196 protein-coding genes, 4 tRNA genes, 7 pseudogenes and 3 CRISPR repeat arrays (2 of these 210 cut by a window edge) are annotated in these 230,686 nt (G+C 68.3%); of the genes and pseudogenes, 110 read left to right on the top strand and 97 right to left on the bottom strand.

Translation table 11 applies throughout. From position 1 onward, the window contains the following. Nucleotides 1-813, top strand: partial view of a class I SAM-dependent RNA methyltransferase gene (locus D892_RS0136170; protein WP_036571110.1) — the 3' portion only. The gene continues 492 nt to the left of window position 1, outside the view; 813 of the gene's 1,305 nt are visible here — the last part of the coding sequence; its start codon lies off the left edge, out of view; the stop codon is at nucleotides 811-813. A 277-nt stretch (nucleotides 814-1,090) separates the two neighbouring features. On the opposite strand, the gene D892_RS0136165 is transcribed toward D892_RS0136170, so the two are convergent. After that, nucleotides 1,091-1,765, bottom strand: coding sequence for an SIMPL domain-containing protein (locus tag D892_RS0136165; RefSeq protein WP_024805928.1), 675 nt, complete (start codon nucleotides 1,763-1,765; stop codon nucleotides 1,091-1,093). 412 nt (nucleotides 1,766-2,177) lie between these two features. On the opposite strand from D892_RS0136165, the gene dxs reads away from it, so the two are divergent. Both dxs and D892_RS49890 read left to right on the top strand, forming a co-directional pair. Next, entirely contained in the window at nucleotides 2,178-4,067 is a 1,890-nt protein-coding gene (dxs, locus tag D892_RS0136160; protein WP_024805927.1) for a 1-deoxy-D-xylulose-5-phosphate synthase, read from the top strand. Between the two features lie 69 nt (nucleotides 4,068-4,136). Beyond that, on the top strand, nucleotides 4,137-4,937 hold the full coding sequence (locus tag D892_RS49890; RefSeq protein WP_369801791.1) for an enoyl-CoA hydratase-related protein: 801 nt from the start codon (nucleotides 4,137-4,139) through the stop codon (nucleotides 4,935-4,937). On the opposite strand, the pseudogene D892_RS0136145 reads toward D892_RS49890, so the two are convergent. Then, nucleotides 4,848-6,053: pseudogene (locus tag D892_RS0136145) on the bottom strand (HRDC domain-containing protein); the annotation flags it as partial. The gene D892_RS49890 and the pseudogene D892_RS0136145 sit on opposite strands and share 90 nt — an antisense overlap. Before the next feature lie 22 nt (nucleotides 6,054-6,075). Next, nucleotides 6,076-6,627 (bottom strand): DUF3000 domain-containing protein, encoded by a 552-nt coding sequence (locus D892_RS0136140; protein WP_051500041.1) that lies wholly within the window; start codon nucleotides 6,625-6,627, stop codon nucleotides 6,076-6,078. Nucleotides 6,628-6,800: 173 nt separating this feature from the next. On the opposite strand from D892_RS0136140, the gene hemE reads away from it, so the two are divergent. The 3 genes from hemE (at nucleotide 6,801) to hemQ (ending at nucleotide 10,743) form a co-directional block, all read left to right on the top strand. Continuing rightward, nucleotides 6,801-7,877, top strand: coding sequence for a uroporphyrinogen decarboxylase (gene hemE / locus D892_RS0136135; protein ID WP_024805923.1), 1,077 nt, complete (start codon nucleotides 6,801-6,803; stop codon nucleotides 7,875-7,877). Nucleotides 7,878-8,482: 605 nt separating this feature from the next. Beyond that, nucleotides 8,483-9,829: a protoporphyrinogen oxidase gene (locus D892_RS0136125; protein WP_024805921.1), complete on the top strand. Its 1,347-nt coding sequence runs from the start codon at nucleotides 8,483-8,485 to the stop codon at nucleotides 9,827-9,829. Nucleotides 9,830-10,047: 218 nt separating this feature from the next. Beyond that, entirely contained in the window at nucleotides 10,048-10,743 is a 696-nt protein-coding gene (hemQ, locus tag D892_RS0136120; protein WP_024805920.1) for a hydrogen peroxide-dependent heme synthase, read from the top strand. Nucleotides 10,744-10,848: 105 nt separating this feature from the next. On the opposite strand, the gene msrB is transcribed toward hemQ, so the two are convergent. The 4 genes from msrB to D892_RS0136100 form a co-directional block, all read right to left on the bottom strand. After that, a complete protein-coding gene (gene msrB / locus D892_RS0136115) occupies nucleotides 10,849-11,304 on the bottom strand; it encodes a peptide-methionine (R)-S-oxide reductase MsrB (RefSeq protein WP_024805919.1) in 456 nt (151 codons plus the stop codon). Nucleotides 11,305-11,362: 58 nt separating this feature from the next. After that, a complete protein-coding gene (locus tag D892_RS0136110; protein ID WP_024805918.1) occupies nucleotides 11,363-12,712 on the bottom strand; it encodes a glycosyltransferase family 87 protein in 1,350 nt (449 codons plus the stop codon). 114 nt (nucleotides 12,713-12,826) lie between these two features. Beyond that, nucleotides 12,827-14,407 carry an alpha/beta fold hydrolase gene (locus D892_RS0136105; protein WP_024805917.1) on the bottom strand — a complete coding sequence of 527 codons (1,581 nt, stop codon included), beginning with the start codon at nucleotides 14,405-14,407 and terminating at the stop codon, nucleotides 12,827-12,829. Nucleotides 14,408-14,439: 32 nt separating this feature from the next. Then, a complete protein-coding gene (locus tag D892_RS0136100; RefSeq protein ID WP_024805916.1) occupies nucleotides 14,440-15,213 on the bottom strand; it encodes a pyrimidine reductase family protein in 774 nt (257 codons plus the stop codon). A 35-nt stretch (nucleotides 15,214-15,248) separates the two neighbouring features. Between D892_RS0136100 and zapE the strand changes: the two genes are divergently transcribed. Both zapE and D892_RS0136090 read left to right on the top strand, forming a co-directional pair. Continuing rightward, nucleotides 15,249-16,337 (top strand): cell division protein ZapE, encoded by a 1,089-nt coding sequence (gene zapE / locus D892_RS0136095; RefSeq protein WP_024805915.1) that lies wholly within the window; start codon nucleotides 15,249-15,251, stop codon nucleotides 16,335-16,337. Between the two features lie 18 nt (nucleotides 16,338-16,355). After that, nucleotides 16,356-17,162 carry a tyrosine-protein phosphatase gene (locus D892_RS0136090; protein ID WP_024805914.1) on the top strand — a complete coding sequence of 269 codons (807 nt, stop codon included), beginning with the start codon at nucleotides 16,356-16,358 and terminating at the stop codon, nucleotides 17,160-17,162. 7 nt (nucleotides 17,163-17,169) lie between these two features. Here the strand turns inward: D892_RS0136090 and D892_RS0136085 are convergent, their stop codons facing one another. After that, nucleotides 17,170-17,709, bottom strand: a complete 540-nt coding sequence (locus D892_RS0136085) for a GNAT family N-acetyltransferase (protein ID WP_369801790.1) — start codon at nucleotides 17,707-17,709, stop codon at nucleotides 17,170-17,172. Next, nucleotides 17,706-18,929: an MFS transporter gene (locus D892_RS0136080; RefSeq protein WP_024805912.1), complete on the bottom strand. Its 1,224-nt coding sequence runs from the start codon at nucleotides 18,927-18,929 to the stop codon at nucleotides 17,706-17,708. Before D892_RS0136080 ends, D892_RS0136085 begins: the two co-directional genes overlap by 4 nt. Nucleotides 18,930-19,206: 277 nt before the next feature. Between D892_RS0136080 and D892_RS0136075 the strand changes: the two genes are divergently transcribed. Beyond that, entirely contained in the window at nucleotides 19,207-20,151 is a 945-nt protein-coding gene (locus tag D892_RS0136075; RefSeq protein WP_232236247.1) for a hypothetical protein, read from the top strand. Here D892_RS0136075 and D892_RS49885 read toward each other — a convergent pair. The 3 genes from D892_RS49885 to D892_RS0136060 all read right to left on the bottom strand — a co-directional run bounded on the left by D892_RS49885 (nucleotide 20,138) and on the right by D892_RS0136060 (nucleotide 26,711). After that, nucleotides 20,138-25,108 (bottom strand): cation-translocating P-type ATPase, encoded by a 4,971-nt coding sequence (locus D892_RS49885; RefSeq protein ID WP_024805910.1) that lies wholly within the window; start codon nucleotides 25,106-25,108, stop codon nucleotides 20,138-20,140. The genes D892_RS0136075 and D892_RS49885 overlap by 14 nt on opposite strands. After that, a complete protein-coding gene (locus D892_RS0136065) occupies nucleotides 25,108-25,617 on the bottom strand; it encodes a hypothetical protein (RefSeq protein ID WP_063629990.1) in 510 nt (169 codons plus the stop codon). Before D892_RS0136065 ends, D892_RS49885 begins: the two co-directional genes overlap by 1 nt. 173 nt (nucleotides 25,618-25,790) lie before the next feature. Beyond that, nucleotides 25,791-26,711, bottom strand: coding sequence for a GntR family transcriptional regulator (locus tag D892_RS0136060; RefSeq protein WP_024805908.1), 921 nt, complete (start codon nucleotides 26,709-26,711; stop codon nucleotides 25,791-25,793). Between the two features lie 169 nt (nucleotides 26,712-26,880). Between D892_RS0136060 and D892_RS0136055 the strand changes: the two genes are divergently transcribed. From D892_RS0136055 to D892_RS42985, 3 genes are all read left to right on the top strand, one after another. Continuing rightward, a complete protein-coding gene (locus tag D892_RS0136055) occupies nucleotides 26,881-28,113 on the top strand; it encodes an FAD-dependent monooxygenase (protein ID WP_024805907.1) in 1,233 nt (410 codons plus the stop codon). A gap of 25 nt (nucleotides 28,114-28,138) precedes the next feature. Next, a complete protein-coding gene (locus tag D892_RS0136050; RefSeq protein WP_024805906.1) occupies nucleotides 28,139-28,585 on the top strand; it encodes a VOC family protein in 447 nt (148 codons plus the stop codon). A gap of 137 nt (nucleotides 28,586-28,722) precedes the next feature. After that, nucleotides 28,723-28,968, top strand: a complete 246-nt coding sequence (locus D892_RS42985) for a hypothetical protein (protein ID WP_156959850.1) — start codon at nucleotides 28,723-28,725, stop codon at nucleotides 28,966-28,968. A gap of 42 nt (nucleotides 28,969-29,010) precedes the next feature. On the opposite strand, the gene D892_RS42980 is transcribed toward D892_RS42985, so the two are convergent. The 3 genes from D892_RS42980 to D892_RS44270 form a co-directional block, all read right to left on the bottom strand. After that, the gene (locus D892_RS42980; protein WP_051500039.1) at nucleotides 29,011-30,198 is read right to left on the bottom strand and encodes a hypothetical protein; all 1,188 of its coding nucleotides are present in this window, start codon (nucleotides 30,196-30,198) and stop codon (nucleotides 29,011-29,013) included. A gap of 188 nt (nucleotides 30,199-30,386) precedes the next feature. Beyond that, nucleotides 30,387-31,769 (bottom strand): MFS transporter, encoded by a 1,383-nt coding sequence (locus D892_RS0136040; RefSeq protein ID WP_036567726.1) that lies wholly within the window; start codon nucleotides 31,767-31,769, stop codon nucleotides 30,387-30,389. 137 nt (nucleotides 31,770-31,906) lie between these two features. Further along, nucleotides 31,907-32,272, bottom strand: coding sequence for a hypothetical protein (locus tag D892_RS44270; RefSeq protein WP_156959849.1), 366 nt, complete (start codon nucleotides 32,270-32,272; stop codon nucleotides 31,907-31,909). A gap of 143 nt (nucleotides 32,273-32,415) precedes the next feature. On the opposite strand from D892_RS44270, the gene D892_RS0136030 reads away from it, so the two are divergent. Then, on the top strand, nucleotides 32,416-33,183 hold the full coding sequence (locus D892_RS0136030; protein WP_156959848.1) for a helix-turn-helix transcriptional regulator: 768 nt from the start codon (nucleotides 32,416-32,418) through the stop codon (nucleotides 33,181-33,183). A gap of 233 nt (nucleotides 33,184-33,416) precedes the next feature. Here the strand turns inward: D892_RS0136030 and D892_RS0136025 are convergent. From D892_RS0136025 to D892_RS0136015, 3 genes are all read right to left on the bottom strand, one after another. Then, nucleotides 33,417-33,491: transfer RNA gene (locus D892_RS0136025), tRNA-Val, on the bottom strand. A gap of 31 nt (nucleotides 33,492-33,522) precedes the next feature. Beyond that, nucleotides 33,523-33,593 (bottom strand) — tRNA-Cys (locus tag D892_RS0136020). Nucleotides 33,594-33,617: 24 nt separating this feature from the next. Further along, nucleotides 33,618-33,690, bottom strand: a tRNA-Gly gene (locus D892_RS0136015). A gap of 346 nt (nucleotides 33,691-34,036) precedes the next feature. Between D892_RS0136015 and D892_RS0136010 the strand changes: the two genes are divergently transcribed. Next, nucleotides 34,037-34,108 (top strand) — tRNA-Val (locus D892_RS0136010). Nucleotides 34,109-34,305: 197 nt separating this feature from the next. Here the strand turns inward: D892_RS0136010 and D892_RS0136005 are convergent. Continuing rightward, a complete protein-coding gene (locus tag D892_RS0136005; RefSeq protein ID WP_156959847.1) occupies nucleotides 34,306-35,775 on the bottom strand; it encodes a hypothetical protein in 1,470 nt (489 codons plus the stop codon). 238 nt (nucleotides 35,776-36,013) lie between these two features. Then, nucleotides 36,014-36,262, bottom strand: a complete 249-nt coding sequence (locus D892_RS48100; protein ID WP_198037220.1) for a hypothetical protein — start codon at nucleotides 36,260-36,262, stop codon at nucleotides 36,014-36,016. Here D892_RS48100 and D892_RS45910 point away from each other — a divergent pair. Both D892_RS45910 and D892_RS45905 read left to right on the top strand, forming a co-directional pair. Further along, a protein-coding gene (locus D892_RS45910; protein WP_198037200.1) for an IS5 family transposase occupies nucleotides 36,144-36,954 on the top strand; the annotation gives its coding sequence in 2 pieces (ribosomal slippage) (nucleotides 36,144-36,469 and nucleotides 36,468-36,954; 813 coding nt in all). The two genes, D892_RS48100 and D892_RS45910, sit on opposite strands and share 119 nt — an antisense overlap. A gap of 3 nt (nucleotides 36,955-36,957) precedes the next feature. After that, nucleotides 36,958-37,209 carry a hypothetical protein gene (locus D892_RS45905; protein ID WP_232236246.1) on the top strand — a complete coding sequence of 84 codons (252 nt, stop codon included), beginning with the start codon at nucleotides 36,958-36,960 and terminating at the stop codon, nucleotides 37,207-37,209. A 21-nt stretch (nucleotides 37,210-37,230) separates the two neighbouring features. Here the strand turns inward: D892_RS45905 and D892_RS45900 are convergent, their stop codons facing one another. From D892_RS45900 to D892_RS0135950, 7 genes are all read right to left on the bottom strand, one after another. Further along, nucleotides 37,231-38,637: a pentapeptide repeat-containing protein gene (locus D892_RS45900; RefSeq protein ID WP_084161358.1), complete on the bottom strand. Its 1,407-nt coding sequence runs from the start codon at nucleotides 38,635-38,637 to the stop codon at nucleotides 37,231-37,233. Next, a complete protein-coding gene (locus D892_RS44265; RefSeq protein ID WP_024805899.1) occupies nucleotides 38,634-39,287 on the bottom strand; it encodes an RNA polymerase sigma factor in 654 nt (217 codons plus the stop codon). The genes D892_RS45900 and D892_RS44265 overlap by 4 nt, the downstream gene beginning before the upstream one ends. Nucleotides 39,288-39,668: 381 nt before the next feature. Beyond that, nucleotides 39,669-41,006: an NtaA/DmoA family FMN-dependent monooxygenase gene (locus D892_RS0135975; RefSeq protein WP_024805898.1), complete on the bottom strand. Its 1,338-nt coding sequence runs from the start codon at nucleotides 41,004-41,006 to the stop codon at nucleotides 39,669-39,671. Nucleotides 41,007-41,215: 209 nt separating this feature from the next. Then, nucleotides 41,216-41,914 (bottom strand): nitroreductase, encoded by a 699-nt coding sequence (locus tag D892_RS0135970; protein ID WP_024805897.1) that lies wholly within the window; start codon nucleotides 41,912-41,914, stop codon nucleotides 41,216-41,218. A 241-nt stretch (nucleotides 41,915-42,155) separates the two neighbouring features. Then, nucleotides 42,156-42,749, bottom strand: a complete 594-nt coding sequence (locus D892_RS0135965; protein WP_024805896.1) for a TetR/AcrR family transcriptional regulator — start codon at nucleotides 42,747-42,749, stop codon at nucleotides 42,156-42,158. Between the two features lie 1,033 nt (nucleotides 42,750-43,782). Further along, nucleotides 43,783-44,382 carry an SMI1/KNR4 family protein gene (locus D892_RS0135955; protein ID WP_024805894.1) on the bottom strand — a complete coding sequence of 200 codons (600 nt, stop codon included), beginning with the start codon at nucleotides 44,380-44,382 and terminating at the stop codon, nucleotides 43,783-43,785. Nucleotides 44,383-44,407: 25 nt separating this feature from the next. Continuing rightward, nucleotides 44,408-45,769 carry a hypothetical protein gene (locus D892_RS0135950; protein WP_024805893.1) on the bottom strand — a complete coding sequence of 454 codons (1,362 nt, stop codon included), beginning with the start codon at nucleotides 45,767-45,769 and terminating at the stop codon, nucleotides 44,408-44,410. 393 nt (nucleotides 45,770-46,162) lie between these two features. On the opposite strand from D892_RS0135950, the gene D892_RS44255 reads away from it, so the two are divergent. After that, nucleotides 46,163-48,472: a serine/threonine-protein kinase gene (locus D892_RS44255; protein WP_156959845.1), complete on the top strand. Its 2,310-nt coding sequence runs from the start codon at nucleotides 46,163-46,165 to the stop codon at nucleotides 48,470-48,472. Nucleotides 48,473-48,559: 87 nt separating this feature from the next. Here the strand turns inward: D892_RS44255 and D892_RS0135940 are convergent, their stop codons facing one another. The 3 genes from D892_RS0135940 to D892_RS0135930 are packed head-to-tail and all read right to left on the bottom strand — an operon-like array spanning nucleotide 48,560 to nucleotide 57,763. Then, nucleotides 48,560-49,189: a carboxymuconolactone decarboxylase family protein gene (locus tag D892_RS0135940; protein WP_024805891.1), complete on the bottom strand. Its 630-nt coding sequence runs from the start codon at nucleotides 49,187-49,189 to the stop codon at nucleotides 48,560-48,562. After that, nucleotides 49,161-50,420, bottom strand: coding sequence for a hypothetical protein (locus tag D892_RS48095; protein WP_198037077.1), 1,260 nt, complete (start codon nucleotides 50,418-50,420; stop codon nucleotides 49,161-49,163). The genes D892_RS0135940 and D892_RS48095 overlap by 29 nt, the downstream gene beginning before the upstream one ends. Then, complete coding sequence (locus tag D892_RS0135930; RefSeq protein WP_024805889.1) at nucleotides 50,417-57,763, bottom strand: type I polyketide synthase; 7,347 nt, start codon at nucleotides 57,761-57,763, stop codon at nucleotides 50,417-50,419. The genes D892_RS48095 and D892_RS0135930 overlap by 4 nt, the downstream gene beginning before the upstream one ends. Before the next feature lie 133 nt (nucleotides 57,764-57,896). Here D892_RS0135930 and D892_RS48985 point away from each other — a divergent pair. Next, nucleotides 57,897-58,073, top strand: a pseudogene (locus D892_RS48985) (IS5/IS1182 family transposase); the annotation flags it as partial. A 145-nt stretch (nucleotides 58,074-58,218) separates the two neighbouring features. Here the strand turns inward: D892_RS48985 and D892_RS0135925 are convergent. From D892_RS0135925 to D892_RS0135905, 5 genes are all read right to left on the bottom strand, one after another. Continuing rightward, complete coding sequence (locus D892_RS0135925; protein WP_024805888.1) at nucleotides 58,219-59,715, bottom strand: tryptophanase; 1,497 nt, start codon at nucleotides 59,713-59,715, stop codon at nucleotides 58,219-58,221. 26 nt (nucleotides 59,716-59,741) lie between these two features. After that, nucleotides 59,742-60,776 (bottom strand): methyltransferase, encoded by a 1,035-nt coding sequence (locus tag D892_RS0135920; RefSeq protein ID WP_198037076.1) that lies wholly within the window; start codon nucleotides 60,774-60,776, stop codon nucleotides 59,742-59,744. Further along, on the bottom strand, nucleotides 60,773-61,135 hold the full coding sequence (locus tag D892_RS48980; protein WP_232236245.1) for an O-methyltransferase: 363 nt from the start codon (nucleotides 61,133-61,135) through the stop codon (nucleotides 60,773-60,775). The genes D892_RS0135920 and D892_RS48980 overlap by 4 nt, the downstream gene beginning before the upstream one ends. 9 nt (nucleotides 61,136-61,144) lie before the next feature. Further along, a complete protein-coding gene (locus D892_RS0135910; protein WP_156959844.1) occupies nucleotides 61,145-61,741 on the bottom strand; it encodes a hypothetical protein in 597 nt (198 codons plus the stop codon). A 700-nt stretch (nucleotides 61,742-62,441) separates the two neighbouring features. After that, nucleotides 62,442-62,744 carry a hypothetical protein gene (locus D892_RS0135905; protein ID WP_156959843.1) on the bottom strand — a complete coding sequence of 101 codons (303 nt, stop codon included), beginning with the start codon at nucleotides 62,742-62,744 and terminating at the stop codon, nucleotides 62,442-62,444. Nucleotides 62,745-63,071: 327 nt separating this feature from the next. On the opposite strand from D892_RS0135905, the gene D892_RS42960 reads away from it, so the two are divergent. After that, nucleotides 63,072-64,577, top strand: a complete 1,506-nt coding sequence (locus D892_RS42960) for an MFS transporter (RefSeq protein WP_084161356.1) — start codon at nucleotides 63,072-63,074, stop codon at nucleotides 64,575-64,577. A 15-nt stretch (nucleotides 64,578-64,592) separates the two neighbouring features. Here the strand turns inward: D892_RS42960 and D892_RS0135895 are convergent, their stop codons facing one another. Continuing rightward, entirely contained in the window at nucleotides 64,593-65,939 is a 1,347-nt protein-coding gene (locus D892_RS0135895) for an NDP-hexose 2,3-dehydratase family protein (protein ID WP_024805883.1), read from the bottom strand. Between the two features lie 303 nt (nucleotides 65,940-66,242). Between D892_RS0135895 and D892_RS0135890 the strand changes: the two genes are divergently transcribed. The 6 genes from D892_RS0135890 to D892_RS0135865 are packed head-to-tail and all read left to right on the top strand — an operon-like array spanning nucleotide 66,243 to nucleotide 73,218. Further along, nucleotides 66,243-67,379: a glucose-1-phosphate thymidylyltransferase gene (locus D892_RS0135890; protein WP_024805882.1), complete on the top strand. Its 1,137-nt coding sequence runs from the start codon at nucleotides 66,243-66,245 to the stop codon at nucleotides 67,377-67,379. Further along, nucleotides 67,376-68,641, top strand: coding sequence for a 3-deoxy-7-phosphoheptulonate synthase (locus tag D892_RS0135885; RefSeq protein ID WP_024805881.1), 1,266 nt, complete (start codon nucleotides 67,376-67,378; stop codon nucleotides 68,639-68,641). The genes D892_RS0135890 and D892_RS0135885 overlap by 4 nt, the downstream gene beginning before the upstream one ends. Continuing rightward, a complete protein-coding gene (locus D892_RS0135880) occupies nucleotides 68,628-69,413 on the top strand; it encodes a 2,3-dihydro-2,3-dihydroxybenzoate dehydrogenase (protein WP_024805880.1) in 786 nt (261 codons plus the stop codon). The genes D892_RS0135885 and D892_RS0135880 overlap by 14 nt, the downstream gene beginning before the upstream one ends. A gap of 47 nt (nucleotides 69,414-69,460) precedes the next feature. Continuing rightward, nucleotides 69,461-70,096 (top strand): isochorismatase family protein, encoded by a 636-nt coding sequence (locus D892_RS0135875; RefSeq protein ID WP_036567722.1) that lies wholly within the window; start codon nucleotides 69,461-69,463, stop codon nucleotides 70,094-70,096. Then, the gene (locus tag D892_RS0135870; RefSeq protein WP_024805878.1) at nucleotides 70,093-71,958 is read left to right on the top strand and encodes a chorismate-binding protein; all 1,866 of its coding nucleotides are present in this window, start codon (nucleotides 70,093-70,095) and stop codon (nucleotides 71,956-71,958) included. Before D892_RS0135875 ends, D892_RS0135870 begins: the two co-directional genes overlap by 4 nt. 24 nt (nucleotides 71,959-71,982) lie before the next feature. Next, the gene (locus D892_RS0135865) at nucleotides 71,983-73,218 is read left to right on the top strand and encodes an FAD-dependent monooxygenase (protein WP_024805877.1); all 1,236 of its coding nucleotides are present in this window, start codon (nucleotides 71,983-71,985) and stop codon (nucleotides 73,216-73,218) included. 52 nt (nucleotides 73,219-73,270) lie between these two features. Here the strand turns inward: D892_RS0135865 and D892_RS0135860 are convergent, their stop codons facing one another. From D892_RS0135860 to D892_RS0135850, 3 genes are all read right to left on the bottom strand, one after another. Further along, a complete protein-coding gene (locus D892_RS0135860) occupies nucleotides 73,271-73,867 on the bottom strand; it encodes an NADPH-dependent FMN reductase (RefSeq protein WP_024805876.1) in 597 nt (198 codons plus the stop codon). Nucleotides 73,868-74,046: 179 nt separating this feature from the next. Then, on the bottom strand, nucleotides 74,047-75,063 hold the full coding sequence (gene rfbB, locus D892_RS0135855) for a dTDP-glucose 4,6-dehydratase (RefSeq protein ID WP_024805875.1): 1,017 nt from the start codon (nucleotides 75,061-75,063) through the stop codon (nucleotides 74,047-74,049). Continuing rightward, nucleotides 74,955-76,448 (bottom strand): FAD-binding oxidoreductase, encoded by a 1,494-nt coding sequence (locus D892_RS0135850; RefSeq protein WP_024805874.1) that lies wholly within the window; start codon nucleotides 76,446-76,448, stop codon nucleotides 74,955-74,957. Before D892_RS0135850 ends, rfbB begins: the two co-directional genes overlap by 109 nt. A 146-nt stretch (nucleotides 76,449-76,594) precedes the next feature. Between D892_RS0135850 and D892_RS44250 the strand changes: the two genes are divergently transcribed. From D892_RS44250 to D892_RS0135810, 8 genes are all read left to right on the top strand, one after another. Further along, nucleotides 76,595-76,909, top strand: a complete 315-nt coding sequence (locus tag D892_RS44250) for an antibiotic biosynthesis monooxygenase (protein WP_024805873.1) — start codon at nucleotides 76,595-76,597, stop codon at nucleotides 76,907-76,909. A gap of 5 nt (nucleotides 76,910-76,914) precedes the next feature. Next, nucleotides 76,915-77,811 (top strand): LLM class flavin-dependent oxidoreductase, encoded by an 897-nt coding sequence (locus tag D892_RS0135840; RefSeq protein WP_024805872.1) that lies wholly within the window; start codon nucleotides 76,915-76,917, stop codon nucleotides 77,809-77,811. Nucleotides 77,812-77,824: 13 nt separating this feature from the next. Beyond that, nucleotides 77,825-78,385 carry a winged helix-turn-helix domain-containing protein gene (locus D892_RS0135835; protein WP_084161354.1) on the top strand — a complete coding sequence of 187 codons (561 nt, stop codon included), beginning with the start codon at nucleotides 77,825-77,827 and terminating at the stop codon, nucleotides 78,383-78,385. Nucleotides 78,386-78,447: 62 nt separating this feature from the next. Next, nucleotides 78,448-79,590 (top strand): glycosyltransferase, encoded by a 1,143-nt coding sequence (locus D892_RS0135830; RefSeq protein WP_198037075.1) that lies wholly within the window; start codon nucleotides 78,448-78,450, stop codon nucleotides 79,588-79,590. 13 nt (nucleotides 79,591-79,603) lie between these two features. Next, complete coding sequence (gene asnB, locus D892_RS0135825) at nucleotides 79,604-81,451, top strand: asparagine synthase (glutamine-hydrolyzing) (RefSeq protein ID WP_024805869.1); 1,848 nt, start codon at nucleotides 79,604-79,606, stop codon at nucleotides 81,449-81,451. Between the two features lie 703 nt (nucleotides 81,452-82,154). Then, nucleotides 82,155-82,940, top strand: coding sequence for an AfsR/SARP family transcriptional regulator (locus D892_RS0135820; protein ID WP_024805868.1), 786 nt, complete (start codon nucleotides 82,155-82,157; stop codon nucleotides 82,938-82,940). A 156-nt stretch (nucleotides 82,941-83,096) separates the two neighbouring features. Next, on the top strand, nucleotides 83,097-83,948 hold the full coding sequence (locus D892_RS44245; RefSeq protein WP_024805867.1) for a Gfo/Idh/MocA family protein: 852 nt from the start codon (nucleotides 83,097-83,099) through the stop codon (nucleotides 83,946-83,948). Continuing rightward, nucleotides 83,938-84,387 carry a heme-binding protein gene (locus D892_RS0135810; RefSeq protein ID WP_024805866.1) on the top strand — a complete coding sequence of 150 codons (450 nt, stop codon included), beginning with the start codon at nucleotides 83,938-83,940 and terminating at the stop codon, nucleotides 84,385-84,387. The genes D892_RS44245 and D892_RS0135810 overlap by 11 nt, the downstream gene beginning before the upstream one ends. 80 nt (nucleotides 84,388-84,467) lie before the next feature. Here D892_RS0135810 and D892_RS0135805 read toward each other — a convergent pair whose 3' ends face one another. Continuing rightward, on the bottom strand, nucleotides 84,468-85,472 hold the full coding sequence (locus D892_RS0135805) for a hypothetical protein (RefSeq protein ID WP_024805865.1): 1,005 nt from the start codon (nucleotides 85,470-85,472) through the stop codon (nucleotides 84,468-84,470). 67 nt (nucleotides 85,473-85,539) lie between these two features. Beyond that, entirely contained in the window at nucleotides 85,540-86,427 is an 888-nt protein-coding gene (locus tag D892_RS49880) for a DUF302 domain-containing protein (RefSeq protein WP_024805864.1), read from the bottom strand. A 74-nt stretch (nucleotides 86,428-86,501) separates the two neighbouring features. Here D892_RS49880 and D892_RS49315 point away from each other — a divergent pair, with 74 nt between their 5' ends. The 4 genes from D892_RS49315 to D892_RS42940 all read left to right on the top strand — a co-directional run bounded on the left by D892_RS49315 (nucleotide 86,502) and on the right by D892_RS42940 (nucleotide 88,906). Continuing rightward, on the top strand, nucleotides 86,502-86,636 hold the full coding sequence (locus tag D892_RS49315) for a hypothetical protein (protein ID WP_255360273.1): 135 nt from the start codon (nucleotides 86,502-86,504) through the stop codon (nucleotides 86,634-86,636). Then, complete coding sequence (locus D892_RS49875; protein ID WP_369801789.1) at nucleotides 86,633-86,782, top strand: SHOCT domain-containing protein; 150 nt, start codon at nucleotides 86,633-86,635, stop codon at nucleotides 86,780-86,782. Before D892_RS49315 ends, D892_RS49875 begins: the two co-directional genes overlap by 4 nt. A gap of 350 nt (nucleotides 86,783-87,132) precedes the next feature. Next, nucleotides 87,133-88,074: a universal stress protein gene (locus D892_RS0135785; RefSeq protein WP_024805863.1), complete on the top strand. Its 942-nt coding sequence runs from the start codon at nucleotides 87,133-87,135 to the stop codon at nucleotides 88,072-88,074. 187 nt (nucleotides 88,075-88,261) lie between these two features. Continuing rightward, nucleotides 88,262-88,906: a hypothetical protein gene (locus D892_RS42940; RefSeq protein WP_051499321.1), complete on the top strand. Its 645-nt coding sequence runs from the start codon at nucleotides 88,262-88,264 to the stop codon at nucleotides 88,904-88,906. 67 nt (nucleotides 88,907-88,973) lie between these two features. Here the strand turns inward: D892_RS42940 and D892_RS0135775 are convergent, their stop codons facing one another. Both D892_RS0135775 and D892_RS0135770 read right to left on the bottom strand, forming a co-directional pair. Then, on the bottom strand, nucleotides 88,974-91,355 hold the full coding sequence (locus tag D892_RS0135775) for a phosphoketolase (protein ID WP_024805862.1): 2,382 nt from the start codon (nucleotides 91,353-91,355) through the stop codon (nucleotides 88,974-88,976). 15 nt (nucleotides 91,356-91,370) lie between these two features. Further along, nucleotides 91,371-92,297, bottom strand: coding sequence for a universal stress protein (locus D892_RS0135770; RefSeq protein ID WP_024805861.1), 927 nt, complete (start codon nucleotides 92,295-92,297; stop codon nucleotides 91,371-91,373). Nucleotides 92,298-92,649: 352 nt separating this feature from the next. Between D892_RS0135770 and D892_RS0135765 the strand changes: the two genes are divergently transcribed. Together D892_RS0135765 and D892_RS0135760 are read left to right on the top strand one after the other, a co-directional pair. Then, nucleotides 92,650-93,312: a TetR/AcrR family transcriptional regulator gene (locus tag D892_RS0135765; RefSeq protein WP_024805860.1), complete on the top strand. Its 663-nt coding sequence runs from the start codon at nucleotides 92,650-92,652 to the stop codon at nucleotides 93,310-93,312. Next, entirely contained in the window at nucleotides 93,269-94,483 is a 1,215-nt protein-coding gene (locus tag D892_RS0135760) for an oxygenase MpaB family protein (protein WP_036567719.1), read from the top strand. The genes D892_RS0135765 and D892_RS0135760 overlap by 44 nt, the downstream gene beginning before the upstream one ends. A 253-nt stretch (nucleotides 94,484-94,736) precedes the next feature. Here D892_RS0135760 and D892_RS0135755 read toward each other — a convergent pair whose 3' ends face one another. Continuing rightward, on the bottom strand, nucleotides 94,737-95,321 hold the full coding sequence (locus D892_RS0135755; protein WP_024805858.1) for a TetR/AcrR family transcriptional regulator: 585 nt from the start codon (nucleotides 95,319-95,321) through the stop codon (nucleotides 94,737-94,739). 99 nt (nucleotides 95,322-95,420) lie between these two features. Here D892_RS0135755 and D892_RS0135750 point away from each other — a divergent pair, with 99 nt between their 5' ends. Beyond that, complete coding sequence (locus tag D892_RS0135750) at nucleotides 95,421-96,560, top strand: acyl-CoA dehydrogenase family protein (protein WP_024805857.1); 1,140 nt, start codon at nucleotides 95,421-95,423, stop codon at nucleotides 96,558-96,560. A 4-nt stretch (nucleotides 96,561-96,564) separates the two neighbouring features. Here D892_RS0135750 and D892_RS0135745 read toward each other — a convergent pair whose 3' ends face one another. Then, nucleotides 96,565-97,785 (bottom strand): MFS transporter, encoded by a 1,221-nt coding sequence (locus tag D892_RS0135745; RefSeq protein WP_024805856.1) that lies wholly within the window; start codon nucleotides 97,783-97,785, stop codon nucleotides 96,565-96,567. A 77-nt stretch (nucleotides 97,786-97,862) separates the two neighbouring features. Between D892_RS0135745 and D892_RS0135740 the strand changes: the two genes are divergently transcribed. Both D892_RS0135740 and D892_RS49310 read left to right on the top strand, forming a co-directional pair. Continuing rightward, a complete protein-coding gene (locus tag D892_RS0135740; protein ID WP_024805855.1) occupies nucleotides 97,863-98,771 on the top strand; it encodes a LysR family transcriptional regulator in 909 nt (302 codons plus the stop codon). 18 nt (nucleotides 98,772-98,789) lie between these two features. Then, nucleotides 98,790-98,918, top strand: coding sequence for a hypothetical protein (locus D892_RS49310; RefSeq protein ID WP_255360272.1), 129 nt, complete (start codon nucleotides 98,790-98,792; stop codon nucleotides 98,916-98,918). A gap of 11 nt (nucleotides 98,919-98,929) precedes the next feature. On the opposite strand, the gene D892_RS0135730 is transcribed toward D892_RS49310, so the two are convergent. Together D892_RS0135730 and D892_RS0135725 are read right to left on the bottom strand one after the other, a co-directional pair. Next, the gene (locus tag D892_RS0135730) at nucleotides 98,930-100,120 is read right to left on the bottom strand and encodes an MFS transporter (protein WP_024805854.1); all 1,191 of its coding nucleotides are present in this window, start codon (nucleotides 100,118-100,120) and stop codon (nucleotides 98,930-98,932) included. 7 nt (nucleotides 100,121-100,127) lie between these two features. Then, a complete protein-coding gene (locus tag D892_RS0135725; RefSeq protein ID WP_024805853.1) occupies nucleotides 100,128-100,823 on the bottom strand; it encodes a GntR family transcriptional regulator in 696 nt (231 codons plus the stop codon). A 215-nt stretch (nucleotides 100,824-101,038) separates the two neighbouring features. Here D892_RS0135725 and D892_RS0135715 point away from each other — a divergent pair, with 215 nt between their 5' ends. From D892_RS0135715 to D892_RS0135685, 7 genes are all read left to right on the top strand, one after another. Then, nucleotides 101,039-102,370, top strand: a complete 1,332-nt coding sequence (locus D892_RS0135715) for an MmgE/PrpD family protein (protein ID WP_024805852.1) — start codon at nucleotides 101,039-101,041, stop codon at nucleotides 102,368-102,370. Between the two features lie 22 nt (nucleotides 102,371-102,392). Beyond that, nucleotides 102,393-103,544, top strand: a complete 1,152-nt coding sequence (locus tag D892_RS0135710) for an acyl-CoA dehydrogenase family protein (RefSeq protein ID WP_024805851.1) — start codon at nucleotides 102,393-102,395, stop codon at nucleotides 103,542-103,544. Further along, a complete protein-coding gene (locus tag D892_RS0135705; protein ID WP_024805850.1) occupies nucleotides 103,541-104,932 on the top strand; it encodes an MmgE/PrpD family protein in 1,392 nt (463 codons plus the stop codon). The genes D892_RS0135710 and D892_RS0135705 overlap by 4 nt, the downstream gene beginning before the upstream one ends. Next, a complete protein-coding gene (locus tag D892_RS0135700; protein ID WP_024805849.1) occupies nucleotides 104,929-107,046 on the top strand; it encodes an acetate--CoA ligase family protein in 2,118 nt (705 codons plus the stop codon). Before D892_RS0135705 ends, D892_RS0135700 begins: the two co-directional genes overlap by 4 nt. Before the next feature lie 94 nt (nucleotides 107,047-107,140). Continuing rightward, the gene (locus D892_RS0135695; RefSeq protein ID WP_024805848.1) at nucleotides 107,141-108,262 is read left to right on the top strand and encodes an ABC transporter ATP-binding protein; all 1,122 of its coding nucleotides are present in this window, start codon (nucleotides 107,141-107,143) and stop codon (nucleotides 108,260-108,262) included. Between the two features lies 1 nt (nucleotide 108,263). After that, a complete protein-coding gene (locus D892_RS0135690; RefSeq protein ID WP_024805847.1) occupies nucleotides 108,264-110,006 on the top strand; it encodes an iron ABC transporter permease in 1,743 nt (580 codons plus the stop codon). A gap of 37 nt (nucleotides 110,007-110,043) precedes the next feature. Continuing rightward, the gene (locus tag D892_RS0135685; RefSeq protein ID WP_024805846.1) at nucleotides 110,044-111,180 is read left to right on the top strand and encodes an ABC transporter substrate-binding protein; all 1,137 of its coding nucleotides are present in this window, start codon (nucleotides 110,044-110,046) and stop codon (nucleotides 111,178-111,180) included. Between the two features lie 98 nt (nucleotides 111,181-111,278). Here the strand turns inward: D892_RS0135685 and D892_RS0135680 are convergent, their stop codons facing one another. From D892_RS0135680 to D892_RS0135645, 8 genes are all read right to left on the bottom strand, one after another. After that, entirely contained in the window at nucleotides 111,279-111,749 is a 471-nt protein-coding gene (locus D892_RS0135680; protein WP_024805845.1) for a MaoC family dehydratase, read from the bottom strand. Next, nucleotides 111,746-112,957: an acetyl-CoA C-acetyltransferase gene (locus D892_RS0135675; protein ID WP_024805844.1), complete on the bottom strand. Its 1,212-nt coding sequence runs from the start codon at nucleotides 112,955-112,957 to the stop codon at nucleotides 111,746-111,748. The genes D892_RS0135680 and D892_RS0135675 overlap by 4 nt, the downstream gene beginning before the upstream one ends. 35 nt (nucleotides 112,958-112,992) lie before the next feature. Beyond that, a complete protein-coding gene (locus tag D892_RS42935; RefSeq protein ID WP_024805843.1) occupies nucleotides 112,993-113,895 on the bottom strand; it encodes a MaoC family dehydratase N-terminal domain-containing protein in 903 nt (300 codons plus the stop codon). Next, nucleotides 113,892-114,632 carry a 3-oxoacyl-ACP reductase FabG gene (gene fabG, locus D892_RS0135665; RefSeq protein WP_024805842.1) on the bottom strand — a complete coding sequence of 247 codons (741 nt, stop codon included), beginning with the start codon at nucleotides 114,630-114,632 and terminating at the stop codon, nucleotides 113,892-113,894. Before fabG ends, D892_RS42935 begins: the two co-directional genes overlap by 4 nt. A 90-nt stretch (nucleotides 114,633-114,722) precedes the next feature. Then, the gene (locus tag D892_RS0135660) at nucleotides 114,723-115,946 is read right to left on the bottom strand and encodes a CoA transferase (protein WP_024805841.1); all 1,224 of its coding nucleotides are present in this window, start codon (nucleotides 115,944-115,946) and stop codon (nucleotides 114,723-114,725) included. Next, complete coding sequence (locus tag D892_RS42930) at nucleotides 115,943-116,731, bottom strand: enoyl-CoA hydratase/isomerase family protein (protein ID WP_024805840.1); 789 nt, start codon at nucleotides 116,729-116,731, stop codon at nucleotides 115,943-115,945. The genes D892_RS0135660 and D892_RS42930 overlap by 4 nt, the downstream gene beginning before the upstream one ends. A 187-nt stretch (nucleotides 116,732-116,918) precedes the next feature. Continuing rightward, nucleotides 116,919-118,112: an acyl-CoA dehydrogenase family protein gene (locus D892_RS0135650; RefSeq protein WP_024805839.1), complete on the bottom strand. Its 1,194-nt coding sequence runs from the start codon at nucleotides 118,110-118,112 to the stop codon at nucleotides 116,919-116,921. A 181-nt stretch (nucleotides 118,113-118,293) separates the two neighbouring features. Then, nucleotides 118,294-119,043 carry a GntR family transcriptional regulator gene (locus D892_RS0135645; RefSeq protein WP_024805838.1) on the bottom strand — a complete coding sequence of 250 codons (750 nt, stop codon included), beginning with the start codon at nucleotides 119,041-119,043 and terminating at the stop codon, nucleotides 118,294-118,296. Nucleotides 119,044-119,692: 649 nt separating this feature from the next. On the opposite strand from D892_RS0135645, the gene D892_RS0135635 reads away from it, so the two are divergent. From D892_RS0135635 to D892_RS0135600, 8 genes are all read left to right on the top strand, one after another. After that, the gene (locus D892_RS0135635; RefSeq protein ID WP_024805836.1) at nucleotides 119,693-120,046 is read left to right on the top strand and encodes a hypothetical protein; all 354 of its coding nucleotides are present in this window, start codon (nucleotides 119,693-119,695) and stop codon (nucleotides 120,044-120,046) included. Nucleotides 120,047-120,252: 206 nt separating this feature from the next. Continuing rightward, nucleotides 120,253-120,675, top strand: a complete 423-nt coding sequence (locus D892_RS0135630) for a MarR family transcriptional regulator (RefSeq protein ID WP_198037195.1) — start codon at nucleotides 120,253-120,255, stop codon at nucleotides 120,673-120,675. Nucleotides 120,676-120,691: 16 nt separating this feature from the next. After that, nucleotides 120,692-121,114, top strand: coding sequence for an organic hydroperoxide resistance protein (locus tag D892_RS0135625; protein ID WP_024805834.1), 423 nt, complete (start codon nucleotides 120,692-120,694; stop codon nucleotides 121,112-121,114). Between the two features lie 260 nt (nucleotides 121,115-121,374). Further along, nucleotides 121,375-121,797: a Zn-ribbon domain-containing OB-fold protein gene (locus D892_RS0135620; protein ID WP_024805833.1), complete on the top strand. Its 423-nt coding sequence runs from the start codon at nucleotides 121,375-121,377 to the stop codon at nucleotides 121,795-121,797. Then, on the top strand, nucleotides 121,790-122,992 hold the full coding sequence (locus D892_RS0135615; RefSeq protein WP_024805832.1) for a lipid-transfer protein: 1,203 nt from the start codon (nucleotides 121,790-121,792) through the stop codon (nucleotides 122,990-122,992). Before D892_RS0135620 ends, D892_RS0135615 begins: the two co-directional genes overlap by 8 nt. A gap of 482 nt (nucleotides 122,993-123,474) precedes the next feature. After that, complete coding sequence (locus D892_RS0135610) at nucleotides 123,475-124,209, top strand: bifunctional 2-polyprenyl-6-hydroxyphenol methylase/3-demethylubiquinol 3-O-methyltransferase UbiG (protein ID WP_024805831.1); 735 nt, start codon at nucleotides 123,475-123,477, stop codon at nucleotides 124,207-124,209. A 244-nt stretch (nucleotides 124,210-124,453) separates the two neighbouring features. Continuing rightward, entirely contained in the window at nucleotides 124,454-126,574 is a 2,121-nt protein-coding gene (locus tag D892_RS0135605) for an acyltransferase family protein (protein WP_024805830.1), read from the top strand. A gap of 222 nt (nucleotides 126,575-126,796) precedes the next feature. Further along, nucleotides 126,797-127,996: a cytochrome P450 gene (locus D892_RS0135600; protein ID WP_198037194.1), complete on the top strand. Its 1,200-nt coding sequence runs from the start codon at nucleotides 126,797-126,799 to the stop codon at nucleotides 127,994-127,996. Nucleotides 127,997-128,182: 186 nt separating this feature from the next. Here D892_RS0135600 and D892_RS0135595 read toward each other — a convergent pair whose 3' ends face one another. Both D892_RS0135595 and D892_RS0135585 read right to left on the bottom strand, forming a co-directional pair. Further along, entirely contained in the window at nucleotides 128,183-129,475 is a 1,293-nt protein-coding gene (locus D892_RS0135595) for a cytochrome P450 (RefSeq protein WP_024805828.1), read from the bottom strand. 252 nt (nucleotides 129,476-129,727) lie between these two features. Then, the gene (locus D892_RS0135585) at nucleotides 129,728-130,138 is read right to left on the bottom strand and encodes a RidA family protein (RefSeq protein WP_024805827.1); all 411 of its coding nucleotides are present in this window, start codon (nucleotides 130,136-130,138) and stop codon (nucleotides 129,728-129,730) included. A 78-nt stretch (nucleotides 130,139-130,216) separates the two neighbouring features. On the opposite strand from D892_RS0135585, the gene D892_RS0135580 reads away from it, so the two are divergent. After that, nucleotides 130,217-130,582, top strand: a complete 366-nt coding sequence (locus D892_RS0135580) for a helix-turn-helix domain-containing protein (protein ID WP_024805826.1) — start codon at nucleotides 130,217-130,219, stop codon at nucleotides 130,580-130,582. A 137-nt stretch (nucleotides 130,583-130,719) separates the two neighbouring features. Here the strand turns inward: D892_RS0135580 and D892_RS0135575 are convergent, their stop codons facing one another. Then, nucleotides 130,720-131,844 carry an epoxide hydrolase family protein gene (locus D892_RS0135575; protein WP_024805825.1) on the bottom strand — a complete coding sequence of 375 codons (1,125 nt, stop codon included), beginning with the start codon at nucleotides 131,842-131,844 and terminating at the stop codon, nucleotides 130,720-130,722. 121 nt (nucleotides 131,845-131,965) lie between these two features. On the opposite strand from D892_RS0135575, the gene D892_RS0135570 reads away from it, so the two are divergent. Beyond that, nucleotides 131,966-132,808: a hypothetical protein gene (locus D892_RS0135570; RefSeq protein ID WP_024805824.1), complete on the top strand. Its 843-nt coding sequence runs from the start codon at nucleotides 131,966-131,968 to the stop codon at nucleotides 132,806-132,808. A gap of 994 nt (nucleotides 132,809-133,802) precedes the next feature. Here the strand turns inward: D892_RS0135570 and D892_RS44240 are convergent. Beyond that, nucleotides 133,803-134,660 carry an alpha/beta fold hydrolase gene (locus D892_RS44240; protein WP_063630071.1) on the bottom strand — a complete coding sequence of 286 codons (858 nt, stop codon included), beginning with the start codon at nucleotides 134,658-134,660 and terminating at the stop codon, nucleotides 133,803-133,805. Here D892_RS44240 and D892_RS49870 point away from each other — a divergent pair. After that, a pseudogene (locus D892_RS49870) lies at nucleotides 134,586-134,933 on the top strand (TetR family transcriptional regulator); the annotation flags it as partial. The gene D892_RS44240 and the pseudogene D892_RS49870 overlap by 75 nt on opposite strands. A gap of 189 nt (nucleotides 134,934-135,122) precedes the next feature. On the opposite strand, the gene D892_RS0135555 reads toward D892_RS49870, so the two are convergent. Next, nucleotides 135,123-136,049 carry a nuclease-related domain-containing protein gene (locus D892_RS0135555; protein ID WP_198037074.1) on the bottom strand — a complete coding sequence of 309 codons (927 nt, stop codon included), beginning with the start codon at nucleotides 136,047-136,049 and terminating at the stop codon, nucleotides 135,123-135,125. Between the two features lie 351 nt (nucleotides 136,050-136,400). On the opposite strand from D892_RS0135555, the gene D892_RS0135550 reads away from it, so the two are divergent. From D892_RS0135550 to D892_RS0135540, 3 genes are read left to right on the top strand one after another with little or no spacing between them, the layout of a single operon-like run. Continuing rightward, nucleotides 136,401-136,697, top strand: a complete 297-nt coding sequence (locus D892_RS0135550) for a DUF6285 domain-containing protein (protein ID WP_024805821.1) — start codon at nucleotides 136,401-136,403, stop codon at nucleotides 136,695-136,697. Next, complete coding sequence (locus D892_RS0135545; RefSeq protein ID WP_024805820.1) at nucleotides 136,694-137,698, top strand: phosphotransferase family protein; 1,005 nt, start codon at nucleotides 136,694-136,696, stop codon at nucleotides 137,696-137,698. Before D892_RS0135550 ends, D892_RS0135545 begins: the two co-directional genes overlap by 4 nt. 8 nt (nucleotides 137,699-137,706) lie before the next feature. Next, complete coding sequence (locus D892_RS0135540) at nucleotides 137,707-138,969, top strand: acyl-CoA dehydrogenase family protein (protein WP_024805819.1); 1,263 nt, start codon at nucleotides 137,707-137,709, stop codon at nucleotides 138,967-138,969. 311 nt (nucleotides 138,970-139,280) lie between these two features. Here D892_RS0135540 and D892_RS0135535 read toward each other — a convergent pair whose 3' ends face one another. From D892_RS0135535 to D892_RS0135525, 3 genes are all read right to left on the bottom strand, one after another. Continuing rightward, the gene (locus D892_RS0135535) at nucleotides 139,281-141,038 is read right to left on the bottom strand and encodes an FAD-dependent oxidoreductase (protein ID WP_369801788.1); all 1,758 of its coding nucleotides are present in this window, start codon (nucleotides 141,036-141,038) and stop codon (nucleotides 139,281-139,283) included. Nucleotides 141,039-141,063: 25 nt separating this feature from the next. Next, entirely contained in the window at nucleotides 141,064-142,521 is a 1,458-nt protein-coding gene (locus D892_RS0135530; RefSeq protein ID WP_024805817.1) for an NAD(P)/FAD-dependent oxidoreductase, read from the bottom strand. 122 nt (nucleotides 142,522-142,643) lie between these two features. Next, entirely contained in the window at nucleotides 142,644-143,264 is a 621-nt protein-coding gene (locus tag D892_RS0135525) for a TetR/AcrR family transcriptional regulator (protein ID WP_024805816.1), read from the bottom strand. Nucleotides 143,265-143,658: 394 nt separating this feature from the next. Between D892_RS0135525 and D892_RS0135520 the strand changes: the two genes are divergently transcribed. From D892_RS0135520 to D892_RS0135470, 11 genes are all read left to right on the top strand, one after another. Further along, nucleotides 143,659-144,444, top strand: coding sequence for an SDR family NAD(P)-dependent oxidoreductase (locus tag D892_RS0135520; RefSeq protein ID WP_024805815.1), 786 nt, complete (start codon nucleotides 143,659-143,661; stop codon nucleotides 144,442-144,444). After that, on the top strand, nucleotides 144,441-145,055 hold the full coding sequence (locus D892_RS0135515; RefSeq protein ID WP_024805814.1) for a carboxymuconolactone decarboxylase family protein: 615 nt from the start codon (nucleotides 144,441-144,443) through the stop codon (nucleotides 145,053-145,055). The genes D892_RS0135520 and D892_RS0135515 overlap by 4 nt, the downstream gene beginning before the upstream one ends. 11 nt (nucleotides 145,056-145,066) lie before the next feature. Further along, a complete protein-coding gene (locus D892_RS0135510; RefSeq protein WP_024805813.1) occupies nucleotides 145,067-146,332 on the top strand; it encodes an aromatic ring-hydroxylating dioxygenase subunit alpha in 1,266 nt (421 codons plus the stop codon). A 5-nt stretch (nucleotides 146,333-146,337) separates the two neighbouring features. Continuing rightward, on the top strand, nucleotides 146,338-146,667 hold the full coding sequence (locus D892_RS0135505; RefSeq protein WP_024805812.1) for a hypothetical protein: 330 nt from the start codon (nucleotides 146,338-146,340) through the stop codon (nucleotides 146,665-146,667). A gap of 49 nt (nucleotides 146,668-146,716) precedes the next feature. Next, nucleotides 146,717-147,556 carry a TauD/TfdA family dioxygenase gene (locus tag D892_RS0135500; RefSeq protein WP_024805811.1) on the top strand — a complete coding sequence of 280 codons (840 nt, stop codon included), beginning with the start codon at nucleotides 146,717-146,719 and terminating at the stop codon, nucleotides 147,554-147,556. A gap of 28 nt (nucleotides 147,557-147,584) precedes the next feature. After that, nucleotides 147,585-148,859, top strand: a complete 1,275-nt coding sequence (locus tag D892_RS0135495) for an aromatic ring-hydroxylating dioxygenase subunit alpha (RefSeq protein WP_024805810.1) — start codon at nucleotides 147,585-147,587, stop codon at nucleotides 148,857-148,859. Next, the gene (locus D892_RS0135490; protein ID WP_024805809.1) at nucleotides 148,856-149,185 is read left to right on the top strand and encodes a hypothetical protein; all 330 of its coding nucleotides are present in this window, start codon (nucleotides 148,856-148,858) and stop codon (nucleotides 149,183-149,185) included. Before D892_RS0135495 ends, D892_RS0135490 begins: the two co-directional genes overlap by 4 nt. A gap of 171 nt (nucleotides 149,186-149,356) precedes the next feature. Continuing rightward, nucleotides 149,357-150,607 (top strand): amidohydrolase family protein, encoded by a 1,251-nt coding sequence (locus D892_RS0135485; protein WP_024805808.1) that lies wholly within the window; start codon nucleotides 149,357-149,359, stop codon nucleotides 150,605-150,607. 36 nt (nucleotides 150,608-150,643) lie between these two features. Beyond that, nucleotides 150,644-150,964 carry a hypothetical protein gene (locus D892_RS0135480; protein WP_024805807.1) on the top strand — a complete coding sequence of 107 codons (321 nt, stop codon included), beginning with the start codon at nucleotides 150,644-150,646 and terminating at the stop codon, nucleotides 150,962-150,964. Nucleotides 150,965-151,192: 228 nt separating this feature from the next. Then, nucleotides 151,193-152,713, top strand: a complete 1,521-nt coding sequence (locus D892_RS0135475; RefSeq protein WP_024805806.1) for an aldehyde dehydrogenase — start codon at nucleotides 151,193-151,195, stop codon at nucleotides 152,711-152,713. Between the two features lie 82 nt (nucleotides 152,714-152,795). Next, nucleotides 152,796-153,968: an acyl-CoA dehydrogenase family protein gene (locus tag D892_RS0135470; RefSeq protein ID WP_024805805.1), complete on the top strand. Its 1,173-nt coding sequence runs from the start codon at nucleotides 152,796-152,798 to the stop codon at nucleotides 153,966-153,968. Nucleotides 153,969-154,007: 39 nt separating this feature from the next. On the opposite strand, the gene D892_RS0135465 is transcribed toward D892_RS0135470, so the two are convergent. Together D892_RS0135465 and D892_RS0135460 are read right to left on the bottom strand one after the other, a co-directional pair. Beyond that, entirely contained in the window at nucleotides 154,008-154,931 is a 924-nt protein-coding gene (locus D892_RS0135465; RefSeq protein WP_024805804.1) for a TIGR03564 family F420-dependent LLM class oxidoreductase, read from the bottom strand. 9 nt (nucleotides 154,932-154,940) lie between these two features. Then, nucleotides 154,941-155,657 (bottom strand): TetR/AcrR family transcriptional regulator, encoded by a 717-nt coding sequence (locus D892_RS0135460; protein WP_024805803.1) that lies wholly within the window; start codon nucleotides 155,655-155,657, stop codon nucleotides 154,941-154,943. 231 nt (nucleotides 155,658-155,888) lie between these two features. On the opposite strand from D892_RS0135460, the gene D892_RS0135455 reads away from it, so the two are divergent. Next, the gene (locus D892_RS0135455; RefSeq protein ID WP_024805802.1) at nucleotides 155,889-156,701 is read left to right on the top strand and encodes a PIG-L family deacetylase; all 813 of its coding nucleotides are present in this window, start codon (nucleotides 155,889-155,891) and stop codon (nucleotides 156,699-156,701) included. A 915-nt stretch (nucleotides 156,702-157,616) separates the two neighbouring features. Here D892_RS0135455 and D892_RS0135450 read toward each other — a convergent pair. From D892_RS0135450 to D892_RS0135440, 3 genes are all read right to left on the bottom strand, one after another. Further along, on the bottom strand, nucleotides 157,617-158,192 hold the full coding sequence (locus D892_RS0135450) for a hypothetical protein (RefSeq protein WP_156959840.1): 576 nt from the start codon (nucleotides 158,190-158,192) through the stop codon (nucleotides 157,617-157,619). A 146-nt stretch (nucleotides 158,193-158,338) separates the two neighbouring features. Continuing rightward, on the bottom strand, nucleotides 158,339-158,806 hold the full coding sequence (locus D892_RS0135445; RefSeq protein WP_024805800.1) for a hypothetical protein: 468 nt from the start codon (nucleotides 158,804-158,806) through the stop codon (nucleotides 158,339-158,341). A gap of 14 nt (nucleotides 158,807-158,820) precedes the next feature. Then, nucleotides 158,821-159,408: a hypothetical protein gene (locus D892_RS0135440; RefSeq protein WP_024805799.1), complete on the bottom strand. Its 588-nt coding sequence runs from the start codon at nucleotides 159,406-159,408 to the stop codon at nucleotides 158,821-158,823. A 329-nt stretch (nucleotides 159,409-159,737) separates the two neighbouring features. Here D892_RS0135440 and D892_RS0135435 point away from each other — a divergent pair, with 329 nt between their 5' ends. From D892_RS0135435 to D892_RS0135410, 8 genes are all read left to right on the top strand, one after another. Further along, entirely contained in the window at nucleotides 159,738-160,616 is an 879-nt protein-coding gene (locus D892_RS0135435; RefSeq protein ID WP_024805798.1) for a helix-turn-helix transcriptional regulator, read from the top strand. After that, the gene (locus D892_RS0135430; protein ID WP_024805797.1) at nucleotides 160,613-160,822 is read left to right on the top strand and encodes a DUF397 domain-containing protein; all 210 of its coding nucleotides are present in this window, start codon (nucleotides 160,613-160,615) and stop codon (nucleotides 160,820-160,822) included. Before D892_RS0135435 ends, D892_RS0135430 begins: the two co-directional genes overlap by 4 nt. A 95-nt stretch (nucleotides 160,823-160,917) precedes the next feature. Continuing rightward, nucleotides 160,918-161,401: a CRISPR direct-repeat array (repeat unit 34 nt; unit sequence CGCAATGGAGTCCGGCCGGAACGGCCGGAAGCAC). Between the two features lie 327 nt (nucleotides 161,402-161,728). Beyond that, complete coding sequence (locus D892_RS0135425; protein WP_024805796.1) at nucleotides 161,729-162,121, top strand: hypothetical protein; 393 nt, start codon at nucleotides 161,729-161,731, stop codon at nucleotides 162,119-162,121. Further along, a complete protein-coding gene (locus D892_RS0135420; RefSeq protein WP_024805795.1) occupies nucleotides 162,121-162,717 on the top strand; it encodes a type VII secretion target in 597 nt (198 codons plus the stop codon). The genes D892_RS0135425 and D892_RS0135420 overlap by 1 nt, the downstream gene beginning before the upstream one ends. 2 nt (nucleotides 162,718-162,719) lie before the next feature. Continuing rightward, nucleotides 162,720-168,479 (top strand): putative T7SS-secreted protein, encoded by a 5,760-nt coding sequence (locus D892_RS44235; protein WP_024805794.1) that lies wholly within the window; start codon nucleotides 162,720-162,722, stop codon nucleotides 168,477-168,479. Beyond that, nucleotides 168,476-168,847, top strand: a complete 372-nt coding sequence (locus D892_RS47320) for a hypothetical protein (protein ID WP_156959839.1) — start codon at nucleotides 168,476-168,478, stop codon at nucleotides 168,845-168,847. Before D892_RS44235 ends, D892_RS47320 begins: the two co-directional genes overlap by 4 nt. Before the next feature lie 67 nt (nucleotides 168,848-168,914). Beyond that, nucleotides 168,915-169,361 (top strand): hypothetical protein, encoded by a 447-nt coding sequence (locus D892_RS47315; protein WP_156959838.1) that lies wholly within the window; start codon nucleotides 168,915-168,917, stop codon nucleotides 169,359-169,361. Nucleotides 169,362-169,497: 136 nt separating this feature from the next. Next, nucleotides 169,498-169,782 carry a hypothetical protein gene (locus D892_RS0135410; protein WP_024805793.1) on the top strand — a complete coding sequence of 95 codons (285 nt, stop codon included), beginning with the start codon at nucleotides 169,498-169,500 and terminating at the stop codon, nucleotides 169,780-169,782. A 93-nt stretch (nucleotides 169,783-169,875) separates the two neighbouring features. Continuing rightward, nucleotides 169,876-170,273: direct repeats of the CRISPR family, unit length 35 nt; unit sequence CGCAATGGAGTCCGGCCGGGACGGCCGGAAGCACG. Nucleotides 170,274-170,507: 234 nt separating this feature from the next. On the opposite strand, the gene cas2 is transcribed toward D892_RS0135410, so the two are convergent. The 10 genes and pseudogenes from cas2 to D892_RS0135365 form a co-directional block, all read right to left on the bottom strand. Then, the gene (gene cas2, locus D892_RS0135405) at nucleotides 170,508-170,795 is read right to left on the bottom strand and encodes a CRISPR-associated endonuclease Cas2 (protein ID WP_024805792.1); all 288 of its coding nucleotides are present in this window, start codon (nucleotides 170,793-170,795) and stop codon (nucleotides 170,508-170,510) included. A 3-nt stretch (nucleotides 170,796-170,798) separates the two neighbouring features. Next, the gene (cas1, locus tag D892_RS49305; protein ID WP_255360310.1) at nucleotides 170,799-171,362 is read right to left on the bottom strand and encodes a CRISPR-associated endonuclease Cas1; all 564 of its coding nucleotides are present in this window, start codon (nucleotides 171,360-171,362) and stop codon (nucleotides 170,799-170,801) included. Nucleotides 171,363-171,369: 7 nt separating this feature from the next. After that, a pseudogene (cas4, locus tag D892_RS49300) lies at nucleotides 171,370-172,425 on the bottom strand (CRISPR-associated protein Cas4). Nucleotides 172,426-172,572: 147 nt separating this feature from the next. Further along, a CRISPR array of direct repeats spans nucleotides 172,573-173,492; the repeat unit is 36 nt; unit sequence CCCGCAATGGAGTCCGGCCGGAACGGCCGGAAGCAC. Between the two features lie 229 nt (nucleotides 173,493-173,721). Continuing rightward, nucleotides 173,722-175,119, bottom strand: coding sequence for a type I-U CRISPR-associated protein Csb2 (gene csb2 / locus D892_RS0135395; RefSeq protein WP_232236242.1), 1,398 nt, complete (start codon nucleotides 175,117-175,119; stop codon nucleotides 173,722-173,724). Further along, on the bottom strand, nucleotides 175,098-176,060 hold the full coding sequence (cas7u, locus tag D892_RS0135390; RefSeq protein ID WP_024805790.1) for a type I-U CRISPR-associated RAMP protein Csb1/Cas7u: 963 nt from the start codon (nucleotides 176,058-176,060) through the stop codon (nucleotides 175,098-175,100). Before cas7u ends, csb2 begins: the two co-directional genes overlap by 22 nt. Beyond that, entirely contained in the window at nucleotides 176,057-178,138 is a 2,082-nt protein-coding gene (gene csx17, locus D892_RS0135385; protein WP_024805789.1) for a type I-U CRISPR-associated protein Csx17, read from the bottom strand. The genes cas7u and csx17 overlap by 4 nt, the downstream gene beginning before the upstream one ends. A 3-nt stretch (nucleotides 178,139-178,141) precedes the next feature. Beyond that, nucleotides 178,142-180,472 carry a CRISPR-associated helicase/endonuclease Cas3 gene (locus tag D892_RS0135380; RefSeq protein WP_024805788.1) on the bottom strand — a complete coding sequence of 777 codons (2,331 nt, stop codon included), beginning with the start codon at nucleotides 180,470-180,472 and terminating at the stop codon, nucleotides 178,142-178,144. An 838-nt stretch (nucleotides 180,473-181,310) separates the two neighbouring features. Beyond that, a complete protein-coding gene (locus D892_RS0135375; RefSeq protein WP_024805787.1) occupies nucleotides 181,311-181,805 on the bottom strand; it encodes an SRPBCC domain-containing protein in 495 nt (164 codons plus the stop codon). A gap of 101 nt (nucleotides 181,806-181,906) precedes the next feature. Next, nucleotides 181,907-183,124 (bottom strand): RNA polymerase sigma factor, encoded by a 1,218-nt coding sequence (locus D892_RS0135370; RefSeq protein WP_024805786.1) that lies wholly within the window; start codon nucleotides 183,122-183,124, stop codon nucleotides 181,907-181,909. After that, on the bottom strand, nucleotides 183,121-183,456 hold the full coding sequence (locus tag D892_RS0135365; RefSeq protein WP_024805785.1) for a YciI family protein: 336 nt from the start codon (nucleotides 183,454-183,456) through the stop codon (nucleotides 183,121-183,123). Before D892_RS0135365 ends, D892_RS0135370 begins: the two co-directional genes overlap by 4 nt. 609 nt (nucleotides 183,457-184,065) lie before the next feature. On the opposite strand from D892_RS0135365, the gene D892_RS0135360 reads away from it, so the two are divergent. The 3 genes from D892_RS0135360 to D892_RS0135350 all read left to right on the top strand — a co-directional run bounded on the left by D892_RS0135360 (nucleotide 184,066) and on the right by D892_RS0135350 (nucleotide 187,412). Continuing rightward, a complete protein-coding gene (locus D892_RS0135360; RefSeq protein WP_156959837.1) occupies nucleotides 184,066-185,421 on the top strand; it encodes a hypothetical protein in 1,356 nt (451 codons plus the stop codon). A 283-nt stretch (nucleotides 185,422-185,704) separates the two neighbouring features. Then, complete coding sequence (locus tag D892_RS0135355) at nucleotides 185,705-186,070, top strand: DUF6188 family protein (RefSeq protein WP_156959836.1); 366 nt, start codon at nucleotides 185,705-185,707, stop codon at nucleotides 186,068-186,070. A 265-nt stretch (nucleotides 186,071-186,335) separates the two neighbouring features. Then, complete coding sequence (locus D892_RS0135350) at nucleotides 186,336-187,412, top strand: serine hydrolase (protein ID WP_198037073.1); 1,077 nt, start codon at nucleotides 186,336-186,338, stop codon at nucleotides 187,410-187,412. Between the two features lie 41 nt (nucleotides 187,413-187,453). Here the strand turns inward: D892_RS0135350 and D892_RS48090 are convergent, their stop codons facing one another. After that, a complete protein-coding gene (locus D892_RS48090) occupies nucleotides 187,454-187,900 on the bottom strand; it encodes a hypothetical protein (protein WP_063629988.1) in 447 nt (148 codons plus the stop codon). A gap of 188 nt (nucleotides 187,901-188,088) precedes the next feature. On the opposite strand from D892_RS48090, the gene D892_RS0135340 reads away from it, so the two are divergent. The 6 genes from D892_RS0135340 to D892_RS0135310 all read left to right on the top strand — a co-directional run bounded on the left by D892_RS0135340 (nucleotide 188,089) and on the right by D892_RS0135310 (nucleotide 193,497). Beyond that, nucleotides 188,089-188,937 (top strand): SDR family oxidoreductase, encoded by an 849-nt coding sequence (locus tag D892_RS0135340; RefSeq protein ID WP_024805780.1) that lies wholly within the window; start codon nucleotides 188,089-188,091, stop codon nucleotides 188,935-188,937. Nucleotides 188,938-189,168: 231 nt separating this feature from the next. Then, nucleotides 189,169-190,236, top strand: coding sequence for a hypothetical protein (locus tag D892_RS0135330; RefSeq protein WP_051499315.1), 1,068 nt, complete (start codon nucleotides 189,169-189,171; stop codon nucleotides 190,234-190,236). 333 nt (nucleotides 190,237-190,569) lie between these two features. Further along, on the top strand, nucleotides 190,570-191,331 hold the full coding sequence (locus tag D892_RS0135325) for an SAM-dependent methyltransferase (RefSeq protein WP_232236241.1): 762 nt from the start codon (nucleotides 190,570-190,572) through the stop codon (nucleotides 191,329-191,331). 103 nt (nucleotides 191,332-191,434) lie between these two features. After that, nucleotides 191,435-191,908 (top strand): hypothetical protein, encoded by a 474-nt coding sequence (locus D892_RS0135320; RefSeq protein ID WP_024805777.1) that lies wholly within the window; start codon nucleotides 191,435-191,437, stop codon nucleotides 191,906-191,908. Between the two features lie 54 nt (nucleotides 191,909-191,962). After that, on the top strand, nucleotides 191,963-192,661 hold the full coding sequence (locus tag D892_RS0135315; protein WP_232236240.1) for an ABC transporter ATP-binding protein: 699 nt from the start codon (nucleotides 191,963-191,965) through the stop codon (nucleotides 192,659-192,661). Beyond that, a complete protein-coding gene (locus tag D892_RS0135310) occupies nucleotides 192,658-193,497 on the top strand; it encodes an ABC transporter permease (RefSeq protein WP_024805775.1) in 840 nt (279 codons plus the stop codon). Before D892_RS0135315 ends, D892_RS0135310 begins: the two co-directional genes overlap by 4 nt. A gap of 136 nt (nucleotides 193,498-193,633) precedes the next feature. Here the strand turns inward: D892_RS0135310 and D892_RS0135305 are convergent, their stop codons facing one another. The 4 genes from D892_RS0135305 to D892_RS44230 form a co-directional block, all read right to left on the bottom strand. Then, nucleotides 193,634-194,947, bottom strand: coding sequence for a cytochrome P450 (locus tag D892_RS0135305; RefSeq protein ID WP_255360309.1), 1,314 nt, complete (start codon nucleotides 194,945-194,947; stop codon nucleotides 193,634-193,636). 339 nt (nucleotides 194,948-195,286) lie between these two features. Continuing rightward, nucleotides 195,287-196,189 carry an aromatic prenyltransferase gene (locus D892_RS0135295; RefSeq protein ID WP_024805773.1) on the bottom strand — a complete coding sequence of 301 codons (903 nt, stop codon included), beginning with the start codon at nucleotides 196,187-196,189 and terminating at the stop codon, nucleotides 195,287-195,289. A gap of 153 nt (nucleotides 196,190-196,342) precedes the next feature. Continuing rightward, nucleotides 196,343-196,486 carry a hypothetical protein gene (locus D892_RS47310; protein ID WP_156959834.1) on the bottom strand — a complete coding sequence of 48 codons (144 nt, stop codon included), beginning with the start codon at nucleotides 196,484-196,486 and terminating at the stop codon, nucleotides 196,343-196,345. Then, complete coding sequence (locus tag D892_RS44230; RefSeq protein ID WP_156959833.1) at nucleotides 196,483-196,755, bottom strand: hypothetical protein; 273 nt, start codon at nucleotides 196,753-196,755, stop codon at nucleotides 196,483-196,485. The genes D892_RS47310 and D892_RS44230 overlap by 4 nt, the downstream gene beginning before the upstream one ends. Nucleotides 196,756-196,871: 116 nt before the next feature. Here D892_RS44230 and D892_RS0135280 point away from each other — a divergent pair, with 116 nt between their 5' ends. Then, on the top strand, nucleotides 196,872-198,035 hold the full coding sequence (locus D892_RS0135280; protein WP_198037071.1) for an FAD-dependent oxidoreductase: 1,164 nt from the start codon (nucleotides 196,872-196,874) through the stop codon (nucleotides 198,033-198,035). Between the two features lie 4 nt (nucleotides 198,036-198,039). On the opposite strand, the gene D892_RS0135275 is transcribed toward D892_RS0135280, so the two are convergent. After that, nucleotides 198,040-201,057: a tetratricopeptide repeat protein gene (locus D892_RS0135275; RefSeq protein WP_198037070.1), complete on the bottom strand. Its 3,018-nt coding sequence runs from the start codon at nucleotides 201,055-201,057 to the stop codon at nucleotides 198,040-198,042. Between the two features lie 202 nt (nucleotides 201,058-201,259). On the opposite strand from D892_RS0135275, the gene D892_RS44225 reads away from it, so the two are divergent. Together D892_RS44225 and D892_RS0135265 are read left to right on the top strand one after the other, a co-directional pair. Then, nucleotides 201,260-202,396, top strand: a complete 1,137-nt coding sequence (locus D892_RS44225) for a TauD/TfdA family dioxygenase (RefSeq protein WP_024805769.1) — start codon at nucleotides 201,260-201,262, stop codon at nucleotides 202,394-202,396. A gap of 54 nt (nucleotides 202,397-202,450) precedes the next feature. After that, on the top strand, nucleotides 202,451-203,551 hold the full coding sequence (locus tag D892_RS0135265; protein ID WP_024805768.1) for a scyllo-inosamine-4-phosphate amidinotransferase: 1,101 nt from the start codon (nucleotides 202,451-202,453) through the stop codon (nucleotides 203,549-203,551). Here D892_RS0135265 and D892_RS0135260 read toward each other — a convergent pair. Beyond that, nucleotides 203,511-204,995 carry a hypothetical protein gene (locus tag D892_RS0135260; protein ID WP_024805767.1) on the bottom strand — a complete coding sequence of 495 codons (1,485 nt, stop codon included), beginning with the start codon at nucleotides 204,993-204,995 and terminating at the stop codon, nucleotides 203,511-203,513. The two genes, D892_RS0135265 and D892_RS0135260, sit on opposite strands and share 41 nt — an antisense overlap. 311 nt (nucleotides 204,996-205,306) lie before the next feature. Between D892_RS0135260 and D892_RS0135255 the strand changes: the two genes are divergently transcribed. Then, on the top strand, nucleotides 205,307-205,567 hold the full coding sequence (locus D892_RS0135255) for a hypothetical protein (protein ID WP_024805766.1): 261 nt from the start codon (nucleotides 205,307-205,309) through the stop codon (nucleotides 205,565-205,567). A 20-nt stretch (nucleotides 205,568-205,587) separates the two neighbouring features. Continuing rightward, nucleotides 205,588-205,746, top strand: coding sequence for a hypothetical protein (locus D892_RS45885; protein WP_198037069.1), 159 nt, complete (start codon nucleotides 205,588-205,590; stop codon nucleotides 205,744-205,746). Here the strand turns inward: D892_RS45885 and ileS are convergent. Beyond that, complete coding sequence (ileS, locus tag D892_RS0135245) at nucleotides 205,724-208,903, bottom strand: isoleucine--tRNA ligase (protein ID WP_024805765.1); 3,180 nt, start codon at nucleotides 208,901-208,903, stop codon at nucleotides 205,724-205,726. The genes D892_RS45885 and ileS overlap by 23 nt on opposite strands. Before the next feature lie 508 nt (nucleotides 208,904-209,411). Between ileS and D892_RS0135240 the strand changes: the two genes are divergently transcribed. After that, nucleotides 209,412-209,747 carry an Lsr2 family protein gene (locus tag D892_RS0135240; RefSeq protein WP_024805764.1) on the top strand — a complete coding sequence of 112 codons (336 nt, stop codon included), beginning with the start codon at nucleotides 209,412-209,414 and terminating at the stop codon, nucleotides 209,745-209,747. A 209-nt stretch (nucleotides 209,748-209,956) separates the two neighbouring features. Here D892_RS0135240 and D892_RS49430 read toward each other — a convergent pair. Then, nucleotides 209,957-210,346, bottom strand: a pseudogene (locus D892_RS49430) (SDR family NAD(P)-dependent oxidoreductase); the annotation flags it as partial. Between the two features lie 26 nt (nucleotides 210,347-210,372). Next, nucleotides 210,373-210,555: pseudogene (locus tag D892_RS49425) on the bottom strand (SDR family NAD(P)-dependent oxidoreductase); the annotation flags it as partial. A gap of 68 nt (nucleotides 210,556-210,623) precedes the next feature. Between D892_RS49425 and D892_RS0135235 the strand changes: the two are divergent. Further along, a complete protein-coding gene (locus D892_RS0135235; RefSeq protein WP_024805763.1) occupies nucleotides 210,624-211,250 on the top strand; it encodes a TetR/AcrR family transcriptional regulator in 627 nt (208 codons plus the stop codon). Nucleotides 211,251-211,307: 57 nt separating this feature from the next. After that, nucleotides 211,308-213,356: a CocE/NonD family hydrolase gene (locus D892_RS0135230; RefSeq protein WP_024805762.1), complete on the top strand. Its 2,049-nt coding sequence runs from the start codon at nucleotides 211,308-211,310 to the stop codon at nucleotides 213,354-213,356. Nucleotides 213,357-213,422: 66 nt separating this feature from the next. On the opposite strand, the gene D892_RS0135225 is transcribed toward D892_RS0135230, so the two are convergent. Together D892_RS0135225 and D892_RS0135220 are read right to left on the bottom strand one after the other, a co-directional pair. Then, entirely contained in the window at nucleotides 213,423-214,016 is a 594-nt protein-coding gene (locus D892_RS0135225; RefSeq protein ID WP_024805761.1) for a DinB family protein, read from the bottom strand. 113 nt (nucleotides 214,017-214,129) lie between these two features. Continuing rightward, entirely contained in the window at nucleotides 214,130-214,720 is a 591-nt protein-coding gene (locus D892_RS0135220) for a TetR/AcrR family transcriptional regulator (protein ID WP_024805760.1), read from the bottom strand. Between the two features lie 52 nt (nucleotides 214,721-214,772). Between D892_RS0135220 and D892_RS42895 the strand changes: the two genes are divergently transcribed. The 3 genes from D892_RS42895 to D892_RS0135205 all read left to right on the top strand — a co-directional run bounded on the left by D892_RS42895 (nucleotide 214,773) and on the right by D892_RS0135205 (nucleotide 218,101). Then, the gene (locus tag D892_RS42895) at nucleotides 214,773-216,149 is read left to right on the top strand and encodes an AarF/ABC1/UbiB kinase family protein (RefSeq protein ID WP_024805759.1); all 1,377 of its coding nucleotides are present in this window, start codon (nucleotides 214,773-214,775) and stop codon (nucleotides 216,147-216,149) included. A 4-nt stretch (nucleotides 216,150-216,153) separates the two neighbouring features. After that, nucleotides 216,154-217,245 carry a cytochrome P450 gene (locus D892_RS0135210; protein WP_024805758.1) on the top strand — a complete coding sequence of 364 codons (1,092 nt, stop codon included), beginning with the start codon at nucleotides 216,154-216,156 and terminating at the stop codon, nucleotides 217,243-217,245. A 169-nt stretch (nucleotides 217,246-217,414) separates the two neighbouring features. Beyond that, a complete protein-coding gene (locus tag D892_RS0135205) occupies nucleotides 217,415-218,101 on the top strand; it encodes a pyridoxal-phosphate dependent enzyme (protein ID WP_024805757.1) in 687 nt (228 codons plus the stop codon). On the opposite strand, the pseudogene D892_RS47305 reads toward D892_RS0135205, so the two are convergent. Then, a pseudogene (locus tag D892_RS47305) lies at nucleotides 218,094-218,219 on the bottom strand (3-oxoacyl-ACP reductase); the annotation flags it as partial. The gene D892_RS0135205 and the pseudogene D892_RS47305 overlap by 8 nt on opposite strands. A 107-nt stretch (nucleotides 218,220-218,326) precedes the next feature. Here D892_RS47305 and D892_RS0135195 point away from each other — a divergent pair. Continuing rightward, nucleotides 218,327-219,490 carry an acyl-CoA dehydrogenase family protein gene (locus D892_RS0135195; protein WP_024805756.1) on the top strand — a complete coding sequence of 388 codons (1,164 nt, stop codon included), beginning with the start codon at nucleotides 218,327-218,329 and terminating at the stop codon, nucleotides 219,488-219,490. A gap of 135 nt (nucleotides 219,491-219,625) precedes the next feature. After that, nucleotides 219,626-220,045 carry a hypothetical protein gene (locus D892_RS0135190; RefSeq protein WP_024805755.1) on the top strand — a complete coding sequence of 140 codons (420 nt, stop codon included), beginning with the start codon at nucleotides 219,626-219,628 and terminating at the stop codon, nucleotides 220,043-220,045. A gap of 207 nt (nucleotides 220,046-220,252) precedes the next feature. On the opposite strand, the gene D892_RS0135185 is transcribed toward D892_RS0135190, so the two are convergent. Continuing rightward, nucleotides 220,253-221,161 carry an SDR family oxidoreductase gene (locus tag D892_RS0135185; protein WP_024805754.1) on the bottom strand — a complete coding sequence of 303 codons (909 nt, stop codon included), beginning with the start codon at nucleotides 221,159-221,161 and terminating at the stop codon, nucleotides 220,253-220,255. 122 nt (nucleotides 221,162-221,283) lie between these two features. On the opposite strand from D892_RS0135185, the gene D892_RS0135180 reads away from it, so the two are divergent. After that, entirely contained in the window at nucleotides 221,284-221,859 is a 576-nt protein-coding gene (locus D892_RS0135180) for a TetR family transcriptional regulator (RefSeq protein ID WP_024805753.1), read from the top strand. A 113-nt stretch (nucleotides 221,860-221,972) separates the two neighbouring features. On the opposite strand, the gene D892_RS0135175 is transcribed toward D892_RS0135180, so the two are convergent. Together D892_RS0135175 and D892_RS0135170 are read right to left on the bottom strand one after the other, a co-directional pair. Continuing rightward, complete coding sequence (locus tag D892_RS0135175; protein ID WP_024805752.1) at nucleotides 221,973-223,016, bottom strand: NAD(P)-dependent alcohol dehydrogenase; 1,044 nt, start codon at nucleotides 223,014-223,016, stop codon at nucleotides 221,973-221,975. A 196-nt stretch (nucleotides 223,017-223,212) separates the two neighbouring features. Next, nucleotides 223,213-223,884, bottom strand: a complete 672-nt coding sequence (locus D892_RS0135170) for a TetR/AcrR family transcriptional regulator (RefSeq protein ID WP_024805751.1) — start codon at nucleotides 223,882-223,884, stop codon at nucleotides 223,213-223,215. 330 nt (nucleotides 223,885-224,214) lie between these two features. Here D892_RS0135170 and D892_RS0135165 point away from each other — a divergent pair, with 330 nt between their 5' ends. Beyond that, nucleotides 224,215-224,556 (top strand): hypothetical protein, encoded by a 342-nt coding sequence (locus D892_RS0135165; protein WP_024805750.1) that lies wholly within the window; start codon nucleotides 224,215-224,217, stop codon nucleotides 224,554-224,556. Between the two features lie 319 nt (nucleotides 224,557-224,875). Here the strand turns inward: D892_RS0135165 and D892_RS44220 are convergent, their stop codons facing one another. Beyond that, nucleotides 224,876-225,472 (bottom strand): helix-turn-helix transcriptional regulator, encoded by a 597-nt coding sequence (locus D892_RS44220; protein ID WP_024805749.1) that lies wholly within the window; start codon nucleotides 225,470-225,472, stop codon nucleotides 224,876-224,878. Nucleotides 225,473-225,725: 253 nt separating this feature from the next. Here D892_RS44220 and D892_RS42885 point away from each other — a divergent pair, with 253 nt between their 5' ends. The 3 genes from D892_RS42885 (at nucleotide 225,726) to D892_RS0135145 (ending at nucleotide 228,227) form a co-directional block, all read left to right on the top strand. Next, a complete protein-coding gene (locus D892_RS42885; RefSeq protein WP_156959831.1) occupies nucleotides 225,726-226,298 on the top strand; it encodes a helix-turn-helix domain-containing protein in 573 nt (190 codons plus the stop codon). Beyond that, on the top strand, nucleotides 226,298-226,951 hold the full coding sequence (locus tag D892_RS0135150) for a helix-turn-helix domain-containing protein (RefSeq protein WP_156959830.1): 654 nt from the start codon (nucleotides 226,298-226,300) through the stop codon (nucleotides 226,949-226,951). Before D892_RS42885 ends, D892_RS0135150 begins: the two co-directional genes overlap by 1 nt. 94 nt (nucleotides 226,952-227,045) lie before the next feature. Next, complete coding sequence (locus D892_RS0135145) at nucleotides 227,046-228,227, top strand: cytochrome P450 (protein WP_024805746.1); 1,182 nt, start codon at nucleotides 227,046-227,048, stop codon at nucleotides 228,225-228,227. A gap of 50 nt (nucleotides 228,228-228,277) precedes the next feature. Here D892_RS0135145 and D892_RS0135140 read toward each other — a convergent pair whose 3' ends face one another. Beyond that, a complete protein-coding gene (locus D892_RS0135140) occupies nucleotides 228,278-230,197 on the bottom strand; it encodes a S9 family peptidase (RefSeq protein ID WP_036567708.1) in 1,920 nt (639 codons plus the stop codon). A gap of 348 nt (nucleotides 230,198-230,545) precedes the next feature. After that, on the bottom strand, nucleotides 230,546-230,686 hold the 3' portion of the coding sequence (locus D892_RS0135135; RefSeq protein ID WP_024805744.1) for a hypothetical protein. 39 nt of this gene lie beyond the right edge of the window; the window shows 141 of its 180 coding nt (coding positions 40-180); the start codon falls outside the window, past its right edge — the gene reads right to left on this strand; its stop codon occupies nucleotides 230,546-230,548.

The raw sequence follows: 230,686 nt of genomic DNA, 5'->3' as shown, positions 1-230,686 counted from the left end.
GCGATCGCGGACCTGCGGTGCCCGCAACCGGTTCCGGGGGCGATGGACGGCATCGCCGAGCGCACCTGGACGCCCGGCGCCGAACTCGTGGTGGCGGTGGACGGCGACGGGCTGCGGCACATCGTGGAACTCGCCCCGTCGTCGCAGCGGGACCGCCGCGGCGGCGACCGGCGCAGCACCGCGGCCCGGCGGTCGGCGGCGCACGCGGCCCGGCCCGAACGCGTGGTCTCGGGCAGCGGGCGCACCGTGCAGTACGTGGACGGCCGTCGCTGGGAGGTCTCGGCGACCGGCTTCTGGCAGCCGCACGCCGGTGCGGCGCAACGCTATTCGGATGTGGTGGCGGAGTGGGCCGCTGCCGGGCCGGGCGCGTCGGCCTGGGATCTCTACAGCGGCGCGGGCGTTTTCGCCGCGCGACTGGCCGGTCAGGTCGGCGCCGGGGGTGCGGTGCAGGGCGTCGAATCCGCGCGCTCGGCGGTCGCCGACGGTGCCGCCGCCCTGCGCGACCTGCCCTGGGTGGACCTGACCGCGCAGCGCGTGGAACGCTGGCTGGCCGGCCGGATCGGCTCGGCCGCACCGCAGGTCGTGGTGCTCGACCCGCCGCGAGCGGGCGCCGGCAAGGAGGTGGTCACCGCCCTGACCGCCTGCGCGCCCGCCCGCATCGTCCATGTCGGCTGCGATCCGGCCTCGTTCGCCCGCGACATCGGCTGCTACCACGAGTCCGGATACCGCGTCACCCGGCTACGCGCCTTCGACGCCTTCCCCGCTACCCATCACGTCGAGTGCCTGGCATTGCTGGAGCCCCTCGGATCCTGAACGTCCGCAAAGCATGTGGCGCCGTCCGCGGACGACATGTCGCCGTTTCCGCGCCAGGATGCCGAACGGTTTCGGAGGAGGCCATTGCGGGTGCGTGGTGTCGGTCCGGTGCAAAGGGTGCGAGAGGGGAGTGAACGTGCCCGGCACCTCTCGCCGGACCAGGCGAATCCCCTGCGCACGTCCGGGGAAGTCGGCGCGCCGTCGTGGGGGTGGGTAGCGGACGATCGTAAGGGATCTACGCTCGGTGCTGCGGGGGCCGGTCGACGCCGGTGCGGCGTCAGTCGAGCAGCCAGGTGACGCGGAGGGCGGCGGTGAGCTGGGATTCTCCGTATTCGAGGGGGACCGGGTCGACGGGGGCCGCCAGGGCTACGGCCTTGATCTCGGGACCGGAGACCGGGGTGGGCGGTGCGGCGGTGTGCTCGGTGATCTCGAGCACGGGGCCCAGCGTTCGGGCTGCCCGGGTGGCGTAGCGGGTGGCCTTGGCGTGGGCATCGTCCCAGGCCGCGTCGCGGGCGCGGGTGAGCAGCGCCGCGGTGTCGGCGAAGGTGAGTTGCAGGCCGCCGAGGCGGACCTCGTCGCCGCCCGCGTCGACGGCGTGCGCGACGACCGTCGCCGGGTCGGGGTCGCCGGAGTCGGTGCGGTCGGCGCGCAGCGATACCGACAGCGCGGTCGTGGCCAGGTAGCCCGTGATCCGGGTGTCGCCGCCGTCGAGCCAGGTGGTCTCGGTGCGGACCGACAGACCCGTGGTACCGATATCGGCCGGGCGCACACCGTCGGCGCGCAGCGCGCCGGTGACCGCCGTGGTGCGTTCGCCGGCCTGGCGGTAGGCGAGAGCCACGGTGCTGGAACGGGTTTCGATGGAGATCGACACTCGCACGAGGTCGGGGGTGCCGGTGGCGGTGCCGTGCCCGAAGGTGGTCACCGTGGCGGGGTGGGGCCGATCGTCGGTCATCCGGGTCCTCCTGGGTCTATGGGGCGGTGTCGATGGGGCGGTGTGGATGGATCGTGTGCGCCGGTGGGCCGCGGACGTTCCCGCGCGTGGGCCGTGCCGTCGATCCTGCCCGCTCCGGCCGATGCCGCCCAGCAGCGACGTGGGCCCGTCCGAACGCGACCGGTCGCTGCGGCGGGCCCGGCCGGTTCGGCGATCGACCCGGCACCGTCTACCGTGGTGTCACGCAGCGGCGGAGGCCGTCGCCAGAGTGCTTGGGACACAGCACACAGCTCGTCCGGGCGGCGTCAGGACATGACACGCACCACAGCGGACCCGCGTGTCGCATAGCAGCCTTCGCATTCTGGTCATCAGGGGCCTGGACGGCTCCGTAGACTGTCTGAAACAGACGAGCGATCCAGAGGGAGTAACAGCGGTGGGAATTCTTTCCCGGATCGATACGCCCGAGGACCTGCGCCGGCTGAAGGTCCCGGAGATCGAGGAGCTCGCCGAGGAGATCCGCGAGTTCCTGGTGCGCAAGGTCGCGGTGACGGGTGGTCACCTCGGGCCGAACCTCGGCGTGGTCGAGCTGACGATCGCGCTGCACCGGATCTTCGACTCGCCGGCCGACCCGATCCTCTTCGACACCGGCCACCAGGCCTACGTGCACAAGATGCTGACCGGTCGCCAGGACGGCTTCGACACGCTGCGCAAGCAGGGCGGCCTGTCCGGATATCCGAGCCGAGCGGAGAGCGCGCACGACTGGGTGGAGTCCTCGCACGCCTCCGCGGCGCTGTCGTACGCCGACGGGCTGGCGAAGGCCTTCGCGCTGAGCAAGCAGCGCCGGCACGTGGTCGCCGTGGTCGGCGACGGCGCACTCACCGGCGGCATGTGCTGGGAGGCGCTGAACAACATCGCCGGCGGGCCGGACCGCTCGCTGACCATCGTCGTGAACGACAACGGCCGCTCGTATTCGCCCACCATCGGCGGCGTGGCCGACCGCCTGAGCGCGCTGCGCATGCAGCCCGTCTACGAGCAGGCCCTCGACGCCACCAAGCGGTTCGTGCAGGGGATCCCGCGCGTCGGCGGTTCGGCGTACTCGATGCTGCACGCGTTCAAGGCCGGCATCAAGGACGCGGTGGCCCCGCAGGAGCTGTTCAGCGATCTCGGCCTGAAGTACCTCGGCCCGGTGGACGGGCACGACACGGTGGCCCTGGAGGCGGCCCTGCGCCGCGCCAAGGACTTCGGCGGCCCGGCCATCGTGCATGTGGTGACGCAGAAGGGCCGCGGCTATCAGCCGGCCGAGGACCACGAGGCCGACCAGATGCATTCGATCGGCGCCATCGACCCCGAGACCGGGCAGCCGCGCGGCGGCAAGTCCGTCGGCTGGACGTCGGTGTTCTCCGACGAGCTGATCCGCCAGGCCGAGCAGCGCGACGACGTCGTCGCGATCACCGCGGCCATGCCGGGCCCGACGGGGCTGGCGCCGTTCGGCCAGCGTTTCCCGGACCGCATGTTCGACGTCGGCATCGCCGAGCAGCACGCGATGACCTCGGCGGCCGGACTGGCCCTGGGCGGGATGCATCCGGTGGTGGCGATCTACTCGACATTCCTCAACCGCGCCTTCGATCAGCTGCTGATGGACGTGTCGCTGCTGCACCTGCCGGTCACCCTGGTACTCGATCGGGCGGGCATCACCGGCGACGACGGCGCCAGCCACAACGGCATGTGGGACCTGTCGGTGCTGGGCATCGTGCCGGGCATCCGCGTGGCCGCCCCGCGCGACGCGGCGACGCTGCGCGAGGAGCTGGCCGAGGCGCTCGCGATCAGCGACGGGCCGACCGCCGTCCGTTTCCCGAAGGGCGCTGTCCCCGAGGAGATCTCGGCGGCCGAGCGGCTGGACGGGGTGGACGTGCTGCGGCTGCCCGAGGGCGGCGCCGCCCAGACCGTGCGCGGCGACGTGCTGCTGGTCGCGGTGGGCCCGTTCGCGCAGATCGCGGTGCAGGCCGCGGATCTGCTGGCGGCGGAGGATATTTCGGTCACGGTGGTGGATCCGCGCTGGGTGCTGCCGGTCTCGGATACGGTCGTGAAACTGGCCGAGAACTACCGCCTGGTCGTGACGGTGGAGGACGGCGGGACGCACGGCGGCGTCGGCTGCACGGTCTCGTCCCGGCTGCGCGCGGCCGGAATGGACGTGCCGACCCGGGACCTCGGTGTGCCGCAACAGTTCCTGGACCACAGCTCGCGCGCGCAGATCCATCAGGAACTGGGCCTGACTCCCGACGACATCGCCCGGCGCGTCACCGGGTGGCTCGGGGGAGTCTGAGCAGCCGCCCTGTGCGGATTTTCTGAAACCGGTTACAGGTTTTTCGAACCGTTACCGGAGGGAGTTCGCATGTCGTTCGTGCTCGTCGAGAAGCCTCGCCCGCAGGTCGCGCTGGTGACCCTGAACCGGTCCGAGCGGATGAACGCCATGGCCTTCGACGTGATGGTGCCGCTGCGCGAGGCCCTGGAGTCGGTGGCCGCCGACAACGACGTGCGCGCGGTGGTGCTGACCGGTGCCGGGGACGGCTTCTGCTCCGGCGCCGACCTGCAGGGCGCGGGCAAGGTGCCCAATATCGGCGGGCTGACCAAGACCAGCATCGCGCGCCGCTCGATGGATCTGCTCAACGACGTGATGATCGCCCTGCGGCGCATGCATCAGCCGGTGATCGCGGCGATCAACGGCGCTGCCATCGGCGGGGGCTTCTGCCTCGGCGTCGGCGCCGACATCCGGATCGCCGCCGAGGGCGCGTACTTCCGCGCCGCGGGCATCAACAACGGGCTCACCTCCACCGAACTCGGCATGAGCGGTCAGGCCCGGAGGCGGCAGCGGAGCGTCACCACGGAGGGCCCCGCCCATGCCCAAAAGGGATGCGCGCGCGGCGGGACCGGCGCCCGCCGATCTTCGAGGACTGAACGCCGTCGGCTCGACACCCCCGGGACGGCGCGGAGAGAACGCGGAGAGAAGTTGTCGCCGAACCGGTTACGACGGTCCGGGGCCGAACAGGGCGGCGGTCAACCGGGGCACCGCGAGTGCGCGCTGCCAGGGCCGGGCGCCGCCCGCCGCGAGGTAGTCGTCGACGGCGCGTTCGGGATCCTCCGGGACTGTGGCGGAACCGAACTCGGCCAGCCCGTCCCAGCACAGCCGGCGTAACAGGTCCGGGGTCAGCAGATTCTCCACCGGAATCGCGTAGTCGTCGGACAGTTCCGTCATGGCGGCGCGGGCGCGGGTCAGGCGGGCGGCCGCGGCCGGATCGCGGCGTTCCCAGCGATTCACCGGCGGCGGCCCGTCGTAGGGCTGGGTGAGGGGCGGTAGCTCCGAATCCGGCAGGGCCCGAGCCTGTTCCACCGCGGCCAGCCAGTCGCGCGAATATCGGCGCTGGCGGGGCCCGCCGAAGATCGGCAGGGCGCGCAGCTGTGCGATCGAGGCCGGATCCGCCTGCGCCGCCGCGACGATCGCCGAATCCGGCAGGACCCGCGCCGGTGCGACGTCGCGCTGACGGGCCAGATGATCACGGGCCAGCCATAATTCGCGTACCGTCGCGAGCTGGCGGGCCCGGCGTAACGTGTGGATGCCCGAGGTGCGCCGCCAGCGATCCGCTTTCGGCGGTGCCGGCCGGCTGGTGCGCACGTGCTCGAATTCCTGTGCCGCCCAGCCGGTTTTCCCTTGGTCGTCGAGCGAGGTGGCAACCGCCTCGCGCAGCTCCAGCAGCAACTCCACATCGAGGGCGGCGTAGTTGAGCCAGTCCGCGGGCAGCGGCCGGGTCGACCAGTCGGCGGCGCCGTGGCCCTTGCGCAACTCGCGGCCCAGCAGCTTCTCCACCATCGCGGCCAGCCCGACCCGCTCGAAACCGGCCAGCCGACCGCCCAATTCGGTATCGAACAGCCGTGCCGGAAGCAGGCCGAGTTCCGCGAGCCCCGGCAGGTCCTGATCGGCCGAATGCAGCACCCACTCCAACCCGTTGATCGCCTCGGCCAGCGGGCCCAGCGCGCCGTCCACCGGGACCGGATCGATGAGGAAGGTGCCGGAGCCGTTGCGCCGCAACTGGATCAGATATGCGCGATTGGTATAACGGAATCCCGATGCGCGCTCGGCGTCGACCGCCAGCGGGCCCGTCCCGGCCGCGAGCCGGGCGGCGGCATCGGCGACCGCCGCGGCGGTGTCCAGTACCGGCGGCACACCGTCGGCCGGTGCCAGCAGCGGCACGGTGACATCGTCGGTTCCGCCGATCCCAGGAGGGGGATTCTCGGATTCGTCGGCTATGGGCATAGCCCTGAACTTTACGTGGCGGTCAGAACTGGTCGTCGGCAATCTGTGGAGGCGGCCGCAAATGGGTGATGCCCGCCGGTGGCAAACCGGCCGCATAGGCCAGTACTTCGCAGAAAGCCTCGACGTGCGGTCGGAGTTCGGGGGAGCCCACCGTCCACGACGCGCGCAACTCCAGCTGATAGGCGCGGGGCGGTCCGGCGATATCGCCGTAGCGGACCGAACTGGTGGAGGTGACGGTACCGCCCAGCGCGGTGCACGGTTCGCCCCGCGATTCCAGCGCGTCCACCAGCCAGCTCCAGGCGACCTCGGGCAGCAGCGGATCGCCGGCCAGCGCGGCGTCGATATCGGCCTGGATGTAGGCCACGAGACGGAACACGCCGTGCCAGGCCTCGTGGCCCTCGGGGTCGTGTAGCAGGATCAACCGCCCGAACGCGTCGCCCTCCGAATCCACCGGGACGACGTTCGCGTCCGGATGTTTGACTTCGGCTCCGATGGCATAGGAATACGGTGCCAGGCGTTGCGGCGGCCGGATCGGTGCGAGCTCGATCCTGGGGTGCACGGATGCGCTGCCCATCGCATCGACCGCGGCGCGAAATTGGGCTGGTTCGCTGTCGGGGCCCGGGGTCGGTGCGGCGCCGTCGCGGAAGTCGAGCGGTGTCACGAATGCGACGGTAGACCCGAACGGCCCGGCGCGGTCGGAGGCGCGCCGGGTAGCGGCGGTGCGGACGGCCGTCGCGGCCGCATACGATGGCCGTGATGAGCACTCCAACTCGCCGCCGGTTGTCCGATGCGCCGTTTCTCGCTGCCGCCACGGGCGGCACGCCGAACCGGCGACCCGTCTGGTTCATGCGTCAGGCCGGGCGGTCGCTGCCCGAGTACCGCGAGGTGCGGGCCGGCGTCGGGATGCTGGAGTCGTGCTTCGACCCCGAGCTGATCTGTGAGATCACCCTGCAGCCGATTCGCCGGCACGGCGTGGATGCGGCGATCCTGTTCTCCGACATCGTCGTTCCGCTCAAGGCGGCCGGGATCGACCTCGACATCGCGCCCGGGGTGGGGCCGGTGGTCGCGAATCCGGTGCGCACCGCCGACGACGTGCGCGCCGTGCCGAGGCTGCGCCGCGAAGAGGTGGGCGCGGTGGTCGAGGGGATACGGCTGCTGCTGAACGGGCTCGGCGACGTCCCGCTCATCGGATTCGCCGGTGCCCCTTTCACTCTCGCCTCGTATCTGGTGGAGGGCGGCCCGAGCAGGCATCACGAGCGCACCAAGGCGATGATGTACGCCGATCCGGACACCTGGCACGCGCTGCTGGGCGTGCTCACCGACATCACCATCGAATTCCTGCGCGCACAGCTGGGCGCGGGCGTGGACGCGCTGCAGCTGTTCGACTCCTGGGCCGGCGCGCTGTCGCTGGCGCAGTACCGGGAATTCGTGCTGCCGCACTCGGAACGGGTGTTCGCCGAGCTCGCGGCGGCGGGCGTGCCGCGCATCCACTTCGGAGTGGGCACCGGCGAGCTGCTGGGCGCGATGGGGGAGGCGGGCGCCGATATCGTCGGTGTCGACTGGCGCGTACCGCTCACCGATGCCGTCCGGCGGGTAGGTGCCGGAAAGGCGTTGCAGGGCAACCTCGATCCGGCCGTGCTGTTCGCGGGGCCCGCGGCGATCGAGCGCGAGATCCGCCGCATCGCCCACGAGGCCGACGAGGCGATCGCGATGGGCGCCGCCGGCCACATCTTCAACCTCGGTCACGGGGTCCTCCCCGACACCGACCCCAGCGCCATCACCGCGACCGTCGAGCTGATCCACAGCCTGCCCACCCCGCTGTAGGCGCCGTGCGCGGCAGTCCGATATCGGTCCGGTGCGAGCGTTATGTACGCCTGGGCCGTTGAGCTGTACCGGCCTTTTCGTCCCCGGTCCGGCCGTCGGTTGCGGCAGACATTCGGTTGCGCGGTCGGTCGGCGGCGTGCACGGTCGCCATCCGTCCGGGGCGAAGGCGGTGCGGATCGTGTTGTCGCGCGACACGGCGGCGACCGCGTGGTCGGCGTCGATGATGTCGCCGTGCACCACAGCGATCCCGGCACCGCGGCCCGATTCGCTGTGTGACGAGCGGGCGCGAGTCGCTCATTGCCCCGTTGGCAATGACGACTGCGCGTCTGCGGCGCCCGCTGCGCTCGCAGCCGGGCAGGCGGAGGCTCGGAACCGACCGCGGTGGAACCCGCGTGGTGCTCCGGTTCGGTTGGCGCGGCGGTCACCACGGCGTCGTTTGCCGGCGATTCCGCGCGGGCGATCGGGATGCCGTAGGCCGCCCCTCTGGGGTCGGTTCGGCAGCGAGAGTACTTTGCAGGGGACAGGGCTCATGCCGGTACTCGGTGCCCGGTCGGACCGGAACGTTCGGTGGGCGTGGCGCGGGTGAGTGGGACGAGGAGTGGTCGATGCGGGTGGCAGTGGTCGGCGGGGGGATCAGCGGGCTGGTCGCCGCATACCGGCTGCGTAGGGCGCTGGGGCCCGAACTCGAGCTCGTCCTGGTGGAGCGGTCCGAACGGATCGGCGGTGTGCTCCGCACCGACGAGATCGCGGGCGACCCGGTCGATCTGGGAGCCGAGGCGTTCGTGGGCCGGCGGCCCGAAATACCTGCCCTGCTCACCGAATTGGGACTCGACGACCAGCTGGTGTATCCCGCCGGGCGGCGCCCCCTGATCTGGTCCGGTTCGGCGGCGCATCCGCTTCCGGAGCGGACGCTGATGGGGATTCCGGCCGGTCCGGACGCGGTGGCCGGGCTGGTGGACGAGGAGACGCTGGCGTGGATCGCGGGCGAGCCCGACCGGCCGTTGCGATGGGCGCGCGGCGGCGACGCCACGGTCGGTGACCTGGTGGGCGACCGATTCGGCGAGCAGGTGGTGGCCCGCAGCGTGGATCCGCTGCTCGGGGGAGTGTATGCGGGACTGGCGAATTCGATCGGGGTGCGGGCCGCGCTGCCCGGCCTGGCCGCGGCGCTCGACGCCGGTGCGCCGAGCCTGTCGCGGGCGGTGTCCGAGGCGCTGCCGCCGCCGTCGGCCGGGCCCGTATTCGGCGGAATCCGGGACGGGTACCGGGCGCTGCTGGACGCCCTGCTGTCGGCCGCCGCGCCGAAGCTCGAAACCGGTGTCACCCCAACGAGTCCGGCTCGGACGGCGCACGGCTGGCGGCTCGATCCGTTCGGCGAGGTGGACGCGGTGATCGTCGCGACGCCGGCCCCCGCGGCGGCGGCCCTCGTGCGCGCCGCGGCGCCGGAGGCGGCGCAGGCCATGGCGCGCATCGAGCTGTCCTCGTCGGCGGTGGTCGCCCTGGCCCTGCCGGTGGACACCCCGCTGCCCGACAACTCCGGCATCCTCGTCGCCACCGGAGAGCCGTTGCGCGCCAAGGCGTTCACGCTGTCCAGTCGCAAGTGGCCGCATCTGGCCGAACGGGATGTCGCGCTGGTCCGGGCCTCCTTCGGCCGTTCCGGCGACGACACCCCGCTGTCCTGGTCCGACGAGCAGCTGATCGCCGCCGCGGCGGAGGACCTGTGCACCGTGACCGGAATCGAGAGCACGCCGTCGGCCGCGCGGGTACAACGCTGGCCCGGCGGCCTTCCCCAGTACGCCCCCGGACATACCGAACTCGTCGCCGCCATCGAATCCGCTGTGGCTGGTGTGCCGGGGCTGGCCGTAGCGGGCGCCTACCTGCACGGTGTCGGGGTGCCCGCCTGCACCGCCTCGGGAACGGCCGCCGCCGACCGGATTCTCGCGCACCTCGGTTGAGCCTGCGCCCGCCCGCCCCGATCGGTCGGTCGTCGAAGACGTCGCCGAGGAGGTGGCGGTGGCGGCCCGGAGCACCGGAGCGGATGAGCCGCGAGCAACCGCGGTTACCCGCACCTCTTATCTTGCGGCGCACCGCGTTTCATCGGTGTGTCGGGGTGCGAGAACGGGGGCCGGGTGCGGTTGTGTCCGGGGGAGACCGGCAGTGGCAGGATGGGTGTATGGCGCGACTCGATTACCAGGCTCTCAACTCGACCATCCGCTACCTGATGTTCTCGGTCTTCCAGGTGCGGCCCGGGGCGCTGGGGGACGATCGGGAGGCGGCGATCAAGGAGGCGCGCGGATTCTTCGACGCGGTGGCCGAGCGGGGCGTCGTGGTGCGCGGGCTCTACGACGTCGCCGGGATGCGCGCCGATGCCGACTTCATGATCTGGACCCACGCCGAGCGGATCGAGGATCTCCAGGCCGTCTACGCCGACTTCCGCCGCACCACCGAGCTGGGCCGGGCGAGCACGCCCGTCTGGAGCAACGCCGCGCTGCACCGGCCGGCCGAGTTCAACAAGAGCCACGTCCCGGCCTTCCTCGCCGGGGAGGAGCCGGGCAACTACATCTGCGTGTACCCGTTCGTGCGGTCCTACGACTGGTACCTGCTCCCCGACGACGAGCGCCGCAAGATGCTGGCCGACCACGGCAAGGAGGCCCGCGGCTATCCCGACGTGCGGGCCAATACGGTGGCGTCGTTCGCGCTGGGCGACTACGAGTGGATCCTCGCCTTCGAAGCCCCGGAGCTGCACCGCATCGTCGACCTGATGCGCGATCTGCGTGCCACCGAGGCCCGCCGCCACGTGCGCGAGGAGGTGCCGTTCTTCACCGGCCCGCGGGTGGACGTCGAACAGTTGATCACTGCCCTGCCTTGAGAAGCGCTGCCCTGAGAAGCGCCGAGACGCACTGCCACGTCACCGCTGTCCGGGACAGCCCCGGATTCTCGGGTCATGCGGGGCGAACCGTACGGGACGTAGAGTTCACGCGTCTGCTTCGCGTGTCCGGGTGTCCGAGGGGTGCAGCCGCAGCGCAATGGAGTTGATGCAGTACCGCTTGTCGGTCGGGGTCGGGTAGCCCTCACCCTCGAAGACGTGTCCGAGGTGGCTGTGGCAATGGGCGCACAGCACCTCGACGCGCCGCATACCCAGCGAGTCGTCGGACCGCAGGATCACCGCGTCGGAGTCGGCCGGATCGAAGAACGACGGCCAGCCGCAGTGCGAAGGGAACTTCTCCGCGCTGCGGAACAGCTCGGCGCCGCATGCCCGGCAGGCGTACACGCCGGTCGTCTCGGTGTCGGTGTACTCGCCGGTGAAGGCGCGCTCGGTACCGGCCTCGCGCAGGACCGCGTACTCCTGCGGCGACAGCCGCCCCCGCCACTCCTGCGGCGTCAGCCGGATCTTCGGCGCGGGCAGCGAGGTGTCGGCATCGGAACTCATAACCAGAGTCTAATGGCTCCGTGCCGTGGCCCCGCGGCGCTCGGCGGTCTCCGCTGCGCTACTTCAGCGCCCCCACGTGCGAATCGGCCCGCGGCTCGGGTTTCTCGTCGGCGGCGGTCTCGGTGAGATTCTTGCCGTTGTGCTGCCCGGCCGGACCGTCCGGCGATTCGGCGATCGGGTTCGGTCGCGGCCCGGGCCCGGACAGGAACGTCGGGTCGATGCCGGAACTCAGCCTGCCCTCCCGCCGCGCGGCCAGGTACCGGTCGCCGAGCACGCAGAACACCACGACCAGCAGCAGACTCCAGCCGAGCGTCACCCGCAGATACTCCAGCGTCCGCCCGGTGCTCTGCCAGTGGTCCAGCAACCACTTGTCGTAGGTCATGAAACCGAATATCGCCAACCAGGCCGGCCAGTTCCGCAGCACCGAATTGCGCAGCGCCACCGACATCAGGAACGGGAACAGCAGCATCGAGTAGTACTGCTGCCCCAGCGCGGTCAGCACGAATTCCGCGGTGAGCAGGAGGCCCGCGGCGGTGCAGATGAAGAACACCTCGTCGTGCAGGTAGTAGCGGTACAGCAGCCACAGCGAGACCAGCACCATGACACCCAGCACGATGCGGATGACGTAGGTCAGCCACGAATCCAGGCCCCAGTACGCGGCGCTGCCCGGAATCGAGCTGTTGAAGTAGTCGCGCGCCTGCAGCGAGTAGGGCAGCGTGCGGCGCACGTAGTCCATCGGATCCTTGATCAGCGGCCAGGCGAGGGCGATCAGCGCGATGGGCACGCCGAGTCCGGTGATGAACACCTTCCACTGGCGCCGCGCCAGCGCGATCAGCAGCAGGGGCGCCAGGGTCGGTTTCACCGCGATCGTCAGCCCCATGACCAGCCCGGCCCACAGGTCACGGCGCCGCAGGAGCAGCAGGATGAAGATCACCTCGGCCGCCAGGATGCAGCCGTTGACGTTGCCGAAACCCAGTGTGTTGACGACGGTTTCGGAGGCGAACATGAGCAGCAGGGTCAGCGGCGCCCAGAAGGAGCGGACGCTCACCTTGAACAGGCGCAGCATCAGGTACCACGCCAGGATGATCGCCGCGGCGTTCAGCGCGACGAACAGCCACTTCGACTTCTCCGGATCGATCAGCGCCAGCGGCGCGACCAGCAGGGTGCCGCTGGGCGGGTACAGGTAGTGCGGATCGACGAGATCGAAGTTCTCGCCGTAGATGGCACGCCCGTTCAGGAAGGCCAGCGACGCCTTGTACACCGGCGCGAAGTCGTCGGTGATGTTGCTGTTGGTGCCCTCGATGAACACCTGATGCAGCACAGTCATGACCGCGAACGGCCACAGCGCGAAGTTCAGGACCTCGGAGGTGGTCCGAGCGGAGCGAGGCTCGAGCTGACGAAGGAACACTGGGGCACGGTACACCGGAAACCTTCGAAACGGTTGCTCGGACCCGGTGTTCGGCACGCGTTTCGCGTCTCGGATGTCGCCACATCGATGATGGCCGAGGTGTTGCCGCAGGTGTCAGGCGGGACAGGCGCTTCCGTCTCGCGGCAGTTTCGCGTCCTTCGCGTAGTCCACGATGTATTGCTGGGCGCAGCCGGTGTGGGTGAACGTCGGATGCCCCCACCCCTGCCATTCGACGGAGGCGGTGCGCGCCCCGGCGGCGCCGAGGGCGCCGGTTACCGCGGGCCGTCCGTCGCCGCCCACCGCCGGATCGGCGGCGGTGCCCAGCACCAGCACGGGCGTGCCGAATGTTTTCGGCACCTGTGGCGCATCGGCCGCCGGCCACGCGGTGCAGGCCTGCAGGCGAGTGGCGGCCGCCTTGCCGAATACCGGATACTGTGCGCCCCAGGTGTTTTCCAGCTCCTTGGCCCGGTCGGGCGTGGCCGGCTGCTGGTTGTCGCTGCAGCGGGCCACGAACTGGCCGTCCGCCGCGACGGCGGCCGATTCCTTCAGCACCAGCTTGCCGAGCGGTCCGCGATCGCCGCGGCCTGCGGCGGCCAGGGCGTCGGCGAGTTCGGCGACGTGGCCGCTCTGATCGGCGCGCGGGTCGCCGAGGAATCCGGAAATGGTGGTGAGCAGCGTGTTCGCGGAGATCTCGCCCAGCCCGCCGGTGGCGGCGCGGTTCACCAGATCGGTGATCGCGGCCCGCGGGTTCGCCCCGAGCGCGCAGCCGACCGCGGCGCAGCGCTGCGAGAATCCGGTCAGCGCCGCCTCGGCGCCCTTGACCCGCTGCTCGGCGCGGCCGATCGCGTCGGCGTTCACGGCCTCCGGCGAATCGAGGACCAGGCGGGAGAGATGGTCGCCGTACTTGGCGGCGTAGCTCAGCGCCACCCGGCCGCCGTTGCCGGTGCCGATCAGGCCGATCGTGTCCACCTGCCACTGCTTGCGCAGCTGCTCGATGTCGTCGGCGGCGTGCGCGGTGTCGAAGGTGCCCTGATAGGGCTGTAGGAAGTCCTGGCAGGCGATGGTGGCGTCCTCGCTCAGCTTGGCCATCGTGTCCACGGGATTGCCGCCGCCCGGGGCGAATTGGCCGTTGTCGGCCAGCGCGCGGCGGGTGTCGGGGGTCATGCAGTCGATCGGCTGGGAACTGCCCGTGCCGCGGCGGTCCACCCCGACGATCGGATGCGCGGCGAGTACCGCGGAGGCCGGCCCGACGGTCAGGCCCGCGAGGGTGGCGGTGGAGGAGCGGTCGCTGCCGGAGGTCAGCACGAGCGGGGCGGCATCGGCCGGGGTCTGCGGCAGCCGGGCGCGCACGGCGCCGTTGCGGAAGGTGCCGAGGATGCCGCCGCCGGCGTCGATGGGGGTGGAGTATTCGGCGCACTCGAAGATCAGCCCGGCCGGCGGGGCGCCGAGGCCCAGCAGGTTGAACGTCGGTGCCGCGCACTCGTGCCAGTTGAGGTCGGTCTTGGGCTGTTGCAGCGCGGGCGGAGCGGGAGGCGCGGCCGACGGAGCCGGCGCCTGGCCGTCGGCCTGGTGCGGCCTTTCCACCGCCACGCCGGGCCGCTCCGAGGGCCCCGCGCCACAGGCGGTGGCGACGAGAACCGTCAGTGATGACGTCGCCAGCAGGGCGACCCGTGTCCAATGGCGGCACCAGCGCATGCGCTACAGCCTGCCAGGTCCGGTGCGCCGTTTCAGCCTCGGGTTCCGGCGCGCTCCCACCGCGTGAGCAGTGTGCCGTCGTCGTCGACCAACAGGGTGCGCAGTGCCATCGGGGTGGGCAACGCGTTGGGCGACACTGCGATTCGACCCGCCGTACCGCCGACGAGCAGCGGTGACAGGGTCAGGCACAGCTCGTCGGCGCCGCCGGCGGAGACGAGTTCGCCGAACAGCGACGGCCCGCCCTCGCACAGCACCCGCAGCAGCCCGCGGTCGGCCAGCGCCGCGCGCAGATCGGCCGCGGTGACGGTGGTGTCGCCCGCCTCGACCACCTCGGCGCCGGCGTCGGCGAGCAGCCGCTTGCGGTCGGCGGCCGCGGCGGCGGTGGTGATGACGAGCGGCGGGCGGGTGGTGTCGGTGAACAGCCGGCCCGCGGGATCGAGTGCGGCGCCGGCGCTGACGACCGCCACCGGCGGCGGGGATCCGTCCCGGGCGCCGCCGAGGCCGTGCTGATGCAACCGGATCCGGCGCCGGACGTCGGTGCGGGCGCCGCCGTAGTTCTCGGCCCGGGCGGTGCCGGCCCCGACGACGATGACGTCGGCGAGATCGCGCAGGATGGTGAAGACGGTATGGTCCGCGGCGCCGCCGAGGGCGCCCGACCGGCCCTCGACGGTGACGGCGCCGTCGATGCTGGCCACGAAGTTGACTCGGATCCAGGGGGATTCGAGGCGGGCCGGATAGGCGTACAGCCGTACCAGCTCGTCGGTGCCCAGCGTTGTGAACTGGATCGCATTGGGAGCACGCTGCATAAGTACCGATCACACCACGTCAGTAGGCTACGGGAGTGCAACAACGCCTCGTCGATCGTGATCCGGAGGTCCCGGCCGATCAGCTCATCGCCCAGATGGTGCCGCCGCCCACATTCGACGAGGTGAGCTTCGCCTCCTACATCCCGGACCCCCGGGAGCCCAGCCAGGCGGAGGCCGTCCGGAAGGCGGAGCAGTTCGCGGGGCAGGTCACCAAGATCCGGGCCGCGGCGGACAAGAAGGGCCTGTTCGGTAAGAAGAAGCAAGTCATGGGTGCGGGCCTGTACCTGGACGGTGGTTTCGGCGTCGGTAAGACGCACCTGCTGGCCTCGATCTACTGGGCGGCCGCCAGGTCCGCTCCTGCGTCTTCCGGTCGCTCCGCCAGCTCTGCTCCTGCGTCTTCCGGTCGCTCCGCAAGCTCCGCTCCTGCGTCCTTCGGCACCTTCGGCGAGGTGACGAACCTGGTCGGCGCGCTCGGTTTCACGAATGCCGTGGAGCGGCTGTCGGGCAACAGCGTGCTGTGTATCGACGAATTCGAACTCGACGATCCCGGCGACACCATGCTGGTGTCGCGGCTGCTGACCGAGCTGACCGCGCGCGGGGTGTCGGTGGCCGCCACCTCCAATACGCTGCCCGACCAGCTCGGCGAGGGCCGGTTCGCCGCGCAGGACTTCCTGCGTGAGATCCGCAAGCTGGGTTCGCTGTTCGAGACGGTGCGCGTCGACGGACCGGACTACCGCCACCGCGACCTGCCGCCCGCCCCGGATCCGACGACGCCGGAGCGGCTGGCCGAGAAGGCCGCCGCCGCACCGGATTCCACCCTCGACGACTTCGATGCGCTGCTGGCGCATCTGAGCACCCTGCATCCGTCGCGGTACCGGGCGCTGCTGTCCGGTGTGTCGTCGGTGTTCCTGTCGGGCGTGCACACCATCACCGACCAGGCGGTGGCGCTGCGCATGGTGGTGCTGACCGACCGGCTCTACGACGCGGGCATCCCGGTCACCGTGTCGGGCGTGCCGCTGGACCGGATCTTCTCCGAGGAGATGCTCGGCGGCGGCTACCGTAAGAAGTACCTGCGCGCCATCTCGCGCCTGCTCGCGTTGTCGCGATTCGAAGTACCCGCCTGATCGAGAAGAGGAATTATCATGGCCCGACGTGTGATTCGCGGGGCCGCCGCGCTGGCCGCCGCCGGTGTCGTCGCCCTCGGCCCGGCCGTCGGCACGGCCCTGGCCACCGATCCGCCGGCCGCCACCGCGTCGGTCGTCGTGAACACCCAGGACCGCTCGCTGTCGCTGCAGGGCGTGCAGAACGCGCGGGACATCGGCGGTTACCGGGCGGCCGACGGCCGGACGGTGCGCACGGGCACGGTGTTCCGCAGCGGCGAACTGAGCAAGGCCACCGATGCCGACCTGGCCGCCCTGACCGGCCGCGGCGTGGCCGTCGTCGCCGATCTGCGCACCGGCTACGAGCGGGCGTTCGCCCCCGACCGGGTGCCCGCCGGCGCGACGCCGCGGATCGACGACGTGATCGGCCAGGCGCCGCCGCAGGTGATGGCCTCGACCCTGATCGCGGGCACCGATCTGTACCGCGCCCTGGTCACCGAGCCCGGCGCGAACGCCGGGTTCGCCTCGATCCTGCACGACATCATCGATACCGACGGTGCGGTGCTCTATCACTGCACCGCGGGCAAGGACCGGACGGGCTGGCTGTCGGCGGTGCTGCTGACGGCGCTCGGCGTGGATCGCGAGACGGTGAACTACGACTTCCTGCTGTCCAACCACTACCGCGGCGCCGGGCCGAACGATCCGCTCAACGGCGTCGTGCAGCCGGCCCTGGATGCCGCCTTCGACCAGGTGGACCGCAGCTACGGCGGCTTCGACGGCTATCTGCGCGACGGCCTGCGGCTGACCGACGCGGATATCGCGGCGCTGCGGGCGAAGTTGCTGTCCTGACGGGCGGTCAGAGTTCCCGGCCCATGACGTAGTCGTGGCAGACCTGCGTGCCGACGGCGGTGGTCTTGGTGCCGACGGTGCGGAAGCCGTGCTTGACGTAGAAGCGCCGGGCGCGGCCGTTGTCCTGGTTGACGCCCAGCCAGACGCCGCCGTAGCCGCCGCTGCGGGCACTGTCGACCGCGGCGCTCATCAGCGCCGCCGACACTCCGGCGCCGTGGTGGCCGGGCAGCACGTACAGCTTGCTGATCTCCAGCAGCGGGCCGCGGCCCATCGCGGTGGCGAGTTCCGGATCGGTGGGCTCGCCCGCCACCAGCATCGCGTAGCCGACGATATCCCCGCCGGCCACCGCCTTGAGGACGGTGCGGGCGGGGTCGGCGAGGTAGTCGCCGAAGCGTTCGCCGGACAGTATCCGGGCGATGAAGGTATCGATGTCCGCGGCCGTCAGCCCGGGTGGGCAGGCCAGCGGAAAGGTCGCTGCCGCAACGTCGCCGAGGGCCTCGGCGTCCCACCGTCCGGCCCGATCGACGGTGACTGGGATTTCGCTCATTCTCCCAGTACAGCACGGCCGGATCGCGATGCGGGCGGTGTGCCGGACGTTGGCCGGGCGTGGAAGAAGCGGGCCGAGGCGAACAGTGCGACCGCGAACAGCAGCGGCAGCAGATAGCCGATCCGGCGGCTGGTGGTGTCGGCCAGCACGCCCACCACGCCGCCGCCGACCAGCGTGCCGACGTAGTTGAACAGGTTCAGCCGGGCGATCAGCGCATCCAGCCCGCGTCCGCCGGTGAGCTGCCCGGCCTCGCTGAAGCACAGGGGCGCGATCACGGGCAGTCCGATACCGGCGACGAGGAATCCGGCGATCGCCGCCGCGGGCCCGGGCGCCGTCGCGACCAGCGCGAATCCGATCGCGCCGATTGCCGCCGCGGCCCGCACCACCGCCCGGGGCCCGAACCGGCGCACCCACAGGTCGCCGGTCAGCCGTCCGGTCAGGGACGCGCCCTGGTACGCGGCCAGCGCCAGCGCCGCCGTCGCGGTGGAGGATTCGAGATCGTCGCGCAGATACAGGGCCGACCAGTTGCCCACCGCCAGATCGACGGCGAAGACCAGCGCCATGGCCACCCCGATCGCCAGATACGCCCGCAGCGCGACGGTTCCGGCCGCGGCCGCCTCCTCGGGTTCGGCCTCGGCCTGCCGGGTGCCGAGCAGCCATGGCCCGAAGCCCAGCCCGCCGGCCAGCACGATCGCCGCGGCGGTCAGCAGGGTGACCGGTAGCGGCACATCGGCGCCCGCGCACGCCGACACGAACAGCGCACCGAGGATCGAGCCCGCGCTCCAGGCCGCGTAGAACGACGACAGCACGATCTTGCCGTAGCCGTGCTGGATGAATACCGCCTGCATATTCGTCGCGGCGTCGACCACGCCGACCGCCACTCCGTACCCGCCCAGGGCGACGAACAGCACCGCGATATCGGGTGCCAGCGCGATGCCCGCACCGGCGACCGCGATCAGGCCCAGCCCCGCGCGTAGTGCCGTCCGGCTGGACCAGCGCACCGCCAGTTGCTCGGCCGTCACGCTGCCCACCGCCGCGAGCAGCGAGATCAGGACCGTCGCCAGCAGGATCGCGATGTCGCCGAGCCCGAACCGATCGCGCTGCTGCGGCAGCCCGGTGAGGATGACGGCGAGGAAGAACCCCTGCAGTCCGAAGGCGACCGAATTGGCCACTCGCGCGGCGCGCGGAGCCGATACAGGGGTGTATCCGTCGGCGGTCATCGGCCGAAAGCTTAACGGCCGGGGAGCGGTCGCGCTCCCGCCGCGCGACGGGCGATCCGGATGGCTGGAAAGTGCCATCGACGTGTTCGCGAATTTTGCTCGATCCGTATCGAATTCGCACGTAACGGCGCTCGCGGCGGCGCGATGATCACGCTGGGCTCCCGGTTGGGTAACGAAAACGGGCATCAACGTGTGTAGGGCCCTGACAGTTGCGGCAATCTGGAAGTAGCGGGTCGGCTGTGGCCCGCTGGGTGTAGTGGCAGGGGAAGTGGTCGCGGTGGACACGAAGGCACTGGGTCAGATCGAGCGCGGGCATGCGGCGGTGCTGTCTTCTCCGGAATCGGTGAATTTCCCCGAGGTGGAGCCCAATCCACGCGGGCACGAGGCCGGCGAGCAGTGCCGCGAGAGCGAGTGCGGGAACTGTCACTGGGATGTGCAGCGGCTGAAATATTGGCTGCGCGGGCGGCTGCTGGCCTCGGGCGTCGCCGACGCCGAGGTGGACAAGCCGCTGGGCGCGCAGACACCGTCGGTGTTGTGGCGGCGCGGCAACCGGCTGTGCGCGATCGAGGTGCGCAGCGCGCCGGTCTCGCTGGCGCAGGCACAGGAGCGCACGGCGCGGCTGCGCGCGGTCGGCTGCGACGAGGTGCTGTGGCTGTGCCCGCCCGGCCACTGGGTCGGCCGGCTGCCGGCGCTGGGCGTCGACGACTTCGCGCCGCAGGTGTGTGACTACCGGGTGGTCGGGGGCCTGGTCGAGGCCGGACCGTCCGGGCTGGTGGTACCGCGGGAGAGACCCTGGGCGGTCCGGGAATTCATCGAATGCTGGGCGGCCGGGGAAATGGCCTGGGGACACCGCGACGAAGCCACAGGAGGATGGGCGAGAGTGACCGACTGGGAGCAGCACACGCGGGCACAGGCGCACCTGATCGCGCAGCAGCGCCAGGAACTGGTGAACCAGCGCACCGCGCTGGCGCTGGCCCGCAAGGCGACCCGCGACAAGGCCAAGCAGGTCCACAAGCTGCTGCACCGGCTCGAACGCGCCGAGGTGACGGCCGACGAACTCGACGCCGCCCGCCGCCGGCTGGTCGATCACAACCGGGTGGACGCCACGCTGCGGGTCACCATCGCCAAACAGCGGGAGGCGCTGCTGCACTGGCAGCTGATCACCTGCTTCGCGATGCTGGTGATCGTCACGTTCATCGTGGCCGGCTTCATGATCCGCTGATCGGCCCGGCGCGGCCCGCCAGGACGGCCCCGCCCGTCCCGAGGGCCGCGCTGCCGAACACGATCGCCCAGGCCACCGGGCCGAGCGGCACACAGCCGAAGAAGCTGTTCACGCCCGGCGTCATGATGATCGCAGCCAGCAGGGCCCCGCTGCCGCCGACCGTCGCCCACACCAGCGGGCTGCGGGCCCCGACCATCAGGGTCTGGCCGAGCTGGGTGCCGATCAGCGCGGCCAGCGCCATCGTCTCGGCGCGCCGGGGACGCCCGGTGGCCCGGCCGAGCAGCCATGCCCCGGCCGCACCGGCGGCGGTGCTCGCGCCGCGCACCGCGACCGCGCGCAGGAACGCACCGCCCAGATCGGCCGGGGCGCTCAGGGCGGGCGCGCCGGAATCGGTGGTGGTCGCGCCGGTCCGCGACAGCGCGACCGCCATCGCCGGCCCGAGATCGGTGAGCAGGTTGACCACCAGGAACTGCCGGGTGCCGATCGGCGCCTGCCCGGACAGCAGCGTGCCCAGCACGGTGAAGGTGACCTCGCCGGCGTTGCCGCCGACCAGCACGCCGATCGCGTCGCGCACCCGCTGCCACATGTCGCGGCCCTCCGCCAGCGCGTGCAGCAGCACGGCCGGATCGGCGCCGTTCGCCGACCGGGTGAGGATCAGGTCGGCGGCCTCGCGCGCGGCCACCGACCCGCGCGCGGCCAGCCCGATCCCGACGTCGGCGGTGCGGATGGCTGCGGCGTCGTTACTGCCGTCGCCGACCATCGCCACCGCGTGCCGGCGCCGCTGCAGCGCCGAGACGATGCGCACCTTGTGTTCCGGTGAGACGCGGGCGAAGACGGTGGCCCGCTCGATCAGGTCGGCGCTGCCGTCCTCGTCGAGGGCATCCAGGTCGGCGCCGGTGGCGACGGTGCCGGCCGGAATGCCGAGCTGTTCGGCGACCGCGCGGGCGGTCACGGGGTGATCCCCGGTGATCATCCGGATCCCGATCTCGTTACCGGCCAGCTCCCGCACCAGCATGGGGGTCTGGGGGCGCGGGTGGTCGGCGATGCCGGCGAAGCCGAGCAGGGTGAGATGTTCCACCTCGCCGTCGACGTGGTCGGGGGCGTCCGCGAAATCCCGGCGCGCCACCACGAGCACCCGCAGGCCGCGTTCGGCGAGCCGCTGGATCGCGGCGTCCGCATCGGCGCGGGCGTCCGCGGTGAAGGCCGAAACCCGGTGGCCGCCTTCGCCGTCGGCGCGCAGCACCTGGTCGCAGCGGGGCAGCAGCACCTCCGGAGCGCCCTTGGCCGCGAGCCGGATGTGGTGGGCGGTGTGGCCGACGGTGGCGGCGTATCCGCGAAAACTCTCGAACGGCACCTCCTCGATCGGATCCCAGACCTTCGCGGCCCGGGCGCCGAGGCTGGTATCGGCGGCCTCGACCACGGCGCGGTCGGTGGCGTGCACAGGCGGGTGGCCGTTCGGGGACGGGCAGGCGCGGGCGGCCGCGCGCAGCAGTCGCCGCGACTGGGCCGACTCGGCGAATTCCCCGGCGTCCCAGCGCTCGTCGAGGTCGGCGAGGGTCACCACGCTCAGCCGTCCCTCGGTGAGGGTTCCGGTCTTGTCGAAGCACACCGTGTCCACTCGGCCCAGCGCCTCGATGGTCCGGCCGGTGCGGACGAGGACGCCGCGCCGCGACAGGCGGCGCGTGGCGGCGAGCTGTGCGACGGTCGCCACCAGCGGTAACCCCTCCGGGACCGCGGCGACCGCCACCGCCAGGCCGTCGGCCAGCGCCGGGCGCAGCGGCAGCCCGCGCAGGAAACTCGTTGCGGTGACGGCGGTTCCGCCGCCGAGGGTGAACGGCAGTACGCGCTCGGTCAGGGTGCGCAGGTGGGCCTGGACGCCGCCGGACGGCGGCGGCCCGGCCGCGGCGAGCGCGCGGCCGGTCTCGGTGCCGTCGGCCACCGCGACCACGACCGCGCGGGCCGTGCCGCTGACGACCACGCCGCCCTCGTAGGCCATGCAGGACCGATCGTCCAGTGGCGCACCGGGAGTCGCGGCGGTGCGCTTCTCGACGGGGACCGATTCGCCGGTGAGGCCCGACTCATCGAGTTCCAGGCCGTCGACCTCCAGCAGCCGGGCGTCGGCCGGTACCACCTCGCCGCCGCCGAGCGCGATGATGTCGCCCGGGAGCAGATCGTCGGCGGGGGTGCGGATTTCGCCGTCTTCGGTGATCCGGCGGGCCTGCAGGCGTTCGCCCAGCAGCATCCGGTGCAGGGAGATGCGCGCGCGGCGGCTCTGCAGCGCCGATACGGCGGCGTTCAGCCCGAGTACGGATCCGACCAGTACGGCGTCGGTGGGGGAACCCAGCAGCGCGGACGCGACCGCGCCCACCGCCAGCAGCGGGGTCATCGGGTCCGACAGTTCGCGGCGCATCTGCCGGGCGACATCGGCGAATGTTGCGGCGGGCGCGGCGAATTGCCGCCCGATCCGGGCGGCCGTCGCCGGGAGCCGGGACCGCGGCGGCGATGGCGGTGGCCGCTCCGGCTGCGGGAGCCGGGCCAGCACCTCGTCGGGTTCCAGGGCGTGCCACGGCACCAGCGCGATCCGTGCCGGTGCCGGTGCGCCGGCCGCCCGGCGCCCGCTGTGCACGCCCGTCAGCACCCCGAATATCGTGGCGGCCGCGAGCGGGCTGGTGGCGCGGGCCGGCCGGGTCGCGGCGGGCCCGGAAGCCAGCAGCAGGCCGCTGAGGGTGGCCGCCGACAGCGTCAGCACCCGGCCGCGCTCGCTCACCCGGCGGGCCGGGCCCACGGCGGCGATGATGCGCAGAACATTGTCCAGGTCCGGGCTCACCACATCGCTCTGCCAGGGGATCGACGGTGTCCCGTCGGCCCGCTCGGTGACGACCCCGATACCCAGATCGGCGGCGCCGAGCGCCCGGTGGGCACGCCCGCTCACCACCGCGACCACGTGCCCCTGCCGCTGCAGCCGACGCACGAGCCGGGTGTCGGATCCGCCCGCCGGCACGAATTCGTCGGCGCTGCGCCGCAATTCGTCGGTGTCCGCACCCCCGACCAGCACCACCCGCAGGCCGGCCCGGCGGGCGGCGGTGAGCAGTCCGATCGCGTCCGGATGCGATTCGCGCCCGATCAGCACCCGGCCCACCGGGCGGCCGTTCTCCCGAAGCACATACCGGCGTGGTTCGGCGGGGTCGGCGGCGTCGGCCGTGTTGTCCTCGGGTGTCGAATCGCGTTCGTGGTCGGAGGGTTTCGGTGCTGTTGCCGGATCGTCCGCGTGCGGGTTCGTGGAGCCTGCGGTTGTCGGACTCGGGCCGGCCGCCTGGCGGTGTGTGGCCGGGTTCCCGGCGTCCAGGGCGGCCGATGTGTTGTGGGCGTTCGTGTTCGGGGAGTCCGGGGTTGTCGCCGCTGTGTCGTCCGCGCGGTTCGTGGTCGGGTCCCAGGCGTCCGAGGTCGCCGCTATGGTGTTGTCCGTGCGGCGGTTGGTGTTCGGATCGGAGGACTCGGATTCGGTCGTGTTGTCGTTCGCCGGTGCACCCGTGTTGTCGTTCGCCGGCGCACCGCAGTCGTCGGGCACAGGTGCCGAACCAGGTTGTCCGGCAGGCGTTTCGGTAGGGGGTGTATTCCGGGGGATGGCCGGTGTGTTCCCGCGCGTGGCGGGTTCGGGGTCGGCCGTCAGCTCGAGATCGTGGCGCCGACGGCCGCTCGGCGGCGGGATGGGCAGTTCGGACTCGTCGCGCCACAGCAGGCGCTGCGCGGCGCTCCATACGTGCTCGGTCGGCCAGCCGTCGGTGGTGGACTCGGCGGCCAGCACCACCCGCCGGTCGCCGCGCAGCACTCGATGGTCGACCACGAGGGCCGAGGCGCGGTCCAGGCGGCGCCACATGCGCGGGTCGAGGGTCAGGACGCCGCGGGCGGACAGGCTGGTGGCCAGGGTGGCGGCGAAGGTCTCGCGCCCGGCGCGGGCGGCCTTCGGCACGCCCGACACCACGGCGTCGGTGGCGTCGGCGAGGCCGCGACCACCCGCCAGGGTCGCGGCGGCCGCCAGGGCCGATCCGGTGCCGGTCTCGTCGGCGCAGCGTTCGACCGGTCCGCGCGGGCGGGCGGCCGGGCGTGCCTGCGGCGCATCGTATTCGGGCACGTCCGGGTGGTTCGGGTCGGCGATGAGCTGCTCCCAGCTCCGCCACCGGGCGTAGCGGGCCGCGGCCTCCACCAGACGTGTCGCGCGCTGCGCGGCATCGGCGAACAGGCTCGCCGCCTCCGCGTCCAGGGCTTGGCCGACGGCATTGGCGGTGGTGAGCACGGCCTCGGTGCGATGGCGGCCCAGCTGTGCTTCGAGCGCCCCGCGCAGCCGCGGCTGCCCGTCCACCAGCGCGACCGCCGACCGGAACGCGTGCACGGGCGTGGGCAACGGCAGGACCCGCCCGCTGAGCGCCGCGCCCAGGCCCACCACATCGCCGGCCAACTGCAGCGCCGAGGTCAGCACGGGTTCCCGGTCGGAGGGATGTTCCAGGGTCCGGCTCCAGGCATGGTCGGCGGTGCCCGCCTGCGCTTCGACGCGCTCGAGAACGGCCTCCAATCCGGCGGGTGTCAGCCGGGAATCGGCGGCGACGGTGACTCGGCCGGTAGGGGCGTTGATCCGAACCCACTCCACGCCCGGTGTACGGACCAGCTGCCGGCGCAGGCGGTCGCCGACCTCGCGGCCGGAGCGCAGCCCCCGCACCTCGGCGTGAATGCGATTGGCGTGCACGGTAACCCGCCGCTGCTGCCGCAGCCGGCGGGGATCGAACAGGGCACCCAGGTCGCGGCCGATGCCGTCGGTCAGCTCCGTCGCGACCGCCTCGAGATCGGGGCTCACCAGCCGCGCGGCAGCCCCCGCAGGCCGCCGCACCAGACCTATCGCGGTCCCCGTGAGGGTCAGCGGCACCCGGGCCGGCACCGACGCTATCCGACGCAGCGACACCATCACTTCGAGCCGGGGGCCGACTCGGCCCGTCGACTCCGGCTCGCGGACTCGGTCCGTGTGCCCTTCCGCGCGCCGGTTCGGGAGGCGCCCGTCTTCGTGCCGGGCTCGGATGCGCTCTTCGGCGCGTCGGCCCCGGACGTGGCTCGCTCGGCGCGCGCGGGACGCGGACCCCGGTTCGCCTGCGCGGGCGGTTCGGATGCTCCTTCCGCCGTCGTCCGCACATCCGAGGACAGCGACCGGCGCAGCAGGTACGCGCTCCCCGCGATTCCGCCGACCGCCAGTGCGACGGGCCATTCGACCAGCCCGGTCAGTCCCGCCGCCGCGACGCCGAGCACGGTTGCCGTCGGCACGTCGACCCGCCCGCGGGCCCCGGACACCGCCCCCGCGATCGTGCCGCGGGCGGCTCCGGTGACCGCGCCGACGGCGGCCCCGCCCACCGCCTCCGCCGCGTGCACGGCCGTCGAGCCCGTGGTTCTCGCTATGTTCCATGCGCCCGTTGCAATACTCATGTCGAATCCCGATTCATGACACAGTCCGGTTGTCGGTCCAAGTGACGATGTGCTCGTCTTGCCCGCAGGCGCGCGGGGGAAACATCACGCCCGGATGCGGCTCGGTCCGGTCTCGGCGGGGATGTCCTGTCCGGTTGTTCGGCGCCGCCGGAGGGAGGTGCCGGGCGGTCGGATCAGGAGGGGCGATCGGTGAACAGAGCCGCGAAGCCGTCGAGGTGGCGTGCGAGGCCGTAGTCGAACAGGCCGTCCAGGTCCGGCGCGGTGTCTTGGGTAACGGCGGCGAGTAGCGGGAATCGGCCGCTGCGGAGGATTTCGCGTGCGCGCGGTTGCTGACCCGCATTCCACCGGTCGAGCGTCATCCCCGTGTTCTGTTCCGCTTCGGCCTCGTCGGCCACGGCCAGAGCGCTGGTGAGGACCAGGGCATGCAGGGTGAGTGCTTCGTGGTAGCAGGTTTTCACGGGGAGGCCGAGCCCGTCGAGTGCACGCAGTACCCATTCGGTGTGCGCCATCATGGTGGGCACGAGCAGTGGGCGGGTGAACGAGACGGCCCGGGGGAGCCAGAGGTGCCGTCGGCACAGTTTCCAGTGCAGGCGGGCGATGAGTTCGAGGTTGGCGCGCCACTCGCCCGGTTCCGGCTCGGGGAGCCCGAGTTCGCCGAAAGCCGTGTCGGCCATCTGCACCAGCAGCTCGCTCTTGTCGGTGATGTGTCGGTACAGCGACATCGGACCGACGCCGAGATCGGCCGCGAGCCGTCGCATCGACACCGCGTCGAGTCCCTCGGTGTCGGCGATCCTGATCGCGCGGCGAATCAGATGCTCCTGGTGGGACATTCGGTCGGGGCTCGCTTGTCGCGACGTGACGGTGCGCCGGGTTGCGACCACCGTGCCGGCTCCGACCTTCGGTTCGACCAGTCCCTCCTGACGGAGTACGGCGGTCACCTTGGTCGCGGTCGCGATCGCGACCCCCCATCGGTGCGCGATCTGCCGGATGGACGGGAGCCGGTCGCCGGGGCGGAGATCGCCTGTCTCGATCCGGGTGCGGATCTCTGCGGCGATCGTCCGGTACGGCGGATCCGGGTGCTGCGGCGATGGCACGGGGGTTCTCCGATCGGTTGGCCGACTCTTGAGTGTACTAGTTCAATTTCGACCGAACTAGGTCACTTTGTTCCTCGAAATATGGCTTCAGACAGCGAATTTAGTTACGTTGACTGACAACGGTATATACGACGTACGCACGAAGTTGACGGTATGGCAGGGAGAACTCATGAAGAACCGGCGCATCCTCATTTCCGGTGCCGGGATTGCCGGACCGACGCTGGCGCATTGGCTGCACCGGTTCGGTTTCGAGCCGACGGTGGTGGAGCGCGCGCCCGGGCCGCGCAGCGGTGGTCACGCAGTCGACATCCGCGGTACCGCCCGGCTGGTGGCCGAGCGGACCGGCATCCTGCCCCGGGTTCGCCAGGCGCATACGGGAGCCCGCGGTATGGCGTTCGTCGACCGGCGCGGTAAGCGGGTGGCGACGATGGGGACCGACGTCTACGGAGATTCGGGCGGCCCCGTCGCCGAGTTGGCGATCCTTCGCACGGATCTGGCTCGGATCCTCCACGACACGACCAGTGACGACGTCGAGTACGTGTTCGGCGATTCGATCACCGCCGTCGAACAGGACGACGACGGCGTCCGTGTCGAGTTCGAGGCGGGCGGGGCTCGGCGGTTCGATCTGCTGATCGGCGCGGATGGTGTGCACTCCACCGTCCGCCGGCTGGTATTCGGCCCGCGGGAGCGTTACCTCCGCGATCTGGGCTGTTACGTCTCGCTGTTCACCACCACCACGGCACTGGATCTCGAGGGGTGGCAGCTGATGTACACGATGCCCGGCGGCGCGGGGCGCCCGGGCCGCACCGCCGGCCTGGCCCCGCAACCCACGCCGGGAGCGGTGCTGGCGGGCTTCTTCGTGCGCTCGGCGCCGCTGCGATACGACCGGCGGGACATCGAGGCGCAGAAACGGATCGTGATCCGCGCGTTCGAAGGCGATACGTGGGAGATCCCGCGGATGCTGTCCGCGATCGGGGACGCGCCCGACTTCTACTTCGACAGGGTCGGTCAGGTCCGGATGGAGTCGTGGTCGCGCGGCCGGTGCGTACTGCTCGGCGACGCGGGCTACTGTGCCTCGCCGATGTCGGGTATCGGGACCAGTCTGGCGCTGGTCGGGGGATACATCCTCGCCGGAGAACTCATGCGGGCCGGCGGCGACCATCACCGCGCCTACATCGCCTATGAGCAGAAGATGCGCGAATTCGCCGACCGGGCCCAGGAATTCGCGCGCCATGCCGGGAACGGCGGTCTGACGCCGAATTCCCGGGCGCAGCTCTGGCTGCGCAACCGATCCGTCCGGATGCTGCCCTATCTGCCGAAAAGCCTGGTCGTGCGCGGTATGGAGAAGGTGGCCAACACTGTCGAACTCGAGGATTACGCCGCCTCGGCGACCCTCCGCTGAGACCGGAAAAGCCAGGAGAACAAGTATGCAGGTGAACACATTTCTGTGGTTCGACGGCCGAGCCGAGGAAGCTGCCGAACTCTATACGAGGGTCATAGCGGGTTCCGAGATCCTCGAAATCCGCCGCGGTGCCGACGGTCGTGCCACCGTCACCTTCGAATTGGCCGGACAGCGCTGCATCGCGTACGACGGAGGCCCGCAGTTCGGATTCGGCGCAGGAATCTCGCTGTATGTCGAATGTGACACCCAGGACGAGGTGGATGCCGTGTGGACGGGCCTCACCGCCGATGGGCAGGAGGGCCCCGGCGGGTCGCTGACCGATCGTTTCGGGGTGACCTGGCAGGTCGTGCCGAAGGCCGTCGGCGAACTGCTCGACGGCGCCGGACCGGACGCGGCCGAACGAGTCCTGACCGCGCTGCACGCCATGACGAAGATCGATATCCAAGGGCTGGTCGACGCGCGTGCCCGATGACGAGACCGGATGGAACGAGGGCTCCGCCGGACGGGGTGCGGACAGCGCTCTCACCCGTCGGGTGAACGGGGCGGCTGGGTACCGGTTCACTGTTCGGGTCCGGTGCCGCGCTGTCGATCCCGTTCGCGGTGGCGGCCGTGCCGGCATCCGGATCCGGGTGGACGCTGATGCGCCGGCGTGCCGCCGCGGACTGGAACGACCGGCACCGGATCTGGCCGGCGGGCGGCCTCCTGATCGGTCATACCGCGTTCATGATGCCTGCCTCGCCGGTCGGCGTCGTGACCGGAACGCTGACTCTTGCGCTGGAGGCGATCCTGCTGAGAATGCCGGCCCGGCGCGTCGACGGCCACCGGGGCGGCCCCGTTCCCGGCAGCAGCCGGTGACGGGTGGCCCGTACGGGTCGGGCGTGGTTGCGGCTGCGGTGGTTATGTACCGGCGGCCAGCTGGAACGGGCCGCGTTCCCATCGCCAGCCGTGGCGCAGCACCAGAGCGGTGAAATCCACCATGTCCAAGCCGGTTTCGTCGACGATCCGGCGGAATTCGGGCCAGGCCAGCGGGCCGGTGGCGAGGCGATTGCGCAGGATGTTCTCGCCGCGGGGCTCGACGGAGTGGCGGCGCAGGTCGGGTTCGCCGAGGCGGCTGCCGGTGTAGACCAGCCAGCCCCAGCCGCGGTCGTGCGCCCAGGTGCGGGCGGCGTCGAGCTTGACCCGGTTGCCGTGGACGGCGAGCCTGGCGAGCGGGACGACATCGATCGCGAGGGTGCGGCCGTCGGTGAGCCGGGCGGCGACGGTCGGGTGGTGCGCGCGCTCGGCATCGTCGAGCCGGTAGTCGATGCCACCGGGACGCTCGGTGAAGGTGACCACCTGTTCGCTCTCGTCGAGCATGCGCAGCAGCCGGGCCTCCAGCGCCGTATCGAATGTCGTTTCGCGGTCCAGCTTCTCGGCGAATACGAATCCGCGGGCATCGTCGTGCGCGTCGGGCGTGGCGGCGGGGGAGCCGGGCAGCGGATCGGGCGCACCGCTCGGCCAGTCGGCGCGGCGCAGCAGGGGAACGAGTTGTCCGGCAACGGGTTCGGTGTGCCTGGGGGTGGGCAGATGCCAGCGCCCCCGCTGCTGCCATCCGGCGATGCGCTGAAATACGAAGCCCGCCATGCGTTTCGCATCCAGTAGTGCGTGGCCGGCCAGTCGCAGGCGCAGATAGGCGAGGTCCTGCGCGGCGATATCGCTGTCGGTGGCGTAGATCTCGGCCAGCAGCGTGCGCACGAGGCGCTCGTCCTGCCGGCCGACGGGATAGCGCTCCGCGAAGATCGCGGTGTCGGGGTAGCCGGTGGACTGCACTCGGCGGACCATCTGGCCCACGGCGCGGGTGTACAACTGCCGCACCCGATCCCGCGACAGCCCGTACCGCAGGCCGATCAGCGTCAGGGTCTCGGGGCGCTCGCCGTCCAGCCCCAGCCGCTGCGTGATCAGCGCACCGCCGCGCGGGCGTTCCTCGATCTGCACGGCGACCATCGCGGCGAGCGCCTCGTCGGCCTCCTCGAACCCGAACGAGACGGCGTCGCGCACGTCGTCGAGCAGGCCGGCCTGCACGTCCTCGATCCGGCTCGTCGTCACCACTTCCGCCCGTCTTTCGCTACTTCGTTCGAAAAGCGTATCCCCGCAACCGGTCTGCGCGCGGTAATGCGGGTCCGTGTCGCCGATCCCGACGCCCGGCCCGGCAGCCGGCCGGGACACGACCGGCCCCGTACCGATGTGGTCGGATCGAGCGCCGTCTCGTTGGCCGGACGGTGGACAATGCGAGGTCAACGAGGGGAATCGTGCGCTATGCCGAAGCGGGTCAGCGCCAGCGCGCCGGCCCATGCCACCGCCGCGGCGGCCGCCAGCAGATGGATCCCGTCGATGAACCCTCCGTCCGCGGGCGACCCGGCGACGGCGCCGAATATCGCGACACCGCAGGCGGTCCCGATCTGCCGAGCGGTATTGGACGTCCCGGTCGCCAGTCCGGACCGCTCCGGGGGAGTGGCGCGCACGACCGCCGCCACCACGGAGGCGGTGATCAGCCCACCGCCGCAGCCGATCAGGAGAAATCCGGCGAGCAGCCGCTGCGTGCCGCCTCCGGTCTCCAGCGTCGTCAACACCAGGCACCCCGCGGCGGAGACGACGCAGCCGAGACCGATCGCCGTTCTCGGGCCGCGAGCCGCGGTGATCCGCCCCGACACCGGTGCGAGCACAACCAGCGGAATCGCCATCGGCAGCACGGCCACTCCGGCGGCGATCGGCGAATAGTGCCGCACCTCCTGGAGATAGAGGGTGCCCACGAACAGCAGCCCGTTGAAGATCAGATTCATGGTCAGTCCCACGGCGTTCGGGCTCAGAAACTCCCTGCGGCGCAGCAGATCCAGGGGCAAGATCGGGTTGGGGCTGCGCGCGGCACCGAGCAGTGCGCCGACCGCCGCGAGTACCGTCACCGCCGCCGCGACCACGGTGATCGGGCCCGAGTGATGCCCGGCGGAGATGACCGTGAAGACCAGACCGCCCAATGCGAGGACGAATCCGAGTAGACCGGGCACGTCGAGCCGTTCGCCGCGGGTACTGGGCCGCCCGGGCACCACCCGCAGCGTCGCGGCGATCACCAGGACCGTCAGCGGCACGTTGATCCAGAACACCGGCCGCCAGCCCATCGCATCGACGAGCACACCGCCCAGCAACGGTCCGGCGGGCAGCGCCAGCGAGGAGGCAGCCGCCCAGATACCGAGCGCCTTCGCCTGTTCGCCGCGCTCCGGATGGACATCGACGATGACCGCCATCGTGCCGGGCAGCAACAGCGCCCCGCCGACCCCCTGCACCACCCGCGCCCCGATCAGCACGCCGGGCGTCGGCGCCAGCGCACACATCAGTGACGCCGACCCGAACAGCGCGAAACCGGCGATCAGGACGCGCCGATGACCGATCCGATCACCGAGGGAGCCGCCGGCCAGCAGCAGCCCCGCCAGCGCGACGACGTACCCGTCCACCACCCACTGCAGCGTCGCCACGGGCGCATGCAGTCCGCGCGCGATGCCGGGCAGGGCGACATTCACGATGGTCACGTCCAGCAGGACCAGGAACATTCCCGTGCACAGCACGGCCAGCACGCGTCCGCGCCGAACGACCGGACCGTCCGTGGCGAGAGTCGAATCGCTCATGCCCGCAGTGTCATCCGATAGTCGTTCGGGGTGCGCCGAAGTATGACCGCACGCCGCCCGTCCCCACGGACTCCATCGAGGCCGGTGCCGGGTGTCTCCCGACCGCCCGCTCGGCGGCCCTCGCCGCACGGCCCGCGTCAATTACCTGGTCCGCGCCCTGTCACATTTCCGGCCTGCACGCCGTTGTGCGCGCCGCCAGCGCGTCCGGTGCCACGGGGTGAGCACGAGATGTTTCCCGCCGAGGAGATTCCGAAGGTGAAGAACGAGCAACAGCCCGATTCCCGCGTCGCGAGGTCTCGCGCCCGGGCTTCGGCGCCGTCGTCGAGATCCGGGCGCAGCCGGGTGGGGGAGACGCGGTCCACGTGGCGCAACGCGGCACCGAACAGTGCGTCGAACTCCGCCACCCGCAGCGGTTGCTGGTCGGTGGGCAACGTGCACGCATCCACCGTCACCCACGCCTCGTCTACCGGACCGATCTCCCGCCCCCGGGATTCACCGGCCATGACCTGCACTTTCTGCACATTGATGGCCTCGCTGCGGCCCCTGCACCTCCGGTAAGCCCGTGCCCGGGGACAGGATGCGACCTATTCACCGAGCCGAGCACTGTTCGGTGTGCGCCGAAATGTCGGGGCGGCAGACTGGGGTCATGACGGACGAACGGCCCCTGTACGGCTATGGCGACATCGCCGCGGTCGGTGCCCTGCTGGCCGACGCGACCAGGGCGCGAATCGTCACCACCCTCGCCGACGGCCGGGCCCTGCCGGCCTCGGTGCTGGCGTCGGAATCCGGGGTTGCGGCGTCCACCGCGAGCGAGCATCTGTCTCGACTGGTCGACGGCGGCCTGCTGACCGTCGAGCGGTCCGGTCGCCATCGCTACTACCGGCTGGCGAACGGCAAGGTGGCCACCGCCATCGAGGCCCTGGCCGTACTGGCCCCGACCCGCCCGGTCCGTTCGCTGCGCGAATCCACCCGCGCCGCCGCCCTCCGCCGCGCCCGCAGCTGCTACGACCATCTCGCGGGCCGTCTCGGCGTCGCCGTCACCGAAGCGCTGCTCGACCGGGAGGCCCTCGTCCGCGTCGACGGCGTCGCGGGAACCGAACGCGCGGAACACGATCCGCTCTCCGCACCCCTACCCGGACACCCCTACGAACTCGGCCCGAACGCCGACCCCCTCTTCACGGAACTCGGCGTAGACCTGTCCCGCGTCCGCACCACCCGCCGCCCCCTCCTGCGCTTCTGCGTCGACTGGAGCGAACAACGCCACCACCTCAGCGGCGCCCTCGGCGCAGCCGTACTCACCCGCATGGAATCCGCCGGCTGGCTGGAACGTGCGGGTTCCCGCCGAACCCTACGAGTCACGGCCTCCGGCGCCCAGGTGCTCGACCGCGTGCTGGGCGTGGAAGCAGTCGCCTGATCGCTGTGCCGAGATGTGACAGAACCCTTCTATCGCAAGGGTATTCCGCAGTGCGTCGTGAGATACGCAGCGCGCTGTGGAATGTGACGACGGTCGGCCAGCTCGTCGGAGAAGTCCGTGGTCCACGTGCCGATTGAGGCGAGTCGCGCGATGAGATCGGCCATCGATCCGGCACGCGTCTGGCACGACACAAGAAAGGCCCGGTTCTCACCGGGCCTGACCTGCAGCAATGTTGGTGCGCGATACTGGGATTGAACCAGTGACCTCTTCCGTGTCAGGGAAGCGCTCTCCCGCTGAGCTAATCGCGCGAGTCCTTGCCTCTCAGAGACATCCTCTCAGAGGCGGCGACGGGAATCGAACCCGTGTGCACGGCTTTGCAGGCCGTTGCCTCACCACTCGGCCACACCGCCAACCAAGGCCGGGTTGGCCTTTCGAGCGGATGACGGGATTCGAACCCGCGACCCTCACCTTGGCAAGGTGATGCGCTACCAGCTGCGCTACATCCGCATTTCGCTTCCGGAGGCTCTCTGGTGCTTCCGGCTGCAAGAGAGAACATTAGCCCACCATCTGCGCTGCCAACAAATCCGCTGGTAGACGCAGGTGATTTGGAATTACAGCCGTGTGGTTCAGCTGCTGGAGGCGCCGATCTGCTCGGCACCGCGGTGCGGCCGCGCCCTCGGAGCCGGGACTGTGTCGACGCACCGACGACTGACCTGGGACCGCCTGCCCCGCTGTACCCGCCGGCTCATGCGAAAACCCAGGTGGGGGCGCGATTTGGTGTGACGCGGGTGATGCGTGTTAAGGTTTCGTCTCGTCCGGAACGGCCACACGAGCCGAGCCGGACAAGCTCCCTGGTCCCATAGCTCAGTGGGAGAGCGCTCGCCTCACACGCGAGAGGTCGCTGGTTCGAAACCAGCTGGGACCACTGGAACGGCCGGTTCTTCATCACAGAATTGTGGTGGACTGACTGTTTTGCTATGTGAGTCCAATGCCCCTAGGGTCGCCGTCGGTGTTTGCTGATGTCGGGTTTGAGGACGCGATCCTGTGCTTCCGGAAGGTTCATATCTACCACGAGTGCAAGGGCCTCAATTGAGCGGATCGGGCGAGGCCCTTTGGGTATGTTTACTCGTCGTTCTCGTCGTCCACATCCGGATCATACTGCGGCAACTCGTTGTTGGTGCTGAGCGCGATCACCATCAGTTCGTTCTCGGTGTCGATCTCTTCCCCGTCTTTTTCGGTCGATGGAACTTCCTTGATTCCCAGCCACATCCGGGTTTCACGTCCATCGATCGCTTCGTTAGCCGCCCATTCTGTGGCTCGGGTCAACTCCTCGAACGAGAACTCCTGCAGCCGTGTCCCTTCCGTGTCGGTAGAAGCATCGTCGGTGATGGTAATCTCCTTGTAGACGGACGGCTCGGTTTCAAGATTGAGTACCCACTCGAGTTCGCCATCCGAACCGCGATTGGCGAACGCGTCGATACCGAGTCGAAGCTCGTCTGCGGCACGGAAATGGCGCGCGAGCCCTTCTGCCCAGGTTTCACCACCGCCCCGCGGAAACTTGCTCAGGAAAATGGTGGTCTCTTCGGGTAGCGGTGTGCCTTCGCCGAAGTGCTTTCGTATGGTGAGAAGTGAGGGGCCGCTGCTGTCCTTCCAGGTGGGCACGCCGCTCGGGTTGGCCTTCTTGTCCGGTTGCCTGTGTGGGTAGACTTCCGGGTCTCGCGGGCCATGATGCAGGAACGGTACGAAGATGTGGTCGAGCGCGCCGTCTGCATATGGTTCGTCAGCATCGAGGATTGCCCGGAAGTCGTGATCCTGGAACAGGATCTCGGACAATGTGTCGTAGTCGTAGTCGTTTTCGCCGGCAGGTAGATCGTCGAACCCGTTATCGCCGAGTGGGTAGCCGGTGTCGAAGCCTTGTCGATGCTCGTCTGCGTCCAGTTCGGCTTCCTCGATCATCAGCCACAGGGCGATTTCCTCGCCGATGCAGGTGGGGTCGGGCTGCTCACCTTGTTCAATCTCCAGTCGCAAGTGATCGAAGCAGCGGCCGAGTTCGGTGATGAAGTTACGCCCTTGTCCGCCAAGGGATTCGGGAAGATAGTGCTCCTTGTACGATTCGAGACCGAATCCGTGTTCGCCCGCCGCCGCCATGTATGCCTCGTCGGACATGATGCAAGCCTTGGTGTGGAGCAATGCCATGGTTCGGGGTGTGAGCGATGACGGATAATCGTCGTCTGTCGGATCGGTCAGTGCGAATGAACCCATGGCGGCCGTTTGGTAGCGTCCGAGCGCCTTCGTCCACGGTTCGACCTCGTATAAACCATAGCTCGCATTCGTGATTGAATCGACAACTCGGGAAATCTCGGCTTTCACTGGGCTCGGTACGCCCGTGAGCGCGACCTCGAGGAAGCCTGAGGCCTTCTCGTTGCCACGCAACATCTCGTTGAGTGCGTCGGCTACACACGCCGCTGTGGGCTGATTATCAAATGTCGCAACAGCTTTCAGCTGCGTATGACCGGAGTTGTGCACCGCGAAAACTCGGTGCTTGGTCTGGGTGTTGTGTACCAAAAACAGGTGGTAAGGGTTCTTACTCATAGAGTCGTTACTCATTTCTGGGCAGCGTTCGACCGCCGCTGACCACGGACGGATAGCTGCGCATGCATGCGGCTATCCCCTTGGCGGGCAATCGTTGTCGTTGGCCTCGCTGATGGCTGCGGTTCGTCCGACAACCTCGTGGCGAGTGCTGCCCAGTGTAGCGGAGAGGCTCCCAAGTGTCGACAGTGCGTGAACGCTGGATCTGGCGCACATCCTGTTGAGCGGATTGGTAACTTGCTCAACAGGATTCGTTTGCGGAATAGGTCGGCTTCGCGCGGCCGAACATTTGGCGTTTGAGTATCTCGGCGGTGAACGAGTCCTTCCCCAGCTCGGCATCGGCCAGCAACCGCTTCAACCGGGCGTATGCGTTGTCGCAGCGGCTGGTGCCGGACGAGTTGTGGGAGCTGGCAGAGCCGCTGCTGCCGGAGTTCCGCCCGCGTCCGCAGGGTGGTGGTATCGCTGCGGTGGACCAGCGGGTGGTGTTCACGGCGGTGGTGTACGTGCTGACCAGCGGTTGTGCGTGGCGGATGCTGCCGTCATCGTTCGGTGTGAGCGTGCCGACGGCGCATCGCCGGTTCACCGTATGGACCGAAGCCGGGGTCTGGCGGCGGCTGCACCGTGCAGTGCTCGACGAGCTGGGCGGTGACGGATTGATCGATTGGTCGAGGGCGGTGATCGACGCGGCGAGCGTGCGGGCGAAAAAGGGGCGATCCGACCGGTCCGAATCCGACCGACCGCGGCAAGCCCGGCCCGAAACGGCACATCCTGTCCGATCGGGCCGGAGTTCCTCTGGCGGTGGCGGTTTCGGCCGCCGACGTCCACGACTCACACGCGCTCGAACCACTCGTCGAGGCGATACCGGCGGTGCGGTCGCGGCGCGGCCCGCGACGGCGCCGGCCCGGCAAGCTGCACGCGGACAAAGCCTGCGACCGGCCCGAGCTACGCCTGTGGGTGCACCGCCGCGGAATGGCAGTCCGTATCGCCCGCAAGGGAATCGAGTCCACCGAGCGGCTCGGCCGTCATCGATGGGTGATCGAACGAAGCGTCTCGTGGCTCACCGGCTACCACCGGCTCAACATCCGCTACGACCGCAAGGGAATTCACTATCTGGGCTTCCTGACACTCGCAGCAGCACTCACCTGCTTCAAGAAACTCGCGAAGGCAAGACAGACCATGTGAGACATGGTCTTATCCGGTGTCCGCTGGCAACGTATCCGGGAGCTCGCGGACCGTGTTGTGGCGTTGCGTGATGCCTCCTATCGAGGCTCGCCGCTGGTCGTGGACGCCGAGTACGACGCGATCGAAGACAAGTTGCGTGGTCAGGTCGAGGCGCATCCCGACCTCACGCCGGACCCGAATCCGCTGGAGCAGGTCGGCGCGACTGCGGTGCTGCCCGTCCCTCGGGCCGGTGCGGCTACGGCCGAGAAAGAGTGAGGCCCGAGGGGCGTGTAGACCTCATCGGAGGATGAGAGGTTTTACGGGCTTGGGGTGAAGGGGGTCGTCGGAGCATGCGGCACCGTCTCGCGGGTTCAATTTGTAACGTCCTCGGCCGATTGGCACCGACATTCTGAGCACCTCTTCTCTGTGTGAACCCCATTTTGTTCCTTCGGACCATGTGACTTCTTCCATATTCGAAATATCCGAAATCTTCGTATCTATAAGGTTGGCTTCGATCAAAATCGAATACTTCAGGACTGCTCCGAGCAGATTCGCTCCGTTCAAATTTGCGTGAGACAGATTCGCCCGATATATGTATGCTTTTCGGAGGCTTGCCCATGACAGGTTTGCATTCTCAAGGTTTACTCCATGCAAATGCGCACCGGACATATAGGCTCCGGTGAGAATCGCATCGGACAGGTCGGCTTCGGAGAGATCGGTTCCGGCTAGTATCGCGCCTGAAAGGTCCGCGCTCGAAAAGTCTGTTCTAGATGCTATTACGCTGGACAGGTTGGCTCCGGTGACGTGCGCTCCAGACAAGTTCGCGCACGCCAGACGCGCGCCCGCGAGTAGCGCAAAGGATAGGTTTGCCTGGTGCAGGTTGACGTTTGCCAATTCCGCACGCGATAGATCGGCGCTGAATATGTTGGCCGCAGAAAGATCAGCACCATAGAGATTGGCGCCACGAAGTCTACTGCCCTCCATGTTGGCCCCGGCCATTCTCGCGCCGATGAGATTCACGCCGAGTAGTTCGACACCTCGCAAGTCCATGCTGGCCAGATCGGCTGCACCGGAGCTGTCTCTACGCACACGCAAGCGATGCGGCTGGGATCGCGGCACGGGGGGCGATGTCACCAACTGTGAAGGTTCCGGAGAGGGTTTGTCCGATCGGGCCGCAGTCTTGCAAGCCGCTTCGTCGCACTCGGCTTCCTGGAGCTGGGATTCCACTTTTTTTCGATGTCCTTCATACGCCGAATCCAAAGCTCGCTGTAGCTCATCATCCTTGGCCAAGCCGATAAGCCATCGCGTCCCGAGGGTCACGGCGCCCGCCACAGTGCTGAGTACCGGCCAATATCTAGTCAGAACAATCATCGTGGTCGAGTCGATTATTGTGACAACAATCGTTGCGACCGGGCCGATGATGATGAAGACTATGAAAGTCTTCATGGCATACTTCCACAGAAGTCGGTCGGCATGATCAAGAGCCTTGTTGATCCAATTCCGAATCCGGCTCTCTTTTTTCGGCGGAGTGGATTCTTCTCGGGATGTCTCCGCCTTGGCCTTTATCGTCGCCTGTAGCCGGGCCCACCCGGCGTCGGCGTCCTCACCCTGGTGGCGCCGCGTGTAGTATGCGCCGAGTATGTCGAGTGCATCGTGGATGCTGATCTCTCGGATCGAGTCTGTTCCGCCCTGTCGATCAGTCATACTGTCACCTCTCCAATCCCGGTGGTAGGCGAACTCTGACCGGTGTCGGTGTCCAGGAAAGTGATCCCGTATCCGTCCTTTTTCAATACGCTTCTGAGCTTTTTACAGGCCGAACTTCGATGCGTTTGCACGGTTCTGACCGTTGTGCCCAACTCCTGGGCTATATCAGGGTCCGACTTGCCCATAAACCAACTCATGTATCCCACCCGCCACTCGCCGGGTGTGAGGTGTTTCTCAGCTATTTCGCTGAGGCGAAGCGCGAGCTCCTCGTTGACCAGCCGGTCGATATGCTCGGTATCGGATGCCGGGATTCCGCCCAAAGGAATCGCTGTATCGGCGTAGGTCTGCCAGAACGCGAGCTTAGCGTCCTTGCGCCATGCGTCGACCAGGCAGTTATGCGCGATCGTCTTCAGCAGTTGTGCTGTTCGAGCATCATTCAGTTGCGCAATCTTCTCGGTTCCATAGTGATCGAACAGGCGCTCGAACGTGTCATGAACGACGTCGTCGGTGAGGGAGCTGTCTCCCAGCGTTGCCGCCAGTATCCGCGTCTTCAGGACTTCGCGATGCCTTCTGTACAGGTCTTCCAGGAGAGTCAGAGAGGATACCGATCGCTTGAAACGTGGTTGCCGTGGGCGGCGCGTGACCTTCATATGGCGGGCATCTCCCGCGCTGGTCGTTGGAAGGGCACGCACGGGCGGCCACTCGGAAACGGAGGAATTTCGACGAGTTCGGCGAAGACGGTGTTGCCGCGCCGATCCATGCGGAGCACCCTGGTGCCGCCGCGCGCCTCACGCAAGATCATCCGAACCTCGAGAAAACGCTGATACCGCCGAATACACCCGTTGACGGCCAACCCGAGGCCGCTGAGACCAGCGGCAGGCACGACCCATAGAGAGGTAACAGTCCATAGCCCCTGGACCCAAGTCAGCAGCGTCATAACCATCAAACGCGCCGGCACGTTGAAATCTCAAGACGCGCAGTTCAGGGGGTGAGGGGCGCGGGTCGTCCGCGGCCGCCTCGGCGGTGGGTGGTCATGCGCGGGCCGGCTCGGTGAGGCGTGGATCGAGGCCGTACTGCTCGTGGGCGCCGAGGTTCTCGCGCAGGGTGGGGCCTTCGTAGTCCTCGTGGAACAGGCCGCGTTCCTGCAGGATCGGGACGACTTGGTCGGCGAAGGCGTCGAAGCCGTCGTGGAAGCCGTCGAGGGCGATCGAGAAGCCGTCGCAGGCCCCGGCCTCGAACCACTGCTGCATATGGTCGGCCACGTCGGCGGCGGTGCCGGCGACCACCGGGTGGTAGTCGATCACGCCGTGCGCGAGCACGTCGCGCAGAGTCCAGCCTTCCCGGGCCACTTCCAGGGCGCGGGCGGAGCGCGGGTCGTGCGGGCTGGGCACGGCGCCGGCCAGTTGCTGCGCGGTCAGCGGCTCGTCGAGTTGGTCGGGGCCGAGCGGGAGTCCGATCATGGCGCCGAGGTAGCGGACGCGCCGGCGCAGGTCGACGACCTCGTCCAGGAAGCGGCGCCGCTCCAGGGCGGCCTCGCGGGAGGAAGCGATGGTCGGCATGAAGCCGGCGAGCATCTTCACCTCGTCCGGGTCGCGACCGGCGCGCTCGGCGGCGTCCCGCCGAGCCTGGCGCTGGGCCCGGGCGTCGTCGATGCTGTACGGGTTGGCGTAGACGCCGCTGGCGTACCGGCCCGCCAGTTCGAGGCCGTAACCGCCGCCGCCCGCCTGGAAGATGACCGGCTGCCCCTGTTCGGACGGGGGGATGGCCAGCGGGCCGCGGGAGGCGACGTGGCGGCCCTGCAGGTTGACCGGCCGGATCTTGTCCATGTCGGCGTACCGTTTGTTGTCGGCGTCGAGCAGCAAGGCGTCCTGCTGCCAGCTGCCCCACAGCGCTTGCACGATCTGGATGACCTCGTGGGCACGCTCGTATTTCTCCGCGCGGGGCGGGATCTCGGTGCCGAAGTTCGCCGCGGCTGCGGGGTCGGAGGTGGCCACCGCGTTCCAGCCGGCCCGGCCGTGGCTGATCACGTCCAGGGCCTTGAACTGGCGGGCGAGGTTGTAGGGCTCGTTGAACGTGGTGGAGGCAGTGGTGACCAGGCCGATCCGCTCGGTCTCGCGCGCGAGAACGGTCAGCAGCAGCGGCTCGATCGCCTGGCGCGGGGCGTGGTGGGTGAGGTCCATGTCCAGGGCCGGGGTGTCTGCGATGAACAGCAGCTGGACCTTGCCGCGCTCGGCGGCCTGCGCGTACCGCACGAACTGGTCCATGTCCGTGTAGCTGTTCAGGTTCGCACCCGGTAGCCGCCAGGCTCCGGGCTCGGCCCCGTAACCCCCGCTGAACTGCATGCCCAAGACCATCTGCCGGCTTGTCATGGTTGTTCCTCCCGACGGGTGACAAAAAACGGAGGTTGCCTCCGCACGTCTTCAACAATACGGAGGCGGCCTCCGAATTGTCAAAGACGTGACCCCGCGAGCGCGAGGAGATCGCGGCGGATTGCCCGGGGACCGGAGTCGTGGGCGCGGGGTTCGGGCCGGTCGAGCGGCGCCCGGACTTCGCGCGCCGGGGTGCATCTGCGGACGGGCTACCGACCGTCGAGGACGCCGGGGGTGCCGTGCAGGACCACGCTCTGCGGGAGCGGGATGCGGGTCCTGCCGAACGCGTTCACCGGTGCCGTCGGGTCGGCCGTGCCGAAGGAGATGCCGAACAGCAGCTTGAGATCTTCGGGCACGTTCAGGAACGCGCGGACGGTGTCGGCATAGGTCCCGAGCATGGTCTGCGGAATACCGGCGAACCCCCGGGACGTCAGCGAGAGCAGGAAGTTCTGCGCGTACATACCGATGTCACCGGCCGTCCGCACCCCGTCGCCCAGGGCCGGCATGAACAGGAAGGCGACATGGGGAGCCCCGAAGAACTCCAGGTTTTCGCGGAGCGTCGCCCTCCTGCCTTCCCGGTCCGAGCGCTCGATGCCGCGGGGTCCGTAGTAGTCCGCGGCCAGGGCCTGCGCTCGCTCGAGGTAGATGCCCTCGCCGTAGTCGGTGGTGAAATCCGGGGAGGTGCGGCCCTCCTCGTCGGCCTGGAGCAGTTCCTTGGCCAGCGCGTCCCGTTCCGCACCCGAGACGACGTGCACCGCCCACGGCTGGGTGTTGCTGTTCGAGGGGGCCGTCTGCGCGTCTTCCAGCACGCCGCGGATGTCCGCTGGGGACAGGGGGGCGGGCAGAAATTTGCGGGGGGAGCGCCGGGAGCGTGCGAGGTCGGTGAAGGGGGATGCTGTGCTGTTCAAGGCGTTTCCTTTCTGGCGCGCAGTCACCGCCATGCCGGGCGCAGTGCGGTCGGCCCTCCGGGGAGGCAGCCGTCGAAGGGCCGGGTGCAGGACGCACTGTGCGGGTGCGGGCAGGCTTGCGGGATGCTCGCAGGCGGCGGCACGGCAACTGCCGGCCGCAGCGCGGGGATGCGCGCTCTTCGTGTTCGTGTTCGGTGTTCGTGGGCGGATCGCAACCGGGTGAGCCGGGGCGTCCAGCGGGTTACGCCTTCTCGTCCCGCTCGCGGTAGCCGCTCGCGAGGAGCGTGCGGAGCCGGTCGAGCGACTCCTCCTCGGCGCCGTTGCCCTTGATCCAGGCAAAGGAACAGGCCGCGAGGAACAGGTCGTTCCCCCGTACCGACGCGCGTACGCGCCCCGCGCGCTGCGCGGCTTCCACGTACTTGTCGGTGGCGGTGATGAAGATGTCGCACGGAATCGTGAGCGGATTGTCCGGGTCCTGCGCCCGGGCCGCGGCCATGAGCGGGTCCGGCAGCCCGCTGAAGGCGCTGAAGTACTCCTCCATCGCCCGCAGCCACTGCTCCAGCGCCTCGCCGGCATCGCCCAGCTGCTCGATGTCCGCCTGGCGGGCCACCAGCTCCTCGGAGCGCGTCTGCAGCACGGCGGCCAGCAGCGCCTCCCGGGTGGGGAAGTGCCGGTACAGGGTGCCGGGCCCGACGCCCGCCTCCTTGGCCACCGCCTCGAGCGAGGTGCCGACCCCGTACTGCCGGAAGTGGCGCTGCGCGGTCTCCAGCAGGGCCGCGCGGTTGCGCTGGACATCCACGCGGGGCTTGCGCCCCCGCGGTTCACTCGCGTTCATGCACCCTCCTGATCTCCGGCCATCCTGCGGCCACGTCAAACGGATGCCGCCTCCGTATTAAATCCGAGCATAAAACGGAGGTGGCATCCGGTCAACGGCGGCTCGGTCACCGAAGTTTCCCTCGATCGTGGACACCTGGAGATCTGGAAGCGATACTCGGATCAGGAATGCCCTGCTGAACTGCGGATACGCTGTCGCAGATTGGTGCCCCGGCGGGGCGCTGTGAACAGGGGAACGGGACGACGTGCGGTTTCCGTGGGCCGTTAGTGGTCGAAGTCGATATCAGCTGTGAATCGGTAGTCGATCAGCTGGTCGGCGTGAACACGAAAACCATGCTGATCAAGCACCAGACGTACGGACACGCCGGATCCCAGCTACTCCGTCACCGCATCTTTGCTGGATTAACTTGCGTACCATCGCAATTGGGGCAGTGCTGAGATCCGTACCGCCCCGACGGTACGTCCGCCGTCATGCTCAGCGCGGCGTGGTCGACCCTATCCAGTCTTCATGCGGTGTGCTGTCCACGTCGGGGCCCGGGGAACGTGAAGTGTGCTCGCGACACTGCGGCGGCGTGACGGACCGCGTCTGCGTGCTGTTCGAGTTTCCGTTCCCGGCGCGTTCGGCGGCGACGTCGACGAGGACGTGGTCGGCACCGGCCGACAGATGTGCGCGCAGGCGCCGGGCGATGGTGGCCTCGTCGCCGTGGGCACCGTGTCGACCCACCGTTGGTCCAGGAATCGCTGGCACGGCGGATGTCTATCGGCCCGACAGGCACCGTCGATCTGGCGGGGCGCTGGCAATGGTGTTGCTGATCGGTTGTGCTGCGGGCTGGTGGCGATATCTTGGGTAGATGCGGAGCCGAGGGTGACGCGGCGGCGGGCGGGGTGGTTGCCGATGCTGAAGGTCTGGTTGGCCAGCCTGACCTGGCCGATGGCGCTGACGGTGCCGTCGACCTCGACCGCTCGGGTCGCGAGGTGGTGGGTGACCGGGCGCCCTGAACCCCGCGCTATCGGCACTCGTGCGCGGGTCGGGTTCAGCCGGCGGTTGCGGCGTCGATGCGGGCGGTGACCGGGGCTACCGGGTCGGTGGGGTCGTAGATCTCGCAGTACGACCGGCCCCCGGTGGGCAGGACGGCGTCGAGGTTCCACAACGGGATCGGTGCGGTGCGGCGGGTGAGCCAGGCGAGCAGGTATTCGGTGACGGTGCCGGGGTAGAAGCCCCAGTCGAGCTTGTCGGCGTCGGTGAACACCAGTGTCCACTGCTGCGGGTCGGGGTCGTGGGCGTCCCACAGGCAGTAGTCGCCGCCGAAGGAGCCACCCCATTGGATCAGTGTTGCCGCGTCGACCGATACCGCGGCCGGGATGTCGGTCGGTGGTTCGCCGAATTCGTTGTCGCCGAGTGGTTCTCGTGCGGCGAGGGTGGTTTCGGCGAGGTCGAGCCAGGGTTCGGTGGCGGGCCGGAACAGGCGCAGCGCGTTGCAGAACCGCACGTCCCCGTACACCGCCAGGAGCTGCTTGAAATCGTTCGGGAGTGCGGTGACGCCGAGGCGCTGCTCGACCGCGGTCCAGTCGAAGGTTCCGCCGGCGCCGGGTGGGGGTGGCAGCAGGGTGGTGAGGTCATCCAGTGCGGTCATCGGTTCGGGTCTTCCTGTGCCGGTGTCAGAAGTTCTGGACGTAGGTCGGTGGCAGGTTCCATCCCCGATCGCCCCATGCTTGCAGCAGATAGTAGTCGGGGATGACCTTGTCGTCGGTGTAGATCGGCACCTTCAGGTAGGTGACGTTCTGGGCGGGCACCCCCGCGACGTCGCCTTGCACGACCTTGCCGAGGTACTGCTCGTAGACCCGCATCGCACCGGTATTCGTCGCACCCAACTCCGGGGCGAGGAACTGCGGGACGTTGCCCGGTCCGCCGTACTGGTTCGGCCACAAATGCCCGCGCTGGTAGGCGCCGGTCGCGCCGGGGACATCGATGGTGGGGACGCCGGTGCGGGGGCTCTTGGCGCCGGCTGCGTCGAGGTAGCCGTAGGAGCCCGTCGGGCGGCCGAGTGAATCCAGGGGTCCGGCGACCGCGCGGGTGTTACCCGGGCCGGCGTAGAGGGCGGGGCCGCTGTTGCTGGTCGCACCCGTGCCGGTGAGGTCGGGTAGCCGGTAGATCTGGCCGTTGCCCGAGTTCGACGGTGCCGGGACGGCTTTGGCGACGTCCAGGAGCCGGGGCGCGGAGGCGAAGAATTCCTGCTGGGTTCCGGTCGTACCGGGCCGGCCGGGTGGTGTGGTGAGTCCGGGTGCTTGCATCGGTTCCGTCGGTGCCGGGGTGAAACGCGGGTTCGAGGCCACGCTACCGGGCAGCGGCGAGGGTGCCTTCAGTGTGGCGCCGGCGGCGGTGGCCGGGTTGTAGGCGGTGCCGGGCCGGATGCTCGGCGGCGCCAAAATCTGCGAGGGTCGTACCGGAACCGGCAACGGCTGCGTCACCACCGGCGCCGCGGGCGCGGTCGGCGACGCCTTCAACCCCGGCGCACCCGACCCCGGCGCAGGGACCGGCGGGCCGGGAACCTTCGGCGCCACCGGAGGCGGAGCAGGTGCAGGACCCGGCGGCGGCGCGGGGGCGGGGCCGGGGGTGTTCGGTGGTGGTGCACCGCCGACGTCGGGGACGTCGTGGCCTTGCGAACGGCATTGCTGGGCTTGCGCATTCAGTACGGCGGCCTCGGCGTTGCCGCGTTCGGCCTCGGCGTTGTAGGCCGCGACCGCGGCCGGGTCGTTCTGGTTGGGCGGGTTGGCGTTGTGGATTGCCGCCGCCTGGTTGTGGGCCTGGATCTGCCCGACCAGCGCTGCACAATCCACCGGATCCGCCGCTGCGGCCGGTGCGAGCAGACCGGCCAGCGCTGCCAGCCAGACCAGCAGGACGACGAAGACGCGCGCGAAACGGCCGGCCTGGCGGGGCTCGGGCTGGGATGGCGCCGTAGGTAAGGCGGTGGTGCTTCTCGGGTGAGGCCGCACGTCGGCAAGCACGCTGGTCTCCCGCATTGTTTGTCCCCCAGACAATTTCGATCTCGAACGCTTCGAGAATGTCGTCAGGGTGGCCGCCGATCCTTAACGATCCCTTGGCGACCGCTTGGTTCCACTGCTCGGCCGCGTTACCTGAGCCGTCGCGTTGAGATCCGGTGTGGCCGTGCTTCGGTCGCGCTGCTCTCACCACCACGACAGCCACGCCGACGTTCATTGGCCGGACGGTTGCTCGGCGGCCGGCCCGGGGAGGTGACGGTAGCGGCGGATCAGGTTGCCGGGAAACCAAATTGCGGTCCGGATCCGTATCATCGTCTCGGCATCGAGGTCGATGCCGCCGAGTCCTTCCGTACCGGCGGCTTCTGCGCTGTCCGCGTTCTGGTGTGGGTAGTCTCCTCGGCGGAGGAGGGACTCATGCTGCATCCAGGTGAGGTATTCGCCGGTTATGTGATCGAACGGCTGCTCGGGGCCGGAGGGATGGGCGAGGTCCATGTGGCCAGGCATCCGCGGTTACCTCGGTCCGATGCGGTGAAGGTGCTGGCGGCGCAGTTCTCCGCGGATGCGCAGTATCGGGCGCGGTTCGAGCGGGAGGCGGATCTGGCGGCGCAGCTGTCGCATCCCGCGATCGTCAAGGTGTACGACCGGGGTGAGGATCAGGGCCGGTTGTGGATCGCGATGGAACTGGTCGAGGGGGTGGATCTGGCTCAACGGTTGCGTGCGGACGGGCCGGTGAGCGCATTCGAGGCCGCACGCATCGCGGAGACGGTTGGGGGTGCGCTCGATCGCGCGAATGCGCAGGGGTTGGTGCATCGCGATGTGAAGCCTGCCAACATCCTGCTGAGCCGTGCCGGCGATATTCTGCTGACCGATTTCGGGATTGCGCGGCAGATCACCGGCGCCTCGGATCTTACCGATACCGGTGCGATGATCGGTACCATCTCCTACGCCTCGCCGGAACAGCTGAGCGGACAACCGCTGGACGGCCGGAGCGATCAATACTCCTTGGCCTGCAGCACTTTCCACCTGTTGACGGGAGGGGCCCCATTCGCGGACGAGAATCCCGGACAGGTGATTCTGCGCCACTGCACGGCCGCGCCGCCGAGTGTGCGGGCCTCGCGGCCGGAGCTGAGTCCCGAGGTGGATCGGGTACTTGCGCGAGCGATGGCGAAGCGACCGCTGGATCGATTCCGGTCGTCGACGGAATTCGCTGCGGCACTGGCTGCGGCGCTGCGATTGCCCGCGGGTGGGCCGGAGGCCGCGGATCCGCCGGGTGGGCCGCAGGCTGCCATCCCGACGGTGGTCCGGAGCACCGGCGAGTCGGCCCGTTCGCGGCAGGGTCTGTGGCTGAGTGCCGGTGTGGTGGTTCTGGTCGTCGCGATCGTGACGGCGTTCGCGCTGTGGTCCGCCGGATCCGACGAGGTCGGGCCGACCGATGCCGCTCGGGCTGTGCCCCGGGTCTCGGTGACCGCGCAGAGTCCTGATCTGAGTCGGCGGCCCGCGGGGGAACGGTGGCGGCAGCAGTCCGTCCAGGGTTACCCGATCGGTGGCACGGACCGGGTTGTGCTGTACAACTCGGGTGGTCTCGGTGGCATGCTGTCCATCCTCGACGTGGAGAGCGGTGCGGTGCTGCACACCGTCGATGTGGGCCCAGATGCGTTCGGCGAGTGTGTGTTCACGGCCTCCGGCCGCTATGCGGGATGCCGGGCGCGGTACGCCGAATCCGTCGCGGGAACTCGGGACGTGAACCTGGACTCGTACGCGACGATGATCGTCGACACCCAGACCGGTGTCGTCTCCGCCCGGTTGCCTGCCGCCACCGAAATCGTGGCGGCGGGTGAAACATTCGCGACGTTCGAACCGGAAGGCAAAGGCCGCGAAACGGGTTCGGTCACCGCCATGGACATCACCGGGAAGGTGATCTGGCATGCGGATGGTATCCGAGCCGGCCTGGTACACGGCGCCGGGGTGCTGTCGCTGGAGCAGGACGCCGTGTCCGGTGACCCGTTCTCGAAGGCGCATTTCGAACTGCGCAATATCGAAACCGGTAAGGTCGTCTACCAGTCGAATCCGGCGCACGCCGACCCCGGCATAGTCTGGGCCCCCGACTGGGCGGCGTTCCCCGGCGGATTCGCCGTCGACAAGGACTTCTACACGCTCGACGGCACGAAACGCGCGACTGCCGAGCCCGGATGGAGTGTGGTCCCGAGCCAGCCGTATGCCACTCAGGGTGACGATCCGGCACCTAATGGCAACGACAAACGCTATGCCGAACCCGATACCGCGCCCGCGTTGCCGGTGATGATACGAAACGACATGCTGGGCGCCTTCGATCCGGCAACCGGATCTCTCCTGTGGTCCAGACGACTTCCGAAGGAGGCGAGCTACGGCCGAAACGTGTCCGTAGCGGGTGTCGGCAGCGAAATCCTCGTTCGCCGGGACACCACCGCCGAATCGAAATACTCCGAATACCTCGAAACGAAACAGGCTGTCGAGTACGTGTGGTTCGACGCATACACCGCCGTGGGCGGAGTGCTGCCTGACGAGCAAATCCCCTGGACAACAGACGGATCGAGGGTAGTCGCCGTTCCACGCAGCGGTCAGGGCACGATCGCCGTCGTACCGGCCGGAACGAACCCGCCACCGGGATGGTCGCTCGACTTCGACAGCAGCCCGATCCGCACCTTCGCCGGGCGAGTGTACGTGGGTAACCGGCGGATTGTGTGAGGTGTCGTCGGGGACGTATTTGCCCGGCCGGCCGTGGGCCGAACAGCTGCCCGAATGCCGGTCGGGCCCAGGCGCATGCGCGCGGTACTAGCTGAGCGGAGAACCGGTTGCGGGATCTTCGGCAGGCCGGTGGCTATTGACAGTTCCTGCGGGGCGGGTGCTCTGGTACACGCCGGCGGTGGCGTCGAGGATGCGGGTTCCCTGCGACTGTTCCGGTTCGAGGTCGAGTGTGGTGGCGATGCGGGTCGAGTTCCAGTAGTAGCCGATGAGCTGGATGAGTTCGACGATCTGGCGGTGGTCGAAGTGCTCCTGGATCGCGGCGAACGCGGCGTCGCCGGCACGGGGAGCGGTCACCACCGCGGTGGTGAAGGTGAGTACCGCGCTGTCTCGGGCGTCGAGGCCCGGGTCGGTGAAGTCGCCGCGCTGCACGGCGCGCTGTTGGGCCTCGGACACTCCGCAGGCGAGTGAGACCACTTCGTGCTGGCGCCAGACGTATTCGCAGGAGTTGGCACGGGCGACCGCGAGGATGACCAGTTGCCGTAGCCGGGGCTCGATCGCGGAGGCTTCGAAGAGCGCGGCGCCGTAGTGGAACAGTCGATGCGTGGTCGCCCCGGCGTGGGCGAGCATGTCGAATATGCGTAGCGGGGGCAGCATCGGTTTCATGCCGTCCAGGTCCGGCGGCCATGTGTCACGGGTGCGGTACGGGATGCGCGCCATTGCCCTGTCCTTTGTCGATGGTTGTTCCGTGCGTTGTCGGCACCCCGGCCGCGGCCAGCTCGGCCGCGAGCTGTTCCACCGCGGGCGTGCCGCCCGAACCGAGGCACACCGCCAGGTGGGGACGGTTGCCGAGGATGCGATGGATCCAGGTCGTGCACACCTCGGCGGGGCCGAGTTCGAGGAACGTCCTGATTCCGTCCGCATAGGCCCGCTCGATCACCCGTGGATAGTCGATGGTGTCGAGGGCCTGATCGGTCAGTAGCCGGGCGGCCGCACGGCGAGTGGGGTGGTACCAGTCGCCGGCTGCGCAGGAATAGACGCGGATGCCCGTGTCGCTGGTCGGACGGTCGAAGAACCGGTGCAGCTGCGGGCGGCCGTCGGCGAGTTCGGGGACGTGGCTGGGAATGGCCAGGGGGAGTGCGATGGCGGTGTGGGTCTCGGCGAGCGTCTCGATCACCTCGGCGCACGCGGTGGCCTCGCCGCCGATGATGCACAGGCCGGGTGCGTTGACCGCCATGAGACGTGTTCCGGGAAGGAGGTTTTCGCGGACCGCGTCGAGTTCGCCGACGACCGTGTATGTGCTCCATCGGGTTCCGTCGATCCCGGCCGCGCGCCAAGCTTCTCGGACCACTCGCATCTCGCCGCCGATCTCCCGGGTGAACAGCGGGTCCGTGCGGATCCGGTCGAGAAGTGCGCGGGGGTCCGGCCAGCAACCGGCGGCCAGCAGGCCGTTGGTTTCGCCCAGCGAGTAGCCGATGACGGCGTCGGGTCGCAGGCCGAGTATTCGGGTGCCGATCTCGGCCTGCAGCAAACCCAGCTGCATGAGGGCGAGCACGCCGTGTGTCGGAGACTCCTCGAGGGGTAGGTCCGCTGCTGCCCAGGCGGACAGCTCGGCCAACCCGCCGCAGCGTGCTGCCACGTCCGTCGTGGGGCCGGGGTAATCGGCGAGCAGTTCCCGCCCCATGCCCGGGATTTCGACGCCGGAACCGGGGAAGGTGAAGGCCAGCCCGCCGGACAGGGGAGTGTCGCGATAGGCCGTGCCCGCCGGCCGCGGGCTCTCGCCCCACAGCCACTTGCGCGCAGCGCCCAAGCGCTCGGCGAGCTCTGTCTCGTCGTGTGCGACGACGGCCAGTCGCACTGTCCCGCTGGTGGACTCGCGGGTGAGCGCGAGCTCCCGGTCGAGTTCGGCGCGATCGGCGGCGGAGTAGCAATGCAATTCCGATGGGGTCATGCCGGACCGGCTCCCTCCGGCCGGGCGCCGAGGCGCGCGCCGAGCTGGTCGGCCAGATCGCTGATGCCGCTGTCCAGTACCTCCAACAGCGGGATGTCCTGGCGCAGTTCCCGTTTGATGGCGCGTTGCAGCTCGACGCTCATCAGCGAGTCGAGCCCGAGCCGGCTGAGCCGGAGGCTGCGGTCCAGCCGTTGCGCCGGGATCTGTGCCACCTGGCTGACCAGTGCGGCGACCGCGTCCTCGACCAAGGGTGCGACCTCGGACGGTGCGCAGGCCGCCAGCTTCTCGTCGAATGCGATTGCTTGGCGTTGCGCCCGTTTTCCGGAGGCTCCGTCGCCCGCATCGTAGGCGCCGGCAAGCCTGGGCGCGGATACCGTGGGAAGCAGCGTGCGGAGGCTGTCCCACTGGCAGTGGGCCACGGTGACCACTTCGTCCTCACCGCCGAGGCCGGTCTCGAGGGCCGCGTGGACTTCTTCCCGGGAGATCGGCGGCAGCATGCGAATCACCTTCTTCTGCAACCCGGAATCGCGGGCTGCCCTGCCGACATCGATGATCAACCCCCAAGCCAGCGCCAGCCCTGGCAACCCGGCGGCCCGGCGCCGGCGGATCAGTGCCTCCAGAAAGACGTTGCCGGCCACGTAGTTGGCCTGACCGAGATTGCCCAGCAGACCCATGAGCGAGCTGAAGACCACGAAGAACTCCAGCGGATGTCCGCGGGTGAGCCGGTCGAGCACCAGGGCGCCCTGGACCTTGGGGTCCAGCGCCACGCGGAACCGCTCCGGATCCTGGTCGTGCAGGGCGGCATCGGCCAGCAGCGCGGCGGCGTGGACGACGCCGCGAAGGGGATGGCCTCGGCGATCGATATCCGCGAAGACCTCGCCCATCGCCTCTTCGTCGCTGACGTCGGCGGCATGGGTGGTGACGGTCGCACCCAGGCCGGCCAGAGCGGCGATCACGGTGTCCGCCTCGGGGCTTCGGTCCCCCCGAGTGCTGACCAGGACCAGATGCCGGGCTCCCTGACGGGCCAGCCACTGGGCGGTCAACGCACCGACGCCGCTGGTACCTCCGACGATCAGATAGCAGCCGTCCGGGTCCAGCGTCGGCCGTGGCGGCTCCACTCGGGTCGGCAGCGGCTCGTCGAAGGTTACGACCACCCTGCCGAGGTGTAACGACTCCTCCAGGAGCCGGAAAGCCTCCGCGATCCTGCCGGACGGAAAGCGACGGTACGGCAGGGGCGGCAGATCACCGTCGGCCAGCCGGGCCGCGAACTCGGCGAAGACGGCGACGAGCTCGGAGGCGTTGTCGCGCAACATCCGATCGATGTCCATGGTTGCGACGGCGCCGTTGCTGCCCAGCAGGCGCAGCGGAAGGCTGATGTTCTCGCCGGTGCCGCGCGCGGCCAGGTCGATGAACCGGCCACCGGGTCCCAGGACATCCAGGCCGCGCTCGACGGCCTCGCCGGACAGAGAATTGAGGACCACGTCCACCCCGCGTCCGCCGGTAATCTCCCGCACTTGGTGGGCGAAACCGAGATCGCGGGAGTCGAGGACGTGCTCCACCCCGAGCAGCGCCAGAAACTCGCGCTTCTCCGCGTTTCCCGCCGTGGCGATGACGGTGGCGCCCGCGCGCCGGGCGTACTGGACGGCCATCAGGCCGACACCGCCCGCCGCCCCGTGCACCAGCAGGGTTTCCCCTTCCCGCAGCCGCGCCCGATGACCGAGGCCGTACAGCACGGTGGTACCGGCCAGTGGCAGAGCGGCGGCATCGGCGAAGGTCAGGTCCGGCGGGATCAGCGACAGTAAGCCGGCCTCGACCCGCAACTGCGAGCCTATGGTGTCGGTGCACAGGCCGAAGACTCGGTCACCGACGCGCAGGCTGCCGACCCTGGTGCCGACCGCGGTGACGACTCCGGCGCAGTCGACGGCTCGCGTCGCCGCGCCGGCCCCGCCGCCCGCGTCCTCGGACAGGCTTCCGGCGGCGTCCGCGACGGTGCGGGAGTTCAGTCCGACAGCGCGGGTCGCAACGATCACCTCGTCCGGGCCGGGCTCGATCGGTGACGTCGCGGTCCAGTCCAAGCGATAGGACGGCCCGCGGTCCCGCAACTCCAGACGGCCCGTGCCGGGCCGGGTCTTCGGACGCCCGGCATGCTGCCTGGGCACGAACCGTCCCGCGGGGGTGAAGACGATCTCGTCCTCGGCCGCCGGTTCGACGAGTTCGCGCGCCAGCCGCCGTGCATCGGAATACTCGTTGCGTGCCAAGGAGATTCGCCGCACGGTCAGGCCGGGTTGTTCGTTGCCGAGCACCCGGGCCACGCCCCAGGCCGCGGCGTCGTCCGGATGGTGCGGCGGTTCGGGAGCCGGTAGTGCTCCGCTGGGCCGGGTGACGAGCCAGATATTCACCTCGCCCGGGAGCGGTTCACATGCCGCGGCCAATGCGCGTAAGACCATGGCCTGCCGGACGACCGATTCCATGGGCTCCGCCGATTCGTTCCCGAGAATCAGGACGACATGCAGAACCGGCGCGTCCGTCGGCAGCACGGCGGCCCAGGTATCGGTGTGCTCGGTGGCCCGGCTGTCGCGATGGTCGGCCGATACACCTTGCGCATCGAGAACCGCGGCCAGTTCGGCGCCGAGCGGGTCCTCGCATGCGCTGACGACAACGGCGTGCGTGCCGTCCGCGGCGCGCGGCAGGGCAGCCGAGATGGGGCACTCGCGTGCGTTCCGGACACCGAGGAGGATGGAAAACTCACAGCCGTCCGGGTTTTCGTGCGGATCGGAACCCAGCCGGATGGCGTCGGCGTCGCCGAATCCACAGTCGTTCAGCAGTGTCAGCCATTCGGGCACCGGCAGCAGGGCGGATTCGGATCGGAGGTCGGTATCGGTGAACAACCACAGGCCGTCCAACGGCCCGAAGGGCAGCGCGGTCAGTCGAACGTCGTGGATCTCGAAGGTGGCCAGCAGGCCGCCGTCGGCCAGCAGTCCTGTCAGCTTGCCGACGGTGGAGCGCAGGTCGCTGGTGGCGTGCAGGGCCTGCGAGGCCACCACGATGTCGAAAGTGCCGTCGGCGAAGCCTTGTTCGCCCGGATCGTGTTCCAGGTCGAATCGGCGGAAGGTGAGGAAGTCGTAGTCGGCGAACCGTGTCCCGGCCACCGCGAAGAATGCCTCGGAGATGTCGGTGTAGACATAGCTGGTGTTGTCTCGGGGCAGCAGGGGCAGCAGATGCGCGCTCAGCCCGCCGGTCCCGGCCCCGACCTCGAGGATTCGCAACGGCCGGTCGGCAGGCCAGTCGGCGATCGCGTGCCGCACCGTCTCGGCCAGTGCGCGAAGGCCGTGGTCGAAGCTGTGCGCCAGGTCGTACATGTGCGTGACGGCGGTCGCGGTGCTGTCTCCGAACAGGAAGTCGACGATGTCGCGCTCGTCCCGCAGCAATTCCGGTAACCGGTCTCCCGCCCGCGCCGCAAGGCTGAACTCGACCTGGCAGCGTGGCGCGTCGGCCAGCGCCGTGTGCAGTGTGCCGAGCGGATCGGGCTCCGCCGTGCGCACCCAGCGCGGGCCGGTTCGGCCGAGGAGGCCGTGTTCTACCGCCATGGTCAGGAGCACGCGCAGCAGCCTGGTGTGTTTGGCCGGCACACCTGCGGCGAGCAGGTCGTCGATGCCGAACCGTTCGGTCTCCGGCAGCAGGCGCGGGATCGCGGCAGCCATGCCGTGTGCGCCCAGGGCCACCAGATTGCGGACGTAACGCCGATGCCCCTCGAGGACATCGGGATCCGCGAGTAACCGTGCACCCGTCGTCACAAGATCCGGCAATGGAGGGAAAGATGTTGCCGCGCAAGGCTCGTCCGGTCTCGGTGCTGCCCGCAGCACGGTGGTCTGCCACGGTGCCACGACGGGAGCGGTGTCCAGCGGGCGCATCCGGCACCCGGACAATTGCAGGGCGACGGCGCCACTCACATCGGTGATCGCGATGTCCGCGACGAGATCTCGTCCGGTTTCCGGGCGGATTCCGACGTGGATGTGTCCGCGCTGTGGGAGCGTGCGCCACAGCCGGACGCGCTCGACTCCCACCGGCAGGTATGTGTTCGCGGTCGTGACGAAACAGGCCTGCAGGGCCGCATCGAGGATCGCCGGGTGTGCCAGGTACCGGCCGGACCGGTCGGTGCATTCGTAGTCACCCAGCACCTCGTCGCCGGCGACCTGTAACTGCCGCAGCAGCCGGAGGCTCGGCCCGTATGCGTACCCGAGGGTGGCCAACCGCGCGTAATGATCGGTGGCCGTGATCGTTTCGGGCGATCGATCCTGCAGGGACTCCGGATCGAGGTCCTTCGGTGGCGGGTCCAGCCGACGGCGAATCGTGGCGCGTAGGTGTCTCCGCCAGGCTCCGGTATCGGTGCGGCTGCTGATCCGCACCGTTCGGTCCTCGGGGGCGACGCTCGTGTGCAGGTCGATCGCGGCGGTCGCGTCCGGGATCGGCAGGCCCGTCTCGATGTGCGCCGTCACCAGTTCGGCCGAGTCGGCCAGCGCCGTCGATCCGGCGGTCAGGGCCATGTCCAGGAAGGCCGCGCCCGGCATGAGCGTGGAGCCCGCGATGACGTGGTCGCCGATCCAGGGCAGCCGCTGCGGATCCAGCCGCGTCTGCCAGGTCGGATTCGGTGCGTCGCCGTTCCGGCCCAGCAGCGGATGCTCGTTGACCCCGGCCCCGGCACCGTCACGGGTCCACCGGTCCGGGTCGCCGTTCCAATGCCGTTCCCGCTGCCAAGGATACGGCGGCAGGTCGACAGCCGCGCCGGGCCGTGGGAACGCGGCCGTCCAGTCGACGGCACCCCCACCGGCGACGACCGCCGCCACGCAACCGTGCAGACGAGACGGTCCCTCCGCGTTGCGGGACAGCGTTTCCACCAAGGAAACCGGATCCGCGTGCGCATTCGTCAGCCGGCGCAGGTATCCGCGCAGCACCGGATGTGGCCCGACCTCGACCAGCAGATCGCAGTCTTCGGCCAGTGCGCCGCGGACGGCCGAGTCGAACAGCACCGGTCGGCGCAGGTTGTGCCACCAGTACTGGGCGTCGGCCTCCTCGCCCTCGAGCCGGCCGCCGGTCACCGTGGAGTACAGGGGAATTCGCGCCGGCCGAGGCGCCATCCGGCTCAGTTCGGCGAGCATCGGCTGCCGCAGATTGTCCATGGCGGCGGTGTGGAAGGGGTAGTTCAGATCCAGCTCACGGAAGCCGACGTCGGTGGCCGTCAGGTGCGCACCGAGTTCGCGCAGCGAAGCGGCCGGTCCGGCGATGGTGACGTCGGTTTCCGTGTTGACCGCGGCGATCTCCAGTTTTCCCCCGTAATCGGCGATGGCGGCCATCGCGTGCTCCCGGGACAGGCCGACGGCCGCCATCCGCCCGAGCCCGGCGGTGCCTGCCTGCAGGCGGCTTCTGGCCGCCACCACCGTCGCGGCGTCGGCCAGGGTGAGCACGCCGGCGACGTGGGCGGCGGCGACCTCACCGACGCTGTGCCCCACCACCGCATGCGGTCGTATTCCGTACGCGGCCAAGACCTGGGCGAGGCCGATCTGGACCGCGAACAGCGTCGGCTGCGCCACCTCCGTCAGCGCCATTCTCGCCGTATCGGCCGTGGCGAGTTCCGCGCGCACGGACCAGCCCAGCATCGGGCCGAGCACCTGGTCGATGTCGTCGACCGCCGCCGCGAACGCCGGGTCCGCGCGCAGCAGGTCCGCGCCCATACCCGCCCACTGGGAGCCGTTGCCGTCGAACACGAATGCCATCCGGCCGCGCTCGGTGGCTTCCGCGGCGGCTGCTTCCGGCACCGGCTCCTCGCGGGCCGCGGACCACAGTCGCCGGGCGGCTCGCTCGGGACCGTCGGCGAGCACCGCGATCCGGTGCCGATGGTGGGGGCGCCGCAGACATGCGGTGTGGCAGTAGTCGTAGAACTCGTCGTCGGCCACGTCGACGAGCTTGCGGGCATGCCGCCGCGCGGCCGCGCGTGCCGCTTCCGGCGTGCGTCCGGTGACCACATACGGCCGGGGTCGATCGGCGGGTTCCGGGTGGCCGGCGGCGGCCGGTCGCTCGGTGGGTAGTCCCAGGATCACGTGGCCGTTGGCCCCGCCCATCCCGAATCCGTTGACTCCCACCGCTGCCCGGCTCTCGGCCGACCACCGGCGGGCGGTCACGGCCGGGCGGAGATTCCAGCTCTCGAAGTCGATGGCGGTATTCAACGGGTTCGCATGCAGGGTGACCGGAATGCTCCCGCGCTCGAGTACCAGCACGGCCTTGACCAGACTGGCCATCCCCGAAGCGGCTTCGCAATGCCCGAAGTTGGTCTTCACCGAACCGATCGGCAGCGGATCGTCCGGCGAGCGGTGCGCACCGAGCGCATTGCCGATCGCCTCGCATTCGATCACATCACCGACCGGGGTACCGGTACCGTGGGCCTCGAAGTAGACGAGTTCGTCCGCACTCACCTCGGCCTGCGAATACGCCTCCCGCAACAACGCTTCCTGCGCCGCGCCGCTGGGCTGAGAAAGTCCGGGCGTTCGGCCGTCGCAGTTGATCGCGCTCCCGAGCACCACGGCGTGCACTTGCGCCCCATCCTTTTTCGCGTCCGCATGCCGCCGCACCAGCACCATGCCCCCGCCCTCGGCCCGCACAAAGCCGTCCGCTGCCGCGGAAAACGTGTGGCACCGCCCGGTCGGCGACAATACCGACGCCCGCTCGAGGCTCAGTGCGTTGAAGGGGTTCAGGATCAGGTTCACCCCTCCGGCGAGCGCCATATCGCACTCACCGGAGGACACCGCCCGCGCCGCCAAATGCAATGCGGTCAGCGAGGACGAACACGCGGTATCGAGCGCGATGCTGGGCCCGCGCAGATTCAGGACATACGAAACCCGATTCGCGACCCCCGCACCGAAGAAGCCACCGGCGGTGTGCGCGGTGATGCTGTCCGGATCGCGCAGCTGCATAGTATGGTAGTCGAGCAGCGAAAATCCCACGAACACACCGGTATTCGATCCGGCCAGCGCGGCCGGGTCGTAGCCGGCGTTCTCCACGGCCTCGACCGCCAATTCCAGCATCAAACGCTGCTGCGGATCGATCCGGCCGGCCTCCCGCGCCGTGATTCCGAAATACTCTGCGTCGAAACCGGTGACATCGCCGAGAAATCCGCCGGTGCGGATCGGCCCGGCTTCCGACACCGCGAACCGGCTGGCATCGAATCGTTGTGCGGGCACCTCGCCCACCACGTCGCGACCGGCCGCCAGCACCGACCAGAAGCTGTCCAGATCATCGATGTCACCCGGAAACCGGCAGCCGATACCAACAATAGCCGCAGCATTGCTCATCCGAACTCCTTAGTGCCTCGCTTTTCGAGGTTCGCATTCAGGTGACAACGGCTGCAGGGCGTTACACGCATGGCGGCTATGTACGCCACGCATACTCCAGGAGATCCCGCAGGAATTGCGAACCCGAGCCCTGCGTCCCCCACTCCCTCTGTCGGTGGGTATTTCGGCGGCCAGCACCAACGATGCCGCAGCGCTCGAACCACTCGTGAAGGCCGTACCTGCCGTGCGGTCACGGCGCGGACCGCGCCGGCGCAAGCCCGCGAAGCTGCACGCCGACCAGGCGTACGACTCCGCCGAACTGCGCCGATGGCAAAGCCACGCACTTCCTCGGCTTCCTCACCCTCGGCGCCACACTGACCTGCTACAAGAAACTGGCGAAATCTACGACGTGAGACACGGTCTCAGCCATGTCAGCTCGGCCATGTCAGTTCGCCACGCCGTCACCATTGTCCGGGTCAGGACAGCTGATCCTCAGTGGTCGGGTTTGATCGAGGCTGTTCATCTTCGGTCATGACGCTCTCGTCCGGATCGGTGGTCGGGCAGTTGTTCCCGGTTTCTGGTTCGGTTGTTGCCGAGACCGGCGTGAATCTTCCCTGAAAGAATCTCAGGACCGGTGGTTCGTGGGTGAAGGCGAGTCCGGTGGTGATCGTGTCGCGGGTCTTGTAGACGTTGATGATGCTGTCGGCGACGAAGTCGAGGTGGCTTTGGGTGTAGACGCGGCGAGGGATGGTCAGTCGTACCAACTCCAGTTCGGGGCAGCGGTCTTTGCCCGTTTCGGGGTCGCGGCCGGCGGACACTGCGCCGCGTTCGGCGGTCCGGGTCGCGGAGTCGAGGTAGATTGCGGCGGCGAGGGTCTGGGCCGGATATTGGTCTCGTGGAATGTGTTCGAGGGTGGCGGCCGCGTCGATGCAGACTGCGTGCCCGCCGATCGGCCGCATCAGGGGGACGCCTGCCGCGATGAGCCGGTTGCCGAGGTGGGCGACTTGCTGGATGCGGGCGCGAATGTTGTCCTGCTGGACCGACTCCTCGATGCCGCGGGCCACCGCTTCCATGTCCCGGCCGGCCATGCCGCCGTAGGTGTGCAGGCCTTCGTAGATGACCACGAGGTTGCGTGCGGTCTCGGCCAGGTCCGGGTCGCGGACCGCCAGCCATCCGCCGATATTGGCGAAGCTGTCCTTCTTGGCCGACATGCAGGCGCCGTCGGTTCGGGCACACATGTCGGCGAGGATCTGCGCGATGCTGTGGTTGGCATATCCGGGTTCTCGTTGCTGGATGAACCACGCATTTTCTACGGCTCGGGCGGCGTCGAGAATGATCGGGATGCGATGTTTCGCCGTGAGTTCGCGAACCTCAGTGAGGTTGGCGAGGCTGATCGGCTGGCCGCCGGCCATGTTGACGGTGGCGGCAAGGGAAACGTAAGGGATATTTTCGGCGCCGACCGTGCGGATCAGCGTGCTGAGTTTGGTGAGGTCCACATTGCCTTTGAACGGGTGCTCGTCGGCCGTGTCGTGGGCTTGGTCGATGATGATGTCATGAAAGGTTCCACCGTTGAGTTCCTGGTGGGTGCGTGTCGTGGTGAAGTACATGTTCCCCGGGATGTGGCTGCCGGGCCGGATGAGAATGCGGGAGATGATGTTTTCGGCGCCGCGCCCTTGGTGGGTAGGTATGACGTGGGGATAACTGTAGTAACGCTGGACGGCGGCTTCGAGACGGTAGAAGCTGCGCGAGCCGGCGTAGGCTTCGTCGCCGATCATCATGTCCGACCATTGCCGGTCCGACATGGCGTTGGTGCCTGAGTCGGTGTAGAGGTCGATGAAGACATCGGCGGACCGGAGCAGTGAGGTGTTGTAGCCGGCGGCGCGTAGCGCGGTGAGACGCTCGTCGCGGGTGGGGAGCCGGACCGGCTCAACCACCTTGATCCGCCACGGTTCGGGTGCGTAGTGCGAGCCCATGGATCTCCTCGGCAGGTGCGGTGGGTTCAACGTTTATGGGCGACAAGCACGCCGTTGGCGCCGAGGCCGTCGAACCGAAGGAAGTTGGTGGTGTCGAACCCGGCGGCGTCGAGCCAGCCGGTGTATTCGGCGACCGTGTAGTTGCGTCCCCAGGTTTCGACCAGCATGTTCAGGCTCATCAAGGCGGCCAGCGGTGGTCCGGTCTTGTCGTCGGCGACGAAGGATTCGCAGATCAGCAGGTAACCACCGGCAGGAAGTGCCTTTCCGCAGGCATCGAGGATGCGACCGACAGCGGCCTCGTCCCAGTCGTGCAGAATGTTCGACAACAGGACCGCGTCGTGGTCCGCGGGCAGCCGGTCTGCGAAGAAATCCCCGCCGACGAGGTCGATACGGTCATCGAGTCCCGCATCGCTGACCGGTTTCCGGGTGAGTTCACACACGAAAGGCAGATCGAAGACGGTGGCACGCAGTTGCGGGTAGCGTTGGCAGAGTTCGATGTCGAATGCCGCGCCACCGCCGCCGACGTCGAGAATCCGGGTGACGACACCGAAGTCGAAGGCGTCGGCGAGCAAACCGGCGGTGTAGCGGGATAGCGAATACATGCCGTCCCAGAATGTTTGCACCATGATCGGATCGTCGGGGGCGAACAGCGATTCCTGTTTCTCGACGTCCCAGCTGATCGGGTGGTTTCCGCGCAGAGAGGTTTCGAGATGCTCGTAGGCCGGATATTCGTGGCGGTTCACGACCTTGATCCAGCCCCCGAAATAGTGCGGCCGACCTTCGACCAGGTACTGTTCGGCCAGCAGCGAGTTGGTGTAGGCGCCGGTGGAATCCTGGTCCAACAGCCCGATACTCGCGCACGCCGTGAGCAGCAGTTCGGCCGGTCGATGCTCGATTCCGTGTCGCGCGGCGAATTCCTCCACGCTGGTGCTGCGGCCCGACAGCCAAGTGAACAGTCCCAATTCGTCGGCGAGCGCCAGTGTCTTGAAGGCATATACGCCGGACGCGATGTCCATCAGGGGGACGGGAGAGACAGCGGGCTGCGGTGCGTGAGTTGTCATGTGTCCTCCCGGTTTTCGTCACGCTTACGTGCGAGGGTCACGCCGTCGGCGAGTGGCAGCATCACCAGCTCCACACGCGGATCCGCCGCGGCGTGATCGTTGAAGGCTCGGATGGCAGCGGCGTTGCCTTCGGCCTCTTCGTCGACGACTTCGCCGTAGTAGAAGACGTTGTCGACGACCAGCAGTCCGCCGACCCGTATCCTCGGCTCCGGTGGGATCTGCATTTCCGCTACGGCCCCCAGGCGTCGGGTTTCGGCAACGAGGTCCCGGGCAACCGCGTCGAGACGGCACCCGTGCGCCAGCACATAATCGTGCAGAGCGTCTGTCGAGACGACGGACTTTGCGGCGACTGCGGCCACGACGACCTCCTACGAAACCTTCATGTCGGAACCAAGAGTGAGTTCGACGGCTTGCTCGGTCAGTAAATTCGCGGCTGCGGCTTCCAAATCCTCGATGGCCTGATCCGGTCGGCCGGAAGTCCCTGCCGACACCGGCCCGGTGTGGAGGTAGAGGCCGTGCCGCTCCAGATCGTCGAGGACCCACCGCAACCGGTCGGAAAGTTGTGCGTACAACACTCGGCGGCATACCCGCATGCGGTGGGTGCCGAAGAACTCGTCGTACAGCACCGACTCTCGCGCCGTCGAGCCGTGCCCCGACGAGCGGCCGGACTGCCGTAACAACGACGGACCGTCCGGCACGAGCTTGCCCGCAACTGCCATGTGCACCCGGTGGTACAGCCGCCACCGGACCGCCACCGACTCGGCACACGACGTGCGGTCCGCGATGACGCTGCGCATAAGTCCCGGAATCGGCCGATAGTCGGCGGCCCACTCCCCGCTGAACGCCGGGTGGTGCTTGTACATTGCCGGGCGGAGGACCTGCTGATATATCCGCTGCGAACAACTACCGGTATACAAGAACATCACCGAGCCGAGATCGATCAGTCCCGCGAGATTTCCGGCCACAGCATCACCGTGTTGCAGCGTTGCCGCAGGGCGAAACGGTCGGGTCGCGGCGGACGGCCCGCAGCGGCAGGCGACTCCCTCGAGGTGGCGTCGCAACGACTCGCCGAGCAGCCGCCACTGAATGAACGCGATCTGATGACCGACGATCCACCTGAACCAGGCCAGATTCCGAAGGTCCCATCCCGGTATCGTCGCGCCCCAGCCACGCTGAGGTCCGGGCCGGCGGAACGAACCGTCCAGATCGGCTACGGCCGTCGGGAAATCACACGAGCACACCCCAGGCGATGCGCATCCGGTCAATTCCTCGACGGGTGCGGGAATTCCGAGCGGCTCCACGTCGAGCGGCTCGGCCGGCGCCGTCCGAGATACTGACGGCCCGGTAACGCCACGGCCCCGGAGATAACCTGAAAGAGACCTATTTTGCTTCATCATAAAACCACCAGGAACGCAACGGCATTCGCGGTCCCAGACCCAGTCTCGAGCAGTACCTGGCGCTCAGGGCGGACATCGTGGACCAGCTCCAGTAGAGAAGAAGGTGTGGTGGGCGAACCCGAATTGTGCAGATCGCCAACCGGTATCGGACTTCATACTCGCCGAACCCGCGCTGCAAGAAAAGCCATCTCGACGCATAGTCAGGATGCTCCACGCGCATACCGATCAGCGCACGCGACCTTCTCCGGGAGTCTGTGTGCTGCACCGACTAGGGAGGTTCCTCTCTCTCGTGGGTCGACACGAGGTCGATGATCTGTTTGATCGCCGCGATCTGGCCGGCGTCGAGCCCTGCTATCCGGGTCGCCAGGGCGTTGATGAAGTCGGCGTCCGGCGGGCTCGGGGCCGGTGGTGGACAGAAGTGCGACGGTCGCTTCTCGAAGAAGCGGGACAGAAGCCTCTTGGTCTTCTCCGAAATATTCTCGGTCTTGCCGGTGAGGATGTTGTGCAGCTGGGCGTGGGACACGGTCTCGCCGTCGTTCACCGCGCTGATGTCTTTGGATATCCGTAGCACACCGGGAACTCGGCCGGGTCCGTATCGCTCTGTCAGCAAGTCCCGTAGTACGGCGGAAAGCCAGGTTGGTGACGATCCGGCGGTACCGTTACTGTCCATGGATTCAGTACTCAACCTCGATGCCTCTCCGAGTGATCGTTAGCGTGTCAAGCCTCGTAAATGGTTGGCGGCTTTGTCATTTCGCGAGTGGGGCTGCGGGAGGGGTGCTCGAGGTCAGGCTAGAACCTGAATGCCTGTTGAGGTCAAGGGGTGTCCGGCAGTTTCTTGCCGGACCCGCGGCCCCGCTGGTCTTGACCTCAACTGGGGTTGATGTTCTTGACTCGAAGTATGACGGAATCGAATGAGCTACAACGAAATTCGATCCCCACGAGCACAGAGGGGGACGACAGGCGAGTCGCGCACGCCGCCGCCACACTGCCGATAGTTCTGGTCGGAGTGGTGCTGGTGGCCATGTCCATCTCCGGGACGGCGGTCGCGCTGCCGGATATCGCGGATGATCTGCGTGCGTCCGGTTCGGCCCTGAATTGGGTAGTGGCAGGCTATAACCTGGCGTTCGCGGTGTTCACCCTGGTGGCCGGTTCGCTGGCGGATATCGTCGGCCGCCGCCGGGTGTTCACGATCTCGGTGGCGACGTTCGCCGTCGCGTCGCTGATCTGTGCGGTCGGCTCCCATATCGCGATGGTCGACGCGGCGCGGTTCATCGCGGGTGTAGGCGCCGCGGGGGTGATGGCCGCCGGCGGCGCGATTCTGGCGAGCACCTTCCAAGGGGGCGCTCTGACCAGGGCGTTCGCCCTGATGGGAACGATGGCGGGGGTCGGTATCGCGGTCGGTCCCTCACTGTCGGGCGCCCTGATCAGCCTGATCGGATGGCGCGGTAGCTTCGGCGTGTACGCCACCATCGGCATCGTCCTGCTCGTCTGCTCGCGGATGCTCCGTGAATCGCGGGCGAGCGGACCACATCGAGTCGACTGGGCCGGCATCGCCTTGTTCGTGATCGGCTTGTCGGCGTTGATGTTCGCCGTGCTGGCGGGGCCCGACAGCGGTTGGAGCGATCCGGTGGTCGTCTGGTCCGTGATCGGCGGCCTCCTCGCCCTCGTCGCGTTCGCGGTCGTTCAGTTACGGGTCGCGGCACCGGTTCTGGACCCGGGGCTCGTCCGCAACCCCGGCTTCATGGGCTGGGTACTGAGCACTCTGACCACGGTCATCGGCTTTCTCGGCGCCCTGGTGTATCTGCCCACATTCCTGCAGAGCGTCGGTGGAATGTCCAGTGGTACAGCGGGTCTGACCATGCTGCTGCTGACCGCGCCGGTGCTGGTGCTGCCGAGCGCGGCGGGTGCGATCGTCTCCGCGGGCGGGTCGGCGCGGCTGCTGATGGCGACCGCTCTGATCCTGGTCGTCGTCGGCAACCTGTGGCTGAGCGTGCTCGATGCCCAACCGACCGTCGTCATGCTCGCCGGGCCGCTGCTGTGCATCGGGATCGGCATGGGCGTTTCCTTCGGCCTCACCGACGGTCAGGCGATGCTGCTGGTTCCCTCGGATCGCTCCGGCATGGCGGCGGGGTTCCTCAACACACTGCGCGGCTCGGCGGAGGCCCTGGTCATCGCCGGCTTTTCCGCAAACCTGCTGTCGCTGTTGACCTCTCGACTGGGCGATGCCGCGACGGCCGCGAAAGTCGGTGCGGGCACAGTGGATCCGGACAAGTTCGCCGAACAGTCGCAGGCGTTCGCCTGGTCGTGGCAGCACACCCAGTATGTGGTCGCGGCGATCTGCGCCGTTCTCGGCGTCGTATCGATCGCGCTGATCGGTGTGCGCCGCCGACCGGTCGGGGGCTGAGGTGCCTCCGCATCGTCACCGCAGGAAGCGGAGGCAGGCGAGCAGGCTGCGTGCCTCGACGTTGACATGATTTCCGTAGCGGGCGATCTCGGCGATCTGCGGCACGGTGATCCAGCTGAAATCGGGATGCACGTCGGCCGGGAAATCGTCCGGCGCCTCGACCAGCAGATACCGGTTCTGTGCGTGATAGAACCTGCCGCCCTCCTCGGAATGCACGACATCGAGAAGCACGTGCTCCCGCGATGCCCGCAGCACATGGTCCAGGAAGGCCGGTTGTTTGTCCGAGGGCAGATGATCGTAGTTGCTCGGCGTGCACTGCACGGTGGGTGCGATCTCCAGCACGTCCAGGGTGCCGGCCTGGGTGTGGGCCTGCGCCAGCACGCGTAGCTCGTCGTCGCGGCGGCTGACCAGGAACGCGGCCACCCCGCGATCGGCGGGCGCCAGGACGGGCTGAGACCAGCTGCTCACTTCGCGGCTGCCGGCTTCGACGTCGACCCCGATCACCGAGAAGTAGCGATTCGATTCGTGCGTCACCGATTCACTCGTGCAAATCCAGCCCTTGGCATCGCAGAGCGGGATCCGGCTACGGGTCAGCCGGTATCGCGACTTCATGTCGGCGAACCAGCTCAGTACCTCGGTGATATCGCGGGGTGCGGCGCGGTTCACCGTCCCCGTCCGGGGCGGGTGAGCGGCCCGCGGCGGAACGTACCAGCAGGGTTTTCCGGGTTCGGTGAACGGATAGCCGGCCAGGACGGTCCGTGAATCCATGTTGACGACGTTGTCCCGGGTCAGCAACTCGCCGATCTGGTCGTAGGTCAGCCAGCAGAAGTCGTCGAGAACCGGCACGTCCGCCGTGGTCTCGACGATCATGTTTCGGTTTCTCTTGTGCAGGAACCACGAACCCTGTTCGGACTGCAGCGTATCGGACAGAATGTGACCGTGGCTGGGGTCGCGGAAGTACTCCAGGTAGGCTACCGACTTTCCCTTGTGCACCTGTGTGTAGTTGCTGCGAGTCGCCTGTACGGTCGGTGACAGCTCGAGCAGATCGATATTTCCGGGTTCCATCTTGGCCTGCATCAAGAAGTGTGGAACGCCGTCGAACCTCTTGGTCAGAATGCCGAGGATGCCGATTTCGGGCTGATCGATGATCGGTTGCGACCAGGTGCGATCATAACCGTGATCGGTATGAACCTCGAGACCGTCGACGGCGAAGAAGCGGCCGGAGTCGTGCCGGACCGCAAAGGTTTCCGGATCCATCGACCAGCCGCTGAGGCTGTCGAGTGGAACGCGGTTCACCCGAAATTCGTGTGCCCGCCTGCGCTCGGCGAACCAGTCATCGAATTCAGTAAGTTCGTGAAACACGGTTGCTCCCCGGGATGGTCGGATCTGTTTCCTGGTCTGGACGCCGGCGCTCGAACGGCGGCCGTGCCGTTTGTCGCATGTGGACACGACCGAGTTTCTGGATAAGCGACGGCGGTCGTGGCCGGCAATTGATCGGACAGATTCCGGCAAGAAACGTGCGGCCGCGCTCCCCGTGCTCGGCCGCCGAACAGCGGATCTTACGATTTCCTATGCGTACTTCAGCTTCGCTCTCGAATTTCTCTGTGCCGGGTTGTGCATACTTTGCGGCACAGGCAGGATCCGGCGATACGAAGCAGGGATGCGATGAAAGCACTGATACTGTCCGGGGGAAAAGGGACGAGATTGCGGCCTTTCACATACTCCATGTCGAAACAACTGGCTCCCGTGGCGGGCAAGCCGGTTCTCCGGCATTGCCTGGAGAACGTTCGCCGCATCGGCGTCCAGGAGGCCGGAATAATTGTCGGTGACAACGGTGCAGAGGTGCAGCGTGTGATCGGCGACGGTAGTGACCTCGGAATGCGAATCACCTATCTTCGTCAGGACGAGCCGCGCGGGCTGGCGCACACCGTTCGGGTGGCGCGGGACTTCCTCGGTGACGAGGACTTCGTCATGTATCTCGGGGACAACATCCTGGCGCACGGAATCGGTCGGTCCGCGCGGACTTTCCGCGACCGCCGCCCGGATGCCCAGTTGCTGGTCACCGAGGTGGCCGACCCACGTTCATACGGCGTCGCGGAAGTCGATACCGAGGGTGTTGTCACCGGCCTGGTGGAAAAGCCCGCACAGCCGAAGAGCAATTTGGCGGTGACCGGGGTCTACTTCCTCACCGCGGCCATTCATGCCGCGGTGGACGCGATCGAACCGAGTTGGCGCGGCGAGCTGGAGATCACCGACGCGCTGCAACATCTGGTCGCTTCCGGGTGCACGGTGACCGCCGAGCAGTACAAGGGCTACTGGCAGGACACCGGAGATGTGGAGGGGCTGCTGGATGCCAACCGGGTGCTGCTGGCGCAGCGGTCGCCGGAGATCGCCGGCAGCATCGATGCCCAGACGTCGGTGCGCGGCCTCGTGGTGGTGGAAGCGGGCGCGGTCGTGACCCGCTCCCGGCTGGCGGGCCCGCTGTTCATCGGCCGCGGCACCGTCGTCGACAACTCCAGCCTCGGCCCCGCCACCTCGATCGGGGCGAAGTGCACCGTGCGGGACTCGGCGATCGAGAACACGATCGTGCTCGAGGACGCGTGCGTCGAGGGCGTGCCGGATCTGCGGCGGTCGATGATCGGCCGGTGCGCCGAGGTGCGCGGCGGCGCGGCCATCGATCACTGTCGGCTGGTCATCGGCGACCATTCCAAGGCGCGGGTGAGCGCGCTGCCGGTGGCGGAGCTCGATGACTTGCTGCAGGCGGGCGAGCACCTCGGGGCGTCCTCGCGGGTGATCCCATGACGCACAGGGTCTCCCTCTCCGAAAATACTTCCGGCGGTGGGGTTGACGATGTCACCGAGGTCGTCGCGCCGGACGATGTGATCGCCCAGCAACCGGACTGGCCCGACGCCGAGGCGCTGGGGCGGGTCCGGGAAGAGTTGGCCGGACTGCCGGGGCTGGTGCGCGCCGCGGAGACCCAGCAGCTGCGGTCGCTGCTGGCCGAGGTCGCGATGGGGCGAATCCAGGTGATCCAGGCCGGTGACTGTGCCGAGGATCCGGACCATTGCACCCCGGCACACGTCGAGCGCAAGGCGGCACTGCTGGATGTGCTTGCGGCGGTGATGAAGCTCGGTGGCAACAGGCCCGTCCTGCGGGTGGGACGGATCGCGGGCCAGTTCGCCAAGCCCCGATCCCGGCCGACCGAATGGCACGACGGTGTGGAGCTGCCGGTCTTTCGTGGGCACATGGTCAACAGTCCCGAGCCGGATCCCCAACTGCGGCAACCGGATCCGAGCCGGATACTGCTCGGCTACCGGGCGGCGGGCGTGGCGATGGATACCCTCGGGCGCCGCAATGCCGTGCACCGCCTCGCCATGGAGGCACCGGTGTGGACGAGCCACGAGGCGTTGTTGCTCGACTACGAACTGCCGATGCTGCGCCGCACCGAGGAGGGCGATCTGCTGTTGTCGTCCACTCACTGGCCGTGGATCGGCGAGCGAACCCGCCAGGACGGCTCGGCCCACGTGTCGCTGCTGAGCAGGGTGGTCAACCCGGTCGCGTGCAAGATCGGGCCGAAAACCACGGTGCCCGAACTGCTTCGGCTGTGCGAGCGGTTGGATACGCAGCGCGAGCCGGGCAGGCTGACGCTCATCGCCCGGATGAGCGCCGGGCTCGTCTCCGACCGGCTGCCCCCGCTGGTTGCCGCGGTGGCCGAGCACGGGTACCCGGTGATCTGGCTGTGCGATCCGCTGCACGGCAACACCGAGGTCGGCGCGACCGGCACGAAGATCCGGTTCGTGCGGACCGCGGTCGACGAGGCACAGCGGTTTCAGGCCGCGGTCCGGCTGGGCGGTGGCACGGCCGGGGGACTGCATCTGGAAGCCACACCGGAGCAGGTGCGGGAGTGCGTATTCGACGAATCCGAGATCGGCGGCGTATGCGGCGAACCGATGTGCGATCCGCGGCTCAACACCGAACAGGCCGTCGCGGTCGCCGAGGCGTGGCGATCCGGCGAGACGTGGCACCCGACGATTTCGTTCAGGAGCAGATATGGAAACGCGTGAGCCGGCCGGCACGGTCGCTCTGGTGACCGGCGCCGCCGGAGGAATCGGTCACGAGATCGTTCGCCATCTCGCCGCCGGTGGGGCTTCGGTCGCCGCCGTCGACAACGACGAGCGCCGGCTGAAGGAGATCTCCGTGCAGCTGGTCGGGGAGGGTCTTCCGGTGGCCGCCTATCCCCTGGACGTCACCACCAGCGCCGCGGTCGATGACGGCGTCGCCCGGATCGAGGCCGAACTCGGCCCGATCGATGTGCTGGTCAACGCGGCCGGCGTGCTCCGGCACGGCAGCGCGACCGAACTGTCCGACGCGGATTGGGCGAATACGTTCGCGGTCAACACGACCGGTGTGTTCTTCGTCAGCCGCGCGGTCGGCGCGCGGATGATTCCGCGCCGGCGCGGGGTGGTCGTCACCATCACCTCGAATGCGGCGACCGTTCCTCGCACCGGTATGGCGGCCTACAGCGCCTCGAAGGCGGCGGCGACCATGCTCAGCAGATGTCTCGGGCTCGAACTCGCCCGGTACGGCATCCGGTGCAATTCGGTCGGGCCCGGCTCCACCGATACCGCGATGCTGCGAGGTCTGTGGAACGACGGTGGCGCGGAGCGGATCTCGATCGACGGTAAGCCGGAGGAGTTCCGGCTGGGCATTCCGCTCGGCCGAATCGCGCAGCCGGCCGATATCGCGAACGCGGTCGGCTTCCTCGTGTCCGCCGCCGGGAAGCACATCACGATGCAGCACTTGACCGTGGACGGCGGCGCCGGGCTCGGCGCATAGGGAGAGGAATACAGCACGTGGGAATTCCCGAGATCACTTCGTACCCCATGCCGACAGCGGACAGCCTGCCGCCCAATATCGCGGACTGGACTGTCGAGCCGAGCCGGACCGTGCTTCTCGTGCACGATATGCAACGCTATTTTCTGCAGTTCTTCCCTCAGGATGCCGAGCCGGTCCGGCAGCTGATCGCCAACACCGCGGCGTTGCGCGAGCGCTGTAAGGCCCTGGGCATCCCGGTGGCGTATACCGCCCAGCCCGGTGACATGACCGTCGAACAACGCGGCCTGTTGCGCGACTTCTGGGGACCGGGGATGTCCGTATCGCCGGTGCATCGCCGGATAGTGGACGAGCTGGCACCCGACGACGAGGACTGGGTGCATACGAAGTGGCGCTACAGTGCGTTCCATCGGTCCGATCTGCTCGATCGTCTTCGGGCACACGGCCGCGACCAGCTCATCTGCTGTGGGATCTACGCCTATACCGGGGTCCTGATGACCGCCGTCGACTCCTACACCCACGACATCGAGACGTTCTTCGTCGCCGATGCGGTCGCCGATTTCACCGAGCAGGACCATCGGCTCGCGGTGCGCTATGCGGTGAGCCGGTGCGCGGTCGTGACCACCACGGCCGACATTCTCGCGGCCCTGGACAGTTCCGTGCCGACAGCCGGGGGAACTCGATGACGAGCGGCGGCGTGCTCGACCGGATTCTGCTCCCGGACCCACCGCCGTTCGCGTTGCTGTACCGGCCGGGGCAGACCGCCGGGGTGGTCGATGTGATCGTCGGCCAGGTCGAGACGGTCGAATCGCTGGCGGGCCTACCGCTGCCGGATTTCTCCGGCAGCGCCCGGCCCGAGATGCTCGCCATGGTGCCCTACCGGCAGATCGGCGAGCGCGGCTTCGCCGGCAACGACGACGGCACGCCGTTGCTGGCGTTGCGGGTGCAGGACTGGGAACAGCGCACGCTCGCGGAGATATTCGGCGCGGTTCCGGTGGTCCCGCTCCGGGTGCAGGGCGGCGGCTTCGATGTCTCCGACGAGGATTTCGCGGACACCGTGCGGCGCGTCGTCTCCCAGGAGATCGGGCAGGGTGCGGGCGCCAATTTCGTTGTCAGCCGGTGCTATTCGGCCGAGCTGCACGAATTCTCGCCGGCGCAGGCGCTCACGGTGTTCCGGAACCTGCTCGAACGCGAGCAGGGCACGTACTGGACGTTCGTCGTCCACACCGGCGACGTGACATTGGTCGGCGCGACGCCGGAACGACACATCAGCGTGCTCGACGGTGTGGCCACCATGAACCCGATCAGCGGCACCTACCGATATCCGCAGGACGGGCCGGAACTGGACGAACTCATCGACTTTCTCGGCGACGAGAAGGAGATCGATGAGCTGTACATGGTGGTCGACGAAGAGCTGAAGATGATGGCTCGGATCTGCCCGTCGGGTGTGCGCGTGGACGGCCCGTATCTGAAGGAGATGGCCAGGCTCGCGCATACCGAGTACTTCATCAGCGGGCACACGGCGATGGATCCGCGAGATATCTTGCGTACCACGATGTTCGCCCCCACGGTCACCGGCAGTCCACTCGAGAACGCCTGTCGCGTGATCACCCGGTACGAGCCGCGGGGCCGCGGCTACTACAGCGGAGTCCTGGCGCTCATGGGCCACCACGAGGACGGTAGTTACGCGCTGGACTCGTCGATCCTGATCCGCATGGCCGAGATCGACCGCGGCGGACGGATGCGGGTTCGTGTCGGGGCCACCCTCGTGCGTCATTCCGACCCGCTCGCCGAGGCGGCCGAAACCCGGGCCAAGGCGGCCGGGCTGCTCGCGGCGGTGGGTTCGCGACGCCTGGGCGACCACCCCGACGTCCGGGCGGCGCTGCGTCGCCGCAATGATCACGTCGCGCGGTTCTGGCTCGGCGAGGAGCGGACGGCCGCCGCGGCGCCCGCGCTGGTCGGCCGCAATGTCCTGGTGGTAGATGCGGAGGACGACTTCACCGCCATGCTGGCCCTCCAGTTGCGGTCGTTCGGGCTGACGGTGGATGTGTGCGGTTCGGGCAGGCCGTATCGCATCGAAGACTACGACCTGGTGTTGCTCGGGCCGGGACCCGGCAATCCGGCCGACCGTGACGACGAGCGCGTGCGTCACCTCGAGCAGACGGTGCGCCGGCTGCTCGACGAGCAGCGTCCCTTCCTCGCGGTATGCCTGAGCCATCAGGTGCTGTCCCGGGTGCTCGGATTCCCGCTGCGCCGGAGGGAAACACCCAACCAGGGCGTCCAGCGGGTGCTGCCGCTGTTCGGCGAGCAGGTCCGCGTCGGCTTCTACAACACCTTCAACGCCCTGTCGGCGACCCCCGTGCGGATCTGCGACCCGGTCGGGCCGGTCGAGGTCAGCCGGGACGAGCTCACCGGCGAAGTCTATGCGTTGCGCGGCAATGGTTTTCGTTCTGTGCAATTCCACGCGGAGTCGCTGCTGAGCGAGGACGGGTCGGCAATCCTGCGGAGAATGCTGCTCGAGCTGCTTCCCGTGCCCTCGATCGCGTGATCCTGGAACTGAGAGGAGAGTTGTATGGCAACGGTTCTCGTCGTCGGTGGGGGCATCGGCGGACTGGCCACCGCGCTCAGCGTCGCGTCCGCGGGTTTCGATGTCACCGTGTGGGAACGTAGCGATGTCTTCGCCGAGCTCGGTGCCGGAATCCAACTTGCTCCCAATGCTTTTCATGCGCTCGACCGGCTCGGCGTCGGCACGGCCGTGCGCGACCGAGCGGTGCTCGTCGACGAGCTGCGACTGATGGACGCCGTTACCGGCGAACCGATCGTGCGGTTCCCGCTGACCGGCGCGTACCGCGAGCGGTTCGGCAACCCCTATTCGGTGGTGCACCGCGGCGACCTCTACCAGCCGCTGCTCGACGCCTCCCGGGACCACGATGCCATCGAGCTGTGCGGTGGCAGGCGGGCGACCGGATACGAGGAGGACGACGACGGCGTCACCGTCTTCGACGAGCACGGGCACAGCCGCCGCGGCGACCTCCTGATCGGTGCGGACGGGATCCGCTCGACCATCCGGCGCGCGCTGCTCGACGACGGCGATCCGCGGGTCACCGGCCACACCATCTACCGCAGCCTGGTACCGATGGATGCCGTGCCGCGGACGCTACGGTCCGAGGCGGTGACATTGTGGGCGGGGCCCGGTTGGCATCTGGTCCATTACGCCATCGCGGGCGGCAGCATGCTGAACGTGGCCGCGATCCGCGACGATCGCGCAGCGAATGTCATTGTCGGGCAACCGGTCCCGGATGCCGAGGTGGTGAAGGAATTCGCCGGGCTCACCGGCGTTCCGCGCCGGATTCTCGACCTGGGACGGGAATGGCGGCGCTGGGTGTTGTGCGACCGCAATCCGGTCGCGGACTGGGCTCATGGGCGGGTCGCGCTGCTCGGTGATGCCGCCCACCCGATGCTGAACTACGCGGCGCAGGGTGCGGCGATGGCACTGGAAGATGCGGTGGTGCTCGGTCGTTTGCTGACACCCGGCGGCAATCACGTCGAACGACTGCGCGCCTACAACGGTGCGCGGCGAGAGCGGGCCGCCCGAGCCCAGCTGATCGCGCGGGCGATGGGTGGATTGCTCTACCATCCGGCGGGCGCGGCCGCGCGGTCACGTAACGAACGGCTGCGCGCGATGTCCGCGGATGAGCTGCACGACCGGGTGGCGTGGCTGCACGGGGTGCGGGAGTTCGACGCTCTCGGGGCGCCGATCGTCCCGGAGGCAGCGCTGTCGGCCTCCGGTCCGGGACGGTCGGACTGAGCCCGGCCGAGCCGAAAACGACGGCGGCCGGCCGTCGTTTTCGGCCTCGGGATCAGACGCCGGGGTAGTCCATCGTGTTCCGGGCCTGGCGCAGGGCCCGTGCCCACCAGGACAGTTCGTCGAGCAAGGTGTCGGCGGCCGCCTCGAGTGCCTGGGCGTTCCTCGGAATTCCGTTGTCGTCGAAGCAGGTCCAGAACTGCGCGAAGCTGATCGTTTCCCGGATCGTCACGGCGCGCAGTTCGGCGAAGACCGGGCGCAGCTGTTCCACCGCGCGCAGCCCACCGGAGATCCCGCCGTAGCTGACGAAGCCTACCGGCTTCCCCCGCCACTCCGGATTGATCGAGTCGATGGCGAGCTTGAGCGCGGCGGGATAACCGTGGTTGTACTCCGGGGTGACGACCACGAAGGCGTCCGCCGCGCCGACGCGCGCCGCCCAGGCGCGGACATCCGGCGAGTCGTACTCCCCGGACGGCACCGGCTTCGCCTGCTGGGTCAGCGGCAGTGACAGGTCTGCCACATCGATCGTGTCGAGCTTCATCTCCGGGCGCTGTTCGATGCGGTTCTGCATCCAGGACGCGGCGGTCGGGCCGAACCGTCCCTCCCGTACGCTGCCGCAGATGAGTGCGACCCGGAACTGATCGGACGCCATGAATATCTCCTCGGGTAAGCAATCGAATCGTCTGCAAGTGGTGTCGGTAGCGGCGATCGGCCTCCGGTGAAGGCGATCCGTCATTGACCGTAAAACCTCAATAGGAATTGAGGTCAACTGTTGGATAAACGCCCCTCCAGCAGCATTTTTCCGTACATTGGCACGAGCGGTTTTCGCGCTCAGCGGGTCATTTCGGCATGCCAGGCGGTGCCCTCGGCGATGGGCGCCCGGTTCAGCAGCGGTCGCCACCAGCCCTCGTTGGCCGTATACCAGCGGATCGTTTCGGCGATCCCGTCCGGCCAGTCGACGGTCGGTGCCCAGCCCAGCTCGGTACGCAGTTTGGTGGAGTCCAGCAGATAGCGCCGGTCGTGCGAGGGCCGGTCGGGCACGATCGTCTTGAGGGAGGCGGGCAGGCCGAGCCCGGACAGCACCGCGTCGGCGATCCCTTCGATGTCGACCTCGTGTCCGCTACCCACGTTGTAGGTCTCGCCGAGGCGTCCGTGGTGCAGCACCGTGTCGATGGCCCGGCAGTGATCTTCGACGTGCAGCCATTCCCGCCGGTTGCGAGTGGAGGCGTACAGCGGCAGCTGCTCACCGGACAGGGCGCGCGTGATGAACAGCGGGACAACCTTTTCCGGGAACTGGTACGGCCCGTAGTTGTTGGAGCAGTTGGTGATGGTAACCGGTAGGTCGTAGGTCGACCGGTACGCGCGCACCGCATGGTCGCCGCCGGCCTTCGCGGCGTTGTACGGCGTGCGCGGCAGGTACGGAGAACTCTCGGTGAAGGCGCTGTCGTCCTCCAGATCGAGGTCGCCGTACACCTCGCAGGTCGAGATGTGGTGGAACCGCGAGACCCCGGTCCTGCGGACGGCGTCCAGCAGCGCCTGAGTACCCATCACATTCGTGGCGAAGAAGTCCCCGGGCCGCAGAATGGCCAGGCTGTTGTGCGACTCCGCGGCGAAATTGACCACCACATCGACCCGGTGTGCACGCAGAACCTCTTCGACCAGCTCCTGATCGCGAATGTCGCCGTGCACGAACGGGATCGAGGACAGGCCGGCGAGGTTGTCCCGATTACCGGCATAGGTCAGCGCGTCGAGGGCCACGACGGTGTCGCCCGGATGGGTGCGGCGCCAGTATCGGACGAAGTTGGCGCCGATGAAACCGGCCGCTCCGGTGATGAGCAAGGTGGACAAGGCAGCTCCTTCGATGACGGCGGAATATTGTGGTTCACCCGGAACATGTTGTCCGGGTCGTAGCGCGCCTTCAGCCGGGCCAGACGCGTGTAGTCCGATTCCTCGTAGGCAGCGCGAACGGCTTCGGGCGATCGGTTCGTGGTACCGGAGAGAAAATTGAGCGTCTTGCGCCCCGTATCCCACGGGGCCATCGTCTCGAACAGATGCTCCTGGGCGGCCCGGATCCGGTCGTCGCGTTCGCCGTCCAGTTTCGACACCACATAGAGCTGAAAGGCCCCCAGCGTGCGGGCGACCGCGCTCGGCCGCACGGGCGGCCGAGCGAGGGCTCCGCCGAGGTGCCGGATCTCCACCGCGAACAACGCATCGAGGGTCGGCGTGATCAGCGACAGGAGGGTCTCCGCCGCGGCCTCGTCCAACTCCCGCAGCTGGGTGGACTGATTGCGGGTGGGCGCCGGCTCCTCGGGGTCGGCGTGGATGCGGCCGACCTCGGCATAGGGAATCGTGGTGACGGTGTCCAGCAACGGTATCGCGATATTCCGCAGCGGCCGAACCACACTCTCGCCCTTGCCCGAGTCCCCGGCGTAGGCGATTCGGATGTGTGCGATGTACCGCCCGCGCAGCGGGGCGGGAATCGGCGGCAGGTCCGGAAACGGGAGAAGCGCCAGCGAGGAGGACATCTCCTCGGGTGTCTCGACCGCCCAGCGCCGGTAGGCGTGTAACACCTCCGCGAGCTGCTCGCCCGCGAAATACAGTCCGCCGCCGTATAATTCGGCCACGGGAAACAGGTCCATCGTCATCCCCGTCACGATGCCGAAATTGCCGCGTCCGCCGCGCAGCGCCCAGAACAGCTCGGGGTCGGCTGTGGGCGATACTCGCCGCGGCGATCCGTCGGCGGTGACCACCTCGAGGGCGCGCACGTGATCGGCGGCGAACCCGTAGCGCCGCGACAGCGCACCCATGCCGCCGCCGAGCGTATAACCCACCGCGCCGACCTGTGGCGCCGAACCGGCAAGGGGCGCAAGGTCGTACGGCGCGGCGAGATCGAGCACCGTACGCCAGCTGGTCCCGGCGGACACCCAGGCGGTTCCCGCCTCCGGGTCGACCCGCGCGTCGTTCATCCGCCGGGTGCTCACCAGCACCGCATCCGTCGCGGCCGGTCCGACCCCGTGGCCGGTGGACTGCACGGCGACCGTCAGTCCGTGCGCGGCCGCGAAACGCACCGCGGCCATCACGTCGGCGGGTCCGTCGGCGGCGACGATCAGTGCCGGATGATGTTCCACGGACTGCTCGAAGCACGCCGCTTCGGCCGAGTATCCCGGCGCACCCGGCAGCAGGACCGCTCCGGACACCTCCGCACGCAGGCCGGCAACGTCGCTGTCTCTCATACCGCTCAGGTTATGGGCGTCGGTTAGAGGGATTCTGGAGTATATCGGCGCTCCAGCGATTCTCCAGACGCGCATCATGTTTCCCACTATCGCGATGCTGAATCCTGTAGTACGCAACAGTCAGGTAATCCGGCAGGAGGTCTTCGGTGCTCATTTGCCTGAACACCATCAGGGTGAAGGGTTCGACCGGCGAGTACGAAGCGGTGTACCGCGAGGGCAGCGACTACATGGCCGCCCAGCCCGGGCATATTCGGCACAAATTGCTTCGCTCGACCCAGGATTCGACCCTGTACTTCAGTATCGCCGAATGGCGGGATCCGGAGTCGTTCGAAGCGTTGGACAACGACCGGGTTCGCGCCATCTTCGATCGAGCGAAGGATTTTATCGAGGTCGAGAGCCACCTGTGCGTGACCGTCTATCAAGGCATTTCCGAGGGCGTCACCGCCGACGAGCCGAGGTGATCGACGTGAAAATTGGTATCGCGCACACCACGCTGCTCGAGGACGACGGCTCGATCCCGGACCCCGCCGAGGTGGCGCGCCACCTCGAGGGGCTCGGGCTGGATTCGATGTGGGCCAGCGACCACCTCGCCTGGGGCACGCCGATCCTGGAGTCCACGCTGGCGCTGGCCGCCGCGGCCGGTGTCACGGAGCGAATCGAACTCGGGTTTTCCGTCATGCAGCTGGCCCTGCGCCCGATCGCCTGGGCGGCAAAACAGATCGGCACGCTACAGACACTCTCCGCGGCGCGGGTGCAGCTGGGCGTCGGCATCGGTGGATACCCGGCCGACGAATGGCCGGCCGCCGGGCAGTCGCTGATCGGCCGGGCCCGCCGCACCGACGCCGCGCTGCGCGTGCTGCCCGATCTGCTGGTCGGCAAGCCGACCGAGCTGCCCGGTGTATCGGGGTCCGCGGTGACGCTCCGGCCCGGTGCGCCGATGCCGCCGATCTGGATCGGTGGCGACTCGGAGGCGGCACTGCGGCGGGCGGCCCGGTTCGGTGACGGCTGGTTGCCCGCGTCGATCACGTTGCCGCGGTTGCGCGCCGGCCGCGATCGCCTCGAGCAGCTCAGCGGGCCGGAAGGCCGCCCGGCGCCGGTCACCGGTATCTCCGTCTTCGGGACTCTGAACGCTCACCTGGGCGGAATGAGCCGGGCGGCGCTGGTGGACATGATGGCCGGCGGATGGGGTTTCGACCGGGATGTGGCCGAAGCCGCGGTGCTCAGCGGCACCCCGGACGCGGTCGCGGAACGCCTTGCCGCATATCGCGATTGCGGCGTCGAGCACGTCGTTGTCTGCCCGCTCGGCAACTCCTGGCGACGCCAGTGCGAGTTGCTGACCGAGGCCGTGTCCCTGCTGGGCTGACCGGGAGGTCCGGATGCCTGGCGACCGTGCGCCGGACCCCGCCGGGCCGGATGCTGGCGGGAACGGCGGTTCTCCGCGCAACGTGCCGGTCCGGCTGGTTCGATGGCCTGCCGAGGCCGACCTGCTGGACCACTACCGCACAACGGGTCAGACCCGCCTGGTCGTGGTCGAGGGTGGCGCCGCCCCGCCGCTGTCGTGCGATATTCACGAAGACTGGGTCCGGACCTCGATTTCACGCGCCGATCTCGAGAATCGGCTGGCCACCCTGCGCGAGCGGGTGCGCGCTGCCGCCGTGCCGCGACTGGACCGCAACGGCTGCCTTCGGTACGGCGGGCGCTCCGTCGCCCTGTCCATGACGCAGGTACAAATTCTGGATGAACTCGTGAAGAATTTCGATAATGTCGTCCCGCGCCATGCGCTGACCGTACGGATAACTCGGATCAACAGGAACCGGGCCACCCGGAATACGCTGGACCTCCACATCATGCGGTTACGGCGCCGGATAACTCCGCTCGGCTTGATGATTCGGACGGCGTGGGGCCGGGGTTACGTGTTGCAGCCGCTCGTCACGTAGCCCGGAAGGCGCATGGCCAGTAACTCTATGTCGACTCCATCGGGTCACCATGCGAGTCTGGAATGGTCGATCTCGTGAAATTTTTATTCATCGCAGGATGTAGTTCGGCAACGATTTTCTCGATGTCCCCGTTCGCCACCACGGCGCGTAATGCCGGGCACGAGATACTGCTGGCCTCCAACGATGGCATGATGCCCGTCGCGGCGTCGGTCGGTATTCCACCCGTCTCGGTCACCGAGCGCACCATGCTCGACTTCTTCGTCACGGATCGTCAGGGCAACGAGCTGAGCTGGCCGACGGATCCGGTCGAGCACATGATGTTCATCGGGCGCGGGTTCGGCCGGCTGGCCGCGACCAGCATGCCGCCGCTGCTCGAGCTCGTCCGGGACTGGAAGCCGGACGCGGTGGTCGGCGGAACGCTGTCGTTCGCGGCGGCACTCCTCGCCCGCAGGCTCGGTGTTCCCTACGTCAGGCAGATGTGGGACTCCGGCGAACCGCCGGAGGCCGATCGGGGTGCCGCCGAGGTGCTCGGGCCGGAGCTGGCCGAGTTCGGGCTGACCGACCTGCCCACGCCGGACATGCTGATCGAGGTCTGCCCGCCGAGCGTGCGCGCGAAGGACGCCCCCGAGGCGCAGTTCATGCGCTTCGTGCCGTTCACCGCGCAGCGCGAACTCGAACCGTGGATGTATACCCGCGGCGACCGCCGCCGCATCTGCGTGACCGCCGGCTCCCGGGTCTCGCGGTCGCAGTACCTGGACTATCTGCGCGATCTGGCCGCGAAGGTGAAGCCGCTGGATGTCGAGCTCGTGATCGCGGCACCGGACGAGGTCGGAGCCGATCTGCGCGCGGAGCTGGGCGTGCGGGCCGGCTGGCTGCCGATGGACGTGGCGATTCGCACCTGCGATCTGGTCGTGCACCATGCGGGCGGCGTCACCTCGATGACCGCCATGAGTGCCGGTGTGCCGCAACTGTTGCAGCCGAATATGCCACGTTCGTACGCCCCGGCCCGGCGCCTCGCCGACTTCGGTGCGGCCCAGGTGCTGATGCCGGGTGAGGACACCCCGGATCGAGTGGTCGCCGCCTGCGAGGAACTGCTGACCGATCCTTCCTACGCCGCGCGGTCGAGGGAGTTGGCGGCCGAGATCAAGGCGTTGCCGAGCGTCGTCGACGTGCTCGGGGCAGTGGAAAACCTGGTCGTGAGTTAGAGGAGGAACGCATATGTGCGGGATGGTCGGCTGGGTCGGTTACGACCGCGATCTGCTCGGGCACCGCGGTGTCGTCGAGGCGATGACGGAGACGATGGTCTGCCGGGGGCCGGACGACGAAGGGGTCTGGGCGAGTAGCCACGCCATCCTCGGCCATCGTCGGTTGTCCATCATCGATCGGGAATACGGTCGTCAGCCGATGGTTTCGGCCCGGGCGCCCGAGGCCGTGCTCACCTACACCGGTGAGGTGTACAACTTCCGCGAGCTCCGTTCCGAATTGCGCGGCCGCGGACACGAATTCGAGACACGCAGCGATACCGAGGTGGTCCTGCGCGCCTATCTCGAGTGGGGCGAGGGGTGCGCGGAGCGGCTCGTCGGCATGTTCGCCTTCGCCATCTGGGATATCCGGACCGAGACCCTGGTCCTGGCTCGCGACCGGATGGGAGTCAAGCCGCTCTACTACTACCCGACTCGCGACGGAATGCTGTATGCCTCCGAGCCGAAGGGGATTCTGACTCATCCCGAGGCCCGCGCCGCGGTGGACCGGGACGGTCTGCGGGAGATGTTCAGCATGGTGCACACCCCGGGACACGCCGTCTTCAAGGGCCTGCGTGAGGTGCTGCCCGGAACCATTGTCACCTTGTCGCGCAACAAGATTCAGCATCACCGGTACTGGCGGTTGACCGCCCGGGAGCACACCGATGACCTCGACACGACCATTCGGACGGTGCGCGAGCTGCTCGACGAGGCGGTGACGGGGCAGTTGTTCGCCGACGTCCCGGTGGGCACCCTGTTGTCGGGCGGGCTGGACTCGAGCGCGGTCACGGCTTTCGCGTGCCGGGCCATGGCGGAGCGTGGCGCGACCGAGCGGCTTCCCGCGTTCTCGGTGGACTTCAGCGGTCATGCCGATCGCTTCTCCACCAATATGCAATGGGCCGACTCGGATACGCCGTACGCCATCGAGGTGGCGCGGCACGTGGGCGCCGAGCACGTCACCATCGAGCTGGACAACGAGGACGTCCTCGACCCGTCCGTGCGCGAGGCCGTTCTGCGGGCACAGGATCTGCCGATCTCCACCGGCGATATGGAGTACTCGCTGTATCTGCTGTGCCACAGGTTACGCAGGCGGGTCACGGTGGCGCTGTCGGGCGAGGCTGCCGACGAGTTGTTCGGTGGTTACACCTGGTTCCACGATCCGGTTGCGGTGTACGGCGATACGTTCCCGTGGCACGATCCGTTCACGAAACTCGGTGGCGTCGATGCCCTTCGGGAGGTCGGCCTGTGGGACCAGCTGGAGCTGGGGCCCTACATCGAGCAGCGGTACCGGGAGGCCCTGGCCGAGGTGCCGCGGTTGGACGGCGAAACCGGCCTCGAGGCACGGATGCGCGAGATCGGCTACCTCAACCTGACCCGGTGGGAGACGTTCCTGCTGGACCGCAAGGATCGGGTCAGCATGGCCACCGGACTCGAGGTCCGGGTGCCCTTCTGTGATCACCGGCTCGTCGAATATGTGTTCAACGCGCCCTGGTCGATGAAGAACTTCGACGGTCGGGAGAAGAGTTTGCTGCGCGCGGCGATGCGTGGCATCCTGCCGGATTCGGTACTCGATCGTAAGAAGAATCCGTACCCCGCGACCCAGGATCGTAAATACGAGGTAGCGCTGCGGGAATATGTGCAGAAATTATTGGCGAGCGGTGCGCCGGTACTGCAACTGGTGCCCGAAGCGGGTATCAGGGCATTGCTGGATCGGCCGGCGGGCTCCTATGTCGTGGGTGGTCCCTGGAGCGCCCGTGCCGTGCTCGAGCGGCTTGTGGAGTTCAACTCCTGGATGAGCGCCTACGGCGTCGAGTTGGAGCTTTGACACCTGCCGAAGGGATACTCCTGTCCGCGGCGACGTCGCCGATCGGGTCGGGAGATGAAGAGGGCGCCGGGTCGGCGGCCGTGTGGCCGCCGACCCGGCGCCCTTCTCGCGTCGTATGGGGCGTGGACGGGCGAGGGCAGCGGTATTCGGTACCGTCGAAATGGGTTCGCGCACCCTTGTCGAAGCCGACGTGCGGGGCCGCGTCGAGGTGCTGAAAACATTCCCGGAGGTCGGCTCGTATCTAATGAGACTTGACGAAACATAAAATGTGACATCTTGACAGCATTTAGACCGTGCAGTATCGTTGATGTTAAATTATCGTGATAGGGCGACAATGTAGTCGCGAGGGATGGCGATGATAATTCATAAGGGGGTGACGGGGGCTCGGGGTAGCCTTCGGAGCGTAACGGGAGGGACACGGCAGGGGTGTCCGGATTTCAGGTCGGCCGGGGGGCGATTCGTGGGATGTCTGATTGCGCCGATGGAATTGGCAAGAATTCCCGATGAGCGGCCTTGTCGCGAGTACGGCCCCGTGATTCGACGCAGATTTCTGCAAGTTGCAGTTTTCGATTGAGAGCGATTCGCCGAATATTCATGTCGTCAGATCGTACGCTCGTTCGAACGGTCGGCGATGTATCTTACGAATCATGAACGGCGGTCCTCGTCATGTTGTCCGTGACGTTATGTTAGTGAGAGAAGATTGATGAACTTCGGTGTTCTTGGATCCTTGTCCATGGACCATAATGGAATTTGCTACCTGCCGACGGCACAGAAACAACGGCAACTGCTTGCTCTGCTGCTGCTCAACGCCAACAGATTCGTGCCGACCGAAAAGTGCATCAAAGAGCTGTGGGACGACGCTCCGCCCCGGACGGTGATTCCCACGCTGCACACCTATGCGCTACAGCTTCGCCGCCGACTCGCCGAGTCGCCGAGTGTCGGTTCACTGGCCGCCGCGCACGAGACCCTGGTGACCTGCAAGGGCGGCTATCGCCTGGTGGTGGGCGATGATTCGCTCGACCTGATCGAGTTCGAACGACTGACCCGCGCCGCGCGCGACGCGGCATGTCATCACGACCGGGTGAAGATTGCCGATATTCTGCGGCAGGCATTGATGTTGCGACGGGGCAGGGCCCTCTCGGACATCGAGCCCGGTCCGTGCCTGCGCCCCCAGATCGAACGTCTGGAGGAAGAGCAGATCTCGCTGATGGAGCAACTGTACGACGCCGAGCTCGGACTGGGGCGGCACCGCACCATTCTGGGCGAGCTGAACGCGGCGGCCGCAGAATATCCGTTCAACGAACATATTCAGGAGCAGTACATGCTGGCTCTCTACCGCTCGGGCCGCCAAGCTCGGGCGCTGGCGACTTTTCAGCAATTACGCAAGACGCTCAACGAAGAACTCGGCCTCGAACCGGCTCAATCGGTCCGGCAGTTGCACGAGGCCATCATTACCGCGGACCCGGGACTCGAACTCGAAGCGTGTTGAGGAAGCATGATTTCTGCAATAGGATATTCGGAATATCTTCGTCGGCGAGTTGCTCCCATTATTCACGAGATGAACGGGTCTGCCGGTCCGGTTACGGTGGGAACCGGGTATCCGCGGGACCTTTCGCCCGCCGATGATTCCATACCCCTGGACACGATGACCCGAACGGAGGTTCTGAACGATACCGGCATCGACTGCGTATACATATCCAGTGCGACCGGACGGCATTTCGATGACTGCCGCGCCGCGCTGACGGCAGGGAAAAACATTCTGGTGGAGAAGCCGATCTGTCTGCGTGCCGACGAGGTACGAGAACTCGACGCCCTGGCGCACGAGCAAGGCCGCACCGTCTTCGAATGCCTCTCCTATCCGTACCACCCGGCCTGGGGGGCATTCGTCGAGGAAGCGGCGCTCCTCGCGCGGGCGCCGCAGGTGGCGATCACGGCGTCTTTCCGCATACCGGAGCGCCCCGCCGAAGATTTTCGATGGGCTGCCGAGCACGGCGGCGCCGTCGCGGACCTCGGCACCTACTGCGTCGATGCGTTACTTCGTCTCGGTGCTCCGGCCTCGGCCCTTCGACCGAGTTCGGTGCGGTCTCCCGGCCGCGAGACCGGGTCGGTGCGTGCGAGCCACGACGGCGCCTCGACAAGGACCACATACCGCGGGCTGTGGTCGATCGGGGAGCGGTACGAGAACGTTGTTTCGGTATCGGACGGTATCCGTCGGATCGAACTGGAACGAGTATTTTCGTTCCCGCCGAATTTCGCTCCCCGAATCCGTCGGCGCCGGAGCGTGGCCGACGATCGGACTGCGGCGTTCACCATCGCGCCGGCGAACATGACGGAGCTGTGTCTGAAAACCGGCTCGAAACACATTGTCGACCCGGAGACGACAGGCGTCGTGCACCGAGACGGCATTCTCCGCCGGGTATCCGTCCTGGAGGCGGCCGCGACCCGTGCGCCTACGACCCGAGATGGCACCCTCGAGGAGACCTCCCATGAACACTGACACATATCCGGCGAAGTCGTTCCGCATGCCGTCGATCACGCGGGCCGCGGCCGGCTCGCTCATCTCGGCGGTGCACGAGGCGGCGGCCGGCATCGGCTTCGAGGCCGTTGTCGCCGTTACCGATGCCGGCGGTCACCTGAAGGCGTTCGACCGTGCTGACACAACGCCTTTCCTCGCGGCCGAGACCGCCGTCGGCAAGGCATGGACCGCAGCGTCCTTCCATGTCGCCACGCATGTGTTGAACGAGTACGTGGCGAATCCGAAGGTCGCTCCCCTGGCACATCACCCGCGTCTGGTCGCGGTCGGCGGTGGTTATCCGATCACCGAGGACGGCCGGTGCATCGGTGGCCTCGGCGTCGCCGGCGGTAGGCACGAGCAGGACCGAGAAGCCGCCGAAGCGGCCCTGGCCTGCCTCGGTTTCGACGTGGGCGGGGGCTGAATTACGTGGCGCCGGCCTTTAGGCCGTGTCGGACACGGGCAGTACGCCGATCGGGGAGACCGGTGTCTCCCCGATCGCTGTTACGGGCGGCGGATCGTCAGGACGTCGGCGAGCGGGCGCCGGGGTGTCGGCGGCAGCTCCGGTTCGTCGGAGGGGGCGGTGCCGATGCGGATCACGGCCTGCGGCACCGCGTGGTGGGGGAGCAGGTCCGCGATCGCCCGCCGACCGGCCGCCAATTCGGTGACGTGGGTGACCGCGCAGGTCGCCAGGCCCGCGGTGGTGCATTCGAGCAATATCGCCGACAGCGCCTCGCCGGTGTGCAGCCAGTGCGGCACCGACTCACCGGTGGAGCCGAGTGCCACCACCTCGGCCTGGTCGGTGAGTTCGGCCCGGCGCACGGAGTGCGGTGCGGAGGGGAACACGCGCCCCACGTCGACGCGGGCGAATTCGGCATCCGAGACCAGCGCGCTGCGCGGGACTCCTTCTGGAACGCCGGAATGTCCTGCCCACCAATGTAATTCCATCTGATACATGTCGTCGTGCTTGCGTGCGGCCGCGGCCTGCGCAGACAGGCCGGCCAACCGCGCGCGGGTACTTTTATCGAGCACGTCGAGGGTGGTCTCGTGCGGTGACGCCAGTTTCCGCAGCGAGTGCAGGAGGCCGTTCCAGCCCTGCGGCGGGAGCAGAGGTAACCGGTCGGTGCGCCGCCGCGCGATCATCTCCGCGCGTGTCGCAACCCCCGCCGGCGGGTTGGGCCACGGCCGGAACTCGATGGCCGCCAGATAGTTGGGCCGGTGCGGGTCGGGCATGCGGGTGGTATCGGTGTGCCAGCCGTGCGCGGCGAAGGCGGTGCGTGCGTGGTGCAGCACGGCGCCGCAGCTGATCACCTGCTGGCGGCCGTGCGGGTCGGTGGCGGGCAGCATGCGGTCGGGATCGGTGTGCAGGTGCAGCCGGATACCGTCGAACGTCCAGTGCCATGGCTGAGTGTTGTGTACCGACGGTGCCCGCTGTGCCAGCCGCAGCACTGTCAGGACCGTGTCGTTGTCCGGTCCGGTGCGGATATCGGGGGTGTTCGGAGAGGTCATGGTTCCAGCCTCCGGATGGGTTCGGTGACCTGGTAGGGGTCTTGTGTCCGCGGCGGCCGGTCGATGGTCACTTTCCGTGCTGCGCGGAAACCGGGACCGTGCGCAATGCCTCGATCGCGGCGGTGAGCAGACCGCGGGCCTCGTCGGCGATCGATTGCAGACCGTCGTGGCCGGCGGCACGGACCAGGACGTCGGGATCGGCGGCTTCCACCAGCGTGCCGGAGTCGGCACCGCGCACTACGACGTTGCAGGGCAGCATGAGCCCGGCTTGGCGGTTCGCGGCGAGTGCCAGGGAGGCGAGCCGGGGATTGCACACGCCGAGGATCAGGTACGGCTCGATCTGCTCGCCGAGCCTCTCTCGCAACGTGGCCTGCACGTCGATCTCGGTGAGTACACCGAATCCCTGCTGCTGTAACGCTTCTCGCGTCATCTCCACGGCGTCGGCGAACGGCGCGTCGACGACGACTGCGATCGCCGGTGATGGCAGCACCGGAACGCGGATCTCGGTGACCAGCCGGCGCGGGTCGCTCACCTCGTCGGGACCGACGAGATAGACCTCGGTCGGCGGGCCGCTCGGCCGGTACCCGGCTTCGTGTACCCAGCGCTGCAGGGCGCGGTAGGCGCCGTCGAGCCCGGCGTAGCCGCCGCGATGGGAAGTCCGTGCCACGAGCATGCCGGGGACGACGATCACCTCCGCGCCGGACCGCAGGCTCAGCATGGGTGCCGGTTCGACCGGCACCCCGAAGCCCACCAGGGACGTGTCGCCGGTGGCCGACTCCTCGGAGAACGTGATGGTGGGTGCGCCGTTGGCGGTCAGCCCGGCCCGCTGCACGGTCGCCGTCAGTTCGCGTATGCCCGCGGCGATGTCCTCGCCGAGCCGGTCCGCACCGATCTCGCGTGGCAGCCGCAGCACGGCCTGCGGCGTGACCTCGCAGACGTCCACTCGATAGTCCATCGCACCCTCCTTCGCGGTCCTGAAACCGAGAATGCTCCGGCGATAAGACCGCGTCGAGAGACGAAAGACCCGTGATGCCACACGATCGGGCCGCGCAGTGGTTCGTACTGCAGTACTGGACCCATCGCGCCGCGCTGTGGGTTCGGGCGAATGCGGCCGGCGGGGTCGCGGGACTCGGGGTGTTCGGGCTGGTCACCACGCCCTTGTGAAGTATGTCGCCGCGGCCGATCGCGGCTCGCAGTATCGCACCGCACCTCCGTGCGTTGAACGGTTGCTCGCGGAGCGTTTCGCGCGCGGCGAGATCGACGAGGAGGAATACACGAGCCGCCTTGCGGCGCTGCGCGGGTCGGGGTAGGTCTGGCACACGGCCTGACGGTGGGAGAGCCGCCGACGCGACGTCGGGTACCGACCCGCTGCTCCGCTGGTCCGGCCGGGCGAATACGGCAGCCGGAGCGGTCGGCTCTCGGAGTCCATCCGTTGCGAACGCCGATGCCCTCGCCGCCTGCCGTGCAACCGTGCCGCTCGACACCCACTCATCCGGACGAAGGGGGCTGTCGACGTGCCGGACAGGCTGAAGATGACATTCACTCGGGACCGCCAAGGGTGGCGGGTGGCCGAAGACCCGGACAGAGATCGACCTTGGTCTCTGTCCGGAGCCGTACTGCGAGCGGGACGCTGAGCGGGTAACGGGTAGAGGAGGCTGTCATGGCAGGTGCAGGGACGAGCGCTACGCGAGCGACCATCGTGGTCGGTGCCGATGGATCGGAGGTTGCGCTGCAGGCCGTGGTCTGGGCCGCGGTCGAGGCGGCATCGTATCGTTGCGCGCTGCATATCATCACGTCCTTCGGGGTGGTCCCGAAGCCCGGGCTGGGCGCGATATTGTCCGCGAGCGAACAGCAGTGGCTGCGCGAGGACGGGGAACGCATCCTGGCCGAGGCGGCCTCGATCGCCCGGCATGCCGTTCCCGGCACCGAGGTGGTGATCACCACCGAGCTGACGTTCGACATGATCATTCCCACGCTGCTCGAACGATCGATGCAGGCGCGGATGATCGTGGTCGGCAGCCGCGGCCGGGGCGCCATCCGGCGCACATTGCTCGGATCCGTCAGCACCGCGACGAGTCGGCACGCGCGCTGCCCGGTTGCGGTCGTGCACGGCGACGCCGCCATCGACGCCGGACGGGCGGGCAAACCGGTGGTGGTCGGCGTCGACGGCACCGCCAACAGCGTCCCGGCGATCGAGATCGCCTTCGACGAGGCGTCGCAGCGGAAGGCAGGGCTCGTCGCGGTCCACGCCTGGAGCGATATGAGCGGCTACGACCTGCCCGTGGTCGGCTGGGAGGGCATCCGGGAAACCGAACAGGTACTTCTCGCGGAGAGCCTGGCCGGCTGGTTCGAGCGGTATCCGGACGTCGCGATCGAACGAGTCGTGGTGTGTGACAGCCCCACTCGCGCGCTGCTGGCCCGATCCGAGGACGCGCAGTTGCTGATAGTCGGCAGCCACGGACGCGGTGGTCTCCCCGGGATGGTCCTGGGCTCGACCAGTACCGCATTGCTGCACCTGGCCCATTGCCCGACGATCGTCGCGCCCAGCAGTGCCGCACGGGCTACCAGCACTGCGCCGGTAGCAGGTTCTGTGGGTGCGTAGATCGCGGAAATCGCGTACGAACGGAGATCGACGTGGCGCATCAGCACGACAACGACTTCCGTCAGTTGACATCCGCGGCCGTAGCGGTCGGTGTGGATGGGCCGGGGGGATTCCGAGCGTGCCCTGCGCTGGGCAGCGGGGCTCGCGGAGCAATGCGGCCGGGTGCTGCGGATTGTGCACGCACGCCATGGATCTGGTGGGGATGCGCCGGGTGCCCGGCACCTATGACGCGGTCGTGCCGCCCGTCGTCGATACCGTTCGCGCACACGGCGAATCCCTGATCGCTCGGGCCGCGCACATCGCTCGCACGGTCGCACCGTCGCTGCGGGTGACGACCGAGCTGTCGGAGGCCGCGCCGGCTCGGCTGCTCGCCGCGCACAGCGCCACCGCGTACATCACGGTGCTCGGTGCGGTGGGCACCGGGAGAATGTTCGCCCATCCGGGGTCGATTTTGCTCGCGGTGACTGCGCACGGTCACGGCACCGTCCTGGTTGTGCGTGGGGATACGAAGCAGGGCAATGTAATTCGCACTTCCGGTCCGGTCGTGGTGGGTATCGACGGCAGCCCGGTCGGTGAGGCGGCGATCGCGGAGGCTGCCGAGCGGCGCGCCGACCTCGTCGCCGTCCACGTGTGGATCGACTGGGACTACGAGCGTTCGCCGGCACGCACGACCCTTGCTTCCCGACGCCGGCCTGGAAACGGCCGAGCGGGCCATCCTCGCCGAACGGCTCGCCGGGTGGCAGGAGAAATACCCGGACGTGCCCGTCGTCCGCACGGTATACCTGCACAGCGGGCATCTCACCAGAAGGTCGAGGTCGAGTCCGGCGAATAGCCGAAAGCCCGGTCCGGATGCGGGAAACCGCAGCGGGCCGGGCGCTCGTCGCGTCCGGCGCCGCTGTTCAGGTTCGGATGCTTTTGCCCCAGGCCCAGTTCGCGATCTCCGGTGGGTCCTCGCCGAATCGGCAGGCATGCTCGTGGGCTCGCTCGAGCAGTCCGAGCAGATGTTCGCGCAGGTGGCCGATGCGGTCGTCGAGGCGTGGTACCCGTTCGATCGCGGCGAGGGCGAGGTGGTAGCGGTCGATGCCGTTCATCGCGCACATCTGGAACGGTGTTGTGGTGGTGCCGTTGTCGTGGAATCCGTGGACGTGCAGGCGGTCGTGGCCGTGGCGGCGGTAGGTGAGCTGGTGGATCAGCCAGGGATATCCGTGGAAGGCGAAGATCACGGGAGCGAACGGGGTGAAGATGTCGGTGTAGGTGTGGTCGGAAATTCCGTGAGGGTGCCGGTCGGCGGGGAACAGTCGCGCCAGGTCTACGACATTGACGACACGAACAGCCAAGTCCGGCACCAGTTCCCGAAGCAACGCCGCGGCGGCCAGGGTCTCCTGGGTGGGAACATCACCGGCGCATGCCAGCACGACTTCGGTGCCGCCGCCGAGATCCGAACTGGCCCAAGGCCACACGCTCAATCCCTGCGCGCAATGCTGTCGCGCTTCCGCGATGCCGAGGTATTGCAGGGCTGGTTGTTTGCCTGCGACAACCACATTCACGTATCCGCGGCTACGTAAGCAGTGGTCGAATACCTGCAGTAGACAGTTCGCGTCCGGGGGCAGATAGACCCGCGCCACCTCGGGACGTTTGCTGAGCACGTGGTCGATGAATCCCGGATCTTGATGGGATGCGCCATTGTGATCCTGCCGCCACACATGCGAGGTAACCAGATAGTTCAGGCTGGGAATCGGTTCGCGCCAGGGGTATTCAGCGGCCAGGTGCAGCCACTTCGCGTGCTGTACCACCATCGAGTCGACTACGTGCGCGAAGGCTTCGTACGTGGAGAACATACCGTGGCGGCCGGTCAGCGTGTAGCCCTCCAGCCAGCCCTGGCACAGGTGTTCGGATAACACCTCGAACACCCGGCCGTCCGGGGTGAGGCGGTCGTCACCGGGCCGCCGCGCCGCGCGCCAGCGGCGGCCGGTTGCTTCCAGTACCGCGTCGAGGCGATTGGAGGTGTGCTCGTCGGGTGAAAAGAACAACAGGTCATGGGGATTCGCCCGCAGGGCGTCGCGCAGATACCCTGCGAGCACACGGGTGGCCTCGCCGGTGATCTCGGCTGGCCGCGGAACCTCCAGGGCGTGTTCGGCCACCTCGGGCAGTCGAAGATCGATCTGGGTTCGGCCGTGCGCGATCGGGTTCGCGCTCATGCGCAGGCTGTCGGGCGGGTTCACCGACCGCAGTGCCGGCGCCGGTGCCCCGTCGGTGGTGAAGAGTTCGTCGGGGCGGTAGGAGCGCAGCCAGTGCTCCAGCTGCGCAAGGTGTTCCGGGTTCTCGCGCACGCTGGGCAACGGCACCTGGTGGGCGCGGAAGGTGCCCTCGACAGGCAGGCCGTCGACGGTCACCGGGCCGGTCCAGCCCTTCGGAGTGGACAACACGATCATCGGCAGCCGGGGATCGATCGGTCCGCTGCCGCGGCGGGTGTCGTCCCGGATCTCGGCGATCCGATCGAAGACCTCGTCGAGCACCTGAATGTAGCGCTCGTGTACCTCGGTCGGATTGCTGCCTTCGACGTGCCGCGGTTCCCACCCGTGCCCGATGAGCATCGCATCGAGATCCGCGCGCGGAATCCGTGCCAGCAGTGCGGGATTGGCGATCTTGTATCCGTTGAGATGCAGGATCGGTAGCACGATCCCGTCCGTGACCGGGTCGAGAAACTGCGGGGCGTGCCAGCTCGTGGCCAGGGCGCCGGTCTCGGCCTCGCCGTCGCCGATCACGCACGCCACCACGAGTCCCGGGTTATCGAAAGCGGCACCGGTGGCGTGTGCCAGCGAATATCCGAGCTCGCCGCCCTCATGGATCGAACCGGGCAGGTGGGGCGATGCATGACTGGGCACACCGCCAGGAAAGGAGAACTGCCGGAACAGTTCCCCCATACCGACCGCATCCTGTGCGACCGCCGGATGTCGCTCGCTGTAGGTGCCCTCCAGCCACGCCGCGGCATTGAGCCCGGCCGCGCCGTGCCCGGGTCCGCAGACGAACAGCATCGGCTGCTGCCGGTCGGCGATGATCCGGTCGAGGTGGGCGTAGGTGAGGGTGATACCCGGCACGCTGCCCCAATGCCCGATCAGACGCGGTTTGATGTGGTGCGGCGCAAGCGGTTCGGTCAGCAGCGGATTATCCATCAGATAGATCTGGCCCACCGACAGATAGTTCGCCGCGCGCCACCAGGCATCCAGTCCGGACGCTGTGGTGACGCTCTCGTCGGCTTGCCGTGTCAGCATGTCTGTCATGCGTTCTCGCCCTTCCTACTTGGCCGGATGGACGACCATCACGGGGCAATGGGCGTGCTGTACAAGGGAATTCGAAGTGGACCCGAGCAACAGACTCCGGAACCCGCCCCGCCCCCGGCTACCCACCACGACCAGCTGCGCCGTCTTCGACCAGTGCAGCAGTTCCGTTGCCGGTGCGGCCGGACCGACCTCGCGCCGAACCGGCACGTCGGGGAACTTCTCCTGCCATCCCGCCAGCCGTTCGGCCAGCGCCGCCCGTTCGTCGGTCTCGATCTCGTTCACCGGGAACAGCAGGTACGGATCGGCGGCGAACCGGCCGATGTTCAGGTCGTTCCACGCGTGCATCGCCACCAGCTCCGCTCTCCGTTGCGAGGCCTCCTCGAACGCCGCGGCGAGCGCATTCTCGCTGACGGGACTGCCATCTACGCCGACGACCACCGGGCCGTCGGAGCGCACCCCGTTGTCCGCATCCGGGTCCGTCCGCACCACGACGACCGCGCCCTCGGCATGGCTGATCACCGATAGCAGTATCGAACCCATATGCGCGAGCAGACCACTGGTTCCGGAGGCGCCGAGTACCACCAGGTATGCGGTGGCGCTGTGGCGCAGCAGCAACTCGGCGGGGCTCTCGTCCGACACCTCCGTAGATACTCCGAGCTCGTGTGCCGCCGCGCGGACCTGGTGTTCGGCCCGTTGCACGATTGCCTCCCCCTCGCTTCGGACCGTGTCCAGTACCGGTGGCACCCAGACGTCGTAGCGGCCGAACACGTCCCGCATGCCGTTGAGGTCCAGTCCGTGCACAATGCGCAACTCTCGGCCGCGCTGCCTGGCCACCTCGGCCGCCCAGGTCAGCGCCGAATCCGCCGCAGCGGACCCGTCCACTCCGACCACGACGGGCGCGGAAGCCAGGTGGTGAGCGTTATCGCCGTACTCGCGTGCCATCGGACACTCCTCTCACCGAAGATCTCCCGGCAGTGCTGCGGGAGCTCGCCTCAACGGTAGGAATCCGCGCCTCGTCGGCGACGCTGCCGAAAGTCCTGCACCCCCCAGGACGTTGGGCTTCGATCGCTACGGATCCGAGTCACCGGCGACTGAATCGTCGGCGAAGCCGGCTGACGCCGCGAATCTGTACGAGTCGCAAGAGGCAGATGGTGGCGGCTTGATCGAGCAGGGGGGAGATCGACACCCACATCGCCGGCAGACACCAGGGCCCGCAACACCGATCGACCGTACGAGCGGTTGACACCCCGTCTCAGCCGTAGACTCAATGTAACAAAATTAGTATCTTGGTTACATGGCGGACGGGTACGACGAGGCCGACGAGGCGATCATGGATGCCGCGCTGGAGCGGATCCTGCAGGTCGGGATCCGGCGGGCCAGCCTGGAGGACATCGCCCGGCGGGCCGGGATCAACAGGATCACCATCCATCGCCGGTTCGCCGGCAAGGACAATCTGGTCGAGGCGGTGCTGGAGCGCGAGACGCAACGGATGCAGGTCGAGGTGACCGCGATCGCCGCGGCCGCCCCCGGGGTGGACGCGCAGATCGAGGAGACGGTGCTGTACGTCTTGCTGCAGACCCGGATCCACCGGTTGGTGGCCGAGCTGTTGCGGGTGGCGCCGGAGGAGGCGCTGGGCTTCTACACCGTGCAGGGTGGGCGTCTGGTCGCGCTCGGTATCGACTACATCGTCGGCATGCTCACCCATGCCCAGTCCGCCGGCCTGATCGCCGGTTACGACCCGCGTCCGGTGGCCGAACTCGTTGCCCGCCTTGCTCATTCGCTGATGCTGACTCCGGACGGCGGCAGTGTCGAGTTCACCGACCCCGACGCTGCCCGCACCTTCGTCCGCACCACGATCGTGCCGCTGATGAAACGCGGCATCACCACCGACGATGAGGAACTCGCTCATGACGATGACGACACCCATTCCCGCCCGGCATCCCGACCGGCCTCGTAAGGCACCCGGAGTGCGGCCGTTCACCCTGGCGCTGGGCATCGGTGCGCCCTCCCCGGAACGGTGGCGGCTGCTCGGCGAATCGCTCCTGGTGGGTGACGAGCCCATGGATGCGCTGGTGGAGTGGATGTATGCGGAGGGGATGGCCACCACCCGCCCGATGTTCGACCAAGCCCTGCGCGGCGGTATCGACAGTGTTCCCGATGCGCCGCAGCCGTTGCGGACGTTCTTCACCGCGGTCGAGGACACCCCGTCCTGGGTCGATCAGCAACTGCTGCGCCACGGCGAGCGGGTGTTTCGTTCCGGCGGCACCGACGGCCTGTACTTCGCCCGGGACGTGTCGTTCCTCGGTGGCTACCTGGCCTCGGGATTCAACAAGACGCTGTTGCGTACCGGTGCGCTGGAGAAGGGCCCGGCGCGCCGGTTCGCCGAGACGCTGCAGTGGGCGATGGACGTGTCGGCGGAGAACGGGATGCAGCGTTTCGGCGTCGGCTACCGCTCCACCCTGCATGTGCGGTTCATCCACTCGATGGTGCGCCGCCACGTCGCCGCGATGCCGGACTGGGAAGCCGACCAGTGGGGCGTGCCGATCAACCAGACCGATATGGCCGCCACCCTGGTCGGGGCCCTGCTGGCGCCGTTCGTCGGCGCCCTGGCCCTGGGCGTCGTGCCGTCGCGCGCCGATACGGTCGCCGCCGCGCACCTCACCCGCTATGTCGGCTGGCTGATCGGTGTGGAGGAGCGCTGGCTGCCCACCGGATTCCGCGATGGCGTCGCCATCCTGCAGCACTGCCTCAACGCCATCACCAATCCCGACGACACCAGCCGTCAGCTCGCGCTGCCGATGGGCGACGACCCGCTGAACTGGTCCTACCCCAACCTCCCCGTCCTGCGTGGCCGCCTCGCGCGTGCCCAGCACCTGTCGGTCACCAGCGCCTTCCTCGGTCCCAAGGCCATGAAGATCCTCGGCCTGCCCTATGTGCCGCCCTGGTATCCCGCGTTGCGCATCCCGGTCAACCTCGCCCGCACCGCCGCCACCCGCCTGGCGCCCGGCGGCCGCGACCGCGCCGCCGTCCGCGGCCGCCGCGAACAGGAAGAGTTCCTGCGCCGCCTCATCGGCGACACCGCCGCCACGATCGGCGAATCCGCGCCCCCGCTCCACCACACCGCCTGACCCGGCACACGATCGGTCATCCGTTGCCCGCCCGGCAATGGGCGACCGGTTCCGGTGACGGCGAGGGGCTGTTCGACGATGAATGGGCCGGCATAGAATTTTGCGAAAGCCCTTCGGCCGCTTCCTGACTGGCTCTCGGCGGCGATGAGTCGAGGGTAAGCGCTGTTGGTCCTGCCGGTGTCGGGCGGGGCCTGGTCTGCTCACGTTCTGTCGTAGGTAGGTCGAGGTGCGGTCGATGCCCTCCGGTGTTCGCTCACGCGCGCAGTCCGGTGGTGAGGATGGTGGCGAGTTCGCGATAGGCGTCGGCATCGTCCAGGCCGGTTTCGGTGCGGACGCCGCCCTGCTGTATTCGGACCATCATGGTCGCGGCCAGGTCGGCGGCGAATGCGGCGTGTACTTCCCGGAATTCGCCGGCCGCGACGCCGGCGTCGACGAATTCTCGCACTCTTCTCGCCGCGAGGCGCGTGTTCTGCTCGTACACCTCTCGGGCGGGGATGAATGCGTCCAGGTCGGTCATGAATTGATCCGATGCGGCGCCGAGGACCGTTCCGACGGCGGACAAATACGCGATGATGCGTTCGCGTGCTCCGGTGGCCGTGGCGATGCGCTGCTCGACATCCTCGGTGGCGCGCCGGAAGAAGTGCACGGTGGCGGCCCGGACCAGCTGCTCTTTGCTGCCGGCCAGGGTGTACAGCGTGGTCTTCGAACACCGCAGCCGGGACGCGATGTCGTCGAGGGTCAGATGGGCGAACCCCTCGGCCAGGAAGAGCCCGACCATCGCGTCGAACAATTCGGTGCGCCGGCGGGTTCCGAAACCGCTACGAGCCCTCTGAGTCATCCCTGGATAGTACTGAAACCAGTCTTGCAGTACTGTGTCACGGACAGTACTCTAGTCGGTAACTGAGTACTGTCTACAGTAGTCGAGAGGGAGGAATCCGTGGCTGTCGATCGGCTGCTGCCTACCGATGAGGCTCGGGAGCTGATTCGGCTCGCGCGTGATATCGCGGACAAGGCGCTTGCGCCGATCGTCGATGAGCACGAGCGGTCGGAGTCGTATCCGGGTGATGTCTTCGCCACGCTCGGCGCCGCGGGGCTGCTGAGTTTGCCGTACCCGCAGGAGTGGGGCGGCGGCGGCCAGCCCTATGAGGTCTATCTGCAGGTGCTCGAGGAAATCGCCGCGCGATGGGCCGCGGTGGCGGTGGCCGTGAGCGTGCACAGCCTCGCCTGTCATCCGCTGATGGTTTTCGGGACCGAGGAACAGCGGCACCGGTGGCTGCCGGAGATGCTGGGCGGCAACACGATCGGTGCGTACAGTCTGTCCGAACCGCAGGCGGGCTCCGACGCGGCGGCAGTGGCATGCAAGGCGGCGCCCGCCGAGGGCGGTTATCGGCTCAGCGGTACCAAGGCGTGGATCACGCACGGCGGTATCGCCGATTTCTACAACGTGTTCGCGCGCACCGGAGCGGGATCGCGCGGAATCTCGTGCTTTCTGGTTCCCAAGGAGCTCGAAGGTTTGCATTTCGGCAAGCCCGAGGAAAAGATGGGCCTGCATGCGGTGCCGACGACCACCGCGCATTTCGACAACGCCTACCTGCCCGCGGAGCGGCGGATCGGTGCCGAGGGCCAAGGTCTGCAAATCGCTTTGAGCGCATTGGATTCCGGGCGTCTCGGGATCGCGGCGGTGGCGACGGGCTTGGCTCAGGCCGCGCTCGACGAGGCGGTCGGCTATGCGAAAGAACGCAGCACCTTCGGCAGGAAGATCATCGACCATCAGGGCCTGGGCTTTCTCCTCGCCGATATGGCCGCCGCGGTCGACTCGGCCCGTGCCACCTACATCGACGCCGCGCGACGTCGCGACGCGGGGCTGCCCTACTCGCGGCAGGCCGCGGTTGCCAAGCTCGTGGCCACGGACGCCGCGATGAAGGTGACCACCGACGCCGTACAGGTCTTCGGGGGCTACGGCTACACCCGTGACTTTCGCGTCGAGCGGTACATGCGTGAAGCGAAGATCACCCAGATCTTCGAGGGCACCAACCAGATTCAGCGCCTGGTCATCAGCCGCTCGCTGGCGAAGTGAGCGCTCACCGAGGCTTCGCCTGCGGCAGCTTGCGCAGTGTGAACGCCAGGACCAGCACTCCCGCCACGAGTGTCCCGGCGTACAGCGAGACGCCCGGCCAGCCGCCCGCGCTGTAGGCGAGCCCGCCGACCGTACCGCCCACGCTGGAGCCGAGGTAGTAGCAGAACAGGTAGACCGCCGCCCCCTGCACCCGCAGGGTCGCCGCCCGCGGGCCGACCCAGCCGCTCGCTACGGAATGTGCGGCGAAGAAGCCCGCCGTGGTGACGACGAGACCGATCACGACGACCACGATGTTCGACGGCAGCATCAGGGCAATGCCGGCAAGCGTGATCGCGGCGGCGGCGGGCAGCATCCTCGGCCGGCCGAGCACGTCGACCAGGCGGCCGGCGACGGTGGAGGACACGGAGCCGGCGAGATACACCACGAAGATCAGCCCGACGACGACCGGGGCCAGCGCGAACGGCGGGTTCAGCAGCCGGAAACCCAGGTAGTTGTAGACCGTCACGAAGCAGCCCATCAGCAGGAAGCCGCAGGCGAAAAGGCGGACGAGGCCGGAATCGGTGAACGATCGCCCCACGGCGCCGGCCAGATGCCGGACCCGCGGCGGGCTCGGGACGAAATTGGCCGACGGCACGATGTTGACGCGGAACACGACCGCACAGAGGAGAGCGACGAAGCCGACGACTGCCAGCGCCCACCGCCAGTTCGTCAGGTCCAGCACCAGGCTGCCGATCAGCCGGCCCGCCATCCCGCCGATGCCGTTGCCCGCGATAAAGAGGCCCATGGCGTATCCCAGTGAGCGGCGGTCGATTTCCTCGGCCAGGTAGGACATGGCGGTGGCCTGCAGTCCCGCGAGCGCGATGCCCTGGAGCGCGCGCAGCACGAGCAGCACCGCGAAGGTCGGGCTGAGGGCCTGGGCGATCCCCAGCAGTGCGGCGGCGAACAGGGCGGTTGTCATCATGGACGTCCGCCCGACGACTCCCGACAACGCCGTCAACGGGATCACGCCCAGCGCCAGCCCGGCCGTGGCGACCGATACGGCGAGACTCGACTCGGCCGGCGTCACCCCGAACCTCGTGCTCAACGCCGGCAGGAGCGCCTGCACGCAGTAGAGAGTGGTGAAGGTCGCCAGTCCGGACGCGAACAGCGCCGAGGTGATGCGGCGGAAACCGGGGGTTCCCTGCAGGTGCCGAAGCGGTGTGTCCTGTGTCGTCGCGGCTGTCACGTGTACTGACCGTAAGCAGCGGCATATTATTCGTCCAATACACGAAAGCCCCTCCAATCATCCATCGGTGGATTACTTTGACGGACGACCCGCTGACCACGCACCTTTCGTCGCTTGCGCCCCGCGTCGCCCTGCTGGACGCGCTGGCCGAGGAGAGCAACCTCACGCGCGCGGCCGCGCTGGCCGGCGTTCCCCAGCCGACCGCGAGCCGATGGCTGACCGAGCTGGCCGAGACCCTGGGCACTCCCGTGGTCGCCCGCGCCGGGCGAGGCATCCGGCTGACACACGCGGGACAGCAGCTGGCCGAGTCCGCACGCCGGGCCGCGGGCGAGCTCCGGCTGGGCTTCCGCGCCGCCCTCTCCGAAGCCGACCCGGAACGAGGGCACGTCTCGTTGGCCTTCCTGCACACCATGGGAGGCGTTCGCGTTCCCGAACTGCTGGCCGGGTTCCGCGCCGTACATCCCGGCATCCGGTTCACCCTGGTGCAGGGTGCGAGCGAAGAGATGTTGCAGCGGTTGAGTGCGGGGGAAGCGGATCTGGTCCTGACGGCGCCGCTGCCCGCCGGTGATCCCCGCTTCGAGACCTCCGCTCTCGCGAAACAGCCGCTGGTGGCCGTCGTCCCGGCGGGGCATGCGCTGGCATCCCGCACGCGTATCGCGCTCACCGACCTCGCGCACTCGGAGTTCGTGTCGCTGAAACCCGGGTTCGGTCTGCGCCGCATCGTCGACGACCTGCTCGCCCGGGCGGGCTGCACCCCGCGGGTCTCGTTCGAGGGTGAGGAAGCGGACACACTGCGCGGAATGGTGGCCGCGCGACTGGGCGTCGCGATCCTCCCGGAATCCGAGCCGGTGCCCAACCCCGGCACGGTGGAGATCCCGCTGCATCCGTCCGCATTTCGCGAGATCGGCCTGGCCTGGTCCGCGGAGCGCCCGCTGGCACCGGCGGTCCGCACGTTTCGCGACTACGCCGAGAGCGCGGCCCGGTGACGAGCGAGAAGTTCGAGAGTGTCGTCGACACCGATCGCCGCACCGTCGCTCGACTGCATGATCAGCAGCATCCCGTACAACATCCTCGATGCCGTCGCCGCCGGGGGAGCGCTGGTGCACGGGCATGTCCTTCGGGTCGACAGATAGGTGCGGGCCGTTCAGGCGCTGTCGGGCCGTAGGCGACGGGTGACCGAGTGGGTGAGTAGTCCGGACGAGATCAACAGCAGGCCACTGGCATGGAAGGTGGCGCCGACCCCGGCCAGGCCGGAGAGGCTGCCCGCCAGCACCGGTACCGCGACCTGGCCGATCCGGTTGCCGGCCAGCCTGACGGCCAGTGCGGCGGCCCGGTTGCGGGAGTCGGCGATCAGCGTCACCCAGGACATGGTGAGCGGCTGGCCGATACCCCAGAAGAACCCCATCAGCAACATGGCGAGCATCAGCGGGACGACCGCCGAGGTGAACGGCACGAGCGCCATCGGCACCCCCGAGGCGAGGGTGGCGGAGACGAGGAGCCACCGCCGCGGCACCCGCCGCAGCAGCATCGGCATGGTCGCGCGGGAGAGGACGGAGGTGACGGTCCGCGCGGTGAGCAGGGCGGTGACCGTGGCGACGCTGAGTCCCATCTCCTGTCCCAGGACGGGTAGATAGGCCATCAGGAGATCCATGGCCGTGAGCACGGTCAGGCTGGAGTAGATGGCCGGCTTCATCCCCGGCGTGGCGAGCAGGCGGAACGTGGACTGCTGCCCGCCGGCCGCGTCGGACCGGCTGACCCGCGTGGCGTCCCCGGGCGCGAACAGGAAGGCGAGCGGCACGGCCGTGAATGCGATCGCGGCCATCACCAGCAGCGCCGGGCCGGTGCTGACCGAGCCGGAATCCTGGGTGGTCAGGGTGGCCACCAGACCCGCGATCGGGAAGCCGAGCAGCTGCCCGACGGAGACGCTGAGGGTGAGGTGACCGAAGCGGCCGTCCATGAGTTCGGGCGGGGACCAGAGCGCCACCATGCTCTGGCAGGCCACGGTGTGCAGCATCTGGGCGAGCCCCAGCAGCGCGCTGGCCGCCCCCAGCACGATCAGATGGGAGCTCCCGGCCGCGAGTACCACCGCGACCACGGTGAGCCCCAGGCCCAGTCGCAGTGCCGGCACGGCCAGCCCGCGGTCGACGGCACGTCCGATCCGCAGGGCGACGACGAGCGGCAGGAGCGCGAAGGCCGCGGTGACGACACCCACGGCGAGGCCGTCCCCGCCCAGCGCCAGCACCCGGTAGGAGATCAGCGTGCGGACGCCGCTGAGCACGGTGTGCGACAGGAGCGAGACGGCCGTGATCGCGAGGAACCAGGTCGGGCGTCTCAAGACCGGGTCAGCGTCCGGTCTCGCCGGCGACCGGGGCTCCGTCGGCCCGGAGATTCGTGTCGGTCTGGCGCAGCTCCCAGGCGTGCAGGACGTGGTCGCGCATGGCGGCGCGGGCAGCGGCCGCGTCTCGTCTCTCGAGCGCCGCCAGGATCAGGTCGTGATCCTGGTCCAGTGCCTGGCAGAAGGACTGGACGCCCCACAGGGTGACCGAGGGGGTGAACCGCTGCCACAGGTGCCGCACCGAGTCGATGACCGCGGCCGAGGTGCCGGCGTAGATCGCGAAGTGCAGTTCGCGGTTGAGTACGGAGAGCCGGGCCGGATCCTCCCCGGCGGCCGTCGCGCTCACCAGCGCCTCGTTGGCTCGCCGGACCGCCCGGAAGTCGTCGTCGGTCATGCGCTCGGCGGCGATCTCGCAGGCCAGGCCCTCGAGTTCGGCGCGCATCCGGTAGAGATCCTGGGCCATCTGCGGCGTGAAGTCACGCACGGTGGCGCCCCGGTGGCTGGTGTATTCGATGGCGCCGTCGGCGGCGAGGATCCTGAGCGCCTCGCGGACGGGGGTGGGGCTCACGCCGTACCGCTTGGCGATGGCGGTCTGGCGGAGCTGGTCGCCGGGGTTGATGACGCCTGAGTCCATGTCGGCCCTCAGGCGCTCCAGCACGTAGGCCGTTCGGCTCTGCGGCAGGGGTGCGTTTGTCTGGGTCAATGCGGTCGGCTCCTGGTCGGACTCGGTCGTCTCGCGCCCAGCGCACGGCGGATCGCCGACTGGGGAGTCTCAGGGTAACACGCCATATTCAATAGATCAGAAAAAAGATTCTATAGAACATATTGACGAGGTCGGACCTCTCTGCCAGGGTTATGACCTGGCTCACGTGACTGGGCTCACTCGATAACATTCGCGACCGCATCAGGAGGCACCCGGTGGCCGAAGTTCACAACCGGCGATGGACGGGTCTGGCGGAACGCGACCGCGAACATCTCCGCCTGCTCCTCGTCGACGCCCTCGCGCTCGCCGCGGCGGGTACGGCGTCGCCGGATGCCCGGCGCGTCCTCGCCGGTCTCCGTGCGGTGGGCGGCGGCGACGTCCGGGTTCCGTGGACCGACCTGCACCTGTCCGCCCCGGCGGCCGTGGTGGCGACCTCCACGCTCATCCATGCCTGGGATTTCGACGACACGCACGACGAGGCGGTCGTGCACACCGCGAGCGTGGTGGTGCCCACCGTGCTGGCGACCGCCGCCACCGCCGGGGCGAACGGCGAGCGCGTCGCGGACGGCCTGGTCACCGGCGTCCATCTGCTGTCCCGTCTGGCCCGGGTGACCGGTCCCCGCCCCGGTGTGATCCGCACCGCGGGCCTCGGCTCTCTCGCGGCGGCCGCTGCCGCCGCCACCGTCTGGGGGCTGCCCGACGACACGATCGAGCACGCCATGGCGCTCTCCCTCGGTGCGGCGCTGGCGCCCGGCACCCGCCAGGCCGTGGTGGACGGTTCGGTCGCCAAGCGGGTCCAGCCGGGCCTCTCGGCGCAGTTCGGTATCACCGCCGCCGCCCTGGCCGCCCAGGGTGTCGAGGGGCCGAGCGGGTGGCTGTCCGGCGATTTCGGGCTGGCGCCCGGCTCCGGGGTGAGCTTCGCCGAGCTCTTCGACGGCGACTTCGAAGGCCGCTGGGTCGCCCTGAAGCCCTACCCCGCCTGCCGCTACACGCACGCGGCGCTCGCGGCAGCGGAGAGCCTGCGCGACCGGCACCCGCGCTGGGGCGAGGTCGAGCGGGTGCGGGTGCACGTGCCGGAGGGATCGGCGTATTCGCTGGTCGCACGGCCCTACGAGGACCGCGGCGCCCCGCTGGTGGACGCGCAGTTCTCCATCCCGTGGCAACTCGCGGCGCTGTGGGTCACCGGACGCTACGACCTGACCACCCTGCACGGCGACGGCCTCGGCAACCCCGACATCGCCGCGGCGGCCGCCCGGATCACCGTCGAACAGGACCTGCCGGAGAGTTCGGTGATGACCGGCGCCCGCGTCGAGGTCCGGACGACCGGCGGCGCCCTCGCCGCCGCCGAGGCGCCGATGCCCGGCGCCGAGGGCACGACCTGGCAGGCACTCGTCCGCAAGGCCGACTCCTGCCTGCGGGTCGCCGCGCACGACGATCCCGCCCGCGCGTCCGCCGAACTCCGGCAGCTGGCCGGTCGGCTGCCCGAGCTGGACGCGCCCGCGCTGGCCGCCGCCCTCGGCCGCTGCACGACTTCACTCCGACCGTAACGAGAGACGATAGGAACCCTAGATGGATTTCAGCCTCACTCCCGAACAGACCATCCTCGTCGAGTCGGTAACCAAGCTCGCCCAGCGTGAGTTCGGCGAACGCGCGTTCACCCGCACCGAATTCGCCTGGGACAGCCTCGAAGTTCTGGCCGAGAACGGCCTCACCGGTCTCACGCTGCCCGTCGAGCTCGGGGGCCAGGGCGCCTCGCTGCTGGACGCCGTCCTCGTCATGATGGCGATCACGAAGGTGTGCCCGCACAGCGCGGATGCGTTGCAGGCGAGCAACTTCGGTGCGATCCGCCAGGTGGCCAACTTCGGCTCCGACTACGTGAAGTCCGAGGTGCTCCCGCTGTTCCTGGCCGGGAAGGCGCTGGTGACGGCCGGGATGAGCGAGCCGGAGGCCGGCAGCGCGCTCACCGATCTGCGGACCACCGCGCGGTTCGAGGGCGACCACGTCGTCCTCAACGGCCAGAAATGCTGGAACTCGCACGGGCCGGATGCCACACATTCCGTGGTCTGGTGCCGATTCGGCCCGAGCTCCCGGGACATCGGGGCCGTGCTGGTCCCGTTCGACTCGCCGGGATTCACGCGGGGCAAGCGGGAGTACCACATGTCCGGGGAGTCGCACTGCCAGCTCTTCTTCGACGAGTGCACGGTGGCGAAGGAGTACGTGCTGGCCGACAGCGGAGCACTGAAGAAGATGCTCTCCATCTTCGGTGTGGAGCGGATGGGCAACGCGTCGCGGGCGCTCTCGCTGGCGGAGAAGGCCTACGACATGGCGGTCGAGCACGCCTCGGCGCGTACGCAGTTCGGGAAGAACCTCTGCGAGTTCCAGGGCCTGCAATGGAAGTTCGCCGATATGCGGGTCGAGCTGGATGCCGCCGAGATGCTGCTGCTGCGCGCCGTGGCCAACGCCGACGCCGGCACCCCGGACTCGACCGAGGCGGCGATCGCGAAGCTGCACGCCAACCGCACCGCCTTCGCCGTCGCCAACGACGCCATGCAGGTCTTCGGCGCGAGCGGCTACTCCCAGGAGTTCCCGTTGGAGTACATCGTCCGGCGTACCCGCGGCTGGATGATCGCGGGAGGCTCGGTCGAGATCCTGAAGAACACCATCGCCCAGTCGATCTTCGGGCGCCGCTTCGACCAGCGTGCCGGGGCGGTGGCCCGATGAGCACCGCGGCACGAACGGCCACGTCCCTGGACGGCGCCACCGACACTCTCGTCACCTGGGTGGTCGATGCCGCCACCGCCGCACTGCCCGCGGAGGTCGACCACCACGTCCGGCGCCTCCTGGTCGACTACATGGCGGCCGTGGTGCCCGGGTCGGCCACGGGCGTTGCCCGCGCGGTCGCCGGCCACGTCGCCGCGACCTACGGCGGGGCACGCGCCACCGCGGTCGGCCTCGGCCGGGTCTCCGCACCGGGCGCCGCCCTGCTCAACGGGACCAGCTGCCACAGCCTCGAGGTGGACGACGGCTACACGCCGGGCTCCGTCCACCCCAGCAGCGTCGGCTTCCCGGCGGTGCTCGCGGCGGCGGAGGCGCTGGGCCGCGACACCGCGACCACGACGCGGGCCCTGGCGGTCGCGCTCGAGGTGACGTCGCGACTCGCCGCGGCGGGTCACCCGACGACCTGGCGCAACCACTTCCACAACACACCGCTGGCGGGGGTCCTCGGAGCCACCTGCGGGGTCGCCGTGCTGCACGGGCTGGACGCCGACCGCCTCCACGACGCCCTCGGTGTCGCCGCGTCGCACGCCGGCGGGCTGTTCGCCTTCCTCGGCAAGTCGGCCGAGGTGAAGCGGGTCCACCCGGGCAAGGCCGCGCGGGACGCGGTGGCCAGCGTCGAGCTGGCGGTGGCCGGTGTGACCGGCCCGCGCTCCATCCTGGAGACGCCGCACGGCTACGTGGACGCGTTCGCCGCCGGCGGCTTCGACGCGGGCGTCCTGCTCGACGGGCTGGGCCGGGACTGGGCGGTCCTGAACTCCTACGTCAAGCCCTACCCGTCGTGCCGGCACCTGCACGGTCCGCTCGATGCGGTACTGGCGCTGCGCGCCGAGCACGGGATCGGCCTGGACGACGCCGCCGGCGCGACCGTGCGGACCTACACGGTCGCCTCCCACCACGCGGCGACCGCCGTGGACTCCCTCCTCGATGCCCAGATGAGCATTCCGTTCGCGCTCGCCACCGCCCTGGCCCACGACGAGGTCGGCCTGACCGAGTTCGGCGAACAGGCGCGCCGGGACCCTCGGGTCCGCGAATTCGCCACGCGGGTCGAGGTCTTGGCCGACGAGCAATCGGACTCGGAGTACCCGCGGCTGCGTCCCGCCTCGGTGGAGCTGCGGCTGCGCGACGGGCGGGTCGTGTCGCACCGGGTGGAGCTGCCCTACGGCGAGCCCGGTAACCCGGTTACTGACGACGAGATGACGGCCAAGTTCGTCCGGCTCGCCGCGCCCGTCCTCGGGACCGAGGCCGCCGAGGGGCTGGCCGCCGACCTGTGGGCGTTCGCATCGCTCGACGTCATCGCCCGCGTCGACCGGCACGTGAGGGGACAGGCATGACAGAGCTGACCGACCGGGCCGTCGAGGTGCGGACGCCGGATCGGGCGGACCTGGGCCGGGCGCTGCTCGCCCCCCGTTCCGTGGCGATCATCGGCGCGTCCGACGACCCCCGCAAGACCACCGCACGACCCCTGCGGTTCCTGCGTCGGCAGGGCTTCTCCGGCACCGTCTATCCGGTCAACCCGCGCCGGGAGACGGTGCTGGGGGAGCGGGCCTGGCCCGATATCGCCTCCCTCCCGGAGGTGCCGGACCACGTCTTCATCGTGGCCGACACCCGGCTGGTCGTCGCGGCCGTGCGGGACTGCGGCCGGGCGGGTGTCCCGCTCGTCACCGTGCTGTCCGGCGGCTTCGGCGAATCCGCGGAGGGCGCCGAGCGGCTGCGGGAGCTGCTGGCGGTGGCGGCCGAGTACGGCGTCCGCGTCGTCGGCCCCAACAGCATCGGCGTCGTCAACCCGCGCAACGGGCTGATGCTCACGGCCAACGCGGCCTTCGCCGAGGAGGACATCCCGGCCGGCTCGTCGTTCGTGGCCTCCCAGTCCGGCAGCGTCATCGGCGCGCTGATGACCCGGGCCAAGGCCCGCGGACTGGGTTTCTCGGGTTTCGTCTCCACCGGTTCCGAGGTCGACCTGACGCTCGGCGAGATCTGCGCGGCGACACTCGACGATCCCGAGGTCGGCTCGTACACCCTGTTCATGGAGTCGCTGGAGAATGCGGCGGCCCTGGGCGCCTTCGCGGTCGAGGCGGCGGCCCGGCGGAAACCCGTCACCGTCTACAAGCTCGGCCGCAGCGACGCCGCCGCGGCGCTCGCCGCCTCCCATACGGGCGCGCTGTCCGGCGAGGACGACGAGGCCGAAGCGTACTTCCGGGCCTGCGGGTTCGCCCGGGTCGACAACTTCGAGGCGCTGATCGAGACCGAGGCGCTCCAGCGCCGCGTCGGCCCGCCCACCGCGGCGGGCGGCGGCCGTGTCGCCGTCATCACCTCCACCGGGGGTGGTGCGGCGATCCTGGTGGATCAGCTGGAGCCGCTGGGCGTCGCGGTGACCCGGCCGAGCCGCACGGTCTTCGACCAGCTCGCGGAGCTGGGACTCGAGGTGGCCGAGAGCCTGATCGTCGACCTCACCCTCGCCGGCACCCGGCACGAGCTGGTCGACGGGGCACTGCAGGTGCTCCGGGCGAGCGACGAGTTCGACCTCGTGCTCTTCGTGATCGGCTCGTCGGCGCGGCTCAACCCGGAGCTGGCCGTGAGCGCGATCGCCGAGCATGCCGAGGGCCCGGTCCCGGTGGCCGCCTGGGCCCTCCCGGACGCGCTGGAGTCGGTCTGCCGGCTGCACGAGGCGGGCGTTCCCGCGTTCCGCACCGCGGAGGCGTGCGCCCAGGCCGTGGCCGCGACCCTGGGACGCCGGCCCGTGGACCCGGCGATTTTCCGTGGCCGGCGGACCGGGCTCCCGCCGCGCAGCCGCGCCCTCGACGAGGTCTCGTCCGCCGAGGTCCTCGCCGCCCTCGGCATCCGCTTCCCGGCCACGACGACATGCGGCGTGGACGGCGTGCCCGAGGCCGAGCCGCGGTTTCCGGTCGTGGTCAAGGCGCTCTCCGACCGGTTGCCCCACAAGTCCGACGCCGGGGCCGTGGTCTTGGGCGTCGAGGACCGGGCCGGGCTGCGGGAGGCGATATCCACCATCGTGGCCGGCGTCGCCGCCTACGACGCCACGGTGACGGTCGCCCGGTTCCTCGTGCAGGAGATGATCCGGGAGACGGTGTTCGAAGCACTGGTCGGCTACCGCGTGAGCCCGACCGTCGGGCCGCTGGTCCTGCTGGCCGCGGGCGGCGTCTACACCGAGATCTACGAGGACTCGTCGCTGAGGCTGGCGCCGGTCACCCGGGACCAGGCCCGGGAGATGGTCGAGGAGGTCAAGGCGACGGCGATCGCGCGCGGTTTCCGCGGCGGGCCCCACGGCGACCTCGACGCCCTGGCCGACGCCGTGGTGTCCGTCTCGCGGCTGGCGCTGGAACGACCCGATGTGGTGGAGGCGGAGGCCAATCCCGTGGCGGTGCAGGCCCGCGGCCGGGGCGTGGTCGCGCTCGACGCGCTCGTCCGCCTGTCCCAGGAGAGGTGAGACCGCCGTTGCCTCAGTCCCCACCCCGCCCCCGACCGACAGCCGGCCGGCGACTCTGCCCGAGATTCCACCCCCGCAGGAGCCAGTGATCCCCATGGACGTGCGCATCGACGACCTCTCGCTCACCTTCGGTGAGTTCACCGCCGTCAGACACCTCGACCTCCACATTCGGCACGGCGAGTCCCTCGTGCTGCTGGGACAGTCCGGGTGCGGCAAGACCAGCACCATGCGTTGCGTGGCCGGCCTGGAAGATCCGAGCGGCGGATCGATCACCATCGGGGGCACGACGGTCTTCGACGCCGGGCGGACGGTCAACATCGCGCCGAACAGGCGCAACGTCGGCCTGGTCTTCCAGTCCTACGCCGTGTGGCCCCACATGACCGTGCTGGACAATGTCGCCTTCCCGCTGAAGATGAAGAAGCGGCCGAAGGCCGACGCGCGGGCCAAGGCGCTGGAGACCCTGGAACTGGTCGGACTGGCGCACCTCGCCTCGCGCGGCGCGAGCATGCTGTCCGGCGGGCAGATGCAGCGCGTCGCCCTGGCCCGCAGCCTCGCGATGGAGCCGGCGGTGATGCTCCTCGACGAACCCCTCTCCAACCTGGACGCCCGGTTGCGTGAGGACCTGCGGGTCGAATTGCGCCGACTCCAGCTCGAACTCGGCCTCACCTGCATTTACGTCACCCACGACCAGGGCGAGGCGCTGGCACTGGCGGACCGGATCGCCATCATGCAGGACGGCAGGATCTCCCAGCTGGCGGATCCGTGGGACACCTACCGGGCGCCCGCGTCGGCCTCCATCGCGGCATTCCTCGGCGTCTCCAACATCTTCCCGGTCCGGCCGCCGGCCGAGCGCTCCGACCGGCTCCGGCTTCGGGAGCACGACCTGGAGATGGCCTTCGGCACCGAACTTCCGGACGATACGAGCGATCTGAGTGTCTGCGTCCGGCCCGAGCACGTGCGCCTCGGCGCGGCCGACGGTCAGGGCTCGACGCCGGAGCGGCCGAACATGTGGCTCGGCACGGTCGAGATCAGCGTCTTCCAGGGCTCGTTCGCCCGGTGTTCGGTCCGTCTGGACGCCGGTCCGGTGATCGAGGTGCAGAGCCACGAGGAGGCGGCCGGCCTGCTCCGCAAGGACGATCGCGTCGCGGTCGAGGTCGATCCCAAGTACGTCCGGGTGCTGCCCGGCGAGGTTCCCGCCTCCGGAGAGGAATCCTGATATGGCCACCATGACCCCGGTCCCCGAGGCGCGGCCGAAGCCGCCGTCCCCGGGGCGCTCCACCCTTCCGTGGCGCAAGAGGTGGCTGCCCTCCGGCACGCTGCTGGTGGTTCTCGCGGTGCTGATCCTGCTGCCCGCCGCGCTGGTCCTGCTCGCCGCCCTGAGCACGAGCGTGCCGCGTCCGGGCAATATCAGCTTCGACCTGACCCTGGACAACTTCCGCATCTTCTCCGCACCCGAGGTGCAGGACGCCTTCGTCAACTCGCTCGTGCTGGCCGTGAGTGCCACCGTGCTCGCCTGCCTGATCGGGGGCGGCCTGGCCTTCCTGGCGGCCCGCTCGGACATTCCGATGCCGAAGTTCGTCTATCTGATCGGCCTGATGCCGCTGTTCCTGCCGTCCTACGTGGGCGCACTGGCCTGGTCCATCCTCGCAAGCCCGACCGCCGGCCTGCTCAATATCACCCAGCGCGACCTCGGGTGGTCGGTGCCGCTGGACATCTACTCCCTGCCCGGGATGATCTTCGTCTTCGCCGTGTACTACTCGCCGTACACGTTCCTGCTGGTCCACGGCGCGATGTCGATGATGAGCCCGGACCTCGAGGAGGCGGCGCGCGTCCACGGTGCGACGCCTCGGCGCATGCTGGGCCGGGTCTCTTTTCCGCTCGCCCTCCCGGCGATGATCGGCTCGGCGATCCTCACCTTCACGCTGATCTTCGAGAATTTCCCGGTCGCCCAGGTGCTGGGGACGCCCGCCGGGGTCGACACGCTGCCCACCTTCATCTTCCGGTTGCTCAACGCCACGCCGTCGCGGGGCAACGAGAGCGCCGCCATCGCGGTGGTCCTGGTCGCGATCGTCGTCCTCGTGACATGGCTGCAGAACCGGGCGCTGCGCAAGCGCTCCTTCACGACCGTCACCGGAAAGGGCGTGCGGCAGAAGAAGTTCGGCCTGGGTAAGGCGCGCATCCCGGTCTTCCTGCTGACCCTCGGCTTCTTCGTCGTCTCCATCGTGCTGCCGATCCTGGCGCTGGTGGTCGCCGCCGGCCAGACCTCGCCCTATCTGAGGTCCATGAGTCAGCTGACCGAGTCCGGGGGGCTGGACTTCAGCTCCTTCGGTGAGGTCCTGGGGTCGTCCGGGTTCCGCGGGGCCGCGTTCAACAGCGTGGTGGTCGGCCTCTTCGCCGCCGTGGCAGGCACGGTCCTGGCCTTCCTCTGCGGCTACGTCGTCTACCGGTCGAAGGCGTCCGGACGGTCGCTGGTCGAAACCGTCACGATGATGCCGCTGGCCATTCCCGCGGTGGTTCTGGGCATGGGCCTGCTGTGGACCTGGCTGGTACTGCCGGTGCCGCTGTACGGGACACTCGCCGTCCTGGTCGTCGCGTTCCTGGCGGTTCAGGCGCCGCAGGGATTCCGCGGCGTGGCCGCGTCCATCATGGCCACCGACCGGGACCTCGAGGACAGTGCGGTGATGCTCGGCGCGCGCCGCACCACGGCCGTCACCCGCATCACGGTGCCACTGATGAAGGTGGGCCTGCTGTCCACGTTCCTGCTGCTCCTGATGCTCAGCATGCGTGAACTCACCGTTCCGCTGTTCCTCTACACCAGCGATACCGAGATTCTCTCGATCGCCATCTACGACGCGTTCGAGAACGGCGGCGCGTTGCGGCAGGCGGCGGCGATGGGCGTGCTCTACACCGCCTTCATGTTCGTCCTGTCCTACATTCCTCGCCGACTGGCCCGTCAGTGACGGATCCGGCGGAACCGCTCGAGAAGGAGCCGGAACCATGAAGCTCACCCGATGGGGCGTCGCCGCTGCCGCCCTGCTCCTGAGCGCGTCGCTCGTCGCGTGCGGCGGCGGCGCGGGCAGGCCGGACGATGTGGCCGTCGCCGCGGCGATGCTGCCGATGCCCGCGATCGACGACTCCGACGGGCTCGTCATCCACGGCGAGAAGATCGCCGACGCCGAACTCCTGGCGGCGGCCCGCGGGGAGTCGCTCGACTGGTACACGGCGTCGGGGGCGGAGAGTGCCGGGCTGACCGCCGCCCGGTTCGAGGCCGAGACCGGGGTGAAAGTCGACATGACGCGCCTGCCGTCGGGCAAGCTCAACGAGCGGGTGCTCAGCGAACACGGCGCCGGGCGCCTGTCGGCCGGCGTGGTCACCATCACCGACCCGATTCTCGCCGAGGGTTTCGCGGCGGCGGGTGTCTTCGCCCCGTACCGGACGCCCACCTACGACAAGCTGGTCGACAGGGGGAACGTGGTCTGGAAAGACGGTGAGTACTACACCGTCTACTACTCGGCCTACGCGTTCGCCTACAACGACCTGGCGGTCGAGAAGAACGACGCCCCCACCACCTGGGAGGATCTGCTCGACTCGAAGTGGAAGGGCAAGCTGGGGGTGGTCAACGCCGGCGCCGGCGGCACCGTGCAGGGCCTGGCCGACTTTCAGGAGCGCGTCCTGGGCGAGGACTACTGGAGCGGTCTGTCCGCCCAGAAGCCGCGGATCTTCGACACCACCTCGGTTCAGCTCGACGCGCTGGCCCGCGGTGAGATCGAGGTGGCCACGATCGGCTTCAACAGCACCTACGGCGCCGAACAGGCGGGAGCCCCCGTCGAGCTGGTGATCCCGGAGAAGGGGATCTCGGGCACCTTCAACATGCAGGGGCTGACCGAAACGGGTGCGAACAGCCCGGCCGCGCGGCTCTTCATGAACTGGACCATGTCCCGCTCCGGCCAGGAGTTCGCGGCGGCACAGGGTTTCGTGAGTTCCCGCACCGACATCGACCAGGTCCCGACCGGTCAATACCAGCTGCCGAAGGCCGACGACAAGGGCTTCCTGGTCTACACCCCGGAGGACGCCAGGACCCGCGGCCGCGACATCGTGGCGCGCTGGAACAAGACGTTCGCCTTCAGCGGCTGACATCCACGCGCCTTCAGCGGCTGACACTCACGGTCAGCACGACGGAAGGGCCGGCCATGAGGGGCCGGTCCTTCCGTCGTGGGCGGGAGTGCGTGCCGTCAGGTGAGCAGCACCAGCGACATCTTGCGGGCCACGCAGGCCGGACGCTCGCTCCCGGCCAGGTCCACGGTGAAGTCGATGGGCACCAGGAGCGCGTCTCCCCGTGGGACCACCTCGGCGATGGTGCAGCGCAGCCGCACCTTGCCGCCGACCGGAACAGGGGTGGGGAAGCGCACTGTGTCCAGGCCGTAGTTGAGCCGTGCCGTCCCGAGCTCGAACCGGTAGAGATCCTCGGCGAGAGCGGAAATGAGGGAGAGCGTCAGGTAGCCGTGCGCGATCGTCCGGCCGTACGGGCCGCGGGCGGCGCGCTCGGTGTCGACGTGGATCCACTGGTGGTCACCCGTCGTGCGGGCGAAGAGGTCGATGCGCTCCTGGTCGACGGTGAGCCACGGGCCGGGGCCGAGTTCGACGCCCACGAGCGCCGCCAGCTCCTCCCGGGTGCCTACGACCGCGGGGCCGGCCGCGCTCACTCCTCGACCCGCTCGACCACGGCCGCCAGGCCCTGGCCGCCGCCGATACACAGGGTGGCCAGGCCGTAGCGGCCGCCGGTGCGGGTGAGCTGGCGCGCCAGGGTGCCGACCAGCCGGGCCCCGGTGGCGCCCACGGGATGGCCCAGGGAGATGCCGGAGCCGTGCACGTTCACCCGCTCGAGGTCGCGCTCGCCCAGCTTCCACTCCCGCATCACCGCGAGCGCCTGGGCCGCGAAGGCCTCGTTGAGTTCGATCAGATCCATCTCGGCCAGCGTGCGCCCGGCCCGCTCCAGGGCGGCCGCGGCGGCCGGCACCGGACCCATGCCCATGGTGCGTGGGGGCACACCCGCCACGGCCCAGGAGACCAGCCGGACCAATGGGCGCAGACCCAGTTCGGCCGCCCGCTCCGGCGTGGTGACCACACACATCGCCGCGGCATCGTTCTGTCCGCTGGCGTTGCCGGCGGTCACCGTGGCGTCGTCGAGGGTGCGTCCCATGATCGGCCGGAGCGCGGCCAGGGTTTCCAGGTCGGTATCGGCGCGCGGGTGCTCGTCGGTGTCGACGACCGTCTCGCCGCGCCGGGCGGGCACCGTGACGGGCACGATCTCCTCCGCGAACGCCCCGGACGCCTGGGCGGCCACGGCGCGGCGGTGGGACTCCACGGCCAGGGTGTCCTGCGCCTCGCGGGTGATGCCGTAGTCGCGCCGGACGTTCTCCGCCGTCTCGATCATCCCGCCGGGCACGGGGTAGCCGGGTCCGCCGGCCGTGGTGCGGGCGCGGGCCAGCGCGTCGTGCATCGTCATGCCGCCGCGGGCCGCGCCCCAGCGGGCGTCGGTGGTGTAGAACGGCACGTTGCTCATGCTTTCGGTGCCGCCCGCGACCACGACCCGGGCCGCTCCGGTCTGCACCGCCATCGCCGCGTTGAGGATCGCCTGGAGGCCGGAGCCGCAGCGGCGGTCGATCTGCTGGCCCGGCACCTCGACCGGGAGGCCGGCCGTGAGGGCGACCACCCGGCCGATCGCCGGAGCCTCGCTGTTGGGATTGCAGTGCCCCAGGATCACGTCGTCGACGGCATCGGCCGGCAGGCCGCGCGCGATCAGTTCGCGCAGCACCGTGACCCCCAGATCCACCGCGGTCAGCGGGCGGAAGACGCCACCGTACCCCCCGATGGGGGTGCGCAGCGGCTCGCAGATGACAGCGTCGGTCATGGCTCTCCTCTGTCGTTGTGCAGCCGGGTCGTTGCTCAGCTGGGTCGGTGCGGCCGTGCGCCGGTACTCGGTGCGGGGTCGAGCTCGAGCCGCGCGTGGACGCGCGGCTCCTCGCCCTCGGCGGCGGGGGAGACGACCTCCAGCACCGGGCCCGTGCCCTGCCTCGCCACCAGCTCCGCACGCTCTCCGCAGAACAGCGGTGCCAGACCGCGGTGCCGCAGTGTCCCGGGAGTGGGCGCGCCGGCGCGCCGGGCCGTCTCGGCCAGGGCCACCGCCATGAGCGGGCCGTGAACGACGAGGCCGGGGTAGCCCTCGACTCCGGTCGCATAGGGCCAGTCGATGTGGATCCGGTGGGAATTGGCGGTGAGCGCGCTGAACCGGGCCAGGTGCACCGGATCGGTGCGCAGGTCCCGCCTCGTCTCGCCCGCCTCGGTGGTCCGGGGCGGGCCGATCAGCTGCTCGGCGAGCGGTGCGGGGGAGGGCTCGACCGTGGCGGATTGTGTCCGCGCGCTCGTGTAGACGATGTTCTGGATCTCCTCCAGGAGCAGGGTGCCGGCGCGGTCGTGCACCTGAACGGTCAGGTCGACCAGGACGAGGGGGCCGGTGCGGCCGTCGCGCTCCCGCGGCTCCGAGGCGCGCGAGGTCACGGTGACCTCGTCGCCCACCGGTATCGGGGCATGGAAGGTGAGGCTGCCCCCGCCGAACATCCGGCGCGGCAGGGCGACGTCCGGCATGATGCCGGTCCCCCGCAGGGGGTGCCCGTCCGGCCCCAGTGTGTGCGGGGCGGGCCACCGGGCGAGCGTGGCCCAGTGCCACAGGGGTGGCAGCGCGGCACCGGCCCGCAGGTCCAAGTCCGTCGCCCCGAGCAGCCCGGCGAGGCCTGCCACCGCGACCGGGTCGACGACGCGCTCGACGATGCTCTCCCGGGGCGCGCTCACATGAACCGCCCGCCGGTCACCTCGGCCACGGTGCCGGTCATATAGGAGGACAGGGACGAGGCGTAGAACAGGGCGGCGCCCGCGACCTCGTGCGGCTCGCCCGGCCGCTGCATCGGAATCTCGGCCATCTTCCCGTCCCATGCCTTCTGCGGCATCGCCTCGGTCATCGCGGACCGGATCAGCCCCGGCTGGATCGCGTTGACGCGCACCCCGTGGTGGGCCATCTCCTTGGCCGCCGCCTTGGTGAGCCCCACGATCCCGGCCTTGGCGGCCGAGTAGTTGGTCTGGCCGACCATGCCGACCTTCCCGGACAGCGAGGAGATGTTGACGATCGCGCCCGACTTCTGCTCGCGCATCCGTGCCGCGGCCAGCCGGGTGCCGTTCCACGTGCCCTTCAGGTGCACCCGGACGACGAGGTCGAAGTCGTCCTCGGTCATGGTGCGCATGGTCGCGTCCCGGGTGACGCCGGCGTTGTTGACGAAGACGTCGAGGGAGCCGAATTCGGCCACGGCCGTGTCTATCAGGGTCTGCACCTGTGCGGCGTCGACGACGTCGCACCGCACGGCGCGGGCCCGGTCGCTGCCGAGCTCCCGCACCGCCGCCTGCGCGGCGGCCTCGTTCAGGTCGCCGATGACGACCCGGGCGCCGTGCTCGATGTACAGCCTGGCGATGGCCAGGCCGATGCCTTGGGCGCCGCCGGTGACGACGGTGGTCTTGTCGGCGAGGAGTGCGGTCATGGGAAGCCTTCCTGGTGATCTCGTTCGAGGGTGCGGTGGGGCGAGGGGAAGAGCGGAGGGTGCGCCCGACGGCAGCTCCGGTCGACTACGTCAGCCGGACGTGCGCGCCGGGTCGCATGCCACCACCCCCAGGTCGTGCAGGCGGCCGATCTCGTTGCCGGTGAGCCCCAGCGACTGCGCGAGCACCTCCTCGGTGTCGGCGCCGAGGCGCGGGGCGGGCACGGGAGCCGATGTGTGGTCTTCCCACCGGAGCGGATATCCGGTGGCGAGCATCTCACCGATCCCGGGTTGATCGACCGGCCGCGCCACCGAACCCGGATCCGCGCGGGCCGTCGCGGCGGCCTCGGACATCGACCGGTACGGGCCCCACAGCACCCGGGCACCGTCCAGTTGTGTGGTCAGCTCGTCGAGGGTGCGCGCCGCGAACCAGGGACGCAGGATCGAGGCGATGGTGTCGCGGAACCGGTAGCGCTCGGACTCGTGCCGCAGGTCGGTCTCGAGTGCGGTCTCGAGCGCCGCGAAGACCGGCGCGGTCCCGGTGACCTCGCACAGTGCCCGCCACTGCCCCTCGGTCAGGGCGACGACCATGACGCGCCGCCCGTCGGCGGCGGCGAAGTCGGTGCCGAAGCTGCCGAAGAGGTGATTGCCGTGCGCCGGACGGTCCCCGTGCTGCTCGGCCTCGGCCAGCCAGCCCATCGATCCCACCGCGGACAGGGCCACATCGGCCAGCGCGATATCGAGGCGCGAGCCCGCACCGGTCTGCTCGCGCCGGCTCACCGCGGCCAGCACGCCGAGCGCGGCGGAAGCGCCCGCCAGCAGATCCCAGGCGGGCAGCACATGGTTGACCGGTTCCGCGGAGCTGCCCGGCCCCGTCATATTCGGAACCCCGACCGCCGCGTTCACCGTGTAGTCGACCCCGGGACGCCCGTCGGGGAAGCCGAGCACGTGCACCGAGATCGCGTCGGGCCGGCGATCGGTGAGGTTCTCGTGGGTCACCCGGTGCCGCCCGACCATGTTGTCGACGAAGATGCCCGCACCCGGCCCCGGCCTGGTGCAGAGCGCCAGCAGCAGCTCTCGTCCCTCCGGTGTGCGGTAATCCAGCACGACCGACCGCTTTCCCTTGTTGAGGTTGGCCCAGTAGAGGCTGGCGCCGGTGTGGGCGAGCGGCCAGCGCAACTGGTCGCTGCCGCCGCCGGGGAGATCGACCCGGATGACCTCGGCCCCCAGCTGGGTGAGGCTCAAACCGCACGAGGGCCCGGCGATGAAGGTGGCGCACTCGACCACCTGGAGATGCGCCAGGGGCGTGGTGTTCATGAGAAGTGTGGCTCCCGTCGTTCCAGGAAGGCGTTGCGGCCCTCGCGTGCATTCGGCCCGTGGCCGGCCAGGGCCATCGCGGTGCGTTCGCTGGCCAGGAACTGGGCGAGGTCCGCGCGGTCCCGGGCGAGCAGCGACTTGGTGATGGCGTTCGACTGGGTCGGGCCGGCCGCCAGCGTGGTGGCGAGTTCGACGGCCCGCGAGGTCGCGCTCCCGGGCGCCACGGTCTCGGTGACCAGGCCCGCCGTCCGTGCGTCCCGGGCCGTGAGGGGCTCGCCGAGGAAGAGATGGGCCGCGGCACGCTGCTGCCCCAGCCGGCGCGGGAGGTGGTAGGCCGTACCGGCGTCGGCCGTCATGCCGCGGGCGGCGAACGGGGCCTTGAAGTAGGCGTTTTCCCCGACGACGACGAGGTCGCAGGCGAGCACGAGGCCCCAGGCGGCGCCGATCGCGTACCGCTCGACGGCCGCGATGATCACCTGGTCGGCACCGATCATGGCCAGTACCAGATCGTGAATCAGGGTCAACCGTTCCGCGGGGCCGAAGACTCCTCCGTCCGGTCCGGGCATCGACTCCACATCGCCCCCGGACGAGAAGAAGTCGTCGCCCCCGGTGATGACCACGGCCGCGTCCCGGCGGCGGGCGGCGCCGGCGAGGCCGGCCCTCAGCAACTCCGCGGTCTGCGCGTCGAGTGCGTTGCGGCGGTGCGGACGGTCGAGCCTCAGGACGGTGACCCCGGGGCCCGGGTGCTCCTGATGAACGGGTACCTGAGCTGTCTCGGAGGTCATAATCTATAGAAAATATAGTATGGCCCTGTATCTGTCGAGAGGTCGTGAGACCGTCCTGAACGGGCGCACGGCCGCCGACGCCCGAGGGCTCCGCACACAGCTGCCGAGGCGGTCCGGGCGCGGTACCCGCGCCGGGCCGACATATCCGGACTGTCCACTGCACGAAGGAGTTTCGGGCTCGATCGGGTCAGAGCCCGTAGTCCGCGAGCAGGGCGCGGCCGATGATCATCTTCTGAATGTCGGAGGTGCCCTCACCGATCAGCATGAAGGCGGCCTCGCGGTAGAGGCGCTCGATCTCGTACTCCTTGGAGTAGCCGTAACCGCCGTGGATACGGAAGGAGTCCTGGACGACCTCGCTGCAGTACTCGGCGGCGAGCATCTTCGCCATACCGGCGCCGACGTCGTTGCGTTCGCCGGTGTCCTTGAGCCGGGCGGCCTTGACCATCATCGCGTGGCCGGCCTCGACCTTGGTGGCCATCTCCGCCAGGCGGAACAGGATCGCCTGGTGATCGGCGATCGGCTTGCCGAAGGTTTCGCGCTGCTGGGCGTAGGCGATCGCCAACTCGAAGGCCCGCAGCGCGATGCCGCAGGCACGGGCGGCGACATTGACGCGGCCGACCTCGACACCGTCCATCATGTGGTAGAAGCCCCTGCCCGGGACCCCACCGAGAACCCGGTCGGCCGGAACCCGGTGGCCCGTGAAGACGGCCTCGGTGGTGTCGACGCCCTTGTACCCCATCTTGTCGATCTTGCCGGGGATGGTGAGGCCCGGGGCGGTCTCGCCGAAGCCGGCCTCCTTCTCGACCAGGAACGTCGTCATGTTCTTGTAGACGCTGCCGGCGCCCTCGTCGCTCTTCGCCAGCACCGCAATGAGATTCGACGTGCCGCCGTTGGTCAGCCACATCTTCTGGCCGTCGATCGTGTACCAGCCGTCCTCGCCCCGGACGGCCCTGGTCTTGATCGCCGCCACGTCCGAGCCCAGGCCGGGCTCCGACATCGAAAACGACCCCCGCACCTCGCCGGTGGCCATCTTCGGCAGATACTTCCGCTTCTGCTCGTCGGTGCCGTGCCGCATGAGCATGTAGGCCACGATGAAGTGCGTGTTGATCACCCCCGACACGCTCATCCAGCCGCGCGCGATCTCCTCGACGCACAACGCGTAGGTCAGCAGCGACTCACCCAGTCCGCCGTACTCCTCGGGGATCATCAGCCCGAAGATGCCCAGCTCCTTGAGCCCGTCGACGATTTCCTGCGGGTACTCGTCGGCGTGCTCGAGCTCGGTCGCCACCGGGAGGATCTTCTTCTCCACGTATGCGCGGACCGTTTCGATGATCTCGGTCTGGACCTCGGTCAATCCGTCGGTGCTGCACAGCCGACCCATACCGCGTTCTCCTCGTTCCGTGACCGTGCCTCGCGCGCGATCTCGACCGCGCGCCGGGCGGCCTGCCGCGGGCTCGGTCGTGAATACCACCAAGTCCGGTAATTTCTATCATAAGTACGTACAAATATGACCGATATACGTACAAATGAAGCGCCCTGCCGGGCGGGTCGGCGGAGGAACGTCAGGATGTGCTGCGGCGCAGCGTCACCCGGTAGGTGTAGTGCTCGGGCAGGAAGTAGCTGACCGACAGGTCGACGGGCCGACCGGCGGCGTCCGAGTAGAGCCGGTCGACACGGAGCATCGGATGGCCTGGTGCGCAGCCGAGCCCGGCCGCGACCTCGGCATCGGCGCCGGCGACCGTGATCGACTGCGCGGCTTCGACGATCGGGTTGTCGAGGCGGGGTTCGAGCAACCCGATCACGGTATGGGAGCTCACCCCGCCGGCGGCCACCTCGGCGAGGCCGACGATGTGCTTGCCGATGTGCTCGGGCAGGTACACCGTGGTCAGGACGAACGGGACACCTTCGTGGATGCGGCGGAAGGCGACGGTGTAGACGATGTCGGTATCGAGCCGGAGCCGGCCGGCGGCATCGATGTCGACGCGGCGGTGCAGCGGTGTGAGCACCTCCATGGTGGTGTCGGAGGACAGGTTCATCAGGTCCTCGATCGAGCCGTGATGACGCAGGTAGTGGCCCTCGGATTCGGTGACGAACGTGCCGCGGCCCGGTACGCGGTAGACCGTGCCGTCGGCGACGAGATCCTGGAAGGCGCGGCGCACGGTCTGGCGGCTGACCCGATATCGCTGGGCGAGTTCGGCTTCGGTCGGCAGCTTGCCGCCGTCGCGATAGTTACCCGCGGCAATACCATCGCGCAGTTCCCGGGACACCACCTGATGCGCCGGTTCCGCGTCCCGTACCCGGTCTGCCTTCATGCTCTCCTGCCCTCTGGATCCGGAATCCGCCCGCCTACCGACCTCCCCCGCGACGGGGGCTGTTACCCGCGCCGTCACCGGAGCGCGGAGATCGCATTCGACGTTGCACGCCGCGGACAACGGTAATGGCCGGACGGGGACACTCCCATCTCGGCCATTTTTCCACCGGCACGGATCTGTGCGGAGAGCCTCGGCGAACATCACCGGTGACCGCTCCTTGTCCTCGCCGGTGCGCTCGGCGGTCGCCGGTCGTGCCCTGCCGGATCGTTCGATGCCGCCGGAGGGCGTGGCGTGGGAGACGATGCCTGCCGCTCGGCCGGCGGTGGTGAACCCGCTGGTGTTCGCCGGCTTTCGTGCACAATGAAACCTATTGTGGCCGTGTGAGATCGGCTGGTGTTGCGGAACCGTCGGCGTGACGACGACGGCCGTGTCCGGGTCGCATCGACGAAGATCGCCGAATCCGAATTGTAATCTTTTCTGCGCCACCGTTTATGGGTGATGTGGATATGAGTTCGCTTGTCCCGCAGTATCATTTGTGGGGAGCCTTGGCAGCGGCTACGTTCTTGCTGCCTCCCGGGGAGCGAGGGTGTGGTCACGCCGCGTGCGTTCTGCACCCGGTTGCGCAGTGGGCTGGAAAGGCAGGGGAAATATGTGCCGAGACATCCTGATCAAGGTGGGGCGTGTGGTGGCGGTCGGGGCGCTGCCGTTGGCCGCGGCGGCCGTGTTCGCCGGGGGCGCCTCCGCCGATGCCGGCCGGGCCGCTGAACCCGTCGCCGGGATCCCGCTGGAGAGCGAAGACGCCGCCACCAACCCCCACGCCCTGATCCCCGATCCGGTGCTGAACGGCGCCTCCGCGGGGGCCTCGATCGGTTCGGCCGTCGGATCGGCGGTCGGCTTGGCGACCGGCTCGGCGACCAGTTCCGCCGGTTCTGCCCTCGGCGCCGCGATCGGCGCCCTGGTCGGCGCGACGAATCCGGGTGTGGTTCCGCAGGTTCTGCCCTGACGTAGTCGGCCGGGCCACCGGGGCCCTCGGGGCCGCGGTATCTGGCAGATCGGGCGGGCCGTCACGGTCGACGGTGCCTGCTGGGGTGGTCGATTCCGCCGAAGGTTTCGTGTGGCCCTATCGGACCGGTCCGACGTGGTATTTTGCACACAAAATGATTGCGCACAATCTATTTGCCTGCTAGCTTGTTGTGTGTGGATGAACCGATGGCGCTGGACGAGCAGTTGTGTTTCGCGCTGTATTCGGCATCCCGGGCCATGACGGCGATGTACCGCCCGAAGCTCGATGCTCTGGGCCTGACCTATCCGCAATACCTGGTGCTCCTCGCGCTGTGGGAACGAGACGGTCGCGGTGTCGGTGACCTGAGCGCCGCGCTCGACCTGGACGTGGGCACGCTGTCGCCGCTGTTGAAGCGGTTGCAGAGTGCGGGCCTGGTCGAGCGGCGCCGGTCGGGATCCGACGAGCGGCGGGTCGAGGTCACCTTGACCGAGCGTGGGCGCGAACTGCGCGCGTCCGCGTGCGACATCCCGGCGCACACGTTCGCGGCCACGGGCATGTCGATGGACTCTCTGGTCGCACTGCGGGAAACCTTGCACAACCTGACCCGAACCTTGAAGTCGCACACCTGATCCGAGGGAGAACGAGATGGACATTCTGTACACCGCCGAGGCACTGGCCACCGGCGACGGCCGCAACGGCCACGCGCGCACCACCGACGGCCGGGTCGACGTGGATCTGGCGATGCCGAAGGCCATGGGCGGCAGCGGTGAGGGCACCAACCCCGAGCAGCTGTTCGCCGCCGGCTACGCGGCGTGCTTCCATTCCGCGCTGCGCCTGGTCGCCAAGTCCGCCGACGCGAACATCGAGGACTCGGCGGTCGGCGCGCGGGTCGGCATCGGCCCGAACGGCAGCGGCGGCTTCGGCCTGGCCGTCACGCTCGAGGTGACGCTGCCGCACGTGGACCGGGAGGCCGCGCAGCAGCTGGCGGACAAGGCACACGAGGTGTGCCCGTACTCCAACGCGACGCGCGGCAACATCGACGTCCAGGTCCTCGTGGCGGAGGACTGAAACCCGTACGCGGCCCGGCCTCGTGATCTGTCCGCCCGCCCGGGACGGCCGGATGGTCCGCGGGGGGCGGGCGTGGCGGTGCGAACGGGTAGCCGTAGCGGCTGGTGAAGCGACCGGCCTCCGTGCCGGTCGCTTCGCTGTCGCGTCCTCGCTCCACACGCACGGCACCTCCGCCGGCGCATCGGGGGAGTGGATCCCCTCGCCAAAGTAGAACGTGTTCCTATACCGTCGGTTTCGTGCAGAAAGAACAACGCCCCGCCGTGGCAGAGTGGTTCACTGCGGAGGACGGTGCGGTACGCCTCGTGGGAAGCCGCTGCGATACGTGCGGCACGCCGTATTTTCCGCGGAACACGCTGGCCTGCCGGAACCCGCAGTGTGCAAGTCCGAAGGACGGCTCCGAACTGGCCGAATACCTGTTCTCCACGCGCGGCCGGATCTGGTCGTACGCGGATGCCCGGTACAAGCCGCCACCGCCCTATGTCTCGTCCGATCCGTTCGAGCCCTACGTCGTCGCGGCGGTGGAGCTCGAGGTCGAGCAGATGGTGATCCTCGGGCAGGTCGTGCGCGGATTCACCGTGGACGACCTGGCCGTCGGCATGCCGGTCGAACTGGCCCTCGGCGTGCTGTACGAGGACGAGGAAGCGGAGCACACGGTGTGGATGTGGAGGCCGGTCGATGCCTGACACGAACGATCGCGACATCGCCGTCCTCGGTGCGGGCATGCACCAGTGGGGCAAGTGGGGGCGCAATTTCGTCGAGTACGGGCTGGTCGCGGCGCGGGCGGCGCTGGCCGACGCCGGCGTGGACCACCGCGACGTCGGCTACATCGCCGGTGCGGACACGATCCGCAACGGATACCCCGGTTTCGTCTCGGGCGCGACGTTCGCCCAGGCGCTGGGCTGGTCGGGCGCGCGGATCTCGAGCAGCTACGCCGCCTGCGCCTCCGGTGCCCAGGCCATCGCCAACGCGCGCGCCCAGATCCTCGCCGGGCTGACCGATGTGGCGCTGGTCGTCGGCGCGGACGCCGCCCCGAAGGGCTTCTTCCAGCCGGTCGGCGGTGAACGCCGCGACGATCCGGACTGGCTGCGCTTCCATCTGCTCGGCGCCACCAACCCCATCTATTTCGCGCTGTATGCGCGCCGGCGGATGGCGCTGCACGGTGCCACGCTGGACGATTTCGCCGCGGTCAAGGTGAAGAACGCCAAGCACGGCCTGAACAACCCGTACGCCCGCTACCGCAAGGAGGTTTCGGCCGAGGAGGTCGCCGCCTCGGCGGTCGTCTCCGACCCGCTGCGGCTGCTCGACATCTGCGCGACCAGCGACGGCGGCGCCGCACTGGTGCTGACGTCGATGGAGTACGCGCGCCGCCACGGCATCGCCGACCCGGTGCGTGTCCGGGCGCTGTCGACGGTCACGCCGACGTTCCCGAAAACCGTGCTCGATCTGCCGGATTTCGCGACCGACTCCGCCGTGGCCGTCGAACCCCCGCCGCGCACGTTCCGTTCCGCCATCGCCCACGCTGCCTACGAAGAGGCCGGAATCGGGCCCGCCGACCTGTCTTTCGCGGAAGTCTACGACCTCTCCACCGCGCTGGAACTGGACTGGTACGAGGACATCGGCCTCTGCGAAACGGGCGGCGCGGAAGACCTGTTGCGTAGCGGCGCAACGACATTGGGCGGCCGCGTCCCGGTGAACCCCAGCGGCGGACTGTCCTGCTTCGGCGAGGCGATCCCCGCCCAGGCGATCGCCCAGATCTGCGAACTCACCTGGCAGCTGCGCGGCCGGGCCGAGGGCCGCCAGGTGGACGATGCCCTCGCTGGTATCGCGGTGAACCAGGGCCTGTTCGGCCACGGCTCGGCCATCATCGCCACCCGCTGAGCCGGGCCCAGACGAATACACTCTCCGAAAACCCGGGCCATGCCCGGGTTTTCGGGTATCGGTAGCCGCCGACCCAGCAGCAGTATTCACGACATACATCTGCGGTATGCGCGGGCCGGCATTTCCCGGCGGCTGCCGCGACGCGAACCTGGTTGTCGGAACCGATCCTGGTGACGGTTCGCTGAGCCCGGGGCGCGCCGAAGGCCAGGTTCTCTCGTTGACGCGGATTGCCCGACGGTGAGCGGCTGCGCCGGTGATGCGTGAGTTCCGCGCACACGCCGGGCGGCGCGCACGCGTGATGGCCGCCGGGAACGGCTGGACCCGGCCACATGGCCGGAAACTCCGCCGCGCCGTGAGCGCAGCCCGCCGTAGCGTCTCGGTTCGGCATACCTTCGGCAAATCCCGCCGACGTGCCGGTCGGCGTGGCAGCATGGCCCTGCGGAGCAAGGCACCATCCCTCCGATCTGCATAGGGGCGAGATCGTGACGAAGGCCGAGTTCGCGTATACCGGGTGCGACAACCTGGAGGTCATGGCCGGCGCGGTCAACTACAACCGGTTTCTCGTCGATATCGTCGGCAGGCGGGTGATGTCGCCGGATGTGCGTGTGCTCGACTTCGGGGCGGGCGCGGGCACGTATGCCGACCTGCTGTCCGAGCGGCACATCGTGCCCGATTGCGTCGAACCGGACCACGATCTGCGGAAGGCGTTGCGCTCGAAAGGGTATCGGGTCGTCGATCTCGACACCGAACCGTCCGGCACCGGGCAGTACGAGGTCGTCTACTCGTTCAACGTGCTCGAGCACATCAAGGACGACCGGGCGGCCGCGCGGCGGCTGGCCTCGTGCCTGCGGTCCGGCGGCACGCTGGTCGTGTACGTACCCGCGTTCGAGATGCTCTACACGTCGATGGATGCCAAGGTCGGCCACCATCGGCGGTATCGCAGGCGTCGGCTCGATGCGATGCTCCGCGAGGCGGGCCTGCGGGTTGTCGAGTCGCGCTACTGCGATCCGATCGGGTTCTTCGCGACGCTGGCCTACAAGTTCCTGGGCCGCAGCGACGGCACCATCAACTGCCGTGCCCTGAAGCTGTACGACCGCGCGGTGTTTCCGGTCAGCAAGGTATTGCAGATCGTCACGGGCAAGCTGTTCGGCAAGAACGTCCTCGTCGTCGCCGTCAAACCCCGACTCGCCGGAGAGGCCACGAGCGACCGATCGTGACGCCGCCGAGATCCTGCTCACACCCGGGACGGCCGGAACCCGACCGGACGCCATCCGGTCACCGCTCGTCGCCCTGCGTTTCGGCACCCGGACACCGCGGATGCCGCATGGTTGCGTGAAGTCGACCGCGGCTTCGAGGCCGTGATAAGAGAATGGGCGTGTCTCGGCCCCGTCTTGCTTCTCCCTCTCCACCCCGCGGGCATCGGGCGGGTGCCGTCCTCGGCGGTGGAGCCGGCCCGGCGCGGTGACCGGCGAGACATCCGGCAGCACGACGACATCTGCCGACGCACATACCCCGGCCAGGCCCGTCGCCGAGTCGCCGGCGCGGGCGGGATACCGCGCGGACCTGGACGGGCTGCGGGGGGTGGCGATCGCGCTGGTCGTGGTGTTCCACGTGTGGCTGGGCCGGGTGTCCGGCGGTGTGGACGTCTTCCTGGTGCTGTCCGGGTTCTTCTTCACCGGCCTGCTGCTGCGCCGCGCCGAGTCGTCCGGGTCGGTGGGGGTGTGGTTCACGGTGCGCCGCACCGGGCGGCGGCTGCTGCCGGCGATGATCGTGGTGCTCGCGGCCGTCGTCGTCGCGGCGGCGGTGATGCGGCCGTACACGCAGTGGTCGGAGGTCGCCGCCCAGACGTTGGCGTCGTTGTTCTACTACCAGAACTGGCAGCTCGCGTGGACGTGGTCGGACTATCTGGCCGCCGACCCGTCGGTGAGCCCGCTGCAGCACCTGTGGTCGATGTCGGTGCAAGGCCAGTACTACCTCGTCGCCCTGCTGGTCGTGGCCGCCCTGGCGTGGCTGTGCCGGCGGGTGGCCGGCGGCCGGTTGCGTGTCGTGCTGGCGGTGGTCGTGACCGCCGTGGCGGTGACGTCGTTCGCGCACGCGATGTACGGGACCGCCATGCATCAGGGCTGGAACTACTACGACAGCTTCGCTCGCGCCTGGGAGTTGCTGGCCGGCGCGGCTCTGGTGCTCGCCGCGCCGTCGCCGCCGCGGGTGGTGCGGCAGGTGCTGGCGTGGTGCGGGCTCGCCATGGTCGTCGGCTGCGGGTGGCTGATTCTCGACGGCGCCAACCGTTTTCCCGGCCCCGCCGCGCTGCTGCCCGTGTGCGCGGCCGCGGCACTGATCCTGTCCGGCAACAATCTGGCCCCGGAGGCGCGGCCGTGGCCGAACCGGGTACTGGCCACGCGGGTGGCGCGGTGGTTCGGGGATATCGCCTATCCGCTGTATCTGTGGCACTGGCCGATCCTGATCTGCTACCTCGCCGAACGCGACCAGCCCCACGCCGGACTCGCGGACGGGCTCGTGATCGTCGGGGTGTCGGTGTTGCTCGCGTGGATGACGCATCGCTGGATCGAGGAACCGCTGCGGCTGCGCACGCGCCGGACCGCGGTACCCGCCCGTGGGGTGCGGGTGCCTCGTCGGGTGGCCGGAGCGGCGGTGTCGGCGGTGGCGGTGGCGTTGGCGGGGGCCACCCTGCTCTGGCAGGTCGTGGTCGTCGGCGGGCAGTCTTCCTCGCCGGTCGGTCCGCTCGACCCCGCCCGGTATCCGGGCGCGGAAGCGCTCGCGGCCGCGGCGCCGGTCCCGCAGGCGCGGATGCGGCCCACACCGCTGGAGGCGGAGGCGGACCTGCCGCCCCCGACCCTGGACGGCTGTATCGCGGATTGGACCACGCGCGACGTCGTCACCTGCACCTACGGCAACACCGGCGCGTCCCGCACGCTGGCCCTGGCCGGCAGCTCACATGCCGAGCACTGGCTGCCCGCGCTGCAGGCGCTGGCCGAGCGGTACTCCTTCCGGATCCAGGTGTACCTGAAGATGGGATGTCCGCTGACCCTGGCCGAGGACGCCACCTACAACGGCGAGGCGAATCCGGACTGCCGCGACTGGTCCCGCGAGGTGATCGACCGCCTCGGCACCGACCGCCCGGATTGGGTGTTCACCGTCGGCACCCATCCTCGTCTGGACGTCGGCGACGAAACACCTCCCGACTACCTGGACGTGTGGGTGGCGCTGGCCGACCGCGGCCTGAACATGATCGCGATGCGCGATACTCCCTGGCTGCGCCGCGACGGCGGGGTGCCGTACAAGGCCTCGGACTGTCTTGCCGCGGGCGGCGACCGCATCGGCTGCGGTATGTCCCGCGCCGACGCCCTCGACGCCGTCGACCCCGAACTCGAACCGGCCTCGCGGTTCCCGAACGTATTCCCGGTCGACCTCACCGAGGCCGTCTGCGAACCCGACGTCTGCCCCGTCGCCGCGGGAAACATCCTCATCTACCACGACGAACATCACCTCAGCGCCAGCTACTCCCGCTCCCTGGCCAGGCCCCTCGGCCGCGCACTGCAACCGCTTCTCGAATGGTGGTAGGCCGGGTCCGCCGCGCAGGGATAGCAAGATTGTCGAACTTGCCCTACCGCATAGCGCTGAATCGGTAACCTGGTTATCGAAAATCGCATACCGCGATTTCAACGGTGCTGGAGGAGCCGACCGGGTGACCGAGCGCGCCGAGGTGACCTGCGGGCCGCCGTCCTCGAGCGCGACCGGCCGCGCCCGGTGCGTACCGGGCTCGCCGCACCCGGCGAAGGAGTTCTGTTCGTGAGTAATGATGATGCGGTCTACTGGGATCCCTTCGATCGTGAGATCGCCGGGGATCCCTATCCGGTCTATCGGCGGCTGCGGCGGGAAGCGCCGCTGTACTACAACGACAAGCATGAGTTCTACGCGCTGAGCCGGGCCGAGGATGTCGATCGGGCACTGCTGGATTGGCAGACGTTCTCGTCGTCGCGGGGGCCGATCCTGGAGATCATCAAGGCGGGGGTGGAGATTCCGCCGGGGACGTTGCTGATGGAGGATCCGCCGACGCACGACGTCAACCGCGGGCTGCTGGCGCGGGTGTTCACGCCGCGGCGGGTCCTGGCGCTGGAGCCGCAGATTCGCGACATGTGTACTCGGTCGCTGGACCGCCTGGCCGGCGCCGATCGGTTCGATTTCATGTCCTCGTTCGCGAACGAGCTGCCGATGCGGGTGATCGGCACGCTGCTGGGGATTCCGGAGGCCGATCAGCAGGCGGCGCGCGATCACGCGGATGCGGGCCTGCGCACCGAGCCGGGGCAGCAGATGCAGGTGTCGGACGCGGCGATTCCGAATGTGGAGTTCTTCGCCGATTACATCGACTGGCGTGCCGAACACCCCTCCGACGACCTGATGACCGAGCTGCTGCGCGCGGAGTTCGACGACAGCGAGGGCGTGCGGCGCACGCTGACCCGGCAGGAGATCCTCACCTATGTCTCGGTGGTGGCGGGCGCCGGCAACGAGACCACCGCCCGGCTGCTGGGCTGGCTGGGATCGCTGCTGGCCCGCCACCCCGAGCAGCGCGCCGCACTGGCCGGCGATCCGCAGCTGATCCCGAACGCGATCGAGGAGACGCTGCGATTCGAGCCGACCGGCCACGCGATCGCGCGTTACGTCACCACCGACGTGGAGCTGCACGACACCGTCGTGCCCGCGGGCAGCGCGATGATGCTGCTGGTCGCCTCGTCCAACCGCGACGAGGAACGCTGGCCCGATCCGGACCGGTTCGACATCCACCGCGACGTGGGCAACCTGCGGACCTTCGGCCGGGGCGTGCACTTCTGCCTGGGGGCGTCGCTGGCGCGGCTGGAGGCGCGGATCGCCCTCGAGGAGTTCCTGAAGCGCTACCCGCGCTGGGAAATCGACTGGGAGGCACTGACATTGTCGTCCACCTCGACCGTGCGTGGCTGGGAGCACCTGCCGATGACGGTCGGCTGAGCCGGGCCACATCGCCGAGCGGGTCCGGGAGTTCACATCGCCGAGCGGGTCTGCGGTTTCATATCGCCGAGCGGGTCTGCGGTTTCATATCGCCGAGCGGGTCTGCGGTTTCATATCGCCGAGTGGTTCGCGAGTTCACATCGCCGAGTGGTTCGCGAGTTCACACCAACGAGCGGGTGCGCGAACTCATACCATCGAGCGGGTGCGTGAGCCGAGGAGCGCCGGAATGTGGGCGTAGCCGCGGAGGTTGACGAGTTCGCGGCGCGGCGGGGCGGATTCGATGCGCAGCGTGGGGAATTGCTCGTGGAGCGCGCGGAGCGCGATCGTGCCTTCCGTGCGGGCGAGGGTGGCGCCCAGGCACGCGTGGACGCCGCTGGAGAACGACACGTGCTCCCGGGCATTGGATCGCGTGATGTCGAAGGTGTTCGGGTCGGTGAAGATCTCCGGGTCCCGGTTCGCGCCGCCGAGCAGGAGCGTGATCACCGCGCCGCGGGAGATGCGGCGGCCGCCGACCTCGATGTCGCGCAATGCTTTTCGGGCCGTCCACTGGACCGGGCTGTCGTAGCGGAGTATCTCCTCGATCGCGCCGGGCCACAGGCCGGGCTCCGCGGTGAGCAGGTCGAGCTGGTCGGGGTGCTCGTGCAGCGCGACGACGCCGTTGCCGATGAGGTTGACGGTGGTCTCGAACCCGGCGCCGGCGAGCAGGGCCGTGGTGTACATGAGCTCGCGCTTGGTCAGCTGCCCGCCGGCGACCAGCGCGCTGAGGATGTTGTCGCCCGGTTCGGCGCGCAGCAGGTCGAGATGTTCGTCGAGGAACTCGCGGGCGTCCAGCAGCGCCGCCTGGGCGCGGCGGTAGGCGCGCCAGGATATTCCGGTGTCGAGCAGGGCGGCGCCGGCCTCGCCCGCGGCGAGCATGCGCCGGCGCACATCCCGGGGGATGCCCAGCATTTCGGAGATGATCGCCGCCGGCAGCTCGACCGCGAAATCGGTGATGAGGTCGGCGCGCTGCCGGGTCCCCAGCGCCGCGAGCAGCTCGCCGGTGACCTCGTCGATCCGGTCGGTCAGCCGCCGGACGGCACGCGGGGTGAACTCCTGGGCGACGAGCTTGCGATACCGGGTGTGCGCCGGCGGGTCCAGCGAGAGCATGGCCGGTGGCTCGATCGGGTTCGGCAACCGCGGGTCGGTGGCGCGGATCAGGGCGCGCATCGGCCTCGGCACGTCCAGCTCGGCGGGAACGATGACGCCGAAGTCGGTGGACCGCAGCACATCCCGGACCACGCCGTGGTCGGCCGTCACCCACGTGTAGGGAGTGCGGACCACCCGGCCCTGCTCCCGGATGCGGTCGGCGAGCAGGTACGGATTCGCCTGCGCGCGGCGATCGGTCATGATCCGTGCGAACGGATCGCCCCGGCGGGCCTGCGTCTTCAGGTACGCCCGCGGCAGCCCGTGAATGGCCGCCCAGTGCAGACTGGTCTTCATTTCTGCACGTTAGCGCGACGAGCACGGCAGCGCATCGTACCGGGGTCTGAGATCGTCCGCTGTTGTCGCGAGGCGGTCGCCCCGCTCCGTCCGCCAGGCGCTGCGGCGGGACGACTACATCGACTCCGAACGGGCCGGGCGTCGGTCACCCACCGCCGCGCCGGCCAGGCCGTGCACGATAGGCCGCACCGGATCGGCGCCGAGCACCACTGACCGGTCGGGTTGCGCCGCAACGCTTGCCGGTTTCGGAGATCAGTCGAGCACGGCGTACGCCTCCACCTCGACGAGCACGTCGGGCTCGAACAGGTAGTCGACGCCGATCGCCGAGACGGGCGGCAGCGGCCGCGGTATGCCGAGCTCGTCGGCGACCCGCTCGATGCCCGCTAGGAAGTCGTCGTACTTGTCCGGGGTCCACTGCGTGACGAAGAACCGCAGGCGCACGACGTCGGCGAAGCTCGCGCCGGCGCCGGCCAGGCCGCGTGCGGTGCTGCGCAACGCGTGCGCGAGCTGGCCGGTGAGGTCGCCCGGCGCGACGGCGTTCCCCTCGGCGTCCCGCGCGATCTGCCCGGCGACGTGGACGTGGCGGGTTCCCGTGCCGATCGAAACATGGTGGTACGGAACGGGTGCGAACATGCCCTCGGGGGTCAGCAGCTGCACGGCCATGGGTGGTCCCTTCGTTGCCGGAGTAGGTATCCGATATATACCTGGTGTTCGAAGGGAACTTCAACGAGACTAGGTGTCATGCCGGAAACCGCCCCACCCAGCCCGCAGCTCACCGAACAGCACCGCGAACTGCTCGACCAGGTGCTCGACAAATGGTCGCTACAGATCCTCGACGCCCTGTGCGAGCGCCCGCTGCGCTTCAACGAACTCCGCCGGGCCATCCCGGTCGTGACGCAGAAGTCGCTGACCACGGCGCTGCGCCGCCTGGAGCGCAACGGGATGGTCGAGCGCATCGTCACGAATACGCGCCCGGTCGCCGTCGAGTACCGCGTCTCCGAACTCGGCCGGACATTGCAGGACCTGATCGACGCCCTCCTCGACTGGGCCACCGCCACACTCCCCGCCGTCGAGCGCGCTCGCGAGTGTTTCGACGAGGGCGGGTAATCCCGAAGCCCTTGTGGCCCGGTCTTTTCCGTGAGAGCGCACGGTTCCCGCCAATGCGTCGGCGAGGGTCTCGGGTCGGTTCGAGTCGCCCGTCGCCGCCTCGGCGCCGGGCGGCAGATCGGCGGCCGCGGGATGGTCTAGCGGACCGTCGAGAAGAAGGTGCGGAGATCGTCGACGAACAGGTCCGGCTGTTCGAAGGCGGCGAAGTGGCCGCCCCGGGGCATCGTGGTCCAGTGCGTGATGTTGTAGTTCGCCTCGCACCACGACCGCGGTGCGCGACCGATCTCCTTGGGGAAGGACGCCACGCCGGTGGGGAGTTCGATCCGGCCGCCGCGCCCGAACGCCGCCATGCTCTCCCAGTACAGCCGGGCCGACGAGGCGCCGGTGCCGGTGGCCCAGTACACCGTCACGTTGTCGAGGATCTCGTCGCGGGTCAGCGCGTTCTCGGGGTGGCCGTCGCAGTCGGTCCACGACCAGAACTTCTCCACGATCCAGGCCAGCAGCGCGACCGGCGAGTCGACCAGCCCGTACCCGACCGTCTGCGGCCGGCTGGACTGCTGCTTGGCGTAGCCCGAATCCCACCGCCGGTAGTACTGCACGGCGGCCAGCGCGTCGCGCTCGGCGTCGGTGGGGTTCTTCCGCGCTTCCTCCGTCGGGGTGGCGATCGGCATATTCGTGTGGATGCCTACGCAGTGGCCGACATTGCGGCCGATGGCGGCGGTGACCGCGGCGCCCCAGTCGCCGCCCTGCGCACCGTACCGCTCGTAGCCCAGCCGGGTCATCAGCGTTTCCCATGCCGCGGCGATCCTGCCGGTGTTCCACCCGGTGGCCTGCGGCTTGCCGGAGAACCCGTAGCCGGGCAGCGACGGGCAGACGACGTGGAAGGCGTCCTCGGCGCGGCCGCCGTGCGCGGTGGGGTCGGTGAGCGGAGCGATGATCTTGCCGAACTCGACGATCGAGCCGGGCCAGCCGTGCGTGATGATCAGCGGAAACGCGTCCGGGTGCGGCGATCGCTGATGCACGAAATGGATCGGCAGGCCGTCGATCTCGGTGACGAACTGGTCGAACCGGTTCAGCGCGGCTTCCCTTGTCCGCCAGTCGTATTCGGTGGCCCAGTATTCGGCCAGCTCGCGGGTGTAGGCCAGCGGGATGCCCTGACTCCAGTCGTCGACGCATTCGGTCTCGGGCCAGCGCGTGCCGGCCAGGCGTCGGCGGAGGTCGGCGAGTACATCGTCGGGAACGTCGATCCGGAACGGTTCGATAGCAGTCATGGTCACCATTGTCGGTACGACGAGGTGTGGCGGTCGGTACGACTGGTCGTGGAAGCGGTCGTGCGCCCCCATTCGTCCGGTGGTCGTGCCAGACTCCGACGGGTACCGAGGGATGTCGACCGACGACGGGGTGCCGATGAACAGCAATGCCGAACCAGCAGCCGAGGCGGAGGAGCGTATCGGCTACCGGTGGACGATCTTCTACGTCGGGCCGGAAGGCCGTCGGCCTGTCGAGTCCGAGGCCGGCTGGTTCGGCAGCGCGGATCCGCGCACCGGGCGGGCCTACGACAGTTACACCGCCGTCGGGGCGGCGGTGTTCGACGATGTCTGTGACGAGGTGACCGAGAACTATCGGTTCGCGGTGCTGGACGCGCGTCTGGACGGTGTCGCCGAGCCCGTCGCGGTCACCGCGATCGCGGTCGTCGTCTACGACAGCGGCGGGACCGAGATGGCGAACTTGACCGGGACGCTGTATCACCGGCCGATCACCGAGGAGGAGGTCGCCGACGAGCTGATCGCGTGGACCCGGTCGGTCCTCGACGACGAACGTCGCCGCCTGGAGCGCGACCTCGAATCCGACACCCCCGATCCGGCCACGCATTCCCTGGCGGGGTTCGACACGATCCCGGCTGCCCCGGAAGACACCCTCACCGACGAGCAACGACGGCATATCCGCGATCTCCGCGACGCCGCGGAAGCGCTGCGAGCAGAAGTCCACGAGCCCGACTACTGCCGGTCGCATCTGGCACGTGCCGAACACGACCTCGCGGCCGCGCAAACCGGAGTACCGGCAGCAGAATCCGTGGCCGATCCGGGGCACGCCGACGTCGCGCGGCAGGCTGCCCGTGTCGACCGGTGGAGGCGACTGCTCGACATCGCGGCGGAGGCATACATCGACGCCGCTGCCCTCGACGCCGCCGCCGACCACGCCCGCCGCGCCTACCAGCAGGGGTAGGCCGGGGATCCGAAACGACGCCGCCCAGGAACTGAGGGATTCGCTTCTCGCACAACTCCGCCCCGGACTTCCTGGTAGTCAGCCGTCCAGGGGTATTTGCCGGGTCACCATGCCGGGGGGAAAGGCGGGTACATATCGCACCTGAACGGTCCCCAACCCCTACAGCTGGAATACGCGCTGGCGCATTCACATTTGCAGCGCGAATCACGCGGATCGCATCCGTACTGCACACATTCGGCATAGTGGATCGAGCAGCTGAGATCCGGCAATGATCCGCCACCGGGACCGCCGAAACCTGGCGTGCCGAGGTCCCCGCGTATGCGTGCCGACCCTGGAAACCGGGGCTCGAAGTTCCCGATGTATCGAGCTACCGGCGGCGGGCCGGCCCACCGATTGCCACCGGGGTGGTCGACCGGCGGGGCGAATGGATCGAGAGCGGGCGCAGCGCGGCTCGACAGCTGCTCGAACACGTCGGTGAGCACGGGTTCGGAGAACTCGATCTCTACGACGACGAGCTGTTTCCCGCAGCACATATGCACCTCGGACGTGTCCGCCAAGCGCCGGATCTGAGCTTTGGGAATGGTCAGCGACTGCGGGCATCGGCATCCGGCCCCTGCCGGAAACGGCGTGACCTTGACCCTTTCGGGATCATCGTCCACGGCCTCCACCGTGACGCGCAAAGACCGACCGGCGCTGTTCTGCCGAGCCAACAGGTCATCGAGCGAAATCTCGTCCACTGTGCTCGTCCGCCGATCCATCCGGGCCTACCGTGGCAGCCGGTTGGCTCACCACCAGCGATTATCGACCTACACTCGGCCGGTCTCAGGCGAATGAGCAGAAAATGGCGATGCTTCCATTCGGCAGTGCGCCGATCCGGTCGCTGCCTCTCGCCGTCGGGTGCCATCTCGCGTTTCGCGGCATCTTCGAGAACGACCGGCGAAGTTCGTTCTGCGCGTTGGTGTTTCATGACTCGCCAGCGGCACTGGGCGTTTCGTTACGGCCGACGCATCAGGAAGGCTCGTAGTGCTGTGATCAGTGCGGCCGGATTGTCCTCCTGGACGTTGTGCCCGGCGTCGGGGACAACGACGAGATGCCCGTCCGGGATGCGTTCGACCAGCCGTTCGGCGGCAAGGTGGGGGAGTGCCCTGCTGCGTTCGCCGCGCACCAGCAGCACCGGTGTACCGCTCAGCTGATCGGCGAGGCGATCGGTGGCGGCGAGGATGGCGGGGAAGTCGGGTGGACTCGGATCGGCCTTCGGCACCCAATTACCCTCGGGGGCGCGGCGAAACAATGTGCTCATGCGGTAGGCGACCACCGCGCGGTTGGCGCGCGGATTGACCCGCATCGCGGCATCCACCACGGTCCGGAGTTCCCGCACCGGGCCGAGCCCGGTGACGAACTCCCGCATCCGCCGGGTGCTGTCGAAGTCCACGCCGGGGGCGACATCGATCAGCGCCAGGCGGTCGACCCGGTCGGGCCGGGCATCGGCGACGCGGGCGGCGACCACGCCGCCGAGCGACATCCCGACCAGCCCAACGCGATCGAAGCCGAGATGGTCGGCCGCGGCGAGGACATCGGCCGCCAGGGTGTCGATGCTGTAGTCGTCGGACCAGTCGCTGTCACCGTGCCCGCGCAGATCCAGCGCGACCAGCCGGGCATCGCCGCGCAGGCCGAGGCAGACGAAATCCCATGTGTGCGCGGTCAATCGGCCCCCGTGCAGCAGTAGTACCGGGGATCGTGTTCCGCCCCAGTCGAATCCGTGCAGCCGGCAACCGGCATGAGACAGGTGGATGTCGCGGGGCGGCGCCGGATCGTGGATCGCAACGCCCAGCGCGGCCGCCGGCTCGGTCATCGCGGGGATCGTGGATTGTTCGTGCACGACGCCACCCTTCCTACCTCGAGAACTCAAGGTAAGGCGTTAACCTTGGCCAGTCAAGGTAGAGTTGGCGGCGTGGCTACCCGAGTGCGACGCAAACCCGATGAGGCCCGGCGGATGATCCTGGAGGCGGCGGGCAGGCTACTGGCGGCGGGCGGACCGGCCGCGGTGCAGGTGCGCGCTGTCGCCGCCGAGATCGGGGTGTCCGATGCGGCGGTCAACCATCACTTCGGCACGCGTGACCAGCTACTGGAGGCGTTGCTGCGATTCGGCGGAACCACACTGAAGACCGAACTGCGCACCGTTCTGGGCGCGTGGACCGAGGGGCCGATCGATCCGGCCGAGTTGGTGCGCGCGCTGTCGGCACTGTACGCCGACGGTTACGCCGAGCTGGCGCTCGCGCTGCACCGGTCCGGTTGGCGCGATACGGGCAGTGGACTACTCGGAGAGGTGGTGGACCGGCTGCACGACCACGCGTGCCAGGTGTGCGCGGAGACCGGGCGAACACCGCCGTCCCGCAAGACGATCCAGCTGATGGTGACCGCACTGCACCAAGCCGTGGCGATGGAGCCGTTGTTCGGCGATGAGTTCCGCCGCAGTGCCGGCCTGGACGCGGCCGAGGGGGACCGCATGCTCGACTGGTGGATCGAGACCCTGCGCGCGACCGTTGCCGGCGAGCGTGCGCCTGGAAAGACGATGTAACGGCACGAGTTCATGCCGAATCGAAGTCCTGTTCGGGCCGGTGGTTTCGCCGAGGGCGGCGGCCAAGGCGTCGGGGTGGCCGCCGTAGAGGTGGGCCAGGCCGAGGCTGTCGACGACCCGGGCGATGCGGGTGGAGGTCCATGCCGGTTCCTCGTGGGAGATCCGGTGGAAGTAATAGCGGAAGACGTCGAAATCCTCGATGATGATGTCGGTCTTGGGAGGTCGCTGCGGGGCGTCCAGCGAGGGAACGTCCTGATCCGGTAGCAGCATGACCAGCACCAGTCCGTGGATCAGCGAGCGGAGGCCGGTGGCCTTCTCGACCCAGTGCTTGGCGGCCATCGTGCTGTCGCGCACCTGGCTCGTCGGGTCGTGCGTGTCGTCGTTGCCGTAGATGTCGGCCGTCCGCCCGTCGTCCATCAGCCACGGTCCGTTGGGAGGCACCACGAGCGCACCGTCCTGGCGGGTGCGAAAACCCTTGACCTCCACCGCCACGCAGCGCTGCGGCGACCAGATCAAGGCGTCCAGTTGCCGGCTGGAGCCGCGATCGGGAACCTGGATGTTCAGCAGTGCGACACCGGGTTGCGCGGGGCTCCAGGTGATCCACTCCGCCAGCCGCTCCTCGGCCGGCGACAGCGACGACGGGTTGTTGATGAGAAGCAGCACGACGACCTCCCCGGCTCGCGTAACCTGCCCCGGGCCGTCTCGCACGACTCACCGGGTTCGCCTCTTCGATCATAACTCGTGAAGGTTGTTCTGCGCGTTGGTATTTCACAATCGACGATGCGAATCGAAAGGCAGGAGGTGAGGGCGGTGGTCCAGAGTATTCACGAGACGCGGTGAGGTGGCCCCTGATGAACCGGTGCAACGATCAGATATCTTTCGTTGCATTGCATCATCGCGGCGACGAGGAGGTCTTATCGTGGGTGCGGTCGGCGCTGTGCTGCAACGGCATTCGGGCGCGCGGGGCCGACCGCCGTGCCATGCCGAGCTGGTCGTCCACCGAGGGAGTCGTCTGTGCAGAATCGACCGACGGCAGCCGAGCTGCTGGATTCGCTGGCCGAGCTGCTGGAGGACACGCTCCTGCCGGAGCTGCCCCCTGGCCTGCAGCATCGCGCGCGGGTCGGCGCCAATCTGGCCCGGATCCTGCGCCGCGAGGTCGAGCTGGGCCCGGCCGCCGCGGACCGCGAAAGCGAATTGCCGGCCGCCGTGCCCGAGGGGGACGAGGAGGCGCTGTGGCAGGCGCTCGCCGAGATGGTGCGCGCCGATCTCGCCATAGCCAAGCCGGGCTACGACAGCTGGGAGGGTGAGTGAGCGCCGATCCCGCCGCGGGCCTGGCCGAGGTCCTGGCGGAGACGTTCGGCCGGCCGGTCGAGGTGGCGGGCCTCGAACTCCTGTCCGGCGGCGCGCGCCGCCGCAATGTTGCCTTCACCGCCGACATCGAGGGCGAGGGCCCGCGCCGACTGGTGGCCACCATCGTCCCGCCCGCGGTCGAACTGATGCCGGTGGCCGCCGAGGCGGCGGTGCGAGAGTTGGCCCGCGCCAACGGTGTTCCGGTCCCCGAGGTGGTGGCCACGTGCACCGACACGGCGCGGATCGGCGAACCGTTCGTGATCTCCGCCCACGTGGACGGAGAAACCGTGCCGCGCAAGGTGTTACGGCTGATCGAGGCCGCCGGCAACGCCGAAACCGTGACCCGCCGATGGGGCGAGGCGATGGGCCGTCTACACACCGTCGACCCGGACGACGCCCCCGAGGCCGTACCCGCCTCCGGCGCCGATCCGGCGGCCGATCAGCTGGCCCAGGCCGAGCGGGGTGTGCGCGCCCTGCTGGCCGATCGCCCGGTCTTCGCCATGGCGCTGCGCTGGCTGGAGCGGAGGCTGCCCGGGCCGCCGGAGCGTAAGGCGTTGCTGCACACCGATACGCGCAACGGCAACATCATCGTCGGGACCGACGGCCTGCGCGCCGTGCTCGACTGGGAGGGCTCCCAGCGCTTCGGTGATCCGATGCGCGATGTCGCCTGGCCCGCCTTGCGCATGTGGCGGTTCCGCGAAGACGCCCGGGAGTTCGGCGGTTTCGCCGATCGCGACGCCTTCGTGCGCGGCTACGAGGCGGCGGGCGGCCGCTTCGACCTCGACCGCTTCCGCTGGTGGAAGGTGATGGGGACGCTCGCCTGGGGCGTCGGGCTGGCCGGTCAGGCCGCCGCGCACCTGGACGGCACCGTCCGCGACATCGTCATGGCGGCCAGCGGCCGCCGGGTGTCGGAAATCGAATGGGACCTGCTCATGCAGATCCGGCCCGGCGCGAACGTTTAGGAGACAGCGTGGATTTCGAACTACCCGAGGAGCTGGCCGCCTACCTGGTGGAGCTGGACAACTTCATCGATAAGGAGATCGTCCCGCTCGAACAGGCCGGCGACAACATCCGGTTCTTCGACCACCGCCGCGAGGACGCCCGCACCGACTGGGAGCGCGACGGCCTGCCCAGCGCGGAATGGGAAGCGCTGCTGGCCGAATCGCGCCGCGTCGCCGACGCCGCCGGTCACTACCGCTACGCCTTCCCGAGGGAGTTCGGCGGCCGCGACGGCACCAACCTCGGCATGGCGGTGATCCGCGAGCATCTGGCCCGCCGCGGCCTGGGCCTGCACTGCGATCTGCAGAACGAACACGCCATCGTGGCCAACAATGTCGGCCTGCTGCTGATGCTCGAATACGGCTCGCCCGAACAGAAGTCCCGGTGGGTGGACGGCTTGGCCGAGGGCACGAAGTTCTTCGCCTTCGGCATCACCGAACCCGAGCACGGCTCGGACGCCACCCATATGGAGACCACCGCCGTCCGCGACGGCGACGACTGGGTCATCAACGGCACCAAGACCTGGAACACCGGCGTGCACATCGCCGACGCCGACCTGATCTTCGCCCGCACCTCCGGCCAGGCCGGGGACGGCCGGGGCATCACCGCATTCCTCGTCCCCACCGACGCCCCCGGATTCGTGGTCGAGGAATACCTGTGGACGTTCAACATGCCGACCGACCACGCCCGCGTCTCGCTGACCGACGTGCGGGTGCCGCGGTCGGCGATCTTCGGCGAGGAGGGCCGCGGCCTCGGCGTCGTCCAGCACTTCTTCAACGAGAACAGGATTCGCCAGGCCGCGTCGAGTCTCGGTGCGGCGCAATACTGTATCGATCAGGCCGTCGCCTATGCCAAGGAGCGCAAGCCCTTCGGCAAGCCGCTGGCCGCCAACCAGGCGATCCAGTTCCCGCTGGTGGAGCTGCACACCCAGTGCGAGATGCTGCGCGCGCTGGTGCACAAGACGGCGTGGTCGATGGACACCTACGGCACTTTCGCTGCCTCCGAACAGGTGTCGATGTGCAATTACTGGGCCAACCGGCTGTGCTGTGCGGCCGCCGACCGCGCCATGCAGGTACACGGCGGCCTCGGCTACTCCCGCTACAAGCCGTTCGAGCATATCTACCGCCACCACCGCCGCTACCGCATCACCGAGGGCGCCGAGGAGATCCAGATGCGCCGGGTCGCCGGTTACCTGTTCGGTTTCATGGAGCGGGCGGCGGTCAAGGGGGTGTAGCGGCCGGGCGCGCTCGGCGGCCTCGCCGTCTACACCAGCCTCGGCACGGAGCAGGTCGACCAGGCCCGCGGCATCACCATGCGGTACTTCGACCGTCCGGCAATGCGGCGTGCTCGCCCCCCATTTTCCGGCGTGCTCCGCCCCGTCATTCCGGCGTGCTTTCGGCCGGAATCCCGCAGTTCCTGACGATGGATCCCGGCCGAAAGCGTGCCGGGATGGCGGGGATAGCGTGCCGGGATGATGGAAGTAGAGCGTGCGCAGAGGGGTCCGGTGGTCGGCCGGGCGTCGGTCCGCGGCAGCACATAGCCCGGTCAGTTGGCTGTCTCGGCCGATGGCTCGGATTTCGTTGCGGGACCGGTGATGTCGACGATGGGGAGGCGGAGCGCCGCGGGGGCGCTCGCCGGGACCACCGGGTTGCGCGGCGGTACCGGGGCGATGCGCCGGTAGGGCGCGCCCAGCTCCGGCCGCTCGTCGGCCTCACCCTTGTTGGGCCACAGCGCCACCGCGCGTTCGGCCTGCGCGGTGATGGTGAGCGAGGGGTTCACGCCGAGGTTGGCCGAGATGGTGGAGCCGTCGATGATGTGCAGGCCCGCGTACCCGTACATCCGGTGATAGGGGTCGATGACACCGGTGTCGGGGGAGTCGCCGATCACGCAGCCGCCGATGAAATGCCCGGTCATCGGGATGTCGAACAGGCTGGTCCAGCCGCCGGTCGGGATGCCGTCGATCTTGTCGGCCACCCGGTGCGCCACCTCGTGCCCGGCCGGGATCCAGGTCGGATTCGGTTCGCCCACACCCTGTCTCGTGGTCATCTTCCGGCCGAACAGCCCGCGCTTGGTGTAGGTGGTGATCGAGTTGTCCACCGACTGCATGACGAGCAGGCCGATCATCTGCTCCGACCAGCGCCGCGGATTGTGCGTGGTGAACAGGTCGCGGCGGTTGCGGCGCAGCTGCCGGAACCACTGGCGCACCTTCGACGTCCGGCCGTCGGGGTCGATCATCGCGGTGCCGATCAGGGCGATCGCGTTGCTGCCCTTGCCGTATCGCACCGGCTCGATATGGGTGTCGTCGTTGGGGTGGATCGAGGAGGTGATCGCGACGCCCTTGGTGAAGTCGGAGTCCTTGCGGCGGCTGCGCACCGACAGCAGCTCCTCGGAATTGGTGCGGGCCAGTTCGCCCAGGCGCGGCGAGATGTTCGGCAGCGAACCGCGATCGCGCAGGCGGTGCAACAGTTTCTGGGTGCCGAGCGCGGCCGCGGCGAACACGACGTGCTCGGCGGTGAACGTCCGGCGGGACTTGCGCGCCCACCGTCCGGTGCGCACGGTGGAGATCTCGTAGCCGCCTCGGGGGAGTGGCCGCACATCGGTGACCGTGGTGAGCGCGTGCACCGTCGCCCCGGCCTGCTCGGCGAGATAGAGATAGTTCTTGACCAGGGTGTTCTTGGCGTTGTGCCGGCAACCGGTCATGCACTCACCGCAATGCGTGCAGGTGTTGCGCGCAGGCCCGACGCCGCCGAAGAACGGATCGGGTAGCTCCTGTCCGGGGCGGACTCCGTTGCCGCCGAACAGGACTCCGACGGGTGTGCTGCGATACGTCGAGCCGACGCCCATCTCCTCGGCCACCTCGGACAGCACCCGGTCCGACGGCGTGGTCGCCGGATTGGCCGTCACGCCCAGCATCCGCTCGGCCTGGTCGTAGTGCGGGGCCAGCTCGTCCTTCCAGTCGGTGATGTGCGCCCAGTGGCCGTCGGAGAAGAACTTGTCCGTCGGTTCGTAGAGGGTGTTCGCGTAGACCAGCGACCCGCCGCCGACGCCCGCGCCCGCCATGATGAAGGTGTCCTTCAGCAGCGTCAGCCGCTGGATGCCGAAGCAGCCCAGCGCCGGCGCCCACAGGTATTTGCGTGCGTCCCAGGAGGTGTCGGCGAATTCGTCGTCGGCGAAGCGGCGGCCCGCCTCGAGCACGCCGACCCGGTAGCCCTTCTCGGTCAGGCGCAGTGCGGTGACGCTGCCGCCGAATCCGGAACCGACGACCACCACGTCGTAGTCGAACGTCATCTGATCTCCACTCATCGAAGGTGTTGTGCGGCAAATACTGTCAGGCGACCGGGCGCAGCTCGAAGTCCTCGGGATCGAGCCGGCGGGTGGTCCACCGGTAGCTGACGGTGGTGCCCGGCCAGTTGTTGGTGATCCGCCCGGCCGCATTGCGGTACCAGCTGGCGCAGAAGTTCCACGGCGTCCGGTCCAGGCGCCGCTGGAGCTTACGGTCGAACTCGGTCTCGACGCCGGGCCGCACCTCCAGCACGTGGCCAGGACGCTCGCCGAGCCGCCGGATCGCCTGCCGGACGTACCGGGCCTGCGACTCGATCATGTAGACGATCGACCCGACCCCGAGATTGGTGTTCGGCCCGTACATCAGGAACAGGTTGGGGAAGCCCGGCACCGTCATGCCCTGGTAGGCCCGCGCGCCCTGCGCCCACTCGTCCTGCAGCTTGCGCCCGCCGCGGCCGGAAATCCGCATGGGCCAGAGGAATTCGGTGCCCTTGAAGCCCGTGCCGTAGACGATCGCGTCCACCTCGTGCAGGACGCCGTCGGTGGTGCGCACACCTTCGGGGGTGATCTCGCCGATCGCCGTGGTCTGCACGGTCACGTTGGGCCGCGTGAGCGCGGGCAGATAGTCGTTGGAGAACAACGCGCGCTTGCACCCGGCCGGATAGTCGGGCGTAACCGTCGCCCGCAACTGCGGATCCGGCACCTGGTTCTTCAAGTGCCGCTTGCCGATCAAGTTCACCAGCCGGCGGATGACCGTCACATCGACGAAGGCGAGCGCCAGGAATTCGCACAGCAGCCAGAACGCGAAGCGCTCGCCGAGCCGGGTGATCGGCAGCAGCCGGAAGGCGCGGTAATGCCAGGTCTTGTACTCGAGATCCGGCTTCGGCATGACCCATGCGGCCGAGCGCTGGAACAGCGTCAGATGACCTACCGCGGGCGCGATTTCGGGGACGAACTGCACGGCGCTGGCGCCGGTGCCGATCACCGCGACCCGCTTGCCGGCCAGGTCGGCCTCGTGGTCCCATTCGGCGGAGTGAAAGGCCGTGCCGCGGAACGTCTCCACGCCGGGGATGTTCGGCAGCGCCGGCCGGGAGAGCTGCCCGACGGCCGAAATCAGTACGTCGCAGGTCAATTCGGCGCCGTCGGCGGTGTGCACGGTCCACCGGCCACTGGTGTCGTCGAAGTCGGCGGCGGTCACCTCGGTGCGGAAGCGGATCTTGGGCAGCAGATCGTGCTCGCGGGCGAGGCCGCGCAGGTACTCGAGGATGTCGGGCTGCCGGGCGAACCGCTTCGGCCAGTCGAGGCGCGGGGCATAGGAGTAGGAGTACAGGGGCGAGGGGATGTCGCAGCCCGCGCCCGGATAGGTGTTCTCCCGCCAGACGCCGCCGACCTCGCCGGCCCGCTCCAGGATGGTGAAGTCGCGCACGCCCGCGCGCTGGAGTTCCATCGCCATCCCGAGCCCGCCGAAGCCGGTGCCGATGATGACGATCGAAGGGGTGCTCATGGTTGCACGGTAGGTTGTGAACCTGCCCGAAGGACATACAGCCGAGGCCAGAAAATCGACAGTTTCGGCCAAATTAGCTCAATGGGCGCCGCGCGCCGCAGCGGCGCGACTTCCCGGCCGGTTCACTGCCCGTCTGTCGATTGCTCCGTGGTGGCCGGGCGGCGCTCGCCCTCCAGTTCCCGCAGGAATCCCTCGACGATGCCGATCGCCTCGTTGTGGCCGGTGTCGACATCGAACGCCTCCTCCATCCGCAGGAAGCGGGAGATGCTGGACATCAGCAACACCACGGCGCCGGGGGTGTAGGTGCCGGATTCGTAGCCGTAGTCGGCCAGGACCTTGGCGACCGTATCGAGCTGGAGCTTGCGAAAGCGCTTGGAGGAGTTCGCGATCTCGGCGCGGATGGTCTTGCGGTGGTTGGCCAGCGCGACGAATTCCATGGTCAGCGCCGTCTGGGTCTGGTCGTGGACGGACTCCCACAGCGCCCACAGTGGCTGCGGCGAGGACAACGCGTCGATCTGGCGCTGGTAGCTGCGGTCGGCGCCGCGCCGGAACAGCTCGATGAACAGGTTGTCCATATTGCCGAAGTAGTAGTAGACGAGTGCGGAGTTGGCGCCGGCCCGCGTGCCCAGGCGCCGGGTGGTGACCGCGGCGTAGCCCTCCTCGAGCATGATCTGCTCCGCCGCGTCGAGGAGTGCGGTGCGGGTCGGGGAGTTCTCGGGGTCCGTGCCGCGGTCCGGTTTCATCTGGTCTCCTTCGGGGCGCGGGGCGCCTTCGATGGGGCGCGGGGAGGGTTTCCGCGCGGCGGTGCCTGGCGCCGTCGACTGCCGGTGCACGGGACACGGTGACGCTCACCGCAATCCGCCGGGCCGGCCGTTTGCCCAGTGTACGGCCGATCGGTCGGCCGATGTCCGCGCGCCCGGCCGGAAAGGTTCTTCGGAGAACCATTGACAGTGGTCAACCGCCTGCCGTATACCTTAATCACTCGCCTAATTAGGCACTCGCTTAACCCCCGTCGGACGGCCCTCCGGCGGTAGCGGGGACGGCGCGCACGCGTGCCGGATCCCGGGTGGGCGGCCGCGTCTCGCCGAGCGGTCCGCCCTGTCGTGTGGTCGACGAGGAGAAGGAGCGGCTCGAAATATGAACAGCCCCAAGGCCGACCACGGCCGATCCGCCGGACCCTCCGGCCGGGTGGCCGTCGTGACCGGCGGCGCCTCCGGAATGGGTTTGTCCGTCTGCCGGTCCTTCGCCGATTACGGTCACCGCACGGCGGTCCTCGATATCGACGGCGCGGCGGCCCAGCGCGCCGCCGAACAGCTGCGTGCCCGCGGCGGCGAGGCGATGGCCTGCGAAGTCGACGTCACGAATCGCCGCGCCGTCGACGAGGCCCTGCGGAAGGTGCGCGCCGAATTCGGTCCCGTAGAAATCCTGGTCACCAGCGCCGGGCTGGTCGCGTTCGCCCCGTTCACCGAGATCTCGCAGGACGAATGGAACCGCGTGATCGAGGTCAATCTGAACGGAACATTCCACTGCGTCCAGGCCGCGATCCCCGACATGGTGACGGGCGGATGGGGGCGCATCGTGACGATCTCGTCGTCCAGCGCGCAGCGCGGCTCGCCGGGAATGGTGCACTACACCGCGTCCAAGGGCGCCGTCATCGCGATGACCAAGGGGCTGGCCCGCGAATACGCGACATGCGGTATCACCGTCAACAGCATCCCGCCGTCGGGAATCGATACGCCGATGTCGCGCAAGTCGCAGTCGGAGGGAAACCTTCCGGACAACGAGATCATGGCCAGGGCGATCCCCGTCGGACACCTGGGCACCGGCGACGATATCGCCGCGGCGTGCCTGTTCCTGTGCTCGGAGCAGGCCGGCTACATCACCGGACAGGTGCTCGGCGTGAACGGCGGTGCCGTCATATGACCCCGGCGCCCCGGCTGGCGCCGCTGCCCCCGCAGCAGTGGGACGAGTCAGCGCGAAACATGTTGCGCGGCAAGGTGAAACTCGCCGACCGCTACCTGTCCGGCGCGCCCGATGCCCCGCGCATGCCGAATATCCTCGGAATACTGGGCCATCACGCCGAGCTCGGCGGCGCGTGGCTGGCCTACAACGGCGTGCTGCTGGAGCGCTCCGCGCTCGACCCCCGCCACCGCGAACTGCTGATTCTGCGGGTGGCCCGGCTGAGCGGGTCGACCTACGAGTGGGCGCAGCACGCGCGGCTCGGCGCCGGATGCGGCTTGACCGAAGAGCAGATCGAGGCCGTCGCCGTCGGCCCCGGCGCCCCGGTCTGGTCGCCGCTCGAGCGGTTGCTGCTGACGGCCGTCGACGAACTGCTCGATCGGCAGCGCGTCGGTGACGACACCTGGGCGGGGCTCGCGCGGCATCTCGACACCCGTCAGCTGATCGAGGTCCTGTTCGTGGCCGGCTCCTATCTCTGCCTGGCCCTGGTATTCAACAGCGTCGATCTGGAACTCGACCCCGAGATGGAGCGGGAAACGGTTCCCGCGCAACCGGATACGGAGGAACGACCGTGACTCAAACGCCCGTGCGACAGTGGCCCAAGCCCGCGGAGGGCAGCTGGACCCAGCATTATCCCGAACTCGGTACCGGGGCGATCTCGTTCGAGGATTCGGTATCGCCGGAATTCTTCGAACTGGAGCGGGAGGCGATCTTCAAGCGCGCCTGGCTCAACGTCGGCCGGATCGAACAGCTGCCCCGCACCGGCAGCTATTTCACCAAGGAGATCGACGCCGCGCGCACCTCGGTCATCGTCGTGCGCGACGGCGACGGAAACATCAACGCCTTCCACAACGTGTGCCGCCATCGCGGAAACAAGTTGATGTGGAACGAGATTCCGCGCGAGGAGGTCTCCGGCGTCTGCCGCCAGTTCACCTGCAAGTATCACGGGTGGCGGTACGGCCTCGACGGCGGGCTGAACTTCGTGCAGCAGGAGGGCGAGTTCTTCGAGCTGGACAAGAAGGAGTTCGGGCTGGCCTCGGTGCCCTGCGACGTGTGGGCGGGATTCATCTTCGTCAATCTCGACCCGGAGCCGCGGCAATCGCTGCGGGAATTCCTCGGGCCCATGGTCACCGGACTGGACGGTTATCCGTTCGAGGCGATGACCGAATGGTACGAGTTCAAGGCCGACAACCAGAGCAACTGGAAGCTGTTCGCCGACGCGTTCCAGGAGTACTACCACGTTCCCGGGCTGCATCCGCAGCAGATCCCCAATCCCGTTCGGACCGGAAAAGGCTTCGAGTGCGCGCACTTCCAGGTCGACGGCCCGCACCGGATGGTGTCCACCGGCGGCGCCCGCCGCTGGACGCTGCCGGAGGAATACATGTACCCGATCGAGCGGATCACGCGCAGCGGTCTCGTCGGGCCGTGGGAGTCGCCGGATCTCGGTGAGATGCCGACCGGACTGAATCCCGGGAACGTCGAACCGTGGGGTATCGACAACTTCCAGATCTTCCCCAATATCGAGATCCTCATCTACCGCGGCTGGTATCTGCTCTACCGCTACTGGCCGACCTCCTACAACACCCACCGGTTCGAGGGCATGCTGTGCTTCCAGCCGGCGCGCACCGTCCGGGAACGAGTGGAGCACGAGGTGGCGTCGGTGGTGTTCAAGGAGTTCGCGCTGCAGGACGCGGGCATGCTGACCGGCACCCAGACCGCCCTCGAATCGGCTTACCGCACAGCGGGATTGACCAAGTTCCCGGTCAACGATCAGGAGATCCTGGTCCGGCACTTCCACAAGGCGGTGGCCGACTGGGTCGACGAGTACCGGCACGACCTCGCGAAGGGGTGATCGAGATGAGCCTGTTGCCGAACGAATTCGCCGAATTCGAGCAGTACGCCGAGACCTGGTGTCTGCCTACCGAAGCCGAGCGATGGGCGCGGCGGCTGGCCAGTTCCATGCCGGAGCTGGTCACCTTCCACGACGCGTTCCTGCCCCGGCTGGACGAAGCCATCGCCTACTGCGACAAATTCCCCCTCGACGATCTGCCCGAGGACGCGCTGAACCTGCTGTATCTGGTGTATTCGCTGGTGATGGTCGCCATGGCGGTCGAGATCTTCCAGCAGCTCAAACCCACCGACAGCGCCGACGCCGTGCTGGACCGCATCGCCGAGCCGGTTCCCTGATCACCCAGCCCCGCAGCCGCATTCGACGCCGGGCCGGAAGGACACTCTCATGACCATCACCATCAAGAAGCTCAATCACGCCGTCGGTGCGGAAGTCACCGGGATCGACAGCGCGAGCCTGCTGACCGAGAACGCTGTCGTCGACGCGGTGCTGGACGCCCTGGAAACCCATGGCGTGCTGGTATTTCGCGATCTGCACCTGGATCCGGAGACCCAGGTGGCGTTCTGCCGCAAGCTGGGGGATATCGACACCGAACCCGGCCACCATCCGGTCGAGGGCATCTACCGGGTCAGCCTGGACACCAGCAAGAATTCCTCGGCGAGCTACCTGCGCGCGACGTTCGACTGGCATATCGACGGCTGCACGCCCCAGGACGACGCCTATCCGCAGAAGGCCACCATGCTCACCGCCAAGGCCGTGGCCGCCAGCGGTGGGGAAACCGAATTCGCCTCCACCTATGGCGCTTACGACACTCTGAGCGAATCGGAACGTGCACAGCTTGCGTCATTGCGCGTGGTGCATTCCCTGGAGGCTTCGCAGCGGCTGGTCACCGAGAATCCCACGCCCGAACAGCTGGCCGTGTGGCGCGGCCGGCCCAGCAAGGAGCATCCGCTGGTGTGGACGCACAAGTCGGGGCGCCGGTCGCTGGTGCTCGGCGCGTCGACGGACCATGTCGTGGGCATGGAATCCGGCGAGAGCCGGGCGCTGCTGGACGACCTGCTGCGGCGCTGCACCGCCCCGGAACGCGTCTACCGCCACGAATGGTCCCTCGGCGACACCGTCATCTGGGACAACCGCGGCGTCATCCACCGCGCGGCCCCCTACGACCCCGGCTCGCCACGAGAAATGTTGCGCACCACCGTGCTCGGCGACGAACCGATCCAATAACGCCGCACCCGTCACTCAGGAGAACACCATGCCTCGTTGGCCCAAGCCCGCCGAAGGCAGCTGGACACAGCACTATTCGGAACTCGGCACCGCGCCGATGTCCTACGAGGACTCCATCTCCCCGGAGTTCTTCGAACTGGAACGCGACGCGATCTTCAAGCGCGCCTGGCTCAATGTCGGTCGCGTGGAACAGCTACCCCGCACCGGGAGCTACTTCACCAAGGAGATCCACGCGGCGCACACCTCGGTGATCGTCGTGCGCGACAAGGAGGGGAATGTCAACGCGTTCCACAACATCTGCCGCCATCGAGGAAACAAGCTGGTGTGGAACGAGATTCCGCGCGAGGAGGTGTCCGGGACCTGCCGCCAGTTCACCTGTAAGTACCACGGCTGGCGGTACGGGCTGGACGGTGCGCTGAGTTTCGTTCAGCAGGAAGAGGAATTCTTCGATCTGGACAAGGACCAGTTCGGGCTCGCCCGGGTGCACTGCGAGGTGTGGGCGGGGTTCATCTTCATCAACCTGGCCCCGCAGCCCCGGCAGACGCTGCGGGAATTCCTCGGCCCCATGATCACCGGCCTGGAGGGCTATCCCTTCGACCAGCTCACCGAGCGGTTCTCCTACCGGTCCGAGGTCGGCGCCAACTGGAAACTGTACATGGACGCGTTCCAGGAGTTCTATCACGCGCCCGTGCTGCACGGGAAACAGACGCCGGACAACTACTCGATCGCCGCGCAGCAGGCCGGATTCGAGGCGCCGCACTACCGGCTCGACGGCCCGCACCGGCTGGTCAGCACCTCCGGCGTGGTCACCTGGGAACTCGATCCCACCATGCGCAAGCCCATGGAGGACATCACCCGCGGCGGATTGTTCGGTCCTTGGGACACACCGGATCTCGGTGAGATGCCGACCGGACTCAACCCCGCGCGTTGCAATCCGTGGGGCCTCGACTCGTTCCAATTGTGGCCCAATTGGACAATTCTGGTCTGGTCCAGCGGCTGGTATCTGACCTATCACTACTGGCCCACTTCCCACAACACCCACATCTTCGAGGGAAACCTGTACTTCCCGCCCGCCCGCACCGCGCGCGACCGCGTCGCACACGAGATGACCGCGGTGACGTTCAAGGAATACGGGTTGCAGGACGCCAGCACCCTGGAAGCGACCCAGATCATGCTGGAATCCCGTGCGGTGACGACATTCCCGCTGAACGACCAGGAGATCCTGCTGCGGCATCTGCACAAGGTCGCCGGGGATTGGGTCGACGAATATCGGCGCGAGCGCGAGGAGGTGGCACAGCGATGACTCTGTTGCCCAGTGAGTTCGCCGATCTGGAGCAGTTCGCGCAGACGTGGTGTCTGGCGACCGAACATGAGCGCTATGCCCAGCGTCTGGCGAGCACGATGCAGGATATGGAGCGGTTCTACGAGGCGATCACCCCGCGCGCCGAGGACGCGATCGCCTACTGCGACAAGTTCCCGCTCGACGATCTGCCCGACGAGGTGCAGAACCTGATGTATCTGCTGTATTCGATGATCATCGTGTCGTTCCCGGTGGAGGTGTGGAGCCAGCCGGCCGTGCCGGATGCCAGTCGGACGACGCTGAACTGCGTCATCGAGCCGGTGCCATGAGCAGGCGGGCAGGTCACGGCCGGCCGCGGTACCGGTGCAGAGGCGTTACCGGAGCACGAGTATCGGATCGGCCGTCACCGGGATCGCCCGGTACGGTGAAGCTTCCGGCGCAGCCGTCCTGTGGTAGCACTCGAAGGACAACAAGACGAGCGTTTCCGGGAGGTCCGGACCATGACAGAAGGTAGCGTTACCGTCGCGCTCCGCGCGGCCCGGCGTGTCGACATCGATACGGGGCGGGTGCACTCGCCGGCGGTAATCGTGGTGGAGGACAACCTGATTGCCGCCGTCGATCCGCCGCAGCTGCCCGAGGGCGCGGAAGTCATCGATCTGGGTGATGTCACGCTGCTGCCCGGGCTGATGGATATGGAGATCAACCTGCTCATCGGCGGGCCGGACAATCCGTCGGGGCTGCCGAATGCGATGCACGGGGTGCAGGACGATCCGGTGTACCGGACGCTGCGGGCCACCCTCAACGCCCGCACGACCCTGCACGCCGGGTTCACCACCGTCCGCAATCTCGGCCTGATGGTGAAGACGGGCGGCTATCTCCTGGACGTCGATCTGGGCCGGGCCATCGACCAGGGGTGGGTCGAAGGCCCGCGCATCGTCGGTGCCGGGCACGCCATCACCCCGACCGGCGGCCATCTCGACCCGACGATGTTCCAGCGGCTCGCCCCGCACATCATGCCGCTGAGCGTGGAGGAGGGCCGGGCCAACGGTGTGCCGCAGGTGCGCGAATGCGTGCGCTACCAGATCAAATACGGGGCCGGGGTCATCAAGATCTCGGCGTCGGGCGGCGTGATGTCGCACGGCACCGTCGCCGGCGCGCAGCAGTACTCCGACGAGGAACTCGAGGCGATCGTCGACGAGGCACACCGCGCCGGCATCCCGGTCGCCGCACATGCCCACGGTGACGCCGGAATTCGCGCCTGCATCCGCGCCGGCGTCGACTGCATCGAGCACGGGTCGCTGGCCAGTGACGACACCATCGCCATGATGGTCGAGAACGGCACCTTCCTGGTGCCCACCAGCTACCTGTCCGAAGGACTGGACGTCTCCAAAGCCGCTCCCGCCCTACAGAAGAAGGCCGCGGAAGTCTTTCCCCAGGCACGGGAAACGCTGCGCAAGGCCATCAAGGCCGGAGTCAAGATCGCCTGTGGCACAGATGCACCCGCGGTGCCGCACGGCGACAACGCCAAGGAACTGTGGGCCCTGGTCGATCGGGGCATGACGCCGGTCGAGGCGTTGCGCGCCGCGACCGTCACCAGCGCCGAACTCATCGGCGTCGACGACCGCGGCCGGCTCGAACCCGGCCTGCTCGCCGACATCATCGCCGTACCAGGGGATCCCACCGACGACATCACGGTCCTGGAGGACGTGCGGTTCGTCATGAAGGACGGCCGCATCGCCAAACAGGTTTGACCCCAGCCCGATTCGCACAACGCACGGAGACAGCAGATGGCCAGAGGAATACTCTACGTCGAGTCCGAGCCGAACTCCGCCGAGGAGGCCGCCGCCTACCATGAGTGGTACGACAGTACGCACATGAAGGAGATGCTCGGCATCGACGGCTTGGTCTCGGCACGCAGATTCGCACCTCTGACCGGTGAGGGCGCCTTCGTCGCCGTCTACGAGATCGAGGCGGATGACGTAGCGGCCGTGGAGGCCCGACTTGCCGAGGCCACGAAGTCCGGCCGATTCTCCGCGCCGGTCGGCCTGCGCACCGATAAACCGCCCACCGTCCGCTTCTACCGCGAAATCGCTACGCACACAGCGTGAACTGATGGGCGCCGCGCAGTCGATGAGTTCGGAGGTGGTGATGTGCCGCGCTGAAGATGTTGCCGTGCTGATACCGCAGCCCGACAAACCTTCGGGCACAGTCCTTCTGAGCCTGGCACACCCTATACCCTGTGCCAACCGTTGATTACCTGTGCCCGGTCGGAAATGCGGTCGGCGCGCCATAGTGATCAGTACTGTCCTCCGACAGCCGACCAGTCCGAGGTGACCATGCAGACACAGGAACATTTGTTCATCGGTGGTGATTGGGTTGCCCCCAGCACCACCGACACGATCGACGTGATCTCTCCGCACAGCGAGCAACCGATCGCGCGGGTGCCCGCGGCGGCGCCGGCCGACGTCGACCGCGCGGTGGCGGCGGCGCGGGAAGCCTTCGACCACGGTCCGTGGCCGCGGCTGGATCCGAAGGAACGCGTCGCGATCGTGCGGAAGCTGGCCGAGCGGTACGAGCCACGACGTGAGGAGATCGCGCAGCTGGTCACCAGCGAGATGGGCGCGCCGATCACCTTCTCCCGGTCCGCCCAGGCGCGGTTGCCGGGATTCATGATCAGCGCTCTCACTGATGTTGCGGCCGAATACCCCTGGCACGAAACGAGATCCGGGGCCTTGGGTGCGGATGTCGGCGTTCACCGCGAGCCGGTCGGCGTGGTTGCCGCCATCATTCCGTGGAACATGCCGATGTTCCTGACGGTCGCGAAGCTGGTCCCGGCCCTGTTGGCGGGATGCACGATCGTGCTCAAGCCGTCGCCGGAGACGCCGCTGGACGCCGCGGTGATGGCCGAGTTGCTCGCCGAACTCGGCCTGCCGCCGGGCGTAGTCAGTATCCTTCCCGGCGGTCGCGACGTCGGTCGGTATCTGGTGTCGCATCCCGGCGTGGACAAGGTTTCCTTCACCGGTTCCACCGCAGCCGGTCGCGAGGTGGCCGCCGCGTGCGGATCCGCGTTGCGCAAGGTCAGCCTCGAACTCGGCGGCAAGTCGGCGGCGGTCGTGCTCGACGACGCCGATCCTGAGGCGGTCGCGACCGGAATGACGGTGGCGGGCCTGATGAACAGCGGCCAGGCTTGTGTCGCCCAGACGCGGATCCTGTTGCCACGCAAACGGTACGGCGAGTTCGTCGACGCATTGGCGAGCGTCGTCGAGGGTTTGGCCGTGGGCGATCCGTTCGACCCCGCGACCAGGATCGGCCCGATGGTGACATTCCGGCAGCAGCAACGGGTGTCGTCCTACATCGACCAGGGGAAAGCAGAAGGCGCCCGCCTGCTGGTCGGCGGGCCCGGACTTCCCGACGGCCTCGATCGCGGCTGGTACATCCGCCCGACATTGTTCGTCGACGCAGACAACTCGATGCGCATCGCCCAGGAGGAGATCTTCGGCCCCGTTCTCAGCGTCGTTCCGTACAGCGATGACGACGAAGCCGTCCACCTCGCGAATGCCAGTGAATACGGCCTCTCCGGCTCGGTGTGGACCCCCGACATCGACCGCGGCCTGAACGTGGCCCACCGAATCCGCAGCGGCACACTGGGAATCAACCAGCCCTACAGCATGGACCCGGCCGCCCCCTTCGGCGGCGTGAAGTCCAGCGGCATCGGCCGTGAGTTCGGCCGCGAGGGCATGGAGGGATTCCTCGACGTCAAGTCGATCTCCATCGCACCTGCGGCGACTCCCGATAGCGGTGCGGCACGGCGCTCTTCGACGTCGTCTCCCGCCGGCGAATCGGGCGGAGGATCGTGAATCGACTTCCGAGGCAGATGACGAACGAACGTAGCGTCGTAAGATCGACTTTCGACGCCGGTGACGAGCGGGGAGCGCAGCCGTGAAATTGACCTTCGACGCCGACGTCGAGCAGTTCCGCGCCGAGTTCGTGGCGTTCCTCGACGAGCATCTTCCGCCCGAGGCCGATGCGGTGGAACGCCCGCGCTCGACCGGCCACGTCCCGGACTGGGCCCGGCGGTGGCAGCGCGTCCAGTTCGACCACGGCTGGCTGGTCCCGGGCTACGCGCCGGAGTTCGGCGGCCGCAACGCGGGGGTCCTGGAGCAGTACGTGCACAGCGAGGAACTGGCCCGCCGCCGCATCTACCAGTCCTACAACCCCCAGGGCCTCGGCATCGTCGCCGCCTCACTCATCACGTTCGGCACACCCGAACAACACGAGTGGGCGCGCTCCATCCTGCGCGGCGAGCGCACGGCGGCAATGGGTATGAGCGAGCCGGACGCCGGCTCCGACCTGGCCGCCCTACGCACCCGCGCGGTCCTCGACGGCGACCATTTCGTGGTCAACGGCCAGAAGATCTGGACCTCCGGCGCCCACGACGCCGACGTGATCCTGACCTTCGTCCGTACCGACCCGGATGCCGCCAAACACCGCGGAATCTCGGCCCTTCTGATCCCCACCGACCTTCCCGGTATCGAACGCCGCCCGTTCGCCTCCCTCCCCGATCCGGACGACTTGGACTTCAACGAAGTCTTCTTCCGCGACGTTGTCGTCCCCAAGGAGAATCTGGTCGGTGAGTTGAACGGGGGCTGGAAGGTTGCGAACGGATCACTCGGCCATGAACGAAACCTGTTGTGGCTCAGCTACTCCGACCGCCTCGACCACCTGGTCGACCATTTCCGCCCCACCACCCCTCTGGACGCCGACCACTACGCCACTCTCGTCCTCGACAGCTACGCCCTGCGTCTTCTCGGCTCGGCCGCCCTGGCCCGAGCGGCCCGGGGCAACGCCGACGCCGCCGGGCTCTCGGTACTGAAACTCCTCGGCTCGGAAGCCGTGCAGACCGCCTCCGAACACGCACTCGACGCAGCAGGAATCGACGGTCTCGACCATGCCACCGTCACCGGCGAGTTCAGCCCGCTGAACCCGGAACTCACGGCCCCGGGCTGGTTCGACCGCTACGCCCGCAGCTTCGCCCACACCATCGCCGGCGGCACCTCGGAAATCCAGCGCAACATCATCGCCGAGCGAGTGCTGGGTCTGCCGCGCGGGTGAACTGGAGGCGGATTCTTCGGATCCACCATGCCGGCTCCATTACCGCCCGCCCGGTCGCCTGCGGCTCGTGAGGGTGCCCAGCAGGTCCGCCGTGCGTGCTTGCTCCGCTTCGGTGCCGACGGGCATCGCGACCAGTTCCGTCGCTCCCGCGTCGAAGAGGCTTCGAATCTGCCGTTCGACGGTGTTGTCATCGCCGAGAATCGCGGTGTGTTCCGGTCCGCTCACACCCTCGCGGTCCATCGCGGTGCGATAGCTGGCGATCGTGCTCACCGCCCGGTAGCGGTCGGCGAGCGAGGTTCTGAGGGCGGCCTCGTCGTCGGTGACACCGACGAACAGGCATGCCACCACTCTGGGTGCCGGGCGGCCCGCGGCTTCGGCGGAGCGGGTGATATGCGGAACGACGTGACTGTCCAAGGCCGACGGCCCGATCCATGTGGTCACCGTGCCATCGGCCAGCTCCCCGGCGATGCTCAGCATTGTCGGCCCCAGGGCGCCGATCAGCACCGAGGGGGTCGGTGGCCGCGGGACGTCGATCTTCCCTGCGGCCGTGAGGCGCTCACTGGTGAAGGACACACTGTCGCCGTGTAGCAGTGGCATCAACACCTGCAGATACTCCCGCAGATGCCGCGCCGGACGCTCGAACGAGTAACCGAATCGCCCCTCGACGATGTGCGGATGGCTGACACCGATGCCCACAGTCAACCGGGAGCCGATGGCGGATTGCGCCGTCAGGGCTTGGCCGGCCAGCATCAGCGGGTGCCGTGGATAGGTGGGAACGACCGCCGTTCCCACGTCGACCGCCGGGACCTCCCGGCCGATCACGGCGGCCGCGGTGAGCGCGTCCCAGCCGGAGTCCTGGCCCAGCCAGACGCTGCGCATCCCCGTGCCGGCCGCGGTGCGAGCGCGTTCCACCAGATCGGTCACGGTGGCGCCCTGCTCGTAGATCAGGGTTCCGATGTACATGCTGTTCCTTCAGGTGGTCGTCGGGTGGAGGTGTTCGCGGCCTCGGTCGGCTGCCTCGGCGAACAAGCAGACCGCTCGCTCGCCGATCTTCTGAATGGCCTCGGGCGACACCCTCGGAGGTTCGAAGGTCCGATGCACGGTGGTGGCCAGCAATCGCGCCTTGTGCTCCAGCGAAATGTCGTGTGCGCCACGGTCGTAGGCGTCTTCGCTCAGGTAGCCGTGCAGGACCGCGTGATAGCCGTAGGAGATCTCGTCGATCGAGAGGTCATCACGTAACAGCCCGTGATCGGCCAGCAGATGCAAGTAGTCGTCGAATATGTCGTGGTGGCGAAAGCCCTGGCTGTCATGCAACTCGGTGGCGAGCTTGCCGAGCACGTCCGGGTCGCTGGTGTACAGCGCCCGCAGCAGTGGCCGCCGCATCACGCCGAGGAAATGGACCTCGGTCAGCCGATGCAGCGCGATCGTCGTCATGTCCTCGCGCAGCGCCGTGACGAGTTGGTCCATGGAGCGCACGACCTCACGGTGCAGAACTGCGAGCAACAGCTCGTCTCTCGTCTTGTAATGCAGGTAGACGGTGCCCTTCCCGACCCCCGCCCGGCCGGCGATGTCGTCGACGGTCACGCGCCGGTAGCCGAGCCGTAGCAGCAACTCCGCAGCGACGTCGAGCAGGTGCTCGGCCCGGCGATGACGGGCCGCATCGGTGTGGGCACGGGCTCCGGGAGACATGAATATGACTATATGACCAAATTTGAAAATTGGTCAACTAGTCGGCCGGGTACGGTTGCCGCCGGTGTCACACGTCCCGAGATCGGCCCGCCCACTCTCCGCAGGAGCAGATTTCGCGCGCAGGGTGCGCCGGCTGTTGGATTCTGCGGCAGGCGGAATCACCGCTGGGGTGTCGGTGTTCATCCGTAGAGTGAGAGCATCGAATTGCCGAGCGCAGACAAGTGGGGTCCGATGGCCGACCGACTGACGATCATGGCCGTACACGCCCATCCGGACGACGAAGTTCTCGGCACCGGTGGGGTTCTCGCGCGGTACGCCGCCGACGGTATCCGGACGGTCCTGGTGACCTGCACCAACGGCGAGCAGGGCGATGCGCCCGGCGGGATCAAGCCCGGCGAGCCTGGCCATGACGTGAATGCGGTACGGGCACAACGGCTTTCGGAACTCCAGGAGTCGGCGGCACTACTGGGCATCGAGCACGTCGAGCTGCTCGGCTATCGCGACTCGGGAATGGACGGCTGGGACGCCAACCACGACCCCGATGCCTTCTGGAACATCCCCGTCGAGCAGGCGGCCGCACGGCTCGCGGACCTCATGCGGCAGTACCGCCCCCAGGTGGTCGTCACGTATGACGAAAACGGCAACTACGGCCACCCCGACCATATCCAGGCCAACCGCGTCGCGCTGGCCGCGGCAGCGGCAACCGATATCCCGGACAAGCTCTACTACACCGCGATTCCGCGCGAAAGCTCCCTCGAGATGTTCAAAGCTCTACGAGCACAGGGCATTATCGACTTCGATCCGCCGGAGAACTTCGGCACGCCGATGGATCAGATCACCACGGTCGTGGACGTGGCCTCCTACACCCAGCGCAAGGTCAAGGCGCTGGAGGCGCACGGCAGCCAGAGTGACAGCGTGCCGTTCTTGCGGATGCCTTCCGAACTGCAACAGATGATCTTCGCCACCGAAACCTTCGTCCGCCACTACAACCGTGTCGCGGCGGCCCCCGCCCAGGAAACCGACCTCTTCGCCGGACTCCGCTGAGCGACGCCCCGCCCCACAACGAACTCGAGCAACACGGACATGGCCCAACCGCCGATCCGAGATCGAAGATGCGAAACAACGCCGACCGGGAAGTAATGCATTTCGCTTCTCGCACAACGCCGCCCGTATTTCCTGACGGTCAATGGTCCAGCCAGGTATCGGCGTGTCGTGTCGGCGTGTTGGTCTCGACACCACGGATTCATGCACCGATACCGGATGCCGCAATGGAGTCCGGCCGGAACGGCCAGAAGTACGGTGTGCCGGAGGCGCCCGAGGGTACTGGCGACGAGGTGCTGCAATAGAGTCCGGCCGGAACGGCCGGAAGCACGAGTGTGCCCGTGTCACCGTCTCCGCCGACATGCGTCCCGCAATGGGGTCCGGCCGGGACGGCCGGAAGCACGGTGCCGACCTCTATCACGTTTTCGAGGTGCTGGACCCCGCAATGGAGTCCGGCCGGAAGCACGTCTGGTGGACCTTCCTCGTTCACCATGGTCGGCTGTCCTCAATGGAGTCCGGCCGGGATGACCGGAAGCACGGCTCCCGAATTTTGGCAGGCTTGACCTGCCGATACGGTCTGTTGCGAGCGGTGGGCAGATTGGTATCCGACACGCCCGGAAATACTTTGGGAGTTTCGACCGAGAGTGCCTGTGACCTGTATGCGAGTGGTGCAAGCGTGTCGAGATGTCACTTGACCGCTCGCAAGAACGGTTCCGCTGTCGAGTTGTCAATGAGCACGGGCGGGCGGGCTGACCTCAGCATGCGAGACATCGTGGAGGCCGCACGGAGTGGAGGCAGTGTTGCCAATGTACCGGCCCGGGATGCGGCTGCGACACGATCCGCCGCGGCGCCCAGAACCGGTTGGTAGTGTCGCCAGACAACGTCGTATGGCGAAAATGCCTTGTTGTCAGGTGTGTTTCACTCGATGGTGAGGAGCCGCTCGAGAACGTCGGCGTTTCCGGCGGAGTCCAAGGTGAGTGCGGTCGCCCATACTTCCGCACACAATGACCCATCGCGAAACAGCGCCACCATATCGTCCACGCGGTCTCGGGTGTCGTCGTCATCGGTCACGACATCCAGTCCCGACGAGTGCGCCGGAAGGTACGAGGCGTACGACATCCCACGAGCATCGAAAACGTGTGCTGCGTATACCTGTTCGGCCTCCGGTCGCTCCGTCATCCGGCCCTCGTCGAATGCGCGCCGCAAATCTTCAGGTATCGGGTGCTCGGGGTCGAACGCTTCGACCCATCCGAAGTAAGCGAACCCGAATCCCCACGTGCCGGGCATCCGCCGGCACAACTGTTCGCCCCAGTCCAGCACGGGTGTGGTGCGACCGATCTGCTCGGGTACGAGCACGATTCGGCCGACCTCGCGGCCCTCGCCGGCGTCGAGGTCGGAGCACGCGAAGCCCCACACGTGCACGGTATGTATCGGCGATACGTCCTGAGCGCGCGCCGCGAGCATCGTGATCAACAGGGAGCGGATCGTACCCACGCTCGGATATCGGATCGCTGTCACTTGTTCCATGAGGCGGTTCAGTACCTTTGGATTCGTTGTTGAGAAACTGTCGAACTCCGCCGACGGCTTCGGTGTGCGAAGCTCAGCCGGCGGGCCTGGGCTGGGCGGTAGAGGCGGGACCTCTACCGCTGATAGCGGCGCGGCCAGTGCGGAACGATGTGCGGGCTGTGGCCCGCCGACATGCACGTGGCGGCCGATTCCGCCTCGGTCAAGCTGTTGTACGGACCCCAGACACCGGTCGGGCACGGACCGTCGTGGTTGCCGCAGGAGCCGACCGTGGTCACGATCGCCCACTGCATGTAGCTTCCGGGGTCCGGTTGTGCCCCTTCGCTTCGCGCTCCGGTAGGTAGGGTGCACTCGGTCCAGAACTCACGCCTCACCTTGTCCCACAGGCGATTCCAGTTCGGCCGATGTTCACGGGCGTCGGCCAGATCGGTGTCCGGCGCGAATGTCACGTCGATCACCGGGTTCTCGCCGGTGTCGTGCACGGCCATGACCTCGATCTCTCTGCCGATGTCGTGGGTGGGACGCCATACGGCCCGCAATCCGTCGATCTCCGTCCTGTGCTCGCCATCCCCGGCGGATTCCATTGGCCGCAAGTGGATTACGTGGCCGGTGACGCCGTGACGGCACCCGGCACGGACAGGGGAGCCCCACGCTCTCGGGCACGTTCGGCAGCGGTCGTGGCCGGTGGTGTCAGCCGCCCGGCGGCCACCAGCCGATTGAATGCGGTCGACTTGCGCGGGCACCGCTGAGCGGAGCAGTCGAGGTGCAGCTGCATGGTCCGGACCGCTTCCTCTACCGACAGGGGACGGTCCGGGAACCCGTGCGCGTCCGGGTCACCCAGCGCGACCCGAGCCCATGTCTCCGGCGGGCACACGGTTTCGAGGTCGCACACCTCGCACACTCGCGCGGGGGAGTGGTCGACCGTCGCCAGGTCGAATACCACTACGGCGGCCAGCTTCATGCCGACCACGAAGTTCAGGGCGTACTCGATCGGATCGGCATACTCGGGCGGCCTGATCGTGTACAGATACCGGTATCCCAACTGCTCGGAATGGCGGCGCAATGCGAGCGCATGACGGGGTGAATCCAGTCCGGACACGTCGTTGCGCACGAAGCCGACTGCCGCCGGCCGGTTGTTGTCTTGTCCCGCCGGCTTGTCCGGCTGTGTTGCTTGATCGGCTGTCATCGTTCGGCTCCCAGTCGATGGATGTGGGTTCTGAGCAGCCGCCAGAAAAGTCCGGCAACCCCGCTGTCATCGACGAGCTACGCAGATGTGCAAGCTGTTCCGCGCGGCCTGCGTGGCCTGTCCTGGGGGCAGAAGACCGTCTGCTGCTGAGACTTTCCAGCTCGACGGCATTCTGGCTGCTATCGCCCAGCACAGCGGATCGGCTGACAGGGGACGACGGAAAATGGATAATCCATTGAGATTCATCAGAAGTCCGAGCACGTCGTCCATAGGTCCTCGAGCGGCCATCCACGGATCCGGGTGGCCGCATCCAGAGAAAGCAGGTCGTCATGGTGGATATCGGTCCGACACTCCCTCGTCGCCAGCTCGGACGGTACTTGCGGGAATTGCGCCAGGCGGCGGGGTTCACGATCGCCGAACTGGCACGTCGTATCGAGCGCGGCGCTACCACTGTGCAGCGTCTCGAAACGGGCACCGCCGACCGCATCAGGCTCTGGGACATCGAGGCCATCTGCCGAGTCTGCGGAGCCGACGCCACGACTACCGAGGCGTTGAAAGGGCTTGCGCAGCAAGGGAATAACAAGAACTGGTGGCACCAGTACGGGGATCTGATCCCGTTGAACTTCGACGTGTACATGGGTCTGGAGGCCGGAGCCGTCAGACTGACCTCCTTCCAGGAACTGGTGCCCGGTCTGCTGCAAACGCCGGACTATGCTCGAACGCTGACCCGGCTTGCGCATCCATCCGAATCGGATGGCGAGATCGCGCGACGTGTCGAGATGCGTATACGTCGCCAGGTCATGCTGACAAAGAAGGCAGACCCTGTGCCGATCGAGGTGATCCTGGATGAGTCGGCGCTGCACAGGATGATCGGGAGTCGACGGATAATGGAGGCGCAGCTCAGGCACCTGGCGGACGTGAGTGCCCGGTCGAACATCACGATCCGCATACTGCCGTTCAAGGCCGGTGTACCGATGGGCGATCTGACTGGACCGTTCACCATCCTGGACTTCCCCCGTTCCGCAGACGGAGAGCCGATCGAACCGCCTGTGGTGTACGCCGAAGGGTACACGGGTGCCATGTATTTCGATGACCCCGAACTCGTGGAGCGGTATCGGAGCGCGCACGTCGGCCTGCGGGAGGTAGCGTTGGGCGTGCAAGACAGCAGGCGTCTGCTGCGTGAGCAAGCAAGGGAGTTCGCAAGGTGAGCGTTGATCTGTCCACGGCCCAGTGGTTCAAGAGCAGCCATAGCGGAGGTAGCCAAGACTGTGTCGAGGTCGCTTTTCTCGACGAGGGCATGGTCGGCCTCCGTGACTCGAAGAACCTGACAGGCCCGGCGCTGGTCTTCACACCCGGCGAGTGGGACGCTTTCAGCGCAGGCGTGGCGAGCGGAGAATTCGACTCGTCGCTGTAATAGCAGATTGGTAGCAGCCCTCCTCCGGGCACCCGGAGGAGGGCTGCTCTATTGCTGCCGGGGCGAGCGTCTGCCGCATGTGCCGCTTCGGCATTCGCGCAATGGAGTCCGGCCGGAACGGCCGGAAGCACGTCATCGACCACACCGCGAAGAACATCGACGAGACGAAGCCGCAATGGAGTCCGGCCGGAACGGCCGGAAGCACACGTACGCGCGAGCGGTCTCGATCTCGACTCTGTTCTTGCCGCAATGGAGTCCGGCCGGAACGGCCGGAAGCACATCGGGCAGCCCGTGAGCGCCCGGACCATCTGGTCGCCGCAATGGAGTCCGGCCGGAACGGCCGGAAGCACGCGCTCACGCACGGCCATCGGAACCCCCGACCCGCACGCCGCAATGGAGTCCGGCCGGAACGGCCGGAAGCACGCTCGACTGGTACTCGGCGAAGATGATCGCCGACATCCCGACCCGCACGCCGCAATGGAGTCCGGCCGGAACGGCCGGAAGCACGTCCTTGCTGGGCTGCGAGTCCCGCGCGAACTCCAGGCCGCAATGGAGTCCGGCCGGAACGGCCGGAAGCACGGCTCCCGAAATTCGTCGGGTCTGACCTGCGTAGATGCAGGGTGTTGCGAGCGGTGGCCCAATTGGTGTCCGACACGCCCGGGAGTTCGGTGGATGTTTTCGCGGAAAGGCACCGTGACCTGCGTGCGAGCGGTGCAGGCGTGTCACTGGACCGCTCGCAGGAGTTCGTTGTGGAGTTGTGAATGAGCGTAGGGCTACTGGCAATGTACCGGTTCGGGTGAAGTCGGCCGACAGATGAGCAATGGGCACGGCCCCTCGGTCGGTATCGATTCAGTATGCTGCGAGTGCGGTGTGCACGGCTTCTGACCAGGGAGGGGGCTACCGGGCATGTCCGACGATGACGGTTCGGCCTTGCGGTCGGAGGTTCAGGCGTTTTATGCGGGGTTCGGGCAGCCTGGGTTGCTGGTGGCGGCGTTGCGGGAGGCGGTGTTGCTGGTGCCGGTGACCGAGGACGATCGGGTCTGCACGTACACGGTGGGTGGGGTGCGGTGGATTGCCGGGTTCACCGGGGTCGGGGAGTTGGCCGGGTGGCTGGCTCGGCGTGGTGTCGGTCCGGAGGGGGAGTATCGGTATCACAGGCTGTGGGGGTGGCGGCTGACCGGTTACGCGGCGGCGCTGCCGGAGCCGGCGGGGGTGATGGTGGATGCGGGCGGGGCGGCGCCGGTGGCGTTTCCGCCCGGGGTCGGTGAGGACGCGGCGACCGCTGTGGGGGTGCGGTGATGGCCGGGGACGTGACGGTGGATCCGGCGGTGTTGCGGCAGGCCGCGGACGGTATCAACGGCATCGTCGGGGAGTTGTCGGAGATGGGGACGGGTGAGACCGGCGCGGTGGGGCGGGGGTTTTCGCTGCTGGCGTTGTCGCCACTGGAGGCGGGGAAGGGTTCGGTGCAGAAGGCGCTGGAGACGTTCACGCAGCGGTGGTCGTGGGGTGTGCGGGCACTGGTGCAGGCCGGCAACGCGATCGCGCAAACCCTCGGTCTGGCGGCGGGCCGGTTTCATGAGATGGACGAGACGTTCTCGGACACGTTCAAGGAGATGTATTCGCATATCGCGGGTGACGCGCACCTGACGGCCGAGCAGATCGACGCCAGGTCGTGGGGAGATACGTTGTCGGACAACGGGTTCAACCAGATCCGGCACGCCGACTACAGCGGGCAGTCGTTCGAGGACGCGTATCAGCATGCCGGCCGTAACGTGCAGGCGATCCAGGCGGTCACTCCGGAGATGCTGGCCAATACCGGGTATCCGCGCCGATGGAACACCGGCGCGGCGGAGGAGGCGGCGCGGATCATGAACGGTGAAGGGGGACACGAGTAGTTGTGGGGGTTTTCGACGGGATCGGGGACGCGGTCGAGGGCGCGGTCGAATCGGTCACCGAGAAGGCCGGGGACCTGGCCGACACCGGCCTGGACAAGGCGGCGGCGGTGTCGCGGTGGGCCGGCGCCGGCGGTGTCGCGGAGACCCTCGACGACCTCGGTGACCGCCTGGTCGATCTGACCGGGGGTGAGGTCGACGAACGCGAGCTGGGTGACAGCGAGGACCCGCGAGAGCTGGTGCGAGGGGATCCGGCGGCGATCAGCCGTGCTGCCGAGCAGTTGAAGCAGATGGGGGATTCGATCAGCCGGACCGGGGACGCGCTGCGCAAGGTCGATATCGCGAACTGGAGCGGGCAGACCGCGGACGCGTTCCGCACCGAGTTCGCCGAGCAGCCGAAGTTGTGGTGGGACGGCTCGGACGCCATGCACGCCGCCGCGGGGGTGCTCGACGCCTGGTTCCACGAGGTCACCGCCGCCCAGACCAAGGCCGCCGACGCGATCGCGCAGTGGAAACAGGCCGAGGCGGAGGAGCGGGCGAAGAAGACCGCGTGGAACGCGCTGACCGGCGAGCAGAAGACCACCACGCCTTTGGTGGACACCTGGACCGTACTGCGGGACGCGGCGCGCGAAACCCTGCGCGGGGCCAGGATGCAACGTGACAACGCTGCTACCGCCGCGGTCGGTCGGTTGTCGGGGGCGACGGAGTCGGCACCGACCGAGCCGCCGTTCACCGAGCGGATGGCCGCGAACTTCTCCGACCTGAACGCCGCCGGGGAACACGCGAAACTGAATTTCACCAAGGGCCTGCTGACCAGCGCGACCGGGATCGTGCAGTTCGTGCGGCAGGTGTCGCCGATGGACACCTACAACCTGACCCATCCGGCGGCGTATATGCAGGGCATGTCCGATCTGGGCACCGGTATGGTCGTCGCCGCCGCCGATCCCGGCGCCACCGTCTCGGCGCTCGTGTCGGACGCGCGCAAGAACCCGGCCGAGTTCGCCGGCGCGTTGACCGGTGACCTGGTCACCACCGTCGGCACCGGCGGCGCGGGCGCGGCCAAACCGGCCCTGTCCGCGGTGCGGGAGGTCAGCGAGGTCTCCCGGGTCACCCACGCCGCCACCAACATCGCCGAACACGCACCTGGCCGAGGGGTGCCACACGCACCCGAAACACCCACTGGGACAACACCGCACGCACCCGAACCCCCTACCGGGACCGCACCACGCGCGCCCGAAACACCCACCAGCACACCACGCGCGCCCGAAACCCCGGCCGGGACAACACCACACGACCCCGGCACCCACACCACCTCGACATCCCCCGGCCCCTCGGGCCCGCGCCCGGCCGAAACATCCACCGCGCCACACGAACCCGGACCGTCGCCGTCCGGCACGACCCGCCCGGACGGGCCCGCCGACACCGGGCCTGCCGGGCACGCGGGCGACACGACCCCGAGCCCGCGCACCGGCGAAACACCCAGCCAGCCCACCGCACCCGAATCGAATACCGGCACACCGGACAGCGGCGGCAACACACACCGGAACGACCCGGCACCACACGCCGATACACCCGCACCCGAGTCCGGAAACCCTCGCCCGGACGGAACCCAACCCGGCCAGCACGCCGCGCCGGAGCCCCAGTCATCGCCGCGCACCGAGCCGGGCGGGCCCACACGACCACACGACACGGCCCCAGCGCATCCGGATGCCGGACCGCACGCGGAACCGGCACCACACAGCGACACGGCCGCCCCCGATTCGGGCAGCCCACGACCCGACCGAACACCTCCCGGCCAGCACGCCTCACCGGAAACTCCCGACGGCCGATCACCCGGGCCGTCCGACGGTCACGGCCCGCCGCGACCGGAAACCCCTGCCACGCACCCGGAACCACGCGAATCCGCACACCCGGGCGAGGGAAGCACGCCACACCAGCCGGAATCAGCGACACCGGCCGACACCCACCCGCACCCAACCACCAACGACCAACCGCACCCGGATTCGACGCCCTCGCACCCGGATTCGACGCAGCCCGACCCGGCTCATCCCGACCCGTCACACCCGGCCGACAGCACCGGCCCCCACGACGGCGTCGGCGACCATCACCCCGGCCCGGACCAGCACGCCAACCGGACACCGGAGCAACGCGCCGACGCCGACCACGGCGCCCACGACACCGCCACCGAATCCGGACCCGAACACGACCGCACCGAAAACCAGAAGACCTGCTCCGAGGACCCGGTCGACATCGCCACCGGCGAATTCCTGCTCCCGGAAACCGATGCCGACCTCCCGGGCGTGCTCAGGCTGGTGCTGCGCCGCACGCATCGCTCCAACTACCGCTACGGCCGCTGGTTCGGGCCGTCCTGGTCGGCCACCCTCGACATGCGCCTGGTGGTCGAGCACGAAGGCGTCACCTTCCTCGGCGAGGACGGCATCATGCTCGCCTACCCCCACACCGAACCCGGCCTCGCCGTCCCACCGGTCACCGGCGGGCAGCGCTGGACGCTGACCCGCACCGACACCGGCGGCTACCGGGTGTGGGACCAGCAACGCGAACTCATCTGGCACTTCGCCCCCGAACCCGGCCTCGGCGGCATCGAATCCCGCCTCGGCAACTACGCCCTCTCCGCGGTCACCGACCGCCACCGCAACCGCATCCGCTTTCACTACGACACCACCGGCGCCCCCACCGAGGTCTCCCACTCCGGCGGCTACCGCGTGCTCGTCGACACCGAATCCGGCCGCGTCACCGGCCTTTCCGTCCTCGACCGCGACGTCCTCGTCCGTGTCCGCGAGTTCGCCTACAACGCCGGTGAATTGATCTCGGTCACCAACGGCGTCGCCGCGACCACCCGCTACACCTACGACGACCACCGCATGACCACCTGGACCGACTCCAACGGCAACCAGATGGTCAACACCTACGACGAATCCGGCCGCGTCCTGTTCCAGCGCGGCACCGCAGGCGTCCTCGACACGGATTTCGACTACCTCGAATTCCCCGACCACACCGGCAGCCTCACCACCGTCACCGACTCCCTCGGCGCGACAACGCAACACGGCTTCGACCACGACCTGCAACTGCGCGACCTCGTCGACCCCGCCGGCGGCCGCACACACATCGACTACAACGACGACCGCCGCCCGCTACGAGTCGCCGCCCCCGACGGCGCCGTCACCCACTACACCTACACCGGCGAAGGCGACATCGCGAAAGTCACCCGTCCCGACGGACACACGATCTCGCTCGAATACACGTTCCGCAACCGCCCCACCAGGATCCTCGACGCCGACGGCAGTGTCCGGCAACAGGAATGGAACAACGACGGCGACCTCGCCGCCACGATCGACGCCGCCGGCGCCCGGACCGAGTACACCCATCACCCCAACGGCGCAGTCGCCCTGATCACCGAATCCACGGGTGCCCGAACGTCTGTCGAGACGGACGCCGCCGGGCTTCCCATCCGGGTCGCGGACCCGAACGGCGCCGTGACGCACATCGACCGCGACGGGTTCGGCCGCCCACTGGCGGTCACGGACCCGCTCGGCGCGACAACACGGCACGAGTGGTCGGCCACGGGCAAGCTGGTGCGCCGCACCGACGCGGACGGTCATGTCGAAACATGGACCTACGACGGTGAAGGCAACGTCCTCACCCACACCGACCGCGCCGGCGGCGTCACCCGATTCGCCTACGGCGCTTTCGATCTCCTGGCATCCCGCACCGAACCGGATGGATCGGTCACCCGCTACACGTGGGATGCCCAACGCCGACTCACCTCGGTCACCAACCCACTGGCTCAACGCTGGACCTACGAATACGACCCGGCAGGGCGGCTGATCGCCGAAACCGACTACACCGGCGCCACAACCCGATACACCTACGACAACACCGACCGAGTCGCCACCGTCACCCCCGCGACCGGCGTCACCCGCCACCACACCCACGACATCCTCGGCCGCCTCACCGGCATCACCGCCGACACAGGCGAATACATCCGATACACCCATGACTCGGCGGGCCGGGTCCTGACAGCCGTCACGGGAACCGGCGAAGAGCCCACGCACAAGCTCGAATTCACCTACACGCCGGCAGGCAATATCGCGAGCCAGCAGCTCGACGACCAGCCCCCGATGCGGCACGTCTACGATCAACACGGCCGCCGCACACAGCGAACAACCCCCTCCGGAGCGACAACCACCTGGGAATGGGACTACACCAACCGCATCCAGAGCCTATCCGCCGACGGCCACACCGTCGATTTCACCTACGACCGAGCAGGCCGCCCAACAGGCTGGAAAATCGGCGAGATAGCGGTCCACCGCACCCTCACCAGCATCGGCCGCATCACCGAACAAACGGTAACCGCCCACCCACCCAAGGCACTGAACTTCGGCCGCTCCGACCGCCCGGCCCCCCAGAACCTCCGCCACGACGAATTCGCCTACCGCCCAGACGGTTACCTCAGCAGCCACACAGTCACCCGAGCAGCCACCCCACCCGAACACCGCGACTACACCCTCGACCAGATCGGCCGAGTCACCGCAATCACCCGCAACGGCACCCTCACCGAGGCATACACCTACGACCCACTCAGCAACATCACCAGCAGCCTCCCCGACCACCCCACCCCGGCATCACCCGACCCCACACCAACAGCCCACCGCGAATACCACAACAACCTCCTCATCCGAAACGGCCGCACCCGCTACCACTACGACGAATCCGGCCGCCTGACCCGCAAAGAAACAACCCGCCTCTCCCACAAACCCGACATCTGGCACTACCGCTACAACGCCTTCGACCAACTCACCGACGTCTACACACCCGATCGGCAGTGGTGGAGGTATACCTATGACGCCATGGGGCGGCGGGTTACGAAACAACTCCTCCGGCCGGACCACTCCGCTCTTCAGCGGACCGATTACACATGGGACGGCACTCAGTTAGTCGAGCAGTCCGCCGCAGATTATGCAATACGCTGGTCATATTGGCCCGGAACCTCCATACCGATCGCCCAGTCATTACACCAGGGCGCGACCGAAGTCGAACTTCACTGTATTATTACTGATTTGGCTGGAGCACCGACGGAGTTGATTCTGCCCAGCACTGCGGAGTCCTCTGACTTCGCCGTCATCGGCCTGTGGGGGCGCGCAGCATGGTGGAGCACAGACGGCTCACCGCTGCGATTCGCAGGCCAAGTACACGACCCGGAAACCGATCTCCACTACAACCTTCACCGCTTCTATGATCCGTCCACTGCACGGTACCTGACTCAAGATCCTCTCGGTCTCGCAGCTGCTCCCAATCCGATAAGCTATCCCCACAACCCCACTACATGGACCGATCCACTTGGCCTTATGCCTGAGAGTTGCGGGCATCGAGATTTCGCCCACGGCACCTCGCTCGGACATGCAGAGAATATCATGAATAATGGAATCAGCGCAGAAGCTGGCCAAGCGGCTACCCACGGAGGATCTATGAGCAGACCCGGGTCCTTCTTCACGCATGAGGTTGCAGGTGGACAATCCCCTGGTTTCCAGTCGGCATACGAGTGGGGTCTCCGGGTCGACCCAAATTCGCCTTCTACAGTTATAGTAGGAAGACTCCCTGAAGCAACCTACCAGTCCCTACGAGAAGGAGGTTTGATCGAAATCCGAGGAATCGGCGAAGGCGTTCCGGACGAAACCATCTTCCATCCCAGATCATTTGAAATACTCAATCGCGAGATGGAGTGGATAGCGAAGGTGACCCCATGAACAACGAGTCGATTGAGTACTCCGTAGCGAATCTACGCAAGACCTCCTGGGGAGGCTTCCGAGAACTCGATGATGAATCTTGGGAAACTATATGGCACCTCGAGTTCTCCACGCCTCAGGAATCGCTCGAGACTGAGGTTTACAATGACGACGATATTGGTTTCCGGGCTGTGCTAAAGATATCTTCTGACACGGCCGGGAGACTGCACATTTTCACTCGTGAGAGCGCAATGTCTGCAGTGAATTATTCGCCGACATTCAAGTGCTTTGGCATAATAAACGACGACATTGCTGAGCTTGCCAAGATTGAAGGTCTACCTAAGGAATGGTATTCGCCCTTCAGAAGCAGACAGCAGGACCGAAAATGAACGTAACCGCCCTGTGAGCGGAAAGCGTCACTACTATTACCCCGGAGGCTGACAGGAGATCCGACCAGTGACGTCAGATGCAGCGGAAAAGCTCACGATAGCAGGGTTGACCGTAATAGGAACTGTTGACAAGGCTGGCGAAGTTCAAACAATGGAAGCATGGCAGCTTATCATAAGGGGCGGTGTCGTTCCAGATATGGTAATTGATGACGAAAAGGAGGGATATCTCGATGAAGTCAACACAAAATGGTTGGATCTAGCCAGGAGCGCCGGTATTGTCGCCGAGGACTCTACATTCTTGATCAGTCCATCCGGCACAGGAGCTTGGGGCGATCCGTGGTACCAGGTCCGAATGGGCCGAACGGTAAAACTCGCCGAGAATCTGGCGCCCGATCCAGGCGAACCAGAATTTCTTACCTCAGCAAACGACGGAAGTGGTCTGGTGGGTGTTACGGCCGAGGAAGACGGTATCTGGTTGATCGTTATAGACCGCCCAGCATCAAAGATTCACTGATCCGGCAACATCCGATCGACAAGCGGCACTGAGAACGGGATACGCGGAGTTCGATTTCCCGCGCAGCTCACTTCGCCCGCTGGAGAACCTGGCTACGGTGACCTGTTCTGTCGTGGTGTGCGTTTCGAGGAGGGGAATGACGGGCAATGTCGATTTCATGGTGACCTGGGTCTGGAATCTGCCGGGGCGCGATGCGTTGTTGGTCACCGGCCACTTGGTGGCTGGCAGCGTAGGTGCTGGTTCGGTTCTGGTCGATGCCGATAGTGGTGCGCGGATCCGGGTGCTGGGTCTGGATTCTCATGCTTGCCGTGGAGAGGAATACACCCTGGTCGTCGACCGCAGCGACGCGGACAAGGTGTTGGTTGGACGCCGTTTGGTAGGTGCGCCGGCTGGACAGGACTTCAATTGCGATAGCGCGTGACGGATCCCGATAGCCGGTGACGGGATTCTGCACCGGAGTCCCCCAGGGGCAGGCGGAGTGCCGTGATCAGAAGCGCCGCTTCCTGCTGCCGGTCGAAATGGGGTCCGGCCGGAACGGCCGGAAGCACGATCTCCAGCCCGGTCGACAACGCGTACCAGCGCAGGCCGCAATGGAGTCCGGCCGGGACGGCCGGAAGCACGCACGCGGCATCCGTCAGCGTGCACCAGCGCTCAATACGGCCGCAATGGAGTCCGGCCGGGACGGCCGGAAGCACGGCGCAGGCCGTCATGCAGATGCACATCAACTGCACGCCGCAATGGAGTCCGGCCGGGACGGCCGGAAGCACGGGCGGCATCGCCCGATGCATGGGCAGACAGGCGGGGCCGCAATGGAGTCCGGCCGGGACGGCCGGAAGCACGCGCCGGTGGCGAAAGTGGACGGCGACACCCTGCGCCGCGCAATGGAGTCCGGCCGGGACGGCCGGAAGCACGCGGCTCCCGAAATTCGTTGGGTCTGACCTGCGTTGATGCGGGGTGTTGCGAGCGGTGGTCTGAGTTGTGTTCGACACGCCCGGGAATTCGGTGTTGTTTTTCGCGGAAAGGTGCTGTGAGCTGCGTGCGAGTGGTGAAGGCGTGTCGTGGTGTCACTGGACCGCTCGCAGGGCGGTTCCGTTGTGGAGTTGTGAATGAGCGTGGCGGTACTGGCAATGTACCGGTCCGGGTTGTTCATACGATTTGTGGTCCGGTGGGTGGGAACCGGCGGCGGGATCCGATAGTGGTGATCGTGGCCGGGCTTGTGGTGTCGCCGAGGTCGATGCGGACGATGCTGTCGGCGGTGAGGTCGATGGTGCGGGTGACGGCCGCTTCGAGTTCGGCGAGTTCGGCGGGGGAGAGGTCGCAGACGAAAACGGAGTACTGCAGTCGGCGTCCGTGGTCCTCCATGAGGGTGCAGACATGCCGTAGGCGCCGCGGGTCGGCGATGTCGTAGGCGATGAGGTAGCGGCGGCGGGGCATCGGCTATCTCGTTGTCATCGGAATGTATTCGAGGAGTTCACCGATGAGCACGGCGGCAAGTATTCGCGCTTGGACATCGAGGACGCGGCGGTAGCTTATCCGGTACCCGAATGTGGGGTGGCGCACCTCGACGTCGAGGCGACGTTCGTAGGCTTGAAGGACTGTCCGGCGGCCGGCTGGAGTCAAGGCGACTCCACCGCCGCGCCGGATGAAGTCGTTGGGGCCGATTTCCTGGTTGTTGATCAATCCGACGACTGTCGAATCCGCAATCAACGGCCGGAACTCTTCGGCGAGATCGAGTGCCAGTGCCGGGCGTCCGTGGCGTGAGCGGTGAAAGATACCGAGGTATGCGTCGAGTCCTACTCCGAGCGCGACTGCGACAAGATCCTTGGTGAGCATCGCGTAGCAGAATGACAGCAACGCGTTGATCGGGTCGCGGGGTGGTCGCCGGTTGCGGCCGTTGGCGGAGAACTCGGCCGCGAATTCGGCTGCGTGTGGTGACAGCATGGTCGTGAAGGAGTCGAAATACATTCTCGCGGCAGTGCCCTCGATGCCGAGCAGGGTGATGAAGCTGTCACAGGTACGGGCTGTGCCGGTGAGGCGATCGAGTGAGGCGATCGAGTGTGGCGAGCGGTGCGGTGACGTCGGTGCGGGCGTTGCGGCGCAGCAAGGTTCGGCTGTTGATGATCTTCCCGGCGATCATGCGCTGTGCCAGGCCGTCGCCTCCTTGCGCATGGGCGGCGGTCTGGCGCCGTCGGAGTTCGGCATATCGGGGAGCCTGGCCGGTGGCGAACCCCATCAGCTAGCCGCCCGTGCTCATCCAGAGCACGGGGATTTCGCGGGCGAAACATTCGTGGAGGGCTTGTGTGCTGACCTGTACGCGACCGAAGACGACCAGCTGAGCGACGTCGATGAGCCGGAACGTCGCGAGTTTCTCCTTGTTGCGGGTTATTTCGAGACGTTGGCTGCGAACGCCGACAAAGGAACCCGGTTCGGTGACGTATACCGGCCGCTGATCCTTGTCCCGAGGAACGATCCTGCGCGGTGGTTGTTCGCGGCGAGCCAGCAGTGCGTTGGTTTCGTCGGGGAGGCAGAGTCCGGCCAGCGAGCAGCGGATGCATTTCGGGCTGTCGACCAAGGGGAGTGGTGCGGAGATCTGGTCCGCTGCGGCGCGGGCTTCACGTACGGTCGCATGAGTCCACTGGAGTTTGTCCTCGGTCAACTCTACCGTCACGCGTCGGCGCGTTTCGGCATAGTACAGCTCGGCACGGTCACAATGGAAGCCATTGTCGCGCAGTACTATCGCTTGTAGACATGCCTGTATCTCGTCGCTGGGCCAGGGTGTTCCATCAGGTTGTGGTGAGCCTTTCTTGTAATCGATGGGCACTACCGAACCGCCGTCGCCCTCGATGACGTCGATCTTGGCGATTACTCCGAGTTGCTCGGAACTCAGTGTCACCGACCGCGCATTCCGAATCTCGCCGTCTTCCGGAAGCGGGACCCCGCCACCCTCCTGATCGACTCGCTGATGAATCTGCCGTCCGAGCCGAGTGTCGTCGTTATCGGCGAATCGGCCTTGAACCCATTCCAGGTGGAACAGCCGAGGGCAGTACACGTACTCGTTCAGCATCCGTGCAGGCAGCAAATCCTCGGCGGTCATGACTCGATGGTGGCCCGAACGACTCAGATTCGCGGCATATTTCAAAACTTGGGTGCAGAGCGGGTCGGCGGCGCCCGCACCGATGTACGGCGGCCGCAGCAGTCGATCCCGTTCAGGTCTCAATGGTGTCCGGCCGGAGGCACCCGGAAGCACGCCCATCCTGCGCCTGCTCGCCGACGACACACCACGCGACTGGCCGCAATGGAGTCCGGCCGGAACGGCCGGAAGCACAGGCGGCCGCAGCATCCCGCGCCGCCTGCGTGTCCATCACCCCGCAATGGAGTCCGGCCGGAACGGCCGGAAGCACGATCACCAATAGCCAGCATGTAACGACGCCGTGGACCCCGCAATGGAGTCCGGCCGGAACGGCCGGAAGCACCTTCACTACAACTGCACCACGCAGACGTGTGGCATCCCGCAATGGAGTCCGGCCGGAACGGCCGGAAGCACGTCCGGCTCCTCCGGATCGGTGACGGCTCAATCCGTCCCCGCAATGGAGTCCGGCCGGAACGGCCGGAAGCACCGAACCGATCCATTGGCCCGAAGATCTCGACTGGCACAGCCCGCAATGGAGTCCGGCCGGAACGGCCGGAAGCACGCGCGGCGCACAGCCGGAACTCCGGCCCGCCGATCTCCCCGCAATGGAGTCCGGCCGGAACGGCCGGAAGCACATCGCTACTGCCACCCGCTATTTGGGCTGGCTGCGGCCCGCAATGGAGTCCGGCCGGAACGGCCGGAAGCACCCGAAGACTGAACCGCCAACTACCGCAAGGAGATCCACCCCCCGCAATGGAGTCCGGCCGGAACGGCCGGAAGCACGAAGTCCGCAAGCACGCCAACTACAGCGAGAGCCGCCCGCAATGGAGTCCGGCCGGAACGGCCGGAAGCACCGGAGAGCTGCCCGTGCTGACACCCGAAGCTCTCGCCCCCGCAATGGAGTCCGGCCGGAACGGCCGGAAGCACGCGCGCCCGCACGGTCGCGAAACACCCATCGACCCCCGCCCGCAATGGAGTCCGGCCGGAACGGCCGGAAGCACCGCTCCCGAAATTTGGCGGGTCTGACCTGCATCGATGTGGGGTGTTGCGAGCGGTGGTCTGGTTGGTGTCCGACACGCCCGGGAATTCGGTGGTGGTTTCCTCGGAAAGGTGCTGTGAGCTGCGTGCGAGCGGTGAAGGCGTGTCGTGGTGTCACTGGACCGCTCGCAAGGGTTCGTTGTGGAGTTGTCAAAGGGCTGGGTCTTGGGGAGTGGGAGTGTGTCGGTCGGGTCAGTCGTCGGGGACGAACAGGCCGAGGCCGAAGTGGTTGAGGCGGCCGAGGGCTATTGGGCCCCTTGCGGGTTCGTCGAAGTGCAGGCGCAGGAATTCGGCGGGGAGGTGGGCTTGGCCTTGGGCGTGGTTGCCCCGTAGCCGGGCGCTCGGGCGGTGGCGTACGAAGCTGGTCCACGGTAGGCCGAGGAATTCGACACTCGTAGGTGGCTGGTCTTGGGCAAGTTCCCGTGCGATTTCTCGTTGGACGAAGCTGTGCCACTGGTCGCGGTTCTTCTTCGGGTACCGAGAAGGGGTGAACGGGGTGATACCTCGCCATTTCGTAGCTTGTCCGGTGAGTTCGGGGGCGATGTGTCGGATGTCGCCGACGCCGGAAACCCGAACTGGTGTATGCCTTTTGTGGTCGTAGAGGGCGGTGACGTCGCAGAGTGCGTCGAGTTCTTTGTCCGGTAGGCCGCCGGGAATCCAGACGACCAGGGCGCTCAGTCGGCGGTTCCGGATGATCGGCAGATAGTGGGCGTGGCCGGCATCGTGCATCTTCCGGTTGTCGGAGGTGCGGCCGCCGAGCATGGTGCCCTGTGGGTTTCGCCCGAGTTTGTCGATGGCGGATCGGCGGAGTAGGTCGGTGTAGATGGCGGTGTGCGTGTCGGGTGGTAGGGCGGACTTGAGAATGTCGAATCGCACGGCCGTCACGGTCCGAGACGGTTGGGATAGGATCGAGGACGCCGCCGGTAATGCCGCACCCGTCGATCGATAGGTGATCATGCGTGTGCCGAGAGGAAAGCGTCGGCCGGCGCGCCGGATATCGGCGGGGCGGGTGAGGAGTTGCTCGACCTGTAGCGGCGTCTCCGGTGCCAGCAGTGCGGTGTCGTCGCCGTCGGTATTTCCGGTGTCGTCCACCGGGGACCATTGCGCCGAATCGGTAGGCTTCCAGTCGTCGTCGACGGCTGCTTCGCAGATGCTGTCAGCGCGTCCGAGATACGGCATCGATTCTGCTATGCGCCGCAAGGCATTTCGTTGTTCGGACGTCAGTTCTATCGGCCACTGCACAGCGAGCGGTGCTCCGGAACCGAATACGGCGAAGGCATCGAGGATGCGATCGGTGCCCGCAGCGGTGTCGGGATAGTAGTGGCGGGTGTGGGCGAGGGTGTGCGCGGGAACGTAGAACGTCGGTGGCGCGGCCAGCTTGCTCAGGAGCTCGAGCACGACGGTGGCGGGTAGGTCGTCGCATCGGGTCCGCCACACCGCGTACAGGGCTCGCAGTACCCGCCACGGTGAAGGCGGGAGCTCCACGGCGCCTTCGTTGACGTGACGGTCCCACGGGGTGGCGTGATATCGGCCGAGGGGGAAGGTCAACACCAGTGTGGTGGGCACGGTCAGCTCTTCTTTCCAGACCATTCGACGGTGTATGCGTCGACGTCGCCGAAAACGTCGCTGCTGCTTCGGATCAGCGACTCGAGTTCGGTGGTGAGTTCTTCGGCAGTGGGCAGCTCCGGCCCGCGGCGAGCGGTGACGGGTGAGGTCTGTTGGAGGTCGCAGGCGGTTCGCAGGCGCAGTCCGCCATCGAGCAGGTGGCGGATCTCCCATAGGGCCAGTGTCTGCAATGCGGATGTGGCCGTGTCCGGAAGTCCGTAGGAATTCAGCAGTTCCAAATCGACGACGAACGACGCGATGATCGTCTTGGCCGTCCATTCGATACGAGTGAACGGCACGGATCCGTAGCCTTCCGAGGTGCCACCAGACCCGTCCTCCGAGTTGAGTCCGTGCCGGACGCGGTCCGACTTGCGGCCGCCGCTGACCGCCGGCTGCACGTCGTGGGCCTCGATGACGGCAGATGTCGCGCGCATGAATCTCGGCTGCCCGATCCACTCTTTGCGCGAGAAGAACACGCCGTGAAGAAGGCAGAGCGGATCCAGGCGTGCGACGGCCGCCGCCATGGCGCGGTAGTCCAACGGGGTGTCGTCGGCCAGGCCGAGGCGGGTGCGGATGACGTCGAGCATCTTCGTGCCGTCGAGAGTTGCCTCGCGTACGAACGGTGATGCCAGGCGGTGTGCTTCCAGTCGGCTGGAGGTGAGGAAATCACCGGACTTCGCCCTGACCACCCGCACCCAGGGGAGCCCGGTGAGTGTGGGGGAGGGACGGTTGGCGGTCGAGTCCCAGGCGGTGGCCTCCAGGCGATTCGCCATGGACTGTACGGATTCCACCAGTAGGGCGTCGACTGCGCGGCCCTTGTCGTAGCGGGTGAAGGTGGCGGCTCCGATGTCGGGAAAACCGGTGGGCTGGAATGTGCTTCCGAATGCCGGTTCCAACTCGACATCGTAAATGAAGCGACTGGTCATGCGGGTTCCTTCGTAGGTGACAACGGGTGGGGGGTTCCGATAACGGCGACGCGCGCCAACCCGGCGCGACGATCCGCGGGTGGGGACGTGAACAACAGTGCGGCGGCAAGCCGGGAGCCATCGAGTTCGGTCGATGGCAGGGTGACGACTTGGCGTAGACGGGCGATGCGCAGCCGCCGAGATGCGTCACGCAGTACTCGGTCGGTATGCCCGGCGGTTAGTTGGGCAACCCAGTCGTGCCCGGGGCGGACCAGCAGGGTCTTTCCGACTCCGTCAATAGTGGTGTAGGGGAAAGGTTTTGCTCCGGAAAACGGGAGCAGCAGGTTCAGCGCCGGATCGTGTGCGCGGTCGCCGGTCAACGTCGCGTCGGGGGTGTCGCGCCAGTTCACGCACGACAGGCCGAGCAGTACGGCCATGATTCGTGAGTCATCGACGGCTCCGGCGACGAACGCACGGATGTCGCCGGACCGCAGTCTCATTCCGCGTTCGAATGCGATCCGTACGCCGCGTACTGCCGGCATGCTGTTGGCCGTCTCCGCGGTGGCGCCGGGAAACCCGCGTCGGCGCGCGATCTCGGCCAGACATTGCGGCAGTCGGTCGGTGGCCGAGGACGCAACCAGCCAGTCGGCGAAGGCGTTTCGGTGATCTCGTGAAGTCGCCAATGCCAACGCGATGCGCAGGTCTCGGTCGGAACCCAACTCCGGCAAGAGCAATGGGAACAGACGCTCACCGGCGGGCAGGTTGGGCCGCCCGACGTCTCGGACGGCTCCGGACCGCTCGACGGCCGATCGGCACCGCCCGAGTGCGGCGAACACGTCGATCAGCGCACGGGCGGTCCCGAGATTCGCTTGGTCGTACAAAGCTTGGTCGAGGGCCCGCAGTCGTGCCGTGACCATCGTGGGTGGATCCGCCTGCCGTAGCCGATCACGCCATCGGTCCAACGGTGCCAGCAGGTCTGTCCCCCCGCGGATGCCGACGTCGATGCGTCCGGCCGGCACCGCGATCGGGTTCTGCCCGAGTCGGTCCACGAACACGTGGCGCTCGAAGGCGGTGATTCCTCGGTCGACTCCGAGAGTCGCGGCGGCACGGGCCATATCCAGGCCCGACCGCGCCGCGCTGGAATTCCAGTCGGCGCGCCCCTCGCCGAACAGGTGCTTGATCTCGGGAATCTGCATGGGCTGCGACCATTCCGGTGCCCAGAGTTCGGCCAGCGGCCGTTCACCCGATGCCGTCGACGCGAACCCGGCCGTTGTCGCTGCTACTTGGAAAGGAAGTGCGGCTCTGGCGTAGTCGGCGCCGTGGCGACGCACCACAGCCGTGGCGAACAGTAACGCTCCTTCCAATACGAACAGAAACGTCCACGGATTGCCGACCGGATTGGGCTCCTCGGGGGCTCCGACGCCGCCTGGATCATATTGACCGGGAGTATCTTTCGGCAGGGGCATCCGTGGCCGGCCGTCCAGTGCCGAGGCGAGCCATGCTTGGCTGTGCCGGTGTTCTAGCACGAGTCGTACCTGTTGCAGGTAGGTCGCCGAGAGATCCTGCCGGCCGAGGTTTCCGCCCGTACCGAGCAGGCGTGAATACGATAGGTCGTCGGTGGTGAGAGCGACCGCGGCATCCATCCACGAGACCGCCGCATCCGGAAGTTCGTTGCGGCACAGCCGAAGTACCTCGGGCTTGCGTTTCTTGTCCCAAGGGTCGTCTATGCCACGCCGGTGCGCGAGAGTGAGCACCCGGTCGGCGGCGGCAACAGTCTGCCTGAGGTCCTCCATTCTGTCGTCGGTACTGTCACGTACCCATTGCAGGATTCGCTCCGCCGAAGCGCTTTTTCCGTTGCCGACGAATCCGGATCCGGAATTCCATGGGGAGACAATCGATTCCGGCCGGAATGTCGGATGTAGATCGGCCGCCAGCTCGTCGATCGCGGTGTGCGTGCTGTGCAGCCGGTATGCGTCGGCCTTCCAGTAGCCGGTTGCCGACGGGTCCAGTAGCCGGTGCATGGCGCGATGGACGCCCAGTGCCGACAGGTATCCGGAGAGCGGCGTGGTTCGGCATCCGGTCAAGTTCAGGTCGGTCATCGGTCATCGGTCCTCGTCAGTGCTGGCCTGCCAGTCCGCGGCTCGAACCAGTGCCTCACAGAACGCCAATCGGAACGGACCTATGTCCGGACGGTCGCGCAATGCCAGTGCCCGGCTGGTCAGAGCCCCGTTCCCGTGCGTCGTGTGTCGGAGCGAGACGGCGACCGACTTCACCGGTTGCCCGTCGAGGTCGAAGCCGATCGTGTTCGTGCCATCTCGGACGCCGAGGATCACGCCTTCCGACTCGTCGGGCCGCCCCCGTACCGTCACCCGCACCTTCCCGTGGTGGGCCACGACAAGATAGACAACCAGGTCCGGCTCCTCGGCCCCCTCGAGCAGTTCGGTGGATTCGTCCAACAGCCACAGAGCGCTCAGCAGTTCGTGTCGGAAATGCGGTGGGTCGTACACCAGTCGGCCGTGGCCGGGCGACTTACCCCAGACGGTCTCCGAATCAGGTGGGGGCGATTCCGGATTCGCCTCGACGAGAGCCGTCGCGAACGATGGGCTGGCCTTGCCCAGATCGTGAAGGAGCGCCGCGCGTGTGATCGCATGTCGCTGCGACGCAGTCAATTCCAGTGCTTTGTCGAATTTGGACAGTAGTTCTGTGGCGGCCTGCTCGGTCGCCAGAAGGTGATCGGCCAGCGGCAACCATGTGCCATAACCGCCCGAGAGTGGGTCGTGGCCGAATCCTTCCGGCTTCTGTCCCGACGCCATTACGGGCTCTACCGGCCGCTTGCTGGCGGGGGCGAATCCCCGATCAGGTAGGTATCCGCCCTTGGCGGCATCAACCACGATGGCCGCAGTGGGCCGAACGTCGCGGGTGCGGGCCGCTCGCCAGCACCCGTCGGCCTGGTCCCAGACCATGGCTTTACCGGCTGCGGCCATCTTCTGCACCTCGCCGAGCGGGGCGGGGCACAGCTCGATGCGCTGCACGGCAGGCATATCCGGGCCGAATACCCGCCAGGCGATAGAAACGGTGCGATCGGTCGCATCGCGGACGAACGGGCTCACGTCGATGTCGTTTCCGGCCAGGTCGGGCGTGGTGTCGAACAAGTCCAGCAGATCTCGACGCCGGAGCACCGGATGCAGCGGTCGTTCCATCACCACATCCATCTCGGCGAGGGCCTTTCCCGTCATCGGCCGGCCTTCCAGGCGGGTCAGCGCTTCGGCACTCGCGGCGAGATCGGCTGCCTCGTAAGGAAGATGCGCCTTCGCGCCGGGCGGTGTCACCCACAGCAGCCGCGCGTGCGCGGCACGGCCGTCCCGGTTGCAGCGCCCGGCCCGTTGGACGATGGACGACCACGGTGCGGTCTCGGTGATCAGCGTCTCCGAGGTTACGTCGACTCCCGCCTCCAGCACTTGCGTCGAGATCACGATGACTCCCTCGGTGCCGGGGACCGCCAAGGCGGCGTCGGTGTGCCGGGCACGGTCATCCGGTCGAAACCGCGAATGCAGCAAGACAATTCGGGCATTCGGCGTGAGCTTCGTCAACGCTTCATATACGGATACGGCGCGATCGACGGTGTTGACCACGACGAGAGTCCGCGTGGCGGTTCGATGCTCGGTAACGGCTCGTGCAGCGAGTACCTCTGCGTAGGTCTTGGCATCGGCATCCATCTCGAGCTGCTGGATCGTCCTGGTCGCACCCACGCGGAGTGCCAGTTCGCCGTCGGAGGCCGTGACGTCCAGGATGGTCAAGGGGCGGTGGAAATCCACGGTGGAAAGCTCGGATTCGTCGATCGTCGCCGACATCCACATCGACCGGCACGGTGCGGCCGTCCCGAAAGCTTCCCGCAGACCCTGCAACTGGAGCGAGGTCGGCACGGCTGGCCCCATCAGCTGCACCTCGTCGAACACGAACTGCACACCGGTATGCAGCAGGCCGAAACTCATCGGCCACGCGCTGCGGGATTCCGCGAAGCCGCGCATCAACAGGCGCGACAGCACCATGTCCTGCGTGCCGACGAAGATGCGTTCGCGGTCCGGGTATTTCTTCCATTCCCGATCGTCATCATCGGCGCCACCCATCAGCACGTGTACGCCGACCGGTAGACCGAGCGCTTGTACCCAGTCACGCACCTTGCCGACGGTTTGGTCCACCAGAGTCCGCTGCGGCAGGACGACCACCAGCCACCTGGGAGTCGATGTGCGCACCACCGAATCCGGGTGTGCCACACGCCGATACAACCACGGCAGCACAGCCGCCAACGTCTTGCCCGAACCTGTTGGTGCACGCAGGATCTCCGGCAGACCGGACTCGGCCATCTGCCGTTGGTACTCGTACGGCCGGACCGCACCGTCGGTCGCCGAAGCGACGAAATCCTCGAAAGACATATAACCCCCTGCAACTCTCGACGCTGGAAGGCTACGCGCCGACACCGACACGTCGAGCCAAGTGCCAGTTTCTCGTCGCTGGCTGCGTGCGGGCCGTTACGGATATGTCAGTGAGCTGTCTGCCGACAGGTCGCTGGCAGGAATGGGTCCGGCCGGAACGACCTCCCGCAAGGTGACTGTTGCGACCACTTTGCTGGAAAAACCTCAATGGGGGTCCGGCGTAGGGAACACGCCAGAAGTACAGGGGCTGTAGGCAACGCGGTAGGGGTGAGTTCGTCGCCGTAATGGAGTCCAGCCGGAACGGCCGGAAGCAGCGGTGCGCGGACGCCAGAACTGGTGGTAGATGCGCGCGCTGCAATGGAGTCCGGCCGGAACGGCCGGAAGCAGTACCTTCCCAAAACCGGAGAAGGCTGGAGTTTTGCGCCGCAATGGAGTCCGGCGGGTACGGCCGGAAGCACGGCTTCCGTTTTCGGGTGCCCTGACCTGCGTCGATGTGTCGGGTTGCGAGCGGTGGTCTGATCGGTATCCGACACGCCCGGGGATGGCGGTGTCGGTGGAGCCGGAAATCTGCTGTGACCTGCGTGCGAGCGGTGTGGGCGTGTCGCGGGGTACTTGACCGCTCGCAGGGCGGTTTCGTTGTCGAGTTGTCGATGAGCGTGGTGATGTCGGCAATGTACCGGGTTGGTCGGACACGCGCGATTTTGCGAGCCCTATCTGGTGAATGTCGTGATCCATGGCGGCGATCGAGGCCGGATTCGTCGTCAGGGCCGCTGTCGGCACGGGCCCGGCGCCCGTGCCGACAAGCGATATGTCCGATTTGCTTCCAGCCCACCGGGTTTCAGTGGTCGTATTTCTCGATGGGCTGTCCGGTGCCGGTTGTGATCAACTGCGGCAGGCTCCGGGTGATGTAGAAAGTCCAGCCGCGTGAGCAGGCCTCGAAGCATTCGGATTCTGCGGCGCTCAGGCCCTTGTGGGTGAAGTGCAGGGTCGTGCCCTGTGGTGTTGCGGTGAGGTCGAAGATGACGTTGGTGTCGGTCCATTCGTCGTGGTCGGCGACGAAGGTGAGGTAGGAGTCGAGGACGTGCCAGACGACTCGGCGGCCCGGGACGGCCTCGGTGATCCGGAACCGGCAGAAGCGGATTCCCTTCTTGGACTTGGCGGTTTCACCGGCGTAGTGGAAGTCGTCGGTGAAGACGAATTCGTCTCCTACCGTGGCGGTTTCGCCGATGATGTTCTCGTTCCACCAGGCGCGCACGTTGGTGACGGCCGCGAAGACCTCGTCCGGTGTCCGGTCGACGGACATGGTGGCGGTGAGATGTTCGGTATTCGACATGGTCTTGCCTCTCTTCGGGTGGTTGTGCCCCACCGACGAAGGAGGCCGCCCGGGATCGACAACGACGCCGAAGAAGTTGTAGAAATTTTCGCGGGCGCAGGTCAGAGGCTGTGCAGGCGACCGGTCAGGTAGCGGCGCTCGGCGTCGGTCGGTGCCAGTTCCAGCGCCGCCTCGTATGCCGCGGCGGCCTCGGAGACGCGGCCTTCGCGGCGGAGCAGGTCGGCTCGGGTCGCGGGCAGCAGGTAGTAGTTGTTGAGGCGGCCGGACTTGTCGAGTTCGTCGACGAGGGCGAGGCCCGCCGGAATGCCGTCGGCCATCGCCACCGCTACGGCGCGGTTGAGATCGATCACCGGTGACGGCGACAGCCGCGCGAGTTCGCGGTAGAGCGCGGCGATCTGCGGCCAGTCGGTGGCCGCCGCGTCGGGCGCGGTGGCGTGGCAGGCGGCGATCGCGGCCTGCACCTGATAGGGGCCGGGGCGCCGCATGGCCAAGGCATCATCCAGCGTCCGGACGCCCTCTGCGATCATCGCGCGATCCCACCGGGACCGGTCCTGATCCTCGAGCGTGACCAGAACACCGTTGGTGATACGAGATTCGCGGCGCGCCTCGATCAGTAACATCAGCGCCAGCAGACCACGCGCCTCGGGTTCGGTGGGCAGCAACCGGGTCAGCACCCGGGCGAGGTGAATGCCCTCGGCCGCAAGCCCTCTGGCTCCGCTCTCGTCGTCGTAGCCCTGGTTGTAGATCAGGTAGAGCACCGCCGCGACCGCGGACAGCCGCTGCGGCAACAACTCCGGCGGCGGCACCCGATACGGGATGCCGGCCTCGACGATCTTGCGCTTGGCGCGGACCAGGCGCTGCGCCATGGTGGATTCGGCCGTGAGGAACGCCTTCGCGATCTCGGCGGTGGTAAGGCCCGCCAACGTGCGCAACGTGAGCGCGACCCTGGCCGGAAACGGCAGTGCCGGATGGCAACACGTGAAGATCAGTCGCAACCGCTCGTCGGGAATCGCATCCACCGGTGGCTCGACGGGACCGCGGCTCAGTACGGCGAGCTGCCGAAGTTTCGTGCTCGCGGCCGCGTTCCGGCGCAGTCGATCCATCGCGCGGTTACGCGCCGTCGTGGTGAGCCACGCGCCCGGACGATCGGGAACGCCGTCGCGAGGCCAGGTCGACAGCGCCGCGGCGAACGCGTCCTGCGCGCAGTCCTCCGCCAGATCCCAGTCCCCGGTCGCTCCGATCAGGGTGGCGACCACCTGCCCCCACTCGTTGCGATACGCCGTGTCTATCGCAGCTCGAACCTCTTGCGGCGCAGTCATTCCCACACGGGCCGGACCTCGACGCAACCCCTATTCGCGTACGGATGGCACGCCGCGATCGCGATCGCCTCATCGAGGTCGGCACAGTCGATGATGTCGATGCCGCCGATGAAGTCCTTGGTCTCCGCGAAGGGGCCGTCGGACACCAGCGTCTCTCCGTCGCGGACGCGGACCGTCGTCGCGTCCGCCACCGGACGCAACCGCGCGCCGCCGAGGCTGGCGCCGCGCCGATCCACCTCCGCCGCGAATGCCCGATAGGCCGGGTCCGCCGCGATCTCCTCCATGGACGGCGAACATGTCTCGTCGTCGCAGATCAGCAACACATACTTCATGACGCCCCAATATGCCCGACCACCTGGCCCCGATCCACCCCGAATCTGAAACGGTGGAAACTGGATCTGAGGGAGTTTGCTTCTCGCGCAACGTCGCCCATCGAAACTCCGGTGTCTCCGTGCCTGTACGCAGCCTTGATCGGGCAGCATTCGGCTGAAGCGGCTGACGCAGGTCGACGGGGTGTACCCGCCGACCCGCTGCATGAATACCGGGTGTTTGTGAGTGGTGCCCAGGTTGTGTGCGATATGCCGGTGCGCGATCTCCGCTGCGCGGATGCCGGGACCGCCCGCGGATGAGGGATGGACTCCGCTCGGAGCGGTATGTCATGATCGGGCCATGATCTCCTTCTACGGAAAGGGCGCGGTGCGCCCCAGCCGGTGATTACCGGCGAGTGGCAGTTGGACTCCGGCGATGCCGATGACCAGGCCACTTACCTTGCTCACGCCCTGCGTCTCGAATCCTTGCACGGCCCCGGCCCTTGGCCTGACGAGGGGCATCCGCTACCGGACGAGCAACCGTCGGCGCAGGTGCCGGTTCTCAGTTCAACCGTCAGCGATGGTGTGCGGACTCATCACGGGGCGGCCCCGCCCGATGCCGATGCTGCCGAATTGGCCTCTGCCATAGCCGAAGTCGTCGCGGTGGAACCCGTTGCGCGGGCCATCGCGGCGCTACACGACCGTCTGGCCGACCGGACCGCGCTGAACCTGGCCGACGGCCTGGTGCGAGAGCTGCGTGCGCTCGACCTGCCGAGGGATCGGATGCGTTCGGTGGCACGGTATCTGGTCGAGCGTGGCACTCGGCGCAATGCCGTGGCACTGGGCATCGTGCTGCTGGAGGTGAGCGGCGACGAACGCGATCGGGAGTTGCTGGTGCTGCTCGGCACATTGGGCGATCTCACGCTGTATTCCGTTGTCGCGCTGGCTAATACATCAAGTGATCGCTATCGCGCGGTGTACGAACTGGCTCGGCGTGTCGACGGGTGGGGGCGCATCCATGCCGTGGAGCGGTTGCAGGGATGCCGGGATCCCGAGATCCAGGGGTGGTTGGTGCGGACGGGTTTCTGCAATGGCGTGATGGACGAATACCTAGCCCACATCGCCGCTACCACGGGGGATCTCTACTCGGCGCTCCTCGCACCCGATGTCGACGCCGAACTACTCGACGGCGCGGCCGGAATCCTCGAGGCGCTGGCGGCGATCGGCGGACCCGCGCCGGATATCCGAGACTATGAGGATGCGCCGGCCGTGCTGGATCGGTTCGCCGAGTTGGTCGCCGCGGATCCGACGATCGCGCGACTGAACAGCGTCCGTGACATCGCCGTTCTGCTGACCGATCGAGCCGACCGGCTCGACTGGCCTGAGGACGTGATCAACCATGCGGCCCAGCGCTATTCGGACCTTCTCGGGCGCCCCGAATGGCCCGGTCTGGTTCGTCGGCAGCTGGCCGAACCGGTCGGCGAATTCGGTTTCAACCGGGCACTCGCCTGTGCCGAGGCAGTCGGCATCGACGCCTACCCGTACGCCGTTGCTTACCTCCCGCGTGATCCGCGCAACGGCTACGTCTGGCAATGGGTGGCCGGGCGAGTACCGGACGACTGCATCGCCGATCTCGTGGCTCTCGCCGAACAACTGCTGCCGTTGGACGAAATCGCTTGCGGCCCAGGCACGGGCGGTTGGCGGCGAGGCCGAGGATTCGCCGACGACATCACCCTCGAGATCGTGCTCCCCGTCCTGCGCCGCGCCGCCCCGGGAACCGGCATGCCGCTGATCCGGGCCGCGCTGAGCGGCTACGGGCTGCGTTTGCGCCGACAAGCGCTGACGGTACTCGACACCTGGTCCGTGAACGCGGTACCGGCCGAGGCCGAGGCATGGGTCTCCGCCGCCGCCATGCTCGAACCGGACGAGGAATTCCGCGCGGAGCTGCATGCGTTCGGAGCGGCCGTCCGCGCCGAACGGCCCGGGTGAGAGTGGTTGGTGAGCCCGCACCTGGTTCGCCGGCCGCCACAGCCGGTCGGAGGCGCGTCCGGTGGCGGACCCGGCTGGTCGCCCAGTCCCAGGCCGGGGCCTCGTCGCCGGCCTGGGACCGCCTCGCCCCGGTTGATGAATGACGGGGCATGAACAACCGCTGTCGAATCCCCTCGAGCACAATCGGAGTCGTCACGACGGTCGCGTTCACCCACCAGAGTGGCTGCCGCTCGTCGCGGTCGTGCTCGTCGGCATCCACCTTTATCCCGCTACGATCCCGGGCATGCGGTTACCCGTGGTCGGCCACGAAGTCCGGCGGAGGGCCGGCGAGTACGCCCTCGTTCTCGACACGGAAGAAGGTTTCGGCTTCCGCATCGAGGGGGCGTTCTCGGTCGACGACGACGGGCGACTCGTACACTTCGACCCCACCACCGCGTCCTGGGACACCGCTCTCGCCGAGTATCGATTCGACCGGATCGGCGCTGCCGGCGTGGATGACGACGCGGTCCTGCGGGTGACCTTCGAATCCGGTGCGGTGGTCGTCGTGCCGGCAGATCCCGAGCACGAGGCATGGACACTGTTCGGACCCTCCGGCTACCTCGTGGTCTCCTTGCCCGGCGGCGAATTGGCTGTCTGGGCGGCGCGGTAGTCGGTGAGGGCGGATCACCCCGGACACGAATGATCTTGCTGGGACGTCGGATCGGTAGAGTCGCATTCCCGCACGACAACAACCCGAATCGTGTGACGGTAGTGCGACACGCCGAAGTTTTCCGCATTGCGTGCACGCTCGACGGGGATGCGCGGGTCGTGTGGCGGGCAGATTTCCGGGTGAAGATCGGGGTGATTCCCGATTTTCGTCGGGTACCGGGTTCGTCAGGCTGGTCGATATGGTCGGCTGGAGGCGAGGATCCGGATTGGTTGCGGGCGCGATCGTGCTGGTGCTGATGGTGTCCTCGGCGGCCGCCGTTGCCGAAGGCTCCCGGATGACCCGATTGCAGCAGGGGCTGGATTCGATAGTGGCTGCTGGGGCGACCGGAGCTGCCGCCGAGGTCGACACCGGTGGGGACCGGATACGCGCGTCCGCCGGTGCCGCCGAGGCGGGGTCCACCGCGCCGGTGCCGCTCGACGGGCGATTCCGGATCGGTAGTGTCACAAAGGCATTCGCGGCAACCGTCGTGCTGCACCTGGTGGCCGAGAACCGGCTCGGGCTCGACGACCCGGTCGGCAGCGTGCTTCCCGGCGTCCTGCCGTACGCCGACCGCGTCACGATCCGCCAGTTGCTCGATCACACCAGCGGGGTCCCGGAGTACCTGGAGACCTTCCCGTCGCCGCGTTCCGAGGAGTTTCTCGACCTGCGTTGGCGCACGTGGACCGATGCCGAGTTGGTCGCCCGGGTGGCCGGCGAACCGCTGTCGTTCGATCCGGGCACGACGACCGGCTACTCGAACACGAACTATCTCCTGATCGGCATGATCACCGAACGCCTCACCGGAAAGCCCTACGCGGCAACGCTTCACGATCGCCTCATCGGGCCGCTGGCGCTCACCGGTACCAGCTTTCCGGGCACCGACCCGACCGTTCCCGGCCCACATGCCCACGGATACCTGCCTATCGGGCGGGATCGACTGGTCGATATCACCGAACTCGACCCGTCGGTCATGGGTTCGGCCGGCGGATTGATCTCCACCACAACCGATGTGAACCGTTTCTTCGGTGCGCTGCTGGGCGGTCGCCTGCTCCCCGCGCTGTTGCTGACGGAGATGCGGACCACCGTGCTCGGCTCACAATACGGTGCGGGGCTGGTCGCCTTACCGTTGTCGTGCGGCGTCACCGCCTACGGTAAGGACGGCGACGCCCCGGGCTATTCGACCTGGTCGTTCGGAACGACACGGAAACATGTCACCGTCTCACTGACCTGGGGTGGCGGTGACCCCGGCGATGCCGTGCAAGCGTTCCTCGACGAAGAACTGTGTTCGTTCGGCGGCGAATAGCCCGAGCGCCTCGCGGACGAATCGCCGATTCCGGTGCGGGCCTACCCGGTTCGCGTGTAGGTCAGGTCGAAGTCCGTGCGCCAGGATTCGCCGTCCTCCGCCAGTTCCCACCTGCCGGTGATCGTTCCGCCGTCCTCGGAGAAGCGGCCGGTGAACCGTTGGGAGAACGGTTCGCCGTGGCGTTGTAGTGTCCATACGCCTGCATCCAGGCCCATCTTGTAGATGCGCTGGACGTCGCGCTCGTCGGTGTAGAGCTGATAGTAGGAGCCGCTTTTCCCGTCGCATCCGATCACCGCTGTCCCGTCGGGCGCCTCGGGCATGTCGACCTGCCACCGCTGCACCAATAGCGGAGCCGTCCCGAGCCATTCGAATCGCACCCGCCCCGCGCCCGGCCATGGCGGCCCCTCGGGCGGCCCTGCTTGCATCGTCCACTCGCCGACGAGAACTTCCAATTGTTTGCGTGCCGCATCGTCCGTGGAAGCGTTCATCGCCTCACTCCTTTCACCGCGTACCCATACCGACGAAGCCGGGCGGCGAAATTCATCCCGTCCCGCCCTGTGATACTCGAGAGCGATGCTGCGGTCACACCGAAGGGCGATGCGGTCGCGCAGCCGGGACGGGAGGATCGGGGGAGTTCGCCTCACCATTCGGGTGGGCCGGTCGGAGCGGAGGGGTTATGAAACTGGAAGCCGGGCAGGTCGCCGTCGTCACCGGTGCCGCCAACGGGATCGGCGTGGCACTGGCCGCGGCGCTGGCGGGGCGGGGTGTGCGGGTGGCAATGGCCGATGTCGACACCGCGGCGCTGACCAAAACCGCCTCCGACCTCGGCGACCAGGTGATCGCCGTACCCACCGATGTGGCCGATATCGACCAGGTGCGCGCCCTCGCGGACCGGGCGCTCGCCGAATTCGGCCGCCTGGACCTGGTGGTCAACAATGCGGGGACGAGTGCGGGCGGACCCAGCTGGGAGGTCGCACCGGCCGATTGGGACCGGGTCTGGTCGGTGAATGTCGGCGGTGTCGTGAACGGTATCCGCGTCTTCGTACCGCATCTGATCGCCGCCGGGCGCGGCCATATCGTCAATGTCGCCTCGCTGGCGGGGCTGACGGTCGGCCTGTTCGGGGCGCCGTACGCGGCGAGCAAGGCGGCGATCATCTCGATCTCGGAATCGCTACGGGGAGAACTGGATCTGGTCGCTCCGGAGGTGGGTGTCAGCGCGATCTGCCCGGGGCCGGTGGACACCCGAATGTTCCGTGGTCTGGCCGAGCTCGCCGCGCCGCCGGAGGGCGCGGCGGCGGAATCACCGTTGCCGGCGGAGGTAATGGCCAAACTGGCGCCGATGATGGAGGCGATCACCGAGATGGCCGAGGAGGCACTGCCCACCGCTCGGGCAGCGGAGATCATTCTGGACGCGGTCGAATCCGGGAAACTCTACGAAACCACCCACCCGACGATGGCGGTAGCAGCACGGGAGCGAATCGACACCATCCTGGAGTCCTTCGGCACACCCGCTCGGGCGTCATGACAGATCGGCCGGCGCGCCACTCCCGAACTCGGTACATGATCGGTGTCGATGACCGGATCGGTTCCGCGGTGCTGAGCGAGGCGTGCTGATCGGGCCCCGCTGACCCGGCCGGCGATTCGATGTTGTCGTGCTGCACAACGTCATCGAATACCTGGATGACACTCTGACGGTCCTCCCGGGACAGCCGTATGCGACACTGACGCCGTGCAGCCGAAGCGTAGGGTTCACTTCGTGGGCAGCTTGCCCGCACAGTTGGACAGTCCAGAGAAGGCGATGGCGTTCGCTGTCGACACAGCCGGTGAATTCCTGGACGGCGTGGTTCCTGGCGGTGAAGCGGATCCATATCGTGCCCAGTGGTACATCAGACCCATCATCGACCGGCTCGACAGCATCCCGGCGCTGGAGCCCGTGCGGCGCGGTGATTGGTCGACGCTGCGTTCCCGCAACACTTTTCGGCTTCGGGCAGGCCGATCGCTGGGCGAAGCCGATATCGATGCCGCGCTCGGTTACGCGGAGGAGACCGGGCGTGCCATCGAAGCGTTGGTCGACATGCGCCGCACCGATCCCGGACTTCGCTTGCAGGTAGGTATACCGACGCCCTTTGTCATCGGTTTCATCGCTTTCGAGGCGCGGATGCTCGTGTGGCGTCGAGGCTCGGCCGGTCGTGGTGACCGAGGCTTCCCCTATTACCGCCCGATTGTCGACGCCACTGTCAGGGAGATCGTCCGTATCCATGAGGCGTTGCGGGGCAACGTCGTATTCCAACTCGAACTGGCTGCGGAGACGCTCCTCTGCGCGGGGATACCTGCGGGCCTGCGGCAGGGCCCGGCCACCGCGGCAGGTCGAGCGATCGCACGCCTCGTCGCACGGGCGCCCCATGATTCCCGTTTCGGTGTGCACCTGTGCTATGGGAGCCTCGACGACAAGCCGGTCGTGGCGCCGAGATCGACGGCCCCGGTCGTCGCGCTGGCCAATGCGATAGCGCGATACTGGCCTGCGGGGAGACATCTCGATTTCGTCCACTTCCCCATCGGCGACGGCAGACAGGCGCCGGTTCGGCCGCGGTACTACGCGCCCCTGGCACGCCTCGAATTGCCTGCCACTACGCGTGCTATCGCCGGGCTTGCGCATCCGACGCAGCCGCTCGCGCAAGCACGACAGGGGCTGGCGGCGGCGGAGTCGGCCTACGGCGGCCTGTTGGACGTCGCGGCCCCATGTGGCCTAGGCCGCTATACGACCGTCGACCGGGCGCGGTCCGCGGTAGCACACGCAGTCGCCTTGGCTGAAACCGATCTGTGAAACGGCCGGTGGTCACGGCGACCGCCGCCGTCCGGCGTCGTCGGTCCGGGCCGTCTCGGAGCCGACCGTGCGCCGGCAACGTCGCCGATGCCTCGGCCTCCGCTCGTCGAGTGTCGGATCGTGTTGTGTCGGAGCATGGTTCGTCGATGGCTCGGATCGAGGGGCCGGTTCGGTCGGGCGGAGCAGCGCCTCGTTCGGGTAACGCATACTCCACCACATCCGGGCGACGACAGATCTCTGGGGGAGCACACACCTGAGGTGGCGGTCGGCTAGGGTTACACCGTGGTCGAAGGAATTGAAGGGCCTACGCCGGAGAGCGACCGGGTGCCGCACGTGTTCGACTTCGGTGAGCTGAGCTCCGCCCGGGTGTACGACTACTTGTTGGGCGGAAAGGACAATTACGAGATCGACCGAGACTTGGCCTGTCAAATGCTCTCTCGCGCACCCGAACTCAAGACCTTGGCCTGGTTCACCCGGTGTTTCATGCGCAGAGCGGTCGAGATGGCCGCTGACGCCGGCATCCGTCAGTTCATCGATCTCGGCTCGGGTATCCCGAGTTCGCCCAATGTGCATGAGGTGGCTCGGGGGATCGAGCCGTCGGCGCGGGTGGTGTATATCGACTACGACCCGCTCGTAGTCTCTCATTGCGTCGCGCTGCTGGCCGAACCACCGGGTGTCGCAGCACTGCTGGGAGACGTTCGTCGTCCCCATGACATCCTCGATCAGCTGACCGACCGCGCCCTGATCGACTTCGACGAGCCAGTAGCCATCACGCTGGTCAGCGTGCTGCATTACGTGATGGACGACGAACACCCCGCCGAGATCATCGCCGCCTTCCGCGATCGGTTGGCACCGGGCAGTTACATGGCGGTCACTCATGGCTGCAGTGATTCCGCCCCGGAGATACTCCAGGTGCTCGCCGGCACCAACGATACCTCGGCCCAGGTCGCCTTTCGGTCCACAGCGCAGACGGAGGCATTCCTTGCCGGCTTCGAGTTGCTCGAACCGGGTGTGGTGCCGGTACAGGAGTGGCTCCGCCCCGACCTGCCGGACACTCGAATGGTCATGCTCGGTGCGATCGGCCGCAAACCCTGAGGATCCGATAGGACAGGAGTAGTCTCGGACACGCCAATTTGTTGGCCGACTGCACATTCGAGCGTGCATCAGGTGCTGTCCCAGTCGATCAGAGGATGAAAAAATGAAGACCCTCAAAATTATCGCTGGTGTCGTGTCGACGATCGCAACTGTCGCTACCGGCGCCTCGGTTGTCAATGCTCCCGTCGCCTCCGCCGCTCCCGGCGAGTTCCTCATCACCAAGGAGGTCCCCACCCTGGACGACCTCGACGCCCAGGTCGCGTTCCTGATCGAAACACCCGCCTCCGACGAGGCCAAGGCGGCCAATATGGAAGGCGGCACGAGGGCGGTCGTGGTTGCGCGCACCCTCTACAACATCGGCATGTACCGAGCTCCGCGCGGGTCGAACGAGATCACCGGTCCCGAAACCCACGACGGCAACGTGCACACCGCCATGCTGCGCAGCAAGACAGCGGGACAACCGGATCTGATTGCGCGCGTGGTCTGGAAGCGTATCGATGGTGTCTGGAAGCTGTCCAACAGCTCGGTGTGCGAGGGCGTCAAGGCCGTGGGGCTGGCGATGGCCTGCGATTTCTGACCGGCTGCGAGCACCGTGATCGAAATCCGTGACCTCACCCTGAGTTACCCAGGCGTGACCGTACTCGAGGTCCCCGAACTGACTGTGGCCGACGGGGCACTCACCTACCTGATCGGCCTCAACGGCACCGGCAAAACCACGCTGCTGCGGTGTATCTGCGGCGTCATCGCGCCTGCCGCCGGCACCGTCCGGGTCGACGGCACCCTCATCCGGGCCCATCACACCACACCGGCAACTCTCGGAATGCACCTCAACTACCGAGCTATCGACCCACGCCACACCGCACGCCGGCACCTACGCTGGATCGCCCGCGCTCGTGGACTACCCACCGGCCGGGTCGGCGACGTCCTCGAGATCGTCGACCTCGTCCGGGTCGCCGATCGCCGGCTGGGGCACTATTCGCTCGGCATGCTCCAACGTGTCGGCATCGCCGCCGCGTTGCTCTCCGAGCCTCGGACCCTGCTGCTCGACGAACCTCTCAACGGCCTCGACATCGCGGGCATCCGCTGGATACGCGAACTGCTGCGCCACCTCGCCGATGCCGGGACCTGTGTCCTGGTTGCCACGCACCTGCTCGATGAGGTCGAACGCAACGCCGACCACATCGTCATCCTCGGAGACCGGCGCATTCTGGCCGACCAGCCGTTCGCCCACCTCATGGACACCCTGGAGCCTGGCGAGACCAGCCTCGAAGACGCCTACCTGCGAATCGCCGGCCCACCGACCCACCTCACGTCCGGCGTGGCCCCATGAACAGCCCCGGTCCAGCAACCCTCATCCGCCGCGGCGTCGCCGCCGAATGGACCCGCACCACCGGGCGCAGCTTCCTGTGGACCGCCGCGGTCCCCCTCACCTTCGTGCTGCCGCTGGTCGTCACCTTCGGAATCGCTGCTGTCGCAGAACGACTCGCGACCCTCCCCGGACAGAGTTACGTGGCCACGGTCTCCACCACCAACTCCGTGTACTGGGTGATCACCTTGTCCGTGTCGGTCATGATGGTCACCACCGCCTACGCCCACGCCACCCAATGGCGCGGTCAGACAAGCGATCTCAATGCCTTCCTGTTTCCCCGGTCCTGGACGGTCGCGTTGGCCCGGTGGATCTACTACGGCGCCATCACGGCGATATCGACAGTTGTCCTGCTCGTCGTCGTCATGATCACGCTGCCACACCTGTTCCCTCAAATCTATGGGGCTGTGGACATCACGGACTCCGCCGGTATCCGGTTCCTCTGGACCGTCCCGAGCTACGCGTTCGCTGCATGTGGAGTGGGTGTCGCGGTCGGATCACTGATTCGCACTCCGTCCGCCGCCGTCGCCGTCCTCCTGTTCTGGGTCTATGTGGCCGAGAACTCCCTCAATCTGCTACCCCATGGGTACACCTTGCAGGCCTACGCCCCGTTCCTCAACGCCGTCGCCGCAACCGGCCAGGAAGTCGCCTTCCTCCCTCGCTTCGGCCGCACCGGATCTCTGCTCTACTTCATTCTTGTCGCCGTCATTCTCTTCGTCACCACAGCCGTCCTCCCCATCCTCATTCGCCGGATGTCCGGATATCGCAGAGCGACGCTCACCAAATCAGGCACAGCTTGAGCCAAGCCCTACGAGCCCGGTGCGTATGGTGCCGATTGTTCGCCCGAGGGTGCGCAGCGCGGCGATGAACGAGCCTGTCGACGGCACCGAAGTCCGGGAATCCGCTGCGAGGTCGTCACGGTTTTCGGCCGCGCGATTACCCAGAGACCGGACGAACCTCGAGCGGGAGCCTTCCGATCCCAGGGATCGGACCCATGGCTCGCGGGAACTTCTTGGTTGCGACCGGCTGAAACTCCCACTTCGACAGCAAACTATGAAGCGTCGTTTGCAGTGCCATCCAGGCATAATTGTTGCCGATACACATCTGATTGCCCATGCTGAACGGAACGAAGCTCCGGCATTTCGACCCGGAGTTCGAGGTCGACCACCGATCGGGGTCGAAAGTGTTCGGCTCGGCGAAAATGTGCGGGTTGCGGTGAATAGCGGCGATACTGTAGCCGATATCGGTTCCAGCGGGAAATGTGAAACCGTCGAGTTCGACCGTGGTGACGGTGCGTCTCGTCTGCAGTAGTGGCGAATGGGTCCGCGTGACCTCGTTCAGGAACCGGTTCAGGTAGCCGAGTTGGTCGAGGCTTCGGGGGCCGAGTTCTCCTGCGGCGGAGATCTCTTGCTGCAGTTTCGAAGCCACCTCCGGACGCTGGGACAACTCGTGCAGAGCCCAGGTCAGCGTGGCGGTCGAGGCGTCGATCCCGCCGAAGAGAACGGTCACGGCCTGCTCTGCCAGGAGCTTGTCACTACGGTGTTCATCATCTGACGGATTCAGCAGGATGTCGATCAGGTCGTTCCGGCGCTCACCGCTGACCCGGCGCGCGACGAGCAGCTCCCGGCAGTAGTCTCGCAGTTGCGTTCCAGCCGACAGGAATTTGCGGTTCACCGGCAACGGCAGGCTCGCCAGCTTCTTGGGCAGCACACTGCCGACTATGGCACCTGCGCCAATGTCCTGGATCAGACCCGAGATGAATTGCAGCTCCCCGGTATCGGGTTCGTGCGAGAACATGGACCCGAGCAGGTTGGCGATCACCACCTCCAACACTGCGGAACGGGCCTCGACAATCTGGCCCGGCCGCCACGAACTCGCCAACGCATCCGCGTTACGCTTTATGACGTGCGCGTAGCTTTCCAACTCTGTTCGATGGAACGCTGGTTGCAGCAGACGACGAAGATCCCTATGTTGCTGACCATCCGCGACGATCAGCGATTCCCCGAATATGAGACGGATGCGTTCGAAGAGGAGCCCTCGCTCGTAGGCGTCGGAGTTCTCTACCAACACCCTGTGGAGTAGTTCGAAATCGGTAATGACATAGACAGCGAGATTGCCGATATCGACACGTGCTATTTTCCCGACGCTGGCCAGATCCACCATGAACTGGACTGGATCACGCCACATTCTCCAACCGTGTCCGAGGACCGGCAAACGTCCGGGCCCGCACGGGACGTCACGAAGGTCCACTGTATCTTGCCCCTCTTTCAGCAGGTCCGAGGCCAAGGATTTCGGAGGATCTGATCACGATCGCTGAGGCCCGTTGTCGATCCACACATTACCTTAGCCTGGATTTTGCGCGACGGCGGGTTGACAAGTGAAAACGTCTGTCCCGCAGGGCATGATGACATCTGTAGTCAAGGCCGCGATCGCCTTGGCGAACCTCGACCGAAGCCCCCCCGGACAACCGAGACGGCGACGGCGGAATCGGTGCGGCGCCCCACCATGCCCTCGAACCGTAGCGGTGCACCGAGCAGGTCGCAACAGCGGGATAATACGAAAATCAGCCTGGGCCAGTCGGATCGGGCGTCAGTGCGATGGCGGAACCGCCGCATTACCCGGCAGCCGCACATCACTACCGCGCGGGTTGTAATCGGCCTGCACCTTGTAATACCGCCCGCGCGGGCCGTAGGCGACGTAGAAGGTGAACGCGTGCTCACCGCCGCCGGCCAGCGGCGCCTCCCGCACGAACCGCTCCAGCAACGGATCCAGGTGGACCGGGAAGTTCTCCGGAGTGAACCTGCGGGGGAAGCAGATCCGCTGAACGTCCGGTGCGGACCAGGAGAACGTCCGGTAGATGGTGTAGGCGTGCGAGCCGAGCGCGGCCAGCTCCTCGCCGGTGGCCGGGACGAAGTCGAGTTCGGCCAGGATCGTCGAGATATCCTCGGGCGCAAGCTGACCGGGCATGAGCAGCTGCGAGTACAGGTTCATCGTGTGGCTGACGAAATCGAAGGCCGCCAAGGCCAGATGGTCGCCGCCCCAGCGGGCGAGATGCTCGGCGTGCGCCCGCGCCGAATCGGGAATTCCGGGAAACGCCAACATGTCTCGCAGGCTCATCAACTGCGGAAAGGAGAGCCAGATCTTCTGAATTCCGGTGCCCACCGCGACGTCGACGCCGTACTGCACCGGCACCGAGTCGGCGACGGCGGCCAGCGCCTGCTCCATCGGATGCTTCGAAAAGCTGAGCAGCCCGGCATCGCGGAAACGTGCGACCGGGTCGGCGTCGTCGGGAAGATGTACGAACCGGACGTTGACCTCGCGCTCACCAACGGGCTCGGTGGTGGTACGCACGGAGATCAGCGCATCGGGCGCCATCTCACCCAGCACATCGAGAACCGGTTCCACCCGCGACGGTTCGTAGTGGGCCTCCGAGAGACGCGCGTACTCCCGCAGATCGTCCCGCAGCCGGTCGAGCGTCGCAGCGGCAGTCATCAGGCTCCGTCACCTCCACAGTCGACAGCTGCTCGGCGGTGAGTACCGCCGCGGCACAGAACGGTGTGCCCCAGGTTGTCCGGCACAGAATATCTCCGGAGGCAGCGTCGCGACGAGGATCCGCCGAGACGCGCCGTGCCGAATGGAAGAGCCTTATCGGGCCAACGGCGCGATGCGCCCGGTCTGCTGCAGCGGCACGAGGTGGATGCGGGCGAACTCGCGGGCCTTGTCGGTGTCCTGCAAGGGGATGACCGAGGCGGGGGTCTCGATCAGTGACATCATCAGCCGCGCGATCATTTCGCCGATGATGGCGAGGTCGGGGCCAGTCGGCCGGTGGCCTGCCAGCGCTCCAGGTGGTTCTCGACCAGCGGGCGGCATATGCCGATCGCGGTCTCGTCGGTGAGGAAAGCGGTGAGTTCGCCGGCGGCGCGGCCGCCGCGCAGCCGTCGGGAGTCCTCGAACATCGCGGTGACCGGGTCGGCGAGAACTCCGGCGACCGGCTGGAGCGTGATTCGCCGGGCCGCGGTCGGCCGAATCCGGGCGGTGCGACCCGGCGTTGCCCGCACGGCGTGCATTCGGATCCCGTGGCCGAAACGGTGTTTGACAACACCGCACCCGCGGACAAGGCTCGAATCGTGGGGGCCCGGTCTGCGAGAGGCTCCCCATGCGGTGGGAGCCTGCGATGGACAACCTCGAGCCGGAGACCTTCGTCGAGACCGCGTTGCGTACGGGGCGGGCGGTCGTGGTAGGTCACGGAATCACCGGACACCAGGTCGTGTACGAACTGTTCTCGGCCGGACACCGGGCGGCACGGCGGATTCGGATCCTCTGGGTCGCCGATCGGCACGACCGCCGGATCGCCAGCTTCGGCTGCTGCGGCTGGCACATGCCCTTCCTGAACGCCGACCCCCGGGTCGAGTCGTGGGCGCAGCGCTCGTTCCGGCGCTGGCGGATGCTGTCGGACTTGGGTTTCGACAACTACATCGCGCCCGCCGCGAGCGTATTCCTCACCCGCAACCGCCACCGCAGGCTCCCGGCGGGATATCCGGGCACCGCGGTCGCGGTGGACCCGGTCGACTTCCGCGCGCCCTACTACAGCCGGGCCACGCTGGTCGACGACGGATCCATCATCTCCACCTGCACCCTGATGCCTCGCCTGCACACCGTGATCGGCAAACTTCCCGGGGTCACCCCGGTGGAGCGCCATCTCGACGGCATCGGCGAGTTGCTGTCCCTCACCACGGAATTCGGTGCCGAGGTCGCCTGCGTCGCCGCCGGCGACCGGGCGCAGTTCCTGTTGGACGACAAGCGGATCGAAGGCGATCTCGGTGTCCTGCTGCTCGTCGACCGGAGCAAGGTGCCCGACCAGTTCCACCGGATAGTCCTCCGGGACGAGGACCGCGACTACGAGCTGACCTACAGCATCCCGCACCGGGCCTGCGGGCACATCTGCCTGGGCGGGGCATCCGGGCGGCTGGTGACCGAACCCGGCGAATACGACGAGCTCGCCCGCGGCGTCCTCGATCCGGCGCAGGCCCCCCGATACGTCACCGAGGCCGTCGAGGAGATCCGGACCAGGGTGTTCGAACGGCTTCCGATGTTCGGCCCGGCCCTCACGCCCAAGGGACCGTATTGGTACGGCGTCCGGCCCGCCGCCGAGCGGACGATCGCGGAATGGGTGCCGCGCAGCAGCACCGGGCGCACCGGCGTCCTGCATCTCGGCGGACTGGGCGGCTGCGGATTCACGATCGTTCCCGCATTCGTCGAGGACGGCCTGGCGATCCGCCGGCCCACGCCGGATATGGAGGCGTATCTCGGCCGGCCGACGCCGGTGCACTCCTCGTAGCCCCTCACCCGGGTGGCCGCTCGGCTTCCAGCATGGCGAGATATGCTGCGGCGGAATCGGTTTCGGGTGCGCCGATGCGCCGGTAGATCTCGACGGCTTCGCGCAGTTCCGCGATGCCGTCCCCCTCGTGATCCGTCGACCGGGCCCGGCAGCGTCCGATGCCCTCCAGCGCGCGGGCCTGGCCGAGCAGGCTCTCCAGCGCGCGGGCGATCCCGAGCGCCTCGGTGAACAGGGGCCACGCCACGGCGGGACCCTCGGTGTCGAGTTCCAGCCTTCCCCTGTCGAGGAGCACCTCGGCCGCACCGCGCCGGTTGCCGAGCCGGAGGAACAGCTCCTGTGCGCGGCGATAGAGGTCGGCGGCCTCGGTGGGAAAACCGGTGCGGGCGCGGACGGTGGCGAGGTTGGTCAGGACGTTCGCCTCGCTGAGCCGGTTGCCGAGCTGGTGATAGAGCGCCAGCGCCTGCTGGTGCAGGCCGACGGCTTCGGCGTAGAGGCCGGTGCGGGTGCGGACGATGCCGAGGTTGTTGAGCGCGCTGGCTTCGCCGAGTCGGTTGCCGAGTTGGTGGTAGAGGGCGAGGGCTTGGCGGTGGAGTTCGACGGCTTCGGCGTAGAGGCCGGTGCGGGTGCGGACGATGCCGAGGTTGTTGAGCGCGTTCGCTTCGCCGAGTCGGTTGCCGAGTTGGTGGTAGAGGGCGAGGGCTTGGCGGTGGAGTTCGACGGCTTCGGCGTAGAGGCCGGTGCGGGTGCGGACGATGCCGAGGTTGTTGAGCGCGTTCGCTTTACCGAGTCGGTTGCCGAGCTGGTGGTAGAGGGCCAGGGCGTGCCGGTGCAGGTCGACGGCCTCCAGGTAGTCCCCGATCTCCTCGCGCACATTGCCGATGTTGTTGAGCGCGTTGGCCTCCCCGAGCAGATCACCCAGCCGGTGGTAGAGGGTCAGTGCCTGCCGGTGCAGCTCCGCGGCCTCGGCGTAGTCCCCGGTCTCCTCGCGCACGTGGCCGATGTTGTTGAGCGCGTTGGCCTCTCCGAGCTGGTTGCCGAGCCGGCGATACAGGTCGAGCGCCATCTCGAATCGTTCGACGGCGGCGCTGTAGTTCCCGGCCCGCCAGTGCACGGCGCCGAGATTGTTGAGCGAGTCGGCCTCACCGAGCCGGTCGCCGAGCCGCTGCGCGGCGGTGACGGCGCGCTGGTGCAGTTGGCGCGCGAGCGGCCACGGTCCGTCGCTGTCCAGCAGCCCCGCCAGCAGGCCGGTCAGGGCGACCGTCCGGGCCGGGTCGCCGTCCGCCAGATCGTCGAGGCAGGCCAGCATGTTCTCCCGTTCCAGCCGCATCCATCCCAGGGCCTGAATCTCGGTGCCGAATCCCGTCGCCGATGTCCCCGCTGCCGAAGTCTCCGTCGCCGAAGTCTCCGCTGCCGGTATCTCCGCGGTCGACGGCTCGCCGGCGTTCGCGGCCGGATGCGACCAGCGCGCGAGCCGGCGATCGGCCGCGGCGGCGGTGTGCTGGTAGTAGTCCAGCAGCCGGTGCCGTGCCCGGATGCGGTCGTCGCCGGGTTCCGCGTCGACGAGGGCGCGGCTGTACTCGCGCAACAGGTCGTGCAGGCGGTAGCGGCGGGGGGCGGGCTCGTCGAGAAGGTGGTCGGTGTAGAGCGATTCGAGTTCGCGCCGGGCCGTCGCGACGTCGATATCGGCCAGCGCCGCGGCGGCGCCGGCGTCCAGGTCGGCGCCCGGATGCAGCCCCACGCGGCGGAACAGCAGCTGCTTCTGCGGCGACAGCTCGCGATAGGACAGCTCGAAAGCGGCACGCACGACCCGGGCGTCGGCATCCAGCTCGCCCAGCCGGTCGGTCGCGGCGCTGAACCGGTCGGCGAACTCGGCGATGGTCCAGGCCGGGTGGTGGGTCAGGCGGCCGGCCAGCAGCGTGATCGCCAGCGGCAGATACCCGCACGATCGCACGATCCGGGTGACGGCCGTGCGGTCCGCGTCGTCGTCGGTGCCGCGGTGGGCCAGGGTGGTGAACAGCTGTGCGGCATGCGCGGAGTCGAGGATGTTCAGCGGCAACGGCATCGCGTTGCCGAGGGCGATCAGCCGCCGGCGGCTGGTGACCAGGGTCAGGCATTCGGGGGAGGCGGGCAGCAGCGGCTCGATCTGGGCGGCGTCCCGCACATCGTCGAGCACCAGCAGCACCCGCTTGCCGGTCAGCCGGTCGCGCCACAGATCGCGCCGTCCCTCCAGGGTGTCGGGAATGTAGCGCATGTCGACGCCGAGGCCGATCAGCATGCCCGCCAGCACATCCGAGGGATCGGCCGCCGTGCGGCCGGGAGTGTGCGCGTGCAACTCGATGAAGTAGCGGCCGTCCGGGAAACGGTCGGACAGCAGGTGCGCGGCGCGCGTCGCCAAGGCGGTCTTACCGACACCGGGCATGCCGTCGATGGTGTAGATCGGTGCCGTGTCCTCGGTATCGGCGGTGGCCAGCAGATGGCCCAGTTCGGCGTCGCGGCCGATGAAGGTGTGCACGTCCTGGGGCAGTGCGGTCTTCACCGCGGGCGGCGGCCCGTCCGGCAGCTTGTCCCGGCTGTCCGGCGACTCGGGCTCGGTCGGCGGCGGGGATGTGGGCGCCGCGGATGTGGGCCGTGCGGATGTGGGCCGTGCGGATGTGGTTGCCGGCGGCGCCGGCTCCCGGAGCACCCGGTGCCGGGTTTCCAGCCAGGCCGACAGGTCTTCCTTGGGGACGTCGCAGCACCACAGGTAGATCTCGAGCCGGTTGTCGCTGCCCTGGGCGACCCGATTGCCTTCGAGCCGCCTGCCTTCGAGCCGTCGTCCCTTCTCCATGTCCTCGATGAGGTTCTTCGTCAGGTCGACGAATCTGGGCGGGCCGCCGTTCCTGCGGTCCATCGCCTTACGCTCGAGCGGCCGAATGGCGAGTCCCGCCGCTTCCCGGGCTCGCCGCAGGGCGCCGCCGAATTCTTCCGGCCCGGACACGGCCGCGAGATCTTCGCGGGTCACCGCTCGATTCGGAACTGTCACTGACTGCCTCCCCGCTCGTCGGCAACCCGGTCGCCGCCCGTCGACAATTGTCCGGCACCGTCGGCTCGATGTCCGCCGGACACCCGCGAAAGGCCATGAGCAGCGGGTGATTTGTCCGGTGCGATGTCGGACGCCGGAGCTGCCGGAGTGAGCTGTTCGCAGCGACCACGGAGGTCGCGATCGAATACGAAGGGCAGCCATCATGAATGCGGACAACGGGTCGACGAACTCGATTCGCGAATACGATTCCGTGGCCGCGGAAAACGAACTGCGCGGCCGCCGGGTAGGCGACGAAAAGGTGCGGCGCGGCGCCGAATTGCACGGCGCATCGGACGGCGAATTCTCCGGGCACTGCACCCGCCACCGGAAGGACTCGGCACGGCTGGCTCCCGACGAGGTGGTGACCGTGACCGAGCGGGCGGCCGCCGCTGTGTGGGCGGCGGCGTCGCGGGCGGCCCGGGGCACACGTGCGGGCCGGGATCCGGTCGACCTCGCCGCCGGCCTGATCCCCAGCCTGCCGCGGCGAATGGTCGTGGCGCTGCATCGTTTCCGGGCCGTGGGCTCGGAGCACAACGCGCTCCTGCTGCGGGGCGTCTGCCCGGATCTGACCGATCTGCCCGCCACCCCGGCCACCGTGACACCGGAGGAGCCGATGCCGGTCGTCGAGGCCGCCGCCCTGCTGCTGCTGGCGGTGTCGCTGCCCCTGGGCGAACCGTTCACGTTCCGGTCGCTGCACGGCGGCCGGCTGGTGCAGCATGTCACCCCGGTCCCGGGCCGGGAGGAGACACAGACCGGCGCCGGCAGCGTGGCGGCGCTGGAGTGGCACGTCGAGGACGGGTTCACCGACGACCGCTGCGACTACTTCGGCCTGCTGTGCCTGCGCGGCCATCCCGGAGCGGTCACCATGTTGGCGTCGGCGCGGGATCTGGATCTGGCCGTGGAGGCCGAAACCGTCTTGCGCGAGCCGAGATTCGTCATCGCCCCGGACGCCGCCCACCAGCTGACCCGGCATATCGACCTGCCCGCGGTCCCGGTATTGACCGGGCCCGCAACCGATCCGGAGATCTGTTTCGGCGAAGGCGACGTGCGGCCCGCGGATCCCGCGGATCTCCCGGCGGCCGCCGCGCTGACGGCGCTGACCGCCGCGCTGGACCGGGCGGCGATCGGCCACGAACTGCGGCCGGGCGATCTGCTGATCGCCGACAACCGGCGAACGGTGCACGGCCGCAGCATTTTCCAGCCGCGGTACGACGGCACCGACCGGTGGCTGCTGCGCGCGATGACCTGTTCCTCGATCCGGGCGCACCGCCGCCGCGGGGCGACCCGCGCGCTCGGCTGACCCGCCCGCCGGACACCTGCCCGCGAATCCTCCACTCCCGGAAAGGACAATCCCATGTCGTACCTGACCATTCCCCAGACCGCACCGGCGCCGCCCCGCGCCCCGCTTGCTCCGGCCCACTCGGACGACGAGTTCAGCCCGCTGCTCGACGTGGTGGTCGGCACGTCCGCCGGCGCGCGGATACCGCCGCTGGACCGTTCGGCGTGGCTGAATCTCTATCCCGAACTCGACGCCGCCGAACTGGCCCGCGTCGCCGTCGGCGGGTTCCCGCGCCGGGTCCTCGCGGAGGCCGCCGACGATCTCGACGGGCTCGCCGGCCTGCTGGAGGACCTCGGTGTGCGGGTGCATCGCCCGGCGCCGGTGGCGCACGACCGGACGTTCGGCACGCCGCACTGGCGCACCAGCGGCTTCTCCTCCTACTGCCCGCGCGATCTCGCGCTGATCGTGGGTTCCACCATCATCGCGACACCCAGCCCCGTGCGCGCCAGGCTGTTCGAGCTCGCCGGGCTGCGGGAGCTGTTCCAGCAGTGCATGCTGGGCGGTTCGGTGTGGATCGCGGCGCCGCCACCGCAGCTGCGGGACGAACTGTTCCCCGACGACGGCCGCGGGCGGGTCGCGCTGGGGGAGGCCGAACCGGTCTTCGACGCCGCGAATGTCCTGCGCTGCGGGCGCGACCTGTACTACCTGGTCTCGGCCAGCGGCAACGAACTCGGCCACCGCTGGTTGCAGACCACGCTGGCGGCCCTCGGCGACTACCGCGTGCACCCGATCCGCGGCGTCTATCCCTACACCCACATCGATTCCACGATCAGCCTGCTGCGGGAGGGCCTGGTGCTGCTGAATCCGGAGCGGATCCGCGACATCGACCGGTTGCCCGAACCGCTGCGGTCCTGGGAACACCTGTGGTGCCCGCCCATGGCCGCCTCGCCCTGCCGGTCCCGGTATCCGCTGTCGTCGCCGTGGGTCGGGATGAATCTGCTGATGGTGCGGCCCGATCTGGCGGTCGTCGACGGCGCGCAACGCGATCTCATCGCGGCACTGGAACGCCGCGGGATCGATGTGGCACCGCACACCCTGCGGCATGCGCGCGTGATGGGTGGCGGATTGCACTGCGTCACACTCGATCTGCGTCGCGACGGCCGCCGGGCACGATGAGCGGGCCGGGCCGGTGCGGTTCACCCGTGCCGGCCACGCGGGGGATTTCCCCGGGGGCGGAGGAGGATTCGAGGAGCTGGCGGATCTCGTCGGCCGAGCGGGGAGCCCGGCGGCCGACGTCGAGCGTGTGCAGGATCGTCCGCACCCGGTCCGGCACCTGCCCGGCCCGGAACTCGGCCGGCAGCTGCTGCCAGGTCGTCGTGATCGTGTGGCAGCCCAGTTCCAGCTCGCCGGCGTCGATCTGCGCGGCGGCCTCGTCGAGGTGCAGCAGCGCGTGCCCGACCCGATCATGCTGCGCGAGCGGGAATTCCAGCACCCGGGCGCGCAGCGGCACGGCGTGGGCGTGCGCGCCGACCAGCGCCAGCGCATTGGCCTGGTGCCAGCGCAGCAGGTACTCGCCGAGATGAAATCCGTCGGCGGCCGTTTCGCTCTCGGGAAGCGCCGCGAACAGGCGATCGGCAGTGCGGACGGCCTCGAGGGTCGCACGGCGGTGACCGAGCCGGGCCTGCACACCCGCCTCGGCGAGATGGCCCAGCACCGCCGCGGCCGCGGGCCGTCCGGCGCCGGCCGACTGCGCGGCCTGCGCGGCGGCCAGCCCGGACTTGTACTGTCCGTGGCAGGCGCAGGCGTCGCACGTCCACCCGGCCACCCATGCCTGGACGGTCGTGTCCTCGGCCAGGCGGGCCGCCCGGCGGGCGATGCCGAACCACTCGAATGTGTCTGCGGCACCGGCGATATCGCTGAGCCGGGTGGCGATGAGCCCGGCGTTCTTGGCGAACACCCGGTGCAGCCGGCGCCGGATATCCTCGGTCTGGGCGGTCAGCAGGCAGGCTTCGGTGCGGGCCAGATCGACCATGCGCGCGGGAATGAACTCCGCCGGGAGCGTGGTGTAGAGCTGATATCCGTTCTGCTCGGTGAGTTCCTCGAGCAGGCCGACATAGGCCGTCATCGCCCGCCCCCCGCCCGGCGGATCGAAATCCTCGACCGGTGAACCGGTTCCGGGTAATGCGGACATGAACATCGCGCCGGCCGCGGCGATACTCACGAAATGGCGTCGATCCATGGCGTCCTGCCACTCGTCTCGGGGATTCGAATCCGGCTCCGAGTAATCGTGTCCGAAGCCGAGCCGGTCCGGTCTGCTCCGGTACAGAAAGCACAGGGCATCCAGATAGCGAGGGGAGGGAACGTCCTGGCTCTGCTCCCACTGCGACATCCGCTGATGGCTCAGGCCCTCGCCGGGAGTCCCGCGCGCTGCCAGCACCTCCTTCACCGCCTCGACGGCCTCGACCAGCGTGTAACCGCGGGCGATACGGTGGCCCCGCAGCAGCGACATGCCGCAATGGCGATGCACCGCCAGCGCGGCCTCGTAATCGGAACCGTTCGCGTCCTTGATGTCCCGTGCGACGCGACGCGCACATCTGGCTGTGTGTGGAACGTTCGTCATGCGAACCACTTGTTCTCCCGGGGCCCCGCCCCGTCCGGTCACACTGGGAACTCAGCTTATCCCCGCGTTTCGGGGGTGTCGACGCCGTGACCGGCGTTTCCCGTGCCGCGTGCAGGACCGTGCCGCGGGCGGTGAACCGGGTCGCCCGCGCTCGGGGCCGGGGGTGTTTCGGAGACATGCTGCCGGAGTGCAGATTTCCGAGCACGCGTCGCGCGTGCGATGTCAGAAACGAGATCATCCGAATGAACACAAGGGCCTTTTCCGCCGGCCGCGGCTTCGACCCGGACCGGCTCGCAGCGGGGGGAGCCGGCATGAATACCGAACGTGATGTCGTTGTGCCGGTGCTGGTTCCGGACTTTTCCGGATTGGTGCCCCGTGCGGTCGTCGCCTTCTCCGTCCTGGTCGCCTTCGCGGTCCTGGCGATGATCGCCATCGTCACCCTGTTCCCGGGGGAGAACTACCACACGTCGCCCACAACCCGAGTGAGCACGACGCAGGTCCCGGAACAGGCCCCGGCGTGTTATCCGTTCGGCAATTGCACGCCCACCTCGGGTGCCACAGTGCCGGACTGAATCCGAGGGGCACCGGCCGGATGGCGGCCCACGCCTGGGATCTGCGCGGAGCCCAGGCGGTGGGCATGCGGACCGTCTACGTCCGGCGGCCCGTCGGTGATCCGCTGACGAGTTCGGACGTCTTCGATGGGCGGTTCGACGGGCTGGACGACCTGGTCACGGCGCTGACGGCGAGCTGACCGTTCGCTCGGCCTGCACCGTGCGCACGGTGATTTCGGTCCCGTCGCCGACCGACCCGGTGAAGCCGTCGGGCACCGCGTTCGTGAGAGTCGTGGCGACGGCCAGGGTTTCGTTCGCGATGAAGCCCGCGTGCGGTTCGATGGCCGTCAGCACGTCGTCCGGGGCGGCGATGGTCAGCGAGATCCGGTCGGACACCTTCAGCCCCGCGTCCCGGCGGGCGTTCTGCGCGACCCGCACGACATCGCGGGCGATGCCTTCGGCCGCGAGCTCCGGCGTGATCTCGATATCCAGCGCGATCGTGACACCCCGCTGCGATTCGACGACCCAGCCGCTGCGGGGGAGTTCCGAGACGATGACCTCGTCCGGGCCGAGGACGATATCGGTCCCCTCGAACTCGAGCACGGCGGATCCGTTGTCGCGCAACTGTTCCACCAGCCGCTCGGCGTCGGCGGCGCGCACGGCGTCGGCCACCGCCGGGGTGCGTCTACCGAATCGCTTGCCCAGCGCGCGGAAGTTCGCCTTGACGCCGACGTCTATCACGGCGGCCGCCGACCGCAGCGGCTCGAACCGCTTCACGTTGAGCTCGTCGGCCACCTCGGCCAGCAGATCCCGCGGAAGCTCCGCTCCGGGAGGCAGTCCCACGAAGGCGCGGGCGAGCGGCTGCCGGACGCGCACCTTGCCGGCCTTGCGCGCCGCGCGGCCGGCCTCCGCGAGCGCCTGTGCCGTCCGGACGTTCTCGGCTATCGCCGGATCGATCAATGTCGGGTCGGGAGCCGGCCATTCGGACAGGTGGACCGACTCCGGCGCGTGCGGGTCACCGCGCCGGACGACGTCCTGCCACACCCGCTCGGTGAGGAACGGAACGAACGGCGCCAGCAGCCGGGTGAGGACCTCGACGCAGGTGAACAACGTCGACAACGCGTCCTGGTCGGCGTCCCAGAAGCGCTGACGGGACCGCCGCACATACCAGTTCGACAGCGCGTCGACGAACTCCGACAGCAGCCGGCCCGCCCCGGCCGTGTCGTACGCCTCCAGCCGCGCATCGACCTCCCCGGCCAGCGCGTGCAGTTCACCGAGTATCCAGCGGTCCAGCACCGGGCGGTCGGCGGGCGCGGCGGTGTCGCCCGGATGCCAGTCGGAATTGCTCGCATAGAGGGCGAAGAAGGAGACCGTGCTCCAGTAGGTCATCAGCAGCCGCCGCGAGATCTCGTCCAGCGGACCGGGACCCACCCGCCGGGCCGCCCACGGCGACCCCGAACAGGCCATGAACCAGCGCAGCGCGTCCGCGCCGTGGGCGTCCATGAGCGGGATCGGCGCGAGGACGTTGCCGAGGTGCTTGCTCATCTTGCGGCCGTCCTCGGCGAGGATGTGCCCGAGACAGACGACGTTCTCGTAGGACGACCGGTCGAACACCAGCGTGCCGACCGCCATCAGGGTGTAGAACCAGCCGCGGGTCTGGTCGATGGCCTCGCAGATGTACTGCGCCGGACAGCTCCGCTCGAACGCCTCGACGCTGCCCGGCAGGTGCGGATATCCCAAGGCGGCGAACGGCATCGAGCCGGAGTCGTACCAGGCGTCGACGACCTCCGGCACGCGGGTGGCCGTCGTGGCGCAGTCGGGGCAGGCGAAGGTGATCGCGTCGATGTAGGGCCGGTGCGGGTCGATCCCGGAGACGTCGGTACCGGTCAGCCGGCCGAGTTCGGCACGGGACCCGACCGCGGTGACGTGCCCGTTCGCGCAGCGCCACAACGGGAGTGGCGTTCCCCAGTACCGGCTGCGCGAGACCGCCCAGTCGATGTTGTTGTCGAGCCAGTTGCCGTACCGGCCGTGCTTGACGGTCTCGGGGAACCAGTTCGTCCGCTCGTTCTCGCGGTGCAGGGCGTCGCGGACGGCGGTCGTGCGGATGTACCAGGACGGCTGGGCGTAGTACATCAGCGGGGTGTGGCACCGCCAGCAGTGCGGGTAGCTGTGCTCGAAATCGGTGCGCCGCAACAGCAATCCGCGCTCGTCCAGCTCCTCGATCAGCACCGGATCGGCATCCTTGAAGAACAGGCCGCCGATCAGCCGGAGGCCGCCGCGGAACCGCCCGTCGGGTTCGATCGGATTGACCAGCGGCAGCCCGTTCTCCCGGGACACCGCGAGGTCGTCGGCGCCGAAGGCCGGGGCCTGATGTACCAGGCCGGTGCCGTCGGCGGTGGTGACGTAGTCCGCCGGGACGATCCGGTGCGCGTCCGGGATATCGACCAGGTCGAACGCCGGACGGTAGGGGAGTCCGGCGAGTTCCGCGCCGGCGACGGTGGCCAGCCGCTCGACCTCGTCGCCGAGCACCGTGGTCACCAGCGGTTCGGCGAGCAGGAACGTGCCGGCCGCGGTCCGCGCGACGACGTAGTCCACCGTGGGATTGGCGGCGACGGCCGTATTCGCGGGCAGGGTCCACGGAGTGGTGGTCCAGATCAGCAGCTCGACGCCGTCGACGCCGGCGACCGGTCGTAGCACCGGCAGCCGCACGTACACCGACGGGTCGGTCACCGTCTCGTAGCCCTGCGCCAGCTCGTGATCGGAAAGCGTTGTGCCGCACCGGGGACAGTACGGGGCGACCCGGAAGTCCTCGGTCAGCAGGCCGCGGTCGAACACCTCCTTCAGCGACCACCACACGCTGTCGATGTATTCCGGCGACATGGTGGTGTACGGGTGGTCGAGATCGATCCAGTAGCCCATCCGCTGGGTCAGCTGTTCGAACTCCCCGACATGGCGCATGACCGACTCGCGGCAGCGGGAATTGAACTCGGCCACACCGAATTCCTCGATCGCCGGCTTGCCGTCCAGGCCCAGTTCCTTCTCGACCGCGAGCTCGACGGGCAGGCCGTGGCAGTCCCAACCGGCCTGGCGCGCAACAGAATACCCCTTCATCGTCTTGTACCGCGGGAAGACGTCCTTGAAGACCCGCGCCTCGACGTGATGAACACCCGGTGACCCGTTGGCGGTCGGCGGGCCCTCGTAGAAGCCCCACCTCGGGCCGCCCGCGGTGCGTTCGAGGCTGCGCGCGAAGATGTTCCGCTCGCGCCACCACTCGATGATCCCCGCCTCGCTCGCGGGGAGATCGATCCGCACCGGAAGGGTGCGGAAAGGTGAGACGGGCCGATCTTCGCTGCTCATGATTCGACTCCCAAGGTCGGTACTCGCACAGGTCCGTGGTGTATCCCGTGCGGGGACGAGCCCCCGGGCGCCGAGCCCGAGAAACCCGCGGTACCACCCCGCTTGCACACCTGTCGTGTGCCACTCGTCGAGCCGCTGTAACGTGCGACGAACGTCCGGTTCTACTGGGAGACCCGCGAGTCCCCGTTCTTCCGGAAGCTCCCCGGTGATTGCCGGATCAGCGCCTGTGCCCGAAGAATAACAGGGATCGAGTATCCGGCTCCGCACACCCGCAGCGGATCGCCCGGGCCTGAGCCCGACCGGCGCGTTCCGGGGCCCGTAGGTGTCCAGAACTCCTGTGTGCCATTCGATCACAGCGTTCCCGTTCGCCGGTAGACGATAGCGGTCCCGGAAATCGTGCCTATCTCATCGCCGAATCCGTGTGCGTCGCATTTGTCTGTGAATCCGGTGAATGCTTACCATTTGTTCACCGACCACGAGCAGTAATCAGACCGAGAGGGACCTGTCAATGGCGAAGAAGGTTACGGTCACACTCGTCGACGACTACGACGGAAAGTCCTCGGCGGACGAAACCGTGCAATTTTCGATCGATGGCCGGAACTACGAGATCGACCTATCGGTGAAGAACGCCGGTAAACTGCGCGAATTGCTCGAGCCCTGGACCGCGAATGCCCGCAAGCTCGGCCGCGCCGGCCGCAAGGGCGGTACCCGCACGCGGTCCGCGGCCAACTCCGAACAGACGGCGGCGATCCGCGAATGGGCGCGGGCGCAGGGATACGAGGTATCCAGCCGCGGCCGCATCCCGGCCGAAATCGCCCAGGCATACCAGAAGCGGAAGAAGTAGGCGCCGCGCCCGCCTGCGATGGGCCCACGACCGTGTGCAGTCGGGCGCGGGGGCGGAGGGACAGGCCGCCGGTGGCGTCGAGTATGTGACCGGTGATCCAGCGGGCGTCGCCGGGGACGAGGAGGGCCACGGCATCGGCGACGTCGGCGGGCCCGGCCGAGCGCGGTCGCGGCGGCGGCGCCCGCACGGGCCTGCGGGTCGCTGTCGACCCACGACATCATGTCGGTCGCGGTGATGCCCGGTTTCACGGTGTCGACCGTGATCTCCCGGCCGCCGAGTTCCTGCGCGAGGGTACGGCCCAGGGCATCGATCGCGCCCTCGGTCATGACATAGGGCATCTCGGGCGGCGCGGTTTGCGTAACCGGCGACGAGATATCGACGATCCGGCCACCGCGCCGCAGTAGCGGAAGTGCCGCCCATTGAACGATGAAGAACGGCGCACGGACGTTGACGGCGAAGACCCGCTCGAATTCGGCCGGTGTCGTGCCGGCCGGCGAGCGGGGCCCGATGATTGCCGCACTATTGACCAGGATGTCGAGGCCGGTGGTCGAGAGACGTTCGCGCAGCCGGTTTTCCAGACTCTCGAACAATGTGTCCACGTCCCGTCGACGCCGAGTTCGGCACGCACGGCGAAGGCGCGCCCGCCGTCCCGCTCGATGGCCGTCACGGTCTGCGCCGCCGCGGATTCGTTGCTCCCGCAGTGCACCGCGACCGTGGCTCCGTCGGCGGCGAGCCGTTGCGCGATCGCCCGCCCGATGACCCGCGAACCGCCGGTGACCAGTGCTGTCCTTCCAGTGGGATCGGCCATGCGGCCAGGGTACCGAGACCGGTCGTGCGGGCCCGGGTCGCGGCGGGCGGCCGGAATACGATCGGTTCGTGGATCAACGGATGTCGTCCGGGCCGCTGCCGCGGGGCGTGCACCGGCTGTCGCGGGAAGAGGTGGCCGCCTCGCAGCGGGGCCGGCTGATGCTGGCGATGGCCGAGGTGGTGGTCGAGAAAGGGTATGCCGCAACGACTGTCGCCGATGCGCTGAAGCGGGCACGGGTGTCCCGGCTGTCGTTCTACGAGCACTTCGCGAACAAGGAGGCGTGCGTCGTCGCGGCATACGACCTGGTCGCGGGCGAGGTGGCGGTGCGGATCGGTGCCGCGCTGTCGGCCGGGGGCGACCCGATGGAGCGGGTCGAGCGTGCGCTCGACGCGTACCTGGAGGCGCTGGCCGACGAACCCGCCCTGGCCCGCCTGTTTCTGGTCGATTCGTACGCGGCCGGTCCCGAGCTGTCGCGGCGGCGCGCGGCCGTGCATCGCGCGAGTGCGGAGTTGATGGCGGACCGTCTCGGCGCGTCGACGGCGGGCCAGCGGCTGGCATGCGAAGCCTTCGTCGGCGCGGTGGTGTCGCTGGTGACCACCCGCATCGTGGCCGGTGATCTCGGTGCGGTCCGAGAGCTTCGCGGGCAGGTCATGCAGCTCGTCCGGCCGGTCTGGGAGTCTTTTCCCGAATTGTAGACGCAAATGTTTATTTAGCGTTACGGTGGCCGGCATCCGATCTCGGTAAGGACTGTGATGAAGGCCCTCACACGCTGCGCCCCGCTCCTCGTTGCCACCGCCGTCGCGCTGACGATGCCGACCGCGCTCGGTCCGGTCGCGGGAGGTGATCCGATGGTGGCTTCGCCGCTGCCCGCCGACGGCGGCGATCGGGGTGCCCGGTGGACGGCCGCGCACGACGAACCCCCGCGGTACCCGGGCGTGCACACCGACTGGGACGTTCCGATCACGATGAGCGACGGAACGGTGTTGAAGGCCAACGTCTATCGGCCGACCGATGCCTCCGGCCGCGTCGTCGAGGATCCGATGCCGGCGATTCTCACCATGACGCCGTACACGAAACTGCTGTGGATGGTCCTCGACTCGGTGCAGTCGGTGCCGGGCGTCTCGCGGCCCCTGCTGGACTGGCTGGGCAGTCTCGATGCCCGGGGGACCGGCCTGGAAGGCGTCACGGATCTCACCCGTGCGCTGTCCGGTGGCGGCGTCCGGACCCTCGGCATCGACCCCGCACTGGTACGCGGCGGTTACACCCAGGTCGTCGTCGACGTGCGCGGAACCGGCTTCTCCCAAGGGATTTGGCAGGTGTTCGGCGCCCGGGAGCGGCGGGACGACAGCGAGGTGATCGACTGGATCAGCCGGCAACCGTGGAACGACGGCAAGGTCGGCATGAGCGGCGTGTCCTACTCGGCCATCAACCAGTTCCATGCTGCCGAAGCCGATCCGCCGGCGTTGCGGGCCATCTTCCCGATCGAGGGCGGCACCGATCTGATGCGCGGCTACGCCGCCCAGGGCGGCGCGCTGGGCCCGGTGATACCCGGACTGCCCCTCATCGTGAACGTGCTGAAGTTCGTCCCCGACCTGCGGTCGATCCTGCGCGGCCGGTTCGACACGCGATGGCTGGCCGACCGGCTGGCCGATCCGATGGCCTTCGAGGACTACACGATTGCGCTGCTCACCACCCCCTCGATGGATCAGCTGCCGCCGCGGGTGCGGCAGACCTTCGAGGCCGCCAGCCCGTTCCGCCGGGACTGGACCGACGATCTGGGTGCGATCCGGGCACCTACGTTCATCGTCGGCGGCTGGCACGACGTCTGGAACATGTCGGAACCACGCGAGTACAACGGGCTGAAACTTCCTGCGGGACAGAAGAAGCTGCTGATGGGCGATACCTACCATGTCAATCCCGGCGCGGGGTTCGGCCGGCCGGGCGCCCCGCCGCGACTGGATGTTCTGCAGCGGGCGTGGTTCGACAAGTGGCTCAAGGGAATCGACAACGGCATCGACGAGTACGGCCCGGTGGTCACCCAGGAGCAGGGCGGAACCTGGAGCACCGCAACGGCATTCCCGCGACCCGGGGTCACGCACCGGCGGATGTATCTTTCCGCCGCCGCGAGCGGCACCACCGGCGGCAGCGTGCACGACGGCAGCCTGACCTTCACCGTGCCCGCCGGCGCCGCGCGGCTCACGGTGGCGCCGGGCGTGCTGAGCATCTGTTCCCGCGACACCGCCGAAACGTCGATGGGCGTCACCTCGATTCTGGTGGGCTGCACGACCGATGCCCGCCCGCAGGAGCTCAACGGCCTCACCTTCACCAGCACCCCGGTCACCGAACCCACTCTCCTGTCGGGGCCGATCAACCTGCACCTCAACACCGTGCTGGACGCTGCCGACGGTTACTGGACCGCGACGGTCAACGACGTCGCCCCCGACGGCCGGTCGACCATGCTCACCACCGGCCAGCTCGTCGCGTCACTGCGGGCGGTCGACGACGGCGGCACCGAACGCTCGGCGGCCGGCGATATCGTCGCGCCGTACTACACACTCGACCTCGGCACCCGACAGCCGATCGTCCCCGGCCGACCCACCACGCTCGACATCGGGCTCAACGCCACCGAGGCGGTCCTGCAACCGGGCCATCATCTCCGCGTCGATGTCTTCGCGTCGAATTTCCCCAAAGGCACACCGCCACTGGCCTTCCTGATCGACAGCGGCCTGAAACCCCAGCACGTCCAACTCGACCCCGCCGCGCCCAGCTACGTCACGGTGCCGCTCGATCGCGCCTGGTAGGACGTGCCCGCCGGTCGGCTACCCGGCGCCGGGCTTCCGCCGGTGCCGTCTTATCGGTGAGATCGGTCATGGGGCCGGAGGGCCGAGACCGGCCGTCCCCGGCGGTCGCTCCGGATCCCATTGCCGATGCCGCACATACAGGTCGCGCAGCAGGGCGATCTCGGCTCCGTGATGTATCACCTCACGATTGACATGCAGCACGACCGCCGCCACGGGGCGGTCGGTGAAGGGGCCCGAATCCGGTTCGCACCGGCGTGCAAGTTCGGTTGCCGTGGCCGCACGGATACCGGAGGACCAGGTGTCGTAGGCGCGGTCGAGCTGGTCGAGCGCAGCCGCTGCGGTGCCGGCGTAGACGTGGGTGTCGTAGTCGATCGGTGGCCCACCGAGATACAGTTCGGCGCGTTTGGCGAGAACATGCACGGTGATGTGGGCCAGCCGCCAGGCGATGGTGGTGACCGGCGTCGGGGTGGGGGCGGCGGCGTAGTCGACCGTGAAGCGCCCACCGCCCCTTTCGTTCTCGGTGCGGCTCGGGCGCACGGTCCAGCAGCCGGGTACCGGCTCCCAGAAGTACTCCTCGTCGGTCAGGTCGACCAGCCTGGGGCGCAACCGCTTTCGCCAGTGCCAGTCCAGTTGGTCGCCGATTTCGCGCACCCAGTCGATGTCCACATGTTCCCCCGTGCTGCCGCGGCTCGATGCCGGCCGGGCCCGGTGAGCCCGGGCGCCGCCGAATGGCCCATTGTGCCATCGCCCGACGGCCCGCTCGGCGGGGCCGGCTATTCGGCGAGGGCGCCGAGCATCATGGTGACCCAGGTCCGGACGAATGTCTCGTCGTCGACGGCGGTCGGGTCGGCGCCGAAGACCGTCGGCATCAGCCGCGACGACAGCAGCGCCCCGAGGCCCACCGCCGTGACCGCCGCCGCCCGTTCCGGCGTGATGTCCGCCTCGCGTTCGAGCCAGCGGGCGAAGCCCGAAAAGCTTTTCTGCACAAGCTGTTCGCGTACTCGCTCCATCAGGCGCGGGCGGGTGCGCGCCTCGCTGGCCATGATGCGGATGAGTGGCTGCTCGTTGTCGAGTTCGGTGAGCACGTACCGGGCGACGATGGTGAGTTCGGCGCGCAGGTCGCCGAGGTCCGTCATCAGGCGGCCGATGTCGCGCAGCGCGGTGAGCCGTTCCAGGTTGCGGGCGATGCCGGCCTCGAGCAAGGCCTCCTTCGTCCGGAAATGATGGTAGATGCCGCCCGCGCCCGGCGTGAGGCCCGCGGCGGTCTCGATCTGCGTGATGCTCGTGCCGCGAAAGCCGTTCTCGCTGAACAGTTCCATCGCGGCGTCGAGGATTCGATCTCGGGTGGGGGTTGACGCGGTCACCTCCTAAGTGAACACTGAGGAAAGCAAAGCGTCAACTGATCGGAGTGGGTCGATGGGGGAGCGGGACAGGAAACGAGCGATGCGCCGCGGCCGGGTGGCCCGGTCAGTGCCGCTGGCCGGAATGGTGGGGAGGACAGCGGGAGCGGCGGTCGTGCAGTCGCTGCGCCGGCGCACGAGGGGTGCCGGCGCGGCGGAATTCCATGAGCGGCAGGCGGATCGGTACGCCGAACATCTCGGCAACTCTCGCGGCGTGCTGATGAAGGCGGGACAGATCCTGTCGTTCACGTCGCTCGGCGGCCTCCTCGGTGACGAGAACCAGGACATCTACCGGCGCGCGCTGGCCCGCCTGCAGGACGGCGCGCCGCCGATGCCGGCCGATGTCGCCGCCGCCGTGGTCGAATCCGAACTCGGTGCGCCACCGGAGGAGGTGTTCGCCGAATTCGGGCCCGAGCCCATTGCGGCCGCGTCGATCGGCCAGGTGCACGCGGCGACGATGCACGACGGGCGCCGGGTGGCGGTGAAGGTGCAATATCCGGGAGTGGACGAGGCGATTCGGGCCGACCTCGCGAATACCGAACTGCTGGCCACCTTCTTCCAACTGGCCCGCGGAGTGCTGCCCGGCCTCACCAATGTCGACCTGAAGGCGCTGGCCGCCGAGGTCGGCGTGCGTATCGGCGAGGAGATCGACTATCGCGTGGAGGCGGCCAATCAGACGGCGTTCGCCGAGGCCTATCGCGATCATCCGCTGATCCGAATTCCGGAGGTGGTCCCGGAGCTGTCCACGGGCCGCGTCCTGACGATGGACTTCGCGGACGGCCGGCGATTCGCCGATGCGGTGTCCGCGCCGGCCGCGTTGCGCGACAGCTGGGGCGAGGCGATCTACGAGTTCGCCATCGGCAGCCTGTACACGGTCGGCCTGTTCAATGCCGACCCGCATCCGGGCAACTATCTGTTCCACGACGACGGCACCGTCACATTTCTCGACTTCGGCACCGTGCGCCGATTCACGCCGGACCAGGTCGAGGTGATCCACACGATGGGCGACGCGGTCTACAGCGGCGATCCGGCGAGGATCATCGACGCGATGGCGTCGATGGGAATACGAAGTGGCGGAGAGTATTCCGAGCAGCAGATCATGGACTGGTTCCTGATCGGATGGGAGAACAGCACCGGTCCGCAGCCGTTCACGTTCACCGAGTCGTATGCGGCCGAAGTGGTGCGACGCAAGTTCGCCTTCGTCGGGGCGAACGGGGGTGTGCTGCGTTCGATGTCCATCGATCCCGACTACCTGATGCTGATCCGGGTCGATCTGGGCGTCACGTCCGTGCTCGGCACGCTCGGATCCACCGCCGATTGGCGTGCGCTCGAACAGAACTGGACGCCGGCGGTCGCGCCCGTCCGGCAAGATACCGGTTTCCCGGGGGAGTGAAGTCATGACCACTGCAGAACTCGACTACGTCCGCTTCGACGAGAACAACGGCGTCTACGTCGTCTCGGGATTCGACGAGATCTCGACGATCCTGCGGGAGCCCGGCTGGAGCAGCGATCCGCGGCGAAACCCGCTGATACCGGCCGAGATTCAGGCGGCCCCGCCCTCGGTGCTGCTGTTCATGGATCCGCCCGACCACACCCGCCTGCGCCGGCTCGTCGGCCCGGCGTTCACGCCGCGGAGCATGAACGCGCTGCGGCCCCGGGTCGCCGACATCGTCGACACCGCGCTCGACCAACTCGACGACGACGCGGAGCTGATCTCCGAATTCGCCTACGTCGTACCGCTCGCCGTCATCGCGGAATTCCTGGATGTCGGCAGCGAGGGCGCCGAGGTGTTCCGCGAGCACACCCCGGCGATCACCCGGCTGCTCGAAATCGACCCTTCGCCCGCAGAACTCGTCGCCGGAATGGATGCCTCGCTCGAGATCATGCTGTATCTGGCGCCGGTGATCGCCGACCGCAAGCGGAATCCCGGCGACGACTTCCTCTCCGCCCTGCTCGCTCAGGAGGATCTGGCCGTCGACGAGGTGGCCTCGACATGCATCCTGCTCCTCGGCGCCGGTCACGAGACGACGGCGAACCTGATCGGCAACGGCACGCAGGCCATCCTGAGCGATCCCGCCCAGCGCGACCATCTGTCGGCCGATCCGGGCCGGGCGATCGAGGAGCTGCTCCGCGTGCAGGGGCCGGTGAAGTTGTTGTCCCGCACGGCAACCGCGGATCATCTCGTCGCCGGTCACGAAATACCCTCCGGCAGCGTCGTCGTGATGGAACTGCGGCGCGCCAACGCCGACCCTCGCCGCTTCGACGATCCGCTACGCCTGGATCTGAGCCGAACACCGGTGCAGCACGTGGCCTTCGGCGGCGGCGCCCACTTCTGCCTCGGTGCCGCCCTGACCCGCCTCGAGACGTCGATCGCCCTGCCGGCGCTGTTCGACGGATACCCCGGCATGCGGTTGGTGCACGAGGTTCCCGACTGGCGCGACTCGACGACCTTCCACGGCCTGAACACCCTGCCCCTGCACCTGCGCTGAGACCGGTGTCCGCGCACCTCCTCCCGCCGTTCCGGCGTGTGCCCGACCGGAATGACCGGTCCTGAGTGTCGGAAGGTGACGTGCCTCGGGCCGAGGACGGCGCGTATGCCACGATGCCTGAGGGATTGCGCACTCTCGACGTAACGGACGGGCAGCGAAAGGGCGGCCAGTGGCTCCGGACAACTGGGCGGCCGCGGCATCGGCGACGCTCGCGGCGACCCGTGACACCGATACGCCGACGCCACTGCGGCAGTACCCGCTGCCCGGCGATTCGACGGTCGAACTGTTCGTGAAGGACGAATCCGCGCGTCCGACAGGCAGTCTCAAATACGGTCCGGCGCGCAGCCTGCTCGTCGACGCGATCCGGCGCGGCGACGTCGCGGACGGGACGCCGCTGGTCGAGGCCACCAGCGGCAATCTCGCCGTCGCCGAGGCGTATTTCGCACGGTTGCTGGGATTGCCGTTCACCGCCGTGGTCCCGCGCGGAATCGGCCGTCCACGCCTCGAGCCCGCATTCGATCCGGAGGCGGTCGACCTCGTGATTCCGGTCCGCGATGCGCACAGCGTCGCCGCCATGCGCCACCTGCGCGACATCACCGGGCGCACGGCCGGGCCGTCGACCGGAGCCTGCCTGTTCGGCGCGTTTCACCTCGTCGCCCGCCTGCGCGAGAACCGGCAGCCCGGCGTCGTGGTCATCGTGCAGGGCGACTCGGGCACGCCCTACGCCGACACCTACTACGACGACGCCTGGGTGGCGGCGCGCGGGTGGGATCTGGCGGAACCGACCGCGCTGCTGCGCCGCTACGCCGCCGAGGGGATCTGGGATCCGCCGACAGCGGCGGCACGCCCTACGTGAGCCTGCCGCCGGTCCCCTCCGGTACGGTGCCGGTCGTGCAGGCCGACAGGTCCGAGGCGAGAAACAGTGCCGCCGAGGCGGTCTCGCTCACCTCGCCGGCGCGGCCCGTCGGGATCTGCGGTGTCGCCCGTCATCGATACTGTTGATGGCACGGGCGCTTCCGGCCGGGGCGGAGAAGCCGCCCCGGATCATGGACGGCCCGGTCGATGAGCACGGAGGAGGACGATGAGCACCCTTTCCGCCGATGAGCAGGAGATCGTGGACCTGGTCGGCACATTCGTGGACGAGAAGGTCCGGCCCCGGGTGCGGGAGTTCGAGCCCGACGACATCTATCCCGGCGAGCTGATCGACGAGATGAAGCGGCTGGGCTGTTTCGGCCTGCTGGTTCCGGCGGAGTACGGCGGTGTCGAGGTGAGCACCGGATGTTTCGCCCGGGTCACCGAGGAGCTGGCGCGCGGGTGGATGAGCCTGGCCGGGGCGATCGGCGGGCATTCGGTGATCTCCTACCTGTTGCGGACCTTCGGGACCGACGAGCAGCGGGCGGCGTATCTGCCGAGGATGGCGACCGGCGAGATCCGGGCGACGATGGCGTTGACCGAACCCGGTGGCGGCAGCGATCTTCAGGGCATGCGCACCGCGGCCCGGGCGGAGGGCGGCGAGCTGGTGATCAACGGCAGCAAGACCTGGATCTCGAATGCGGCGCATTCGGGTCTGGTCGGGCTGCTGTGTGTGACCGACCGCGATGTCCGGCCGGCGCATCGGGGGATGAGTGTGCTGCTCGTCGAGCCCGGTGCGGGCTTCGTCGTGTCGAAGAAGCTGCCGAAGCTCGGCTACCGGGGTGTGGAGGCATGCGAGCTGGTGTTCGACGATATGCGGGTACCGGCGGCGGCGATCCTCGGCGGCGTCGCGGGTTCCGGGTGGAACCAGATGATGCGCGGTCTCGAGGTGGGGCGCGTCCAGGTGGCGGCCCGGGCGGTCGGGGTGGCGCAGGCGGCGCTTGCCGACGCGATCGTCTATGCCCAGCAGCGGGAGTCGTTCGGCAAGCCGATCTGGCAGCATCAGGCGGTGGGAACGCACCTGGCGAATATGGTCACCAAGGTGCAGGCGGCCCGGCTGCTGACCGCCGACGCCGCCGACCGCATCGACCAGGGGGCGCGGGCGGATATGGAGGCCGGCATGGCGAAACTGTTCGCCTCCGAGGCGGCCATGGAGGTCGCGCTGGACGCGATGCGGGTGCACGGCGGTTACGGATACTCCAAGGAATACGACGTCGAGCGCTACTTCCGCGACGCACCGCTGATGATCCTCGGCGAGGGGACCAACGAGATCCAGCGCAATGTCATTGCGGCACAGCTGATCTCCAGAAACAAGGTGGACGAGCGGTTCTGAGGGCGGCGGAATGTACTGGGTGTCCTCTTCTCGGCATTGCCGGCCGTGTGCTCCCCTCGGATGGCACCGTGACACGACATGTGTGATGAATGGTACAAAGCTCGCGCAAGGAAAACAGAAAAAGGAGACTTCTGTATGGGCAAGGCGAAGAAGACGGTTGTCGCGTGCATGGGTGCGCTGGGGATCGCCGCCGCTGGGGCTGCGATCTTCCCGGCCACCGCATCCGCGGCGGGCTACGGCGGTCAGTGCGGTGCGGGATACGACGTGATCGACTCGCACGAGCTGAAAGGCGGAACCATCTTCCTCACCTACAACGGTGACCAGAACTGCGTGGTCACCGTGCGGGACAAGGCCGGCGACCCGACGAAGATGGGCGCCGGCGTGCGGGTGTTCGACGGCAGCGGGAACCAGAAGTACGAGAACGAGGGGGAGTTCCAGGAATACGCGGGCCCGGTGTTCGTCTCCGCGAAGGGCCAGTGTGTCGACTGGGGCGGTTACATCGGTAGCGCCGAGAACCAGTGGACGGCCAACGAGCCGACGCACTGCGGATCCTGACGAGCAGTCCGGACGAGGCCGTCCATCCCGAGGGATGGGCGGCCTCGTGCCGAGATGACGGAAACCGAAAATTAGCCGAACCGCGACGGAATATCGCGTGATTCGCCGGCGGCCCGGTCGCACGACCCATGCGGGGCAGGTACTCGAGATCCGAATGCCGTTCCGGCAGAAGGACACTGAGCCGACACCGGCTCGGCCGACGGGCGGTCAGGATGTGGCGGGACGGAAGTAGTGGCCCTCGTCGAGGTCGGCGATCAGGCCGGGGTGCGTCGGCTTCCAGCCCAGCAGCTCCGTGGTTCGCGCGCTGGCGGCCGGGTTGTCGATCATGACCATCGGGCCGAGGAAGCCGAAGTGCTCGGCGGCGGAATCGGCCGGGATGCTCGCCACGGGCACGCCCAGGTGACGGCCGATGGTCTCGGCGATCTCCCGCAGCGGCACGCCCTCGTCACCGACCGCGTGCAGCCGGGACCCGGCGGGCGCGGATTCCAGGGCCAGCCGGTAGAGGTGCGCCGCGTCGAGGGTGTGCACCGCGGGCCAGCGGTTGGCGCCGTCGCCGACATATCCGGAGACGCCCTTCTGCCGCGCGACGCCGATGAGGATCGGGACGAACCCGTGGTGATCCAGGGAGCTGTGCACCGTCGGCGGCAGCCGGACCACGCTGGACCGGATATCGCGGTCGGCGAAACCGACGACCGCGTTCTCGGCGTCGATGCGGGGACCGCTCTCCAGGGCGTCGTCCTCGGTTCCGGTCCGGCCGAGGCCGGCCAGTATTCCCGTTCCGCACGTGATCACCAGCGGTTTGCCGGTGCCCGCGAGCGCGTCCCCGAACGTTTCGGCGACGCGCAGGTCGGTGTCGGCCGCGCCGGCGAAGTCGCCCGACTGCATGCTCTCGTGCTTGAAGGCCAGATGGATCACGCCGTCGGCGGATTCCGCCGCCTTCGCCAGGTTGTCGAGATCGTCCAGGTCGCCGCGCCAGACCTCGGCGTCCGCGGCGGCCAGCGCGTCGGCGGACTTCTGCGAGCGAGCCAGGCCGACGACCTCGTGCCCGGCCTTGCGCAGCTCGGGGACCAGCGCCGAACCGACGTGCCCGGACGCTCCGGTGACGAATACGCGCATGGGAGAGACCTTTCCGCGTGGGGTATTTCTCGCGGCACGGTGTCCGCGAGAGCAACGTTGTCAGTCGCTGACATCAGCCTACGCTTCATGTCAGTCGCTGTCATCAGCGTAGGATGTGGGGCGTGAGTCGGTGGGAGCCCAATGCCCGCGGCCGTCTGGAGCGGGCCGCCATGGAGCTGTACGGCGAACGTGGGTTCGAGGCGACCACGGTCGCGGAGATAGCCCGGCGCGCCGGGCTCACGGAGCGCACCTTCTTCCGGCACTTCGCCGACAAGCGCGAGGTGCTGTTCGGTGGTGCGGCCCTGCTGGAGGACATGCTGGTGAAACAGGTTGCGGCCGTGCCGATGTCGGTTCCGCCGCTGGCGGCGGTCGGCGCTGCGCTCGATCACGTCGCGGCGACAGTATTCGACGAGGAGCGCCGCGGGCCCGCGCGGTTGCGCCAGGCGATCATCGATGCTCATCCCGACCTCCGGGAACGTGAGTCGATCAAGATGGCGTCGCTGTCCGGGGCGGTCGGCCGTGCGCTGCGCGAGCGCGGCGTGGCGGAACCCGCGGCGAGCCTGGCGGCCGACGCCGGGATGGCGGTGTTCCGCGTCGGCTTCGAGCGCTGGATCGGCGATTCCGGTACCCGGCCCCTGCCGGAGTATCTGGCCGAGGCCGTCTCGGAACTCCGGCGCGTGGCCGGTGAACCGGCGTGAGAGCCGCCCGGTCATCTCGGCGCGCCGGCCTTCTCTCGTGATCCCGGCGCGCCGACTTTCGCCCGTCGTCCTGGGCGTGGTTTCGGCCGGGATGCACGGACGGCGCCGCCGCGTCAGCTCGCGTTGGGCAGGATCATCGCGCGACCGTTGATCTTTCCCGCGTGCAGCCGCTCGTAGGCGAGGGGCGCCTCGTCCATGGCGAAGGTCTCGACGTGCACCTCGACGGCGCCCGCGCGGGCGAGGTCGAGGACCTCGCGCAGTTCGCCGCGGCTGCCCCAGTACGGCGCCGTCACCGTGACCTCGAAGGGAACCGTGCCCAGGCCGACCGGCAGGGAACCGCCGGCGATGCCGACGATCGTCACGTCGCCCTCCATCGCGACACAACCGGCCGCGGTGGTGGTGGTCGCGGGGGCGCCGACGAAATCGAAGACCGCGGTGGCGCCGCGGCCGCCGGTCAGATCGCGCACCCGGGCGGCGGCGTGCTCGTCGGAGAGCACCGCCTCGTGGGCGCCGACGGTGCGTGCGAGCTCGAGCTTGTCGTCGGCGACATCCATCGCGATCACCCGGGCGGGGCTCACCGCGCGCAGCAGCTGAACGGCCACGTGGCCCAGCCCGCCCGCGCCGATGACCACGGCGGTCGAACCCGGCACCAGCTTCGGCAGCGACCGCTTGACCGCGTGGTACGGGGTCAGGCCGGCGTCGGTCAGCGGAACCGTCCGCACCGGGTCGAGGCCGTCGAGCGGCTCCAGGTGCTGGGAATCGTCCACGAGCATGTACTCGGCGATGGCGCCGGGAGCGCCCAATCCCGGTGGGAAGATGCCCAGTTCGGTGGCGCGCAGGCAGTAGTTCTCCTTACCTTCCGCGCACGGCCGGCACATGCCGCAGCCCCAGGGGCCGTAGACGGCGACCGCATCGCCCACCGAGAGGCCCGTGACCCCGTCGCCGAGGGCGGCGACGGTCCCGGCGCCCTCGTGCCCGAGCGTCAACGGCAACCGGTACGGGAATCCGTCTGCGGGCCAGGACATCACCGCGATATCGGAATGGCATACGCCCGCGGCCGACACCTTCAACAACACCTGGCCGGGGCCCGGCTCCGGATCGGGCACGGTGACCAATTCCGGTGCGGCGCCGATGGTTCGATACTGCAGGGCCTTCATCGCGATACCTCCGTCGTAGAGTTCTCGATCAGGCCGGGCGGGCCGGGCCGTCGGCACCCGTGGATCGCGGGGGACCAGCACTACGGCGCGATCCGCCGACGAGCGGTCCGGCATGGCCGGTGTTCGAGACTCTACCTCGTTACCAACCGGCAACGAGCCGTGAACTGCGAAAATACGGTCGGTAAGGCGGCGTCGGCTACTTCGCGGTCCGGGCCGGCGTCGTGAGCAGGTCGATGACGGCCTGGGCCTCCTCGGCCGTGGGGATGGGCATGCTGTCGCGGCCGTGGATCAGGCCGATGCCCAGGTAGACCATCGCACCCGCGCGCACCCGCGCCTGCCCGTCGTCGAATCCGAGTTCCAGCATCGTCTGCTCGACGATGTCGAACACCTTGCGCTCGAGCGCCTGCACCGCGCCCGCCACCTTCGGGTCGTGGCGGGCCCATTCGCGGACCGTGGCCTCGACGATCCAGGTGCTCTGGTCGACCAGCAGCGAGGCCATGTTCTCTATGCGCTGCTCGACGGGGATGGAATCGATGGCGCCGAGCGCGCGCACGGCATCGCTCTGCACCGCGCTCCACCGGTCGGCCATCGCCTCCATCAGCTGCTGCAGATCGTCGAAGTGCCAGTAGAAGCTGCCCTTCGTGACGCCCAGTTCGGTGCACAGCCGGGGGATCTTGATCGCCGAGACGCCCTCGCGGGCGAGCAGGGCGAGGGCGCCGTCGACCCAGTCGTCGTAGGACAGGCGCGGCGAGCGGCCGCGGCGCTGGGCCTCGGCCTTCGTCGACCGGCGAGGGGGAGCACCGGATTCCGACTGCGGCCGGGGGGAATTCCCGGTGGTCGGTCCCGAGGGATCGTCTGGAGGTGCCACGTCTTCGATGCTAGGTCAGCGCGCCGTCGGGCCTGCGCGGCGCGGCCGCCGGGCGCGCCGCGAGGTTCCGGAGCGGTGGGGTAGGCGGCGAATAAGCCAGGGGCGCAATCACATCCGATATCGCGATGAGGCCGGGCGGGGTCCGGCTCCGGGTGCGACACGTCGGCCGGCTCAGCTGTGACCGCACCGGAGGCGGCGTGCGAAACCTTGTCAAGCACTCTCTCTTCGGCAGCGGTACCGGGCGACCGTCGGCATAGAATGAGTCGCATTCGTGCACAGACAACCTGGCGGCTCCCACGGTGATAACCGCTTGGCCTCTCGGAGTAGGTCATGGCAGATATCGGTCATTACGGCACGCTCGAACCCGATCGGGCCTGCGACTGCGTTCGATTGCCCCCTGCCGTCATCGGTGCGCTCACCGACGCCGGTGACCGCCTGGTACGCAGTGCGTTCCATGTCGGGCTGCAGTTGCACCACCTCCGTGCGTCACCAGAGGACCGGGAGACACCCCGGGCCGACGCCGGGACCGCGGTGTCACAAACCGTCGACGACATCGACCGGCTGGTCCGCGAGGCCGGGCTCGCCATGCTGCTGCTCAACGCCCACGGCGGGTTGCCGACGAGTGCGGCACGCGACGATGAACGGCGCGGCCGGTCGCCGTCTCGCCGGTGACCCGCACGCCGGACGGGAGAGCACCGGCCAAGAGACGTCATCCGGCGGGGTGGATGCCGCCCTGGTGGCTCCCGAGTGCGGCATCCACTCGCCATACCGTACCGGGGTGCGAGCGTTCCGGATCGACTCCGCGTGCACGCGTACCGGTCCCGCAGTGCACGCTTCGAAAGCCCTTCGGCGGCACCGCGACCGAACCGGACGCCACGAGTGGCGCAGCGTGGCATTCGAGACGACCGGGGTGCCCCTGCGATACCGCTCGGCGGAACCGGCCACAGCACCCGTCTCGGCAGAACCGGCTATCGCGCCCGCGGCGGGCCGATCAGCCGAGTAGGCCGCGTTGTCGCGCGATGGTGACCAGTTGTGCGCGGTTTCTCGCCTGGAGCTTCTGCCGGACCTGACCCAGGTACGACTTGACGGTGTTGTTCGACAGCCCCAGGCGCGCACCGATTTCCGCATTCGTGTGGCCCTCGGCGACCAGGCGCAGCACGTCGTACTCGCGCGGCGTGACGATATCCGTGCCGCGGGTGAGCGAACCCTCCGGGCCGTGGCCGTGCTGCACCGCGGCGCGCAGTGCGCCCGAGGCGCTTTCGGTGTGACGCTGCAAGCGTACGAGCCGGGCGCGCAGTTCCGGGTCGTCGCCGGCGCTGTCTACGAGTTCGGCTACGCCGGAACCGATCACCGACAGCAGGGCCCCCACGCTTCCGGTCAGTTCGGCGGTCCATCGTGAGCGGTCCTGGGGTGCGGCCTCGCAAGTAGGGGAGGCGTCCTTGGGCCCGGCGGCCGAGAGCACTTGCAGGACAAATTCTTCCGGGTGCCGGGCAGTGCCCGGGGCGGTGCGCGCCGCGGGTTCGTCCGCGGCATGCGGTGTGTGCGGGGGACCGTGGGCCCCGCCGGCGAATCCGATGCCAGACACCACGACCTCGCTGACAATATTCCTGCATCCGGCTCGACAGTGGTGCCCTCTCCGCTGACGTTTGCGCGAACTACCGGGCCACGCAACGGTTGTGCGCCCGAGCGTGGTCCGGATTCGGCGGTGACGGAGGTGACCGTCGAGCCCGAGTCGAGTACAGCACCGATGAACTCTGTTGTCAACGAGTGAAGGAAATTCGTTGCCGATGAGTGAAGTATGCTACTGAGACCGATTGTCGGGCTCGGAGATCGAGGAGGCCATGCGCAAGAAACCCTTGGCGGTGCAGGATTCCGAGCAGCTGCGCGAGCTGGGCCGTCGCATCCGGGAGATTCGCCGGGGCATGCTCAGCCTCGAGGGCCTGGCCAAGCGCGCCGACGTCAGCGTGGGACAGCTCAGTCAGGTCGAGAACGGCACCGGCAATCCCTCCGTCGAGGTGCTGCTCCGCATCGCCGACGCCCTGAGCCTGGAACTCACCGATCTCGTCGAACAACCGGCCGCCGAGCGGACGCACGTGGTGCGGGCCGCGGAACGCCGCCCGTACCGGCAACCCGCCACCGGGCACGAGATCGCGGTGATCGCACCGGTGCTCCGGCACGAGCTGGGTGTCGTGTCCGGTGTCCTGGGGCCGGGGGAGGTCCGCGATGCCCAGTCCCAGGTGCACGGCGACGTGCTCTACTACGTGCTCGCCGGTGAGCTCGAGGTAGAGAAGGCCGGCGTCACATACCCTGTGGGCCCCGGCGACTCGCTGCTCATCTCGTTCCCGCATCGGCTCGCGGCGGTGAGCGAGGTGCCGGTGGAGCATCTCGCCGTGATCCGCCCGGAGGCCGAGTGATGCCGGACGGTCCGGGCGGAGCCGACGTCGCGCACGGCCGGGAGAACGACGAGAACACCAAACCCGCACTCGACCGTTCCCGAGTCGTCGGTCTCATCGGGCAGCGGATTCGCGAATTGCGCCGGGGCCGGCTGACACTCGTTCAGCTGGCGCAGGCCGCCAACGTCAGCGTCGGGCTGCTGAGCCGATTGGAGAACGGCGTCGGGAACCCGTCGTTCGCCGCGCTCACGGCGATCGCCCGGGCGCTCGACACCGGCGTGCACGCGTTCTTCGAGACCTCCGCCGCGGACGCCGCCGTCGTCAAGGGCACCGACCGCGTCACCCTCCGCAGGGGTGCGGCCGACCCCGAGCTGGAGCTTCTGGTCCCCGGCTTCACCGGCCGCATCGCCGGGGTGCTCGTAACACTCGCCCCGGGTCTCGGCCCCGACGAACCCCTGACCATGAGCTCGGGCCGCCGATACGAGGTCGTGCTCGAGGGGTCGGTCCGGTACCGCATCGAGCACGAGGTGCACGAACTGGACGGCGGCGACTTCATTCTGTTCGACGCCGGCCGGATCCACTCGCGGCACAACCCGAGCGATTCTGTCACCGCGCGGATTCTGAGCTTCTCTACCGAGGCCGGGATCGGCACCTACTTCTCGCCCGGCGGGTGATCGGGCGGCGACTACCCACCCGTTCGGGTGTGCCGGGCGCTCGCCCCGTCGTGATTCACTCGGATCCGACAGCGAGACAAGGAGATTCGGCGCCATGGACACAATGCTCGAACTCATCGACGATCCCTACCCGTACTTCGCCGAGAAGCGCCGCACCGGTGGCCTGTGCGAAGGGACGGTCATGGACCACTCCCGGCTCCCGGAGTCGTCGCGGACCATGAACTCCTACCTGGCCGTATCGTACGAAGCGGTCACCGCCGTGCTGCGCGACGGCACCGCCTTCAATTCGAAGAACTACGACGCCACCATCGGCCCGCTGATGGGCCCCACGATTCTGGCGATGGAGGGAGCGAAGCATCGCGCCCACCGCGGTCTGGTCGCCGCGGCATTCAAGTCGCAGTCGCTGGAGGTCTGGGAGCCGGCCATCGTCCGCCCGATCTGCAACGCGCTGATCGACGAGTTCGCCGGCGCCGGGCGGGCCGATCTCGTGCGCGAGTTCACCGTCGAGTTCCCGACCCGGGTGATCACCCGGCTGCTGGGCCTGCCCGAGGAGGACCTGTCGTTCTTCCGCGCCCGCGCGGTCGAACTGCTCACCTTCAACGCCGACTACGCGCGGGGCGCGAAAGCCTCGGCGGCACTGCAGGATTACTTCCTCGACCAGATCGAGCGCCGCCGCACCGCTCCCACGCCGGACATCATCGGCGATCTGGTGGCGGCGGAGATCGACGGCGAGCGCCTGAGCGACGAGGCCATCTACTCGTTCCTGCGGCTGCTGCTGCTTGCCGGGCTCGAGACCACGTATCGCTCGTCGGGCAACCTGCTGTTCCATCTGCTCACCCGGCCCGGCCAATTCGAGATGGTGCGCCGCGACCGCGCCCTGATCCCGGCCGCCGTCGAGGAGGGGCTGCGCTTCGAGACGCCCCTCACCACCATCCGCAGGCACGCGACCACCGATGCCGACGTGGCGGGCACGCGGATTCCGGCGGGTTCGGTGGTGGACGTCTGCCTGGGCGGGGCGAACCGCGACGAGCATCGCTGGGAGCGCGCCGACGAGTTCGACATCACCCGAAAGCGACTGCCCCACATCAGTTTCGCCGCCGGTCCGCATACGTGCCTGGGACTTCAGCTGGCCCGCATGGAAACTCGGGTCGCCCTCGAGTGCCTGCTGGACAGGCTGACGAACATCACCCTGCTCCCCAGCCCCGACACCCGTATCCAGGGCCACCCGTTCCGTTCTCCCGTCGCGCTGCCGGTCACGTTCGAGAGCATCGACTAGCAACCGGCGCCCGCCGCGGTGCCGGTGCGGCGGGCGCCGGGACCGGGCGGCTATGCGGTGCCGCGCCGCCCGCCGAGATGTTCGGCGAAATGCCGCTCGATGGCGCGGAACAGCCGGAACTGGTTCTCGGGATTCTCGAATCCGTGGCCCTCGTCGTCGGCGACCAGGTACTCGACGGGAACACCACGTTCCCGCAGCGGCCCGACGATGTTGTCGGATTCCTCCTGGACCACGCGAACGTCGTTGGCGCCCTGGGCAACCAGCAGCGGGGTGCGGATCCGGTCGACCATCGTGATGGGGGAGCGGGCCAGCATGTCGGCCTCCTGGGCGGGATCGTCGGGGTCGCCGACGTAGGCATACCAGCTGTTGATCAGGCCGGGCCTGGTGAAGGGCGGCAGGGTGCGCATGAAGTTCGCCAGGTCCGAGATGCCGACGTAGTCGACCGCGGCGGCGAAGTAGTCGGGGGTGACCGTGACGCCGACGAGCGCCGCGTAGCCGCCGTAGGAGCCGCCGATGATGGCGATGCGTGCCGGGTCGGCGTACCCCTGCGCCACCGCCCAGTCGGCGGCGTCGATCAGATCGTCGTGCATCTTCCCGGCGAACTCGCCGATCGCGCTCGTGACGTGCCGCTTGCCGTAGCCGGTGGAGCCGCGGAAGTTGACCCGCAGCACCGCGTAGCCGCGGTTGGCCAGGAACTGCGCCGCCGCGCTGTAGCCCCACGCATCGTGCATCCACGGCCCGCCGTGGACGAACAGCACCAGCGGAAGCTTCTCCGGTGCGACCCCGACCGGCAGGGTCAGGAACGCGTGCAGCGGCAGGCCGTCACGGGCCGGGAAGTGGACCGCGGTCATGGGCGCCAGGTCGGCGGGGGCCAGGTCCGGGCGCGAGCGGAACAGCAGCCGGCTCTCACCCGTGCCGTGATCGTAGAACCAGGTCACTTCCGGTTCGCGGTCGCCGGCGAAGGTCGCGACCCACCGCTGTTCGGTCTCGTCCGACGAAATCGTCTGCAGCACACCGTCGGACAGTCGCGACAGCGCGGCGTACACCTCGGCGAAGTGCGGGTCCAGTACCTCGATGGTCGGCCGGTCGCCGACGAAGCGGACCGCGACGACCTCCCCGGTGCGCTTGCTGAGGAACAGGGTGGGCGGCAGGTGCGGGTCCATCATGCCCATCGTGCACAGGCTGCTTCCCGGCACGGCCGCGACGACGGTTTCGGCGCCGGTCTCCCGGTCGATGCGGACGAGCCGCAGATCGTCGGAGTCCTGGTAGGCGCCGACCAGCAGGCCCGTGCCGTCCGGTGTCGCCATCGTGGGGAGCACGCCCACCGGGTGTTCCGGGCCGCCTTTACGGCACAGGAGACGCTTGTCGCCGGATCCGGCGTCGATCGCGTAGAACTCGTAGTCACCGTTGTCGGCCTGCGATATGTAGAACGCCGCCTCGCCGTGGCGATCGACCACGAAGGTGTCCAGCGGCTCGGCGCGTTCCAGATGCGGTGTCGTCGCGCCGGTGGCCACGTCGATCCGGAACAGGTCGACGTACAGGGGACGCCGATTCATCCAGACGAACACCTCGCCGGGGGCCGACTTCACCGGCTCGATACCGAAGACGCGCGACCCCGGCGGCATCGGCGTCAGGTCGACCGCCGGTTCACCGGGCGCGTCGAGGTCGACCCGGTACAGGTGCCAGTCCTCATTGCCGTCGGTGTCCTGCATGTACAGCAGCCAGCGCGGGTCGTCGGTCCAGTGGTAGATCTTGATGCCGCGCCGGGTGTCGTGCGTGACGCACACCGCGTCGTCGTGCTCCTCGGCGATCCCGCGCACCCACACGTTCGTCCGCCCGTCCTTCGGGGCCAGATAGGCGATCCTCGTCCCGTCCGGGGAGATCGACGCCCCGGAGAACACCGGATCCGCGAAGAACTCCTCGACGCCGATCAACTCGGGCAACGACTCTCGACTCTCTACCGCGGTCATGAAGGCTCCAATCCAGGGCATCGACAGGCGGCGCGTTCGTCATCGAACCCACCGGCGATGAGCCCCGACCAGCAGAAACCCATCGCGAACCCGACTCAACACCATGCCGCAACGGCACAGTCAACCTCGGGGAGTCCGGGACGCGCGGACTGGCTGCGAAATGCGCAGCAGGTCTCGACCGCATTCGGTCTCAACTGCCGCGAATCGGATGAGCCCCCGCTGGCTTGCGGGTGATCAGTAAATCGTCGACACCGGTCCTTTCGGCTGCCGATATCGGACTGGTTTGTCGGCTGGCCTACGCGGCGGGCGGGGTGATCCGCCTTCGATCACTCCGGCGGTGAAGGCGTCTCACAGCGCAGTCGACGAACTGCGAGACATCCACTGCCACCACCGCCCCGGCGAGTGCGCCGTCCGCTTGGCGCCTGCCCGGTAGTAGCCGTCCCTGGAGAAGATGGTGAATGCGGCGTTCAGGATCGCCTGCCGCTTGTC

Source organism: Nocardia sp. BMG51109 (assembly GCF_000526215.1).
GTDB lineage: Bacteria > Actinomycetota > Actinomycetes > Mycobacteriales > Mycobacteriaceae > Nocardia.
The sequence above is the reverse complement of the archived record's forward strand: the minus strand, read 5'-3'. Positions and strand labels throughout refer to the sequence as shown.

Bases quoted from the DNA above. Each gene is read 5' to 3' on its own strand.
- D892_RS0136165 (WP_024805928.1), bottom strand. From the start codon at position 1,765: ATGACCGACGATCGGCCCCACCCCGCCACGGTGACCACCTTCGGGCAC.
- D892_RS49890 (WP_369801791.1), top strand. From the start codon at position 4,137: ATGTCGTTCGTGCTCGTCGAGAAGCCTCGCCCGCAGGTCGCGCTGGTG.
- D892_RS0136140 (WP_051500041.1), bottom strand. From the start codon at position 6,627: ATGGGCAGCGCATCCGTGCACCCCAGGATCGAGCTCGCACCGATCCGG.
- hemE (WP_024805923.1), top strand. From the start codon at position 6,801: ATGGCCGTGATGAGCACTCCAACTCGCCGCCGGTTGTCCGATGCGCCG.
- D892_RS0136125 (WP_024805921.1), top strand. From the start codon at position 8,483: ATGCGGGTGGCAGTGGTCGGCGGGGGGATCAGCGGGCTGGTCGCCGCA.
- hemQ (WP_024805920.1), top strand. From the start codon at position 10,048: ATGGCGCGACTCGATTACCAGGCTCTCAACTCGACCATCCGCTACCTG.
- msrB (WP_024805919.1), bottom strand. From the start codon at position 11,304: ATGAGTTCCGATGCCGACACCTCGCTGCCCGCGCCGAAGATCCGGCTG.
- D892_RS0136105 (WP_024805917.1), bottom strand. From the start codon at position 14,407: ATGCGCTGGTGCCGCCATTGGACACGGGTCGCCCTGCTGGCGACGTCA.
- D892_RS0136100 (WP_024805916.1), bottom strand. From the start codon at position 15,213: ATGCAGCGTGCTCCCAATGCGATCCAGTTCACAACGCTGGGCACCGAC.
- D892_RS0136090 (WP_024805914.1), top strand. From the start codon at position 16,356: ATGGCCCGACGTGTGATTCGCGGGGCCGCCGCGCTGGCCGCCGCCGGT.
- D892_RS0136085 (WP_369801790.1), bottom strand. From the start codon at position 17,709: ATGAGCGAAATCCCAGTCACCGTCGATCGGGCCGGACGGTGGGACGCC.
- D892_RS0136080 (WP_024805912.1), bottom strand. From the start codon at position 18,929: ATGACCGCCGACGGATACACCCCTGTATCGGCTCCGCGCGCCGCGCGA.
- D892_RS49885 (WP_024805910.1), bottom strand. From the start codon at position 25,108: ATGGTGTCGCTGCGTCGGATAGCGTCGGTGCCGGCCCGGGTGCCGCTG.
- D892_RS0136065 (WP_063629990.1), bottom strand. From the start codon at position 25,617: ATGAGTATTGCAACGGGCGCATGGAACATAGCGAGAACCACGGGCTCG.
- D892_RS0136055 (WP_024805907.1), top strand. From the start codon at position 26,881: ATGAAGAACCGGCGCATCCTCATTTCCGGTGCCGGGATTGCCGGACCG.
- D892_RS0136050 (WP_024805906.1), top strand. From the start codon at position 28,139: ATGCAGGTGAACACATTTCTGTGGTTCGACGGCCGAGCCGAGGAAGCT.
- D892_RS0136040 (WP_036567726.1), bottom strand. From the start codon at position 31,769: ATGAGCGATTCGACTCTCGCCACGGACGGTCCGGTCGTTCGGCGCGGA.
- D892_RS44270 (WP_156959849.1), bottom strand. From the start codon at position 32,272: ATGGCCGGTGAATCCCGGGGGCGGGAGATCGGTCCGGTAGACGAGGCG.
- D892_RS0136030 (WP_156959848.1), top strand. From the start codon at position 32,416: ATGACGGACGAACGGCCCCTGTACGGCTATGGCGACATCGCCGCGGTC.
- D892_RS0136005 (WP_156959847.1), bottom strand. From the start codon at position 35,775: ATGAGTAAGAACCCTTACCACCTGTTTTTGGTACACAACACCCAGACC.
- D892_RS45905 (WP_232236246.1), top strand. From the start codon at position 36,958: ATGGTCTTATCCGGTGTCCGCTGGCAACGTATCCGGGAGCTCGCGGAC.
- D892_RS45900 (WP_084161358.1), bottom strand. From the start codon at position 38,637: ATGACTGATCGACAGGGCGGAACAGACTCGATCCGAGAGATCAGCATC.
- D892_RS44265 (WP_024805899.1), bottom strand. From the start codon at position 39,287: ATGAAGGTCACGCGCCGCCCACGGCAACCACGTTTCAAGCGATCGGTA.
- D892_RS0135975 (WP_024805898.1), bottom strand. From the start codon at position 41,006: ATGACAAGCCGGCAGATGGTCTTGGGCATGCAGTTCAGCGGGGGTTAC.
- D892_RS0135965 (WP_024805896.1), bottom strand. From the start codon at position 42,749: ATGAACGCGAGTGAACCGCGGGGGCGCAAGCCCCGCGTGGATGTCCAG.
- D892_RS0135955 (WP_024805894.1), bottom strand. From the start codon at position 44,382: ATGACCGCACTGGATGACCTCACCACCCTGCTGCCACCCCCACCCGGC.
- D892_RS0135950 (WP_024805893.1), bottom strand. From the start codon at position 45,769: ATGCGGGAGACCAGCGTGCTTGCCGACGTGCGGCCTCACCCGAGAAGC.
- D892_RS44255 (WP_156959845.1), top strand. From the start codon at position 46,163: ATGCTGCATCCAGGTGAGGTATTCGCCGGTTATGTGATCGAACGGCTG.
- D892_RS0135940 (WP_024805891.1), bottom strand. From the start codon at position 49,189: ATGGCGCGCATCCCGTACCGCACCCGTGACACATGGCCGCCGGACCTG.
- D892_RS48095 (WP_198037077.1), bottom strand. From the start codon at position 50,420: ATGACCCCATCGGAATTGCATTGCTACTCCGCCGCCGATCGCGCCGAA.
- D892_RS0135930 (WP_024805889.1), bottom strand. From the start codon at position 57,763: ATGAGCAATGCTGCGGCTATTGTTGGTATCGGCTGCCGGTTTCCGGGT.
- D892_RS0135925 (WP_024805888.1), bottom strand. From the start codon at position 59,715: ATGGGCTCGCACTACGCACCCGAACCGTGGCGGATCAAGGTGGTTGAG.
- D892_RS0135920 (WP_198037076.1), bottom strand. From the start codon at position 60,776: ATGACAACTCACGCACCGCAGCCCGCTGTCTCTCCCGTCCCCCTGATG.
- D892_RS42960 (WP_084161356.1), top strand. From the start codon at position 63,072: ATGACGGAATCGAATGAGCTACAACGAAATTCGATCCCCACGAGCACA.
- D892_RS0135890 (WP_024805882.1), top strand. From the start codon at position 66,243: ATGAAAGCACTGATACTGTCCGGGGGAAAAGGGACGAGATTGCGGCCT.
- D892_RS0135885 (WP_024805881.1), top strand. From the start codon at position 67,376: ATGACGCACAGGGTCTCCCTCTCCGAAAATACTTCCGGCGGTGGGGTT.
- D892_RS0135880 (WP_024805880.1), top strand. From the start codon at position 68,628: ATGGAAACGCGTGAGCCGGCCGGCACGGTCGCTCTGGTGACCGGCGCC.
- D892_RS0135875 (WP_036567722.1), top strand. From the start codon at position 69,461: ATGCCGACAGCGGACAGCCTGCCGCCCAATATCGCGGACTGGACTGTC.
- D892_RS0135870 (WP_024805878.1), top strand. From the start codon at position 70,093: ATGACGAGCGGCGGCGTGCTCGACCGGATTCTGCTCCCGGACCCACCG.
- D892_RS0135865 (WP_024805877.1), top strand. From the start codon at position 71,983: ATGGCAACGGTTCTCGTCGTCGGTGGGGGCATCGGCGGACTGGCCACC.
- D892_RS0135860 (WP_024805876.1), bottom strand. From the start codon at position 73,867: ATGGCGTCCGATCAGTTCCGGGTCGCACTCATCTGCGGCAGCGTACGG.
- D892_RS0135850 (WP_024805874.1), bottom strand. From the start codon at position 76,448: ATGAGAGACAGCGACGTTGCCGGCCTGCGTGCGGAGGTGTCCGGAGCG.
- D892_RS0135835 (WP_084161354.1), top strand. From the start codon at position 77,825: ATGCCTGGCGACCGTGCGCCGGACCCCGCCGGGCCGGATGCTGGCGGG.
- D892_RS0135830 (WP_198037075.1), top strand. From the start codon at position 78,448: ATGGTCGATCTCGTGAAATTTTTATTCATCGCAGGATGTAGTTCGGCA.
- asnB (WP_024805869.1), top strand. From the start codon at position 79,604: ATGTGCGGGATGGTCGGCTGGGTCGGTTACGACCGCGATCTGCTCGGG.
- D892_RS0135820 (WP_024805868.1), top strand. From the start codon at position 82,155: ATGAACTTCGGTGTTCTTGGATCCTTGTCCATGGACCATAATGGAATT.
- D892_RS44245 (WP_024805867.1), top strand. From the start codon at position 83,097: ATGACCCGAACGGAGGTTCTGAACGATACCGGCATCGACTGCGTATAC.
- D892_RS0135810 (WP_024805866.1), top strand. From the start codon at position 83,938: ATGAACACTGACACATATCCGGCGAAGTCGTTCCGCATGCCGTCGATC.
- D892_RS0135805 (WP_024805865.1), bottom strand. From the start codon at position 85,472: ATGACCTCTCCGAACACCCCCGATATCCGCACCGGACCGGACAACGAC.
- D892_RS49880 (WP_024805864.1), bottom strand. From the start codon at position 86,427: ATGGACTATCGAGTGGACGTCTGCGAGGTCACGCCGCAGGCCGTGCTG.
- D892_RS49315 (WP_255360273.1), top strand. From the start codon at position 86,502: ATGCCACACGATCGGGCCGCGCAGTGGTTCGTACTGCAGTACTGGACC.
- D892_RS0135785 (WP_024805863.1), top strand. From the start codon at position 87,133: ATGGCAGGTGCAGGGACGAGCGCTACGCGAGCGACCATCGTGGTCGGT.
- D892_RS42940 (WP_051499321.1), top strand. From the start codon at position 88,262: ATGGATCTGGTGGGGATGCGCCGGGTGCCCGGCACCTATGACGCGGTC.
- D892_RS0135775 (WP_024805862.1), bottom strand. From the start codon at position 91,355: ATGACAGACATGCTGACACGGCAAGCCGACGAGAGCGTCACCACAGCG.
- D892_RS0135770 (WP_024805861.1), bottom strand. From the start codon at position 92,297: ATGGCACGCGAGTACGGCGATAACGCTCACCACCTGGCTTCCGCGCCC.
- D892_RS0135765 (WP_024805860.1), top strand. From the start codon at position 92,650: ATGGCGGACGGGTACGACGAGGCCGACGAGGCGATCATGGATGCCGCG.
- D892_RS0135760 (WP_036567719.1), top strand. From the start codon at position 93,269: ATGACGACACCCATTCCCGCCCGGCATCCCGACCGGCCTCGTAAGGCA.
- D892_RS0135755 (WP_024805858.1), bottom strand. From the start codon at position 95,321: ATGACTCAGAGGGCTCGTAGCGGTTTCGGAACCCGCCGGCGCACCGAA.
- D892_RS0135710 (WP_024805851.1), top strand. From the start codon at position 102,393: ATGGATTTCAGCCTCACTCCCGAACAGACCATCCTCGTCGAGTCGGTA.
- D892_RS0135705 (WP_024805850.1), top strand. From the start codon at position 103,541: ATGAGCACCGCGGCACGAACGGCCACGTCCCTGGACGGCGCCACCGAC.
- D892_RS0135700 (WP_024805849.1), top strand. From the start codon at position 104,929: ATGACAGAGCTGACCGACCGGGCCGTCGAGGTGCGGACGCCGGATCGG.
- D892_RS0135695 (WP_024805848.1), top strand. From the start codon at position 107,141: ATGGACGTGCGCATCGACGACCTCTCGCTCACCTTCGGTGAGTTCACC.
- D892_RS0135690 (WP_024805847.1), top strand. From the start codon at position 108,264: ATGGCCACCATGACCCCGGTCCCCGAGGCGCGGCCGAAGCCGCCGTCC.
- D892_RS0135685 (WP_024805846.1), top strand. From the start codon at position 110,044: ATGAAGCTCACCCGATGGGGCGTCGCCGCTGCCGCCCTGCTCCTGAGC.
- D892_RS0135675 (WP_024805844.1), bottom strand. From the start codon at position 112,957: ATGACCGACGCTGTCATCTGCGAGCCGCTGCGCACCCCCATCGGGGGG.
- fabG (WP_024805842.1), bottom strand. From the start codon at position 114,632: ATGACCGCACTCCTCGCCGACAAGACCACCGTCGTCACCGGCGGCGCC.
- D892_RS0135660 (WP_024805841.1), bottom strand. From the start codon at position 115,946: ATGAACACCACGCCCCTGGCGCATCTCCAGGTGGTCGAGTGCGCCACC.
- D892_RS42930 (WP_024805840.1), bottom strand. From the start codon at position 116,731: ATGACCTCCGAGACAGCTCAGGTACCCGTTCATCAGGAGCACCCGGGC.
- D892_RS0135650 (WP_024805839.1), bottom strand. From the start codon at position 118,112: ATGGGTCGGCTGTGCAGCACCGACGGATTGACCGAGGTCCAGACCGAG.
- D892_RS0135645 (WP_024805838.1), bottom strand. From the start codon at position 119,043: ATGAAGGCAGACCGGGTACGGGACGCGGAACCGGCGCATCAGGTGGTG.
- D892_RS0135635 (WP_024805836.1), top strand. From the start codon at position 119,693: ATGTGCCGAGACATCCTGATCAAGGTGGGGCGTGTGGTGGCGGTCGGG.
- D892_RS0135630 (WP_198037195.1), top strand. From the start codon at position 120,253: ATGGCGCTGGACGAGCAGTTGTGTTTCGCGCTGTATTCGGCATCCCGG.
- D892_RS0135625 (WP_024805834.1), top strand. From the start codon at position 120,692: ATGGACATTCTGTACACCGCCGAGGCACTGGCCACCGGCGACGGCCGC.
- D892_RS0135615 (WP_024805832.1), top strand. From the start codon at position 121,790: ATGCCTGACACGAACGATCGCGACATCGCCGTCCTCGGTGCGGGCATG.
- D892_RS0135595 (WP_024805828.1), bottom strand. From the start codon at position 129,475: ATGAAGACCAGTCTGCACTGGGCGGCCATTCACGGGCTGCCGCGGGCG.
- D892_RS0135585 (WP_024805827.1), bottom strand. From the start codon at position 130,138: ATGGCCGTGCAGCTGCTGACCCCCGAGGGCATGTTCGCACCCGTTCCG.
- D892_RS0135580 (WP_024805826.1), top strand. From the start codon at position 130,217: ATGCCGGAAACCGCCCCACCCAGCCCGCAGCTCACCGAACAGCACCGC.
- D892_RS0135570 (WP_024805824.1), top strand. From the start codon at position 131,966: ATGTCGACCGACGACGGGGTGCCGATGAACAGCAATGCCGAACCAGCA.
- D892_RS44240 (WP_063630071.1), bottom strand. From the start codon at position 134,660: ATGACCGAGCCGGCGGCCGCGCTGGGCGTTGCGATCCACGATCCGGCG.
- D892_RS0135535 (WP_369801788.1), bottom strand. From the start codon at position 141,038: ATGAGTGGAGATCAGATGACGTTCGACTACGACGTGGTGGTCGTCGGT.
- D892_RS0135530 (WP_024805817.1), bottom strand. From the start codon at position 142,521: ATGAGCACCCCTTCGATCGTCATCATCGGCACCGGCTTCGGCGGGCTC.
- D892_RS0135525 (WP_024805816.1), bottom strand. From the start codon at position 143,264: ATGAAACCGGACCGCGGCACGGACCCCGAGAACTCCCCGACCCGCACC.
- D892_RS0135520 (WP_024805815.1), top strand. From the start codon at position 143,659: ATGAACAGCCCCAAGGCCGACCACGGCCGATCCGCCGGACCCTCCGGC.
- D892_RS0135515 (WP_024805814.1), top strand. From the start codon at position 144,441: ATGACCCCGGCGCCCCGGCTGGCGCCGCTGCCCCCGCAGCAGTGGGAC.
- D892_RS0135505 (WP_024805812.1), top strand. From the start codon at position 146,338: ATGAGCCTGTTGCCGAACGAATTCGCCGAATTCGAGCAGTACGCCGAG.
- D892_RS0135500 (WP_024805811.1), top strand. From the start codon at position 146,717: ATGACCATCACCATCAAGAAGCTCAATCACGCCGTCGGTGCGGAAGTC.
- D892_RS0135495 (WP_024805810.1), top strand. From the start codon at position 147,585: ATGCCTCGTTGGCCCAAGCCCGCCGAAGGCAGCTGGACACAGCACTAT.
- D892_RS0135490 (WP_024805809.1), top strand. From the start codon at position 148,856: ATGACTCTGTTGCCCAGTGAGTTCGCCGATCTGGAGCAGTTCGCGCAG.
- D892_RS0135485 (WP_024805808.1), top strand. From the start codon at position 149,357: ATGACAGAAGGTAGCGTTACCGTCGCGCTCCGCGCGGCCCGGCGTGTC.
- D892_RS0135480 (WP_024805807.1), top strand. From the start codon at position 150,644: ATGGCCAGAGGAATACTCTACGTCGAGTCCGAGCCGAACTCCGCCGAG.
- D892_RS0135475 (WP_024805806.1), top strand. From the start codon at position 151,193: ATGCAGACACAGGAACATTTGTTCATCGGTGGTGATTGGGTTGCCCCC.
- D892_RS0135465 (WP_024805804.1), bottom strand. From the start codon at position 154,931: ATGTACATCGGAACCCTGATCTACGAGCAGGGCGCCACCGTGACCGAT.
- D892_RS0135460 (WP_024805803.1), bottom strand. From the start codon at position 155,657: ATGTCTCCCGGAGCCCGTGCCCACACCGATGCGGCCCGTCATCGCCGG.
- D892_RS0135455 (WP_024805802.1), top strand. From the start codon at position 155,889: ATGGCCGACCGACTGACGATCATGGCCGTACACGCCCATCCGGACGAC.
- D892_RS0135445 (WP_024805800.1), bottom strand. From the start codon at position 158,806: ATGGAATCCGCCGGGGATGGCGAGCACAGGACGGAGATCGACGGATTG.
- D892_RS0135440 (WP_024805799.1), bottom strand. From the start codon at position 159,408: ATGACAGCCGATCAAGCAACACAGCCGGACAAGCCGGCGGGACAAGAC.
- D892_RS0135435 (WP_024805798.1), top strand. From the start codon at position 159,738: ATGGTGGATATCGGTCCGACACTCCCTCGTCGCCAGCTCGGACGGTAC.
- D892_RS0135425 (WP_024805796.1), top strand. From the start codon at position 161,729: ATGTCCGACGATGACGGTTCGGCCTTGCGGTCGGAGGTTCAGGCGTTT.
- D892_RS0135420 (WP_024805795.1), top strand. From the start codon at position 162,121: ATGGCCGGGGACGTGACGGTGGATCCGGCGGTGTTGCGGCAGGCCGCG.
- D892_RS47320 (WP_156959839.1), top strand. From the start codon at position 168,476: ATGAACAACGAGTCGATTGAGTACTCCGTAGCGAATCTACGCAAGACC.
- D892_RS0135410 (WP_024805793.1), top strand. From the start codon at position 169,498: ATGACGGGCAATGTCGATTTCATGGTGACCTGGGTCTGGAATCTGCCG.
- cas2 (WP_024805792.1), bottom strand. From the start codon at position 170,795: ATGCCCCGCCGCCGCTACCTCATCGCCTACGACATCGCCGACCCGCGG.
- csb2 (WP_232236242.1), bottom strand. From the start codon at position 175,119: ATGGTCTGGAAAGAAGAGCTGACCGTGCCCACCACACTGGTGTTGACC.
- cas7u (WP_024805790.1), bottom strand. From the start codon at position 176,060: ATGACCAGTCGCTTCATTTACGATGTCGAGTTGGAACCGGCATTCGGA.
- csx17 (WP_024805789.1), bottom strand. From the start codon at position 178,138: ATGACCGACCTGAACTTGACCGGATGCCGAACCACGCCGCTCTCCGGA.
- D892_RS0135380 (WP_024805788.1), bottom strand. From the start codon at position 180,472: ATGTCTTTCGAGGATTTCGTCGCTTCGGCGACCGACGGTGCGGTCCGG.
- D892_RS0135375 (WP_024805787.1), bottom strand. From the start codon at position 181,805: ATGTCGAATACCGAACATCTCACCGCCACCATGTCCGTCGACCGGACA.
- D892_RS0135370 (WP_024805786.1), bottom strand. From the start codon at position 183,124: ATGACTGCGCCGCAAGAGGTTCGAGCTGCGATAGACACGGCGTATCGC.
- D892_RS0135365 (WP_024805785.1), bottom strand. From the start codon at position 183,456: ATGAAGTATGTGTTGCTGATCTGCGACGACGAGACATGTTCGCCGTCC.
- D892_RS0135355 (WP_156959836.1), top strand. From the start codon at position 185,705: ATGCGGTTACCCGTGGTCGGCCACGAAGTCCGGCGGAGGGCCGGCGAG.
- D892_RS48090 (WP_063629988.1), bottom strand. From the start codon at position 187,900: ATGAACGCTTCCACGGACGATGCGGCACGCAAACAATTGGAAGTTCTC.
- D892_RS0135340 (WP_024805780.1), top strand. From the start codon at position 188,089: ATGAAACTGGAAGCCGGGCAGGTCGCCGTCGTCACCGGTGCCGCCAAC.
- D892_RS0135320 (WP_024805777.1), top strand. From the start codon at position 191,435: ATGAAGACCCTCAAAATTATCGCTGGTGTCGTGTCGACGATCGCAACT.
- D892_RS0135310 (WP_024805775.1), top strand. From the start codon at position 192,658: ATGAACAGCCCCGGTCCAGCAACCCTCATCCGCCGCGGCGTCGCCGCC.
- D892_RS0135295 (WP_024805773.1), bottom strand. From the start codon at position 196,189: ATGACTGCCGCTGCGACGCTCGACCGGCTGCGGGACGATCTGCGGGAG.
- D892_RS47310 (WP_156959834.1), bottom strand. From the start codon at position 196,486: ATGATCGCGCGGCTGATGATGTCACTGATCGAGACCCCCGCCTCGGTC.
- D892_RS0135280 (WP_198037071.1), top strand. From the start codon at position 196,872: ATGGACAACCTCGAGCCGGAGACCTTCGTCGAGACCGCGTTGCGTACG.
- D892_RS44225 (WP_024805769.1), top strand. From the start codon at position 201,260: ATGAATGCGGACAACGGGTCGACGAACTCGATTCGCGAATACGATTCC.
- D892_RS0135265 (WP_024805768.1), top strand. From the start codon at position 202,451: ATGTCGTACCTGACCATTCCCCAGACCGCACCGGCGCCGCCCCGCGCC.
- D892_RS0135260 (WP_024805767.1), bottom strand. From the start codon at position 204,995: ATGACGAACGTTCCACACACAGCCAGATGTGCGCGTCGCGTCGCACGG.
- D892_RS0135255 (WP_024805766.1), top strand. From the start codon at position 205,307: ATGAATACCGAACGTGATGTCGTTGTGCCGGTGCTGGTTCCGGACTTT.
- D892_RS45885 (WP_198037069.1), top strand. From the start codon at position 205,588: ATGGCGGCCCACGCCTGGGATCTGCGCGGAGCCCAGGCGGTGGGCATG.
- ileS (WP_024805765.1), bottom strand. From the start codon at position 208,903: ATGAGCAGCGAAGATCGGCCCGTCTCACCTTTCCGCACCCTTCCGGTG.
- D892_RS0135240 (WP_024805764.1), top strand. From the start codon at position 209,412: ATGGCGAAGAAGGTTACGGTCACACTCGTCGACGACTACGACGGAAAG.
- D892_RS0135230 (WP_024805762.1), top strand. From the start codon at position 211,308: ATGAAGGCCCTCACACGCTGCGCCCCGCTCCTCGTTGCCACCGCCGTC.
- D892_RS42895 (WP_024805759.1), top strand. From the start codon at position 214,773: ATGGGGGAGCGGGACAGGAAACGAGCGATGCGCCGCGGCCGGGTGGCC.
- D892_RS0135210 (WP_024805758.1), top strand. From the start codon at position 216,154: ATGACCACTGCAGAACTCGACTACGTCCGCTTCGACGAGAACAACGGC.
- D892_RS0135195 (WP_024805756.1), top strand. From the start codon at position 218,327: ATGAGCACCCTTTCCGCCGATGAGCAGGAGATCGTGGACCTGGTCGGC.
- D892_RS0135190 (WP_024805755.1), top strand. From the start codon at position 219,626: ATGGGCAAGGCGAAGAAGACGGTTGTCGCGTGCATGGGTGCGCTGGGG.
- D892_RS0135185 (WP_024805754.1), bottom strand. From the start codon at position 221,161: ATGCGCGTATTCGTCACCGGAGCGTCCGGGCACGTCGGTTCGGCGCTG.
- D892_RS0135175 (WP_024805752.1), bottom strand. From the start codon at position 223,016: ATGAAGGCCCTGCAGTATCGAACCATCGGCGCCGCACCGGAATTGGTC.
- D892_RS0135165 (WP_024805750.1), top strand. From the start codon at position 224,215: ATGGCAGATATCGGTCATTACGGCACGCTCGAACCCGATCGGGCCTGC.
- D892_RS42885 (WP_156959831.1), top strand. From the start codon at position 225,726: ATGCGCAAGAAACCCTTGGCGGTGCAGGATTCCGAGCAGCTGCGCGAG.
- D892_RS0135150 (WP_156959830.1), top strand. From the start codon at position 226,298: ATGCCGGACGGTCCGGGCGGAGCCGACGTCGCGCACGGCCGGGAGAAC.
- D892_RS0135145 (WP_024805746.1), top strand. From the start codon at position 227,046: ATGGACACAATGCTCGAACTCATCGACGATCCCTACCCGTACTTCGCC.
- D892_RS0135140 (WP_036567708.1), bottom strand. From the start codon at position 230,197: ATGACCGCGGTAGAGAGTCGAGAGTCGTTGCCCGAGTTGATCGGCGTC.